Here is a 230686-nt window from a genome sequence, read left to right on the forward strand (position 1 = left end):
CGGATAAGCTGACCCAGCAGGTCGCTGCCATCGCGGCCGGTGATGATTTTGTGATTACCGAATATCACTATAAAACCCGCAAGGCTGAGCACGACATTACCTACGGCAAACCTTACCTGCAGCAGGAAAACTTTGTGAAGAAGCAGTATCGCGTCTGCTTCTCCTCCGTCTGTTTCCGTCGCCCGCCGCAGGGGCTTTTCTTCCAGCGCAAAGGCCACGAAGATTTCCTGTTTTTGTATGAATTATTCACCCGCTATAAGCAGGCACGCGTAATTCAGACGATTCTGGTCAACTATTACGAATTAGGCGATTCCCTTTCCCGTAATAAGAACAAAGCGGCCCAGTGGCACCTTGAATTATTAAGAATTATCTATAAAAACAATCCTTTAAAAATCTATTACTATTACGCCTGGTATATGGTGAATGGTGTGCTGTTTACCCTTAAGCATCGTTAAGCCTGTCGGCAGGATTGTCTTTAAAATTTGAGGTGGATAGCGTTTCATGAAAAAAATTGTCCTGGTGATCAAAGATGCTTATTCGTATGCGGGCACCGAGAACATCTGTAACTTCATGTCAGAGTGTCTTGGCGAGACCCATGAAGTCACCATCTACTCGCTGGAAGGCAGTGGAAAAACCTTTTACCCGTTTGAGCACGTCAAACAGATCGTCAGCTTTGAAGGGCAGAGCAATCCGATCAAAAGCGCGGTTGCCCGGATTCACGAAGAGGGTTTCGATACCGTCTTCCTGATCAGCATGGGTCGCCTGAGCGTGATGTTCGCTTTCTGGAATCTGCTGGCGATGAAGAAGAAGCGGGGCAAAGCCTACGCCTGCGAACACATCGCCATTAACTCCTTCAGCAAACCGATTAAGTTCCTCAAGTTTCTGCTGCTGCGCTACTACGACCGCGTGATTGTTCTGACCGACAAAGATCATCAGGTGTTCAGCCGCTGGCGCATTCCCAGCAAGCAAATCCCCAACCCGGTGGTTTACAAAGACTATCAGCGCCAGACCCGTCATCGCCAGGCGCTGGCCGTAGGCCGTCTGGATAACCAGAAGGGCTTTGACCTGATGCTGGATATCTGGCGCGACTTCGCCCGCAGCCATCCTGACTGGACGCTGGTGATTGCCGGTGACGGTGAACTGCGTCAACAGTTGCATGACCAGGCGGCGGTGCTGGGCATCACCGACAGCGTGAAGTTTGTCGGTAAGGTCAGCAATATCAACGACTACTATCGCGACAGCGATATGGCGCTGATGACCTCGCGCTACGAAGGATTGCCACTGGTGCTGCTGGAAGCAAAATCCTGGTCACTGCCGGTAGTGGCATATGACTGCCCGACCGGTCCACAGGAGATCATCAATCACGGTGAAGATGGTTTCCTGGTTCCGATGAACGACAAAGCCACGTTTCTGGCCCGAATGGAGCAGCTCGCCAGCGATGACGCGCTGTTCTATGCCATGAGCGAAAAAACGAAACAGACCGCGCTGAAATTCGACGGTAATCAGATTAAGCAAAGCTGGCTGTCACTGGTTTAACCGGAGCTGGAAAAGCTCACTTGCGACGTGCCTCAGGGACACCGCCATGGCCAATGGCCTTATTGACTACGGGAATTGATGCATGAAAAGAAGAGAAGTTTTACAGACCGCCGCCTCCGCTCTGGTGGGGGCTCTCTCCGTGAGCACCTTTTCCAGCTACGCTGCAAAAAGTAACGGTATCGCCCTGAAGCCGGTTGATGCCACTGACGTGCCTAAAGGCGACGTGCCAATTCTGACCCCGGAAAATGTCTACGCCATGCCACCGCAGTTCTGGCAGGGTTTTGAAGGCAAACTCTGGATTGGTAAAGCAGGTGCAGATGCCAGCAAACCGGGCAACCAGATCCCGGTCTTCCTGCGTGATGCCAGCGGCAAAGTGTCGGAGATTGCTCAGCCTATCGCGCTGAACAAAGGTAACTTTGCCCAGTTTATTCAGGACAATGCTGCGCTGATTGCCAATCCGTCGCATTCGATGGCAGTCGAGGACAGCAGCGGTCAGACGCTGTTCAACATCGCAGATGTCAGCCGTCCGGGCGCTGCAGATTTCAGCCAGCGTCTGGCGCAGCCAGCAGGTTATCAGCTGATTGGTGAGATCCCGTCCGTAGCGGAGTTACGCAAAACCCGTCCGCTGTTTGAAGGGGCTAAGGTTAAGCTGAAAAGCTGGCATGAAGGACGGGAAGTCGGCGGCGGCGAGTTTGTCGGCAGCTTCCAGCCCGCTCAGAATGATGGCGGCGTAAACTTTGCCGGTGAGGGCTTTTCCTGGCGTCGCGTGGTAGACGATTTTAACCGCCTGACCCTGTTTGATTTCGGTGCGATTGCCGATGGCAAAACCGATACGGCGCCCGCCATTATGGCGATGTTCCAGTGGTCACAGCAGGCTAACCAGCAGATCTGCGTCCAGTTCCCGGCCGGGACCTTTATGGTCTCAGCCTGTAACCTTGGCGATAAGTATCTCAACTTCTTCCGCATGTCCGGTGCGATGGTAAACTTCGGCTACTTCCCGGCGACCACCATTGTCTCGGATGGTAAGTCAGAGTTCGTCTTTGAGATGAATGCCCGTCGGGTTGAGCTTTCCAACCTGAACTTTAACGGCAACAGCGATAAAAGCCCCAACAAGCAGGGCTTTTTCCATAACAACTGCCCTGGCGGGCAATATTTCCGTGGTGCCTGCCTGCGCTTTAACGCAGTCGGCGGCACCGCCATCAGCCTGCAGGATACTCTGGATTGTAAAATCGACCAGTGGTACGCCTCACGCTGCAGCGGCGATGTGATCAAATCGGGCTGGTCAGGTCAGAAGCAGGGCAAATGGGACCACAGCACCGCGATTGAGCTGTCGAACTTCAATGCGCAGTACTGTCGTGGTGGCAAAGTCCTCAATCTGCCGCGCTGCGGCCAGTCGATTATCCATAACGGCTGGATTGAGCACTGTGATAATCCAGGCGATCTCTCCAACGGCCAGTGGATTGTCGATGCGCTGAGCCTGGAGGATTGTAAGAATCCGCTGATCGCGCATAACACGCGCCTGAATATGCGGCAGACCAGCCTGCAGTCGGGCAGCTGGATCGACAACTCCATGCAGGGCGACCGTCTGCTCAGCATCTGGGAGATGGGATCGACCCGCGTGGAGTCCTATGGCGTCGCGCTCGATGGCAGCCTGAAGTACAACTACATCACCTCGCGCTGGCGTTTAGAGAACAACACGAATCAGGAAACCTGGTTTGATCTCGGCAGTCTCTACTCCCCGACGGTGGGTGATTCGTGGGAGATCGAAATTTTTGGTCAGTCGCAGTTCAGTAACGGCAGTGGCGATAAGCCGCTGATGGACCTGATCGGTGACAAGACCACCGGTGGCCGCGCGATGATCCACGTACAGCGCAAAAAAGATCGCTCTGAAGCGAGCTGGTCGGCCGAAGGCAGCAGCCCGATTGTCGATGTGCGCTATGTGGCTGAGCATGACACCGATGTCCGCATCTTCGTCAAACTGGCGGGCTGGACGCCGTCGGTGGCCGTGCTGGTGAAAACCACCGGTAAAGATCGCTTTGTCACCGGTCGCTGTGCGCGCGTTAACGCGAAGATGGAGAAGGGCAATCCTCCGGCGGGCGACGCGACTAAACGCGCGCCGCAGCGCTTCAGCCTGCACAACGGCAAAGCGGGCGTGGGCGCTAATGAACAGGGCGACCTGCTGATGGCTTCCCGTCCGCTCTCCGCCGATCAGGTCGATACCAGCAAGCCAGAAGGTTTTGTTTCCGTCGTGATCAACGGCAAACAGGTCGCACTGCCTTACTTCGCAATCAAGTCGTAACACCTTGCATCACGGCCGCCACAATGGAGGCGGCCGGTTTTAACAGGAGCACTACCTTTGGGTGCGTTATCCCGTAAAGCATTACTTTAAACAGAGTTCATTTTGCCCATTGCGGATCTGGGCGGCTTACAGAATTAAAAAAATTCATTCGGAGTTGTTATGAAAATTTTATTGGTGGGTAACCATACGTGTGGAAATCGCGGGGATGGCGCGATTCTTCGTGGACTGATTGATTCAATGAAGTCTGCACGCAGTGATTTAGAAATTGATGTTATAAGCCGTTATCCAACCAGCTCCGGTTATCTGCTTCAGCAGGATATTAAGCAGGATGCGCTGTATCTGCACAACAGCAAATCAGGTAAAGGTCTGGTCGGTTCGTTCAAGCGTAAAGTCGCGAACCGCCTGATGCCTGATATCATGATGGCGCATCTGGGCAAGGGTGGGATCTTTAAGTCGTTCGCTGTACCCCCGCACCTGAAGGCGTTTACTGACAGTCTGGCAAAATATGATGCGATTATTCAGGTTGGCGGATCGTTCTTCGTTGACCTCTATGGTGTGACCCAGTTTGACCATGCCCTCTGTGCACTGATGGCGAAAAAGCCGATCTACCTGATCGGTCACTCGGTGGGGCCGTTCCAGAACCCGCGCGTCAATGCGCTGGCAAACTTTGTCTTTGATCGGGTCGACAGCCTGGTGCTGCGTGAATCGGTCAGTCTTGACCTGATGAAGCGCGATGGCGTGACCAGCTCTAAAGTCGCGTCTGGCGTTGATACCGCTTTCCTGGTGCGGGCACGCGAAGTCGAAAATCCGAGCCATAACCTGCTCTACTGGCAGGGCATTATCGATGGCCGTAAAACCATCGCGATCACCGTGCGTGAACTGGCACCGTTTGATAAACGTCTGGGTGTGACGCAGAAAGAGTATGAAGCGGCATTTGGCCGGGTGATCAATGCCATGATTGCTGAAGGCTATCAGGTTGTGGCGTTCTCAACCTGTACCGGCATCGACAGCTATGCCAAAGATGACCGCATGGTTGCACTGACCCTGCGTGACCACGTGACGCAGCCTGAACATTACAATGTCATTATGGATGAGTTTAATGACCTGGAACTGGGCATCCTGCTGAATCATTGTCATCTGACCATTGGTACCCGCCTGCACTCGGCGATTATCTCCATGAACTTTGGCACCCCGGCTGTGGCGATCAACTACGAGCACAAGTCGATGGGTGTGATGAACCAGCTTGGTCTGCCGCAGATGGCAACCGATGTGAAAAGCCTGATGGATGGCTCGCTAATCGACAAGGTGAAAACTGTGCTTGCCGATTACGACAACATCAAGCTCAAGGTCGACACGGCCGTTGCGAATGAAAGGGAAATTGGCAACCGGATCACTGAAGAGATTCTCAAAGTATTAGGGTAATGTGATGAAACTGACTTTTTTCACCATGCGTTTCCCGGTTGCCTCTGAGACATTCGTATTAAATCAGGTAACCCACTTTATTGATGCCGGTTACGAGGTGGAGATTATTTCAGTCTTTCCCGGCGATTTAGTGAACCGGCATGCCGCTTTTGATGAGTATGGTCTGGCGGCGAAGACGCATTATCTGCTGCCGGAAGAGAAGATCTCGATTGTCGATAAGCTGAACCAGCGCATCAAGCTGGTGCTGCCAAAAGTGACGAAGCCGTCGCTGCTGCGTTCGCTGAATGTGCGCCGTTATGGCGCACAGTCCAGCAAACTGCTGCTGCCGTCGATTGTGGCGAATGCTAAACAGACCTTCACCGCAGATGTTTTCCTGGTGCATTTCGGCTATGCCGGTGCGCTGGCGAACAAGCTGCGTGAGCTGGGCGTGCTCAAGGGTAAACAGGCGACCGTGTTTCACGGCGCCGATATTTCCCGTCGTCACATTCTGGAAGAGCACAAACTCGACTATGTGAATCTGTTCCGCCAGAGTGAGCTGATGCTGCCTATCAGCAATCTGTGGAAGAATAAGCTGATTGAGATGGGCTGCCCGCCGGAAAAAATTCACGTTACGCGTATGGGCATTGAGCCGGAGAAGTTTAACTTCCAGCCGCGCCAGGCGTTTCAGACGCCGCTGCGTATCGTTTCGGTGGCTCGTCTGACCGAGAAGAAAGGGCTGGATGTGGCGGTCAAAGCCAGCGCCATCCTGAAGCAGCGTGGCGGTCAGTTTCAGTACACCATTATCGGTAACGGCGATCAGGATGAGATGATGCGTGATTTCATCGCCCGCGAGGGGATGGAAGATTGCGTCAGCATGCCGGGCTTTAAACCGCAGGAGGAGATCCGTCGCGCGCTGAGTGAGGCTGACATCTTCCTGCTGCCCTCCAAAACCGCCGCAGATGGCGATATGGAAGGTATTCCGGTTGCACTGATGGAGGCGATGGCGGTCGGCCTGCCGGTGGTCTCAACCTTCCACAGCGGCATTCCGGAGCTGATCGAAAACAACGTTTCTGGCTGGCTGGTGGAAGAGGACGATCCTGAGGCGCTGGCGGAGACGCTGCTGAAGCTCTCTCAGGGGGAAGTGGATGTGGCGCCCGTGGTCGCGGCCGCCCGTCACAAAGTTGAGACTGAATTTAATCAGCATATCGCCTACGGCGAACTGGCACAGATTCTGGAGCGACTGGTGTGAGTGGATTTAAGTCACAGGCGATTTGGCTGTTCGGCAGCACCTGCTTCTCGGCAGTGCTGCAGGTTGCACAGCTAAGCTTTCTCGCCCGCAAACTGGAAACCCACGAGCTGGGTCTGTTAGCCATCATCAACGCCATCCTGGCGGTGGCGGGTGTGCTGCAGGATATGGGGATGAGCAGTTATCTGGTGCATCGCCAGAACATTACCCGTCGTGAGCAGAGCACTATCTACTGGGTGAACGTCTCACTCAGCTTGTGTACTGGCCTGATCATGCTGCTGATCGCCTTCCCGGTCTCCTGGTTCTATCACCTGCCGGAGCTGGTGGGTCTGATCATGCTGACCAGCCTCAACTTCCTGGTGCTGGGGCATCTGTCGCAGTATCAGGCGCACTACATCAAAACCAAGCGGATGGTTTCGCTGGCGAAGATTGAGATGGGCACCAAGCTGTTTGCCTTCCTCTGTGTGGTGGCGATGCTGGAGTTCACTTCGCTCACCGTAGCGGCGGCGATTCTCGGTCTGTTCATCAACGCCTTTACCCGCATCCTCTGCATGATTGCGCTGGGTGAGAAGTCATGGCGTCCGACCTGGGAGTTCGATAAAGCGACCTTTATTGGCGCGATTCGCTACGGCAGTTATCAGCTCGGCTCGCAGACCATTAACCAGCTGCGTACCCAGGCCGATGCGCTGGTGGTCGGTAAAGTGATGGGCGCAGAGATGCTGGGTGTTTACTCGCTGGCGAAAGAGCTGGTGCTGCAACCGCTGAAGCTGGTGACGCCGGTGATTAACCGCCTGGCACTACCGCGCTTTGCAGAGAAGCAGCACGATGCCGAGCAGCTGAAGAAGCTGTTCCTCAAAGGCACGCTGGGGATCATGCTGTTCAGCAGCGCGATGTACCTGGTGATTGGCATCTTCTCGCCGGTTATCGTTCGTGTGCTCTACGGCGCATCCCACGAGCAGGTCTATCATCTGATTCCGCTGATGCTGCTGTTTGGTATGCTGCGGCCGATGGGCGGACTGACCGGAGCGATTTCCCAGGCCAATGGACGGACCAACGTTGAGTTCTACTGGAACATCGTGGCGAGTATTGTGGTTCTGGCGGTGCTGGCAACCACCTTTATCTGGCCGAACGTGCTCTATGTGGCGCTGACGCTCTCCATCTCGCAGATTCTGATCTCGGCACTGGCTCATCCGTTCTTTATTAAGCCGGTGATTGGCATTCGGTTTATCCCTTATGCCCGGCAGTGGGTGGCGGTGTCGGTGGTATTTGTCGGCATAATGCTGCTGGTCAATCACTTTAATCTTTTTGTGATGCCGGAGTGGTTTGAAGGCTGGTTGTAATCACAATTGCGTTATATCAACGGGCGGCCTCAGGGTCGCCCGTTTTCATTTATGGCTGGTCTCAGCCGTGCGGCGACCCGGTGTGGAAATAACAGAGGCGATATTCGATTACTGATTGTCTTTATTCAGTTTATGCCGTTGCTGGCAATGGGCAAAATGCCGAATTTCCAAGTTATGACAGAGAGTTACTGTCCGATTTTCAGATAAAGATTATACTTGCTCTTCCGGCCGATCCTGCATAATCGACCCACATCTTCATTTTATTAAACGGAATAAATATGACCAAGCTTAAAGCAGTAATCCCGGTTGCGGGCCTCGGTATGCATATGCTCCCTGCGACTAAAGCCATTCCGAAAGAGATGCTGCCTGTCGTCGACAAACCGATGATCCAGTACATCATTGACGAGTGTGTTGCCGCGGGTATTAAAGAGATTGTGCTGGTCACGCATGCATCGAAAAATGCCGTAGAAAACCATTTCGACACCACCTATGAGCTCGAAGCGCTGCTGGAAGCGCGCGTGAAGCGTCAGCTGCTGAGCGAAGTGCAGTCTATCTGCCCGCCAGGCGTAACCATCATGAACGTGCGCCAGGCGCAGCCGCTGGGTCTGGGCCACTCGATTCTCTGTGCCCGTCCGATGATCGGTGATAATCCGTTTGTGGTCGTGCTGCCTGACGTGCTGCTGGATGATTCTACCGCTGACCACATGCGTTATAACCTTGCGGCGATGGTTGCCCGTTTTGAAGAGACCGGCCACAGCCAGGTCCTGGCACAGCATATGCCCGCGTCCAATCTCACTGAGTACTCGGTAATCACCACTGCAGAGCCGATTGATCACCCTGGCGACATCAGCACCATTACCGATTTCGTTGAGAAGCCTGAAGATACCGCCGGACTGAACTCTGACCTGGCTGCGGTAGGCCGCTATGTCCTCTCTGCTGATATCTGGGCCGAACTGGAGCGCACTGAGCCAGGCGCGTGGGGCCGTATCCAGCTGACCGATGCCATCGCCAGCCTGAGCAAACATAAAACCGTTGATGTTTCGCTGCTGACCGGTCACAGTTTTGACTGCGGTCGTAAGCTCGGTTACATGCAGGCGTTTGTCTCTTACGGCCTGCGCAGCAACGCGCAGGGTCGCGATTTCCGCGAAGCTATCCAGACCATCCTCGCAAAACAACAGTAATTTATTTGCCGCGTCCTGCGCGGCAGATTGAAAGGAGCTCACATGGCAATTTTAGTCACGGGCGGAGCAGGGTATATCGGCTCCCATACGGTACTGGCGCTGTTGCAGCGCGGTGATGATGTTGTGGTTCTGGATAACCTCTGCAATGCCTCACGCGAAGCGATTAACCGCGTTGAGAAACTGGCAGGCAAAAAAGCGACCTTCGTTGAAGGCGATATCCGTGATCGCGCCTGTCTGCGTGACCTGTTTGCATCCAACAGCATTTCAGCCGTAATCCACTTTGCTGCGCTTAAAGCAGTCGGTGAATCCACACGTATGCCGCTGGAGTACTACGAGAACAACGTCGCGGGCACCGTGGTGCTGCTGGAAGAGATGCGTGATGCCGGCGTCTGGAACTTCATCTTCAGTTCATCAGCAACAGTTTATGGCGCAGATGCCCCGGTTCCTTACGTTGAGACCACGCCGATTGGCGGCACCACCAGTCCATACGGCACCTCTAAGCTGATGACCGAATTCGTGATGCGCGACTTCGCCAAAGCTGAGCCGAAGTTCAAGGCGATTGCCCTGCGTTACTTCAATCCGGTGGGCGCGCATGAGTCAGGCGAAATCGGTGAAGATCCGGCGGGCATCCCAAACAACCTGCTGCCGTACATTGCACAGGTCGCAATTGGCCGTCTGGAGAAGCTGGGCGTGTTTGGCGGTGATTACGATACGCCAGACGGCACCTGTCTGCGTGACTACATCCATGTCGTTGACCTGGCGGAAGGGCATCTGAAAGCGCTGGATTATCTGAGTAAAGTTGAGGGCTACACCGCCTTTAACCTGGGCGGCGGCAAAGGCGTCTCGGTGCTGGAGATGATCAAAGCCTTTGAGAAGGCATCCGGCAAGGCGATCCCGTTTGAGATAAAGCCACGTCGCGATGGCGACCTGCCTGCATTCTGGGCCGATGCGTCACTGGCAAACACCACGCTCGACTGGCGCGTGACGCGCGGCATCGATGAGATGATGCGCGATACGTGGAACTGGCAGAGCAAGAACCCGGATGGGTTTCGGTAGTCTGCGATGAAATAAAAAAAACCCGGCTCAGGCCGGGTTTTTTTGTGCCTGCATTAAGAGAAATTGCATATTCCTGCTCACTCTCCTCACCTCAATGCCAGATTGTGACTGACTGATGACCTAATACGGAATTATCCTGGTCTGGCTTCTGTAGCGTTTAATCACAATAGCGGCTAATCCGACTGTGTGAAGAGGCGCAAAGCGCGATTCCTCATACGCTACTATGCTGTTTTGCCAGTGATTACATTTACTCATGCAGTATGAGATCAATGTTTAGTCACTCTTAAGTTTTGTCAGTGGCAATGAAAGATTAGGCATATTATTTTTGCCGCACAAAATGTACTATTTGGTGTTATCCCGGAACCCGTATGCGATTGAATAAAATATAATCAGCGCATCGACAAGCTAACCTGTGAAGGTAAGATTCCTATCACACAGCGCATTGGTTGCTGCAAGCCAGGGGCGGTAGCGTGGCTGTTTATTCATAATGAATAAAAATTGACCCGCTTATATGCATAGCATGTTTAAATTTGTTAGAGGATGTGGAATGTTACTTCCCGTAATCATGGCCGGAGGAACCGGCAGCCGCTTATGGCCCCTTTCCCGCGAACTTTACCCAAAACAGTTCATCTGTCTGCACGGTGAGCACTCCATGCTGCAGGAGACGGTTAATCGTCTGAGCGGCGTCGAAGCGCGCGCACCGATGGTCATCTGTAACGAGGAGCATCGTTTCCTGGTTGCCGAGCAGTTGCGACAAATTAACAAGCTGTCCCATAACATCATTCTCGAACCGGTAGGGCGTAACACTGCTCCGGCCATCGCGCTGGCTGCGCTGAACGCCGTAGAGCAGGGTGATGATCCGGTTCTGCTGGTGCTGGCCGCCGATCACGTGATTGAAGACCGTGCTGCGTTTCATCAGGCTATCAAAGTCGCCACCGCCTATGCCAAACAGGGCAAGCTGGTGACTTTTGGTATCGTGCCAACCGGTCCGGAAACCGGCTATGGCTACATTCAGCGTGGCGAAGCACTGCCAGGCGCAGAAAGCGGCCCTTATCAGGTTCAGCGCTTTGTTGAAAAACCGAATCAGAGCACCGCTGAGCAGTATCTTGAGTCCGGTGAATACTACTGGAACAGTGGCATGTTCATGTTCCGGGCTAAACGCTATCTGCAGGAACTGGAGAAATTCCGTCCGGATATTCTGGAAGCCTGCCGTCGCGCCATGGCTAACGTGAAAGAAGGCAATGATTTCATCAGTATTGATAAAGATGACTTTATCGCCTGTCCTGACGAGTCAGTGGATTACGCAGTAATGGAACAGACCGATGCCGCTGTGGTCGTCCCGCTGGCAGCCGGATGGAGTGATGTCGGTTCATGGTCTGCACTGTGGGAAGTAAACGACAAAGACGCTCACGGCAACTCGCTGAAGGGCGATACCTTCCTGCACAACACCAAAAACTGCTACATCAACAGTGAAGATCAACTGGTTGCCGCCATCGGCGTTGAAAACCTGGTCATTGTGAACACCAAAGATGCTGTGCTGGTTGCACGTAAAGACCAGGTACAGGATGTTAAGCGGGTGGTTGAGTTCCTGAAAAACGAGTGCCGCAGCGAATATCGCCGCCATCGTGAAACTTACTGGCCATGGGGACGTTGCGATCTGGTGGTTAACACTGGCCGTTTTAACGTTAACCGCATCACGGTTAAGCCGGGTGAAGCCTTCGAACTGCAGATGCATTATCACCGCACCGAACACTGGGTGATCCTCTCAGGCACAGCGAAAGTCACTATTCAGGATAAAACCCTGCTGCTGACAGAAAACCAGTCAACCTTTATTCCAATCGGTCACCCGCATACGTTAGAAAATCCAGGCAAAATTCCCCTGGAACTTCTGGAAATCCAGTCGGGTTCTTACCTTGGTGATGACGACCTCATTTTGATTAAACAACAGTTTGCAAGTAAGTAAGGACAGACACGATCATGGCAGCACTGACCTGTTTTAAAGCTTATGACATCCGCGGCGAGTTAGGCACTGAACTGAATGAAGACATCGCTTACCGCATTGGTCGCGCCTATGGTGAATTTATCCGGCCAAAAACGATCGTGGTGGGCGGTGATGTCCGACTGACCAGCGAGTCGTTAAAGCTGGCACTGGCTAATGGACTGCGGGATGCGGGCACCGATGTGCTCGACATTGGTATGAGCGGAACAGAAGAGATCTATTTCGCCACGTTTCATTTAGGGATTGATGGTGGCATTGAAGTGACTGCCAGCCACAACCCGATGAACTACAACGGCATGAAACTGGTACGGGAAGGTGCTCGCCCGGTCAGTGGTGATACCGGTCTGCGTGACGTGCAGCGCCTGGCTGAAGCGAATGACTTTGCTCCGGTAGAAGAGAGTAAGCGCGGCAGCTATAAACAGATTTCTGTGCTGGATGCCTATGTCGATCACCTGATGGGTTACATCGACCTGAGCAACTTCACTAAACCAATGAAGCTGGTGATCAACTCCGGTAACGGTGCTGCAGGTCATATCATTGATGAAATTGAAAAACGCTTTAAGCAGGCGAATGCGCCAGTAACGTTCATCAAAGTACATCATGAAGCAGACGGTAACTTCCCGAATGGTATTCCAAATCCGCTGCTGCCGGAGTGTCGCAAAGACACTTCTGATGCGGTGCGTGAGCATCAGGCCGATATGGGTATCGCCTTCGACGGTGACTTTGATCGCTGCTTCCTGTTTGATGAGAATGCAGAGTTCATTGAGGGTTACTACATCGTTGGGCTGTTAGCCGAAGCTTTCCTCAAGAAAGAGCCAGGAGCGAAAATCATTCACGATCCACGTCTGACCTGGAACACGATTGATGTGGTGACCAAAGCGGGTGGTATTCCGGTGATGTCTAAAACCGGTCATGCGTTTATCAAAGAGCGCATGCGTGAAGAAGACGCGGTTTACGGTGGTGAGATGAGTGCGCACCACTATTTCCGTGACTTCGCTTACTGCGACAGCGGTATGATTCCATGGCTGCTGGTGGCAGAACTGCTGGCAGTGAAAGGGGAGACACTTTCCGGACTGGTTTCGGAAAGAATGAAGGCGTTTCCATGCAGCGGTGAGATTAACTTTAAAGTGAAAGATACTTTCAAAGTTATTGAAACTATTAAGGCCGAATATTTAAAAGACTGTGTCAATGAAAACTATATTGACGGAGTAAGCATTGAATTTGAAAAATGGAGAGTAAACGTAAGAAACTCTAATACCGAGCCTCTGTTAAGAATCAATGTTGAGAGTCGGGGATGCTTACGTGAAATGGAATTAAATACCAAAAAATTGATTGATGTTATTCAAGGAAATAATAAATGATAAAGTCATTAATGGCTGCGGCCGGATATCGTGATTTTATATTAAACAGTATAATACGTGATTTTAAGAGCAGATATCAGACAAGTATATTTGGCGCTGCATGGTTAGTGCTTCAACCTTTAGCTATGATTACAGTCTATACTGTAATTTTTTCTGAAGTGATGAAAGCGAGGATGCCAGATAACAATGGTCCTTTTGCATATAGCATCTATCTTTGTGCCGGATTATTGACCTGGGGCCTTTTCTCAGAATTAGTAGCAAGATTAATAAATGTATTTGTTGATAGTGGAAATTATTTAAAGAAACTTAACTTCCCGCGAATCTGTTTGCCAATTATTTCAATAGGCGTTTCTTTTACGAACTTTTTGATAATTTTTTCTCTCTATTTAATCTTCCTTCTTTTATCAGGGAATTTCCCTGGCTTTGAAATCCTATATATTATTCCGCTCCTGGCTATTCAAATACTCTTTGCTACCGGTCTGGGGATTACACTTGGTGTTTTAAATGTTTTCTTCAGAGATGTAGGCCAATTTATGAGCATTGTCCTTCAGTTCTGGTTTTGGTTTACCCCAGTAATTTATCTAATAAATATCCTACCTGAGTGGGCCAGACACTGGCTTTTGATGAATCCAATGACTGGCATCATAATGGGATATCAAAACATATTTGTTAATCATCAAGCCCCTGAATGGGACCATGTAACTTTAGCACTGATACTTGCAATATTTTTTAATATTACTGCATTTTATCTTTACCGCAAACATGCTGGCGAAATGGTAGATGAACTCTGATGAATATAATTTCAGTAAATAATGTCACAAAGAGCTATAAAAACTACCCTAAAAAAAACCATCGTCTTATCGAATGGGCATCTTTAGGTTATAAGAAATGCCACACTACCATCGATATTTTGAAAGGTATTAATTTTAATGTTGGTGCCGGAGAGTCTGTCGGAATCATTGGAATGAATGGTGCTGGCAAAAGTACTCTGTTAAAAATTATTACTGGCACAACGGTTGCAACTTCAGGAAGCGTGTCTGTAACAGGAAGAGTGGCAGCTTTGCTTGAGTTAGGTATGGGTTTTCATCCTGATTTTACTGGTAGAGACAATGTGTATATGTCTGGCCAGTTAATGGGATTGAATAGCGCTCAAATAAAAGATTTGATGCCAGCGATAGAAGCATTTGCAGAAATAAACGAATATATAGATCAACCCGTCAGAACCTATTCAAGCGGGATGCAAGTCAGACTGGCATTTGCTGTCGCGACTGCCGTCAGACCAGAGTTGCTCATCGTGGATGAAGCACTTTCGGTAGGGGATGCTTATTTTCAGGCCAAATGCTTTAACAGAATCAGAGAGTTTAAAGCACAGGGTACAACTCTGCTCATCGTTTCCCATGATCAGGCTGCCATAGCTAATATCTGTACCCGAGCGATTTTATTGGATAAAGGTAAAGTTCTTGCCGATGGCGCTCCTACAGATGTGATGAACTTGTATAATGCTAAGCTTTCTAAAAGTTCAGAACAGAATGCTATAAATGCAGAAAATGGTAAATCTGAATCTGGCAATAAAAAAGCGGTTATTACTGAGTTCTTTCTTGAAAATTCAGCAGGTCAAAAAACTGAAGTTGTTAACGTGGCTGAAGACAGTTCTTTATGTTTTGCCATTGATAACAAAGAAGTTCGTTCAGGTTTAACACTTGGCTTTCATATCAGAGACCGCCTTGGCAACATTGTTTTTGGAACTAATACTCTCGCTCATAACATTGACATGAATGAGCCAGGTAAAAAGATCGTTAGATTTAAATTTAATATGAATATAGGGGTTGGTGAATACAGTATTTCAGCTGCATTACACAAAGAAAGGGATCACTACGAAGAATGTTTCCATTGGAAGGATGGTTTAGGACAATTTAATGTAATAGCGCCTGGAAAAATATTTGTCGGCAGCGCTTGGCTTGAAAACACCTGCACCGTAACAACAATCTAGGAAAATTATGTTGAATATTATCAGTGAATTCAAGAATAAATTTAATAATATTATTGATGTCATCAGTAGATTAGAAAACAAGGTGACGAGCCTTGATGAAAAAGTGCTATCTGTAGATGCTAAAGTTGAAAATTTAAATCATAAAATAGCATCTATTGACGATAAGTTTGATGCAGTAAATGAAGAAAAGAGCCAGTTAATTCCGGTAGAGGTTGATCAGGCTGATGATAAGAGCGCTGTTATTGAGCAGCTTGTGCACAATCTTCAGGACAGACTTGAATTTGTGCGCGAAGAATTTATGTTCGAGTTACGTCTGAAAACAGGTACGCTAACAGACAGAGATAACAAAAAAGAAATTGAAACAAAGATAATATCCTCAGATAAATTCGATAACCTCGGCTGGAGAAAGATCAATATCGGTTGCGGTCACGTTCAACCTGAGGGTTATATAAACGTTGATGCCAGGGAGTTACCTGGAGTTGATGTCATCTGTAGCGCGAGCGATTTAGTATTTGATGATGAAGCATTGGAAGAAATTTATGCTGCACATCTGATTGAGCATTTTACTGAATTAGAACTGACCAGAGTTATTTTCCCACACTGGTACAAGAAGCTCAAAACTGGCGGAGTACTAAAATTAGTAACACCTGACGCAGATAGTATGATTAAGGATTACGTCAGTGGCACCATGAGTTTTGACGATTTGCGGAAAGTCACTTATGGAGCACAAGATTATGAAGGTGACTTCCATTACATCATGTTCTCAGTCGACTCGTTAAAAAAGATGCTTACTGATGCAGGATTTACTACTGTAACGTTAGTAGAAGACAACAGAAAGAATGGCCTCTGCAGAGAAATGGAAGTTCTCGCAATTAAATAATGGAGTTTATATGAACAAAGAAAAAATTGTCTCCGCAAACAAAAGCATTTTAGAGACAATCGAAGATGCTCGTTCAGAAAGAAGACAAACTGAAAGAACAGGCATTAATATTTTGCCTAAAGAGTTGAGGTTTCTTTTTAAGACCACTCAGTTTGAAATTAATGAATTGATTACTTTATGCAAAGATGATTATCGAAAAATTATTGTTGTTTTGATCACCAAAGTCTCACCTGAAAATATTGAGGGCTATTCATTCATAGATAGATTCAGGGCAAGTCCTTTTATATTTATTAACCTTCTGGCTCTTCATCCGAAATCAAAAGTCAGGGTTAAAGGCAGTTTTAAATATGCCGCAGTAAAAATATTGCGTAGAAACAAAACTCTTTTCGATCTTGCAAGAAAAATTTATATTAAGGTCAGAGGCTGAATATGTACGAACATTTCTCGGGACGTTTTATCCAGGTAATCGAATCTCTGGATATGTATGATGCATGTTCGAATCATGTCGTCAATATTGATGAGTATGTTAAAAGCGCATATGGTTTGAAATCAGAAATTTATGCACGGCATTTTCATCCTGAAAGAGAGTCATTGATAAAGTTCATCGATCATTTACAGACAACTGATGATGATATTATACTCTTTCATTTCTCTGCTTATTCTGAATATTGCGCTGAGAAAGTTGTTTCCTCAAAGGGATTCAAAGTACTACATTATCATAATATTACGCCACACTATTTTTTTGAGAAGAATTCATTTCTTTATGAGCTCTGTAAAAAAGGTAGAGACCAGTTAAGTTCAATAATTGATAAGTTTAGTTTTGTAACAGGTGATAGCTTTTATAACATTCAGGAGATAATTAATCTTGGGTTTAAAGAGAGCAGAACACTAAAACTTCCTATCATCATTGATGATCGTAAGCTTGATAAACTTAGAACGGTTGATGAGGTTGAAAAAAATCTTCTATTTGTTGGCAGGATTTGTGAAAACAAATGTCAGCACAAGTTAGTTGAATTTTTTTCTCAATACAGGAAGAAAAATTCGGTTAATAAACTTTTTTTAGTTGGTAAATACGATACTTCCTCGGCCTACTACAAGAAAGTTGTCCAGCTTATTAATGACCTGGGCTTAAAAAATGAAGTGATACTTACTGGTTCTGTATCTGAAGAAGAATTAGATGAGTATTATAAAAATGCTTCCTGTTTTATTTCTTTTAGTGAACATGAAGGATTTGGTGTACCGTTGCTTGAAGCATCGCAATATCAATTACCTGTACTGGCCTTAAATAAGGCGGCTGTGTATGAGACACTATCAGGCTCTCCCGGTATATTTAACGACTCTATTGAACTGGAAGGATTATTAACTAAATCGCTAAACGATAATATTTACCGGAAAAATTTAATAGATTATCAAAATGATGTCCTGACTAAAAATAACTATAGTTCCTGGAAAGGATATGCAGATAGTTTCCTGTCAACGATTCTACCTGATAAAGATCAATTTAAAACAGTTTCTGTTGTTATTTGTACTCTCAATCGAGGAGACCATTTAGACAGATGCCTGGATTACCTTGAAAAAAGCTATAGTAACAATTTCGAGGTTATTGTTGTTAATGGGCCATCTACCGATAACACTTCAGATGTTTTAAAAAAATGGTCTCATCTGATTAAAGTATTCGACAATCCAGTTAAAAACTTGTCTATATCTAGAAATATAGGTATTAAAGCTGCTTCAGGTGATCTTGTCGCTTTTATTGATGATGATGCCATACCGTTTTTTGACTGGTTTGAAAACCTGGTAAATTACTTTAACAGTACGCACTCATTCGTTGCAGGTGCGGGCGGTCCGACTTATTACGCCGGGACACTAAACTTTCAGGCCAGGGATATATTTGTCGATCATTTTGGTAGTGGAATCGTAGATCCTAACGATAATATTAAAAATGATCCTGAATACAACAGAACGCTTCTTGGTACTAACTCTGTTTTCAGACGTGATTATTTAATTGAGTGTGGTGGATTTGACGAAGAATACGACTACTTTTTGGACGAAACTGATCTCTGTTTTAGATTGATTAAAAATGGTTTCTCTATAAACCATTGCGCAGATGCATATCTCAGACATGAATTCGCGCAAAGTGAAAACAGAACCAATAAATATGGCTACAACTGGTATTCTATAGTAAAAAATACTGTTTATTTTGCGCTGACGTATTCTAAAGCAAGTCGGAGTTTTTTGATTGAAGAACTGGAATCTATTGTTAAGCGCGAGAGAGTCGACTACATACAAAGTGGTTTTAATAAGAAAGAAATTAGTAAAGAAGAGTGTGATAAATATCTGGCCGAAATTTGGCGAGGTTTTGATGCTGGGTTGAGTGCAGCTAATAATTCACCAAAACTTTTGAGCTACGAAAGCTTAAAACCTGACGAATTTCTTCCTTTTAAATCTCAGGCAACAGATTACAAACGACTTCACATAGTTGTAGTCAGTAAAGAGTTCCCACCATTTACCCGTTCTGGCGGGATAGGCACGCTTTATTATCATTTGGTGAGCGAACTGCTACTGGCTGGCCACTTTGTAAGTGTGATTATTGAAAGCGATGAGGAAAATGTTTTAGAGCGAGGCCGATTTAAACTAATAGCACTCGAAAAACAATCTATCAATCACGTTTATATTGATGATTCAAACATTGCTAACGCTATTGTCAGTTGGTCTACAAGAGTGGCAGTAGAGATTGATAGTCTCAACGAGATTCATCCCATCTCGGTTGTTGATTCATGTCTTTGGGATTCTGAAGTCTATTCATTTAGCCTGATTAATAAAAATCTCGATATTCCTTTAGTGGTTAGATTAGTTACGCCACTGAAGGTAGCTAATGAAAAAAATGCCTGGAATATGAAGACTGAAGATGTTGACTATTTATCGTTCTTCGAAACGGAAATTGTTAACAATGCTAATGCTGTTATCCCTATAAGCGAATCAATCAAGAAAACATTCATTGAAAAATACTCACCGTCTGAAAGTGTTAAATATCACAAGATCCATGCTGGGATAGCCTACTGGCCTTATTATGAGGTATCTCAGGGTTATGCGAAGTTAGAAAATTTCCCTGATTTGAGTGATGAGAAAATAAAGAACAAGAAAAAATTCCTGTTTTTAGGCCGGCTGGAATTAAGAAAAGGTATTGATGTATTATTAGACGCAATTGAGAAATTCAATCTGGAGCATCTTAATAATAACAATGCATGTTTTATAATAGCCGGAAGCTCTTCAATCGATATCAGAAGTATTTTGAAAGATCGCTTTAAGGATCATGACAATATCGTGTATCTCGGAGAAGTTAATGATTTTGATCGTGAGAAAATTTATGCATTAAGTGATGTCGTAATTTTCCCATCAAGATACGAATCTTTCGGTTTAGTACCCCTTGAAGCGTTTGTACATGGTAAGCCCGTTATCGCAAGCAACTCAGGCGCGATTCCTGAAGTTGTTATTAACAACTATTGTGGGTTGCTTTTTGAAGATGGTAACTCACAGGCACTTGCTGATAAAATCGCGTTGTTAAACAACGATGACAGTGTAGTAGCTAAACTTAGCGAAGGTGCATTGCTACGAGTCAGAGAACTGTCATCGTACAACTCTGCTAAAGAATCTATCGATCTCTATAACACCCTGGTTTAAGGTACTATTTTATGAAATCTGCAGTTATTACAGGCATCACTGGTCAGGATGGCGCATATTTAGCCGAATTGTTACTTGATAAAGGTTATAAAGTCTTTGGTACTTATCGCCGTACAAGTTCAGTAAACTTCTGGCGCATCGAAGAGTTAGGAATTAAAAGCAATCCTAATCTTCACCTTGTCGAATATGACCTGACTGACCTGTCATCAAGCATTCGTTTACTTCAGGAAAGCAAAGCGACCGAAGTCTACAACCTTGCGGCTCAGAGCTTTGTAGGTGTTTCTTTTGACCAGCCACTGACCACAGCTGAAATTACAGGTATTGGTCCGGTAAACCTGTTAGAAGCTATTCGCATCGTTAACCCTAAAATTCGTTTCTATCAGGCGTCTACTTCAGAGATGTTTGGTAAAGTACAGGCTATTCCGCAGAAAGAAGATACGCCTTTCTATCCACGTAGCCCGTATGGCGTTGCAAAGTTGTATGCCCACTGGATGACAATTAACTACCGTGAGAGCTACAACATCTTCGCATCAAGCGGCATTCTGTTTAACCACGAATCACCACTGCGTGGACAGGAGTTTGTGACCCGTAAGATTACCGATTCTGTTGCCAAAATTAAGCTCGGTAAGCTGGATGTGCTTGAGTTAGGTAACATGGACGCCAAGCGTGACTGGGGCTTTGCTAAGGAATATGTTGAAGGCATGTGGCGTATGCTGCAGGCTGATGAGCCAGATACATTTGTCCTGGCAACCAACCGCACTGAAACAGTCCGTGACTTCGTTTCAATGGCGTTCAAAGCTGCTGGCATTGAATTGCGCTTCGAGGGCAAAGATGACCAGGAAGTTGCAATCGATGTAGCCACTAATAAAGTGGTGGTTAAGGTCAATCCTAAGTTCTATCGTCCTGCTGAAGTAGAATTACTGATTGGTAATCCACAGCGCGCGAAAGACATTCTGGGCTGGGAACCAAAAACCACGCTCGAAGAATTGTGCGCGATGATGGTAGAAGAAGATCTGCGCCGCAATAAACAAGGGTTCTCCTTCTGATATGACTAATGGCAAAAAAGCATTGATCACTGGGATCAAGGGCTTTACCGGCCAATATATGGCAGCGGATTTATCCGCTGCCGGATATGAAGTTTATGGTTTCGGTTCAACTCCCGCCCAGAATTCCTCACGCTATTTTCAGGTTGATCTTACGAATGCAGCACAGGTAAAAAACGCTGTAGACAGTATTCAGCCTGACGTCGTTGTTCATCTTGCAGCCATTGCTTTTATTGGCCATGCTGACCCGAATGCGTTCTATAGTGTAAACCTTTGCGGTACGCGTAATCTGTTACAGGCTCTTAGCGAATCCGCAAAAATGCCGGATGCAGTTTTGATCGCCAGCAGTGCTAATGTTTACGGTAATAACACACCGGGAAAATTAGCAGAGTCGGTTCCTGCCAGACCTGCAAATGACTATGCGGTAAGCAAGCTGGCCATGGAGTATATGACCAGTCTGTTTTATGAAAAATTGCCGATTATTATTACCCGGCCATTCAATTACACCGGCGCCGGTCAGGCTGGAAATTTCCTGATCCCGAAAATCGTCAAGCATTTTCGTGAGAAGAAAGAAGTCATTGAGCTGGGCAATATAGATGTATGGCGTGATTTTTCGGATGTGCGCGACGTCGTTAAAAGTTATTCCGCGTTACTGCATTCACGCTCTTTTGGTCAGACAGTCAATGTCGCTTCAGGCAAAATGCACTCATTAAGGGAAGTCGTTGATCTCTGCCAATCCCTGACAAGCCATGATATTAAAATTGAAGTTAATCCTGATTTTGTGCGGCCTAATGAAATTAAAGAACTTTGTGGCGATATCACTTTGCTCAGTAGCTTAGTCGGTGAGACTTCGTCTAAAATCCCTCTTAGAGATACCCTGAAATGGATGCTGGAAGCAAAGCAATAAACGTCGTTTATTCTACGGACTGTATTAAATATCCTTTAACCGGTATTGGCCGTTATGCGTTTGAGCTTGCTAAACAGCTTCAGGAAAGAGATAACGTCGCGCTGACGTTTCTTCATGGTACTAAGACTCGCGACTCACTGGTAGTGGCGAGTGAGTCTGCTCAATCGGTTCAAACACTAAAACGTAAGTTACAAAAAAGTAAAACTGTAAGTGAAATATATCGCCTGACTTTTCCGGTAATGAAAATGATGGCGATGAGGAATTTTAAGAATCACATTTTTCATAGTCCAAACTACTACTTACCTCCTCGCGTGAAACACTGTGTTGCAACATTTCATGACCTTTCGGTATTTCACTGGCCACAGTTTCATCCGGCTGGTCGTGTTCACCTGATGCAAAAAGAGTTAAGGAATACCGTTTCGCGTGCATCGATGTTGATCACTGACTCTTATTACACGAAGAATGAGTTAATTGATTTCTTTGGTATTGAAGATAATAAAATTGCCGTAGCTCCTCTGGCCTGTAATGAACATTTTCATCCCCGGGATGAAGCGGAAACACAACATGTTCTTGAAAAATACAATCTTAAGTGGCGACGTTTCTTTCTATATACCGGCACGATTGAACCAAGAAAGAATATCCTGACATTGCTTCAGGCGTATGATCGCCTGCCCGCTCAGGAAAAATCTGCTTTCCCGTTAGTCATTAGTGGTTATAAGGGTTGGGAAAATGAGCAACTCTTTAAACTCTTTGACAAGGGCGAGAGAGAAGGGTGGCTAAAATATTTAGGTTTTGTACCCGGTAAAGATCTGCCGTTTTTATTCAGTGCTGCAACGAGCTTTGTTTTCCCTTCAATCTATGAAGGTTTCGGCTTGCCGGTTCTTGAAGCGATGGCATCAGGAACGCCCGTGATCTGCTCAAATGCAACATCACTTCCGGAAGTCGCTGGAGATGCAGCATTAATGCATGAACCTCAGGACGTTCATGCTTTGACAAATTACATCCATATGATGATTGAAAACGCTGATGAAAAGCGCCGTATGATTGATACGGGATTAGCGCGTGCCCGCGAATTTTCATGGTCACTGTGTGCCGATAAAACCATTGAAGCTTATGAGCAGGTCGCAAGATATATATGATTAAAGTTCTACACTGTTACAAAACCTACTACCCTGATACTTTTGGCGGCATCGAGCAGGTTATTTATCAGCTCGCAGAAGGTGGTTTTAAATCAGGTATTGAGTCTGTTGTTTTTACTCATAGTCCGCAATTTGAAACCAAACAAAACACGCTGGATAATCATCAGATTCATCGGGTAAAAACGCAGTGTGAGTTTGCTTCCACGCCATTCTCTTATTCAGCGATAAAAGAGTTCAGGGAACTGGCTCAGAAGGCGGATATCATCCATTACCACTTCCCGTATCCCTTTATGGACTTTATGCATTTTGCTGCTGGCATCAAAAAGCCATCAGTAGTGAGTTATCATTCTGATATTGTTAAACAGAAGGTGCTGTTAAGGCTCTATACGCCGTTGATGAACCGTTTTCTCTCCAGTGTAGACCGCATCGTTGCCGCGTCGCCAAACTATGTTGAAAGTAGCCCGGTCCTGCAGCAGTTCAAAGATAAAGTTGAAGTTATTCCTTACGGTCTTGATAAACAGTTTTATCAAAATAACGATCCTGCCGTTCTGCTAAAATGGCAGGCAAGATTTCCAGATGGCTTCTTTCTCTTTATTGGAACGTTTCGCTATTACAAAGGCCTGCATATCTTAATCGAGGCGGCAAAGAACAGCCGTTATCCAATCGTCGTGGTTGGTGCAGGACCTATTGAGGCTGAGCTGAAATCGCAGGCGCAGCAGTTAGGCGTGAACAATATCCATTTCCTGGGTGCGCTGGAAGACAGCGAAAAATCTGCCTTGCTACAGTTATGTACCTGTCTGGTTTTCCCGTCTCATTTACGTTCAGAAGCTTTCGGCATCTCTTTACTGGAAGGTGCTCTCTATTCAAAACCACTAATCTCCAGCGAGATCGGAACGGGAACAACCTTTATCAATATTGATCGGGTCACAGGATTAGTCGTCCCTCCATCTGATCCCGCAGCATTACGACGGGCGATGGATGAAATCTGGCAGAACCCCGAGCTGGCAGCGACCTATGGTGCGGCTGCGCTGGCACGCTTTGAATCCCTTTTCACAGCAGATAGAATGATTCAAAGCTATACAAAGCTTTATAAATCCTTGTTAAGTGTGTGATTTATTTTCAGATAATTTCATCTGCGCGACCGCACCATTCATTACCTTTAATCCGCTATCCTGAGTTAACATACTGATCACTTACAAAGTGGTGTTACGGGTAACACCATGCGAGACCACAGACAGGAGTATGTAATGTCCAAGCAACAGATCGGCGTTGTAGGTATGGCAGTGATGGGCCGCAATTTGGCTCTTAACATTGAGAGCCGCGGTTACACTGTTTCTATCTTTAACCGTTCACGCGAAAAGACTGATGAAGTCATCGCCGAGAACCAGGGCAAGAAACTTGCTCCTTTTTACACCGTTGAAGAGTTTGTCGAATCGCTGGAAAAACCTCGTCGCATCCTGCTGATGGTTCAGGCGGGTGAAGCGACCGATAAGACAATCGCCTCCCTGACTCCACACCTGGATAAAGGCGACATCCTGATCGATGGCGGTAACACCTTCTATAAAGACACCATCCGTCGTAACAAAGAGCTTTCTGACCAGGGCTTCAACTTCATCGGTACCGGTGTTTCCGGTGGTGAAGAGGGCGCACTGAAAGGCCCATCTATCATGCCTGGCGGTCAGAAAGAAGCCTACGAACTGGTTGCACCGATTCTGGATAAAATTGCTGCACGTGCAGAGGATGGTGAAGCCTGTGTGGCTTACATCGGTCCGGACGGCGCGGGTCACTACGTGAAGATGGTTCACAACGGCATCGAGTATGGCGATATGCAGCTGATCGCAGAAGCCTACGCTCTGCTGAAAGGCGCGCTGGGTCTTAACAACGAAGAGCTGGCTGAGACCTTCACTGAGTGGAACAACGGCGAACTGAGCAGCTACCTGATCGACATCACCAAAGATATCTTCACCAAGAAAGACGAAGAAGGTAAATACCTGGTTGATGTGATTCTGGATGAAGCAGCGAACAAAGGCACCGGTAAATGGACCAGCCAGAGCTCACTGGATCTCGGCGAACCTCTGTCACTGATCACTGAGTCTGTGTTCGCTCGTTACCTCTCCTCGCTGAAAACCCAGCGTGTGGCAGCCTCTAAAGTACTGAGCGGTCCACAGGCGAAGGCCTTCACCGGTGACAAAGCGGAGTTCATTGAGAAAGTTCGTCGCGCTCTGTATCTGGGTAAAATCGTTTCTTATGCTCAGGGCTTCTCACAGCTGCGTGCCGCATCTGAAGAGAACAACTGGGATCTGCATTACGGTGAAATCGCGAAAATCTTCCGCGCCGGCTGCATCATCCGTGCCCAGTTCCTGCAGAAGATTACTGATGCTTACGCAGAAGATGCAGGCATCGCTAACCTGTTGCTGGCGCCGTACTTCAAAGATATCGCCGATCAGTATCAGCAGGCGCTGCGTGATGTGGTTTCCTACGCGATTCAGAACGGTATCCCGACGCCAACCTTCTCTGCGGCGATCGCTTACTACGACAGCTACCGTTCAGAAGTGCTCCCTGCTAACCTGATTCAGGCGCAGCGTGACTACTTCGGTGCGCATACCTATAAGCGCATTGATAAAGACGGTGTGTTCCACACCGAGTGGTTAGATTAATCACTAAAAAGGGCTTCCCTCGGGAAGCCCTTTTTTTATCCTACCAGTAAATCCCCGCTCCGAATCTCTCGCTCACCTGCCAGCCTCACCACCAGCATGCCTGCCGTTGCAAATTTAGCCCAGTGTCTTGCATAGAGAATACCGCCATATTCCGTCACCAGCGGGGTGATCTGGTCGGTTATCGGATCAACAATCTCCGCCACCACTTCTCCCGGCCGAATCTTTGCGCCCAGCGGCTTACGATGCAGGATCAGACCGGATACTGGCGAATGAATATATTCACAGCCCGCTAACGGCGTAGGTGGATTTTTCAGGGCAGGGGAGGCCGCCGCCGATCCTTCGCTGTGACGCTCTTTGATGACGCCAGCTTCTCCAGGTGCTTCAGCGATATCTGGCACGTTTAAACCAATCGGCCCGTCATTGATCGCCACCACATCATCACCGCCACCGCTCGCCGGGACCAGTTCGTCGCCACCGATCACGGGCGCAGCCACTTCCACGGAAATCGCAGGCTCGCTGTAACCGATATAACCCCCTTCCTGTAGCGCTGAAATAATCGCCTCCGCGTCTTTCTCCGCCTGTTCAGGCGACACATCACGCACGCCACGCAACTCCAGCGTCACCGGCAGCAATCCCCGTGGCATCGGATAATCTTTGCCAAACCGTTCCGCCAGCGTCAGCCAGGGTTCGCAACAGGCTTCATCAAACGGTTCACCGCCAGAGATCTGCGCCAGCAGCTGCACCTCGCTGCCTAACCAGCGCGCCAGTGGCTCAATGTCCGGCCAGGCGTGCGGCGTGGTGTACAGGTGTGGCACGGCTTCCCAGTCACAGTGCAGATCAATCATCAGATCGGCCTGACTGGCCATGCGCATCAGCGTGTGGCGTTGCGCATCCAGTTCGGTTTTTGGCACGGTATCGCGATAGTGACGATCAATCGCCTCGCGGATCAGGCTCTTATTCTGTGTTTCACTCTGGGTCAGACTCTCAGCCAGCCCGGCCGCCAGGGTTGCGCCCAGTGACGGGAAACGGCGGTTGAAGTCCTGGCCAGAGAGCGTATGGAATCGGCCCAGATGGGTGCCATGCCAGTGCTGTCCCAGCGCCAGGGGATTGGCAACCGGTACCAGGGTAAAGGCGGCTTTAAGTTGACCGGCGGACTCCAGCGCCTGTAGTCGCTGCTTTAAAAACCACGCCACTGCCATACCGGGCAGTTCGTCGCCATGCAGCGCAGCCTGAATGTAGACCTGACGCTCGTTGTCTTCCGCGAAATGGAAACTGATGATTTCACGCTGGGTGCCTAAAGAGGCGCTTAACAGTGGATGATGTTGTTGATGCATACCGTGTTAATGTCCTTTAATCGGCAAAGGACGACAGCGCGCCGTCCCGAAATAGTTAGAGTATAGTGCCGGATCGCGTTGAGGATGAAAAAGGGCGACCGCGAGGTTACTGCTGGATAGAGATATCCGTAGCAAAATAGCGCTTCTGAATCTGGTCAAAGGTGCCATTCTTTTTGATTTCGACGAAGGCGTTATCCAGTGCGGTTTTCAGCTCGGTATCGCCTTTACGCAGGCCAATCGCCGTGCCGGGGCCGATGATCGGATCCTGAATAATCGGGCCGGCCAGTTCAAAATCTTTGCCCTGCGGATGCTTCAGGAAGCCGATGGCAGCCTGTGCCGCATCGGTGAATACCGCATCCAGTCGGCCTGAAACCAGATCGCTTTCAACCTGTGCCTGATCGCCATAAGGCACCACGGTCACACCGTGAGGCTGCCATTTCGCCAGCGCATAGCGCTCCTGAACCGTTCCCTGTTCTACGCCGACCGTTTTTCCTTTCAGGGATTCAACGGTGGGCAGTATGCCAGCACCTTTACGGGCAATCAGCTGGGTGTGGGTGTCATAGAGCGGCGCGGTGAAATCAATCTGCTTCAGGCGCTCTTCGGTAATGCCCATGTCGGAGAGAATGGCATCAAATTTACGCGCTTTAAGGGCCGGGATCATGCCGTCAAACTGGCTTTCGACCCAGACACATTTTGCCTGCATCTGAGTACAGAGCGCATTGCCCAGATCAATATCAAAGCCGACCAGCTTGCCCTGTGGCGTTTTCGATTCGAATGGCGGATAGGTCGGATCCACCGCGAAACGCACCTGTTCGATCTTCGCCTGCGCGCCAAAAGCGCAGCCAGCCATAACCGCCACAGCCAGCGTCTGACGCAGGCGTTGAGTGAAAATGTTCATGATTTTGCTCTTATTCTGTCGTGATGAGTGATTATGAAGAGTATCGCCGGGCTGCCGGGATGGCAATTACTGCGTAATCTTCACCACGTCAGCCGCGCATAACGCGCGATAATCTTCGGTATTCAGGATCACTGAACGTTCCAGCAGACCAGCGTTAAACGCGATCTCCGGATAACGTTCAAACAGCGCGGGGTCAACAACCAGTCTGAGGTCGGGATGAAAGCTGAACGGTGGTATCGCCCCGAATACGCAGCCGGTCAGCAGATCGGTTTCCGCCGGACTGGCGAGTGAGGCGCGTCTTCCTCCGACTGCTGCCGCGACTTTGCCCAGATCGGCCTGATGATCGGCAGGTAAAACCGCCAGTACATGCTGTTTAACGCCGTTGCCTTTCACATGACAGACCAGCGCTTTAGCACCCTGGCCGATTTCGGTGCCGCGTATCGCCGCGACCGCTTCACATTTACCGGTCGCCTCATGCTCCATCAGGCGATAGCGTGCCCGGTACTGGTCGAGCAGGGCGATTAATTTCTCATGGGTGGTCACGGTTCTCTCCCTGAGGTTTGAGTTGCCGTCATTGTGCCGGATGGACGTGAGGAATGAGCAGAAGACTGCTCAGAATCCGCATAAAAACAAAATTCTGAGCAGCATATTGCACAGTTACTTATGGCGGTCACGCAGGTTGTTGATCACGGCGCGGAAGTCGAGATCCTGATCCTGCAACAGCACCATCAGGTGATAGACCAGGTCAGAAGCTTCGTTGGTGAGTTCATCCCGATCGTTGACCGTGGCGGCCAGTGCGGTTTCAACGCCTTCTTCACCCACTTTCTGCGCGATGCGTTTGGTGCCGCTGGCGTAGAGTCGTGCGGTGTAGGAGCTTTCAGGATCGGCGGTTTTACGCGAGGCCAGCAACTGCTCAAGCTGATAGAGGAACGTCCATTCAGGGACCGCCGGTGAGAAGCAGCTGGTGGTGCCCAGATGGCAGGTCGGGCCAATAGGATCCGCCAGCACTAACAGAGTGTCATTGTCGCAGTCAGGCGTGATGCTCACGACCTGCAAAAAGTTGCCGGAGGTTTCGCCTTTGGTCCACAAGCGATTTTTGGTGCGGGAGAAAAAGGTGACCTTGCTTTCTGCCAGCGTTTTCTCCAGCGCGGCCGGGTTCATGTAGCCATGCATCAGCACTTCGCCTGAGACGAAGTGCTGGACAATGACCGGCATCATGCCCTGTGTTTTATCCCAGTCGAGAAGGGCCAGTTGTTGTTCAGTTAGCACGCGCGAATCTCCACTCCGTTGTCGATCAGAAAGCTCTTCAGCTCACCAATATTAATAATCTGCTTATGGAATACCGAGGCGGCTAAAGCACCATCCACGTTAGCTTCAGTAAACGCATCCAGGAAGTGCTGCATGGTGCCTGCACCGCCAGAGGCGATCAGGGGGACGTTGCAGACTTCACGCATTTTCTTCAGCTGCACCAGGTCATAGCCGTTACGCACGCCATCCTGATTCATCATGTTCAGCACGATCTCGCCTGCGCCCAGCTTCTGCACTTCCTGCACCCACTCCAGCGTTTCCCACTGCGTCACGCGGGTGCGCGCTTCGTCGCCGGTATACTGATTCACCTGATATTTACCGCTGGCTTCATCAAACCAGGTATCGATCCCGACCACAATACACTGCACGCCAAAACGGTCCGCGAGGCGGGTGATCAGCGTGGGGTCGGCCAGCGCCGGCGAGTTAATCGAAATCTTATCTGCGCCAAACTCCAGAATGCGCGCTGCGTCTTCCGGGGTTTTAATGCCGCCCGCGACGCAGAACGGGATATCGATCACTTCCGCAACCCGCGATACCCAGCTTTTGTCGACGACCCGGCCATCGGATGAGGCGGTGATATCATAGAACACCAGCTCGTCGGCACCTTCGGCAGCATAGCGCTGCGCCAGCGGCACGATGTCGCCGATGATCTCGTGATTGCGAAACTGTACGCCTTTGACCACCTGGCCGTCACGTACGTCCAGGCAGGGAATTATCCGTTTTGCCAGCATGCGATCGCCTCCGAAACAGTGAATTTATCTTCCAGCAGCGCACGTCCGACAATCACGCCCTGAACGCCGCTGCCGCGCAGGGCGGCGATATCATTGAGGTCGCCAATGCCACCCGAAGACTGAAAAGCAATCGTCGGGAAGCGCGCCGTCACTTCCTGATAGAGCGCAACATTGGAGCCGCTCAGGGTGCCGTCGCGGGAAATGTCGGTGCACAGCACGTGCTTCAGGCCCACCTGCTGAAAGTCAGTAATCACCTCTTCCAGCGTGACGCCCGCCGCTTCCTGCCAGCCACTGATTGCCACTTCTTTGCGGTTACTGGCATCAATGCGCACATCTAACGCGAGCACAATCGCCTCTGCGCCAAACTCCGCAAACCACCGTTTTACCTCTTCAGGCTGTTTCACGGCGGTGGAACCAACCACCACACGACTCGCGCCGGCTTCAAGCAGCGCATGCACATCGTCACGGCTGCGAATGCCGCCACCGACCTGCACCGTCACATCAACGCCATCCAGCAGGGTTTTCAGCAGCGCGATCTGGCGTTTCGCCGGATCTTTCGCGCCGGTTAAATCCACCAGATGCAGCACGGTCGCGCCCTGGCGAACGTAATCCTGCAGACGCGGCAGCGGATCGCTGCCGTAATCGCGCTGCTGTCCATAATCGCCCTGATGCAGACGAACCACTTTGCCGTCAATTAAATCTAACGCGGGGATAATCATTACATCTCCAGGAAGTTTTTCAGCAGCTGCGCGCCCGCTTTGCCCGAGCGTTCCGGGTGGAACTGGACACCAAAGAAGTTATCTTTCTGCACCGCGGCGGTGAAAGCTTCACCGTAGTGACACTGGGCGATAGTGCTGGCGTTGACCGGCATGGCATAGCTGTGGACGAAGTAGAAATAGCAGCCTTCGTCGATGCCACGGAACAGATGATTGCCCGCCTGCGCGGTAATCTGATTCCAGCCCATGTGTGGCAGCGGCAGGCCGTGCGTGTCCATTAACGACACCGGCTCATCGATAATTCCCAGCGTCGGCACGCCGCCGTTTTCATCGCTGCCGCGTCCCAGCAGCTGCATACCCAGGCAGATCCCCAGCACCGGCTGGGTACAGGCTTTCACCAGATCGATCAGGTCACGCTCTTCCAGCTGATTCATTGCCGCCTGTGCGGTGCCGACGCCGGGCAGAAACAGTTTATCGGCACGCAGCACCACATCGGGATCGCGGCTTACTTCCGGGGTGTAGCCCAGACGTTCAATCGCCCATTTCACCGACGACAGGTTGGCGCAACCGGTATCCATGATCACCACGTTCATCACAGCACTCCCTTCGAGCTTGGCAGCGTATTGCCCTCAACGCGGATCGCCTGACGCAGCGTACGGCCAAAGGCTTTAAACAGGCTCTCGACGCGGTGATGGTCATTCTTGCCTTTGGTTTTAAGATGCAGGGTGCTCATCATGGCGTAGGAGAGTGAGCTGAAGAAATGCTCGACCATCTCGGTGCTGAGGTCGCCCACGCGCTGATAGTTGAACTCCGCTTTGAACTCGATGTGCGGACGGCCGGAGATATCCAGCGCGCAGCGCGCCAGACATTCATCCATCGGCAGCACAAAGCCGAAACGGCCAATGCCTCGCTTGTCGCCCAGCGCCTTCAGCAGCGCTTCGCCCAGTGCCAGACCGGTATCTTCCACAGTGTGGTGATCGTCAATATAGAGATCGCCTTTCACTTCGATGTTCATGCGGAACCCGCCGTGTACGGCAATCTGGTCCAGCATGTGGTCGAAGAAACCCACGCCGGTATTAATCTTGCTGCCGCCTTCGCGATCCAGCCACAGTTCTACCCGCACCTGTGTCTCTTTGGTGTTGCGCTGCACCAGCGCATGGCGGTCACGCTGGGTCAGACGCTGCTGGATAGTCTGCCAGTTCTGGCCGTCAGCACCGTAGCGGATAGGCTGGATGCCCATGTTCTCCGCCAGCTGGACATCGGTCAGGCGATCGCCAATCACGTAGCTGTTGGCGGTATCCAGCGCGCCTTCGGCCAGCCAGGCTTCCACCATTCGGGTTTTTGGCTTGCGACAGTCGCAGTGATCGTCCGGCATGTGCGGGCAGATCAGCACATCGTCAAACGCAATGCCCTGAGAGGTCAGGATCTGCATCATCAGATTGTGCGGGCCATCGAAATCGGCCTGCGGAAAACCCGGGGTGCCAAGACCATCCTGGTTAGTGATCATGACCAGGCGATAACCGGCGGCCTGCAGTGCCAGCAGCGCCGGGATAACGTCTGGCTCAAACGCCAGCTTATCCATGCGGTCCACCTGATAATCTTCAGGCGGCTCAGAGATTAACGTACCGTCGCGGTCAATAAAAAGGGTCTTCTGGCTCATGCTTGCTCCACAGAAAAGGCTTGCAGCGCGGCGATCACTCGTTCGCACTCTTCACGCGTGCCGATGGAGATGCGCAGGCATCCCGACAGGCCCGGATTTTTGTTCTGATCACGCAGGATAATGCCCTGATCCCATAAGGTTTTGAAGACCTTTGGTGAATCGGTAAAGCGCGCCAGCACATAGTTGGTTTCACTGGAGAAAACCTGCTCAACGCAGGCCAGCTGAGCCAGTTCAGCCTGCAGCCAGCTACGGTTCTCATTCAGCTGTGCCACATGTTCACGCATCAGCGCAATTCCCTGGTCGCTCAGTGCCTGACCGGCGACATCGGCAACCGGTGTGGCCAGCGGGTAGGGCGCGATGACCTTCATCAGCAGGTCGATGACCGGCTTATTCGCCAGCGCAAAGCCGCAACGCAGGCCAGCCAGCGCAAAGGCTTTAGAAAGCGTACGCAGGATCACCAGATGCGGATAATCCTTCAGCCAGCCGGTCAGGGTCGCCTGCGGGCAGAACTCAATGTAGGCTTCATCTGCGACGACCAGCGCTTTACCGGCGGTCATTGCCAGCAGCTGACGGATGTCGTCCTGATTGATCAGGTTGCCGGTCGGGTTGTTCGGGCTGCAGAGGTAAACCACTTTGACGCCATCCAGCTGCTCTGCAATAGCAGGCAGGTTCAGCTGCCAGTCGGTCAGGGCCGGAACGGTACGGTATTCAATGCCGATGGTTTCGGCGCTGACGCTGTACATGCCATAGGTCGGTGGACAGAACAGAATCGCATCCTGACCCGGCTCACAGAAGGCGCGCATGATCAGTTCGATGGCTTCATCCGCGCCACGGCTCACCAGCACCTGCTCCGGCGTTAAGCCTGCATAAGCCGCGTAGCGCTCAATCACCCGTTTGGGCTGACACTCCGGATAGCGGTTCAGCGTCTGCTGCGACAGCTCAAACGGCACCGGCAGCGGAAACTCGTTGGCATTGAGCCAGACATCTCCGTTGCCACCCAGACGACGCGCCGACATATAGGGCGTCAGGGCGCGCACATTGGCGCGCGCCAGCTGCTCAATATCCTGACTCATGCTTGCTCCTTCAGTGCGGCAACGCGCAGGGTGACGGCATTCTTATGGGCATCCAGCTGCTCGGCGGCGGCCAGGGTTTCAATGGTGGCGGCCAGGTTCAGGAAGCCCTGCGGCGTCAGCTCCTGCACCGTCATGCGTTTCTGGAAATCGGCCAGGCCCAGGCTGGAACAGGTCGAGGTGTAACCGTAGGTCGGTAACACGTGATTGGTGCCAGAGGCGTAATCGCCCGCGGACTCCGGCGACCAGTCGCCTAAAAATACCGAACCGGCGCTGGTGATCGACTCCACCAGATCGCGCGGCTGGCGCGTTTGCAGAATCAGGTGCTCCGGGCCGTAGAGATTAGAGATCGCGACACACTGCTCAAGGTCACGCGCCACGATCAGGCGGCTGCTTTCCAGCGCCTGACGCGCTGTGGCAGCCCGCGGCAACTGCGCCAGCTGCTGCTCAACCGCGACCGCGACCGCCTCGGCCAGCTTTAATGAAGGCGTCAGCAGAATCACCTGCGAGTCAGGGCCATGTTCAGCCTGTGAGAGCAAATCAGACGCGACAAACGCGGGCGTGGCACCTTCATCCGCAATCACCAGCACTTCAGAAGGACCCGCCGGCATATCAATCGCCGCGCCATCGAGTCGCTGACTTACCTGACGTTTCGCTTCTGTCACCCAGGCGTTGCCCGGGCCAAAAATCTTATCCACGCGTGGCACGGTTTCGGTGCCGAAGGCCATCGCGGCGATGGCCTGCGCGCCGCCCACCTGGAACACCTCTTCTACGCCGCACAGCTGGGCGGCATAAAGGATCTCATCGGCAATCGGCGGCGGCGAACAGAGCACCACGCGGCCACAGCCAGCGATACGGGCCGGGGTCGCCAGCATCAGCACGGTGGAGAAGAGCGGGGCGGAACCACCAGGAATATAGAGTCCGACCGATTTTACCGGACGGGTAATCTGCTGGCAGCGTACGCCTGGCTGGGTTTCCACATCCACCGGCGGCAGGATCTGCGCGTTGTGGAAGGTTTCGATATTGCCCACCGCGACGGCCATCGCCTGCTTCAGCTCGTCACTCAGACGTAAGCTGGCTTCTGCGATTTGCTGCGCGGTAACACGCAGGTTATCCACCTGCGCTTTGTCGAAGCGGGCGCTGAACTGGCGCAGGGCGTCATCACCGTTCAGCTTTACCTGCTCCAGAACATCGCGCACCGTCAGCGTCACGTTTTCAGAGGCGGCGATAGCAGGACGTAACAGCAGCGCCTGCTGCTGTTCGGGGGTACACTGCTGCCACTCAATCGGGGTAGAAAAGGCCATGGCTTACTCCATCATCTTCTCAATAGGCAGCACCAGAATCGAACTGGCACCCAACGCTTTCAGTTTTTCCATGGTTTCCCAGAACAGGGTTTCGCTGCTGACCATGTGCATCGCCACGCGGCTGACATCGCCTGCCAGCGGCAGCACGGTCGGGCGCTCTGCGCCAGGCAGCAGGCTGATCACTTCTTCCAGACGCTCACTCGGCGCGTGCAGCATGATGTACTTCGATTCACGCGCTTTAATCACGCCCTGAATACGGGTCATCATTTTGTCGATGAGCTCCTGCTTCGCAACAGGCATTTCGCCGTCACGCTGGATCAGCACCGCTTTTGAACGATAGATTACTTCAACTTCGCGCAGGCCATTGGCTTCCAGCGTAGCACCGGTAGAGACCAGGTCGCAGATGGCATCAGCCAGACCGGCACGGGTCGCCACTTCTACGGAACCGTTCAGTAAACAGGTCTTAAAGCTGACGCCTTTTTTGTCGAGGTATTGTTTTAACAGGTGCGGATAGGAGGTGGCGATACGGGATTTATCCAGGCATTCCGGGCCGGTGTACTCGGCATCTGTCGCCATCGCCAGTGACAGACGGCAACCGCCGAAGTCGAGGCGGCGCAGCGTAAAGTAGCGCGGATCTTCACCCTGGGCACGGCGCGACAGCAGCTCTTCTTCCAGCACGTTCTCGCCGATGATGCCTAAATCGACCACACCATCCATCACCAGGCCAGGAATATCGTCATCGCGCACGCGCAGGATGTCGATCGGCATGTTCTCCGCAAACGCAATCAGGCGCTGTTGCTGAAGGTTGATTTTAACGCCGCAGCGCGCCAGCAGTTCGCGTGAATCATCACTTAAACGGCCAGATTTCTGCATAGCTATGCGTAAACGGGTGTTATCTAACATGGTTCCTGTCCTCTTAATTCGGTCCTGAATGTGTGGTTACGTCAGCCCATAAAAAAACCCCCGGAAGACGATCTTCCGGGGGTTCTCTTGCGTTCACACCACTGGAAGATCTTGAAAGTCTTCCAGCACCAATCGCCTGAAAGACTAGTCAGGATGATGGTGATGATGATGGTTGAACTGAACGCGTGTCATAATAATCTCGTCGATGAATGAGTATTCATTTGTGGGGTTTAACCTAGCGAAGATGGCTGCGCTTGGCAACACTTTTTTAAACGGGCGGTTCGGAAAGCGCTGAAACAGGTTGTTCTGGTTTGCAATCCGGGGGCAAACTACGGTGAAGTCAGGGTTGATGTTTCACGTCAGGAGTCAAAATGAAGAAGGTCGCGATTGTGGGACTGGGCTGGTTAGGCATGCCGCTGGCCACGGCGTTAACGGCGCGAGGCTGGCAGGTCACCGGCAGCAAAACCACGCCAGACGGTATAGACGCGGCACGCCGCTGCGGCATTGAGGCGTTCCAGCTGGAACTGACGCCAGAACTGCTCTGTGATGCCGCCGATATTGAGCCGCTATTCAACGTCGATGCGCTGATCGTTACACTGCCCGCCAGCCGCACTGCGGAAGGGGGCGAAGCCTATCTGCAGGCGGTGCAGAATGTGGTCGATACGGCGCTGGTTTATAAGGTACCGCGTATTATCTTTACTAGTTCCACCTCAGTCTATGGCAGCAGCGCCGGCGCTAAGCGGGAAAACAGCCCGCTGGACGCAGAAACGGTGGCCGGAAAGACGCTGGTTAAACTGGAGAACTGGCTGCACGATCTGCCGGGCACCAGCGTGGATATTGTGCGGCTGGCCGGTCTGGTAGGACCAAAGCGCCATCCGGGACGCTTCCTCGCCGGCAAGCAGGATGTGGCCAATGGCTCGCAGGGCGTGAATCTGGTGCATCTGGATGATGTGGTTGAGGCGATCACGCTGCTACTGCAGTCGCCCAAAGGGGGCCGGGTCTACAATCTGTGTGCCTCGAAACATCCCTCGCGTGACACCTTCTATCCTGCGGTCACGCACCAGCTTGGGCTGCAGCCGCCGCAGTTCGCACCCGAGGCGGAAAAGAATAGCGGCAAGCTGATTGATGGTTCCCGCATCTGTAGCGAGCTCGGTTTTGAGTACCGCTATGACGATCCGATTAAAATGCCGCTGGAGTGATACGCGGCTGGCGCTGTTGCGGGGGCTGATTGCTCCCGCTCTGATATGTGAGGGTTCTGCTCTTTCATAGTTACAACATACTAAAGCAGTTTAAACAACAGGTCAGAATGTGCCCCGCTGAAAGACCTGTTTTCATCAGGCCAGACAGCCAGGTCTGGCCCTCAGCCTCACACCCCTAACCGATCCCTCAACGCATACCACACCGCGCCCATCGCCGTCAGCGGCACCTTAAACCGTCGCCCACCGGGAAACGGCAGGTGAGGCAGGCGGGCGAAGGCATCAAAACGCTCGGCGTCGCCGCGTAACACTTCGCTGATCAGCTTGCCGGAAAGATGCGTACTGGTTACGCCATGACCGCTGTCACCCTGCATAAAATAGACATTCTTCTCCAGCCGGCCAAACTGCGGCATGCGCGACAGCGTCAGCAGGAAATTGCCGCTCCAGCTGAAGTCCAGCTTCACGTTCTGCAACTGCGGGAAAGTGCGGCGCAGCTTGGGCCGGATCAACGCTTCAATATCGGCCGGTTCACGTGCGCCATAAACCACGCCGCCGCCATAGAGCAGCCGGTTGTCCGCAGTGAGACGGAAGTAATCCAGCAGATAGTTACAATCTTCCACACAGTAGTTGTTCGGCATCAGCGACAACGCCTGGTCGGTTGACAGCGGTTCGGTTGCCACAATCTGCGATCCGCACGGCATGCTTTTCCTGCTCAGTCGCGGTTCCAGCTGCGGGGCCAGATAGGCATTCCCGGCGAAGATCACAAAGGTCGCGCTGACCTCGCCCTGGGCGGTTTTTACCCGGTTTGGTGTGCCATAAACCACACTGGTCGCCGCGGACTGTTCATAGATGCGTCCGCCATGTCGACGGATCGCCTCCGCTTCCCCCAGCGCCAGGTTCAGCGGATGCAGATGGCCGCCGCGCCGATCCAGCAGCCCGCCAACGTAGCGTTCGGTGGCGACTTCACGGCGGATGGCTCGCTCATCCAGTAGTTCCAGATCATGATTCCCATACTGCTGCCATAACGCTTTCTGTTTTCGCAGATGCGCCATCTGACGTGCATTCAGGGCCGCAAAAACGCCGCCAGGCCGGTAATCGCAGTCGATCGCGTACCGCTTAATGCGATCGCGGATGATTTCAGCGCCTTCAAACATCATGCTGCCCAGCATACGGGCGCTCTCTTTACCGTAGCGCTGTTCAATCACATCCACGTCGCGGCTGTAGGAGTTCACCACCTGACCGCCGTTACGCCCGCTGGCACCAAAGCCGACCCGCGCCGCTTCCAGCACGACAACGTCATAGCCCACCTCGGTCAGATGCAGCGCCGCCGAAAGACCGGTGAAACCGCCGCCAATAATGCAGACATCACACTGAATGCTCTCCTTTAATGTCGGCCAGGGCACATGCGGATTGGCGGTCGCTGCGTAATAACTCTCCACGTAATTCATAACAATCTCCGGAATGCGCCTAAAAGTTGGCTGGCGTATGGGCACTGACAATGCGGCAGGGGATTTCAGCACGGTTGGTGAAACTGTGTGGTAAGCCCGTATCAATGACGTAGCTCTCTCCGGCGGAGAGATGATAGTGCTCTCCGTTGATGACCAGCGTAATCTCTCCTTCCAGCAGCGTGCCGGTCTCTTCGCCCGGATGACGCAGCTTCTCGCCGGTGCTGGCACCGGGTTGATAAGTTTCCAGCAGCATGCCCAGCGTGCGCTGTGCACGGCCATTGTCGATAAGCTTCAGCGAAACCCCCTGACTGCCAATCTCCAGCAGGTCGCTGGCGCGGACAATGACCTTAGGTTCCGCGTCCGGTTTGGGTTCCGAGAAGAACTCTGACAGCGAGAGCCCATAGACTTTAAGCAGCTTCTGCAGGGTGCTGACCGCCGGGCTGACCTTATCCTGTTCAATGGTGCTGATGGCGCTATGGGTCAGTCCGGCCAGTTCGGCGACACGGCGTTGCGACAGCCCCAGTGTCTGCCGGATCTGCGCCAGCCGTCGTCCCGGCGCCAGCGTGGCATCACTCATTTTCTTTTTCCTTGTGATAACGAATGGCGGCCTGAATAAAGCCGCTGAAGAGCGCCTGCGATCCCGCTGTGTGTTCCGGCTGCCACTCGGGATGCCACTGCACCGCCAGGGCGAAGGGATGATGGCGCAGACTCACCGCCTCAATCAGGCCATCCGGCGCGCGCGCTTCAACGCGCAACTGCGGGCCCGGTTCGCGTACCCCCTGATGATGCAGTGAATTGACCGCCAGCGGACTGATGCTGTCCAGCAGCGTCGCCAGCAGGCCGTCGGGTTCGATAGTGATGGGATGCGCCTGAGCATACTGCTGCTCCAGCGGCAGCGTCTCATCTTCATGGTGACGCTGAAACGACGGCTGCCCGCTGAGCTCTCGCCAAAGCGCGCCACCATTCGCCACCACCAGCTCCTGCAGCCCACGGCAGATCCCGAACATCGGCATCTTGTGGCTGGTGGCCCAGGTGATCAGCTGAAAGGCGAGATGGTCACGGCCCGGATCGGCATGCGGCTCTTCGCCCGCCTCGCCATAATGCCAGGGTTCGATATTGCTGGGGCTGCCGGTCAGCAGCAGGCCATCCAGAACAGCCATAGCGTTTTCTAATAGATGAGGCGCATTCATCAGACTGTGGGGCAGGGCCAGCGGTACGCCACCCGCAAGGACAACTGCATCGGTATACTTATTGTGAACCGTCTGGCTCGGATGGCCGCCCAGATCCTTCTGGCACATCACTACGCCAATCAACGGCTTGTCAAAAATAATGCCCATCTCACGTCCTCGCATCGCTGTTCGAAATATCTACCGAAAGGGCACGTCTGGCGGTTAAGTGTGCAATATTTTTTCAATCTAGCAATCTGCTGTTTGTTCTTCAAACAGATTTGTTACATTTGCACACTTTTTATGTTGGCGCTATGTTAGTGGTGTGGCTGTTATTTTGAGCATTACGCAAACCTAATAGGGGCGGGTGAGATCATGACTAACCTGGTAGAAGTGGAAGACTTCACGCTTCACAGTGAAGAGAAACGAACCAGCGCGTTCCAGCTTGAGGTGAAAACCTGGCTGGAGCGCCATCCTGACACGCAGTATGTCGACATCCTGTTAAATGATTTAAATGGTGTGTTCCGCGGCAAGCGTATTCCGGTCTCTGCGCTGCCTAAGCTGGAAAAAGGGTGTTATTTCCCCGCCTCGGTGTTTGCCATGGATATCCTCGGCAACACAGTAGAAGAAGCGGGACTCGGCCAGTCACTGGGCGAACCCGATAATCTCTGCCTGCCCGTCACCGGTACTTTAGTTCCCTCCGCGTCTGACCCTCAGCACATTGCGCAACTGCTGTTAACCATGTGCAACCAAGATGGCACTCCCTTTGACGTTGAACCCCGAAATGTCCTTAACCGGCTGTGGCAACAGCTGCGTAACCGAGGTCTGTTCCCGGTGGTAGCGGTAGAGCTGGAGTTCTATCTGGTGGACAAAAAGCGCGATGCGGAAGGCTTTATCCAGCCGCCGTGTTCGCCCGGCAGTGATGAACGCAATATGCAGAGCCAGGTCTACTCGGTAGATAACCTCGATCATTTCGCCGATGTGCTGCGTGACATCGACGATCTGGCCCGTCAGCAGGACATCCCGGCCGATGGTGCGCTGGCGGAAGCCTCGCCCGGACAGTTTGAAATTAACCTGCATCATACCCGCGACGTGCTGCGGGCCTGTGACCATGCGGTGCAGCTGAAACGCCTGATTCGTCAGGTGGCAGAAAATCACGGTATGACCGCCACGTTTATGGCGAAGCCCTATGAGGAGTACGCGGGCAGCGGCATGCATGTGCATATCAGCATGCTGGATGCCGCCGATCACAACGCCTTCGCCTGCGATGACGGCAGTGATTCGCCGCTGATGAAACGGGCGCTGGCCGGGATGATCGATCTGATGCCCGCCTCAATGGCGCTGCTGGCACCCAATGTGAATGCCTATCGCCGTTTTGTTCCGGACGCCTATGTGCCGTTGCAGGCATCGTGGGGCCATAACAACCGGACCGTTGCGCTGCGGGTGCCGTGCGGGGATATCGACAATCACCGTATTGAGTACCGGGTTGCGGGTGCGGATGCTAATCCCTACCTGGTGGTGTCGGCGATCCTTGCCGGGATGCTGCATGGGCTGGATACCCAGTTGCCGTTGCCGCATCCGGTCACCGGCAACGGTCACCATGCCGAGGGTCTGGCACTGCCGATCCGCCAGAGCGATGCGCTGTATGAGTTTGACAACAGCTATCCGCTGCAGAAGTTACTGGGCGAGCGCTTTGCCAGTGTCTGGCACAGCTGTAAACATCATGAACTGATGCAGTTTGAACGGCTGATTACGTCTACCGAGATCGACTGGATGCTGAAAAATGCCTGACAGGTTTTTTTACCTGTCAGCTAACGGGCTTTTTTTTGCATAAGATGCCCCGATGGCTTGTATTCCTGCCATGGGTTAGGGCAGAATACGCGGCCTGCAAAATCAGATGATAACCGACGCTAACCGCGCCGGTTATTTTTTTGCATCCAGTTTTATGAGAGCGTTTTTTGCTGACTTAACCGAGGCCGGGCACGCACCCGGATAGATAAACACTGAAAACACGCATAAGCGTGAGATTGAGGATGACAAAGATGGGGATGTTTTACACTCTGCCAGCCAACGCTGGTACGCGTTTTCGTGATGACTACGGCGCCGCGTTAACCGCTAACCTTACTCCCTGTCGCTTAATGCGCAGTTGCCCTGTGACCCAGCCCAGCCAGGTTGTCGCACATGGGGGACTGAAGCATGTCGCTTAATACCTCCGCCGCACCGCAGCGTGCGCAACTCAAAAAAACACTCACGTTACTTCCGGTCGTCATGATGGGCTTAGCCTACATGCAGCCTATGACCCTGTTCGATACCTTTGGCATCGTTTCCGGGCTGACCGAAGGTCACGTCGCCACCGCTTATGCTTTCGCGCTGATTGCGATTCTGTTCACTGCCGTGAGTTACGGTAAGCTGGTACGCCGCTTCCCCTCTGCGGGCTCCGCTTATACCTACGCTCAGAAGGCGATCAGTCCGCACGTCGGCTTTATGGTCGGCTGGTCATCACTGCTGGACTACCTGTTCATGCCGATGATCAACATCCTGCTGGCTAAAAACTATTTCGAATCGCTGGTGCCGGGCATCCCGTCGTGGATTTTTGTGGTGTTGCTGGTCGGGTTTATGACGCTCTCTAACCTCAAGGGCATCAAAACCGTCGCCAACTTCAACAGTGTGATTGTGGTGCTGCAGGTGGTTGTCATGGTCGGGATTACCGCGATGGTAATCTACGGTGTGGCAAGCGGCGTGGGTTCCGGCACGCTGGTGAGCAGCCGTCCATTCTGGTCTGAGAATGCGCATGTGGTGCCGATGATTACCGGTGCGACGATACTCTGCTTCTCGTTCCTCGGCTTTGATGGCATCAGTTCGCTGTCGGAAGAGACCAAAGATGCAGAACGCACCATTCCGCGCGCTATTTTCCTGACCGCGCTGATTGGTGGGGTGATCTTTATCGCGGCATCTTACTTCCTGCAGCTCTACTTCCCGGACATCACACGCTTCCAGCACCCGGACTCATCGCAGCCTGAAATCATGCTGTTCGTGGCCGGTAAAGCGTTGCAGGTCGGCATCCTGATCTTCTCGGTGGTCACGGTGCTGGCATCCGGTATGGCGGCGCACGCTGGCGTCTCGCGTCTGATGTATGTGATGGGCCGTGATGGTGTGTTCCCGGAGCGTTTCTTCGGTTACATCCATCCGAAATGGCGGACCCCGTCGCTCAACGTGCTGCTGGTGGGTGCGATTGCGCTGATGGCGATTAACTTCGACCTGGTGACCGCAACCGCGCTGATTAACTTTGGTGCGCTGGTGGCGTTTACCTTCGTTAACCTGTCGGTGATTGCGCAGTTCTGGGTCCGTGAGAAGCGTAACCGCACGCTGAAAGATCACGTTCAGTATCTGCTGCTGCCGCTGCTTGGCGCGCTGACGGTGGGAGCGCTGTGGGTGAACCTGGAAGAGAGTTCTATGGAGCTGGGCCTGATCTGGGCCGCCATCGGGATTATCTACCTGGCGTTCGTAACCCGCAGCTTCCGTAATCCGGTGCCGCAGTTCAGCGAAGAAGTTTAATCACGCTCACGTTGCCGCCTTCCCGGTCTCAGGGAAGGCGGCGACAGCTTAACCAGCAAGTATCAGTTCACAGCTCCCCGCACTTAACAACTCCCGTGCCGACTCACTCAGATGCGTGTCTGTCACTACCCGATCAAAGCTCTCCAGCGGTAAAGCCAGAAACGTCGCAATCCTGTTGTACTTCGAACTGTCACTCAGCAATACCCGCTTACTGCTCACCTCACTCACCGCCTGCTTCACCATCACTTTATCTTCATCCGGCGTAAACAAGCCACGCGGCCCCCAGCAGGAGGCGGAAATAAAGGCAATATCAATGGCCAGATGACGCAGGCTGCGTGCCGCCGACTCCCCGACACAGGAGCGGTTCTCCCGGCATACGGTGCCGCCCGTGTGAATAACCCGGCACTGACTGGCCTCCATCAGCAGATTCGCCACCATAAAATCATTGGTCACCACCAGCAAATCATCGCGATCCACCACTTCTCTTGCCAGCGCTAACGTTGTCGTGCCGGCATCCAGGTAGATGCAGCTGTTACGTGGGATCTGTCGGGCGGCGGTGCGGCCAATGGCGCGCTTCTCTTCGTTGTAGAGGGCGCTTTTCGTCAGATGTGACGGCTCAGCCGCCAGCCGGTCGGCTGAGCGCACGCCGCCGGAGACCGACAGCACGGCCCCTTGCTCCTCCAGTTTCTGCACATCACGGCGTATGGTCATGTGTGACACACCCAGCCGTTCAGTGAGTTCTGCAATGCTCACCACGCCACGATCGGCCACCAGCGCAAGAATCTGTTGATGACGTTCAACCGGAATCATATCGGCTCCCTGATGATTACCATTTTTTCACATTATAAAGTATCTGCGGGTTAACCAGAACAAATAATAACAGCGGCAATCCCGGCAACGGCGGCGCTAACTGCACTGTGGCAGTGCCGGTGCTGCCAATCTGGTAATGTTAAAAATTGTTCTGGTTCACATCGGGAATATTTTTTTGTGAGCGGTAACACATTTTTGGCGGCAGTAAACTGGCAGGATTAACAGTAACAAACAAATAATCACTTAAATTAACAGTGGAGGCGTATCGTGCCAGCTGAAAATATCTGCGTTATCGGGTTAGGTTCCATGGGCATGGGTGCCGCGAAATCCTGCCTGCGTGCCGGTCTCAATACCTGGGGTGTCGATTTGAATCCCGCCGCGCTTGAGAACTTACGCCAGGCGGGCGCGCGTGATGCGCAGGCTTCAGCATCCGCCTTTGCAGACCAGCTTGATGCCGTTTTGCTGCTGGTGGTAAATGCGCAGCAGGTTAACGCCATTCTGTTTGGTGAAGAGGGCCTGGCCGCAAAACTGCGTCCCGGCACCGTGGTCATGGTCTCATCCACATTGTCCGCCCGGGATGCGCAGCAGATTGAACAACAGCTGGCGCAATATCAGCTGCTGATGCTGGATGCACCGGTCTCCGGCGGTGCCGCTAAAGCGGCCAGCGGTGAGATGACGGTGATGGCGTCCGGCAGTGAAGCGGCCTTTACGCAACTGCAATCTGTACTGGATGCCGTGGCAGCCAAAGTGTATCGCGTGGGCAGTGAGATCGGCCTCGGATCAACCGTCAAAATTATCCATCAGCTGCTGGCAGGTGTTCACATCGCGGTCGGGGCAGAAGCGATGGCGCTGGCGGCGCGTGCCGGCATCCCGCTGGAAACCATGTATGAAGTGGTCACCAACGCCGCAGGCAATTCATGGATGTTCGAAAACCGCATGCGGCATGTGGTGGATGGCGACTACAGCCCGAAATCTGCGGTCGATATCTTTGTGAAAGATCTCAATCTGGTGGCCGATACCGCAAAATCCCTGCACTTCCCGCTGCCGCTGGCCTCAACCGCCCTCAATATGTTCACCGAAGCCAGCAACGCCGGTTACGGCCGGGAAGATGACAGTGCAGTGATTAAAATCTTCAGCGGCATCACGCTGCCGCAGGCAGAGGAGAAAATCTGATGCGGCTTGGCGTGATAGCGGACGATTTTACCGGGGCGACTGACATCGCCAGTTTTCTGGTGCAGAACGGGCTGACCACTATTCAGTTCAACGGCATTCCTGACAGCGAGGAAACCACAGAGGCGCAGGCGATTGTGGTCAGCCTGAAGAGCCGCTCCTGTCCGGCAGACCAGGCGGTTGCTCAGTCGCTGGCTGCGCTGGCCTGGCTGCAGACGCAGGGCTGTGAGCGTTTCTACTTCAAATATTGTTCCACCTTCGACAGCACCGCGCAGGGCAATATCGGTCTGGTAACCGACGCTCTGCTGCAGGCGTTGGGTGAAACGCAGACGGTAATCTGTCCGGCGCTGCCGGTGAATGGCCGCACCGTTTATCAGGGCTACCTGTTTGTCGGCGATCAGCTGCTGTCAGAGTCTGGTATGCGGCATCATCCCGTCACACCGATGCACGACAGTAACCTGCTGCGCCTGATGACATCACAGGCGACGGGCAAAGCCGGGCTGATCGCTGCGGCACAGGTCGATCAGGGCGCTGAGTCAGTACGGCAGGCGCTGGGTCAGCTGGCGGTGCAGGGGATCAACTACGTCGTAACTGACGTCCTGCATCAGGAACATCTGTTGACCCTGGGCGAAGCACTGAGCGATCTGCGCCTGTTCACCGGCGGTTCCGGGCTGGCCATCGGTCTGGCACGGCAGTGGGCGACGGCTCAGAGTGATGCAAAAGCGGAGCAGGCAGGCCGTCCGCAGGGCGATCGCGCCGTGGTGCTTTCCGGCTCCTGTTCGCAGATGACCAATCGTCAGGTCGCCGCGTACCGCCAGCTGGCACCGGCCTGCGAAGTTGAGACTGAACGCTGCCTGGACGATGCCGGGGCTTATGCCCGGCAGTTATGCGACTGGGTGGAAGCGAACAGCGATCAGACGCTGGCACCCCTGCTGTTTGCCACCGCTGACGCGCAACACTTGCAGGCGATTCAACAGCGTTATGGTGCTCAGCGCAGCAGCGAAGCCGTTGAGCAGCTGTTTGCCGCGGTGACCCGCGAGCTGAAACGGCGCGGATGGCAGCGCTTTATCGTGGCGGGTGGCGAAACCTCCGGCGTGGTCGCGCAGAGCCTGGGTGTGACGGCCTTTCACATCGGTCCGACGATTTCGCCCGGCGTGCCCTGGGTGCGCGACATTCATCAGCCGCTCTCTCTGGCACTGAAGTCGGGCAATTTTGGCGATGAAGATTTCTTCCGCCGCGCGCAAAGGGAGTTTACTGATGTCTGAATCTTTCTCTTTAACGGAACAGCAGGCGCGTGACGAGATGGTGCGTCTTGGCGCTTCGTTCTTTCAGCGCGGCTATGCCACCGGCTCGGCGGGCAACCTCTCAATGTTGCTGGAGGATGGCAATCTGCTGGCGACACCCACCGGTTCATGCCTGGGTGAATTACAGGGTGACCGGCTGGCAAAAGTCACGCCTGACGGCGAATGGATCTCAGGCGATAAACCCTCCAAAGAAATTGCGTTTCACCGCGCGCTCTATCTGAATAATCCCGACTGCAGGGCGGTGGTGCATCTGCATAGCCACTACCTGACGGCGCTCTCCTGCTTACAGGGGCTGGACACGGACAACTGCATCCGCCCGTTTACCCCCTATGTGGTGATGCGTGTCGGTGATGTGCCGGTTGTGCCTTACTACAAGCCGGGTGATGGGCAACTGGCTGAGGATCTCGCGGCGCTGGCTCCACGTTACCGTGCCTTCCTGCTGGCGAATCATGGCCCGGTAGTAGTGGGGAAATCGTTGCAGGAAGCGGCAGACAACACTGAAGAGCTGGAGGAGACCGCCCGGCTGATCTTTACCCTGGGAGACCGCCCGATCCGTTATCTCAATGATGCCGAAGTGGCGGAATTAAGGAGCCGATAATGCCGAAGTTTGCTGCTAACCTTTCGACGCAATTTACTGAATTGCCGTTTGCTGAACGCTTCGCTGCAGCGGCAGAAGCCGGTTTCACCGCCGTCGAATTTCTGTTTCCTTATGACTATCCCGCCACGCAGATCAAGCAGTGGCTTGATGATAACCAGCTGGACTTGGTGCTGTTCAATACCGCACCCGGCAACGTCGCAGCGGGTGAGTGGGGCGTTTCGGCCATCCCCGGACGTGAAGCAGAAGCAAAGGCGGATATCGATCGCGCCCTGAGCTATGCGCTGGCGCTGAACTGCCCGCAGGTGCACATCATGGCGGCGACGGTGCCGCCCGACGCTGACCGTCAGCGCTACGTTGAGACCTTTATCAGCAATATGCGTTATGCGGCTGAGCGCTTTGCGCCGCACGGCATCATCCTGCTGATTGAGGCGCTGAATCCCACAACCAAACCCAACTATCTTTATGCCAGCCAGTATCAGACGCTGGAGATGGTCGAACAGATCGATCGACCCAATGTCTTCACTCAGCTCGACCTGTTCCATGCGCAACGGGTGGATGGCAACCTCAGCCATTTGATTCGCCACTATGCCGGACGCTATCGGCACGTGCAGATTGCTTCGGCACCGGATCGTCATGAACCGGATGAGGGTGAAATCAACTACCCCTATCTTTACTCACTGCTGGATGAGGTCGGCTATTCCGGCTGGGTGGGCTGCGAATATATCCCGCGCGGCAGCACTACTGCGGGCCTTGGCTGGTTTGCGCCCTGGGCGAGAAAAACCTGATTTAACGGGCTAAAAAAACCGGTGTTTCGGCACCGGTTGAGATTTTTTCGTCCTTTTTCTGACCCTGCACCTGTTTATTCTGTACGCCGATAACCTAAAAAATATAACAATTTCTGAGGTTTACTATGCCCACCGCACTGCTGTTAGCCATAGCGACCGCCAGCATCGTGATCCTGCTGCTGCTGGTCATCAAAGTCAAAGTTCATCCCTTTGTCGCCCTGTTAATTGTCAGTCTGCTGGTGGCCATCGCCACCGGCATTCCGGCTGAAAAAATCATGGAGACGATTATCACGGGGATGGGCGGGCTGCTCGGGCACATCACCATCATCATCGTTCTTGGTGCCATGCTTGGGGCGATTATTGAAGCCTCGGGCGGTGCCGAGTCGCTGGCGCAGCGTTTCAGTAAAACGCTGGGGCTGAAGCGTACCGTTGCGGCATTGACCATGGCGGCCTTTATCCTTGGCATCCCGGTATTTTTTGAAGTCGGCTTTATCATTGTTATTCCGCTGATTTATGGCTTTACCAAAGTGGCGCGGGTCTCGCCGCTGAAGTTTGGCCTGCCGATGGCGGGTGTGATGCTGACGGTGCACGTGGCGCTGCCGACCCATCCGGGCGCTGCGGCGGCGGCCGGGATCCTGCACACCGACATGGGATGGCTGATGATACTGGGAATCGCGATTTCCGTGCCGGTCGGGATCATCGGCTACTACGTAGCGAAATTCATGAACCGTCGCCACTACCCTCTGTCGGTGGAGGTGCTGGAACAGTTGCAGATGGCCAGGCCGGAAGGGCAGGAAAAGAAGAATGAACCGGCACCACCCGGTGCGCTCACCATCAGCGGCCTGATTGTGGTCCCGATTGTATTGATCGTGCTGGGAACTCTGTCACACACACTGCTGGCTGAAGGGAGTCTGCTGCGTAGTGTGATGACCGTGATCGGCACACCGCCGATTGCCCTGCTGATTGCCTTAGGGCTGGCGGCCTGGCTGCTGGGCGTACGGCGTGGCTGGAGTAAAGATAAGCTGGAAGATCTGACCGGCCGGGCCATTCCCACCTCAGCCAGCGTGATTCTGGTGGCCGGGGCCGGTGGTGCATTCGGCAAAGTGCTGGTGGAGTCGGGCGTGGGTAAAGCGCTGGCGGTCACGCTTGAAACGCTGCATCTGCCGCTGGTGCCAGCGGCATTTATCCTGTCGCTGGCGCTGCGTGCATCACAGGGTTCCGCCACGGTGGCGATCCTGACCACCAGCGGGCTGCTGACGCAGGCGGTGACCGGCGTGACGGATATGCAACGGGTACTGGTCACCCTGGCGGCCTGTTTTGGCGGTCTGGGATTGTCGCATGTCAATGATGCGGGATTCTGGGTGGTGACCCGTTATCTGGGACTTTCGGTGGCCGACGGTTTACGCACCTGGACGGTGCTGACAACACTAATGGGGCTGAGCGGCTTTGCGCTGACCTGGCTGGCGTGGACCTTGCTCTGATTAAGCAGCATCAGAAAGTCTGACCCGGCAGGCGATACCGGGTCAGACTCTTAGTGCTTCAGGAAACCAACTCCTGCGCATAGAGATAGAGCGCTTTAAGCTGCCCAACCTTTTCTGCATCCGCTTCATGCAGATTCGCCAGAGCTTCCAGTTCCTGCATAAACGCCTGCACCCGATCGGCATTAAGCACGTCACGACGGTGCTGCAACCAGCGTTGCTGCTCGGCATCGTCCAGCGTGCCGGGGAAGTTACGCGCCCGGTAGCGGAACAGCAGTTTCGCTACCCGTGCACTCTCAAAGCTCAGGTCCAGCGCAGGCAGATTCGCGGGCGCGGTCTGACGGATAATATTCATCCCCGCCCGGTCGGCATCACTGAAGAAGCCATCATAGAGTTGTGTGTCCACATCATCTGACGGTGCAAACGGCTCCGCTTCGGCAAACAGCGTGACCAGTTTTTCCCGCACGTCGGGCTGCTGACGCAGCAGCGCCAGATTCGCCAGGCAGTGCTGACGATCAATATTCAGCCGGGCCGCATCTTCCGGCCGCAGCGTACTGGCAGGCGCCAGCACCGGACACTTATTGATATGCACCAGTTTGACCGGCACCGCAGGCAGATCGCCGAGATCGTTTTTCGGCGTGTAAAGACGCTCACGCAGCGTGTCGGCATCCAGTTGCAGCAGCGGTGACATATCGCCCGCCAGATCCACCACAATCAGCGCATTGCGGTTATCGGGATGCCAGGCCAGCGGTACGATCCAACTGGTGTTACCGCGCGCGGCACCGAACATGCCGGAGACATGAACCAGCGGTTTCATCTGCGGGATATCAATCAGGTTCATCAGCTTGTTTTTGTTACGATGGGTAAACAAAAACTCAAACAGTTTTGGCTGCTTCTCCTTCACCAGCTTCGCCATCGCCAGCGTGGCGTAAACGTCGGACATGGCATCGTGCGCATTTTCATGGGAGACGCCGTTTGCTTTGGTCAGATGCTCCAGCCGGAAGCTGGGAAAACCTTCTTCATTCTCCGGCCAGTTGATCCCTTCTGGCCGTAACGCGTAGCAGGCACGCATCACGTCGAGCAGGTCCCAGCGTGAGTTGCCGTTTTGCCAGGCCCAGCCATAGGGATCGTAAAAGTTGCGATAGAAGATATTGCGCGTCACTTCATCATCGAAACGCACGTTGTTGTAGCCCACCACACAGGTTTGCTCCGTGGTGAACAACGCGTGGATGCGTTCAGCGAACTCAGCTTCGATCACGCCGCGACTCATCGCTATCTGCGGAGTAATGCCGGTGATCATCACCGCTTCGGGCTGTGGCAGATAGTCATCAGGCGGACGGCAGTAAAACACTTCGGGTTCGCCGACCGGATTAAACTCACTGTCGGTGCGCAGGCCGGCAAACTGGGCTGGCCGGTCACGAGAGGGGCTGGTGCCGAAGGTCTCGTAATCGTGGAAGAGGAAAGTGGGCTGTACGCGGTCGTTATTCAAATTTCATATCCGTTCATTGCGTTCACTAAACTGATGAACAGAAAGTCATCAGGCTTCCCGTTCGCTGGATGCCTTTCTTCATCGGCGCCTGGCTGCTGGTGCGAGAGCGGTGCCTTTGCCGGGCAAGGTCATTCATGCTCAGGCTTCACTTACTACATGGTAAACCATAATCCCACTGGCCTGAAGTTTCGGATGGTAGCGGGGGGGCGTAGTATCTGACTGAGCGGTCAGGGGCAAGGAGTAAAGCGGACTTTTTACCTCTCAGGCTGTAGCTCGCTCATTCCATGAGTCACGATAGATAATATTCCGTTCGGCATATTTCCAGGTTATTGCTGCATAGCGTAATTCCGGTGTTTCCAGATGCGTGCTGCTCATGCCGCTGGGTGCAAGGCAGGGCGATACCGTGGTGACCTTAACGTTTTCCAGGATGATACTGAAATATTCAGTCTCAATTCCTGCATCAATTAGCCGTTACCTCCCTCCTGCAGGCATCAGCCATATCCGTCGCAGTTCATACTTTTTTTCAATTTATTCAAACCTTCACAACGCTTTTGCCGTAAAACGTGCGGCTGTTTCCGTTTCGTTATAGAAATTTTCTCTCCCGTGCAATTAAGGATGAAGTGTTGAAAAGGCGTCTGCTGTTCACCGTTACCGCTACTGTTTTTTGGGCCTCGCTGGCGCAGGCTGATGCGATTCCCTTTCCTGTGACGCCTCCGGCGGTTGATGCGGCTTCCTGGGTGCTGATGGATGCCACTACAGGACAGGTTCTGACCGCTGGCAATCCCGATGAACGCCGTAATCCCGCCAGCCTGACCAAACTGATGACCGGTTACGTGGTTGATCGCGCCATTGACCAGAAGAAAATCAGCCGTGACGACATGGTTACGGTCGGAAAAGATGCCTGGGCGGCGGGTAATCCGGTGTTCAAAGGCTCCTCGCTGATGTTCCTGAAGCCAGGCGATAAGCTGAGCGTCCGGGATTTAAGCCGTGGCGTCATCATCGACTCCGGTAACGACGCCTGCGTTGCCCTGGCTGATTATGTGGCGGGCAGCGAAGCGAACTTCGTCGGCATGATGAATCACTACGTTGAGAAGCTCGGCCTGCAGAATACCCATTTTGAAACGGTTCATGGTCTGGATGCGCCGGGTCAGTTCTCCAGCGCGCTGGATATGGCGAAACTGTCACGCGCCATTATTGATGGTGAGCCTGATTTTTATGCCATGTACAGTGAGAAGACCCTGACCTGGAATGGCATTACCCAGAACAACCGTAATGGCCTGTTGTGGGATAATAATCTCCACGTTGATGGGTTGAAAACCGGTCACACTGAGACCGCGGGCTTTAACATCATCGCCTCGAATGTGGTGGGCAAGCATCGCCTGATCGCCGTCGTCATGGGCGGTAAAAGCCCGAAAGGCCGCGAAGAGCAGGCGCGTAAACTGCTGGTCTGGGGACAGAACACCTTTGATACCGTTCAGCTGTTCCATGCCGGTAAGAAAATTGGCAGCGAAAACGTCTGGTATGGCAATCCTCATCAGGTGGATGTGGGTACCGCAGAAGATGTTTATCTGTCACTGCCGCGCAGTGAAGTGCAGAACGTGAAGGCGAAGTACGTCATCGATCGCAAAGATCTGGAAGCCCCGCTGAAAGCCAACGAAGTCATTGGTGAAATTCAGGTGATGGATAAAGATCAGCAGATTGCCCACTATCCGCTGGTGGCGCTGAGTGCGGTTGAACCTGCAGGCGTCATTACCCGCCTGACGGATTATCTCAAGCAGAAGTTCTGATTAGCCGATTGTCAGCACTAAAACGGGTAGCCTGCGGGCTGCCCGTTTTTACTTGCACGCTGGCTGCCCTGAATGTGTTACTGAGAGCCGATAAAGGTTAAAAAATCGCATTAAGTTGTTTTTAACTACCGGGAAAGTATGTGAGGCGGATGTTGATAATTGTAAGCGAACGTCAAAACTGTTTTAAATATCCGGCCCGCGCTAAGCCTGAGCCGCGTTCAGCGTTAAGATAGCCACACCATGTTCCCGCAACCGGAAAGTCATTTTGCGTCCCGATAAGCCCATATCAAAACTGGAGTTCTGGTTTTATCGCCATTATCGCTCCGTCCACGGTGTGCGTATTGCCATCGCCTTTTTGCTCTGCTTTATCTTTGTGCGGGCGACCGATATCCCTGAAGGCACCTGGCCGCTGATTACGCTGGTGGTGGTGATGGGGCCCATCTCCACCTGGGGAAATGTCTTTCCACGTGCACTGCAGCGCATCAGCGGCACGGTCGCCGGGTCAATATCCGGTCTGATCGCCCTGAAGCTGGAGCTGATCTCGATGCCGATGATGCTGGCCTGGTGCGGCATCATCATGATGATCAGTGGCTACCTGACGCTGGGCAAACATCCCTACATGGCGTTGTTGATCGGGATTACGCTGAGCGTGGTCGTGGGCGCACCAACCGGCGATTTCACGATGGCACTGTGGCGCGGCGGTGATGTGATTCTGGGATCGCTGATGGCGCTGCTGTTTACCGCTATCTGGGCGCAGCGTGCCTATACACACTGGCGCATTCAGCTCTCCGACGCGCTGGCGGAAATGGCAAAAATCTATCACGCCGGTTTCTCACCCAACCTGGTTGAAAAGCCACGCCTGAACAAGCCGCTGGGCAAATTGCTGAGCAGCGTGATCAAAATGCGGGCGCTGCTGGAGCCGTCAAGCAAAGAGACGCGCATCCCAAAATCGGTGCTTGAAGCGATCCAGACCATCAACCGTAATATGGTTTACACCATTGAGATGCAGATTAATGCCTGGTGGGCATCGCGCGAGAGCCATCTGATTATGCTTAACGCGCCTGCATTGCGCCGCACCCAGCAGATGACTGAGAACACGCTGCGGGCGCTGTCGGTCATGGCGATTGAAGGGGAAACGGAAGAGGTGGTGGCTAACAGTCACGAGCTGACCGAAATCAGTGGCGAACTGCGGCGACTGATCGCGGAAGCGGGCAGCGAAGGTCTGGAGGAGACGCCGATCTACGGCTACGTCTGGCTGACACTGGAACTGGCAAAACAGCTGGAACGGATGACCGACCTGATGCGGATGGCGCTGCGCAAATAATCACCTCAGACAATGACTTAATGTGAAACAGGGTTTCTTTGCGCTAAGATAAGAGCCAGTCTGAATTTAGCTGTGAAAATTGCTTACCTGGCGGGCTAGCCGCTAAGCTGATCGTTTTGACTCTCTCCCTGCGTCAGCAGGCTCAAAGAAAGGTGCCATCATGGAAAATGCCAAGCAATCATTTCAGGACGTACTGGAGTTCGTGCGTATGTTCCGCCGCAAAAACAAACTGCAGCGTGAAATTGTCGACAACGAGAAGAAAATTCGCGACAACCAGAAGCGCGTACTGCTGCTCGACAACCTGAGCGAATATATCAAACCCGGCATGAGCGTTGAGGCTATTCAGGAAATCATCGCCAGCATGCGTGTGGATTATGAAGATCGCGTGGATGAGTACATCATCAAAAACGCCGACCTGTCTAAAGAGCGTCGCGAGCTGTCGAAAAAGATCAAAGCGATGGGCGTGGGCGAACACCCGAAAGCGTAAGGGCAGACAGCAGCGCGCAAGCGCCAGACGTCTTATGCCAACCCGCATCCACTTCGGTGGGGCGGGTTTTTTATTGCCTGCGTCAGCGCAGCGTTATTTTCCCGCCAGCCTGCGGGCGATCACCTGTAACTGCTGTGACAGCGCCACTAAATTGACCCGCTCATCAGCAGGCGGGGCGGTGGTCTCCCGGATCACCAGCGTGGTTTCCAGCGCGTTGTCTGACGCCTCTGCTCCCTGAAGCCGGGCCAGCATCCGCTCGACGCTCTGCGCGCCGAGAAATTGCAAATCCTGCCGCACCGTGGTCAGCGGCGGCTGATACCACGCACTCTCGGCGGTGTCATCATATCCAATCACCGATATCTCGCCAGGAATGGCTACGCCATACTGATGCAGCGCCCGCATCGCACCCAACGCCATCTGATCGTTCGCCACCAGCAGCGCCTGCGGCAGATCGTCGGGAAGCTGCGCCAGCAGCGCCTGGTAACCCGACTGCGCGCTCCAGTCGCCGCGCAAAGAACAGTGCGGTGTCAGCTGATGATCGGCCAGCGCCTGACGCCATGCATTTTCACGCTGACGGGCCGAGACCGAGCGCAGCGGCCCGTTTAACAAACCAATCTGACGATGACCCAGCGCCACCAGATGTTCAACGGCGGCACGTGCGCCAGACTCATTCGGGTACTGACACTGCGCTACCGCCGCCTGGGGTTCGACATCCAGAAACAGCACCGGTTTGCTGCCGCAGAGCAACTGGATCTGTTGCGCCTCATCTGCCTCCAGCGGCAGGTTGATCAGCAGTCCATCGACCCGCTGTGCCAGCAGTTCATTCACCGTTGCTGCTGCATCGTTACCACTGTCCATGGCGATCACCAGATGATAACCCGCCCCGGCGGCGCGCTGCTGGATCGCCGAGGCGATCTGCGCAGGAGCCATCAGGGCCAGGTCGCTGGTGGCCAGACCCAGCGTACGCGTCGCCTTACCGGCCAGCTGCTGCGCCACACGATTGGGCACATAATTGAGCTGCAGCATCGCCGCCTCAACCCTTTCCCGCGTGCGGGCTGACACCTGTTCAGAACGATTTAAAACACGTGAAACGGTTTGATATGAGACGCCGGCAAGTTGAGCGACATCATCGAGGGTCACGGAGCGGGAAGTCATTGAACTCTCCAAAAGATGAAGCGACGAGTGTAGCAAATTTTCCTGCTGCACTGCTGCTGCACACCACACTTTCACGACCACCAAAACCGGGTCCGTTGCGGCACCCGGTCACGGTATCTGGCAGGGCCATTAACGCTGCTGCAGATAGACCTGAAGGTTCACATCCACCGCGTTAAGCAGTGGCGTGGCGAGACTATGGCGTTTCGCCCGCAGCAGCAGGTCACCTATCACCTGATCGGCTTCGATATCAAAGCCCTGGGTTAAATCGCGGTACATTGAGGAGGTCATCGGGGTGGCCGGATCGCTTAACAGCTCAAGAATGCGGGCAGTGGCCGCCGGACGCGTCTGATAGCCTTCGGCAGTAATGACTGACAGAATCTCCGAGAAAACACCCTGTAACAGCGCTTCGCCGCCGCGCGAGGTGAGTATCTGTTGGGTATTTCCGCGCGCCAGGCAGCAAACCGCGCCGAGCGTGCTCAGCAGCAGCCACTTCTCCCACAGCTCATCCATGATGTTATCGCTGAATCGGGTATCGACCTGACAGTCACGCAGCGCCGCATCAACCCGCTGTAGTCGCGCATCGTTGTTACCGTCCAGCGCGCCATAATAGAGCTGATGCAGCGGCGTCATCTGGATTACTTCGCCATTGTCACCCAGCGTCGCGTTGATTTTGCACAGGCCGCCAATCACCTTATCTTCGCCGAAACGCTGTTGCAGCGTCGCGATGTGCCGCAATCCGTTCAGAATCGGCATGATCAATGTTTCCGGGCTCACTGCAGGTGCAATATCCTCCATCACCTGATCAAGGGCAAAGCTCTTCACCGTCACGATAATCAGATCATAGTGGCCCGTCAGGCTGCTCGCCTGAGCCAGCTGCGGCTGTAGCGTTTCAGTGCCCTGTGGCGTCTGCAACACCAGACCGCTGGCCTGAAGCTGCTGATAACGCCGTTCACGGACCAGAAAAGTCACGTCCTGGCCCGCCTGAGCCAGCCGTGCACCAAAATATCCACCGGTCGCGCCGGCGCCTGCCATCAGAATACGCATCCCACTCTCCCTCTGCTGAAAACCTCTACCTTAGAACGCCGTGACCGGGCTTACCAGTCTTAGCCTCGGTCAGAGCGCGTCGGGGAGCATGAAATGAGAGGCCGGGAAAGCGCGGGCAGGGAGGTGACGATGCAGAGAAATCAGATTTTCCCTGCACGGTCAGCAGGGCGAAACAGAGGGGGGTGTTACAGCCGGGTGACGCCCAGTGCGGCAGCCTGCTGTTCCCACGCCAGCACGCCCTGATAATCGTCTCTCTGCACCGGGCTGAATCCGCCGATCAAATTGTCGTCGCAGACGGTGCGCCAGGCAGGATCGTTCACCAGCTGATGCAGTGCCGAGCGGAGTCTCTCCAGCCGGTCCACTGACGTCGGGGCTGCCGTGATCAACGGCAATCCGGGTGCGGCTGGCGTTTCACCGATGATATGCAGGCCGCGCAGCGCATCCGGCTCATAGCGCGCCAGCAGCGCCCAGCTGACGCAGTCGATAGCCGCGATATCCGCCTGTGAATCACGCAGTGCTGCCAGCGACTGACGATGCCCACCGCTCAGCAGCAGCTGCGAAAATCTCACGCCCTGAAGCGCAGCCACAAACCGCAGCGCGTTATAGCCGGAGTGAGAGTCCAGGCTGTTAGCTACGGCCCGCTGGTCGTTAAAATCGGCCAGCGTCGCCTGTTTGTCCCGCGCCACCAGCCAGCTGCGATAGTCACGGCCGGTGCAGCCTGGGGCCTGATAGTGAAAGGTGCCAACCAGCTGAACCGCAGGAAGCTGGCTGACCAGCGGATAGCCGCAGGTCTGGCTCAGCAGCAATCGATTATCCTGCCAGTGTGTCAGCAGATCCTCAGGCCAGACCGGCTGCGTAGCGATGCCGTGCTGCGTCAGCAGGGTAACCACTGCCTGCATCAGTGCCCGTGTGGCGGGCGGGTGAATTGCATACATCGGCAAGGCGAGCAGATTATTCATGCGTTTTCTCCGCTGATCGTCCCGGATGGACATTGACCCCGACCGGTCTGACCCAGAACTGACGCAGCCAGACCCGATAGCCCGCCACGCGAAAGCCATGATTGCGCTGGTAGTAATGCTCGCGATCGCGCAGATAGAGGCGGCGCAGGCCATACCAGGGGACGCCGGGGAGGTCGTGATGCACTGAATGGTAGTTCAGATTCAGGAATAGCATGCGCCACGGCCACGCCGCTTCATTATTCACTGACCGTGCCAGCGGATCGTCCGCCGCACGATGCTCATAGAAGGAGCGCACTTTGGTCAGCGCCAGCGCCGGATAACTCACCGCCAGCAGATACCACAGCGGCGAAAATCCCTGCCGCGCCATCCAGAAAAACAGCAGTGCCAGCAGCGTCCCGTGCAGCAGCCACATCGCTATCGCGGGCCGATCGCCGCGGCGCAGTGCCTGCCACATCCCGCCGAAGGTCGCCGCCACATCCAGCAGCGGGCCGAGCAGCAACCGTCCCAAAAAAGTGTTACGCAGATGAATCAGCTGCTGCTGCCAGCGCGGTAACTTCGCCCAGCGAGCAGCGGAGAGGTAGTAGGTTTCCGGATCCTCATCCGGCTCAGTCAGGGTGTGATTGCGATGATGGGCCAGATGAGAATCGCGATAGAGTCCGTAGGGATACCAGACCGCCAGCGGCAGGGTGCCAAATAGCTGATTCACCCGCGGCCAGCGTGTGGGATGCCCGTGAATCAGCTCATGCTGCAGCGACATATACCAGCCAGTGAAGACGATCAGCAGCAGGGTGGCGGGCAGCCGTCCCAGCGTCTGCGCGTTCAGCATCACCGCAAACCAGCCGCCATAGATCACACCGATTAGCAGCCAGGTCGGCAATTCGCTGCGCCAGAGCCAGCTGCGTGCACGCGCTTTAAGCCAGGCGCGCTGCTGTAGAGAGAGATAACCGGTGTGCATGATTCACCTGACAGCGGAAGCGGGAATCTGAACAGTGAAAGAAAGGGCGGGCAAAGGCAAAGTGGATAATCTGCTTAGCTATGTCGAAATTCCTGAATATGGCGCTGAAAGATATTGACTATCAGTGGCGGCTCCGGGGGCGTAACCTTTCTCTATCAGAAATCGCCTTGCATCCACGGGCGTTTACCGCCTGTCAGGAGAAATACAGATGAAAAATATTGGCTTCTTATCGTTTGGTCACTGGACGCCTTCGTCTCAGTCCGCCACCCGTACCGCGCAGGATGTGTTACTGCAATCGATCGACTTAGCGGTCGCCGCCGAAGAGCTGGGCGCAGATGGCGCTTACTTCCGCGTCCACCATTTTGCCCGCCAGCTCAGCTCGCCGTTTCCGCTGCTGGCTGCCGTTGCAGCGCGCACCAAAACGATTGAGATCGGCACCGGTGTCATCGACATGCGCTACGAAAACCCACTCTACATGGTGGAAGACGCCAGCGCGGCAGACCTGATCTCCAATGGTCGTCTGCAACTGGGTCTGAGCCGCGGTTCACCTGAGCAGGTAATCGATGGCTGGCGTTACTTCGGCTTTGAACCGAAAGCGGGAGAAAGCGATGCGGATATGGGCCGTCGTCACACCGAAGAGTTTCTGGAGGTGCTGCGCGGCGAAGGTTTTGCTAAGCCAAATCCACAGCCCATGTTCCCCAATCCGCCAGGCCTGCTGCGTCCTGAGCCGCTCTCTGAAGGCCTGCGCGACCGCATCTGGTGGGGATCCGGCTCCAATGCCACCGCAGAATGGGCGGCAAAAATGGGCATGAACCTGCAAAGTTCAACCCTGAAAGATGATGAGACCGGCGAGCCGTTCCACATTCAGCAGGCAAAACAGATTCGCGCCTACCGTGAGGCCTGGAAAGCGGCGGGGCATCAGCACGCGCCACGCGTCTCGGTCAGTCGCAGCATCTTTGCGCTGGTGAATGATATGGACCGCGCGTACTTTGGCCGCAGCGGTAACGACCAGGATTCCGTCGGCTTTCTCGATGAGAAAACCCGCGCTATCTTTGGCCGCAGCTATGCCGCAGAGCCAGAGGCGTTAATTAAGCAGCTTGCGCAGGATGAGGCGATTGCCGAAGCCGATACCCTGCTGCTCACCGTGCCTAACCAGCTTGGTGTCGCTTACAACGCCCATGTGATTGAGGCGATCCTGAAGTATGTCGCCCCGGAACTCGGCTGGCGTTAAGTGACAGAGCGCCCTGAGGAGCAGGGCGCAGTGAGATCCACCTCAGGCGCAGATGACAAAGCGCCTGCGGTGATTCTGCTGTAAACAAACGCGCGTCATCACTCCCCGCTTTTTCTGCTTTATCCTCTCTGAACTTCTCTCTGACGAGCCATTCCAGGCCCTGGCAGAGCCTTTTCGTTACTCTGTTCCCAATGTCCGGAATATGCAGATTTTGTGACTTATGGTTTATTTCGTCACTTGTTGCTGAATGGGATGTTTCCTCTGCTCAGGGTGGGTCTTAACCCTTCATCAACGCATTTCCCTGGTTTAACGTGTTTTCATAACCGGTATGAATGGACAATGCCTTTACGCAATTTGTGACTATTGACAGTATTGGTCACATGATAAGAGAATGGCGGCACTCTCCTGCTCACTGTTGAAGGTAATCTATGCTCAGGTTCAATCCTGCCATTCTGGTTGTTTGTCTGCTGCCACTGGCGCTGGCGGGTTGCCGGGATAATTCACCCAAAGACGATCCGCGCACGCAGCCGCCGCTGGTCAGGGTCACAAAGGTCATCAGCGCCACCGATGGGAGCCGTGCGTTTAGTGGCGTCGTGGTTGCCCGGGTTCAGAGCGACCTCGGCTTTCGGGTCTCAGGAAAAATCCTCGAACGGCTGGTGGACAGCGGCCAGCGGGTGAAGCGCGGTCAGCCGCTGATGCGGCTCGACCCGTCAGATCTCCGGCTGCAGGCCCAGGCTCAGCAGCAGGCCGTTGCCGCCGCGCAGGCACGCGTCAGACAGGCCAGCGCCGATCAGGCGCGTTACCGCACTCTGGTGGCAACCGGGGCAGTTTCTGCGTCGGCATACGACCAGATTCGGGCCGCTGCGGCCACCGCTCAGGCTGAGCTGAAAGCCGCCCAGGCGCAGGCCAGCGTGGCAGGTAACGCCAGCGGATATGCGCTGCTCCTGGCTGATGACGATGGCGTGGTGATGGCAACGCTGGCGGAGCCGGGTCAGGTTGTGAGTGCCGGTGAGGCCGTCATCAGACTGGCCAGAGCCGGACAGCGCGAGGCAAGTGTTCAGTTGCCGGAGACCCTGCGCCCGGCAGTGGGAAGTGAGGCAAAGGCAACGCTGTATGGTGCGGGCAGTGCACCGGTTTCTGCCCGGCTGCGCCAACTGGCTGATGTGGCCGATCCGATGACGCGCACCTTTGAGGCGAGATATGTGCTGGAGGGCGCACTGGCCAGCGCACCGCTGGGAGCCACCGTCACAATCACGCTGCCGAATAAACCGTCGCAACCGCTGCTGCAGGTTCCGCTGGCGGCGATCTACGATGCCGGTAAAGGGCCAGGCGTCTGGGATATTACCGGCCAGCCCGCTACCGTTGCCTGGCGGCCGGTGACGGTGGTGTCGATAAGTGACGAGGCGGCCACCGTCACGGGTCAGCTTAATGCTGGCGATCAGATAGTGGCGCTGGGCGCGCATCTGTTGCAGCAGGGGGAGCGCGTGCGCCCCGATGACGCTGCCGTTGCCGGGAGCCAGCCATGAGCCAGGGACGCTTTAATCTGTCAGCGCTGGCCGTGCGCGAGCGCGCTATTACGCTGTTTCTGATCATCCTGATTACCGTGGCGGGCGTCTTGTCCTTTTTCGAACTGGGACGGGCAGAAGATCCGCCGTTCACCGTAAAACAGATGACGATTATCTCCGCCTGGCCAGGTGCGACGGCTCAGGAGATGCAGGATCAGGTGGCCGAGCCGCTGGAAAAGCGTCTGCAGGAGCTGAGGTGGTATGACCGTAGCGAGACGTACACGCGCCCCGGTCTGGCTTTCACTATGTTATCCCTGCAGGACAAAACGCCGCCTTCCCAGGTTCAGGAGGAGTTTTACCAGGCGCGTAAGAAGCTGGGTGATGAGAGCAGAAATCTGCCTGCCGGGGTCATCGGGCCGATGATCAACGACGAGTTCTCCGACGTGACCTTTGCACTGCTGGCGCTGAAGGCAAAAGGGGAGCCGCAGCGCCTGCTGGTTCGTGAAGCGGAATCACTGCGTCAGCGACTGCTGCATCTGCCTGGCGTGAAAAAGGTCAATATCATCGGTGAGCAGAGTGAACGCATCTATGTGTCGTTTTCACACGATCGACTGGCGACACTCGGCATCACCCCGCAGGCAATTTTTGCTGCGCTGAACGATCAGAATGTCCTGACGCCAGCGGGATCGATTGATACGCAGGGGCCGCAGGTCTTTATCCGGCTGGATGGCGCGTTCGATAAACTGGAAAAAATTCGTGAGACGCCGATTGTGGCGCAGGGGAGAAGCCTGAAGCTGGCGGACGTGGCTACGGTGACCCGGGGTTACGAAGATCCCGCCACCTTTATGGTGCGCAATCAGGGCGAACCGGCGCTGCTGCTGGGTATCGTAATGCGTGAAGGCTGGAACGGTCTGGAACTCGGCAAGGCACTGGCGGCTGAAACCGCCCGCATTAACCAGGCGATGCCGCTGGGGCTCTCACTGACTCAGGTCACCGATCAGTCCGTCAATATCCGCTCGGCGGTTGATGAATTTATGGTTAAGTTCGTCGTGGCGTTGCTGGTGGTGATGGTGGTCTGCTTTGTCAGCATGGGCTGGCGTGTCGGGGTAGTGGTCGCGGCTGCGGTGCCGCTCACCCTGGCGGTGGTGTTTGTGGTGATGGAGGCTTCCGGCAAAAACTTTGACCGCATCACGCTCGGTTCGCTGATTCTGGCGCTGGGCCTGCTGGTGGACGACGCCATTATCGCCATTGAGATGATGGTAGTGAAAATGGAAGAGGGCTACGACCGCATTAAGGCTTCTGCCTATGCCTGGAGTCATACGGCGGCACCAATGCTGGCAGGCACCCTGGTTACGGCCGTCGGGTTTATGCCCAATGGGTTTGCGCAGTCCACGGCGGGCGAGTACACCAGCAATATGTTCTGGATAGTCGGCATCGCGTTGATCGCCTCCTGGATCGTCGCGGTGGTGTTCACCCCTTATCTCGGCGTAAAGCTGCTGCCAGCCATCAAAACGGTAGAAGGCGGTCACACAGCGATCTACAACACCCGCCACTACAACCGCTTTCGCCGCCTGCTGACCCGCGTGATTGCCCGTAAAGGCTGGGTGGCAGGCGTGGTGATTGCCCTGTTTATCGCCGCTGTGCTCGGTATGGCGCTGGTGAAAAAACAGTTTTTCCCGACCTCAGACCGGCCTGAAGTGCTGGTTGAAGTTCAGCTCCCCTACGGCAGCGCCATAGAACAGACCCGCGCAGCGGCTGAAAAGGTTGAGGCATGGCTTAAACAGCAGCAGCAGGCAAAAATCGTCACCACCTATATTGGTCAGGGGCCACCGCGTTTTTATCTGGCGATGGCACCGGAACTGCCCGATCCGGCCTTTGCTAAGCTGGTGGTACTGACCGACAGTCAGGACGCGCGTGAGGCACTGAAAACGCAGCTGCGCGCCGCCATTGCCAGCGGTCTGGTGCCTGAAGCGCAGGTTCGTGTGACGCAGCTGGTGTTTGGCCCATACTCCCCTTATCCGGTGGCGTGGCGGGTGATGGGGCCCGATCCGGCCCGCCTGCGCGCGATTGCCGATCGGGTGGAAGCGGTCCTGCGGGCCAGCCCGATGATGAGGACGGTGAACACCGACTGGGGCGCCCCCGTGCCGACGCTGCATTTTTCACTGGATCAGAACCGGCTGCAGGCAGTGGGGCTGACATCCAGTGACGTCGCCCGGCAATTACAGTTTCTGCTGTCGGGCGTGCCTGTCACTACCGTGCGGGAAGATATCCGCGCGGTCCAGGTGGTGGGGCGTGCGGCCGGAGAAACCCGGCTCGATCCGGCTAAAATCGCCGACTTCACGCTGGTGGGCGCCGCCGGTCAGCGTATCCCCTTATCGCAGATTGGTGATGTGCAGGTGAAAATGGAAGATCCCGTGCTGCGGCGGCGCGACCGCACGCCGACCATCACCGTTCGGGGTGATATCGCCGATTCCCTGGAGCCGCCTGACGTCTCGACGGCGCTGAACAAAGCCCTGCAACCGATCATCGCGACGCTGCCCGCGGGCTACCGCATTGAACTGGCCGGTTCAATAGAGGAGTCCGGTAAAGCGACCCAGGCGATGGCCCCGCTGTTCCCGATCATGATTGCGATCACTCTGCTGATCATCATTCTGCAGGTGCGTTCTCTGTCGGCGATGATCATGGTCTTTCTGACTGCGCCTCTCGGGCTGATTGGCGTCGTGCCGACGCTGCTGCTGTTCAGTCAGCCTTTTGGTATTAATGCACTGGTCGGGCTGATTGCCCTGTCGGGCATACTGATGCGTAACACGCTGATTCTGATAGGGCAGATCCACCACAATGAACTGGAGGGTCTGGCACCCTTTGATGCAGTGGTCGAAGCGACAGTGCAGCGTGCCCGTCCGGTGCTGCTGACGGCAATGGCGGCGATTCTGGCGTTTATTCCACTGACCCACTCGGTGTTCTGGGGAACGCTGGCCTATACCCTGATTGGTGGCACGCTGGGCGGCACCCTGATCACGCTGGTTTTCCTGCCCGCAATGTACGCTATCTGGTTCCGCATCCGCCTGCCGGGCAGCAAAACGGCAGTTGTGAAACCGGCGCTGTCGGAATAGTCTCAGGGTGACGGTTGCCGCTTCGCTGCTCTCTGCAGCCTGGCAGCAACCGTCAATTCATTGTTTTAAGCTTTTGAAGAAGGTATATGAAAAGGTAAAAGCTATCAAACAGATAGGATGAGACAGGTGTGCGATCCTGAAAATCCTCTATAGAGTAGCGATGAAAATACAAAAAAGAGGTGTGACCATGAGCAATTCCATTGATGAAGATGCAAAAGATGCAAAGCCTATTGTCGAAGCCGATCGCGAAGCGCCCGAGGGCAAATGTCCTTTTCATGCTGGTAAGCCTTCTCAGGAAAATCAGGCGCCGGGCGGCGGAACAACCAACCGCGACTGGTGGCCTAATCAACTTCGGGTTGACCTGCTGAACCAGCACTCATCCCGTTCGAATCCGCTTGATGAATCCTTCGATTACCGTAAAGAATTTGCCAAATTAGATTACTCAGCGCTGAAAGCTGACATCAAAGGGTTGCTCACCGAGTCACAAGCCTGGTGGCCCGCTGACTGGGGCAGCTACATCGGCCTGTTTATTCGTATGGCCTGGCACAGCGCCGGAACCTATCGCTCCGTGGACGGACGCGGTGGTTCAGGTCGTGGTCAGCAACGCTTCGCACCCCTAAACTCCTGGCCAGACAACGTCAGTCTGGATAAAGCGCGCCGCTTACTGTGGCCGGTTAAACAGAAGTATGGTCAGAAGATCTCCTGGGCCGACCTCTACATTCTGGCGGGCAACGTCGCGCTGGAAAACTCCGGATTCCGTACCTTTGGCTTTGGTGCCGGACGTGAAGATGTCTGGGAACCGGATATGGATGTGAACTGGGGTGAAGAAGCCGCCTGGCTGGAACACCGTCACCCGGAATCCCTGGCGCAATCGCCACTGGGCGCTACCGAAATGGGTCTGATCTACGTGAACCCGGAAGGTCCGGAACACAGCGGCGATCCTGCCTCTGCGGCCCCGGCTATTCGCGCCACTTTCGGCAACATGGGCATGAACGACGAAGAGATCGTGGCATTGATTGCTGGTGGACATACGCTGGGTAAAACCCACGGTGCCGCACCGGCCAGCCACGTCGGAGTTGATCCGGAAACCGCACCGATTGAGGCGCAGGGCCTGGGCTGGGTCAACAACCACGGCACGGGCGTTGGCGCAGATGCGATTACCTCCGGTCTGGAAGTGATCTGGTCTCAGACGCCAACCCAGTGGAGTAACTACTTCTTCGAGAACCTGTTCAAATATGAGTGGGTTCAGACGCGCAGCCCGGCCGGTGCCATCCAGTTCGTGGCAGCTGATGCCCCGGACATTATCCCGGATGCGTTTGACGCCGCGAAGAAACACAAGCCGACCATGCTGGTGACCGATCTGACGCTGCGATTTGACCCGGAGTTTGAAAAGATTTCGCGTCGTTTCCACAACGATCCGCAAGCGTTCAACGAAGCCTTTGCCCGTGCCTGGTTTAAACTGACTCACCGTGATATGGGGCCAAAAGCGCGCTACATCGGACCTGAAGTCCCGCAGGAAGATCTGATCTGGCAGGATCCGCTGCCTGCACCGGTTTATCATCCAACCGTGGCGGATATCGCGCAGCTGAAAGAGAAAATCGCTGCAACCGGCCTCAGCGTCAGCGAGCTGGTTTCGGTTGCCTGGGCTTCGGCATCAACCTTCCGTGGCGGCGACAAACGTGGTGGTGCCAACGGTGCCCGCCTGGCGTTGCTGCCGCAGCGTGAGTGGGACGTCAATGCCGTCGCAGCACGCGTGCTGCCGACGCTGGAAGCGGTGCAGCGTGAAGCGCACAAGGCTTCACTGGCAGATGTGATTGTGCTGGCGGGTGTGGTCGGCGTTGAGCAGGCGGCGAAAGCAGCTGGCGTTGAAATTGACGTGCCATTTACTCCAGGCCGTGTTGATGCGCGTCAGGATCAGACCGATATCGAGTCGTTCGATCTGCTGAAACCGCGTGCAGATGGTTTCCGTAACTACGGTACTGGCTTCGGCAAAACCACCACCGAAAATCTGCTGATCGATAAAGCGCAGCAGCTGACCCTGACCGTGCCGGAGTTAACGGTGCTGGTTGGTGGGATGCGTGCGCTGGGTGCTAACTTTGATGGCAGCCAGCACGGCATCTTCACGCACCACACAGGGACGCTGGACACAGACTTCTTCGTGAATCTGCTGGATATGCGCACCGAGTGGAAAGCCGCTGATTCGACCAATGAGAAATTCATTGGACGGGATCGCGTCACTGGCGAAACCCGTTTCACCGCCACGCGCGCCGATCTGGTGTTTGGCTCCAATGCGGTGTTACGCGCCTCGGCGGAAGTCTACGCCAGCAGCGACGCCCGTGAAAAATTCGTCAAAGACTTTGTTGCCGCCTGGACCAAAGTGATGAATCTGGATCGGTTTGAACTCTGATTGCTGTTGACGTTGTAAAACCTGAAACCCGCTGATATTAGCGGGTTTTTTTATGAGAGCAGGTGAGTTATTCGACCGCTTAACTATCCTTTTACAACCCAGGTACAACAGGTTAATGGCATCATTTAAATTTCGGTCACTGCCAGTAACGTGATCCTTCGGGCCACGTAGTCAAGTACGGCTTCCCGCTGCGATTCAGGCATATGACTTTCATTATAAGTATCGATAATAAGCTGATGATGACTCACCACCTCGGAAAGCCATTTTCGTGCCAGTGTCGGATTAATATCCATACCCTGGGCAAGCAGGATAAAGTCTGCACCCAGATATTCTCCGTACTCTGAATTGATCCCCGGTGCGTTTCCTGCATCATTTTCTTCACGTTCCAGCAGGGGCAAAGCTAAATACTCTCCAATCGCTGCAGGGTAGGGCACAACGCTGATAAAGTCATAAACCGGGGCCAGCCAGGGTGAACCCTGCGGAGGCAGGATAATCCCGATATTGCGCAGATGAAAATCATTGTTTCCCAGCACATAGGCATACACGATGCGCAAAAAGAGGTCACGTTTACTCTTTAAACTGCTGTTCACTCTGGTATTCAGGAATTTAGCGGCTTTCTCGTAACTGATGGCTTTATGATTATCAATCCTGCCATATTTATCGCCGAGACCCATCGCGCCATCCAGCTGTTCCTGATGTAATCTCGCGTTATCTGACGCTGTCCGGTCATACCTTTTAATGACAAACGCCAGTTCGTCTGGCCGATTTTCATCGTGTCTGAATGGCATCAGCCCGAACGGGGGGACGTCAAATTTCAGACGCTGCATAACGCACATAGTGGCATGCTCGTTTTCTGCCAGGTGTGGGTATTCTTCCGGAGAGGGTTTCAGGATATAGGTGCCATCATTGCTGACGACCACCAGTTCTCCCTTTGCCAGGCGAAGCGACAGTTTGGGTTGATAGCCTGAAATGCTCATGCCTTTCTGACGTTCAGGGAGTTCCTGAATAAACTGACTGCGCGTAAACGGCAGGCTAAGAGCCACATTCAGACTACCCAGCAGATGCCGGATGCCTTTTGTTGAGTAGCCAGTTTTTAGCTCAGATTCTTTAAGCCGTTTTAATGTGATCAGGCAGCGTTCTGAATTCATGATGTTATCTCTTTAAAGACGACAGCCCCAAGCAAATCGTTGCCATTTTCCATCAGTAAGCCGAACAGATCTTTATCATCAATTTTTTGAATTTCAGAATAGCGTTTTCGCAACCAGCCTTCCGGCGCTAAACCTTTAAAGAAGGGATGTAGCTCTTCACTTAAATAGGGCTCAGGTCTTACCGGCATGCTGAGAGATATCGCACAGCCGACATAAGTGGGCAGGTAGCAGAAAGTATAACCGTTATGCCCTTCACTCAGCGTCCCTGCCAGCGTGTTGTAAAGCCACACCTCTATTTTTCGAGCCATACTTTTATACCCAGTTCTTTAAGTAAGGCGTGAAGATTTATTGCCTTTGCAGAAGATGGTCTGGCAATCAGTCGTTTAAATGTTGAGAGTGATACACCAATCTGAATCGCCATCTCTTCATAGGTGATGTTTTGTCGTTTGAGTTCATTGGCCAGTAGTTGTGGCAGTGTCGTAAACGTCAGAGCACTCAGCACCGATCGGGTGTCCGGTTCGTCCGCTTTTGTTGTGGCTTCTCTACTCAAAGCGAACCCCGCCAATACCTTTCGCCGATCTGACTCAGAAAGGTTTATCAGCGAAGATTTAATCTCATCAAGGTTCATTTTTGACCTTTTCTGCATTCTCAGTACGTTTTTGAAACGATATGGTCCGACTATAGTGCTAATAGGGTCATTTTTGAACCTATTAACGGCAGCATCTTCTCATCTTACCGCCAGAGTGTGAAATATGCGAATGAAAGGTCATTTATGACACTTTAAGCCACTGTTAATGCATTTGTTAAAGAGAGTATGAGATGTAGGGGTCAGAAATGAACCTTTAAGTGAGGGCGGAACCGAATGTCTAAGTATCTGGCAATAACGAAAAGAACGGGGAATTTGAAGAGGAAACAGACTGAGTAAGACGCAAAAATTTTATCAGAAGTATGAAAAGCAAAAAGCCCGCTTAGTTTCCTAAGCAGGCTTTTCTAATTTGGCTCCTCTGACTGGACTCGAACCAGTGACATACGGATTAACAGTCCGCCGTTCTACCGACTGAACTACAGAGGAATCGTTTGAACGGGGCGCATAGTAACGGCCACGCCGGGCCATGTCAAAGCTCTTTTTCATAAATTAGCGCGACTGCTGAAATAGTCGCCACTATGGCGTTTTAAGCACTGAAAGAGCGGCCTGTGCGGCTGACTCATCCGGCAAAACGGCACGTGTAAAACTGATGTGTTTATGAGGTGTTATGACGCTGTATAGCCCTTGTCAGGCGGCCAGGCGCGTGATTTAACCGGATAGTTTTTTACGGGCATCACAAAGTGTGGATTCTGGCTTTGTCAGCAATAAAAACGAAACGTAGATTCCATTTCAACCCTGAACTGAATCTCTGGAGTTGAAATGAACAAAGTCAGAATCGGCATGATTGGCAGCGGCTATATCGGACGCTGCCACGCGATTGCATATGCGCAGGCTCCCACCGTATTTGCACTAAAAGGCAAAATCGTGCGGGAGATGCTGGCTGAAGTGAACCCCGAGCTGGCCGCCCGTCAGGCGGCGACCTTTGGTTTCGCGCGCTCGACGGGTGACTGGCGCGCGCTGGTCAGCGACCCGGCGATTGATGTCGTGGATATCTGCGCCCCCAACTTCCTGCATAAAGAGATGGCGCTGGAGGCGATACGCCATGGCAAACACGTTTATTCAGAAAAGCCGCTGTCATTAAGCGTGGCGGATGCGCAGGAGATGGTGGCGGCAGCCGATGCGGCAGGGGTTAAAACGCTGGTGGGCTTCAACTATATGAAAAACCCTACCAGCCAGCTGGCGAAAGAGATCATTGCCAATGGTGAGATAGGCGACATAGTGCATTTCTACGGCACCCATAACGAGGATTATCTCGCCAGACCGGAAACGCCGCTCGACTGGCACTGTCAGAAAGCGCTGGCAGGCCTCGGTGCGCTGGGCGATCTGGCGGCGCATATCGTTAATATGGCGCACTACCTGGTTGGTGACATTGCTGAGGTCAGCGGCGACATGATGACGGTGATCGCCTCCCGGCCCGACCCGAAAGAGCCTGCGCGGCAGTTACCGGTCGAAAACGAAGATCAGGCCAGCGCGCTGCTTCGCTTCCATAACGGTGCGCATGGCGTGATTGAAACCTCACGCATCGCCTGTGGCGCAAAGATGGGACTGACTTACGTTGTCACCGGCACCAAAGGCACACTACGCTACACCCAGGAGCGCATGGCGGAGCTGGAGCTTTATCTGCATGACGAACCGGCCGGGCGTCAGGGATTTAAAACACTCCTGACCGGACCAGCGCACCCTGACTACGCAAATTTCTGTGTTTCTGCCGGGCACGGCATCGGCTTTAACGATCAGAAAACGGTGGAGATTCGCGACCTGATCAACGGCATCGCAGCGGGCGATCGCATGTGGCCCGATTTTGCAGAGGGATTGCAGGTTCAGAAGGTGCTGGAAGCGATTGCTCACTCAGCAGTGCAACGCCGCTGGATTGAGGTATAGGGCAGAATCAGAGGGATAGAGGGTATTGCCGATGTGTTGATTAACCCAGGCGGGCAGGGCGGGAAACGTTGGCTTCCCGCCCACAGCCGATCAGATCAGACCGCTTTTTTCCCACCACAATTTATCCAGCGCATAAAAGCGATCGCGCTGACTCTCGGGCTGGCTGAGATCGCGTTTCCACGGTTTTGCCAGAATATAGTGCAGGTTCTTCACCTCTTCATCGTGCCAGAGACCGCTGTGCTGAAACGGCAGCGTTTTCAAGGCATTGTAGATGTAAGAGAGCGGCTTCCAGCGATCGGCAAACACTTCGTTCAGCAGATCCTGCTCGGAGAAGGGATAGTTACTGAGATCATCAATGGCGGCAATACGCTTTTCCAGTGCGTCGAACATCGCATTATCGGGCTTCAGCACCAGAAAACCGCCGTTCAGGTAAAGATCCACACTCTCTGGCGCCTTTTCACCGCGCGCCTGCCAGGTATAGTGGCACTGCTCAGGCTGCCACTCTGCCGGATAAGAGGCAATCTGGTTGGGATTACAGCGGCAGGCGTGACAGGCGGCGAGCGGGTTATCGCCCAGATCCAGGGTAAAAAGCTCATCCATGTTTTGAAGGACCAGCATATCGGCATCCAGAAACACGACGCGCTCATAATCGGTGAGCTGCCAGGCGCGCAGCTTGGTCCAGACTTCGCCGAACTGCGCCGATGCGTAGTGCTGATCCAGATCGTCGCGCGGATAGAGGGGGTCGACCGATTTAATGACACAGCCCTCATCCTGCAAAATCTGACAGTCAGACGCTGAAATCGCCGGCGTGGTCATCACCACCAGCGGCCACTGGCTGTGGCTCTGTTGCAGCGAACGGTGCAGCGCTTTCACGCCTACCAGATAATCGGGTTGAGTTAACAGCGTTACCCAGGCAAACATAGCTTTCCTCAATCAGTCAAAAAGTGGCGTGATGTAGTCGTTACCCAGTCGGCCCTGTGGGTCGAGCTGGCTGCGCAGGGCGCGGAAGGCGTCCCACTGCGGATAGATCTCACGCCAGTTGTAGCGTTCTTCATCGTAATATTTGCCCCAGTGCGGGCGTCCGCCCTCTTCGGCCAGCAGTTTTTCCACTTCCGTCAGGAAGTGCAGGCCTTCCTGTGACAGCGAACCATCGTCGGCGTAATAGACCACGAAGCCGAAAAAGCAGGTTGGCTGGTCAGCGGCCGGACTGAGCCAGGCCGATGATGCACCGGTGCAGCGCAGGATAATCGGGTAGTGCATATGCGGACGGTTCCCGGCATACCACTGCTTGATGCGGCGAATGATGGCCGGGGTTTTTGCCAGCGGCACGCCGATTTCCACATTGATCTGCGGCACCGCAATGCCGCGGCAGAAGAGCTGGTAAATGTCACCGGTAACATCGGTGAAATCACGAAAACGGGTGACGGTGCGAAACTGTTTTCCCCCTTTGCCCTCAATCTGCGTATCGCGGTGCATATGCGCCAGCGTCTGGTCGATGGTGTCGTTGAGGCTTTCGTCAACATCGCCCTCATGTTCCACCACCTGACGACCCTGCGCTTCGTAGCGCTGACGCTCTTCGTCACTCGCCTCATGGGCGTTCCAGACGTGCATCAGGTTGTCATCGACAAACCACCAGGCTTTGCTCAGCGGATAGTCGTTGTTCCAGCGCAGCAGATCCTCTTCAAGGGTATCGGCAGAGACGGCATATTTGTGGCAGGTGAAGATGCTAAACGGCTGGGTACGCAGGGTTACCGCGGTAACAATGCCTAGTGCGCCCAGTGAGACCTGCGCTGCCGGGAAGTCAGCGTCGCCACGAACAAATTCGCGCACGCTGCCATCGGCCAGCACCATTCTGATTGCCAGCGCTTCGTCGGCAATCGAACTCTGCTGCAATCCCTGGCCGTGCGTTCCGGTCGCCATCGCGCCCGCCAGCGTCTGAATCGCAATCACGCCTGGCGATGAAGCCAGCATGCGGTTCATTTCGGTCAGGCTGCGATAGACCTGCTCAAGCGGGGTCGCGCCACCAAAGGTCACGCTCTGTTCATCACTGGCAAGCTGGCCGCTCAGGGCGCTGAGATCGAGCAGCACATCGTCATCACTGACATGCAGCATACGACCAGGCGACAGCTTGCTGCCGATCACCCGAATCTGGCCGTGTGACTCCCGGATAAGTCTCTGTAATTCCGCTTCACTGGCGGGACGCTGAACCTGGTGACGGCTGCCGATTTGCGCGTTCTGCGCCCAGTTCCACAGCGCATCATCATCGGGTTCAACATGGGTCTGACGAAGCGGATAGAGGCGTGCATCTCTGCTCACAACAGCATTCCTTATTATTGCATTTTAGTGACAAGTATCAGTAAGCGTAGACTATGGCTAAGCGCAGCCCGGCCTGCGGGCAATTATTTGCGGATATAGCGTAACGTTGCGGTTACAGCCAGCTGACGATTGCGGCGGATACTCTCTGCTTCGCTGTTGTCCGGGCTGAAAAGGGCGTTGAAGGTGTAGCGGTTTGAGACGTGATGAACGCAGATACTGCTGATCAGGCGATGGACATCAATGGTCTGCACATCGGCAGTGAACACGCCCTGTTGCTGACCGCGTGCCAGAATGTCATCCAGCAGATCCAGCGCGCTGCGGTTAAGGGCTTTAATCTGCGGCGACTGGGTGATGTAGCGCCCGCGCAACAGGTTCTCACTGCAGACCAGCCGGATAAAATCGGGATGCTCGACATGGTAATCAAAACTGGCTTCCACAAGGCGGGTCATGGCCAGTTCCGGCTCCATCGCCGCCAGGTTCAGGCCGGTTTCATGCTGACGTATCTGCTGATAAACCTGCTCCAGCACGTGGATATAAAGCTGCTCTTTACTGCCAAAGTGATAGACCACCATGCGTTTAGTGGTTTGCGCATGTTCAGCAATCTGCTCCAGCCTGGCACCCTGCATACCAAACTCCGCGAAGGTTTTCAGTGCGCCTGCGATGATGCGTTTTTTCAGCCCTTCAGGGTCATTTTTACGTTTTGTTAGCTCTGACATGGTGCTCAATAAGGTGATTTTGACCGGGGAATGTTAGCACAGTGTTGAGAGGCTGCCCGCAATCGCGGGCGCGGCAGGTGCGGCAACCTGGTACAGCCCGGATGATTACAGGTATAATCCCGGACATTATTTCACAGGTTCAGAGACGACAATGACAAAACTCACCTTGCAAGAGCAGATGCTGAAAGCGGGATTAGTATCCAGCAAAAAAATGGACAAGGTTCAGCGGACAGCGAAGAAATCCAGGGTTCAGGCACGCGAAGCCAGAGCGGCGGTGGAAGATAACAAAAAAGCGCAGCTTGAGCGCGATAAGCAGCTGAACGAGCAGCAGAAGCTGGCTGTGCTGTCTAAAGAGTACAAAGCGCAGGTCAAACAGCTGATCGAAATGAACAAAATTGACGTGGTAAGAGGCAACATCAGCTTCAACTTCACCGACAATAACCTGATCAAAAAGATTATGGTGGATAAGCTGACGCAGACTCAGCTGATCAATGGGCGTCTCGCCATTGCCCGACTGGCGGCTGACAATAATGGCGAGAGCCAGTACGCCATCATCCCGGCCAGCGTAGCGGATAAAATTGCGCAGCGTGATGCCAGTGCCATCGTATTAAACAGTGCATTAAGTGAAGAAGCACAGGACGAAGATGATCCTTATGCTGATTTCAAAGTGCCTGATGATTTGATGTGGTAACAGCGCGCTGACGCATTCAGAACGGGCTGTCGGCAGAGAGTTGCAGCGTGCTGCCGCTGACAGGATGAATAAATGTCAGTCCGCTGGCGTGCAGCATCAGTCTCTCTGCCTGCTCCGCGCCAGGCAGCAAAAGCCCGCCGTAGAGATCACAGCCCAGAATCGGGTGCCCCAGTTGCTGACAGTGAATACGCAGCTGATGGGTGCGCCCGGTTTCCGGCATCAGTTCAACCCGCGTGACCGGCAATCCCTTTCCCTTTTTTTCCTGATAATAACATTCCTGATAATAGCCGCGTGCCATGACCCGGTAGCGTGAGCGCGCGGGTTTTCCCTGGTCCGGGCAAATCACCATCCGGGGAAACTGCGCCGGATCTTTCGCTATCGCGGCATCAATGACGCCTTCGTCATCAGCAAGGTGCCCGCACAGTAGTGCCTGATAAGTTTTACGCACGCTGCGCTGGCTGAATTGCTGGCAGAGGGCCGCGTTAATCGTTTTGCTGCGTGCGACGACCATCAGCCCGGAGGTGCCAAAATCGAGCCGATGAACCAGCGTGCAGCCAGGAAAAAGTTTCACCAGCCGATGGTGCACTGAATCGAGGTTTTGCGGATTTTTACCTGACAGGCTCAGCAAGCCGCTGGGTTTATTGATCACCAGCAGATGTTCATCCTGAAAGAGGAGGGTTATCTCATCAAAGCAGGGCGGGGCGATAAACGTATCGATAATGGCAGACATCGGGCAACCGGCAGGTAAGTGGCAACGGATCATAACCGATTGGCCGGTCACTGACGATGCCGCGCGCAGCCATTATTCTTCGCTGATCGTTTCCCCGCTTTGCGTGAAGAGTGACTGGCCAGCCTGCTGCGTTTTAAATTTGCCATGGGCAGCAAAAACGGAGCAGACCGTTGCAGCCAGCAGCGTAAGGAGAATGGAAAGTTTCATGGTGACATCCCATCGTGAATTTAAAAGCAAGTCTGACAGGAAGGGCTGCAGAGACAAACAGAACAATCCGGAAAAAAACATTTAGTATTTTCTATTAGCAAGTTGCACGGTTTTTAGTGATAAATTCGGGCAGTTCTCTCTTTTACGACTACAGTCTCTGGTGAGGTTGTCATCAATTCGTATCTAATGGAGGATTTTCTGTGTTATTTCAAAACGACGAGAAAGGCCACGTCATTATTGGCGAAGCGGCACTAAGCCTTGCCCTGGGGGAAAAAGAAATCAGTATCGCAACACTCTTTACTCAACTGGGTTATATGGCGAAATCTGAAAGCAACGCGGATCGGCTGGCGAAAATCGCTGAAGCCAGAAGCTGGCTGAGTAGTTTTAAGTCACCGGCGATTGCTCAACAGCAGGTGCCGTACCTGCAGACGCTTACAAGCCTGAACGAAGAGCTGAACTAGCAGTAACGGAACTGACGCCAGTGGACGTAGCCCGGCTCCGGCCGGAAAACGACGAAGCGGACGACCTCATCGGTTGCGCGAAAGCGTATACCGGCCGGAGAAGCTGTCAGGGACGACACTTCCTCCAGCCATCCTGTGCAACAGGGGCATGGCTCTCCGGCCGCCTCTCTTATGTTTTGCCTCCTCCACAGACATTCGGTCATAAATGTTTTCACCAAAAATCCAGAGAAACCAAAGGTTATCTCAGCGTGACCGATTTTGAAAAGTTAAACACTGCTTCATCGGTCACCAGAAAACGTGAGCCTGGTCGCTTAAAACAGGCGATGAACCTCATTGTCCGCGGATTTATGCATCACGGCTGAGTGGGGGGCTGTTCTCAGAAGGCGTATGCAGTAACCTGACGCAGTCAGCGGGCCTGAACAGCCTGTGCAGAGTCTGATACTGTAAGTCCGGCAACCAGCGTAATGATGTCGTTGACTGGCAATGATCAGCGACAGATCCGTTTGCCGGGGGCTGGCAAATTCCGTTTTCCCCTGAGTCAGGGTGATTATCTGCGCTTCGCGATTCGCCAGTGCAGAGAACGCAGTTTCACTCTCTGCCGTCGTGCACATTACCCATTGCCGGTAAGCGGCGATCACCTCCGCTCCTGACCTTTTGCCCGATCACTCCCCGCGGACTCACTGGCTCCGCCGAAGAAGAGATTACTGCTGGAGAGTGCAGTTGCACTGTCCGTCAAGCCACTCAGGGAAGACATAGAATACTCGTCGCGCATGACCACACCGACGCGTGCGCCTGACGCGCCACGAGCTGGCATTCCACCACGATGATATCGGGCCACCGCCTGCCTGATTGCGCTGCTGCGGTTGTGGCTGCGTGGCAGGTGAACGTCATTTGGTGACAGCTCATAAACGAGCGGAAGAGGTAATGCCAGCAGAGGTACTGAAAACGGGGAGCGCAAAAGGCTCCCCTTGTCATCGCCCTGCTGTCAATTATAAAGCGCAGCTTTTCCCACCGAGGAGAACAACTGCATTTTGTGCGTCACGACCGTTTTTACCGCCTCCATTGGCCTGATATAGAGGACATTGGGTTCGTGGCTTCCTGAATTAAGCCCGGCTTCCAGAGCAACAAAGAACGCCTTCTTGATGTCGCTGGAGATGTTGATCTTGGCGACGCCATACAGGATAGACTCTGCAACTTCAGTATCCTTGTTGCCTGAACCGCCATGTAAGACTAACGGGATTGAGATTAACTGCCTGATGGCTTTCAGCCGTTCAATATCCAGCTGGGGTTGTTTTCCTGGTGGATACAACCCGTGCGAGGTACCAATCGCGATGGCCAGCGAATCGACGCCCGTTTCGTTAACAAACTGCAGCGCCTGTTGGGGATCGGTGTAAAGAATCTCTGCATGTCCCCCTTCACCACTCCCTTCGGCAATGCCGATGGTGCCCAGTTCGGCCTCAACGGAAATGCCGGCAGCATGTGCAATTTCCGTTATGCGGCGGGTAACGGCGATATTATCAGCCAGTGAAAGGGCGGATGCATCGATCATCACAGAAGTGTAACCGGTCTGAATGGCGCGCATCACCTGCGCCAGGGTTTGCCCATGATCTAAATGGATAACCACCGGCACCGTGGCTCTTAAGGCAAGCTCACGGAGATAGCCGATAAATGCGTCACCAATGAAGGCGTGCTCATCAGGGTGGACTTCCAGAATCACCGGCGAACGGAGCGCTTCCGCGACATCAATAACAACCCGGGCGAATTCTGCCGACGCGATATTAAATGCACCCACACCAAACTGATGCTTCTGTGCAACGGCCAGGACCTCTTTCATATTCATCAACATCATTAAATCTCCTGTGCTGTTTCAGTAATGTCTTTCTTAATAAAACGAAGAATAAAGGCGGTCAGCAGGGCGCCGGCAGCGATGGCGACCAGGTAGCCCAGAATATTGGTGATAACATTAGGAATGAACATCACAAATATGCCGCCGTGTGGCGCTCTGGATGCACATCCCCATGCCATTGAGAGCGCGCCTGCCAGGCCGGATCCCGCAACAATCGCCGGGATAACACGCAGTGGATCGGTGACGGCGTAGGGAATCGCACCTTCAGTAATAAATGAGAATCCCAGCACATAGGTGACTTTGCCGGTATCGCGCTCCAGTGCGGTAAATTTGCGTTTAAACAGAGTGGTGGCGAGTGCGATACCCAATGGCGGCACCATACCGGCTGCCATACAGGCGGCAATCGGCTCATAAATACCGGTCGACATCAGACCGATGGCAAACATACAGACGGTTTTATTTAGCGGCCCACCCATATCGAAAGCCACCATCATCCCAATCAACAGACCCATAATGGCGGCATGGGTGTTACCCAGATTTTCAAGGAATGAGGTGAGGATATCGAGCAGCAGCTTAATCGGCGCGCCGACCACCAGCAGCATCAGCGTGCCGGTGATCAGAACGCTGAGCAGCGGGACAATCAGGATAGGCTTCAGACCGGCAACGGCTTTGGGAAGGTTGACATAGCGGATGATGAGCAACGTGGTATACCCCGCCAGGAATCCCGCCAGCAGAGCGCCTAAAAAGCCCGACTCTGTCTGGATAGCCAGCATCCCGCCAACGGCTCCAGCGACCATTCCCATGTTGCCACTGATCGATTGACTGATCCCCAGCGCCAGAATGGGTAACATCAGGGCAAACGCCGCCCCGCCGCCAATATCAGACAGCATCTTCGCAACAGGGTTAAAATCAGGATCGCCAGGTGTCGCCGCCGTTATCCCGAAAGAGAAACTGAGAGCAATTAAAATTCCGCCCGCCACGACAAACGGAATCATTAAATTAACGCCTGTGATGAGGTGGACATAAATCTGAGAAAACGGCGATTTTTCCGTATTGACGACAGGTTGCGCCTCTTCCGGACTGACATCGCGATGAAGTGTCGGTTTTAATACTCCGGAAAGGATGTCATCAAGTAATCCTGCAGTATCCCTGACGGCGCGTGACACAGAAACCTGAATGATGTTCTTATTATGAAAGCGCGAGAGGTCGATAACTTTATCAGCAGCAATCAAAACCACATCGGCTTCCAGAATGTCTTTATCGGTGAGTGTATATTCACTTTCAGTAGCACCTTGTGTTTCAACCCGTAAATCAATTCCTTTCTTACTGGCATTCTTTTTAAGCATGGCTTCTGCCAGGTAAGTATGCGCAACGCCTGTCGGGCAGGCGGTAATTGCAATTATTTTCATAATGCTTTCCTTATGAAGAAACTACTGGCAACTGCTGATAATTAAACAGAAAAGAGGCAGGAACATTGCGTTCTGACCCGCGAGTACATGTCGGGACGTCATGTCATTGTCATGCCGATAAATAAAAATCCAGACAACGCGTTTTTATTGGTCACTGTGTTATTTTAAAAAGGTGACTAATAAGTGATGTGATAATTATTAAAGAAGATTCCTATGTCAGACGATGTCGGTATTATATGTGCATGTTTGTCAATAAACGTACCTTTGAGCAAATTAAAAAATAGGACAATAGTGATTTTGGAGGAAAATATTATCAGGCTGATCGTGCTGTTAATTTATTGACGATATCTATTTACAGGAAAATCCAAAAGATAAATGAATCCCAAACGCAAACCATTTATTCAGCGTCAGAAAGAATAGCGGAGGGGGATGCGTACCGGATGACGACGTTGCGCCTTCATAGCAGGGGGAATATTGGTATTAAGATGTCATTGCGGAAAGGCGTATGCCGCTGGCGAACCAGATGCAGGGATTAACGGAGTGATGAGACGTGAATAACACCAATCTGCTTGGCTCAGGGTGGGGCATGCAGAGAATTAAGACGGCTGAAAGTTGAGCCCGAATAGCAAGTCGTCAGCCCATCCTGGCTTATTATTGCGTTTGCGTTCAGAGGTGTCAGGGCGCGATATCACCGACGGAAATCAGACGCAGTTTCACGGGCGTTGATTGAGCAAAGCTTGATAACAACGACATTAATGATCATCAGTGCGGGAGGCTTTCGGACCGGGGTTCCGTTAGCAGGCCGAAGAGCGTGACGCCCGATGACCGCAAATCGGTCGTAACTGAAACGACAGCGCACAGCGTGGATCCGCAGGCAAGGCAGCCAGCCTTATACATGTAAGGCTGGCTGCTCGCAGCATGGTTACGGCAGCATTAAAACAGCGGGTGACGATTAAAAGCTTTCCCAGCTTGAGTCTGCGGATGCATTAACGGGCGCAGCGGGTACTAAACGCGGTGACAGGGCAGGTGCGCCCCGGCTGACGCTGCTTTGTCCGGGAGAGAGACGGAATACGGCCACTGTTTTTTCCAGTTCATCAGCCTGAGATTCAAGTGAGCTGGCTGCGGCGGAGGACTCTTCAACCAGCGCGGCGTTCTGTTGCGTCGTGGTATCCATCTCGGCCATTGCCGTGGCGATCTGAGAAATGCCGCGGTTTTGCTCGTCAGATGCGGCAGCAATTTCACCCATAATATCTTTAACCTGACTGACAGAGCGGACGATGTCATCCATGGTGGTACCGGCGCGTTCCACAAACTCAGAACCATCATGAACCCGATCAAGTGACTCGCGTATCAGCGTTTCAATCTCTTTGGCGGCCAGTGAACTGCGCTGGGCCAGATTTCTGACTTCACCGGCAACCACCGCAAATCCGCGACCCTGCTCTCCGGCTCGTGCCGCTTCGACGGCGGCGTTAAGGGCCAGAATATTGGTCTGGAAAGAGATGCTGTTGATGACGTGAATGATCTCGCCGATTTTGCCCGAACTCTGGCTGATGTTGTTCATGGTTTCGATAACGTCACGGATAATCTCGCCACCACGTCCGGCATTCACTGACGCGTCTGTCGCCAGCTGACTCGCATGGTGAGCGTTCTCCGCATTCTGTTTCACCGTTGAAGAGAGCTCTTCCATGCTGGCCGCGGTCTGAACCACTGCGGCAGACTGCTGTTCTGTGCGGGATGAAAGATCGGTATTACCTGCCGCGATTTCCGCCGAGGCACGCGCCACGCTGCTGACGCCATCACGCACGTTGGTGATGATATTCTGCAGGCTGATGTTCATTGCATCTACCGCCTGCATCAGCTGACCTAACTCATCACCACGTGTGGTTTTCAGTGAGGTTGTTAAATCACCGCTGGCAATACGTTGCGCTGCGTTCAGCGTCTCTTTCAATGGCAGCGTAATGTTGCGGGTGATCCGCCAGGCAATCAGCAGACTCAGCACCACACAAATCAGCGCGGCAAAAGCAATGCGCCACTCCGCCTGTTTGATAAATTCAGAGGATAGCTGGGACTGATAGGCAAAGGTATCGGAGACCACCGCATTGAGCCGCTCTGCGGTGGTGGTCAGGCCCGCCGATTCGCTCTTTTCTTTCTCTGTCGCATCGACATAGCGCGTTAAAGCCTGGCGTTGCTGCGTCAGAGTGCTGAGCACATTTCGCGTTACGTCATTAATATTCGGCTGGGCGAAAATATCCAGTTGCTCGCTCAGGGTGTTGATAGCGGTGTATTCTTCAAGAATCGCCTCTCTGCTGGCCTCAGACGGCTTATCGAGAAACGCTTTTTCAACATTGGCCGCATCAAACAGCGCTGCGGCCAGGTGCATGACCGGCAGCGCCGCATCGGGTGTCAGAGCCATATCGAGTGATTCAAACTGATGCGCAAGCGCAATCAGGGCACCCGGTTTAATGGCATCAAAGGCGCTGCTTGTCGCCTGCGCAGCCGTCACGAATGTCTGGCGCTGATTCTGATAATCGTTAAGTAACTGCCCCATCAGCGCGACTTTCTGCTGGCCCATCTCATCCCATTTGAATCCATCCAGCCGTTTATAAAGGGCATCTAACTCCTTCAGGGCCTGAACGTTCTGCGTGGCAAATTTGGGATCTTTGGTGTACTGGTAGAGGGTGCGGTTAAGGCGTGCCTTGCTTAACGTGTTTACCATCTCCACGGTAATCGTGCGCCGGGCGGAGTTGTCTTTAATACTGCGAAAACAATCGAAAGCGATAAAAGTAATGGCGAGGGAGGCAGCAATGACGACGATAAAACCGACGCCCAGTTTTTTCCCAATTTTAATATCGGAGATGCGTTGAGCAAGGCCCATAAGGTTCACCTTTAGTGAGATATCAGAAGCAGAGAAGAGGCTGTTAAATAATTCAAAGATAATCTTCTTATCGTCAGCGCCAGACTAATCTTTAATATTATTTATGCTTACTCAATGATCTGATTATTGAGGCTTTCATTATTCTCAAGGGAAACTATCTGCCTGCTAATCTTTGATTTACTTCGTGTAATGTATTGATAATTTTGATTAAAATTATGATTCCCGTGCCTGCTGCAGTCTTTACATTACCTGAATAAATAGTTATTGATTTTGATCAAATAAGTCCCGGATAAAAGAATCGGTCAGGCGCAGAGGGATGATTTTTCAATTAATACTTATCAATGAAATTATATTTTTATTAATCATCAGAGCCTGGCTGTGCCAATTAATTAACCGCAGTATGACGTTTTCTCGCCTCGCCAATCCTTACCAAACTGCTCATCTCTTCGGTCACAGGATGCCAGCGCCTGTTCAACAGCCTCGCAACGCGCGCCATTGCCATATTCCAGCAAAATATTCCCGGTTTTAGCATTTGTGATCGCCGCCGGTCTTCACTGAGAATGACAACAGAACGTTACGAGGATGATAAAAGCTCTGGAGCCCGCCGCTTATCTGGCTTTCTTTCAGCGCTGACAACAGGTCACGATCGCTTTTCCCTCTGGGGGAACATTTTAAATATCAGGAGAAAGGTTCCGGTGAAATTGATAAAAAGAATGACCCTTTTCACACTCGTGCTCAACGCATCCGTCAGCTTTGCGGCAGAACCCTCAGTGCCTGCTGACAGCAGCATACATGTTAAAGCCGATCCGGCGCTGAAAACGCTGATTCCTGCGGATATCCTCAAGCGTGGCTACATTGTGGCAGGAACAAACCCGAATACGCCGCCAACTACCTTTTATAAAGAAGATAATAAGACGCTGGCCGGTCGCGAAATCGACATCATGAATGCGGTGGGTGAACGTCTGGGTATCGCGGTAGAGTGGCGCGACACGGGCGGCTTCGACAACATCATTCCCGGTCTGAAAACCGGACGTTACGATGTGGCGCTGTCGAACATAAATGCCACACCGACCCGCCTGAAACAGATCGACTTTGTCGGCTACTACAACGCCAGCCTGCTGGGAATTATTTCCCGAAAAGACGCCAGTATCGCCCCGTTTAAATCACTCAGTGACGTCTGCGGCAAAGAGGTCGGCGCCGGTTCCGGTACCACCCAGGTTACGCGGCTGGAAGAAGCCAGTAAAGCCTGTGAGGCCGCAGGTAAGCAGCCCATCAAGGTAGCGATATTCCCGGATCGTCCGGCTGGCGTGCAGGCAGTGGTCAGCGGGCGCGTACCGCTGTTCCTGGGTCCCTATGAGGGGCTGCTGTGGCAGGTTAAGGTAATTAAACCGCTGACCATGAGCGGCGAAATCACCGTTAACGATGCACCGGTCTCTGTCGCTTTCCCGAAAGCCTCTCCGCTTGAACCTGCCGTGCAGGCCGCGCTGAACTCCTTAATCAAAGATGGCAGCTACCGGAAAATCCTCGATAACTGGGGAATCGGATTTGGTGCTGTGACCGAAGCCCGACGCAACGAAGAGATTTTTAAATGAGTGAGATTCAGAACCACACTGACGATCTGAAAATCGTCAGTAAACGCTACTACGGACGCTGGCTGAGTGCGCTGGTGGTGCTGTTGTGCGTGGTGGCGATGGCACATTCGATGATTAACAATCCGCGCTTTGAGTGGGGGATCATCGCAGACAACTTCACTGCGCCCTCCATTCTGCAGGGGGTGTTAATGACGCTGCAGCTCACCGCCATTTCAGTGGTGCTGGGCTTTGCCTTCGGCACGGTGCTGGCGCTGATGCGTCTCTCATCAAACCCGGTTCTGGTTGCGGTGAGCTGGGCCTACACCTGGTTTTTCCGTGGCGTGCCGATGCTGGTGCAGCTGTTTCTCTGGTACAACATCGCGGCGCTCTATCCCAGAATAGCGCTGTCGATTCCCGGTTTAGGTGAGATCTGGAGTGCACAATCCAACGCGCTGGTCAGCCCGTTTAGTGCGGCAGTGATCGCGCTGGTCATGCATCAGTCCGCCTATGCCGCAGAAATTGTGCGCGCGGGTATCCAGAGCGTGGGTAATGGGCAGATTGAAGCGGCACGCGCGCTTGGATATCGCCCGGCTCAGATTTTCCGTCATACCGTTTTACCGCAGGCGATGCGCGCCATTATGCCGCCAGCGGGTAACGAGATCATTGGCCAGTTGAAAACCACGGCAGTGGTGTCAGTGATTTCTCTGCAGGATGTGCTGTTTTCGGCGCAGATTATCTATCAGCGCACCTATGAAGTGATCCCGCTGCTGCTGGTCGCCACCCTGTGGTATCTGCTGATGACCTCAGTGCTGTCGGTGGGCCAGTATTACGTGGAGCGTTATTTTGGCCGCGGTGTCACGCGACGTGAAAAGCGCAGCCTCTGGCCGTCGTTGCCGCGCTTTTCGCTGCCGAAAACCCAAAGGAGTGTGAGCAATGGCTGAAGCAATTGCACTGCGCAAGGTCACTAAGCGCTTCTCTGGCGTAACCATCCTCGACGACGTTAACCTGGATATACCTGCCGGGTCGGTCACGGTGATTCTGGGGCCATCCGGCTCCGGTAAATCCACGCTGCTGCGCTGCATTAATCACCTTGAGAAGCTGGATGGTGGCACCATCCGTATCGGCGGCCAGATGGTGGGATACCGACAAAAAGGCCAGGCGCTGCACGAACTCAACAGCAGTGCCATTGCACGCCAGCGGGCGGAAATCGGCATGGTGTTTCAGCAATTCAACCTGTTCCCGCACCGTACCGTGTTGCAGAACATCACGGATGCGCCGATGCGGGTGAAAAAGCAGAGCCGCCATCAGGCGACCAGCAAAGCACTGGCGCTGCTGAAACAGGTGGGGCTGTCTGGTCGCGAAGATGAGTGGCCGCAAAACCTTTCCGGTGGTCAGCAGCAGCGCGTTGCGATTGCCCGCGCACTGGCGATGGATCCTGGCGTTATGCTGTTTGATGAACCGACCTCGGCGCTTGACCCGGAACTGGTGGGTGAAGTGCTGCAGGTCATTAAACAGCTGGCGCATTCCGGTATCACCATGGTGGTTGTCACCCATGAAATCGGATTTGCCCGCGAGGTCGCCGATAACATCGTCTTTATGGAGAGCGGCAAAATTGTGGCGGCTGGCCCGACGCAGCAGGTACTCGACGATCCGGACAACGGACGCGTCAGAAACTTTATCGCAACGGTGCTCTGAGCACCGTTTCTTTTGTGATAGCCAGGAAGCAGGATGACGCAAAAACCGGTAATGCACAGCGCCCACTGGGGCGCTTTTCACGCTGAGCGCAGCGGCGATCAACTGCTTATTGAGCCGTTCGGGGGCGATCCCGACCCCAGTCCGCTGTTGCAAAACTTCCGTCATGCACTTAATCACCCGGCACGCGTCGCACGGCCGATGATACGGCGTGGCTGGCTGGAAAACGGGCCTGGCCCGGATCGGCGTCGTGGGGCAGATGAATATGTCGCGGTTAGCTGGGAGGAAGCCAGTCATCGGGTTGCACTGGAGCTTAAGCGGGTCGGTAAGGCTTACGGCCCGGCGGGGATTTTTGGCGGATCTTACGGATGGTCAAGCGCAGGCCGTTTCCATCACGCCCAAAGTCAGGTGCACCGTTTCCTGAACACCACACTGGGCGGCTATGTTCGCTCAGTTAACAGCTACAGCTCCGGCGCGGCATCAGTTTTGCTGCCGCATATTGTGGGCGACATGAATGAAGTCGCCCGGCGTGGCGTGAGCTGGGAAGAGATTGCCGGTCACAGCGAGGTGGTGCTGGCGTTTGGCGGGCTGGCGCTGAAAAATGCCCAGGTGGCCAGCGGCGGCCTGAGTGAGCATACCGAGCGCGGTTTTATGCAGCGTGCGGCACAGCGCGGCACCCGTTTTATCTCGGTAAGCCCACTGAAAAGCGATTTGCCAGAGGAAGCACAGGGTGAGTGGCTGGCGCTGCGACCCGGAACGGATGCGGCGTTTATACTCGGCCTGCTGGCGGTATTAATCACCGACGGGTTAACCGATGAGGCATTTCTGGCGCGCTACTGTGTCGGCTGGCCTCAGATGGTGGCCTACATCCGGGGTGAAGAGGATGGCGTGGTGCGTGACGCGCCGTGGGCGGCCGCGATCTGTGGCGTCAGCAGCGACCTGATCAGGCAGTTCGCCCGACAGCTCCACGGCAAGCGCGTACTGGTTACGGTCGCCCATGCCTTACAACGCGCCGAGCATGGCGAACAACCGGTGTGGCTTGGCCTGGTGCTGGCGGCGGCACTCGGACAGCCCGGGCTGCCCGGCGGCGGCTATACCTATGCACTGGGTGCGCTGGGCCATTATGGCAAACATCACAATCTGGTCAGTTTTCCGTCCCTGCCGCAGGGCAAAAATGGCATCGACCGCTTTATTCCGGTAGCCCGTATTGCCGATATGCTGCTCAATCCTGGCACCAGGTTTGACTACAATGGCCGTCAGCTTACTTATCCTCATATCCGGCTGGCTTACTGGGCGGGCGGTAATCCTTTTCACCACCATCAGGATCTGGCCCGGCTGCGTCAGGCGTTTTGCCAGCTGGATACGTTCATCGTGCATGAGAGCGTCTGGACCGCCAGTGCGCGTCATGCTGATATCGTCCTGCCCGCCACCATGACCCTGGAGCGTGAGGATATCGGCGGTGCGCCGACCGATCGCCATTTAATCGCCATGCAGCCAGTGGCACAGCCTTACGCCGAAGCCAGGGACGATTACACGATTTTCCGTGAGCTGGCCCGGCAACTTGGCCGGGAAGAAGCGTTTAGCGAAGGGCGCGATGCGCGTGGCTGGTTGCAGCATCTTTACCATCAGTTTCAGGAAAAACTGGCGGCGCATCAGGTGCAGACACCGGATTTCAATCAGTTCTGGCAGCAGGGCATTCTGGCGTTGCCGCAGGTAAAGGATGGTGGACGGATGATCAATGCGTTTCGCGCTGACCCTGACGCCGCACCGCTGCCCACCGCAGGCGGCAAAATTGAGATCTTCTCCGCCACTATCGCCAGCTTTGGTTATGACAACTGTCCCGGCCATCCGGTATGGCGTGAACCCCAGCAAAAACCCAGCGCCGACTACCCATTCTGGCTGATTGCCAATCAGCCCGCGACGCGGCTGCACAGTCAGCTCGATTTTGGTGATTTCAGTCAGAGTGGCAAGCGTGGCGGGCGTGAAGTCTGCAGCCTCAACAGCGAGGATGCGGCAGCCCGGGCTATCGCGGATGGCGACATCATTGAGCTTTATAACGATCGGGGCCATGTGCTCGCCAGCGCACGTCTCACCGACACGGTTATGCCTGGCGTGGTACAGCTGCCAACCGGTGCCTGGTACGATCCGGTCGACGCCACTGCCGCCCGTCCGCTTTGTCGTCACGGTAATCCCAATGTGCTGACGCTGGATATCGGGACGTCATCTCTGGCGCAGGGATGTAGCGGGCAGATTACGGTGGTACAGGTGCGTAAATTTGCCGGGGAAGTCACGCCGGTGCAGGCCTTTATTCCCCCGTTATGAGTCGGTTACAGGGCGCTCAGTACTGCGCGCCCCAGCGCCTGCAAATCTGCCGTTGAACGCAGCTCGCTGGCTGCCAGCAGATCGGGCGACGCCTCCTTCAGCGCCAGCTGCAGTTTCCTGTTTATATCCACACTCTCTGCCAGTGACTGCTGGCGCGTGCGGCGCTGATGCAGCTTTGTGCCATCACTCAGCGTCAGCGTGACGTCATGGAAGCGCAGGGCGGGATTGATCGCATCGGGCGGCGCGCGCTCATCGGGAGTACGACGGACGCGGGCAGCCAGCGGCATAATCTGATGATTGAGATCGCCTTCGGCGAAATCCTGTAAACGCAGATCGCCGTAGATCAGCATCGCAGCAATCACATATTCCAGGCTGAAACGCGCTTCAATGCCGTGCGTCGGAACGGATATGGAAGCGGCGATGTCACCGCCTGGCGGGAAGGCGACGGTGATATCGACAATCTGGCTCAGCAGCGCATCAAGAGGTTTGCCGGCTGCCAGCCACTGCTGGCGCAGCATTTGTGCGGCTTCCGCTGCGCTGTGGGTGCCTGCGCAGGTTGGGAAAGGTTTGAACTCCAGTCCGGGCGCGCTAATCCGCCAGGGGCGGCCCCAGTTTTCCAGCAATTTCTCCGGCTGCGCCTGACCAGAACTGCTGGCTGCCAGAAAAGCCTCAATCACACCCGCCTGACGGCCATCTATTCCGGCCAGTGTCAGCAGAGCCGCTGACACCGCACGTTCTGCGGCAAAACCAGCGTGCAGTGGTTTCACCGCCGAACCAAACTGCGCGCGTAGCCCACTGGCCTGGGTGGCAGCGATCCCCAGCAGGGTCGCGGTTGCATCACTTTCCAGCGCCAGCAAACGCGCCAGTGCCGCCGCCGCTGCAAGGGTGCCCAGCGTTGCCGTGTTGTGATAGCCCAGCGCGTAATGTTGCTGGCTGACAGCCAGTCCCAGACGACCAGCCATTTCCACACCCGTGACGTAAGCATCCAGAAAACGGTTCAGGCGCTTTGGCTGAAATTGCTGCCAGGCGATCAGGGCGGGCAGGATCACTACGCTGGGGTGACCGCGAAAATCGGCATGAAAATCATCGTAGTCCAGCGCATGTCCGGCATAGCCCAGCAGCAGCGCCTGCGAGCGCACGCTGCCGTCGCGGTAGATTGTGCGCAGTGCCGGTAAGCCGCTATCCGGCACCTCGCCCTGTAACACCGGCCAGCTCACCGCCAGGAAGTCCCGCACACCTTCACGCGCGTGCTGGTGCGCTGACTCATCCGGCTGACTATAAAGGATATGTTCAGCCAGCATTACGCTCAGGTTCATTGCGGTCGCTCCGGAAAATGGTGTAGTTCGTGGCGAAACGCGATCGGCTGTTCGCCCAGTGATGCGGGATTATCGCTGCTCATAGCGGGTTTCCTTCTGCTGCTGTCTGGCGGCTCAGCCAGGCATCATGTGCCGCCGGGTCCAGTACTTTTTTCATATAGAGGGTGATGTGACCTTTACCGAGATCGCGGGTATGCATCGGCTGGAAGCCACGTTTCAGATACATCTCTTTCAGCCAGGGGTGATGGGTGGCGGTGCCCAGCGAGACCGCAGGGGCATGCAACTGATCGATCAGGATTTCCTGCTCTAACCGATCCTGAACCTGGCGACCAAAATGGTGGCCGGGATAGTCGGGATGCGCGCCAAACCAGCCGATATGCGGCAGCCCAAACGGGCCGGGCAGCGGCCCCCAGGGATAGCGAACGGTCACTGATGAGACCATCTGGTTACGCATGTAGAGCGCATACACGCCATGATTCTGCAGATGGCGTAATGCTGTAGCGCGGTCAGCCGTGGCGGCATCAAATTTAATGCCCAGTGCTTTAACGGGTGCATAGGCGGCATGCATCAGCGCCAGATAAACATCTACCTCATCTTCTCTGACCTGACGAAAATCGAGTTGCATAATATTTCCCGGAAAACTGCCAGGCAGGCAGTTAATTCATTCAGCCAGAATGAGAGATTAACAGTAAAAGCCGGGTCGCTATGTGTGAAAAATAACTAACCTAATGCGGATTTGTGAATATGAAATGGCCGGTTTTTGATTGCTTAAATTGTTATTTGTCGTAGTATTCAGAAAAGAAATTAAATTCCATGAAATGCTATTAACTCACTGTAATAAAACTCTTTTTCTATTTTATATAATCAGGATGCTGCTGTGTTAGCCATTACATCTCCGCGAGCCTATGCGCATGAGGCGGGCCTGCGCATCCGCGCCGGTCAGTTTATTAAACCCTATGCCACCCATATTCGTATTTTTACCTCTCCTCAGGCGTGGCAGGCGGTTAATCCGGAATTAAGCCAGAGTCTTGAAGAAAATGGCATCCGCTGGCAGCTCGACTATTTAGAGGGCGAATGTACCGAACAGGCCATCGCCAGCTTAAAACATCATACCGAACAGCAGGGCGCAGAACTGCTGCTGGCGATTGGGGGTGGACGCGTGCTGGATGCGGCTAAAGCCGCTGCCAGCCAGTTGCCGACGGTCACGCTGGTTAACTTTGCGACCCAGGCGGCAACCTGCGCGGCCTGGTCACCGATTGCCATCATCTATAACGAGCAAGGCGGCCATCTGCGCAGCCAGCCGCTGGGGAAAATGCCGGAGCTGGTGCTGGTAGACAGTGAAGTGATCGCCCGGAGCGACGTGCGCTACCTGAAAGCGGGTATTGTGGATGCGCTGGCCAAATATTATGAATTCCGGCCTTACCAGCAGCACAACCCTGATGATTTGGCTTTGGATCTTAAGGTGATGACCGCGCGGCAGGCGCTGGACACTTTCCGGCAGCAGGGAGACGCCGCGATCCTGGCCTGCCAGCAGCAGCGGGTCACGCCTGAACTGGTCAGAGTCATTGATGCCACTATCGTGCTCGCCGGGCTGGCGAACAGTGTGCGCGACCTGCTGCCGACGCCGGGCTTTGCGCACGCCATTCACAATCGACTGACGCACCTGCCAGAGCTGCATCACTGGCTGCACGGTGAGAAAGTCGGCTTCAGCCTGCTGGTGCAGTCACTGATGGAACATGACGGCGTCGCGGATGCGGAACTCCTTGCGCTGCTGCGACACTACGATATGCCGCTGAAGCTGCCGGTGTTACGCGGCGATCGCCATAGCGCGCTGCGCAACATCGCGCAGCAGATTAAATTCCCCCAGGCCTGCGCAGAACGGCTGCCGTTTAGCGTCTCCGCCCGCGCGCTGGAGCAGGCGCTGCTGGCGACGGACACCCTTTTTTAAGCGCGCGCTGCGGCGCGCCTTTTCACCTTACAGACCAGGAATCGTTCATGAATCATTTCACTCCATCACGTCGCCTGCGGCTCGGCCTGTTTGTTCAACCGGTGGGTCAGCACGTGAGCGGCTGGCGTCTGACGGAACAGCTGGGCGATCCCACTGATATCGACTGGCTGATCACGCTGGTTAAAAAAGCCGAAGCGGGTAAGTTCGACCTGTTCTTTGTGGGTGATGCACTGGCAACCAGCATGTATCGTCTGCCGTCGACCATGGCACGCCTTGAACCGCTGACGATGCTGGCGGCGCTGGCGGTCAACACCAGACGTATTGGCCTGGCTGCAACCGCCTCTACCACCTTCAGCGATCCCTTTACGCTGGCGCGCAGTTTCTCGTCACTGGATCACATCAGCCGTGGCCGGGCCGCGTGGAACGTCGTGACCTCGTTTTCCACTGACGTTGCACGTAACTTCAGCCGCAGCGATATGCCCGACCACGCTTCCCGCTATGCCCGTGCGCGGGAGTTCCTTGAGGTGGCAGACAAATTGTGGCAGGGCTGGGAAGCGGGGGCAGTACAGCCCGACAAAGCGACCGGGGACTATTTTGTTGATGAGAAGATCAAGCCGATCAACCATCAGGGAGAGCATTTTCAGGTACAAGGCCCTCTGAACATCACGCGTTCGCCACAGGGACGTCCGGTGATTATCGAAGCAGGTTCTTCTGCTGATGGTCAGAAGCTGGCGGCTGAGACAGCGGAAGTGATCTTTACCGCCTCCGCCAGTCTGGAGGAAGCGCAAGCGTTCTATCGCACTCAAAAGGAGCAGGTCATTGCCGCCGGGCGTAACCCGGATCATGTCGTGATCATGCCCGGTGTCATGCCGATTATTGGCCGCACGCGTGAGGAGGCGAAGGCGCTGTGGAAAAAGCTGAATACGCTGGTGGATATTGAGAACGGGCTTCGTCAGCTCTCACTGCGGTTCAGTATGGATCTCAGCCAATATCCACTGGATGGCCCGGTACCGGAGGTTCCGCTGGGCGAAGGTAATCAGAGCCGCGTTAAGCTGATGACCGATATGGCAAAGCGCGAGAATCTGACGCTGCGTGAGCTGGCCGCCGTCGCCGCCGGTTCACGCGGACACCGCGTGATTGTCGGTACCGCTGAAGATATCGCCGACGACTTCCAGCAGTGGCTGGAACAGGGCGGGGCGGACGGCTTTAACATCATGCCAGCCATTATGCCGGAACAGCTGGATCTGTTTGTGGAGCTGGTGATCCCGGAACTGCGCCGTCGCGGACTGTTTCGCGATGAGTATGAGTTTGCTACGCTGCGGGAGAATCTGGGGCTTGAAGTGATAACCGAAGAGAGTTAACAGCCACGGTCATCACGGGAAATATTACCGCAATACTGCATGCAGTTTGCTGGAAAAGGAGATGCGGTTAACTCAGCAGGGAGGCTGGAGCCTGTATTGTGCCGCACTATTTTCCAAAAGCGTTCTGCAAACCCATTCATACCCGATATAGTGCAAATCTATCCTCCGGGATGTGAGATCGCTGAATGTCAGAATACAGTTTCTATACCAAAGGCAAATACACTGTTGCACTTGAAAGATCGGACGTAACACGAGCTTTCGATCTGACAGAGCAGGGTTATAAAAAACAGTTCGAGGAAGTTCGTGCCTCAGATGAAAAACAGGCACTCGCACGCTTCGCGGATATCCGCAGGGACAAACGCATCGACCAGCACAACTTTCTGGCGGGCGCGGCCACGATGCCCCTGATTGGCGTATTAACAGCGATTGCTTTCTCTCTCTTCTGGCGAAAAAAAACGGGAAAATAACCCTGTGTTGATTCACTTTGCAGGGGTTTAGCTTAGCCTGATATCAGAATAACCAGGGAGCAGGACGCCGTCCCCTTTTCACCTAAAAGGACTTATCCATGAAAAAGATCATTCCCATTTTCTGCTGTGCCCTGTTAGCCGGTTGTGCGCCTCTCACTCCACACGAATGCATTAAAAAAAGCGCACTCGAAACCTGCAACTATAAACGTTCAGGAAAAGTCGGGGACAACGATATCTATGGTCAGCAGGCATCTGGCATTAAAAAAGCGCTGGATGCTGCACTATCAGAGCCGCACGCCTGGAAGGGGAAACGCTGTAATGCCCATCTGGATTTCAAAATTGATGGCACCCTGGATAATTTTATTATCAAAGGGGGCGATAAAGATTATTGCAACGCGCTCAAAGTGGCGGCAAAACGCGCCAGATTTCCGGCTTTCACCGACCAGCATGTTTTCGATGTGATGGGATCAGCGCGCTGGAATATGGAAGGACAGCCCTGACACGCATCCTGCCCGTTAAATCAGCCCTCAGACAGCCCGCAATCGCGGGCTGTCTGGCCTCCCAGCACCACCATTATCAGAACTGATAAGAAACGCTGACATTCAGGTTACGTGGCTCACCGTAAACGTAGCTGTTCATATAGCTGTAATATTCACGGTCGAAGAGATTATCGACGTTGGCCTGTACGGCAACCTGCTTATTCACCTGATAGCGGGCAAACAACGAGGCCAGCGGGTAGCTGCCCTGATATACCCGTACGCTGTCGCCGCTGGCATTGGTCACATCTTTAAACACCCGGTTCTGCCAGTTAATTCCGCCACCAACGGTGAGCTCGGGGATCGCGGCTAACTGATAACGGGTGAAAAGTTTGAATGAGGTTTGCGGCTGATAGCTGTTGAACCGGCCACTTTTATCGCGTGCCACATAGCGGGTTGCGCCAAAGGTCAGCTGCAGATTATCGGTCAGCGCGCCATTCAGCTCGAACTCGGCACCTTTACTCACTGCACCTTTGGCGGCGTCATAGGCCTGCTCATTGCCGCTCAGATAAACACCATCAATTGCCTGTCCAACGTTATCCTGCTCGATGCGGAAAATTGCTACGCTGGCGGTCAGCAGGCCATCGTTCCAGGCCGATTTCAGACCGGTCTCGTAACTTTTACCTGTCACCGGTGAGAGGTAACTACCGTGAGTATCGCGATAAGTCTGCGGCAGGAAAATGGCGGTGTAGCTGCCATAGGCGGACCAGGTGTCATTAATGTCATACACCAGCCCTGCATAAGGCGTGGTGTTATTTTTAGTCATCTCTCCGCTGCTGCCATGGGTGCTCCACTGGGTATAGCGAGCGCCAATAATCAGCGACAGCGGATCGGCCAGCGACAGACGTGCAGCGCTATAGACCGATTTCTGACGAACAGTGTCATCATCGTTGAGATACCAGCCCTGCCACTCCGGCTCCGCTACGTTACCGGTCCAGCTATTATTGAAAATTCCCATATCGGCGGCAGTGATTTCACCCGCCTCCGCATCGCTGAATCCATCCTGACTGTAAGCGGCATTATGCTGGCGGCTGTAGCTTGCTCCGGCCATCAACAGGTGCTGACGACCCAGTAGTTCAAACGGGCCGCTGGCAAAGCCATCGATTGAATCCATTTTACGCTTGCCGCGATCCATACTGCCATAACCGGTAGTGCCTTCACCGCTCTCCTGATCGGGATTGCCCATCACATAGAGCAGCTTATCGCTGAAGGTATTCTCGGCGTGCGTGCCATTAATATGAATATTCCAGCCGTTATCGAAGTTATGGTCGATATCCGCAAAGACTTTGCGCGAATTAGTGTTGTAACGCGCCCAGTTAGCTGATGAATTCAGGCTGCGGTCGTAATGTGTCGTGGCGTTATTACTGTAAAACATCGGCAGGCCGCCCCAGGTTGGATTGCCGGTGTTGTCATCTTCATAGTCGTAGCCCAGTGACAGCGTCGTCTTGTCGGTAAGGTCCGCATCAATCACGCCGTAGATGAATTTTTTGGTTTTTTGATAGCGATCCAGCCAGCTCTCCTGATCGGTATAACCGGTCACCACGCGGCCGCGCAGGCTGCCATCGCTGTTAAGCGGGGCAGAGAGATCCGCCACGTAGCGCTGCTTGTTCCAGCTGCCATAGCTGGCACTCAGCGTGCCGGTCGCGGTTTTGCTGTCAGCATGTTTACGCACCATATTGATCGAGGCCGAAGGGCTGCCCGCTCCGGTCATCAGGCCGGTCGCACCGCGCACGATTTCAATACGGTCATAGATTGCCGTGTCGGACGCCGCGTCGCCGTAATTCCATGTATCGTTAACCGAGGTCGGAATGCCATCGAAAGTGAAGTTGCTGACTTTGAAGCCGCGTGAATAGTACTCGGAGCGTTCACTGTCGATAAGATTGGTGGAGATACCGGTGGCGTTGGTCAGCACATCATTAACCGATTGCAGATCCTGATCCTGCATTCGCTGCTGCGTCACCACGCTGAGTGACTGAGGCACATCTCGCGGTGTCAGCATTAATTTGGTGCCCGCGCGGGTGGTCTGCACCGCGTAATTCTGCTTACCGCTGTCACTGGTTTCGTCAGGCGTGGCGCTGACCACCATATCCTGCGATGTCTCCTCCGCCGCCAGGGCGGGGTGGAAGAGGGCGTGTATCGCCAGTGTCAGTAATGAGACGCTAAAGCTGTTTCTGAAACCTGATTCCCTGCCACTACGAGCCATAAAATTTTCCATTAAAAATTGGTATTGAGTTAAACCGTTGTGTCTTTGGTTGTTATTTTTTATCCACTCATCTTCTGGAGAAAGACGCTCAGCCAGTTATGAGAACGCCAATGATAATCATTTGCTTTATATATTCTTCAAAGGATTCAATCGAAAGTGTAACTTTATGTTAATTATTTATAATTCAATGTGATAGGAAAATTTAAAGCCTTTTAGTTGCTGGTGTTTATCAGATTTGAAAGCAGAAAAAGGGCATTCAGGTGGAATTTCACGGGGCAGTTAAGCGGTTTAACGCGGGTAAAATGACCGGACAGGTCTGGATAGTAGCGTCGTCATTTGATTACTAGCTGTTAATGCGTATGATTCTCATTCTTTATTTCCTGACGGAGTTCAGCATGAAATCGTTAAGCCCGCGCAAAGCCGCTGTTGCCATGGCAGTTGCCGCTGCCTTTAGCCTGACAGCGTGTCAGGCACCAGCTAAAAAAGCCGATGCGCCTGCCGCTGAAGCCCCAAAACCGGTTAATACCGCAGTGACACAACGCGCTCTGGGTGATGGTCTGTACGAAATGGCTTACTCCCCTGCGTCAAAAGCGTTGTTTGTCGCCAGCGCGCAGGCGTTTAAGGATGTGAACGGCGGCATGATCTATCGTCTCGATCCGGCCACGCTGACGACCAAAGGCGAAACGCATACCGACATGAAAAACTTCGGTACCGCTATCGATGAAAACGGTCAGGTGTTCTACACCACCAACTCACTGGATGGCGCGATCTCCAAAGTGGACGCCCAGAGTGGCAAAGTGCTGCAGCGTCTGGTGTTCCCGGGCAAGATCAGTAAAGAGGGCTATCCGGCGGGTGCGCGTGAAGTCCTGTGGCACGGCAACGAGCTTTATGTCGGTCGCGTAGCCGAACCGGGCTATATCTCCGTCGTGGATACCCGAACCTTTAAGCTGAAAACCGAGATTAAAAACGCCGGGAAATGGGTCACCGGTATCATCTATTCCCCGCTGACTGAGCGCATTTATGCGGCTAACGGCTCGGGTGAAATTCTGGTGATCAATCCACGCAGCCATAAAATCGAGAAGCGCTGGACCGCAGGCGATGGCAAAGAGTATCTGTTCCTGAACATGGCGGAAGATCCTGCTACCGGTCGCCTGTTTGTTACTGACGACTCCAAAGGCAAAACCACGCTGATCTTTGATGAGCGCACCGGCAAAGTGATCAAGCGTATCGAAGGCGATGCGATGGGCATCAAGTTCAACGCTAAACGCAATGAGCTTTACATCAGCCAGCGCGAATCGAAGAAAGTGCTGCAACTGGATGCCACCACCTACGCGGTGAAAAACAGCTGGTCGTTTGACAAGAACCCAAACAGCCTGCTGATTGGCCCGGACAACAATACGCTCTATGTCACGCTTAAGGCGGAATTCAACAAAGATTCCTCCACCAAAGGCACTGACGAGATTGCCCGTATCGCGCTGCCGTAATCACGCGCTAAAAGCGTCACTCTGCATTGGCAGGGAAGCGATGCAAACAAAGTGAAAGCCCGCTCAGGGAAGCCTGAGCGGGCTTTCTTATTGATAACAACGCCTCACATCATCTCACCCCATAACCAATCCGGTACAGCTCGCAAAACGATGAAGGTTGTGTGGATTCATCACTGACCCGGCTGAACGCTTCTCTCACTTTGCACTAAAAGCACAGGCATCTGAAATCCCCCTGTATCGCACTCGATTATCGCTTTACACCTATATAGTATTTGGCCTATATTAATAAGGAGATCCCGTGTGGATGATTAAAACGACGGAGAGGTTTGATCGCTGGTTTACCTTGCTTAATGAGAGCGATCGCGCCTGCGTACTGGCAGCATTAATGGTGTTGCGCGAAAAGGGGCCGGGGTTGTCCAGGCCATACGCGGATACGCTAAAAGGCCCTGTTTATATCAACATGAAAGAGCTGCGTATTCAGAGTCGCGGCGATCCGATAAGGGCTTTCTTTGCTTTTGACCCAAACCGAACGGCGATTGTGCTTTGTGCCGGAAATAAGGTGGGCAATGAAAAGCGTTTTTATCAGGAGATGCTTCCGGTTGCCGATCGGGAATTTACACACTGGCTGAATAGTTTTAAAGATGAGGAGTAACCAGATGGGCAGAACGCTTGAACAGCTTATTGCGGATGAAAAACCGGAAGTCGTTGCCGACGCACAGGCGATGGCGACGGATATCCTGCTCAACATTCACCTTGCCGAGCTGCGTGAGAAAGTGCAGAAAACACAGGTCGAAATGGCAAAGGCGCTGGGCATTACACAGCCTACCGTGGCGGGCATGGAGAAGCCGGGCCGCGATCTGAAGCTCTCCACGCTCAAGCGCTATATCGATGCGGCAGGGGGTAAGCTGCGGCTGGTGGTGGAACTGCCGGACGGCTCGCACTACGGGTTTGAGGTGTAAGCCATTCAGACGGGGATGTCATGCCGTAGTGACCGAAAACATAAAAGCAAAAAGCCCGCTCAGGTTTCCCTGAGCGGGCTTTTCTAATTCTGGCTCCTCTGACTGGACTCGAACCAGTGACATACGGATTAACAGTCCGCCGTTCTACCGACTGAACTACAGAGGAATCGCTTGAACGGGGCGAATATTAGCGGCGCAGATCCCGCTTGTCAAAGCCCTGTTTACCGAATTGCGTTCAGATGCTCGTAAAAGCAGCGGATTGGCGATTTTTACCCGATTCTGCTGGATTTTCAAACTGCCAACAGGATCTCACTTTGCGGGCATTTCTCCGCAGATGTTAGAGGCATGTCAAAGTTTTGTTGTTTGCCGATGTTAAAACAACCGTTTCAGTGCTTTTATGATAAAAATTTCAAAACGTGATTATATGGAATAAATAAACTGCTTATCATCACGGTCGTCATTATCGTCTGAAAGTGAAACGCTATTTTGAAGTTAACTGTTTGCAGATCAAGTGATTGTGAAAAGGAGTGGTCGATCACAAAAATAGTCAGAACCTGAAGTCTTACCTCAAATTTCCCGAAACAGACGCCAGACAGGCTGGGTGAATGTAAAAGATATTTTTCATTCGCGGTCACAGCCGCTGAGCAAGTTAACAAATAAGAAGGGTCCCTATGAACATTAAAAAAACGATTGTCGCCTCACTGTTAGCCTGCATGTTACCTGCCGCGGTTATGGCAAAAGATATCTCAGTTGGCGTCTCCATGGCGCTGTTTGATGACAACTTCCTCACCATTCTGCGTACCTCTATGCAAAAAGAGATGCAGAAAGATGGCGTTAAAGGGCAGGTTGAGGATGCAAAAGGCGACGTTTCACAGCAGCTGCAGCAGGTTCAGAACTTTATCGGTCAGGGTGTTGATGCGCTGATCGTCAACCCGGTCGATACCAATGCGGTGAAACCGATTATGGACCAGGCGAGCAAAGCGGGTATCCCGCTGATCTTTGTCAACCGCCGTCCACAGGCTGAGCTGACCGGCAAAATGGCCTACGTCGGGTCCGATTCGGAACTGGCCGGACGCTTACAGATGGAAGCGCTGGCTAAAGCGATGAACGGCAAAGGCAACGTTGCCATCCTGATGGGTGACCTGGCGAATGAAGCGACCCGTGACCGTACCAAAGGGGTGGAAGAGGTTGCGGCTAAATTCCCTGGCATAAAAATTGTTCAGAAACAGACCGCCAAATTTACCCGTAACGATGCGGTAGACGTAGTCAGTAACTGGATGACCGCCGGTGATGAGATCAATGCCATCGCTTCTAACAACGATGAAATGGCGATCGGTGCGCTGCAGGCACTGGGTAAAAATCCGGACAAAATCCTGATCGCTGGCGTCGATGGCACACCCGATGCGCTGCAGATGCTGAAGCAGGGCAAGATGGTCGCCACGGTATTCCAGGATGCGCAGGGCCAGGGTGAAGGTGCGGTGCAGACGGCAATCAAACTGGTGAATGGCGAGAAAGTTCAGAAAGTCATCAATATCCCCTACCAGTTGATTACTAAAGAAAACATGGAACAGTTTACCAAGCGTAACCTGAAATAGTCGTTCCCGACCCAGCTGTACGGAGGTGATGTATGAACGCTTTTGCGCTTGAAGCCGAAGGCATCAGCAAGTTCTTCCCCGGCGTTAAAGCCCTCGACAACGTCTCGTTGCGGGTGCGTCCGGGAACGGTACATGCCTTGATGGGCGAAAATGGCGCGGGCAAATCCACTTTAATGAAGTGCCTGATCGGGATGTATCGTCCCGATCAGGGCACCATCAAAATTAAAGGGGAGCCGGTGCAGTTTCAGGACACCATGGACGCGTTGCGTTCCGGCATTTCAATGATCCACCAGGAACTCAACCTGGTGCCTTACATGACCGTCGCCGAGAATATCTGGCTGGGTCGCGAGCCGATGAGATTTGGCTTTGTCGATCACGCCCGGCTTAATCAGATGACGCAGGAACTGCTCAACCGCCTCAATATCCGTCTGAAAGCCGATCGGATGGTGGGCGAGCTTAGCATCGCGTCGCAGCAGATGGTTGAGATTGCCAAAGCAGTGTCATGGGATTCAGACATCGTGATCATGGATGAGCCCACCTCCGCGCTGACAGAAACCGAAGTAGCGCATCTGTTTACCATCATTCGTGACCTGCGGGAGCAGGGCAAAGCGATCATCTACATCAGCCATAAGATGGATGAAATTTTCACCATCACCGACGAAGTCAGTATCTTCCGTGACGGCAACTGGATCGCCAGCGATCAGACGTCGAAATATACCCGTCAGTCGCTGATTACCCAGATGGTGGGACGCGAACTGACCCAGCTGTTCCCGAAATTCAACAGCGCAATTGGTGAAGAGGTGCTGACGGTGCGCAATCTCACCTGCAAAGATCGTTTCACCGACGTCAGTTTCAGTGTGCGCCGGGGGGAGATCCTCGGCGTCGCCGGACTGGTGGGTGCGGGTCGCAGCGAGGTGATGGAGAGCCTGTTCGGCATGGAGAGCTTCGACAGCGGCGAGATCCTGATTGATGGCGTGCCGGTGACAATCGACTCACCCTCAACCGCGATTGAAAAGGGCATGGCGTTCCTCACCGAAGACCGTAAAAAGTCCGGCCTGTTTCTGGTGCTATCGGTAATGGAGAACATGAGCATCGTTAACATGCCGGAGTACAGCGGCAAAAGCGGGTTTGTCAGCCATGTGAAGATGGCGCAGGACTGCATGGATCAAATCCGTCGTCTCAACATTAAAACGCCAACCATGGATCAAATCATCAATAACCTCAGTGGCGGTAATCAGCAGAAAGTCCTGATTGCCCGCTGGCTGCTGGCGCAACCGAAGATTCTGATTCTGGACGAACCGACGCGCGGCATTGACGTCGGCGCGAAAGCGGAGATTTACCGCTTAATCAGTGAACTTGCCAACCGTGGCGTGGCTATCATCATGGTCTCCTCTGAACTGCCGGAAATTCTTGGCATGAGCGACCGGGTGATGGTTATGCACGGCGGGCGTATAACCGGCATCCTCGATAAAGAAGAAGCCGATCAGGAAACCATTCTGTCGTTGGCATCCGAGTGAGGCGCGAGACCACTATGAGCAATATGAAAGCTACTGCCACCCCGGCAGCCCCGCAGCAACCCTCTTTTTTTGCCAGCCTGCGTCATAAATTGCCGAAAGATACCGGCATTTTCGTGGTGATGGTGGGGATTGCGTTAATTTTTGAAATGTTCGGCTGGTACGTGCGTGACCAGTCTTTCCTGCTCAACACCAACCGTCTGATCCTGATTGTATTGCAGGTGGCGATTATCGGGATTATCGCCGTCGGCGTGACTCAGGTCATCATCACCACCGGTATCGATCTCTCCTCCGGATCCATTATTGCCCTGGCGGCGGTGGTGGCCGCGAGCCTGGCGCAGACCTCTGACAGCCTGTCGCCAATGTATCCGTCGCTGGTGAATATGCCTGCGGTGATCCCTATTGCGGCCGGTATCGGCGTCGGTTTGCTGGCGGGCGTGGTCAATGGTGTACTGATTACCCGCACCGGCATTCCGCCCTTTATTGCCACGCTGGGCATGATGGTGTCGGCACGTGGTCTGGCGCAGTATTACACCCAGGGCAATCCGATCAGCTTCCTTTCCGATGGCTTCACCTCAATCGGACAGGGTGCCATGCCGGTAGTCATTTTTCTGGTGGTGGCGCTGCTGTTCCATATCGCCCTGAAGCATACCCGCTACGGTAAATATGTTTACGCCATCGGCGGCAACATGACCTCGGCGAAAGTCTCCGGTATCAACGTTAATAAGTATCTGATTATCGTCTACACCATTGCAGGCGCGCTCTCTGGCCTGGCGGGTGTAGTACTGGCGGCGCGCGTCAGCAGCGGTCAGTCGAGCATGGGGATGTCGTACGAGCTGGATGCCATTGCTGCAGCCGTTATCGGTGGCAGCAGCCTGATGGGTGGCGTGGGCCGTATCACCGGTACATTGATTGGCGCAGTGATCCTTGGCCTGATTAAAAGCGGATTCACCTTCGTTGGTGTCGATGCGTACATTCAGGACATCATCAAAGGGATGATTATTGTGGCTGCGGTCTCTATCGACATGCACCGTAACCGCAAAAAACGTTAATTAGCAGGCGTTGCCTTCTTCCGGATGCGGGAGAGGGCAACGGCTGCTTTTTATCATCCGGCAATCACCAGCGATAAGAAATCCTGCTGATAGCGGTTACATTTACTCCCTGTTTTTCACGCCTCTGTTCAGGCGCTGCAAGCCTTCATCAGGTGCAATGCGTTTCCACTGCACTCAAACTGTACAGCCTGTCATCACTTTTCTGCACGTCTGACTCGCAGCGTCTGCACTGTCACAGTGCGCCTGACGGCTTTACTCTCTCTTCTCAGCCATTCCTGATCCTTATTAACCCATAAGAGGTAATCAGAAACGCTTATTTTCCGGGCCGTTAGGAAAAATCTGGCTGCTTGATGGCCTGAATTTTTTAAACCTGGCCTGCATCTTGCAAAATCTCTGTTATCAGGGCGATGGGATCAGACCCATTTCGCTATTCGGGGTGAGTGACGGAGGCAAGATGAATTTAAGACGACTGAAGTACTTTGTGAAAATCGTCGATATCGGCAGTCTGACGCAGGCAGCAGAAGTGTTGCACATCGCCCAGCCTGCACTCAGTCAGCAGGTCGCGACGCTGGAAAATGAACTTGATCAGCAGTTGCTGATTCGTACCAAGCGCGGCGTTACGCCAACTGAGGCGGGTAAGATTCTCTATGGTCATGCGCGCACCATTCTGCGCCAGTGTGAGCAGGCCCAGACTGCGGTAATTAACGCCGGTCAGGTGCTGAGTGGACAGGTATCGATTGGGCTGGCCCCAGGGACGGCGGCTTCATCGCTGACCATGCCGCTGTTGCAGACCGTGCGCGATCAATTTCCGGAAGTGCTGGTTTACCTGCACGAAAATAGCGGCAGCGTGCTGAATGAGAAAGTGATGAACGGTCAGCTGGATATGGCGGTGCTGTACGATCGTGCACCCACTGCCGGGATCACCAGCATGCCGCTGATGAAAGAGGATCTGTTTCTGGTAGGCGCCACCGATTACCCGGGAGCCAGCGTCGATCTGGCCGATGTGGCGCAGATGAGTCTGTTTTTACCGCGCGATTACAGCGCAGTACGCAAGCGGGTCGATGAGGCCTTTTCGCTGCGTCGTCTGAGTGCACGCATCATCGGTGAGATCGAATCGATTTCAACCCTGACCGCAGCCATTTCCAGCGGCATGGGCGTGACCGTATTACCTGAGTCCGCCGCCCGTTCGCTGGTGGGATCCACCGATGCCTGGATGTCACGCATCAACAGCCCGTCATTGAGTCTGCCGCTGTCACTGAACGTCTCCGCCCGGTTGCCGCTGTCACCTTCAGCGCAGGCAGTGAAGAACATTCTGCTGTCGCTGCTGAATAAGCCGCTGAGTGAGGAGCGGGAGTTGATGTTAGTGAGTTAAGAGGGCGCTTGCAGCGGGCTGGCAACCAGCCGGTTTCGCTTTGCAGCGGGTTGCACTGAGCGGGTTACGCCCGCCAGGCGTATGGGAGTTTCAGGTCACTTAGCCGCGCGTTAGCGCTGAGCAGTTTACGCCCGCCAAACATATGGGAGTTTTAGATCACTTAGCCCCGCGTTAGCACTGAGCGGGTTACGCCCGCCAGGCGTTCGGGAGTTTCAGGTTGCCTGAGCAGGCGGACGCGTCAAGGGGCGGACGCCCGCCCCTTAACAATCCCGGCGTCCGGCTGCCTGCGCGCCCCGCTGTGCGGGGTGCCTTCGTCACGCCCTGCGGCCGACGGACCGTCCGGACTCGCCATCCCTGGCTCGTACCGCCCTTTCGCCGACGTCCTGTCGGCTCATCCTTGCCTCCGGTTGTTCCTCAGCGCTGCGGACGCCTCTGGTAAACCTTCGTCTGTAATTTCTGTATTTATTTGCTGCACAGAGCTGTTTACTGGCTGGACAGGAAGAGGTTCTATCTTTCCATTTCGACACAATGTGAACTTCATAGCACGAATGATAAATCCATGTTGGCGTGAAGAATTGCTGATGCGACTTTTAAATTATTCTGAATAGCTTTTGGGCACGTTTTTTTTCTCTGATACCGGGTTATTCCGCGATCTCTATATCTGAAACAATAAAACTTCAATCAGGTTGATTTCACGCTGTATGAAAATTGATCTGATGTTTGCCGGAAGATAGTTTAATCAGGCTGTGAAAGCAGTGGGCCTGTCAGCAGAAAACAGGCTGGCTTTCTCTTTTTAAAATGGAGTTTAAAACGATGGCTATTCCAGCTTATCTCTGGCTTAAAGATGACGGTAACAACATTATTGTCGGATCAGTCGACGTGGCGGGTCGTGAAGGCGCTATTGAAGTCCTCGGCCTGAATCACGGCGTCATGCTCTCCACAGACAACGTGACGGGTAAAACAACCGCTGTCCGCGAACACGCTTCTTACAGTTTTGATAAAGAGATCGATAAGTCCAGTCCCTGCCTTTACAGGGCTGTGACCTCAGATCAAAAGCTTTGCTCAGCGGAAATAAGATTTTACCGGATAAATGACGCGGGGCAAGAGGTGGAATATTTCATTACTTTGATGGAAGGCGTAACCGTTATCTGTGTGGGCCCGATGATGTATGACGTTAAATCCCGCTATGGTGAGGCGCGGGATCATCTGGAAACTGTAGAGCTGATTTACGAAAAAATTACCTGGCGATATGCAGACGGAAATATCGTCCACTCGGACAGCTGGAATAATCGAGTGACAGCATAAAGGAATATAACGATGACATGGACATATGAGCAAAGCACGGGTCGCTTATACCACAACAGTGAATTTATTGAGGCCGGCTACTCAGGTAGTCTGACTAACAAAAATAATCCCGATCGCCAGCATGTAAGAGGGATGGGGCCCCTTCCTCAGGGAACGTACAGAATTGCAGGGCACTCCACATCAAAAGGACCCCTGACCATTATTCTGGTGCAGACTTTCGGAGAGTCTTTTGGCCGTTCGGCATTTCGCATTCATGGCGAAAGGGTCAATAAGCCAGCGGGCTTCGCCTCAGAAGGCTGCATCATTATGTCACTTGCAACCCGGCGACGCGTGCTGCGTGAAGGCGGGACGCTGGAGGTGGTCCGATGAAATATCTGATATTGATTGGCCTTCTGCCCTTCGCGGTCTGGGCTGGAGCGAATACATCCGACTGGGAAAATGCGCTGAAGGGCATCGCGTCAGGAGAGCAAGCCTGGCTTGCAAAAGTGCCCCAACTGGCAGCTACGGCTGATGTTCAGCAGGCAACCCGGATGGAGGATGCCCTTGCCTCGGCGTTAGCAAAGAATACCCCGGGCGTGCTGGAGACGCTCCGGGTTATTGACGCCAGATCCTGGCCCCATATGGCAGGTACAGACATTGTCTGCAGCGTTCCGGCTGAGCAACCTACAGCCTTTATAGAGGATTTTTATCAACAAACCCGTCTGGCGCTACTGGCAACTGACCAGGGTGCGACCTGTCTGTGGATCCTGGAAGCAAGCTATGAAGAGATGAAAGCAGAGAGCGCCAGAATGCGTAATCTATCGCCTTCTGTAAAATAGCCTCTCCCCCAGGCCGGGTTTCAGTCAAATTCTGAAGTCCGGCCGCCCATCTCAAACCTCTCTGTACCCCCAAAACCCACCCCGTTATTCCCTAAAGTCATAAATGCGAATTTTTTAGTATTTCCGGTTATCAATAATAGTTCTTACCATCAGATAATCAGATTATGTAAAGGGAGGTAAATACCGTGAATTTCCAGCAGCTTAAAATCATCCGCGAGGCGGCCCGCTGTGAGTTTAACTTAACGGAAGTCGCTAACACGCTGTTTACCTCCCAGTCGGGAGTAAGTCGGCACATCCGCGACCTGGAAGATGAACTCGGGGTTGAGATCTTTATTCGTCGCGGCAAGCGCCTGCTGGGGATGACCGAGCCGGGCAAAGCGCTGCTGACCATCGCTGAGCGTATCCTGGATGAAGCGGGCAAAGTACGACGTCTGGCCGATGTCTTTACCAATGAAACCAGCGGCATCCTGACCATAGCCACTACCCATACTCAGGCGCGCTACAGCCTGCCGAAAGTCATCAAAGCGTTTCGTCAGCTCTATCCTAACGTCCGGCTTGAACTTAATCAGGGGTCGCCGCAGGAAATTGTCACCATGCTGCTGGCTGGTGAGGCGGACATTGGCATCGCCAGTGAATTACTGGTCAACAACAGCAGCCTGGCGGCGTTCCCCTGGTTCAGCTGGCATCACGCCTTACTGGTGCCGAAAGGGCATGAACTGGTGCAGAACCAGCCGGTTTCACTGAGCACGCTCAGCCGCTATCCGCTGATCACCTACCGGCAGGGTATCACCGGACGTTCGCGGGTTGACCGTGCATTCCAGACGGCCGGTTTAAAACCAGATATCGTGCTCAGCGCTCAGGACTCCGATGTGGTGAAAACCTACGTCAAACTCGGTTTAGGCGTGGGGATACTGGCCGATCAGGCGTGTGAAACTGAAGAGAGTGAAGAGCTGGTGCGCCTCGATGCCACGCATCTGTTCGATGCCAGCACCGTATGGCTCGGCCTCAAGCGCGGCCAGCTGCAACGCAACTACGTCTGGCAGTTCCTGGAACTCTGCAACGCCAACCTGTCGCTGGAAGAGATCAAGCGTCAGGCGCTCTCTTACAGCAATGACGACGAACCGGTTATCGACTTCCAGATTTAAGCACACGGCGCATCCACCCGGATGCGCGCCTGTTTCCGCACGGCATAAAATTTCAAATCATTGCGAAAATCTCCCCTATCGACCTTTCTCACCCCGCACAACAACATCCTGCGCTGACCCGGCGCGATAAAGTGGAATCAGCTGACCACAAGGGGATGATATGTCGCGACTACAACTTAACGATAGCGATCTGCTGCGCCAGCAGGCGCTGTTTAATGGACGCTGGCAGGATGCGCATCAGGGCGCCACGCTGCCGGTTATCGATCCCGCCACGGGCGAAACCCTGGCGACGATTCCGGCACTGGGTCGGGCAGAAACCGGGCAGGCGATAGCTTATGCGGAAACGGTGCGCATCAGCTGGGGCAAAACTACCAATGCCAGCCGTGCCGCGCTGCTGGAAAAGTGGCATCAACTGATTATTGAACACGCTGACGACCTGGCGATTATCATGACCGCCGAGCAGGGCAAACCGCTGGCGGAAGCCAGAGGCGAAGTGCTCTATGGAGCCAGCTTCGTGAAATGGTTCGCGGAAGAGGCACGCCGAATCTATGGCGACACCATTCCCGCGCCCAGCGAGGACCGGCGCATCCTGGTGCTGAAACAGCCGGTAGGCGTTGCCGCCGCAATCACGCCGTGGAACTTCCCGATTGCGATGATCACCCGCAAGGTGGCGCCCGCGCTGGCCGCCGGATGCCCGATTATTGTTAAACCTTCCGAGTTAACACCGCTGTCGGCGCTGGCACTGGCGGTACTGGCAGAGCGCGCGGGCTTCCCGTCCGGCGTGCTGCAGGTGCTGACCGACCTGCCCACGGAGATTGGCGCGACGCTGACTGAAAGCCGCACGGTACGTAAAATCTCCTTTACTGGTTCAACCCGCATCGGGCAGTTGCTGATGCAACAGAGCGCCGACAGCATCAAGCGCCTGAGTCTGGAGCTGGGCGGCAACGCGCCGCTGATCGTGTTTGATGATGCCGATATTGAGATTGCCGTCGCGGGGGTCATGCTCAGCAAGTTCCGCAACGCCGGGCAGACCTGCGTCTGCGCTAACCGCATCCTGGTGCAGCGAAGTATCTATCCGCGTTTCACCGCCCGGTTGCTGGAGGCGGTCGCCACCCTGAAAGTGGGCGATGGTTTTGCGCCCGACAGCACTATTGGCCCTTTGATCAACAGCCGCGCGGTAGAGAAAGTGAACGGTCATATCGATGATGCGCTCAGCCAGGGAGCAACGCTGCTGACCGGCGGCATCAGCCAGGGCAACGGGACCTTTGTGCAGCCCACGGTGCTCGGTGAGGTCACCGCCGCCATGCGCATCGCCCATGAAGAGACGTTTGGTCCGGTCGCGCCGCTGTTTATCTTCGATGATGAAGAGGAGGCAATCGCGATGGCAAATGACACGCCCTACGGCCTGGGTGCCTATTTCTTTACCGAGAACATCCGGCGCGCATGGCGGGTAGCGGAGGCGCTGGAGTTTGGCATGGTCGGCTTTAATACCGGCGCTATTTCCCTGGAGGTCGCGCCGTTTGGCGGCGTGAAACTCTCCGGTATTGGCCGGGAAGGTTCCCGCTATGGAATTGATGAATATCTGGAACAGAAAACATTTCACATTGGTAGTCTGTAACTAAAAATGAAAAAAGGCCAGCCGGGTAAACCGGCTGGCCTTTTTTTGCCTGATGCTCAGTAAAAACTTACCGGCGTCAAATAATTGTTCTGAAAAATTAAAGAATTTATCAGGGATGTGAAGCGGGTCGTTAAATCGGCGGGTCATGCGTACCGGAATGAGCAGCCTTATCAGCAATATCCGCTTTGGTGCAATTTCCGTGCAGGTTGCACCAGCAGGGCGCATAAATTTTGTGAAGTAAATCATCTGTTTAATTGTTCGGCAATTCCGCAAAAAATCCCCCGCCAATACGGCAGAAAATTTTTTTGCACTGTTTTAAACGCATTTTTATTTTTTGCCCGGCTGGCATACTTTCTGCATTAGCTTATTAACAGCGCAGAAACCGGCAGTTTTAAACGCTAATAAACCAGCAACTGATGGGTGTAACAAATAAGGAATTCTTCCATGTTAAGTTTCGACCCGGAAAAAGTTTCTCTTCCAGCTGGCCATTATATTGGCGGCCAGCACTGCCAGAGCCAGGGCGCATCCTTTGAGGTTAAACGTCCCTCGGATGGCAGGGTCTATGCCACGCTGCAGGACGCCACGCCGCAGGATGTCGATCGTGCCGTGACTGTGGCGCATCAGGCGCTGAAAAGCAGCGGCTGGTCCGGTTGTCGGCCGCGCGAACGCGGACGGGTACTGCGGCGCTGGGCCGATCTGATTGAGCAGGACGCGCTGCTGGCACAGCTGGAAGCGCTGGGCTCCACCCGGCCGATCAATGACGTGGTGCTGCACGAAATTCCTTTTACCGCCGAAGCGATTCGCTTCTATGCCGAATGCGCTGACAAATACAGCGGGGATCTCTTTCCCACCCGCGACAGCAGCCTGGGCATGCTGATTGCCGAACCTTATGGCGTTATCGCCGCGATTACCCCGTGGAATTTCCCGCTGTCGATGGCGTCGTGGAAATGCGGACCGGCGCTGGCGGCGGGCAATGCGGTGGTGCTTAAACCCTCTGAACTGACCCCGTTTTCTACCGTGCGCATGGCCGAACTGGCCATTCAGGCGGGCTTACCGGCCGGCGTGCTGAACATTGTGCAGGGCAGTGGCGCGGTGACCGGCAGCGCGCTGGTAAAACATCCGCTGGTGCGCAAAGTCTCGTTTACCGGCTCGACCCTGACCGGCGCGCGCATCATGAGCGATGCCGCGCAAAACGGCATGAAGCCGGTGACGCTGGAGCTGGGCGGCAAAAGTCCGCAACTGGTGTTTGATGACGCGGGTGACCTTGAGGTGCTGGCCCAGCGTATTCTGCGCGGCTTCACCGCCAACGGCGGTCAGGCCTGTGTGGCGGGCACCCGTCTTATTGTGCAGCGCAACATTGCCGATCCGCTGGTTGAGCGGCTGGCTCAACTCTGCCGGGAGGTTAAACCGGGCGTCACCTGGCAGGAGGACAGCCGCTACGCGCCGCTGATCGATGAACGACAGGGCAACAAAGTCTGCTCGGTTATTGAAGCGGCAAAAGCGCAGGGCGCAGAAGTACTGGTGGGCGGTGAGCGTTTTGCCGACACCGACGACGGCTGGTTCTGGCAGCCCACGCTGCTGAGTCACGTGGCGCAGGATAACCCGGCGGTCCAGCAGGAGATTTTTGGTCCGGTGCTGACGGTGCAGACGTTTGATGATGAAGAGCAGGGACTGGCGATGGCCGCCCATGACACCTATGGCCTCTGCGCCGGTGTTCACACCCTGAGTCTGCCGCGCGCGCTGCGGGCAATGCGCGCCATCGACGCGGGCACCGTCTGGATCAACCGCTATGGGCGCTCCGGCGACTTCATCATTCCGACCGGCGGCTTTCTTGGCTCCGGCATTGGTAAAGATTTAGGCCGCCAGGCGTTTCAGGCCTGCCAGCGCCAGAAGAGTGTACTCATCGATTTCTAAGCGCAACTGACAATGACGAGGGTGTTACATGGCACTGTTTAAACCGAAATTCATCACGTTTGACTGTTACGGCACGCTGATTCGCTTCGATATGGCGGGTGCCGCGCAGCGCTGTTTCAGCGACCGCGTCGACCCTGACGCAATGCTCGCCTTTACCACCGACTTTTCCAGCTACCGGCTGGATGAGGTGCTCGGCGCGTGGAAACCCTATTACGACGTGGTGAGTAATGCCCTGCAGCGCACCTGCAAAAAGTGGGGCGTCCGCTGGGACAAAGCCGACAGCGACTTTATCTACACCGACTGCGCCAGCTGGGGTCCGCATCCCGACGTGCCCGCCGGGCTGGCAAAGGTGGCTAAGGAGTTTCCGCTGGTGCTGCTGACCAACTCGATGAAAGACCTGATCCCGCATCACGAACCGCGTCTGGGTGCACCAATCTATATGGCTATCACGGCAGAAGAGACGGGAGCCTACAAACCACAGATGAAGGGCTTCGAGTACATGCTGGATAAGCTCGGCTGCGGCCCGGAGGAGATCCTGCACGTCTCCTCCAGCTTCCGCTATGACCTGATGACTGCCCACGATCTCGGCATCAAAAACAAAGTCTGGGTCAATCGCGGTCATGAACCGGCGAATCCGTATTACCAGTACACCGAAATCAACGATATCGGCGGCCTGCCTGGCGTCGTCGGACTCTGAGGAACACCCCATGAAACTGGAATCGTTCTGGCAGGCTACCGCTCCGGCCTTTACCGGTGCCGCACGCGAACCGCTGCCGGCACAGGCGGACGTGGTGGTGATTGGCGGTGGCTTCACCGGCATCTCGGCGGCCCTGAACCTGGCGCGCAGCGGCATCAGCGTGGTGCTGCTGGAGAGTGGCGACGTGATGAGTCAGGCCTCGGCGCGCAACGGCGGCCACTGCAACACCGGTGTGGCGCAGAACTTCGCCTCGCTGGTGGCGAGCCAGGGTCTGGAGCAGGCCAGCCGCTTCTACCGGGCGTTTGATGAGGCGGTGAGCTATGTCCAGCAACTGATCCAGGATGAAGCGATCGACTGCGACTTCCGGCTGTGCGGCAAACTCAAGCTCGCCAGCAAAGCGTCGCATGTGGCCGGGCTGCAGGAAGCGTATGAGCTGATGCGGCGCACCGTTGACCCGGAGATCGAACTGCTCGACAAAACGGCAGTGCGTGACGAGATCGCCAGCGATGACTTCCACGGCGGCCTGCTGCAGAAACGTGGCGGTCAGATGCACATGGGCAAGTTCGGCGTCGGGCTGGCTGAGGCCGCCGCCCGCAGCGGCGCGAAGATTTTCCCGCACCACGCCGTGACGAAGTTAGAACGCCTGAAGGGTTATCAGCATCGTGTAGAAACCGCGCAGGGCACCATTCTGGCAGATAAAGTGCTGATGGCGACCGGCTGCTCCAACGTCGGCCCTTTTCCCTGGTTTCAGCGCCGCATTGTGCCGGTCGGCAGCTTTATCGTGGTGACTGAGGTGCTCGACCCGGCGCTGCTGCGCCAGGTGCTGCCAAACGATCGCACCTATGTCACCTCACTGAATATCGGCAACTACTTCCGTACTACGGCCGATCGCCGTTTGGTGTTTGGCGGGCGGGCGCGGTTTGCCGTCAGCAACCCGACGTCGGATTCGCGTAGCGGTGAGATCCTGCGCCGGGCGATGACGCAGATGCTGCCACAGCTTGGCCAGTCGCAGGTGGATTACTGCTGGGGCGGTATGGTTGATATGACCGCCGACCGTCTGCCGCACGCGGGTGAACAGGATGGCCTCTTCTATTCGCTGGGCTACAGCGGTCACGGCACCCAGATGTCGGTGTGGATGGGACGCGTCATGGCCAGTCTGCTGGCTGAAAAGCGCACTGAAAATCCCTGGCAGCGCGACACATGGCCCGCGCTGCCCGGTTATCACGGCAAGCCATGGTTTTTACCGCTCGCAGGACTCTATTACAAAGCAAAGGATCGCCTTTCATAACGTCCCGTCGGGTGCTGACCGCCAGGTTATCAGCACCGCCAGAACATGATCCCCGGTTCGCCTGACTATTGAGGGTACAGAGATGAGTAAATTTGATAATAACGACGCTGATGCGGTAAATCCGGCACTGACGCGCATGATCACCGAAGGCTCATTGTCACGTCGCAGCCTGATGAAAATGCTCTCAGCCGGTGCGGTGATGAGCAGCGGCCTGATCACTTTTTCAGGGGCGGCACTGGCGGATGATAAGCCAGTCAGGGGCGGTAAACTGCGGGCGGCGATGTCGAATGCCTCGGCCACCGATACACTTGATCCGGCCAAAAGTAACAACAGTGCGGATTACACCCGCCAGTTCATGTTCTACAGCGGCCTGACCGAGCTGGATAAAAACCTGATGGCGCAACCGGCGCTGGCCGAATCGCTGGAATCCAGCGACGGCATTACCTGGCATATCAAACTGCGTAAAGGGGTCACTTTCCATGATGGCAAACCGCTGACTGCCAAAGATGTCATCTACTCACTCAGCCGTCACAAAGATCCGGCCATCGCCTCTATCGCCTTTAAGCTGGCCGATCAGTTCAAAACCTTCAGCGCGGTCAATGATAACGAGGTGCAGCTGGAGCTGAGCAGCGCTAACTTCGACGTCCCTTATATGCTGGCGACGCCGCCGTTTCTGATCGTACCGGACGGCACCAAAGATTTCAGCAAAGGCATCGGCACCGGTCCGTTTGTCTGCAAAACATTTATGCCGGGTACGCGCACCATCGGCACCAAAAACCCCAACTACTACAAACCTGGTCTGCCGCATCTGGATGAGGTAGAACTCATCGGCGTCACCGACGGCGCCGCGCGCGTTAATGCCCTGATGTCGGGCGATCTGCAGATGGTCTCCACGCTGACCGCTGCCGACTGCAAGCGCATTAAAGCCAGCAGCGAATTTGGCGTGCTGGAGAGTAAATCGGGCATGTACACCAACCTGATTATCCGCACCGATGTGAAGCCGGGTAACAATGAAGATTTCGTGCTGGCGATGAAATATCTGCAGCCACGTGAAATGCTGGTGAAAACGGTGCTGCAGGGTTACGGCGACGTCAGTAATGACACCCCGGTGCCGCCGTGGCATCCGCTCTATAACGCCGATCTCAAACCGCGTGCGCTGGACATTGAAAAAGCGAAGTTCCACATCAAAAAAGCGGGCATGGCGGGCTCCACGGTGGAGATCATCACCACGCCGAATATCGAAGGGGCAAATGAAGGCGGTCAGATGATCCAGCAGATGGCGCGCGGGGCAGGGCTGAACATCAAAGTGCGACGTGTGCCGTATGACGGTTACTGGTCTTCGCACTGGATGAAAGATCCGGTGGGATATGGCTCGATAAACCCGCGTCCGACGCTCGACATGCTCTTCTCACAGTTTTATCTCTCTACCGCACCGAATAACGAATCGGGCTGGAAAAATCCTCAGTTTGATCAACTGGTGGTCGCGGCACGCGGTGAGCGCGATCAGGCGAAACGCAAGCAGATGTATGGCGACATGCAGAAGTTGATTTATGACCACTGCGGCACCCTTATCCCGACCTTTATCAGCTCCACAGATGGCTACAACAAAAAGGTCAAAGGGGTGGAGGCCTGGCCGTCAGGCATGATGATGGGCTATCGCTTCCATGAATTTGCGTGGCTGAGCGCCTGATACGTTATTTGAGGAAGGAGTACGCCGATGAACCGATACATGCTGTTCCTGATTGCCCGGCGAATTGGTGCCGGCATCCTGACTTTGCTTATCGTCTCGGCGGTGGTGTTTTTCATCACCAGCCTGCTGCCGGGCGACGCAGCGCAGATGATCCTCGGCCAGAACGCCACGCCGGAAACGGTGGCGGCGTTACGGCAGCAGCTGGGTCTCGATCAGCCTTTGCTGATGCGCTACTTCCACTGGCTGACAGGCATGGTGCAGGGCGACTTTGGCACCTCGTTTGCCAGCCATTTGCCGGTCTCGCAGCTGGTGGCGCAGCGCATTCCCGCCACCTTTGAACTGGCGGGTATCACCACGCTGATCTGCGTGCCGCTGGCGCTGATTATCGGCATTATTGCGGCGATGAATCGCGGTTCCCGGCTCGATCGGGCGCTGGTCATCGGCACCATGGCGACGGTTGCCGTGCCGGAGTTTCTGGTGGCGACGGTGGCGGTGCTGATTTTTGCCGTCAAGCTGCACTGGGTCTCGGCGATGTCGTTTGGCAGCCCGGATAGCGACCTGCTGAGTTACCTCAAAGCCTATGCGCTGCCGGTGCTGACCCTCTGCTGCGTGCTGGTGGCGCAGATGGCGCGTATGACGCGGGCAGCCATTATCAACCAGCTCGACAGTCCTTATCTGGAGATGGCGCTGCTGAAAGGGGTTTCACCGCTGAGAGCGGTGCTGCGTCACGCACTGCCTAACGCGGTCGGCCCCATCGCCAATGCCATTTCACTCAGCCTCTCCTATCTGTTTGGCGGGGTGATCATCATCGAAACTATCTTCAGCTATCCCGGTCTCGCCAGCCAGCTGGTGGATGCGGTCAGTAACCGCGACCTGCCGGTGGTGCAGCTCTGCGTGATGCTGTTCGCCGCCTGCTACCTGGTCCTGCTGCTGGCGGCAGACATTCTGACTATCGCCTTTAACCCGAAATGGAGAAGCGCATGAATATTCTCTCGTTGCCCTGGCGTTTCTTACAGTCGCTCTCCTGGTCGGGACGGCTGGGTCTGATCATGTCGCTGTTCTGGCTGCTGATGGCGGTGTTTGGCACCCCGCTGGCCCCGCACAGCATTGATGACATCGGCGGCGGCCCGCTGATGGGCGGCCTGACGTCTGATAACCTGCTGGGCACCGACTATCTTGGGCGCGACATGCTGAGCCGGATTCTCTATGGCGCGAAGTTCTCTATCGGTCTGGCGCTGAGTGCGGCGCTGCTGGCCAGCCTGATCGGCACGCTGCTGGCGCTGCTGGCAGCGGTGGCGGGGCGCTGGCTGGAGGAGGTACTGGGCCGCGTCAACGACGCGCTGCTGGTACTGCCGGGCAAAGTGCTGTCCCTGATGATAGTCGCGGTATTTGGCTCCTCACTGCCAATGCTGATCCTCACGGCGGTCTTCACCTACTGGCCGGGCGCATTCCGTATCGCGTTTGCCATGGCCAGCTCGCTGCGCAGCATGGACTACGTCCGGGCGTCACGGCTGCGGGGCGAAAGCCGCTGGTATATCGCCATTCACGATATCCTGCCCAATATGGTGCACCCGATGCTGACTGACTTTGGTCTGCGCTTTGTCTACATCGTGCTGCTGCTGAGCGGCCTGAGCTTCCTCGGTCTGGGTGTTCAGCCGCCCTACGCCGACTGGGGCACGCTGGTGCGTGAAAATATGCAGGGGCTGTTTGACGGCTCGCCTGCGGTGCTGATGCCCGCGCTGGCGATTGCCAGCCTGACCATTGGCGCCAACCTGTTTATTGACAGCCTGCAGGCGATGCGTCCGATGACGCTGGCGAAGGAGGGAGCATGAACGTGACACCACATACCGCCATGCCGGTGATTTCGGTGGATAAACTGCGCGTCACTGCGCAGACCGATCGCGGCGAAGAGATCGACCTGGTTTCCGACATTCACTTTACCGTGCAGAAGGGCGAAGTGCTGGCGCTGATTGGCGAATCCGGCTCAGGTAAAACCACTATCGCGATGGCGCTGATGGGTTACGCCCGCAGCGGCTGCCGCATCGCCGAAGGCAACATTCACGTTGCCGGCACCGACGTTAACAGCCTGACGCCGGGGCAGTTGCGCGCTTTCCGTGGCAACAAAGTCGCCTATATCGCCCAGAGCGCGGCAGCGTCGTTTAATCCGGGCATGAAGATCCTCGATCAGGTGATTGAGCCGGTGGTTATCCACGGCACCCTGACCCGCAAAGCGGCAAAAGCCAAAGCGATTGAGCTGTTCCGCGAACTGGCGCTGCCCAACCCCGAGACCATTGGTGACCGCTTCCCGCACCAGGTGTCGGGCGGTCAGTTACAGCGTCTGATGACGGCGATGGCGCTGATTGGCGATCCTGACGTGGTGATCCTTGATGAACCTACTACCGCGCTGGATGTGACCACGCAGGTGGAAGTGCTGAAGGCGTTTCGCCGCGTGGTGGTGCAGCGCGGCGTCACGGCGATTTACGTCAGTCACGATTTAGCCGTGGTGGCGCAGATGGCAGACCGGATACTGGTGCTGCTGCGCGGCAGGATGGCGGAGTATGGCAGCACCGCGCATCTGATCGGCGCACCGCAGGCGGAGTACACCCGTTTACTGATGGAGGCGGCGCGGCAGAAAGAGCGGCCCAGCAACTGGTGCCCGGTTGCCGCCGATATTCAGCCGCTTCTTGAGGTGCGCGACCTCAGCGCAGGTTATGGTCCGCGCGGCAGCGATGGCTACCCGAAAATACGCATTCTGGAGGATATCAACCTCAGGCTGTGGAAAGGGCAGGCGATTGGCATCATTGGTGAGTCAGGCTCAGGCAAAACCACCCTGGCGCACGCCATTGCCGGACTCAACGCTCCAAGCCACGGCCATATACTGTTTAACGGCCACTACATCGCGGGCGATATGCAAAAACGGCCTGACAACGAGCTGCGCCGCATTCAGTATGTGTTCCAGATGGCAGACACCGCGCTGAACCCGGCCCACAGTGTTGAGCGCATCCTGTCACGTCCGCTGACGCTGTTTCACGGTCTGAACGGTGCAGCCCGACAGCAGCGGCTTTATCAGCTGCTGGATCTGGTGCAGCTTCCGCGCAGCGTGCTGTGGCGGCGTCCCTGGGCGCTCTCCGGCGGGCAGAAGCAGCGCGTCAATCTGGCGCGCGCGCTGGCGGCTGAGCCGGATCTGATTCTGTGTGATGAAGTGACCTCGGCGCTGGATACGGTGGTTGCCGCCGCCGTCCTCGACTTAATCAGCGAACTGCGCCGCGAACTGGGACTCTCGGTGATCTTCATCAGCCACGACATGCATGCGGTACGCGCGGTGTGTGATGAAATCGTGGTGATGAAGAGCGGTCGCATTGTCACCCAGCTGGCGCGCAGCGACTACGACAAGCCGACCAGCGAGTTGTATTTCGAGCGGCTGAAACGCGCGGTGCCGGAGCTGCGTCAGGGCTGGCTGGATGAGCATGAAGAGATTTTAAAAGCAGAGTGAGTTGCCTGAAGCAACGGGCACCCTGATTAATCCGCCTGCACAGCACTGATGTAATGCGCGGGCGGCACGGGTCAAGGCACAGCGGTGATATCGCCCTGTGCCAGACCAGATACTGACAACAGAGGTAGTCTTGTTATGCCTGCACCGATTCGTTATGTACAGGACAGTGCGAATTTTCCCGATTCCGCCGATGTAGTGGTGATTGGCGCCGGTATCGCCGGAGCCGCCGCCACCTGGGAGCTGGCGAAGCAGGGACTGAAGGTCGTGCTAATCGAAAAAGGCCTGGTAGGAGCGGAGCAGTCGAGCCGTAACTGGGGCTGGTGTCGCCAGCAGAACCGCGATGAGCGCGAATTGCCGCTGATTATTTATGCGCTGCAACGCTGGGGTGAGCTTAACGATGAAACCGGCGAGGAGCTGGGTTTCCGCCGCAGCGGGCTGGTTTACGCCACGCAGGAAGAGTCGGACATCGCGGCCTGGGATAAGTGGATCCAGATGGCAAAAGGCTATGGCGTGCGCAGTTCGATCCTCACGGCGGAGCAGGCCAAAGCGATGACGCCCGGCAGCACCACAAGCTGGCGGGGCGGTCTCTCAGCGCCAACCGACGGTCACGCCGAACCACGGCTGGCCGCGCCCGGGCTGGTGGCGGGCGCGCTGAAAAAAGGGGCGCTGCTGTTTCAGCAGTGCGCGGTGCGCGGGCTGGATATCGCCGCCGGACGGGTCAGCGGCGTCTGGACCGAGCGCGGCCTGATAAAAACCAGCCGGGTGATCTGTGCCGCCGGGGCCTGGACCTCCATGTTCTGCCGTCGTCACGGTATCGATCTGCCGCTGGGCAACGTGATTGGCACCGCCTTCCGCACGCAGCCCATTGAGCAGGCGATTGCCATGCCACTCTACACACCTGGCTTTGCCTGTCGGCCACAGATGGACGGCAGCTACACCGTCTCCGTCTCGGGTCGCGGGCGTCTGGAGCCGGGCGCACAGGGGCTGCGCTATGCCCGCCAGTTCTACCCGACCTTTAAAAGCCGCCGAAAGAATCTCACCCTGAATCTTGGCCTGTCGCCGTTCTTCAATGGCCCGGAAGCGATGGGTGGCTGGGCATTTGACCGTGAGTCGCCGTTTGAGCGCATGCGCATTCTCGATCCGGCAGCCGATGCAACGATCGTGGAAGAGGGACTGGCGGCGATGCGGCGTGAATACCCGGCGCTGGCGAACCTGCGGCTGGCGCAGTCCTGGGGCGGCATGATTGACAGTACCCCGGACGCGATTCCGGTGATCTCCACCGTGGCGAAATTGCCGGGGCTGGTGCTCTCGGCGGGCTACAGCGCCCACGGCTTTGGTATCGGACCGGGTGCCGGACGACTGGCAGCCGATCTGGCGACCGAAGCCACGCCAGTCGTTGATCCCACCCCTTATCGCTACAGCCGTCTGGTTGACGGCAGCGGACTTGAAACGCCAGGCATGATGTAAGGAGACCTGCAATGAGCCTGAAAATACGCGCAATGACGCCGGACGATATCGACCACTGTTTCACCTTAACGCAGGCACTTAAATGGCCCCATCGACGTGAGGACTGGCAGCTGGCGCTGCAGCTGGGCGAGGGTACGGTGATTGAAGAGCAGGGCAAGCTGATAGCGAGCGCGGTGCTCTGGCGCTGGGGCGAGCGCGCCGCCACGCTGGGACTGGTAATCGTCGATAACCAGCAGCAGGGGCGTGGCCTGGGCAAACAGCTGATGCTGGCGCAGCTGGAAAAATTGCCTGACTGTAACGTGCGTCTGCACGCCACCGAAATGGGCAAAGGTTTGTATGAAAAACTCGGGTTTGTCAGTTGCGGTGAAATTTGCCAGCACCAGACCCGCGCAGTGACCACCCTTCCAGACGTCGTGATCCCGGCGGGACTGCAGCTGCGTCCGGCAACACTGGCCGATCACGCCACACTGGTGACGCTGGATCAGCAGGCGCACGGTATGCATCGTCCGGCACTGTTCGACCACCTGCTGCGCGACTGCCAGACGGTGCTGTTGCAGGATGACCAACAGCAAATTCAGGGCTTCGCCAGCCTGCGCCGCTTTGGTCACGGCTGGGCGATAGGCCCGATCATCGCGGGAGACTTCGCGGTAGCGCAGGCGCTGGTCGCCTCGCTGATGCAGCCGCTGCAGGGGGAATTCCTGCGCATCGACACCGATGCCGCGCTGCCGATGGCCGCCTGGCTACAGAGCCTGGGCATCCCTCAGGTCGATGCGCCTGCGACTATGGTGCGCGGCACGCCCTGGACACCGCAGGGTATGCAGGCGTTTGGACTGATGACGCAGGCGATGGCCTGATGCATATCGTCTATAAATCGGAGCCGGAACGTGGCCGCATCTGGCAGCGCTGGCTGGCAGCGCATGCGCCTGACATTCAGCTGCATATCTGGCCTGAGACCGGCGATCCAGAGCAGGTTGAGGCGCTGGTCGCCTGGCAGCCACCGGCTGACATCACCGTGCTTTTCCCCCGGCTGAAACTACTGTTCTCCGTGGGTGCCGGGGCCGATCAGTTTGACCTTGGCGCGCTGCCGCCCGACCTGCCGGTGATCAGGATGATCGAGCCAGGCCTGACCCAGGGCATGGTGGAGTATGTCACCTTCGCGGTGCTCGGCCTGCATCGCGACATGCCGCGCTATTTTCATCAGCAACGCCAGCAGCAGTGGCTGACACACGCGATATTACCTGCCGCGCAGCGTCGGGTAGGCGTCATGGGGCTGGGCGAACTGGGCCAGGCCGCATTGCAACAGCTGGTGGCGCTGGGCTTTGACTGCGCTGGCTGGAGCCGCACACCGCGCCAGATTCCCGGCGTCCGCTGCTGGCACGGTGACGATCAGCTCGATGCGTTTCTGGCGCACAGCGAGATTCTGGTCTGCCTGCTGCCGCTGACTGACACCACACAGGGTTTGCTTAACCGCACCCTGTTTAATCAGCTACCACAGGGCGCGGCGCTGGTGCAGGCCGGGCGCGGCCCCCAGCTGAATCAGGACGATCTGCTGCAGGCGCTGGAGAGCGGGCAGCTCCGTGCCGCCGTGATCGATGTGACCAACCCGGAGCCGTTACCGCCGGGTCATCCCTTCTGGCACCATCCCGCCATCTGGCTCACACCCCACATCGCCAGCCAGACGCAGAATGAGAGCGCCATTGCGGCACTGCTGGAAAATCTGCGGCGCTATCAGCGTGGCGAGCCGCTGCACGGTGAGATTGACCGTTCGCGAGGATATTAAGATGGAACATCTGGTGGCATTGCGCCGCGACCTGCATGCGCACCCGGAACTGGGCTTTCAGGAGCAGCGCACCAGCGACATCGTGGCGAACTTTCTGCAACAGCTGGGCATTGAGGTGCATCGCGGCATCGGTAAAACCGGCGTGGTCGGGATACTGAAAAAGGGCAGCAGTGAACGCATGATTGGCCTGCGGGCTGATATGGATGCGCTGCCGATGCAGGATCAGAGCGGCACCGACTGGCAAAGCCGCGCGGAGCAGGTGAGCCACGCCTGCGGCCACGACGGTCACACCGTGATGCTGCTGGGAGCGGCAGAAAAACTGGCGCGCGACGTCAGCTTTGATGGCAGCGTCTGCTTTATCTTCCAGCCCGCCGAAGAGGGGCTGGCGGGCGCAAAGGCGATGATTGACGATGGCCTGTTCAGCCGCTTTCCCTGCGAGGCGGTCTACGCCATTCACAACTGGCCGGAACTGCCGCTCGGCCAGGTACAGACCCGCCCTGGCGCGATCATGGCAGCGGCTGACCGTTTTGATATCCGGGTACTGGGCGGAGGCGGTCATGCCGCGCAGCCGCATCTGACGCGCGATACTCTGCTGGCGACCAGCGAGCTGGTGGTGCAGCTGAATACTCTGGTCTCACGCGCGCTGGATCCGTGCGAAACGGCGCTGCTCACCGTCACCCGGATGCAGGGCGGCTTTTCGCACAACATGATCCCGGCGGAGGCGAACATCACCGGCACGGTGCGCACTTTCAGCCCTGCAGCGCAGGCGACGATTGAAGCACGACTGCGTCAGATGGCGGAGCACATCACCGCCGCCCACGGTTTGCACGCAGAGGTCAGCTATCTGCGCTACTACCCGGCGACCCTGAACAGTAATGCTGAAGCGCAGTTTTGCCTGCAGGCGCTGACGCAGGCGGGCATTAAGGCTGAGGCCGCGCCCCAGCCCGCACTTACCTCAGAAGATTTTGCTTTTATGCTGCAGGCGCGGCCCGGTGCCTATCTGTGGCTGGGGTCGGCACCCTGCAAGCCGCTGCATCATGCTGCATACGACTTCAACGATGCGCTGATCCCGCATGGCGTTAACGTTTTTGTCACGCTGATTCGTCAGGCGCTGGCAGAGAAATTTCCCTGCTGAATGCCGCAGGATTTTGACAGGAAATGCCGCTGTCTGAGGAATTACGGCAGCGTGACAAACCAGCGGGTTGCGATACTTGAGCCAACCGAACGTTACGTGGATGAGGGTTTAAAATGCAGAATGTCATGGCAGAGCAGCAAGCATACTCCGATAACAGCCTGTTACTGGATGCACGCGAGCAGAACGTGCCGCGCGGCGTAGTTACCGCCCATCCGCTGGTGATCGAACGCGCCAGAGGCAGTGAAGTGTGGGACGTGGAGGGCAATCGCTATCTCGACTTTGTCGGCGGCATCGGGGTGCTGAATGTCGGCCACAATCACCCGGCGGTGGTCAATGCGGTGACCCGCCAGCTCGGTCTGGTGTCTCATGCCTGCTTTCAGGTGGTGGCCTATCCGGGCTACATCGAGCTGGCGCAGCGGCTGAACAAACTGGTGGGCGGCGATGAGGCGTACAAAAGCGTCTTCTTTACCAGCGGCGCGGAAGCGGTGGAAAATGCGGTGAAGATTGCCCGCTCACACACCCAGCGCTCTGGCATCATCGCTTTTGATGGTGCGTTTCATGGCCGCACCCTGCTGGGTATCACCCTGACCGGCATGTCCGCGCCTTACAAACAGAATTTTGGCCCGTTCCCCGGCGATATTTACCGTCTGCCCTTCCCGAACCCGCTGCACGGTATTACTGAAGCGGACTGCCTGAAAGCGCTGGATCAGCTGTTCGCGGTGCAGATCCTGCCGGAGCGGGTCGCGGCAATTATCATTGAGCCGGTTCAGGGCGACGGCGGCTTCCTGCCCGCTGGCCCGGCATTTATGCAGGCGCTGCGTCGCATCACCAGCCAGCACGGTATTCTGCTGATTTGTGATGAAATCCAGTCCGGCTTCGGGCGTACCGGCACGATGTTCGCCTTCCAGCAACTGGGTATCAAACCCGATTTAGTCACGCTGGCGAAAAGCCTGGGCGGCGGTCTGCCGATTTCCGGTGTGGTGGGGCGTGCGGAGATCATGGATGCACCGACGCCTGGCGGGTTAGGCGGTACTTATGGCGGCAACGCACTGGCCTGTGCGGCGGCGCTGGCGGTACTGGATCTGTTTGAGCAGGAAAACCTGTTGCAGCGCTCCTGCCAGCTTGGTGAGCAACTCAATGCACGACTGCGGCAACTGGCGGATAAATATGCCTGCATCGGTGACGTCCGCGGCGTAGGCTTTATGCAGGCGGTGGAGATCCTCGATTTCGAAACCGGTCGCCCGGATGCGGCCTTAACCCAGAGGATCCTCGACAGCGCCTGCCAGGAAGGATTGCTGCTGATCAAATGCGGCCTGCATCGCAACACCATCCGTTTCCTGGCGCCGCTGGTTACTACCGACTCACAGCTGGAAGAGGCGCTGCATATCTTCGATATTGCGCTGGCCCGCGCCACAGGCCGGTTGGGGTAAAGTGCCATTCCTCATTGATATTGTTAAAGTAATTTGAAAATCTCCCGCTGGTATAACCACTGCGAAGCGCTGGCGCGTTTACGGTAAAGCGTGATATACCTTCGGGAGGTTCTGCACATTTAATTAAGCGTCTATCCCATCAGGCTATTTCATTTGTCAGTCTGAACCTGGTCAGTGCTTACAATCCTCACGTACGCCATGTACGCGCCGGTTGTTCCGCGCTGTCCGTCTCCAGACTGCCTGCAACAATGACGCCTGGCGGGACAGGCTCTGACAATGAGGGGGGTGCTATGAACGGCTTAATGAAACTCGACCGCATCGACATCAACATCCTGGTGCAACTCCAGAAAGATGGCCGTATCAGCAACGTTAACCTCGCCGACGCCGTAGGCCTTTCGCCCAGTCCCTGTCTGCAACGGGTCAAACGTCTGGAACAGGCCGGTTTTATCACCGGTTATGAAGCGCACATTAATCTCACCCGCATTACCGATTCGGTGACGGTCTTTACCGAAGTCACCCTGTCAGGCCATCGCCGCGAAGACTTTATGAAATTTGAAAGTGCGATGCGCGACGTCGATGAGCTGATGGAGTGCCATCTGATTACCGGCGGCTATGACTATTTGCTGCGCTTTATTACCCGCAGCATTGAACATTACCAGGAAGTGATTGAGAAGATGCTCGACGCTCAGATCGGCATCGATAAGTACTTCAGCTATATCGTGATCAAATCCCCGATCATGAAAAGCAGCGTGCCGTTGCGATCGCTGATCGGCAAGCACAATTCGGTGGAGTTCGGCGTGTAACGGGCGGCCAGGCGTCGCCCTCGCCATGTTTACCGGTGGAGAGAGGGCCGTCACCTGCCTTGTTTCTGTTTACTCTTTCCTGATTCACCCCAGCCGCACTTTTGTTCGCCCATCCGCTTCACTTCTCCCGTTAATCTGCAAGATGCCCCCTCAGCATAAAATTTCTTCATGAGGCAAAATTCAGTCGCAACAGCCGGTTCTGTGGCGCGCTACAGCCTCAAGCGTTGGGCGAACCCTTTTACACTGTTTTCGACCGATACAAGGAGTTGTCATGGACTCATTGCAGATTGCTGACCAGCAGTGGCAGCGCGAGGCGTTCACTGTCTCCACCAGCCGCCAGCGGCTCGACCTGGCGTGGATCCACATCCAGCTGGCGGAGAAATCCTACTGGGCCAAAGGCCAGCCGCTGGCCAAAACCGTGCGGGCGATTGCCGGTTCGCTGCCGTTTGGCCTCTATCACCAGCAGAGCCAGATTGGCTTTGCCCGACTGATTACTGACTACACCCGGTTTGGCTGGCTGTGCGACGTAATGATTGATGAAAACTGGCGCGGTCACGGGCTGGGCAGCTGGCTGGCAACCTGCGTCCGTGAACACCCGGAGCTGCAAACGGTGCATCGCTGGATGCTCTCAACCCAGGATGCCCATCAGGTCTATCAGCGGCTCGGCTGGCGTGTGGTGCAGCATCCTGAGGCGCTGATGGAATTCCCCCCTTCCTGACACTGGAGTTACCCCGATATGCGATACCGCGTTGGCGTGGATATTGGTGGATCCTTTACCGATTTCGCCGTGCTCGATCAGCAAACGAACCAGATTCACACCCTGAAAGTCCTGTCGCGACCGGATCAGCCAGGCAGCGAAATCGTTACCGGGCTGGCGCAGTTTCAGCAGCATCAGGGCATTGACCCCGCTGAGATAGGCTACTTCACCCACGGCACCACGGTAGGCATTAACGCGGTGATCCAGCGGCGTGGTGTGCGGCTGGCACTGTTCGCCACGGAGGGCTTCTGCGATGTCCTGGAGCTGGCCCGGCTTAAAATCCCGCATATTCACGATCTTTTCTCCCGGCGTCCTGCTCCGCTAATCACCCGCGATCGGGTGTTTGCCATCCGTGAACGCAGTGACGCGCACGGCAACGTGCTGCAAGCGCCTGATCGTCAAAGCGTGCTCGACGCAATCGCTCAGGCACGCGCGGCAGGTTGTCAGGGCATTGTGGTGTCGCTGCTGCACAGCTATCGCAACCGGCACAATGAAGCGGCGGTGAAGGCGATTATCGACGAGGTGGCACCCGAGCTGCTGACCTCCTGTTCCGCTGACATCTGGCCGATCATCCGTGAATATGAACGCACCATTACCGCCACCATTAATGCCTACGTGCAGCCGATGGTGATCCACTACCTGGAATCCTTTGAGCAGGCGCTGCAACGGCTCGGCGTCAGGCCGCCTCCGCGCATCACCAAATCCAACGGCGGGGTGATGGGCGTCGATCAGGCGAAACGCGAATGCGTGCAGATGGTGCTCTCCGGCACCGCATCCGGGGTGATTGGTGCCAGCTATCTCGCCAGCGCCTGCGGTTTTGACAAAATCCTCAGCCTGGATATCGGCGGCACCAGCGCCGACGTGGCGGTGATCATCGACGGCAAAGTGGCGCAGGGCAACGGCGAAATTATCGGGGATTTCCCGATCTTTATTCCTTCTGTCGCCGTCACCTCGGTGGGTCAGGGCGGCGGCTCGCTGGCGTGGATCGATGGTCAGGGCGTGCTGCAGATGGGCCCGGACAGTGCCGGATCGCTGCCTGGCCCGGTCTGCTTTCAGCGCGGCGGCACGCAACCCACTGCCACCGATGCGTTCGCCGCCTGCGGCATGATGGGTCATGGCGCGCTCGGTTATAACGCCGTCACTGTTGATGTGGACGCCGCCTGTGCGGCCTGGCAACCGCTGGCCGATGCGCTTGGCGTCACGGTGCAGGAAACGTCGGAAACCGCCATCCAGCTGGCGATCTCCAGCATGTACAGCGACACCAGCGGCCTGCTGTCGCGCTTTGGTCTCGATCCGCGTGAATTCTGGTTCCTCGCCTTTGGCGGAGCGGGTCCGATGATGGGCTGTTTTCTGGCCCGCGAACTGAATATGAAAGGGGTAATTGTACCGCCGACGCCGGGCGTGCTGTCCGCGCTGGGCGGGCTGGTGGCGGACATTCGTAACGACTTTATCCGCACGCTCTACGGCGATCTGACGCCCGCCCTGGCCGACACCCTGGCCAGTGAAGCCGAAGCATTACAGCAGCGCGCCTGTGGCTGGCTGGCACAGGAGCACGGCAGCGACATGCCTTACAGCCTGCAGTTCAGCGCGGATATGCGCTATCGCGGTCAGTCGTTTGAGATCGATGTACCACTGGAGACGAACTGGCTGGCGCAGGCGGATTTCACTGCGCTGCATGACGCCTTTGATCGCCAGCACCAGCAGCTGTTTGGTCACTGTGACCCGCAGGCGCCGGTGCAGTTGATCAACCTGAGGCTGGTGATTGCCTCACCGACGCCGAAACCGGTGATTAACCCACTGGCTCCGGCCACGGAACCGGTGCCGGTACTGAAACAGACCAGGGCGTGGATCGACGGCGGCTGGCATCAGGTTGATTTAGTGCTGCGTTCGGTGCTGCGTGCCGGCCATCAGCTCAGTGGCCCGGTCATCATCGCCCAGGATGACTGCACCACCTGCGTGCCGCCCGGCATGGGCGTCACGGTCGATTCATTCGGTAATCTGCTGATCACGGCGAACGAGGCATAACATGGCGATTGATGGACGTAACTTACAGATCCTGGCGAACTACTGCGCCGCCGCTGCCGATGCGATGGCCTTTACCCTGATGCGCACGGCGCACTCCACCTTTGTTAAAGAGACGGAAGATTTCTCCTGCCAGATTGTCAGCCGCAGCGGCCTGGCGTTTGCCTCGCCGCGCAGCTTCGGCGCGCCCTGGTACAGCGGCATCGACTATGCGCCGGTGCTGGCACTGATTGAAGAGTACGCTGACGGCGACATCTGCATTACCAACGACGCTTACGCCGGCAACGTGGCGACCCACTCGCCCGATATCCATATCTGGAAACCGGTGTTCCACCAGGGTGAAATTGTCTGCTTCGTGGTGGGCCACATTCATAACACCGACGTCGGCGGCGCGGTGCCTGCCTCGCTGTCGCGCTCGCTGACCGATATCGTGCAGGAGGGGATTCGCATCCCGCCGCTGAAGATCATGCGGCAGGGTCAGCTCAACGAAGAGGTCGCCAGTATCATGCGGCTCAATGTGCGGGTGCCGGATCAGAACTGGGGCGATTTCAAAGCCCAGCTGGCGTCGGTGAACGTCGGCGAGCGTAAAATCCACGACATTATTGCCCGCTTTGGCATCGCCGACTTTTTGCAGGGCATTGAGGGCATTCTCGATTACGCCGAAGCGCAGGCGCGCAGCATTATCAAAACCATTCCCGACGGGGAATACTTCTATGCCGACTACGCCGATGAAGATGGCGAGGGCGGTTATCCCTGCCGTATCGCCATTACTCTGCGGGTGCAGGGCGATCAGCTGGAGCTGGACTACACCGGCAGCGATCCGCAGCTGGCCTCGTCGCTGAATATGCCGACTGGCGGACGTGAGCGGCATCCGCTGGCGCTGGTGGGTGTTACCTATGTGCTCTCTACGCTGGACCGTTCACTGCTGCTTAACGCCGGTACGCTGCGACCCACCCGGGCAATCCTGCCGCCTGGAACGGTCATGAACTGTGAAGCGCCCGCAGCGGTAGGGATGCGCTCGCTGACCTGTGCACTGTCGCAGATTGCCACTATCGGCGTCTTCTCGCTGGCGATGCCGGAGCGTTTGCCCGCGAATTCACCGGGCGGCAACTCAATCATGAACATCCGTACCCAGACGCAGAATCGCAGCGTGGTCGCCTCGCTGGGTCCGGTGGGCGGCGGCGCGGGTGGCACGCCGCGTCACGACGGGCCTGACGGCTCCGGCGGTCTTTCAGCCTTTCTGAAAAACACCCCGATTGAGATCAACGAAGCGGAAGTGCCAATCCGCTTTCATCGCTACGGACTGGCCCAGGACAGCGCCGGAGCGGGTCGCTATCGCGGCGGTTTAGCCACCGAAATGGCGTTTGAGATTTTCTCGCCCAATACCACCATTACCGCGCGCAACCGTAACCGATCGGTGTTTGCCTCGGCGGGCGTCGTCGGCGGCCAGAGTGGGGCGCTCTCTTACTTCCGTACCCGGCGCGACGGTGAGATCATCAATCACGGTAACACTGATGTGATCCACTGCCTGCCGGGTGACGTGGTCGAAGTGCGCGGACCCGGCGCGGGCGGTTATGGCCTGCCGACACAGCGCGATGCCGATGCGGTGATGCAGGATGTGCGCTGCGGTTATCTCAGCGTCGCGGCAGCCAGGACGCAGTATGGCGTGGTAGTGGTTGATCACCACGTGGATCGGGCAGCAACGGAGCACCTGCGCGCCACGATGCCGCAGCAGGCTGCGCACCATTTTGAGCACGGCGAAGCACGGAGTCGCTTCGAAACGCTCTGGACGCCACAGCGTTATCAGTTACTTACCGCCTTTCTGGCAAGCGCGCCGGTGAGCTGGCGTCACTTCCTGAAAACCCAGGTATTCCGGGCGGTGGCAGAGATAGGCGAAACGGCGGATATGGCACAAATATTCAGTGATTTGCGTCAGCGATACCCGGCAATGGCGAACAATTAACGGCGATTGCGCATCGTCTACTACGCTTTAAGTCTGCATGGACTACAAGGGGAAACGCGACGATGAGCATGAAAACCAGTGATTTTTTTGTCCAGCGCCTGAAAGAGTGGGGCGTCACACGCATCTATGGCTATCCGGGAGATGGCATCAATGGGGTGCTGGGCGCCATTCAGCGTGCTAACGCCAAAGGCGACGGCATCGAATTTATTCAGGTACGCCACGAAGAGATGGCGGCCTTTATGGCGGCAGGACACGCCAAATTCACCGGTGAGCTGGGCGTCTGCCTCTCTACCGGCGGGCCGGGCGCGACCCATCTGCTGACCGGACTCTATGACGCCAAAATGGATCATGCTCCGGTGCTGGCGATTGCCGGACAGGCGGAAGCGACCGCGCGCGGCTCCAGTTATCAGCAGGAGATGAACCTGGATCGCATCTTCTCGGACGTTGCCAACTTCGTTCAGGAAGCTTCGACTTCAACCCAGGTTCGCCATCTGCTCGACCGGGGCGTGCGCATCGCCAAAGCGCAAAACGGCGTGGCGGTGATCATCATCCCTAAAGATATTCAGGATGAAGAGTGGCAGCCGCCGCAGCATCTGCACGGTTTTACCCATTCCGGCAGCGGCTATCAGCGTCCCAAAGTGATCCCTTATGAAGCGGATCTGCAACGCGCCGCTGAGGTGCTGAACGCCGGCAAAAAAGTGGCGATTCTGATTGGCGCAGGCGCACGTAACGCCGCCGTCGAGGTGGTACAGGTCGCCAATGTGCTGGGTGCGGGCGTGGCAAAAGCGCTGCTGGGCAAAGATGTGCTGCCGGACGATGCGCCGTTTGTGACCGGTTCGATTGGCCTGCTGGGCACGAAGCCCTCATCCGATTTAATGCAGAACTGCGACACCCTGCTGATGATCGGCAGCGGCTTCCCATGGACAGAGTTCCTGCCGGAAGAGGGCAAGGCGCGTGCGGTGCAGATAGACATCGATCCCGCCATGCTCGGCCTGCGCTATCCCAGCGAAGTGAATCTGCATGGCGATGCGGCTGAAACCCTGCGCGCCCTGCTGCTGCTGCTGGAGCACAAAGAGGATCGCAGCTGGCAGGAAGATATTGCGCTTCAGGTGCGCGACTGGTGGACGCTGATGGAAGAGCGCGCCATGGCACCCGCTAATCCGGTCAACCCGCAGCGGGTGGTGTGGGAGATGTCGCCACAACTGCCGGATAACGCCATTGTCACCTCGGACTCCGGTTCCTGTGCCAACTGGTTCGCCCGCGACTATCGGGTTAAGCAGGGTCAGCGCGCCTCGCTCTCCGGCGGTCTGGCCTGTATGGGCGCGGCGGTGCCTTATGCGATTGCCGCAAAATTTGCCCACCCCGACAAACCGGTGGTGGCGCTGGTGGGTGACGGTGCGATGCAGATGAACAACATGGCGGAGCTGATCACCATCCAGAAATACTGGCAGCAGTGGGCCGATCCACGCCTGATCGTCTGCGTGTTCAACAACCAGGATCTCAATCAGGTCACCTGGGAGCAGCGGGTCATGGAGGGGAATCCCCGCTTTGACGCCTCGCAGCAACTGCCGGATGTGAAATATGCTGAGTTTGCGCAGTCGCTGGGAATGGTCGGTATTTTTGTCGATAATCCTGACGATCTGGCGGCGGCATGGCAGCGTGCGCTCAGCGCCGATCGCCCGGTATTGCTGGAGGTGAAAACCGATCCGGAAGTTGCCCCGTTACCGCCGCACATCACCTTTAAACAGGCGAAAACCTTTATGGCGTCAATGGTGAAAGGCGATCGCGGTGCGGCACAGATCATCAGCGACACCGCCAGCCAGCTGTTCAATAAAAAGCATTAAGGGCTAAGTGGGGCGGTCGCGCCTCGCTAACCTTAAATCCCGGATGCACTCGCGTCCGGGTCTCCAGTCACTTCATCATCATCAACGGGAGTCTTACCATGACTGCTCACTCCAGCCCTGTCTGGTTAATATCGGGATGTTCGACCGGATTTGGTCGTGAACTGGCGCAGCAGACCATCGCGCGTGGTTTTAAGGTCGTCGTGACGGCACGTGATACCTCTTCCATAGCCGATCTGGTTGAGGGACATGACAACGCGCTGGCAGTAGCGCTGGATGTGACCCACCAGGCGAGCATCGACCAGGCCGTCAAAACGGCACTCGATAGGTTCGGCACCATTGATGTGCTGGTAAACAACGCCGGTTACGGCTATCAGAGCTCGGTGGAAGAGGGTGTGGAAAGCGAAATCCGCGCGCAGTTTGACGCCAACGTCTTTGGCCTGTTTGCCCTGACCCGCGCCGTGCTGCCCGCGATGAGAAAGGCGCGCAGCGGCCACGTCATCAACATTACCTCGGTGGCAGGCTTAATTGGTTTTGCCAGCTCAGGCTACTACTCTGCCAGTAAACATGCGGTGGAAGGCTGGTCAGATTCGCTGGCGCTGGAAGCGGGACCGCTGGGCATTCGCGTCACCTGTGTTGAGCCAGGTCCGTTCCGCACCGATTGGGCCGGACGCTCCCTGCATCAGACGCCGAGCACGCTGCCAGACTATGCAGAGACTGCAGCCGCACGGATGAAAGCCACCGCCGAATACAGCGGTACTCAGAAGGGCGATCCGGCGCGGGCCGCCACTGCGATGATTGCCATCACTGAGCATGATAACCCGCCACGCCATCTGGTAATGGGCGCCTGGGGCCATGATGCCGTAACCAGCAAGCTCAAAGAGCGGCTGGCTGAGATCGAAGCGTGGAAACAGACGTCAGTGGAGACAGATTTTCCGGAGTAGAGGTGACAGGGCATGAATGCTATTTCTGCAGGCGAACTGAAAAACCGATTGAGCACGGCCGATCCTTTAATGCCAACTACGCGTGTTTTGCCTGGTTGAGAGGGTATTAAAATTCCGGACATAGCATTTCAGGGCATTACGCTAAAATCCAGTGAGCAGAATCAGCGCCATCTCATTCGCCAGTGCGCTGAGTTCATGTTCGACATCTGCTGACTCCGAAGCAGGTTGAGCGTTAAGCGTAATGTCCAAATCTTCAGCACAGATACGATCGCCAAAAAGCATTAACGCCTTATCGCCATGCTGCCTGGAAGACCACTGAATCCCCTGTGCATCCGGATTAGAATGATGTATTTGCTCTGCCCATTGCTGGGTTTCAGGGTAGTGATCAGCAGTTGAACCCAGCAGCTCACCTTGCGTAATGCCATGTCTTTTCATAAAGCGTGGATTGAGGTCCACCAGCTTAATCTCTACTTTAGGGGTGAGCTGACTGTGGGACAGCTTATTCAGAACTGTGAGGTCAACGGGCGCATTTTCACAAGGCGTAGGGAGATCGTGTAATACCGTCTCCATTAGAGCAACCGACAGCGTTTTACCGCCATAAAGCGTCGGGATGATGCGACCCGCATGGTCAGTGATTGGGCTGAAACGTCCCACGCCTTTTCCTGGATTGAACTCCGCGGCGCCATACTGCGACCAGTGAATGCGGTCAATAGTTTTACCTTTCGGCCAGGTGACCAGAGAGGCCGATAAATCATCATCTTTGCAGGGTGTTTTGATCTTTTTAGCCATGAACCGGACCTTCCTTTGCCCGCTGTGCCGCCTCCAGTACTTTTTCCGGTTCGAACGTCATGAGATTTTTAGGCTTTTCATTACCAAGCCAGCTATTTGGCGTGCCAAACCAGACGGCCAGGGTCCATGGCGTTTTTGATTCTCCAAACAGCGCGATGATTTTTTTCATCAGCGGCAATGGCTGCCCGCCAACGTCCAGCCCATAGGCCGGATAGAGATCCCTGCCTTCAAAGGAAAGGGCAAAAATCTTTCCGGTTCGCTTCCACCGGTTAGGTAATCCGCTTGGATTTTTCACAGTGGCGCTGCTCCCGGCACGGCGTGAAACTTCCTGCGCAGGCAACCACTCGCTGTCGTCCAGAATATGCTTCCTGAGTTGTTCCAGCTTTGCGGTGTTATTAATCGTGACAGGCTGTCTGGTCTGTTCTGCTGTCGCCATGTCGACAGCGCTGAAAGGCGACTTACCGTGACTGGCGAGCTGACTTACGCCCGATACGGCCCGGAATGCGGCATCCAGTGCGATTTTAAAGGCGGCTTCATCCACAGAGACTGGCCGTTTTACCACATAGTATTGCGCTGGCTCATCATGGCAGTGCGGGACTGAGACTGTGATCTCTGCTTGCCCACCCTGAGACCGGGAAGAGGAAATGCTGCCTGCCGGCACTGGAATAACGTCGAAGCCAGTGGTTTTATCAGACCTGATCATGATTTTACTCCTGCTGGCAAAATACAAATATCGAATATCGCCAATATATCGCATGTAGCGAGAATTCTCTACATTTACTGATCAAAAACCATCCAGCGATTGACTGAGCTTTGGCATGAAACGAGCTCAGGAACCACACGCCCCCTTATCGCGCAGCCCTGCGCCATCATCGTGCTGGAAAAATAAACAGCCGCCTGCACCTGGCATCATAAGAATTCGATCTTGTATCCCAGCCCGTATTCCATCTGGCATCCCCACCTCAGACCGGTTGATTCACCGCTAACTGGCACGCTTCATGCACTAGCTGACAGGTACACTTTTGGCGAGGTAACCCATGTTTGACTCCTTATTAGACGAAGATGCCACCACGATGGCCGCTCTGATTCGCAGCGGGGACGTGTCGGCGTGCGAGCTGACCGTGGCGGCGCTGGCGCGGATGGAACAGCGGGAACCGGCGATACAGGCTTTTTGTACCCCGACGCCTGAACTGGCGATGGCACAGGCCAGAGCCGTGGATGCCCGACGGGCACGCGGAGAAACACTGGGCGCGCTGGCGGGCGTACCGCTGGCGGTGAAGGATTTAATCTGCACCGCAAACGTCAGAACCACCTCCGGTTCGGTGGCGTACAAAGATTTCGTGCCGGAAGATGATGACATCACGGTGGAACGGTTGCTGGCCGCCGACGCCATTCTGCTTGGCAAAACCACCGCACCGGAGTTTGGCTACAGCGGGGTCGGGCACAATCCGCTGTTTCCGTCGCCACGGAATCCCTGGGATTTGAGCATGACGCCAGGAGGGTCCAGCGCTGGTTCGGGTGCGGCGGTGGCGGCGCGGCTTTGCCCGATTGCACTGGGCAGCGACGGCGGCGGGTCGGTACGTATTCCGGCGGCGCACTGCGGTATTTTCGGTTTCAAGGCGTCGATGGGCCGGGTGCCGCTCTGGCCCGGCTGCCGTGATGAACGCTATCCCGGCGTGTCGAGCTGGGAGTCACTGGAGCACATCGGTCCGATGACGCGCAGCGTGCGCGATGCCGTGCTGATGATGTCGCTGATGGCCGGACCGGATATGCGCGATCGCCACTCAATTCCCTGCAGCGATGTCGACTGGCTGGGCGCGCCACTCCATCTGTCAGGCAAACTGCGTATCGCCTTCAGCGCGGATTTTGGCTATGTGGCCGTTGACCCGGAAGTGCGGGCAGTGGTCAGCGCGGCGGTGCAGCGTTTTGCCGCTGAAATCGGTGCTGAACTGGAACTGGCCGATCCGGGCTTCCCTGATCCGTCGGCGGCCTTTGGCGCGCTGGTGGCGATGGAGAGCGATCTCACCGGTATGCGCCGGATGCTGGCGGAGCAGGGCAGCGAGATGTCGCCGCATCTGGTCGCCATGCTGCAGCGCGACTGGCGGGCGGAAAACTTCACCGATGCCATCACCACCCGAAAAGCGGTCAGCAACTGCCTGTGGCGCTTTATGCAGCGCTTTGACCTGCTGATTACCCCAACGCTGGCGGTGCCGCCGTTTCCGCTGGGGATGCAGGGACCGGAGATCATTGATGGCCGCATGGTCCGCAGCGATCACTGGCTCTCGTTCTGCTACCCGTTCAACTTCACCGGTCAGCCCGCCGCGTCCGTGCCCGCCGGTTTTACCGCCAGCGGCTTGCCCGTCGGTCTGCAGATTGTCGGACGTCATCTTGATGATGCCTTAGTGCTGGCTGCCAGTGCCGCTTTCGAGCGCATTCAGCCGTGGAATCACCTTCAACCCGGAATCGCCCAATGAAAACGTCTACTACGCCTGCGCTGGAGCAGGAGTTTGAACATCAGCCGGTACCGCTGTCGCACCGTCATTCTACCCGCTCCGTCTCGGCCGTCTGGTTTGGATTTCCGATGATCCTCACCAATGCGCTGTTTGGCGGCATCATCACCTGGCATCTGGGGTTCTGGCCTGCGCTGATCGCCATTCTGCTGGGAAACCTGGTGCTGTTCGCCTATGTCGGCGCGCTGAGCTGGTACGCCGGTAACAGCGGAATGAATTTCGCCCTGCAGGCCAGACGCACCTTTGGCAGCAAAGGCTACATCCTGGTCTCGGGTTTTCTCTCGACGGTGGTGATCGGCTGGTATGCCTTCCAGACCGGCCTTACCGGCACGGTCATTAATCAGACCTTTGGCTGGAATGCGCTGGCGGTGACGGCCTTTGCCATGATCCTCTATACCGGCATCACGTTCCTGGGCGTGCGGGCGCTGTCGGTGCTGGGGATGATCGCCGCGCCGCTGTTTGTGGTGCTGGGAATGGTGGCGCTGTGGCTGATTAGCAAGCAGCACGACTTCTCCGTGGTGACGCAGTGGAAGGGCAGCGCCAGCGCAGCCGGTGCAATGAGTATGGGCACCGCCGTCACCATGGTGGTAGCCGGTTTTGCTGACTCCGGCACCATGACCGCTGACTTTACCCGCTGGTCGAAGAATGGCCGTTCGGCGGTGATCGCCGCGTTCTCTGCCTTCCCGGTCGCTAACGTCATCTCTTACCTGTTCGGTGTGGTGATTGTGGCCGTGGGCGCAGCAGTTGATCCGCTGACCAATGGCGGCAACTTCCTGCCGATGCTGATGGGGCACAGCGCCTTTTTGTCGGTAGTGGCCTGCCTGTTTGTCTTTATCAATCTCGGATCGGTCTGCACACACTGCCTCTATAACGGGGCGGTGGGCTTCAGTCATCTGTTCAGCAGCAAAATGCGGCTCTGGACGCTGATCCTGGGTGCCATTGGCGGCGTACTGGCGCTGGCGGGCGTCTGGTCTTACTTCCTGGAGTGGCTCAGCCTGCTCGGCATTGTGGTGCCGCCGTTTGGTGCGGTGATGATCGTGGATTTAATTTTTATGGCGCGCATCAGCGAGCAGCGTCCGGCGCAGCGTTTTCGTGGTAATGCGTTTGCCGCCTGGGCGATTGGCAGCTTGTGTGCGGTGATCGCCCACGTCGCTTTCCCTCAATTTGGTGAAGCGGTTATTGGTCTGGTGACCGCCGCCATCAGCTACAGCGTGATCAGCAAAATGCGCATGCCGCGCCCGGTAATGGAGAACAGCAATGCCCGACTACAGCGTTAATTCAACACCCTACGGCTGGCCGTTTGACGGCACTTTTACGCCGGCTGACACCGCGCTGATCGTGATTGATATGCAGACCGACTTCTGTGGCGTGGGCGGTTATGTCGACAGCATGGGCTATGACGTGAGTCTGACCCGCGCGCCCATCGCACCGTTGCAGCAGGTGCTGGCGGCGATGCGCGCCCGGCAGTTTCCGGTTATTCATACCCGCGAAGGGCACCGGCCCGATCTCAGTGATTTGCCCGCCAACAAACGCTGGCGCTCGCGGCGAATGAACGCCGGGATCGGGGATGAGGGACCGTGCGGCCGTATTCTGGTGCGCGGTGAACCGGGCTGGGAGATTATCCCGGAGCTGGCACCGCTGCCGGGTGAAGTGGTGATTGATAAGCCGGGTAAGGGATCGTTTTATGCCACCGATCTGGAGCTGATATTGCGCAGTCGCGGCATCCGAAATCTGATCCTCACCGGTATTACCACCGACGTCTGCGTCCACACCACGCTGCGCGAAGCCAACGATCGCGGTTTTGAGTGCCTGGTGCTGTCCGATTGCTGTGCTGCGACCGAGCTGCGTCATCATGAGGCGGCGCTGAGTATGATCCATATGCAGGGCGGCATCTTTGGCGCGGTCGCCCATTCTGCCGCGCTGCTGGATAGCCTGGGGGTTTAATTTCCCGCAACAACGGGTGAAGGGTGATGTTGATCTTCTGATCTCAGATGCATCACGCAGCCGGGAAGCCTGAGCACAGAGTTGCGCTCAGGCTTTCCACATCAGCGATCACTCGTGCTGCGCGTTATCTGGCGCAATCGTTTTCATCAGTGCTGCGAGCTGATCGGCGGGCACCGCCTGACTGAACAGATAGCCCTGCAGCTGATTACAGCCCGCATCTGCCAGCGCAGACATCTGCCCTGGCGTCTCGACGCCTTCTGCTGTCACCATCAGACTCATGGCATGACCCAGTTTCACCACCGATTCAACAATCGCCACTGAATTTTCCGCCACGCCCAGCGACTGGGTGAATGAGCGATCGATTTTGATTTTATCCACCGGAAAGTTGCTGAGATAGTTCAGGCTGGAGTAACCGGTGCCAAAGTCATCCAGCGCAATCCGGAAGCCCGCGTCACGCAGCTCCACAATAATGGCGCGTGCTTCACGTTCATCTTCGATTAACACCCCTTCGGTGATCTCAAGTTCCAGGCGCTTCGGATCGCCGCCGTTCTGGCTGACAATCGCCATCACCCGCTCAACAAAGCCGGTAGAGCGGAACTGCACCGGCGAGACGTTGACCGCCACCAGCAGCTCGGGAAAACGTTGCTGAGTGACGCAGGCTTCAGCCAGCACCCATTCGCCTAGCGGAATAATCAGGCCGGTCTCTTCGGCAATCGCGATAAATTCACCGGGCGCAATCAGGCCGCGGGCTGGATGGTGCCAGCGCAGCAGCGCTTCGATGCCCACCATCTGCTGACCACCAATATCCATCAGCGGCTGATACCACACCTCCAGCCCATGACGGTTATGTAGCGCCGTACGCAGGTCGGCAGCGATGTTCTGTCGGGTCCGCACCGACTCATCCATCGCCCGTTCAAACTGACGATACGTGCCGCGCCCGCCGCTTTTGGCCTCATACAGCGCAATATCCGCTTTGCGCATCAGTTCCAGCCGATCAACCCCATCTTTGGGTGCCAGCGCCAGTCCGATACTGGCGCCACTCCAGACATCGCTGCCAAACAGCGTAAAAGGCTCACTCAGTTCATCGATAATGCGCTGCGCCAGGCTATGCACCTGGCCGATATTATCGACATCTGGCATCACCACGATAAATTCATCACCGCCGATGCGTCCTACCGTATCGCTGGCCCGCACGATACGGCTCAGGCGCTGTGCGACCGCGATGATCAGTTCATCTCCGGCATGATGACCGTGAGTGTCGTTGATGGTTTTAAAGCGGTCGAGGTCGATGAGCAGCAGCGCCACCCGCTGATCGTGGCGCGTCGCCAGAGCCAGCGCCTGGGTTAAGCGGTCTTCGACCAGTGCGCGGTTCGGCAGGCCGGTCAGCACATCATGAAACGCCAGGTGCTGTGCCTGAGCCTCCGACGCGCCGAGCCTGAGCATGGATTGCGAGAGGTTCACCGACGAGTTCCAGAGTCGCCGCACCATATAAAGGCACAGCAGGGATATCGCCAGTACCGCCAGCCCGGTAGATGGCCCGATGGTGCGCAGCATCTGCGCACCGGGACGGGAGGGGATCCAGTTCAGATAGCCAACCGCCTCACCCGCCTGCGCGATCAGCAGATAGCGCGCACCGATTCCCGGCTGTGGCGTGCCGTCGGAGAAGTGCAGCCCCTGCAGCTGATTGCGTTCCGCCAGGCCCGCCAGATAGCCGTCATCAAGAAATTTCAGGCTCACCAGCCGGAAACGCGGCAGGGCATTGCTCTCCCGCTGGATGTTACCTACTGCCAGCGCGGCGGCCCGGTTTGTCACACGGGCATAATCCGCGTTATCGTGGCGCGCCGGATCGTTGACCAGCGGGCTTTGCAGCACCTCACCAATCAGTGGGTCATTTTCAGGGGCGGAGACCGGCTGGCCTTCGCGCCAGACTCTGACAATCTGATTTTGCTGGTCCAGCACCAGAATCAGCTGATGGCCGAACATCTCATACAGCCACAGCCCAATGTTCTCATCCAGCCACCTGCTGCTGTTGCCCTCTGCCAGATGCTGCTCAAAGGGTCCCCAGCGCGACAGGCTATGCAGCTGGCGCAGATGCTCATTCAGACTCTGTGAAAAAGAGGCTTCAATCATCCGTTGCTGCTGATGGCGGGCCTCCGTATTGGTGAGTGAGGTACCAACAAAGAGCGCAGCGCCTGCACCTACAAACGTCAGCAATAAGATAGCGACCAGCGGCACCAGGACTTCACGCAGGAAACTGCGACGAAAATCAGAGGAAAGTTTAAGGGTGTTAATCATATTGTTGTTTTTCTCAGCAGCAGGGGAACAGCTTAAAAATTAGCAGATTGCACAAAAACGTCCACGCAAAGCGTTACGCTTAGTGATTCTGGCAACGTTTTTGTTGCCGGATGGCCAGGGCAGCCATAAATAATGGGGAGTGAAAAAGTGGCCGTGTTGTATCAGATATTTTAATGGGGTTAGCTGGCTGGACGGTGACATGAGGGCCAACATTCGGCCTCTGTATCAGTAGCCATAAGGCTGGCGCGCGACAGCCTCTCTGGACGCATCACCGTGCATTTCCTGTTAACTTCGCCGCTATGGTTCATACTCATGTGCGCTGATTGTGTTACGAACGGATAGCCGTGAAGACAACGGTTACTGAGTTTGTCACTTATCTGACAGCCTGAGGTTGTCAGCTTACTATAAGGGAAAATAATGCCATTGTTATTCGGTGAGTTATCTGGTTTCCCGTCATGGGTGCCTGTTGTATTACTCGTCTCGCTCTCTTTTGTGCTGGGATTTCTGGCCCGCCTTATCCTGCTCCGGTTCATCCGCTACTGGCAGATTCGTGACAGAAAACTGTTTAAATCCCTTGAGAAGCATCTTAGCGGCTCGATGTTCTTTTTTATTCCGTTATTAATGATTAATGTCGGCGTTAATTACATCGATTTCCAACCGGAATCTCTCTCTTTAATCACCAATATCATCAATGTCTTTATTATTATGTCATTTTGCTCGGTCTTAATCCGGCTGACCAATGTGGCGCAGGATATGCTTTATATCCGCTATGACATTAATATTTCCAATAACCTTCGTGCGCGTAAAATTCGCACGCAGATTATCTATGTCAAAAAAGTGGTTATTGTCATCCTGGTTCTGTTCTGTGTTTCGCTGATTCTGCTCAGCTTCCCTGGCGTCCGGAAATTCGGCACCACCATTCTGGCCGGTGCGGGTGTTGCCGGTATCATTATTGGTTTTGCGCTGCAAAAGTCGCTGGTCAATCTGTTCGCCGGTATTCAGATCGCCTTTACCCAGCCTATTAAAATTGATGATGCGGTAGTGGTAGAAAAAGAGTGGGGCTGGATTGAGGAGATCAACCTGACCTATGTGGTGGTGCGCATCTGGGATTTGCGTCGGCTGGTGTTGCCGATCACCTACTTTACCGAAAACCCGTTTCAGAACTGGACGCGCAATAACGCCCAGATCTTAGGCTCGGTGTTCCTTTACGTGGATTACTCCATGCCGCTGGAGCCGCTGCGCAAGCATTTTGAAAAGGTGCTGAGCGAAACCAAGCTTTGGGATCAGGAAACGTCTGTGCTACAGGTGACCGACACCACCGAGAAAACCATGACCATCAGGATGCTGATGACCGCGCAGAACTCCCCGATCGCCTTTGATTTACGCTGTTACGTGCGTGAAAAGATGATTGAGTTTATTCAGCAGAATTACCCGGAAAGCCTGCCGCAGGTGAGAGCGTCACTGACGGATAGTGGGGGTGAGAAGGTGGGGAAAGGGGTGGCTGAGTAGGGGCAAGCTGGGAGCGGCAGTCTGCGTGGGTGTGTGCATCCTGATGGCTGTTGCTCCGTTGTTCTTTCAGGGCAGGCGATGGTGTCTTTGTCCGCATGGTGTCTGAAGCGGACATAATTGTTTTGGCCATCTTCTGGTAAACCCGATGTCTGCAGAAGAAGCTGCAGACATCAGCCTGACTCAGTTAAAAGCTCACCCACGGATCGCTTGAAACTTTTTCTTTCACCTGAACAGACGGTATGGCCGGGGAGCGTAAGTCTGTCACGACCGCACCAGCCTGCAACCTGAACCGGCTGGTAATCGCACTTAACGATTTAACCTGTTCCTCCAGTACACCCGTAGCAGCAGCAGAAGCCTGAACCAGCGTGGCGTTCTGTTGAGTCACACTGTCCATTTCGGTTACAGCCGTGCCGATCTGATTTATTCCCTTACTCTGTTCAGAAGACGCCGCCGCAATCTCTCCCAGCAGCGAGGTCACGCCGGTCACATCGCTGATAATTTTTTCTGTCGTCAGCGAAACCTGAGCCACTTTCTGCTCACCCAGACCAACGTTCAGATTGGATTCAGCAATCAGCTTTTCAATTTCCCGCGCAGACTGTGTGCTGCGTTGTGCAAGCGTGCGAACTTCGTTAGCAACCACAGCAAAACCGCGACCCTGGTCGCCTGCACGTGCTGCTTCTACCGCTGCGTTCAGTGCCAGAATGTTTGTCTGAAAGGCAATGCTGTTTATTACGGAGGTAATTTCACTGATGGCCATTGCGCTGGTTTTGATGTCTGCCATCGTGCGCACCACTTCCCGCATTGCCGCGCCGCATTCCGAAGCGGTTCCGGAAGCCGCAGATGCCGCGTCGCTGGCGACTGAGGCATTACCGGCGTTGAGTGAGACAGTAGACGAGAGCTCCTCCATGCTCGCCGCGGTCTCTTCGAGCGCTGCCGCCTGTTGCTCCGTGCGGCTGGAAAGACTGTGGTTGCCGTCGCTTATCTGCGTGGTAACGCGAGCCACTTCGCTTACGCCATTGACGATTTCACTGACCATCGTTTTCAGGCCAAGCTGCATATTTTCAAGCCCCTGCAGAAGCCTGCCCATTTCATCGTTGCGGAGATTGTGGAACTCCGATGTCAGATCGCCGGCACCAATGGCTGCCGTTACTTCGCCAGCACGACGCAGGGGCTTGATCAGCACATTTTTCAGTACCACCGCCACAATGACTGAAGCCAGGATAAAGAGTATGACCGACACACCCGCAGCAACATAAGCAATGTGCGTATCGGTATCGGCCTGTTGGGTGATGTTTACGGCTGACTGTTTATGTATGGCAATAACCTTGTCCAGCGGAACGCGGTAAGCCTCATCAAGTGCCACGACTTTTGTACCAGCAAGCATCAGAAAAGCGGGTACATCCCTTTTCTGCAGCGCGGTGAAAAGGGCACCAACGCCTTGCTGAGTGTAATCGTTGTAGCGTGCGGCCAGCTCCCGTGACAGTTCCGCTTCACCGGCCATTTTTGGTGCAGCCTGATAGGCCTGCATAAAGCGCAAGCCGCCATCATAGTAAAATCTGGCCTGGGCCAGCGCGGCATTAAACGCCTCTGGATTGCTGCCGTCAGCATAAGGAACAGCGGCCAGCAGTGTGGTGCGAGCGGCACGTATCCAGTTAGTCGTGTCAGCGACGCCAAGGGTGGCAGAAACTTCATGGTTGAGATTTTTGAGAGATTCCGCACTGCGATTCAGATAGATCACACTCAGCAATGAAGAAGCAAGAAAGACAAAAAACAGAAACAGTCCGGATAACGTCAGGATCGTGGTGAGACGGGTATTTTTCAGCATGGCAGTAAAGCTCCAGGTAAGATGTCTTACGATTATCGGCCTGGAGCAGCCAGAGATTACTCACGGTTATTAACCAACGGTAGTGCAAAAATCGCGCATAAATTTAAGAAGGCAGGCTTCAGTAAAAATAAAATGGCAATTTAAAATTATGATATTGAATCAGATGGTTTATTTATTTTTTAAGGATTTGAACATGCAGATTAACTTAAAAAATAGTGGAAAATTACAATCTTAATTTGAGAGGGAATGATGGAATACCATCAAAATGGCATCAGAATTTTGCCAGCCGGGATACTTTTCAGTTCAATTCTCTGCAACTGCCACTCTATTTCAGTTTGAGAAAAGCCTTCGGGGCATGATCGACTGTTCAGAAATTACGACCGTTTTTCTCTCATTGAATACCTGACCCTGGTTACCTCATTAATCCTCTCAGAACCTGCTGATATTGCCGCATAAGCTGAGGGAATAGCGTGGCTACTTCTGTTTTACCGGTTTTAATCCCTGAGGGTAGGGCAACATGCAGCCTCAGGTTAAAACATTTATTGCCGTTAAGGGTGCGGGCTAAACGCGGTCAGGGCTAAATGCTTGTCTGGAGGATGATATCAACGCACTCAGCAGGCGAAAATTCCGCCGTATCCAGCTTCAGATGTTCTCTGCTCCACGGTTCATAAACACGATCCACAACGGCTTGCCAGTCAGGCACTTTTAAGCCAGGGATATCTGAGATTCTGTTCTCTACACGAGCACGATGCTGTTCGGGATCTGAACAGAGGATTTCAATTTCCAGAAAGGGAACACCTGATGATAGTGCGATATCACGAAAACTATCACGTACCAGGTTAAGGTCATTCACCGAGTCAGTGATAACAGGTAATCCCAGTCTGAGATTGTCCCGCGCAAGCTCATAAAGGATGAAATAGCCTTCAGGGCCAATATCCCTGAAAGTTGCTGAACTATTACGCAGAGCCTGTTCGATCGTATCTACGCGTAAATACACCGCTTTCAATTTTTCAGATAGCATTTTAGCGATAGTGCTTTTGCCGCAACCCGGAAGGCCACTTAAGATGTAGAGCATAACGACTCCTGTTTTAACCCGCGCTCCAGTGGTAAAGCAGACACATTGATACATCAATCTGCGCGAAATTATGCGAACCCGTGTCGGATGATCGCCGCCCTATGTCAGCAGCGGACAGCGTTTATTCCACTTCTGCCCGGCTATTCATCTGGCAGTGCTTCAAGGTCTGCGGAGATAATTGCCGGTAAGTTTTGGGTAATCTTTTCTACCGGCCAGTCCCACCAGGCCAGCTTCTCTAGTCGGGATATGGTTTCATCGGTAAAACGCTGCCTGATAACTCTGGCCGGGTTGCCACCCACAATCGAATAGGCCGGGACATCCGACGTCACAACAGAACGTGACGAAATGATCGCGCCGTTGCCAATTTTAACGCCTGGCATAATCAGCGCCTGATAACCCATCCATACATCATTACCAATCACCGTATCGCCTTTATAGGGCAGATCGCCGGCCTGAGGCTGGGCTGTTTCCCATCCGTTTCCGAAAATGTAAAACGGAAAAGTGGAGAAACCCGCCATGTTATGGTTTGCCCCGTTCATGATGAACTGAACGCCTCTGGCTATCGCGCAGAATTTACCCATGATCAGTTTGTCACCAATAAAGGGGAAGTGATAAAGGACATTGCGCTCGAAGTTTTCTGAGTCTTCAGGATCATCATAATAAGTAAAATCCCCGATTATGATGTTGGGGTTTTTCACCGTATTTTTGATAAAACAAACCTGTGGGAAACCTTCCATTGGATGGGGATTGGTGGGATCCGGTCCGTACATATTCTCTCCTTAAGCGCAACGTTAGTTCGTTCCAGTGTACACCATGAAACCCGTCGTTCCTTTCGTGCAAGCCCGGTCTTCATTATCTGCTCATCGCGCGCCGGTCCCGGCTGTATTGCCCGCTCCAGTTTCCTCTTTCCGGGGTGGGTCCGGCAGAGATTCGGCTGATATACAAACGGCTGTTAATTCTCTTTGTGTGCAAAGAAATCTGATTCCTGTAAATTAAATTTTTCTGCATTCTGATAAAGAGTTTTACATGCTGACCGGACTCAATCACCTCACCCTCGCAGTTAGCAACCTGGCCAGTAGCCTGAATTTTTATACGGAGACCCTGGGATTCATCCCCAAAGCGGCATGGGATCACGGCGCTTATCTTTCGCTGGGTGAACTCTGGCTCTGTCTCTCTGTGGATACTGTCTCTGCTGGAAATGATTACACACACTATGCATTCACTATTGCTGGTGACGAATTTGATGCGTTCGTTGAGCGATTGAGAGCGGCGGGTGTGACAGAATGGAAGCGCAATAAAAGCGAGGGGAACTCCTTCTACTTTCTGGACCCCGATGGCCACAAGCTTGAAATCCACGATGGCGATCTTGAGAGCCGTATCAGAGCCTGCCTTGCTCAGCCTTATCAGGGAATGACGTTCTTCTGATTGATTGACTCCCGGCCCGGCAGAGGAAATGATCGCTTAAGCGGGGGCTATTACCCCATGCCCGGCGGTTTCCTGCCAGTCACGCATCCTGACAAGCACTCCTCATTTTCCAGCCACCACATTCACCTCTCCTTCACCCCCGCGTCACGGTTCTGTCATCTGATCCCCTCAAGCTAACACCATCCCGCAGCGTCTTTTCACTGCGTTCCCACTCTGTAACCCGTGAGGATTTCATCGTGATGGAGTTATCCAGACATCCGACCACTGTCTATCAGGCTGTTGCCGCACAACTGGAGCAGGCGCTCAAAGAGCGCTACCGCTGCGGCGACTATCTTCCTTCCGAGCAACAGCTGGCCGATCACTATGAGGTGAATCGCCACACGCTGCGTCGGGCGGTGGATGAGCTGGTGCACAAAGGGCTGCTGCAGCGCCGTCACGGCGTCGGCATCCTGGTTTTGATGCGCCCTTATGACTATCCGCTGCATGCCCAGGCGCGATTCAGCCAGAACCTGCTGGAGCAGGGCAGTCATCCCACCAGCGAACGGCTGCTGGCGGTGCTGCGTCCGGCCAGCAACGACGTTGCCAATGCGCTGGGTGTGAAAGAGGGCGACAACGTCATTCATCTGCGCACCCTGCGTCGCGCCAACGGCGTGCCGCTCTGCCTGATCAACCATTTCCTCGCCGACCTCAGCTGGTGGCCACAGCTTCAGCAATTTAACAGTGGATCGCTGCACGACTTCTTAGTGGAGCACACCGGCAAGCAGCTGGTGCGCACCCAGACCCGCATCAGCACCCGCCGGGCGCAGGCCAAAGAGTGTCGGCAGCTCGACATCGCGCTGCATTCGCCGCTGCTCTGCGTGCGGACCCTGAACAAAACCAGTGATGGCGCGGTGGCGGAATACTCCGTCAGCCTGACGCGCGGCGACATGATTGAACTGACTCTGGAGCACTAATGGAACAGCAAACGGATCGCCAGCGCTGGCTGTCGGTGCTGGCGCACAGCAGCGCCGCCTTGCTTGAGACGCACTGGCAGGCGCTTAACCTCCAGCCCGCCTATACCCTGATCCGTCCGGCAGAGATCGGGCTGACACGGTTGCAGGCGCGGATGGGGGCCACCGGCAAACGCTTTGTGATGGGCGATGCCACGGTGACGCGCGCGGTGGTGCAGCTCAGCGACGGCACTCTGGGTTACAGCTACCTGTTAGGGCGCGACAAAGCCCATGCCGAGCGCTGCGCCCTGCTGGATGCGCTGTTGCAGCAGCCGGAAACCCGGCAACTGCTGGAAGAGAAGATTATTACCCCGCTGGCGGCGTGGCGCGATGAGCAGCGACAGCTGCGCGCCCGTGAAATCGCCAGCAGCAAAGTGGATTTCTTTACGCTGGTTCGCGGAGATAACTGATGACTTTACTGGCAAGTTTTAACCATCCGGTGGCGGATGCGCAGCGCGCGTTTCGCCGCATTCTGAAAGCGATGAGCGAACCGGGCGTGATGGTCTCGCTGCCGCTGCAACAGGGCTGGGGCGCACTGTCACCGGCGGCCACGGCGCTGTTGCTGACGCTGGTCGATCAGGAAAGCCCGGTCTGGCTGGATGCGGAAATTGACAACGAACAGCTGCGCAACAATCTGCGCTTCCATACCGGTGCGCCGATCACCACGCAGCAGGATGCACCATTCGCCCTGAGCCATGCGGCGGCGCAGCCCGAGCCGACGCAGTTCGCGGCCGGTGACAACATGTCACCGGAAAAAAGCACCACGCTGATTATCGAAGTGCCGTCACTGAATGGCGGCCTGACGCTCCGCCTCTCCGGCCCTGGCCTGCGCGAAACCCGGGCCATCGCGCCACAGCTGCCCGAAAGCGTGCTGGAATATCTGCGCACCCGTCCGCATCCGTTCCCGCAGGGCGTGGATCTGATCTTCACCTGTGGCGAAGCGATCATGGCCGTGCCGCGCACCACCGTTGTGGAGGTGTGCTGATGTATGTCGCGGTAAAAGGGGGCGAAAAAGCCATTGCGAACGCCCATCAGTTGCAGGCCGATCTGCGGCGCGGCGATAGAGCGGTAGCCGAACTCGGCTGCGATCAGGTGGCGCAGCAGCTGGGACTGGCGGTGGATCGGGTGATGACCGAAGGCGGGATTTACGATCCCGAACTGGCGGCGCTGGCGATTAAACAGGCCAGCGGCGATCTGGTCGAGGCGATCTTTCTATTGCGCGCCTATCGCACCACGCTGCCACGCCTGGCGGAGAGCACGCCACTGGCGACCGGTGCGATGCGCATCGAACGCCGCATCTCGGCGGTCTATAAAGATCTGCCGGGCGGCCAGGTGCTGGGACCAACTTACGACTACAGCCACCGTCTGCTCGACTTCACCCTGCTGGCCAATGGCGAAACGCCTGCCGCGCCGCGTGACGATCGTTCGGTGCCTGACCAGTGCCCGCACATGTTCAGCATGATGAGCGATGAAGGGCTGGCCGCCGCCGAGATGGATGACGGCAGCGAGCCTGTCGATATCACCCGCGAGCCGATGAGCTTTCCCGCCTCACGCGCCGCGCGCCTGCAACAGCTGGTGCGTGGCGACGAAGGCTTTCTGCTGGCGCTCGGCTATTCGACACAGCGCGGCTATGGCCGCACCCATCCGTTTGCCGGCGAGATCCGCACTGGCACTCTCAGCGTCAGTATCTGTCCCGAAGAGCTGGGTTTTGAGCTGGAGATCGGTGAACTGCTACTGACAGAGTGTGAAATGGTCAACGGCGTTGCCCACAGCGACGACACGGCGCCGCACTTTACCCGGGGTTATGGGCTGGTGTTTGGCCGCGCCGAACGCAAAGCGATGGCGATGGCGCTGGTGGACCGGGCGCTGCAAAGCCGCGAACAGCATGAGCGTGTTACCAGCCCGGCGCAGGATGAGGAGTTTGTGCTGTCGCACGCCGATAACGTGGAAGCCGCAGGCTTTGTCTCGCATCTCAAGCTGCCGCACTACGTCGATTTCCAGGCGGAACTGGAACTGCTGAAACAGCTGCAGCACGATTATCAGGAGCGCACCCATGGCTGAACTCACCGGCTATAACAACGGCTATCTCGACGAGCAGACCAAGCGCACCATCCGCCGCGCCATCCTGAAAGCGGTGGCGATCCCCGGCTATCAGGTGCCGTTCGCGGGACGTGAGATGCCGATGCCCTACGGCTGGGGCACCGGCGGCATCCAGATCACCGCCAGCGTGATTGGCGATCAGGATGTGCTGAAGGTGATCGATCAGGGCGCAGATGACACCACCAATGCGGTGTCGATCCGTCAGTTCTTTAAGCGGGTCAGCAATGCTGCCACCACCGAGCGCACCGCCGATGCCACCCTGATCCAGACCCGGCACCGCATCCCGGAAACGCCGCTGGAAGAGGATCAGATCCTGATTTTCCAGGTGCCGATCCCGGAGCCGCTGCGCTTTATCGAGCCGCGCGAAACCGAAACCCGCACCATGCATGCGCTGGAGGAGTACGGCATCATGCAGGTGAAGCTGTATGAAGATATCGCCCGCTACGGCCACATCGCGACGACTTACGCCTATCCGGTCCGGGTCAACGATCGCTATGTGATGGATCCTTCGCCCATTCCCAAATTCGACAACCCGAAGATGAACATGATGCCCGCGCTGCAGCTGTTTGGTGCCGGGCGTGAAAAGCGCATCTACGCCTTGCCGCCTTACACCCGTGTGGAAAGCCTGGACTTCGACGATCATCCGTTCACCGTGCAGCAGTGGGATGAACCCTGCGCGCTGTGCGGCTCGCGCCACAGCTATCTCGATGAGGTGGTGATGGACGATCAGGGAACGCGGATGTTTGTCTGCTCCGACACCGACTTTTGCCATCAGCAGCAGGAACAGCAACATGCACAGTGAACAGCCGCTGCTTGCGGTGAACCAGCTCACCCATCTTTATGCGCCGGGCAAAGGGTTTGAGCAGGTCAGTTTTGATCTCTTTCCCGGCGAAGTGCTGGGCATTGTCGGCGAGTCCGGCTCCGGTAAAACCACGCTGCTGCAGAGCCTGTCGGCGCGTCTGACGCCGCAGCAGGGCAGCATTCTTTATCAGAACCGCGACCTCTATCAGATGAGTGAAAGCGATCGCCGTCGCCTGCTGCGCACCGAATGGGGCGTGGTGCATCAGCATCCGATGGACGGGCTGCGTTCGCAGGTCAGCGCGGGCGGCAACATCGGCGAACGGCTGATGGCGACCGGACAGCGCCACTATGGCGATATCCGCGCCGAAGCGAGCCGCTGGCTGCAGGCGGTGGAGATTGACGCCGGTCGCATCGACGATCTGCCCACCACCTTTTCCGGCGGTATGCAGCAGCGTCTGCAGATCGCCCGGAATCTGGTGACGCAGCCGCAGTTGATGTTTATGGATGAGCCGACCGGCGGGCTGGATGTGTCGGTGCAGGCGCGACTGCTGGATCTGCTGCGGACGCTGGTGCGCGAACTGAATCTGGCGGTGGTGATTGTCACCCACGATCTCGGCGTAGCGCGACTGCTGGCGCATCGCCTGCTGGTGATGAAGCAGGGGCGGGTGGTGGAGAGCGGTCTGACTGACCGCGTGCTGGACGATCCTCATCATCCTTACACTCAACTGCTGGTCTCTTCGGTGCTCAATTAAATGACAACTATCACTCCGCGCCTGCGGGTAGAGAATTTGTGTAAAACCTTTGTGCTGCATAACCAGAACGGCGCGGCGCTGCCGGTGCTGCACAACGCCAGCCTGACGGCAGGCGAGGGCGAATGCGTCGTGCTGCACGGTCATTCCGGCAGCGGTAAATCCACACTGCTGCGCGCGCTTTACGGCAACTATCAGCCCGACAGCGGCCACATTCGGGTCGCGCATCAGGGCGAGTGGATCGACATGGCGCAGGCATCGGCGCGCCAGATTATCGCCCTGCGCCGCGACACGCTGGGCTGGGTCAGCCAGTTTCTGCGGGTGATCCCGCGCGTGCCGACGCTGGAGATTGTGATGCAGCCGCTGCTGGAGCGCGGCGTCGAGCGCGCCTTATGTGAAGCACGTGCCGCCGAACTGCTGACCCGGCTCAACGTGCCGCAGCGTCTCTGGTCGCTGGCCCCGTCCACTTTCTCTGGCGGAGAGCAGCAGCGTGTCAATATCGCTCGCGGCTTTATCGCCGACTATCCGGTGCTGCTGCTGGATGAACCCACCGCCTCGCTCGACAGTGTCAACAGCGAGGCGGTGGTGAGCCTAATTGAACAGGCGCGCGCCCGTGGTGCTGCCATCGTCGGTATTTTTCACGATCGGGCGGTGCGCGAGCGGGTAGCGGACCGGCTGCACCTGATGCACCCAATCGAGACAGGAGCGCAGGCATGATCATCAATAACGTCAGACTGGTGCTGGAAAACGAAGTGGTAACCGGATCGCTGGAGTTCCGCGACGAGCGCATCAGCAGCTTCAGCGAAACCACCAGCCAGCAGCCGGGCGCGCTGGATGGCGAGGGCGCCTGGCTGATGCCGGGTCTGGTGGAGCTGCACACTGATAACCTCGACAAGTTTTTCACGCCGCGACCAAAAGTGGACTGGCCGGCACACTCGGCGATGAGCAGCCACGATGCGCTGATGGTTTCCAGCGGCATTACCACGGTGCTGGATGCGATTGGCGTCGGGGATGTGCGCGACGGCGGGCACCGGCTGGATAACCTCAGCAAGATGATCGACGCCATCCGCGACAGCAACCGCAAAGGACTGAACCGGGCCGAGCATCTGCTGCATCTGCGCTGTGAACTGCCGCATCCCACCACTGCGCCGCTGTTTGAAGCACTGATGGGCACGCCGGAGCTGGCGCTGGTGTCGCTGATGGACCATTCACCGGGACAGCGTCAGTACGCGTCCCTGACGAAGTATCGCGAATATTATCAGGGCAAATATCAGCTCAATGACACGGAGATGGATCAGTTCGAGCATGACCAGCTCACCCTGGCAGCAGAATGGTCACAGCCCAACCGTCAGGCGATTGCCGGACTCTGCCGGGAACATGGCATCGCCATTGCCAGCCACGATGATGCCACCGCGGCGCACGTTGAAGAGTCTCACGCCGCGGGCAGCCGCATCGCGGAGTTTCCTACCACGCTGGAGGCGGCACGCGCCTCGCGTTATCGCAATATGCAGGTGCTGATGGGCGCGCCTAACATCGTGCGCGGCGGCTCGCACTCCGGCAACGTCGCTGCCTGGGAGCTGGCGTCACACGGCCTGCTGAATATTCTCTCCTCTGATTACTATCCGGCGAGCCTGCTGGATGCAGCGTTCCGGCTGGCAGATGATGAGCGCAACAGCCTCGGCATGGCGCAGGCGATCGCGCTGGTCACCTGTAACCCGGCGCGCGCCTTAGGGCTCGAAGATCGCGGGGTAATCGCCGAAGGCTGCCGCGCCGATCTGGTGCTGGCGCATACCGCACACGGCTACCCGCACGTGCGGCATGTCTGGAGCAAAGGCCGGCAGGTGTACTGATGGCGCGGCTGATCTGGCTCACCGGTCCTTCGGGTTCGGGTAAAGACAGCCTGCTGGATGCGCTGCGGGCAGCACCTCCGCCACGGCTGCTGATCGCCCATCGCTACATTACCCGCGCCGCCGATGCGGGCGGCGAAAACCATGTGGCACTGACCGAGGCGGAGTTTGCCCGCCGCGCCGCGCTGGGACTGTTCGCGGTGAGCTGGCAGGCGCACGGTTTCAGCTATGGCATTGGCTGTGAGACGGAACATTGGCTGCTGCGCGGGCAGAATGTGGTGGTGAACGGTTCGCGGCTGCATCTGGCGCAGGCGCAGGCCCGTTTCGGCACGCAGCTGCTGCCGGTCTGTCTGCAGGTCACACCCGCCGTGCTGGCAGCGCGGCTGCGCCAGCGCGGACGGGAAGATGAGGCGGAGATCGCCCGGCGGCTGGCGCGCGCCGCACAGCCGCAGCCCGATGGCTGCCTTATCCTCAACAACGACGGCGCGCTGGCGGATACCGTGTGCCTGCTGCGTCAGATACTGGAGTCGCATCAATGAAACTCTCTTATCCTGGCACTGGCGGTGACAGTCCGGCATCGACATCCGCTACCGAAGGCGCATCAATGAAACTCACTTTTCTGGGTACTGGCGGGGTCACTGCCGCACCGCTGCCGGGCTGCGACTGTCGCGCCTGTCAGCGTGCGCAGCTTAACAGCGGCTACGCGCGTGCACCCTGCAGCGCGCTGATTGAGTTTGGTCGCGAGCGCATCCTGCTGGATGCCGGTCTGCCGCTGCTGGCGTCGTGCTTCCCGCCCGGCACACTGACGCGCATTCTGCTGACTCACTACCACATGGATCATGTGCAGGGGCTGTTTGCACTGCGCTGGGGAGTGGGCGCGCCGGTTCCGGTCTGGGGTCCACCCGATCCGCGAGGCTGTGACGATCTCTATAAACATCCAGGCCTGCTCGATTTCCGTCCCGCCTTAACGCCGTTTGTAGCGCACGCCTTTGGTGAACTGCAGGTCACGCCGCTGCCGTTGCAACACTCGAAACTGACGCATGGCTATCTGTTCGACTGGCACGGCACCCGGCTCGCCTGGCTGTGTGATACCTGCGGGTTGCCACCCGACACCGCCGACTTCCTGCACGGTCAGCCGCTGGATCAACTGGTGATTGACTGCAACGATCCGCCGCAAGCAGAACCGCGTAACCATAATGATGTGACCCAGGCGCTGGCGCTGGCAGAGATGCTCCAGCCGCGTCAGACCTGGCTCACCCATCTCAGTCATGAGATGGATAACTGGTTAGCTGAGAACCCGTTACCGGACGGCGTGCTGGCTGCCCGTGACGGCCAGACATTGCTGTGCGGCGCGCACTGGCCTGTCACGGTTTGATCATCTGACTGTCATCTCGTGTTCATCGCGTCACGCCTTAATAACCCGCAGAACGCAATCAGCGATGACGGAGAAACCATGGCACAGGCACTTCTGAAAACGGTGGTCGACAACGACCTGCCACCGGCCAGCCTCAGCGGACAAAAAGTGTTGTCGGTGCAGAAACTGAGCAAAGCCTACGGCGACACTCAGGTGCTGGATCAGGTCAGTTTCGACCTGCACGCCGGTGAGCTGGTGGCGGTGATTGGCCGCTCTGGCGCGGGTAAATCGACCCTGCTGCACATGCTCAACGGCACGATTGAAGCGACTTCCGGCGCGATTATCAGTCTACATCATGGCGAAGCGGATCGTAACGTGGTTACGCTCAACAGCCGCCAGCTGCGCGAATGGCGCAGCCAGTGCGGCATGATCTTTCAGGATTTCTGTCTGGTGCCACGCCTCGACGTGCTGACCAACGTGCTGCTGGGCCGTCTGAGCCAGACCGGTACGCTGAAATCTTTCTTTAAAATCTTCTCCGACAATGACCGGGCGCACGCCATCGAACTGCTGCAGTGGATGAACATGCTGCCGCAGGCGCTGCAGCGGGCGGAAAACCTCTCTGGCGGGCAGATGCAGCGTGTGGCGATCTGCCGTGCCCTGATGCAGAACCCCAAAATCCTGCTGGCCGATGAGCCGGTGGCGTCACTCGATCCCAAAAATACCAAGCGCATCATGGATGTGCTGCGTCAGGTCAGCGAGCAGGGCATCAGCGTGATGGTCAACCTGCACTCGATTGAGCTGGTGAAAAGCTACTGCACCCGGGTGATTGGCATTCAGCGCGGCGTGGTGCTGTTTGACGGCCATCCTTCAGGACTGACCGACAGCCTGCTGCACCAGCTGTACGGCGATGAACTTAACCAAATCCATTAACTTCCACAGCAAGAGAACAACCCCGAATGAAACTGACTTCTTTAGCACTCCTGACCAGTGTAATGGCGTTTGGTGTCAGCGCAGCGGATGCGCCGAAACAGCTTAATCTGGGGATTCTGGGCGGTCAGAACGCCACCCAGCAGATTGGCGATAATCAGTGTGTGAAGACCTTCTTTGATAAAGAGCTGGGTGTGGATACCCAGATGCGCAACGCCTCCGACTACTCTGGCGTGATTCAGGGTCTGCTGGGTGGCAAGATCGATATGGTGCTGAGCATGTCGCCAGCCTCGTTTGCGTCGGTCTACATTCAGGACCCGAAAGCGGTGGATGTGGTTGGCATTGTGGTGGATGACAAAGATCAGTCACGCGGCTACCACTCGGTGGTGATCGTCAAAGCGGACAGCCCCTACAAAAAACTGGAAGACCTGAAAGGGAAATCTTTCGGTATGGCCGATCCCGACTCGACGTCCGGCTTCCTGATGCCGAACCAGGCGTTTAAGAAGATGTTCGGCGGCTCAGTGGATGACAAATATAACAACACCTTCTCCAGCGTGACCTTCTCCGGCGGCCATGAGCAGGACATTCTGGGCGTGTTGAACAACCAGTTTGATGGCGCAGTGACCTGGACCTCACTGGTCGGTGACTACAACAGCGGCTATACCTCTGGCGCGTTTGGCCGTCTGATCCGCATGGACCATCCTGATCTGATGAAGCAGATTCGCATTATCTGGCAGTCACCGCTGATCCCCAACGGTCCGGTGCTGGTCAGCAACAAGCTGCCCGCTGACTTTAAAGCGAAAGTGGTGTCGGCAATTAAAAAGCTGGATAAGGAAGATCACGCCTGCTTCGTGAAAGCGGTGGGCGGCGAGCAGCACATCGGTCAGGCGACGGTTGCCGATTATCAGAACATCATCGATATGAAGCGCGACCTGATGAAAGGCAGCCGCGGCTAAATCCAGCTACTTCTTATCTTCTCCGCTCAGGCGGGGAAAGCGGGACGCAGCAAACTCGCCTGCGTCCCGCTGCTTTAGCGCCGGAGATCCCCTTTGACCGAATTCGAACACTACTACCAACGCATCCGTCGCCAGCAGAAACGAGACACGCTGCTCTGGTCACTGCTGCTGGTGGCACTCTACCTGGCGGCGGGCAGGGTGGCAGAATTTAATCTGCTCACCGTCTGGCAGTCGCTGCCGCACTTCTTTGACTACCTGCACGAAATCCTGCCTGTGCTGCATCTGCCGCTGCTGTTTGCCGACGGCAAGACCGAAGGCTCGCTGGCTTACTGGGGCTACCGTCTGCCGATCCAGCTGCCGCTGATCTGGGAAACACTACAACTGGCGCTGGCTTCGACGCTGGTGGCGGTGGCACTGGCCGCGATGCTGGCCTTTTTCGCCGCCGACAACACTCAGACGCCGGTCAGCGTGCGGATGACGATTCGCGCCTTTGTCGCCTTCCTGCGCACCATGCCGGAGCTGGCGTGGGCGGTGATGTTTGTGATGGCGTTTGGCATCGGGGCGATCCCCGGTTTTCTGGCGCTGGCGCTGCACACCGTGGGCAGCCTGACCAAGCTGTTTTACGAGGCGATTGAGTCGGCGTCAGATAAGCCGGTACGCGGCCTGGCGGCCTGCGGAGCCAGCAAACTGCAGCGGATGCGCTTCGCTTTCTGGCCACAGGTTAAGCCGGTCTTTCTCTCCTACAGCTTTATGCGACTGGAAATTAACTTCCGCTCCTCAACCATCCTTGGGCTGGTTGGCGCAGGCGGCATCGGCCAGGAGCTGATGACCAACATCAAACTGGACCGCTACGATCAGGTCAGTATGACGCTGCTGCTGATCCTGATTGTGGTGTCGCTGCTGGATACGCTCTCCGGCCAGCTTCGTCGCCGTGTGACAGGAGACAGGACATGATAAGCACCGTTCCCGATATCGCGCTAATGAAGCAGCAGCATCGTGAACTCTTCGCCGCACAGCCGCGCTATCTGCGTCGTTTGGCGCTGATGACACTGGCGGTGCTGCTCTATTACCTCTTTTTCTTCTCGGTATTTGGTCTGGAGTGGTCGCGTTTGCTGATGGGCTGTCAGCAGCTGGGGCGCTATTTCCTGCGGATGTTTTTCTGGCACGACTTCCTGAACTGGCCGTTTGGCTACTATCTGTCGCAGGTCGGTATCACCTTAGGGATTGTCTTTGCCGGTACGCTGACTGCCTCGCTGCTGGCGCTGCCGCTGTCGTTTCTGGCGGCGCGCAACGTGATGCACAGCCGAACCGCGAAACCGCTGGCGTTTCTGATGCGCCGTCTGTTTGACGTGCTGCGCGGTATCGACATGGCGATCTGGGGGCTGATCTTCGTCCGGGCGGTCGGCATGGGGCCGCTGGCCGGGGTGCTGGCGATTATCCTGCAGGATGTCGGTCTGCTCGGCAAACTCTACGCCGAAGGGCACGAAGCGGTGGAGCGTTCACCGGGTCGCGGACTGGGCGCCGTCGGCGCCAACAGCCTGCAGAAACACCGCTTCGGCATCTTCACCCAGTCATTCCCGCAGTTTCTGGCGCTGAGCCTTTACCAGATAGAGTCCAATACCCGCTCAGCGGCGGTGCTGGGCTTTGTCGGCGCCGGGGGCGTCGGTCTGGTTTACGCTGAGAATATGCGCCTGTGGAACTGGGATGTGGTGATGTTCCTGACGCTGATTCTGGTGGTGGTAGTGATGGTGATGGATGTGATCTCCAGCCGCCTGCGCAAGCGCTACATCAGTGGGAAGCCGGTGCCGTTGTGGCAGCCTGCTGCGCGCGATTAAGCCTTTCGCTGCGCTGCCAGGCGCGCTGTAACGCCTGCACCAGCTGTGCCTGCTGCCAGGGTTTCGCCAGCCGTTCGCACAGCGGCAGCGTCACCGGCTGGTGGCGCAGGTCCTGACCGCTGATAAGCAGCGTCGCCAGCTGCGGCCAGTTCTGCTGCGCCTGGCGGATCACCTCCGCGCCGTTAATCTCGCCGGGCAGCATCAGGTCGCTGATCAGCAGGTCGATATCAGGTGTCTGGCGCAGCAGCGCCAGCGCCTCTTCACCGTCACCACACTCCAGCGTCAGATAACCCAGTTGATGCAGATGCTCACAGAGTGTCTGGCGCACCGCCGGTTCATCATCCAGCACCAGCACCAGCCGGTTACTGGCCGCCGCAATCTCCGTCTCAATGTGCACAGGTGATGGCGGGGCGATCACTACGGCGGCGGCAGCTTCCGGCGCGCGTGGCAACAGCAGCCGCACCGTGGTGCCCTGGCCTGGCGCGGTTTCCAGTTCGATCTGGCCGCCAGACTGCCGCACAAAGCCATAAACCATCGACAGGCCCAGCCCGCTGCCGCTGCCGGTAGCCTTGGTAGTGAAAAAAGGCTCAAACACCTGCTCACGAACCCCGGCCGACATGCCGCAGCCGTGGTCTATCACCTCAATTGTGACCCTGTCACGCTTCTCATCGCCCTCCAGACGACGCTGATTCCAGATGCGCAGCCGGATTTCGCCGCTTTGCTGATGCATCGCATCGCGGGCATTTACCACCAGATTCATCAGCGCATTCTCCAGCTGGCTGGCATCAATCCAGGCGGGCCAGCCGGGACGCTGTGCATCAATAATCAGCTGCTGGCCAGGCAGCAGCGAGTGCTGCAGCAGCCCCTGCAGGTTATCCACCAGCGTCACCACCGACACCGCACGGGGATAGAGAGCCTGCTTGCGGGAGAACGCCAGCAGCCGCTGGGTCAGCTGTGCAGCGCGGTCGGCCGCCTGTCGCGCCCGATCAATCCGGCTGGCCAGCGGGCCGGGCGTCAGCTGGCCTTCGGTCAGCGCCAGACTGCCGATAATCACCGCCAGCAGATTGTTGAAGTCGTGTGCCAGTCCGCCGGTCAGCTGGCCGACCGCCTTCATTTTCTGGCTGTGCTGCAGCGCCTCCTCCAGCGTTTTACGCGAGGTCCGGTCCAGCACGGTATTGACCATGCCGCGCCGCGGGATTGGACTGAAGCGCAGCTCCAGCGTACGACCATCGGCCAGCCGGATCTCCTGCGGTTCACCGGGATCGTGCAGATCCACCGCCAGCGGCGCCAGCAGTTGCTGCCAGGGAACGCCGCGATGCAGTTCATGCGGCGCGATGCCGAGCAGCTCCGCATACTGGGCGTTCCACACCACCAGCTGTCCGTTGTTATCAAACAGCGCAAAGCCGTCGCGCATCGCCAGAAAGGTGGATTCCAGCTGATTACTCTTCTCTTTCAGCAGCCGTGAGGTGTGAGCCAGTGAGGCGGTGTTACGGGCAAAGACGTTAAACGCCCGCGCCAGCTCGCCCAGCTCGTCGCGACGTTGCAGCCCTGGCACGCTGACGTTCTGCTCGCCCTGCGCCAGCCGCGTCATGGCCCCGGCAATCGCCGTCAGGCTCGACCCGAGATTGCGGTAGATGTAGATACCGGCATAGCCGGTAATTGCCAGCGCCAGCAGCGCAAACAGCGCGATAAAGCCGATGATGGAATCCAGCTCACGGTGGGTCGCCAGGGTGCGCGCCTCACTCTGTAACGCCACCTGCTGCACCGAGGCGCTGATATCTTCATTCAGCATCGCCACCAGCGCTTTAATCCGGTAGGTGGCATAGGCGATCGCCAGGTCGCTCTGCTCCAGCGCCTCTGCCAGCGGCAGCAGGCGCTGCTGGGTGGCCAGCAGTCGCTGCACGTTTTCGCCGGTCACGCCCGTCAGCGGCACGTTGCGCCACTGCGCCATCACCTGCTGGAGCTGTTCGATGACGGCGATGGGCGAGGGTGTGCGGATCGCGATGGTGATCAGCCGTTCGGTTTGCTCCCGCAGCGCGGCATCCGGCAGCGTCCGCTGTTCCCGCTGCACCAGCTGGTCGATATGGCTGAGCAGAATCTGTGTCTGCCACAGGTCGCTCAGCATGTTGTTGCGCTGCAGATGACGCTGGTGACCGGTCAGCAGCAGGCTGTTAATCGTCTGTTCCAGCATCAGGCTGCGGGCGCGGATCCGGGCGATGCGCTCCGGCTGACGTGCCGCCAGCGGCGCACTGGCCAGCAGGCTCAGCGCCTGCTGCAACGCCTGCTGATTCTGCTGCAGCCGCTGTGATTCGCTCTGGTACTCCAGCGCGCCCACCACCTGTGACAGCCGCACTGCCGCTGTCGCCACGTTGGCGGTATCCCGCGCCAGCGCCAGGCTGCCGTTCATGTCGGCCAGGGTCTGCGCCTGTGCCTGCTCCTGAATCGCCCCGGCATGACGAAAGCCGAAGATCGCCACCACGCTGACCATCAGCGTGACCGACACCACCAGCAGATTGAACAGCAACAGGCGTCCACGTGCCCCGGCCTGCCACGGATAAGTGCGCTGCATCCCACGACCTCTTATTCACTGCAACGATGGGCCGAGTATAGGAGCGTGCAGGCGGGCGTTTATGACAAATATGAATGGGCGCTGACATTTTCCGTTTATCTGGCGTTGCTTTACTGACGGCTATCCACAGTCCGCAGGAGCGAGGCGATGACAGCCACACCGATACTGGAAATGCGGGGAATTACCCGGCGCTTCGGCAGCTTTTATGCCCTGAAGGGCGTCGATCTCACGGTTTATCCCGGTGAGGTCCACGCGCTGATGGGGGAGAACGGCGCGGGTAAAAGCACACTGATGAAGATTCTGGCCGGTGCCTATACCGCCAGCAGCGGGGAAATTTTAATTGAAGGCAAGCCCTGGGCGCTGAAAGGGCCGAAAGAGGCTCTGGCCGCCGGGATCACCCTGATTTATCAGGAGATCAACCTGGCACCCAACCTGACGGTGGCGGAGAACATTTTTCTCGGCAGCGAAATCGCGCCCGGCGGGCTGGTCAGGCGGCGGCAGATGGCCGAAGAGGCGCAGCGGGTCATTGACCGGCTCGGCGCGCAGTTCAGCGCCTGGGATCTGGTCAGCCGTCTGAGCATCGCCGAGCAGCAGCAGGTGGAGATCGCCCGCGCGCTGCAGCGCAACAGCCGCATTCTGGTGATGGATGAGCCGACCGCCGCGCTCTCCAACCGCGAAACCGAACAGCTGTTCGCGCTAATCAAACGGCTGCGCAGCGAAGGCATGGCGATCATCTACATCAGCCACCGCATGGCGGAGGTGTATGAGCTGTCCGACCGCGTCAGCGTGCTGCGCGACGGGGAGTATGTGGGCAGCCTGACCCGTGACCAGCTTAACGCCAGCGAACTGGTGCGGATGATGGTCGGACGGCCGCTCAGCGACCTGTTTAACAAAGACCGTGCTATCCCGCTGGGTGATATCCGGCTGGCGGTTAATCACCTTACCGACGGCGGCAAAGTGCATCCCAGCAGTCTTGAAGTGCGGGCCGGAGAGATTGTCGGGCTGGCCGGGCTGGTGGGCGCAGGCCGCAGCGAACTGGCACAGCTGATTTTTGGCGTGCACAAGCCGAAAGAGGGCGAGATCTGGATCGATGGCGAGAAGGTCACCATCCATTCACCGCGCGATGCAATTGCACGCGGCATCGGTTTCCTCACCGAAAACCGCAAAGAGCAGGGACTGTTTCTGGAGATGGCGGCGCAGGAGAACATCGTGATGGCGACGCTGGAACGTGACGCCAGTTACGGGATGCTGAACCGCCGCAAAGGGCAGACCATCGCCAGTGAGGCGATCGCTTCACTCAATATTCGCGTTCCTCACGCTCAGGTCCGGGCGGGCGGTCTGTCGGGCGGTAACCAGCAGAAGCTGCTGATTTCGCGCTGGGTGGCGATTGGCCCCCGCATCCTGATCCTCGATGAACCGACGCGCGGCGTCGATGTCGGGGCGAAAAGCGAGATCTACCGCATGATGCAGGAGATGGCGCGGCAGGGTGTGGCGATTCTGATGATCTCCAGCGAACTGCCGGAAGTGGTCGGGATGAGCGACCGCGTTTACGTGATGCACGAAGGCACCATCGTCGGTGAGCTGGAGGGCAGCCACATCAGTCAGGAAAATATTATGACGCTGGCAACCGGTGCGCATAGCGCGTCAGCAGGCGAAATCTAAGGAGACCACCATGACACAACTGGCCCGCACCAAAGCACCGACGCTGAAACGCGCCCTGATGGGCGATCTGCTGCAAACGGTGGGTATCCTGCCGATTCTGATCCTGATCGTGGCGGTATTTGGTTTTGTCACGCCGAACTTCTTTACTGAAGCAAACCTGCTCAACATCACCCGTCAGGCGTCGATTAACATCGTGCTGGCGGCGGGCATGACCTTTGTGATCCTCACCGGCGGCATCGACCTGTCGGTGGGGTCAATGCTGGGGACCACCGCGGTGGTGGCGCTGGTAGCATCACTGGATCCAATGCTGGCTTCCATGACCATTCCAATGGCGCTGGGCGCAGGCCTGGTGATGGGGCTGTTCAACGGCATCCTGGTCGCCTGGGCCGGATTGCCGCCCTTTATCGTCACGCTTGGCACCTACACCGCGCTGCGCGGAGCCGCTTACCTGCTGGCGGATGGCACCACAGTAATCAATTCCGATATTAACTTTGAGTGGATCGGCAACGGCTATCTCGGGCCGGTGCCGTGGCTGATTGTGATTGCCTTTGCGGTGATCGCCATCTGCTGGTTCATCCTGCGCCGCACCACGCTGGGCGTACATATCTACGCGGTCGGCGGCAATATCCAGGCGGCGCGTCTCACCGGTATCAAGGTCGGAATGGTGCTGCTGTTTGTCTACGGCATGAGCGGCCTGCTGTCGGGGCTGGGCGGTCTGATGAGTGCCTCGCGGCTTTACAGCGCCAACGGCAACCTTGGGGTTGGCTATGAGCTGGATGCGATTGCGGCGGTGATCCTCGGCGGCACCAGCTTTGTCGGCGGCATCGGCACCATCACCGGCACCCTGATTGGCGCACTGATTATCGCCACGCTGAATAACGGCATGACGCTGATGGGGGTCTCCTATTTCTGGCAGCTGGTGATCAAGGGCGCGGTCATCATCATCGCGGTGCTGATCGACAAATACCGTACCCGTCATCATGTGAGTTGAGTCTTAAAAGGGCGGATGTGCCATTACACCTCCGCCATCTAAAAAACGCCATTAAGTGGTTGGCACCTTGAAAACAGCAGGAGAAGGTCTATGCGTTTTAATCCGATTGTAACCGGGCTGCTGGCGGCGACGCTGTTCAGTACCGGCCTGGCTCAGGCAAAAGAACTCAAATCTATCGGCGTAACGGTCGGCGATCTGGCAAACCCCTTCTTCGTGCAGATCACCAAAGGCGCAGAGATGAAGGCGCGTCAGCTGGCGGGCGATAAGGTGAATGTGACGCTGGTCTCCAGCGGCTACGATCTCGGTCAGCAGGTGGGCCAGATTGATAACTTTATTGCGGCCAAAGTCGACATGATTATTCTCAACGCCGCCGACTCCAAAGGGATCGCTCCGGCGGTGAAGCGGGCGCGTGATGCCGGTATCGTAGTGGTGGCGGTCGACGTGGCGGCCGATGGCGCGAATGCGACCATCACCTCCGATAACACCGAGGCGGGCGCGATGGCCTGTAAATATATTGCTGACCGCCTGAAGAACAAAGGCAACGTGGTGATCATTAACGGACCACCGGTCTCTGCGGTGCAGAACCGCGTTGAAGGCTGCATGACCGAACTGAAAACCCATCCTGACATCAAGCTGCTCTCTTACAACCAGAATGCCAAAGGCAGTCGTGAAGGCGGACTGGAAGTTATGACCGGTCTGCTCTCTGCTAATCCAAAGATTGATGCGGTGTTTGCCATCAACGACCCGACAGCGATTGGCGCAGACTTAGCGGCGAAACAGGCGCAGCGCAGTGAGTTCTTTATCGTTGGCGTCGATGGCTCGCCAGACGGTGAAGAGGCGCTGAAGCGCAAGAATTCACTGTTCGTCGCGACGCCTGCGCAGGACCCACAGGTCATGGCCGCCAAAGCGGTCGAGATTGGTTATGACATTCTGCAGGGCAAACCGGCACCCGATAAGCCGGTGCTGATCCCGGTGAAACTGATCGATCGTAACAACATCGGCAGCTACCAGGGCTGGACGGTGAAATAAGCTTTAGTGCGGCACCTTAAGGGTGCCGCTCTCAGGAGGCCACCATGCAACGTTCAGAGGTTAATTATTACCTGCAACATACGCGCGAGTTTTTCCGACAGCAGGATGTGCATCTGCCGCCGTGGGCCGATTTCGATGTGAGCCAGTGGCGGGCTCAGGATCGTGAGGTCGCGCAGGAGATTCTGGCGTTGCGACTGGGCTGGGATCTCACCAGTTTTGGCGCAGCTGATTTTCTGCAGACCGGGCTGACACTATTTACCCTGCGCAACGGTTCACCAGGCGGGCAGCCGTGGCATAAACCCTACGCCGAGAAAATAATGCATGTGCGGGAAGGGCAGCAGACGCCGATGCACTACCATCCGCGCAAGATGGAAGACATCATTAATCGCGGCGGCGGGAATCTGATTGTCGAACTGCATAACCGCGACGGTGACGGGCTGGCTGACTCGCTGGTGGCGGTGTCGCTGGATGGCCTGCGCCAGACCCATGCCGCCGGTTCACAGCTGCGGCTCTCACCGGGTGAAAGCGTGACGCTGGAGGCGGGCATCTGGCACAGTTTCTGGGGGGAAAGTGGCTTCGGCGACGTGCTGGTGGGCGAGGTGTCGATGCCCAACGATGATGAAAACGACAATGTGTTTCTGACGCCGCTGGCTCGTTTCAACCCACTGGAGGAAGATGAAGCGCCGCGCTGGCTGCTGTGCAACGATTACGCGCACTGGCTATCCTGAGCGCGGCAGGCGTAATCAGGCAATCTGACTGGCACGCGTTGTTGAATCGGGTTTCACCACATCGGCCGAAAAGACATAACCCAGTCCGCGAATGGTGCGGATCAGGTCGGGCTGGTGCGGGTTGATTTCGATTTTACGGCGCAACCGCATGATCAGCACGTCGATGGTGCGATCAAACACGTCGAGACTTTCGCTGTGGGTCAGCTCCAGCAACTGATCGCGGGTCAGCACTTTTCGGGCGTGGCGAACCAGCGCGCGTAACAGGCTATATTCCCCCTGGGTCAGCGGCACCAGCTCGCGCTGCGGATTAAACAGCTGGCAGCGGCCATCGTCCAGTTGCCAGCCGCCAAAACGCCAGCCCTCCTGTTCAGGGTCGGCCTGGGCAATGCGTCCGCTGCGACGCAGGGCCGCCCGGGTTCGCGCCACCACCACGCGTGGATTAAAGGGTTTGGCGATGTAATCATCTGCGCCCATCTCAAGGCCCACCACCATCTCCGCTTCAGAACCCATACCGGTCAGCATAATCACCAGCACTTCGGGTCGCTGACGCTGAAGCTGCTGCAACACCAGTAGCCCGTTGGTATCGGGCAGCATCATATCCAGCATCACCAGCGAGATTTCCGGGTGTTCGCTGAGCATCGATAGCGCCTCGCGTCCCTGATGACAGCGGTAGACCGTTAACAGATGTTCACTTAACGCATCCTGCAAGACGTCGCAGACTGCAGGATCATCATCCACCACCAAAATTGCTGGCTTCATTGCGCGGCCTCAATGTTACGAAAGAGTTAATTCTGGAGTCTACACAGGCCAGAAAAGCTTGCTGAGGCAGCGTGCTGAAACGTGACCAGCTTCGCCTGTGAGAGTGCGGAAGCGTGCGCTGGCGCAGAGTTTTTCGGGGCTCGCCGTTTGCCGCAGGAAAACGATTGCGCGGCATCGGTGCATTGCACCATAATCGCGCCTCGTTTTGGTTCGGAATTCTCTTAGGCGTACCCGGCTCTGCCAGGTAATCGATTGCGTCGGTAGATGGCATGGCAATTGCTTTGGGCAGTGGGTAAGTCAGGGATTTCAGGCGATTCTGGCACGCAAGTATGCAGCGGCCAGCATCAGTGTCCCGGAAACAGAATAATCAGCATGCAAACCCCTTTGGCAAGTGAGACTGATGTCTCCTGTATCGAGAGATGATGATGTTAGAAAAACTATTCAAACTCAAAGCGCATAACACGACGGTTCGTACTGAGATTATCGCCGGGATCACCACCTTCCTGGCGATGGCTTATATTCTGTTTGTGAACCCAAGCATTCTGGGCGCAACCGGCATGGACAAGGGCGCGGTATTTGTCGCCACCTGTCTGGCGGCGGCGATTGGCTGCGTGCTGATGGGGCTGATCGCCAACTATCCGATTGCGCTGGCGCCGGGTATGGGACTGAACGCCTTTTTCACCTACACCGTTGTGCTGCACATGGGCTACACGTGGCAGATTGCGCTGGGCGCGGTGTTTCTCTCGGCGGTGATTTTCTTCGCGATGTCGCTATTTAAGATTCGTGAATGGATTATTGCCAGTATTCCGCTGCCGCTGCGCGCCGGGATTGGTGCCGGTATCGGGCTTTTTCTGGCGCTGATTGCGCTGGAAGGGGCGGGTATCGTGGTCGATAACCCGGCGACGCTGGTGGGCATTGGCGACCTGACTAAACCGGGTCCGCTGCTGGCGATGCTTGGCTTTGTGGTTATCGTGGTACTGGAAGCGCGTCGGGTGACGGGCGCAGTGCTGATCGGTATTCTGCTGGTGACCTTTATCTCAATGGGCATTGGTCTGTCGCCCTTTGCCGGGGTCTTCTCTGCACCGCCGTCGATTGCACCGACCTTTATGCAGCTGGATATTGCCGGCGCGTTTAACGTCGGCCTGATCAGCGTGATTTTTGCCTTCCTGTTTGTTGATGTGTTTGATAACACGGGCACGCTGCTGGGTGTGACCAAACGCGCCGGTCTGGCGGATGAGCAGGGTAACGTGCCGAAGATGGGCCGTGCGCTGATTGCTGACAGTGCGGCTGCGCTGTTTGGTTCGCTGCTCGGCACCTCGACCACTACCAGTTATGTGGAATCAGCGGCGGGCGTGAGTGCCGGTGGCCGTACCGGCCTGACCGCGATTGTGGTCGCCGTGCTGTTCCTGCTGGCCCTGTTTTTCTCGCCGCTGGCCTCCAGTGTTCCGGTTTATGCCACCGCGCCTGCGTTGCTGTTTGTAGCGGTGCTGATGGCATCGGGCCTGGCAGAGATTGACTGGAAAGATATCACCACCGCCGCGCCGGTCACCGTCACCGCGCTGACCATGCCGCTAACCTATTCGATCGCCAACGGCATCGCGTTTGGTTTTATTACCTGGACGCTGGTGAAGCTGCTGAGCGGACGCGCGAAAGAGGTGAATGCGGCGCTGGTGATCCTGTCGATTCTGTTTGTGATTAAGCTGGGATGGTTAAGTGCTTAGTTGTTGTCTGGCGGCAGGGAAGGTCGCTTAGCAGCGGGCTGGCTATGAGTTAGTTTCGCCTGGCAGCGGGCTGGCTATAAGCAGGTTACGCCCGCCCAGGCGAGGGGAGTTTCAGATCACTTAGCCGCGCGTAAGCACTGAGCGGGTTTCGCCCGCCAGGCGATGGGGAGTTTCAGGTTGCCCGAGCAGGCGGACGCGTCAAGGGGCGGACGCCCGCCCCTTAACAATCCCGGCGTCCGGCTGCCTGCGCGCCCCGCTACGCGGGGTGCCTTCGTCACGCCCTGCGGCCGACGGACCGTCCGGACTCGCCATCCCTGGCTCGTGCCGTCCTTTCGCCGACGTCCTGTCGGCTCATCCTGGCCTCTGGTTGTTCCTCAGCGCTGCGGACGCCTCTGGCAAACCCCTGCCGGTGGGTTTGTTACCCGGACTGGCTGGGCTCAGGCCGCTGAAAGCGGGGAAAGATTCATAAGGTTTCGCTTTGTAGCAGGCTGACACTGAGCGGGTTTCGCCTGCCAGGCGATGGAACGTTTTAGATCACTTAGCCGCGCGTTAGCGCTGAGAGGGTTACGCCCGCCAGGCGATGGGGAGTTTCCGGCTGCCTGCGCGCCCCGCTGTGCGGGGTGCCTTCGTCACGCCCTGCGGCCGACGGACCGTCCGGACTCGCCATACCTGGCTCGTGCCGTCCTTTCGCCGACGTCCTGTCGGCTCATCCTGGCCTCCGGTTGTTCCTCAGCGCTCCGGACGCCTCTGGCAAACCCCTGCCGGTGGGTTTGTTACCCGGATGGGCGGGGCTCAAGTTACTGAAAGCGGGGAAAGATTCATAAGGTTTCGCTTTTAGCAGGCTGACACTGAGCGGGTTTCGCCTGCCAGGCGACGAGGATTTTCAGGTCCTTTAGCAGCGCGTTAGCACTGAGCGGGTTTCGCCCGCCAGACGTATGGGAGTTTCAGATCACTTAGCAGCACGTTAACACTGAGCGGGTATCGTCTGTCAGGCTATGGGGTTGGCGGTATCTGATACACTGCGCAACATTGCAATAGAGCGCATATGGCGGAGTTGTCGTTATTCACGGCTGTTCTCGTTTGTGCGTTTAAATTATAAAAGCATTTCACTTGTGGCGTTTGTTGTTACTCGTTACTCCATTTCAGCGGTGTATTTAATTCCATTATTTCTCACATCATGGCTATCAAAAATCCGGGGTTCCACTGTACGCCAACTCCAGGTTGCATTTCCCTGATGGTAAAAAAAGAGGGGTTTCACACATACTCAGCGTTGACAGGATCTCTGAGCGTTTTAGTTAATTCAGGTAAGCTGATTTTAATGTTGAGCTGACGGAGCTGACGGAAAGTTTTCTTACGCTAAATCAGAGTTATTAAAATGCCTGTTTTAGCTGTGAATTAACCCGTGATAATTGCTGTTCTCGCCTGTTTTATAAGCCGGCTGCCAGGAGAGAAGAGAGATTAAGGCGTGGGTGAATTTAGTCGCCGCCATCTCCTCCGTCACCACCGTTACCTCCCGCACCGCCGTCACCTCCCGTGCTGCCACCATTCCCTCCGTTCCCCCCTGCGCCACCAGCACTGCCATTGCTGCCATCCCCTCCATTTCCACCGTTTCCGCCATCTCCCCCCATACTGCCGCTTCCTCCATTCCCGCCATTGCCTCCGGCCTGGCCATTCTGTCCAGCACCTCCGTTCCCGCCATTTCCACCGCTTCCTCCCAGGCCGCCATTTCCGCCATCACCGCCATTGGCTCCGGCACCACCATTTCCTCCTGGCCCTCCATTTCCGCCGATACCCCCGTTTCCCCCTCGTCCTCCATTTTCACCCGGACCGCCATTGGCCCCGGCACCGCCGTTCTGACCCGGTCCGCCATCAGAACCTGCAGCGGCATCAATGAGAATGACATTATGGTGTGAACTCAACATATCCGTTTTGTACTCAGCATGCGCATACGGAATGATGATTAGCGAAGCTAACAAAGTGATTGTTTTCATTTGAAAATCCTTTTCAGAAAACTTTCTCCACCGGTCCCTCCGTTACCACCCGCACCGCCTGCGCCGCCCGCACCACCTGCGCCGCCCGCACCACCTGCGCCGCCCGCACCACCTGCGCCACCTGCGCCACCCGCACCGCCTGCGCCGCCTTTACTTGATGTATCGGAATTATCGGCACTCCCACTATTGCCACTATTGCCGCCATTGCCGCCATTACCTCCTTTTCCTCCGTTAGTACCTTCTCCCGGAACGCCTCCTTTGCCTCCCGCGCCTCCGTTTTCACCATTGCCTTGTTGTCCGTCTTTGCCTGCTGAGGGCTGGAGGGAGGTATTTGAAGATGAAGTATTCATGTCGCTGGCAGTCTGAGCCAGCGAGTAAAACGGACATGCCACTGTCAGTACGGTGGCTAAAAATAATGGGTAACTTCTGGTAAGTTTCATGTGCTGTTCCTGTGCTAACAGTGATAATGCTCCTGCTATAACGGTTACAAACAGGAGCTTTTTAGTTAATGGACGCCAGACTATCAGTCTCCGCCGCCATCTCCGCCGCCATCACCGCCACCATCACCGCCACCATCACCATCTCCGCCACCATCACCTCCTCCATTACCACCGCCGTTGCCTGCATCATTTCCGTTACCGTCACCACTCCCGTTAGCATTCCCGGTGCCGTTATTACTGTTATTACCCTGATCAGAACCGTTGCCGTTTTTACTGCCGTTATCATTATTGGAATTATTACCATTCTGGCTGGCGTTAGCGGCGCCATTACCATCACTTCCGCCAGCACCTCCGGCGCCTCCAACACCTCCGGCACCACCTTGCCCGCCTAACGCTCCTCCTGCACCCCCCGCGCCACCTGCGCCGCCGGCACCTCCCGCACCAGTAAGAATGAAGGAAGACTTAGAGGTATTGACGTCAATGTTTGCTGCACTGATATCAAATTGCCTGGCCATACCCTGAGCGGAGTAGAATAAAACCATACTCGCTAACACAGTCATATTTTTAACTTTCACAATGAATCCTCTTTAAGTGAGTAATTAAATTTATTATCTGCGCTGCCAAAGGTATGTTAATTTTCCTCAAATAATTCTTGTCAGTCTTCCTCCATTTTGGAGTTTCTTTATGCGTCCTTTATTTTATTTTATGTGAAAGGCGGGAATACAGTGCCAGTATGTGGCACTAATTTTAAGAAATAGCTCTCCAGTTGGCTGTTATTTATATTGCACAGTAATTATGGAGTGACAAGCTCAATAATGATGAGTTTTGTTGCTGTGTATGTTTTTATATTTCGCCTGCAATATACTTCAGTTATGTTACGGTTTTTAATTTCATCAGTTACTGCAGCTGATGCGTGGGTCAGGCAAACCTGTTTCTCTCTGCGATTGCCCGGGCTATCTGTTCGTATCAAGGGCTGATGATGGAGAGTTTATTCGTGATGCATATCAGACCAGGGCGATCGTGCAGACGGGCACGCTCATTAACGCACTCAGCGCGTTTTCTGCCTGAAGGCTGGATTGCTACGGCCGGGCTGAAGCATCCTTATGCCGGTCTGTTCTGCCATATTCATCGAACTAATAAAGTATTCATATCCTGCGAGACGTCACAGAACCGGCCCGCGTTTAAAGTGATCTAAAGAAGTTCCTGACGTTATTTATAATTATAATTTATGTATTCGTGATTTTTATTTCGGTATTTTTTGCATACGAAAAGCATCCAGGTTGTAGCAGCCTTAAAAGCCGCGCCTGCAAGGGTTAAATGAAATTTTTATGAGATGCAAACCAGTGTAGCGTAACGCAGTAATAAGTTAAGACAACGGTAAGCATAAGGGTTCTGATTGTTTATAACGCACAAAAAACGATTTCTGGTTGAACTGGAAATCATCAAAGCCTGACAGATTTATGAGTTTTTGTGATGCTTTGCAGCGGTGCCATTAATTCTGGTTAATATTATTTATGTGATAAATATTCATTGAAGTTAAAAAAAGAGATGCCGATAGATCTATATCGCCGCCCCCTTCAAGGAATTTTAATGAAAATCTCTACGCGCCTCGGTTCCGGATTTGGCACGTTAATCATCTTTTTCTCCATATGTATCGTTGTCGCTATTCACTCTTTATATCAGGCTAAAAGCACGCTTGAGTCAGTTGTTCAGGGTGATATGAAAAAAACAAAATTAATCAATGAACTTACCCTGGCGCAGCGCGATATGGCAATAACCGTCAGGAATTTATCACTCTTTTCAGATCAGGCTCTTATCCAGGAGCAGTCAGCTCGCCTGGTTAAGCTGAAGGCAAAGTTTGCAGCCAGCAGGGATCAACTGAATACGATGATCAGCCAGACTGGCGATACGGAAGAATATAAAGCCTTTGCGAAGATCAGTGACAGCGAGAAAAACGCCCTGGACGCCTTCAGTAACACCGTTCCGCTGGCGCTGGCTAAAAACAGTGATATCACCGTTAAGTATCTGTTGGAAAAAGTCAGACCCGCTCAGGTTCCGCTGCTTGAAGGCCTTACCCGGATGACTGAAATCCTGGCGAAGCAGTCGGATGACTCAGTTAATCAAAACGCGAAGAATACCGAAAGAGCCTACATCATTTTGGTGACGCTTTTAGTTGCGGCTATTTTGTTCGGCACGGGCACCAGCATCTATCTTATTCGTAAACTCATGAGCGAGCTTGGCGATGAACCGAGCACAGCGCGAAAGCTTGCTTATGCGATCACTAATGGGGATCTGACCACTCCTGTTAACTTGAAGAAAAATGACACTCTCAGTCTCATGGCCTCTTTAAACAGCATGCAGGTTCGGTTACGGGATATCGTTTCAGAGATTAAATCAGGATCTTCTTCAGTCGCCCTTTCTGCGAATGAGATTTCTGAAGGTAACAATGAGCTAGCATCCCGCACTGAACAGCAGGCTGCTGCCTTGCAGGAAACGGCAGCCAGTATGGAACAGCTCACCGCTACGGTACAAAATAACAGCAGAACTGCCAGGGACACAGCTAACTCAGCGAGAGATACCGCCTCGATTGCAAAACGAGGGGAAACGGACGTCAAACGGATGTCAGATACGATGAGTGATATTTCAAAAAGCGCGTCTAAAGTCAGAGATATCACCGCCGTCATCGAAAGCATCGCCTTCCAGACTAATATTCTTGCCCTGAACGCAGCCGTTGAAGCGGCACGAGCGGGAGAGACGGGAAGGGGCTTTGCTGTCGTCGCGTCTGAAGTCAGAACGCTTGCACAGCGTAGTGCGACTGCCGCAAAAGATATTAAAGCGTTAATAGAGCAGGCTGTCGGACAGGTTGAATGCGGCGTCACTGTTGCCAGTGATACGGGTTTGAGTATTCTCAAAGTCGTGCATTTAGTGGATGAACTGGCTGAATCCATGGATGCTATTGCGCTGTCGTCGGCTGAACAGATGCAGGGGATTTCTCAGGTGAGTATTGCAGTCAGCCAGATGGATGGGGTGACGCAAAATAACTCTGCTCTGGTAGAAGAATCATCAAGTGCTTCTCAGTCTCTCTCTGAGCAAGCGCAGTCTCTCAGGCTGATTGTAGAGACCTTTAAAGTATAAATTATCCCGGCGCTGACATGCGCATTGGGTAAATTCCAAAGCAAGAGGCCGGTACTGCCTGTCAGCAGTACCGGCCTTATTCCTCGCATCAGCCGGCTAACGCTTACCTGAAAGGCGGCTCATTAAAGGTACGCAACTTACGCGAATGCAGCTTATCGCCCTCGGCGCGCAGCAGCTCAACAGCGTGAATACCAATCTGCAGATGCTCCGAAATCGCCCCTTCATAGAAACGGTTCGCCTGACCGGGCAGCTTAATCTCACCGTGCAGCGGCTTGTCTGAAACGCACAGCAGCGTGCCATATGGCACCCGGAAACGATAACCCTGTGCGGCAATAGTGGCGCTTTCCATATCGACCGCCACCGCACGGCTCAGGTTAAAGCGCAGTGCCGAAGCGGAGTAGCGCAGTTCCCAGTTGCGGTCGTCCGTGGTCACCACGGTGCCGGTACGCAACCGCTGCTTCACCTCTTCGCCTGGCATGCCGCTCACTGATTTGGTGGCGTCATACAGCGCGCGCTGCACTTCGGCAATGCTGGGTACCGGGATATCAGGCGGCAGCACGCTGTCCAGCACGTGATCGTCGCGCAGATAGGCATGGGCCAGCACATAATCACCAATCCGCTGGCTCTCGCGCAGACCGCCACAGTGACCAATCATCAGCCACGCATGTGGACGCATCACCGCCAGATGATCGCAGATGGTTTTGGCATTCGACGGGCCAACACCAATATTAATCAGCGTAATACCGCGACGATTCGGCGAGGTGAGATGCCAGGCGGGCATCTGGTGCTTCTTCCACGCCAGATCCGAGAGCATCGACTCACTGTCAGCGGTGTCGGCGGTCAGCACCACATCGCCCGCGCAGGCCAGGCTGTCGTAAGGGGTACTGGGATCGCGCACCTGCTCGATCGCCCAGCGCACAAACTCATCAACATAACGGGTGTAGTTGGTGAACAGCACAAACGGCTGGAAGTGCTCTACGCTGGTGCCAGTGTAGTGGCGCAGGCGGGCCAGCGAGAAGTCGGTTCGCAGCGCGTCGAAGTGCGACAGAGGGGATTTTGCATCGGCATGGAACAGGCCATCGGCGGTCTCATCACCAATCTGTGACAGCTCGGTGGTCGGGAAGTGGCGCGCAATACCGGCGCTCATGGTGCGATCCAGTGACAGGTCGGAACCGTCGATCACGTAAGGGTAGGGGATCTCCTGGCTGGAGGGCCCCACGTCGATCTTCAGCTGATACTCCTTCTCCAGCATCTGAAGCTGTTCCGAAATATAGTGGCGCAGCAATGCCGGGCGGGTGATGGTGGTGCTGTAACTGCCGGTGTGGGTGAAGCGTCCCCAGGCACGCGTGCGGTTCTGCTGCGGACCGTCGCCGCGCCAGGTGATGCGCAGCTCCGGGTAAACAAATAGTCCCTGCGCCCGTGCGGTGGCATCGGGCAGCGTGCCGTTTTCGGTAAAGGCTTTAATCGCCTCGCGCAGCGCATCAACGGCGCCATCGTACAGGCGTTCGAGTTCATCCAGCGCCTGCTGGCTGGTCAGGTTTTTCCGTAGTGTCGGCATGGTTTCTCCTTCCATTTTTTTCCGCAATTTGCCCCAAGCTTAGCGGGTTTGTTGCGGAGATTGTTGAAGAATCTGTGATCGCCGTTTTTTTGCGCCAGCGAAGCGGGAATTCTGAGCAGTGCTGTTTTAAGTGAAGATCTGCTGCACTGAAAAACAGTAAGAAAATCTTTACTATCAGAAGGGGTGGTTCGCCACGTTTGAATGCGTTACCGATGAGGAGATGGCGGAAAAACCGCCAGCAGCAAAGCATGGCCAACCGATCATAACGTCAGGGAAATAATCAGGTTTGCTACAGCGGGTGGGGCAGTGAGGCAGATTGTGCCGTGGCGGCATTAAAAAGTTTGTAACCATGATTAATTTGCACCGGAAAGACTTTGCATATTTCTCTGCCCACTATCATCATTAGAACTCCTGTCCAGTCTCTTCTGATTTGGTAATCCTTTGCAAAATCCCGGCGTAGCAGTGATGCAGGCGATCAAGCGCACGGCGTGGTACCCGAAACGCCGTTCGTATCGCACGCTCTACTGGCGTGAGATATCGCCATTAGCAGTGCCTATCTTTTTCGAGAACGCCTGTGTGCTATTGATGGGCGTACTGAGCACCTTCCTGGTCAGCTGGCTGGGTAAAGAGGCGATGGCGGGCGTCGGCCTGGCCGACAGCTTCAACATGGTGATCATCTCGTTCTTTGCTGCCATCGATCTTGGTACCACGGTGGTGGTGGCGTTCAGTCTGGCAAAACGCAACGGCAAGCGCGCCCGTGCCGCCACGCGTCAGTCGCTGGCCATGATGACGATACTCGCCTTTGTGCTGGTGATCGCCATTGAGTTCTGGGGCCATCTGATCGTCGATGCGATTGCCGGTGCCGCCGATCCAAAAGTCAAAGCGCTGGCGCTGAGCTATCTGCAGACTTCCGCCTGGAGCTATCCGGCCGCCGCCATCACCCTGATTGGCAGCGGGGCGCTGCGCGGTGCAGGTAATACCAAAATTCCGATGCTGATTAACGGCGGCATGAACATCCTCAACATCATCATCAGTAGCGTGCTGATTTATGGCTGCTTCTCGTGGGACGGTTTAGGGTTTATCGGTGCCGGGCTCGGACTGACCATCACCCGCTATATCGGGGCGATCGCGGTGATTTACGTGCTGATGATCGGCTTTAACGCCTCACTGAAAATTACGCTGTCGAGCTATTTCCGGCGCTGGAACAGCAGCATTCTGATGGAAGTTTTAGGAATAGGCGTGCCTGCCAGTATCGAGTCGGTGCTGTTCAACGGCGGCAAACTACTGACACAGGTGTTTGTTGCCGGAATGGGCACCAGCGAGATTGCCGGTAATTTTATCGCTTTTTCTATCGCCTCACTGATCAACCTGCCAGGCAATGCGCTGGGTTCGGCTTCAACGATTATCACCGGTACCCGTCTGGGCAGGAATCAGGTGTTCCAGGCGGAACGCCAGGTGCGGCACGTCTTCTGGCTGGCGACGGTCTGCCTGACCGTGATGGCCCTGCTGACGGTGCCGCTGGCCGGGTTGCTGGCACGGTTTTATACCAGCGACCCGGAAGTAATTAACGTGACGAAGCAGCTGATCTGGCTTAACGCGCTGTTTATGCCGTTATGGGCCGCTTCCTGGGTGCTACCTGCCGGACTCAAGGGCGCACGCGATGCGCGTTACACCATGTATGTGTCGATGTTCAGCATGTGGGGCGCCCGCGTGGTGGTCGGCTACCTGCTCGGTATTGAACTGGGGATGGGCGTGACCGGTGTCTGGCTGGGGATGTTCCTCGACTGGACGGTGCGTGGCATCTTCTTCTGGTGGCGACTTAACAGCGGCAAGTGGCTCAACCGCTATCGAAAAATGATCGCGAAAACCGGTTAGCGCGTTGTTAACGCCTTTCACCCGCCGTGGGGAAAGGCGTCTTACCTCTTTCAGCACCATTAAAAATAACATCTCCGTCACATCTCCAGACTTTCGAACCGAATTTCAGACAGTTGCACAAAGCCAGCCTCCCCGGACAGGGTTAGCGTAATGCCTGCTGCGCAATGATGCAGACACTACTTATCAAGGTGACCCTATGATCCGTCTGAAAACGGCGCTGGCACTCCTGCCGCTGCTGTGTAGCGCCCCGTTATGGGCGACAACCTTTGTCTATGTCTCCAATGCTGAATCCGGCACCGTTTCCCGCTATCAGCTCAGCGAGGCGAATGGCAGCCTGCAATGGCGTGGCGATACGCCTGCCGGTAAAAAGATTATGCCGCTGGCGGCCAGCCCGGATGGTAAACGGCTCTATGGTGCGCTGCGGAGTCCGCCTTATTCGATCATCAGCTGGCGCGTCTCGGGTTCGCATGGTGATTTGCAGAAACTGGCGGTGACACCGGTTGTAGCCAGCTTTCCGTGGATCACCACTGACAGAAGTGGGCGCTATCTGCTGGCCGCCTCCTATGACAGCGATATCGTCACCAGCAACCGGATTGATGACAAAGGCATTGTGACACCCCAGGTCACGGGCGAGGTGAAAACCGGGCCGCATGCCCACTCGGTGATTACCGACGTCAGCAATCATTCCCTCTACGTCGGCAACCTTGGCGCGGATCGCGTGCTGCAATATGCCTTTGCTGATAATGGCGCGATAACGCCGCTGGGAACCGGATTTGTTCAGGGCGAGAAGAACAGCGGCGCACGACATTCGGTGATTTCGCCCGACAATCGCTTCCTCTATAACCTCGCGGAGATGAGCGGCACCATTACGCAGTTCCGGCGCGCGGCGGATGGGTCGCTGACGGAGCTGAAAACCTGGCCGAATGCGGTGGCGAAGAAATATAACCTGCAGCATGGCGAGCAGCGCCCGGCGGGCTACAGCGATCCCACGCCGCGCATCTGGGCGGCAGACATTAAAATCACCCCGGACGGGCAATTTATCTATGTCACCGAGCGCACCTCCAGCACCGTCAGCGGCTACCGGATTGATAAACAGTCGGGTGAGTTAACACTTATCGGCAGCTGGCCGGTTGAAAAACAGCCGCGCAGTATTGCGATTGATGCGCAGGGTAAATGGCTGATCGTCAGCGGGGAGAAGAGCGCGGTGATTGGCAGTTACGCTATCGATTCCGCCAGCGGTGAACTCAAACGGGTTGCTGAAGCCCCGGCTGGTAAAGGCGCGAACTGGGTGACGCTAATAAGGCAGTAACCGTTTTGAGCCGCTGGCGTATGGCACTGGCTAAACAGATGCGGGCTGCTTATGCCATTTCCGGCATAAGCAGCGCAGAAATTTTTGGTTCTGATCGGGCGTGTAAGCGGGTTTACTCAGGGCATCAACTGATGCGGAGAGCCTGAGATGAAACAGAAACTGATAGCCTGGTTTGAACAGCTGCTGAGCGGCCCTGTGGCGAGTGACCGTGTGCATGATATTAACGTGGAACTGCTGCTGCCGCTGAGCCAGCTGTATGGACTGGAATATTATCCGGCAGTGCATCGCTACCATGAAAAATAATGGTTGTTGTATGTTGTCTGGTTAAAGGCCCGCTACGTTGCGGGCCTTTTTGCATCTGTATTGCGCTGGTCATTTCAGCCAGCAGGCTTCACCACGAAAAACAGCAACATCATTATTTTTTATCCCACTTAATGCCCCAGCGTCGTTATATGAATGAGTAATCCGGCGCGGATCTATATTCATCAGTGCACGTCTTAACATCCATTCCCTTAACACTCATAAATGACCTGCGCACATAGAAAGTGGCTAAGTCATTACAAATTTGGCTTATAAAACGTTTTATCACCGCTAATTTTACTTTTTGTAAAACCACGTCATTATTTTAAGTCAATAAGGAACTTCCGATTGTTAAGGTGGTAATCTGCACGCCTGTGCTTACACAAAACTTACAATAAGCGTTGTTAATCCTTCGATGAAAATGCCTGAAACAGGGAAGTGGCTGGTTTTCGGAGCCAGTTTGTTTATCAGCAATGTCATGGCTGCACCGGTCACGCCGGGCGATCTTGACGTTATTCAAAATCAGCAGCAGCAGCGGTTGCAGCAGGATCAGCAGCAGCGTGACGCATTAACACAGGCGCATCAGGTTGAGCTGCAAAAAACCGAATCGGCGCCAGCCAGCGGCCCCTGTTTTGAAATCAACCAGATTTCACTGCAACAGGCGAGCTTAATCACGTCTGATACACAGAAGAGACTTGTCGCTCCCTATATCAATCAGTGCCTGAGTCTGGACCGTATTAATCAGCTGGTACGCGCTATTTCAGAGTGGTATGTCCAGCGCGGCTATATCACCAGCCGGGCCTTCCTGACAGAACAGAATCTTTCCCACGGGACATTAAATATCACCGTACTGGAAGGAAAGCTTGAGGCGATTCATTTGCAGGGTGCCAGTGCACGTCAGCTGAACATGGCGTTCCCGACCCGTGCAGGTCGTATTTTAAATTTACGCGACATTGAACAGGGAATGGAGCAGATAAACCGGCTTCGTACTACGCCGGTTCAGATTGAAATCATTCCGTCGACTCAGCCGGGCTATTCCATTGTCAATCTGACCAGCACACCCGAGTTTCCTCTGACGCTGGGGCTGAATATGGACAATAGCGGCCAGCGAAGCACCGGCATAGGTCAGCTTTCCGGCTCGCTGGTGGGTAATGACCTGCTGGGTGTTGCCGATCGCTGGTTTGTCAGCGGTGGTCGCAGTAGCGCTTTCAGCGACTGGCGCGATGCGCAAAATTTCCAGGCGGGCGTCAGCGTGCCTTATGGCTATGGGCTGCTGGATTACAGCTATAGCTGGAGCAACTATCACAGCCGCTTTAACGCCAATAGTTTCGACTGGTATAGCAACGGCGACAACATCTCTAACCGCCTCAGCGGATCGTGGGTGCTGTTCCGCAACGGGCAAATCAAAACCGGCCTTCAGGTTGGGCTGAACCATTATGTCAGCCATAACTGGCTGAATGAGACCCTGCTGCAAAGCAGCAGCCGCAAACTGACCAGCCTGCAGATCGGTTTTAACCATACGCAAAAAATTGCAGGTGGGGTGGCCACCCTCAACCCGATGCTGAGCCGCGGAATGCCGTGGTTTGATGCGGAAAGCGACAAGGGTAAAAGCGACGATTTTCCTAAAGCTGAATTCCGTAAATGGAGCGTCAGTAGCAGCTATCAGCGGCCTGTCACTCAGAAAATGTGGTGGCTCAGCAGTTTTTACGCTCAGTGGTCGCCGGATCGCCTTTATGGCAGCGAACGCCTGACGATTGGTGGCGAGAACTCGGTTCGCGGCTACAAGGAGCAATACCTTTCCGGCGATGTTGGCGGCTATCTGCGTAACGAACTGAATTACTCGCTGTTTACCCTGCCTGCAATCGGCGAGGTCAGCACCACCCTGGCGCTGGACGGCGGGTGGCTCCAGAGCGACAAACAGGATCGCTACGCAGCAGGCACGCTGTGGGGCAGTTCGCTGGGACTTGGCACCCGTAACGCGCATGTCTCTACTCAGCTGTCGCTGGGTATCCCTGTCAGCTACCCCAATTATCTTGCGCCCGATCGCCTCAGCGTTTACGCGCGTGTTGGACTCGTTTTTTAAAAAAAGGCCCCGATTATGGATGATCAATTAAAGCTTTCACTGCCGCGTCGTCTGCTGAGCTATCTCATCTGCTCGCTGATCGCGTTTCAGCCACTGCTGCCCGCCTTTTCTGCGGCGATAGCGCCCGTCACACCAGGTACCAACGTCGATGCTGCCGGGAATGGCGTGCCGGTCATTAATATCGCGACGCCGAATGCGGCGGGCCTGTCGCATAACCAGTATCAGAATTACAACGTGGGCCAGGAAGGGCTGATCCTGAACAACGCAACCGGCCGGTTGACGCAGACCCAGCTGGGTGGACTTGTCCAGAACAACCCGAACCTCAAAGCTGGGCAGGAAGCCCGGGCCATTATCAATGAGGTGGTGGGTGCTAACCGTTCACAGCTACAGGGCTATACCGAGGTAGCGGGTAAAGCGGCCAACGTGATGGTCGCAAACCCTTATGGTATTACCTGTAACGGCTGCGGCTTTATCAATACGCCCAACGTTACGCTGACCACCGGTAAACCGCAGCTTGATGCGCAGGGCAATCTGCAATCGCTGGAGGTGACGAAAGGCGCAATCAGCATTGAGGGTAAAGGACTGGATGGCAGCCAGGCAGATGCTGTCTCGATCATCGCGCGCGCAACCGAAATCAACGCGGGCATCCATGCCAAAGATCTTAATGTGGCGCTGGGCGCAAACCGGGTTGGTGCTGATGGCAGCGTGACACCCATCGCGGGCGAAGGTGCTGCGCCATCGGTTGCTGTAGATACCGGCGCGCTGGGCGGCATGTACGCCAACCGCATCCATCTGGTCTCCAGCGAAAACGGCGTTGGCGTCAATCTCGGCAATCTTAATGCCCGTCAGGGCGATATTGTGCTGGATGCTCAGGGTCGGTTAAGCATCAACAATAGCCTGACCAGCGGCACCCTGACTGCAAAAGGCAGCAGCATCACCCTGCAGGGCGAACATAAAGCGGGTGGTAACGTCGCGCTGACAGCGCAGCAGGATATTGCCTTAAATGGGGCCTCGCTGGGCAGCGACGCCTCGCTGGATCTCAACAGTCAGGGCAGTATCACGCTTAAAGGCAGCAGCGTTAAAGCAGGCCAGAATGTGCGTGTCAGCGGTGCCAACCTGAGTGTTGATAACAGCAGCAGCGGTAGTGCGGTAGACGCGCTGCAACTCTCTGTCACCTCTCAGCTGGATAATGCCGGTCAGCTCGCCGCCGCAAAAACACTCGATATTCAGGCCGCGCAGATCGCTAACCGTGGCAGCCTGGCCAGTAATGGTGACGTGCAGGTTCGCACTAACACTCTGCAACAGAACGGTAAGCTGCTGGCTCAGGGTAAAAACACTTTGGCTGTTACCGGACAGCTGACTAACCGCGATGAAATCAGTGGCAGCAGCCTGAACATTCAAAGCGGCACTCTTGATAACAGCGGCAAACTGATCAGTACGGGTGATGCCACGATCACGGCTAATCGACTGAATCAGGACGGGATCTTCTCCGCACAGGGCAACGCACTGTTCAGTGTTGCGGATACCTTCAGCAACAGCGGCAATCTGGTCAGTCAGCGCCTACAAATCGATGCCCCGACCCTGAATAACAGTGGCGAGATGGTGAGTCATGGCGATGCCGTGATTAACAGCGATACGCTGCAACAAAACGGCTCCATCACTGCAGGCGGTGACGCGCAACTGACCGCTCGTGGCAGGCTGGAAAATCAGGGGGCCATCAGCAGTCAGAACGCACTCATCCTGAACAGTGCACAACTGCGTAACATGGGCTCGTTAACCGCACCCAATCTGACGCTGACCGCCGGGCAAATCAGTAACGGCGGCCTGCTTCAGGGCTCTAACCAGCTCTCTTTAAATTCCGGACAGCTGGATAACCTTGCTGCGGGGACGATCAGCTCCGACAACGACTTTGCGCTCGATTTGCCACAGCTTAATAACAGCGGATTGATCACCAGCGGCAAAACACTGGTAGTCAGCGGCGACCAGCTGAACAATAGCGGGGAAATCAACGCTGCCAGCCTCAGCGCCCGGTACGGGCATCTGGGTAATCAGCTGGGTGGCAAACTGCTGGCCAGTGACCCACTCCAGCTGCACGGCGATGTACTGACTAATCAGGGCATCATCGCCGCCGCAACGCTGAATAGCGATGTCAGCCAGGTCAATAACAGCGGAACACTCCAGGGCGACAAGGCAGTATCGTTGCAGGGCAGCGGGTTAACCAACAGCGGCACGCTGCTCAGCGCAGGCCAGCTGAATGTGCAACAGCAGACGCTGGACAACAGCGGACTGATGCAGGGCAAACAGCTGACACTGAATGCTGACCGCTGGCAGAACAGCGGCAATGCCCTCAGTGAAGCCGACGCCGACCTGCAAAGCGCCACGCTGGTCAATAGCGGCAAGATTCTGGGACAACAGGGCATCGCGCTAAAAGCGAATCACAGTGACAACAGCGGCTGGCTGATTGCTCAGGCGCTGACGCTGCGTGGCGACCTGATTAACAGTGGCCTGATTCAGGGTAATCAGCAGATTACCCTGGCAGGCGACCAGCTGGATAATCAGCAGGGCGGGCAGTTGCTGAGTGACGGCACCCTGAACGGCAACATCACTTCACTGAATAACCGCGGCGCAATGCAGGCCGATGAGATGGCGTTAAACGCGAAGGCGTTGCAGAACAGTGGCACTGTTCGCGCCGGAAAGGCACTGACAGCCCAGGTCGGGGGTGTGCTGGATAACAGCGGAAGTCTGATCAGCCAGCAGCAGATGAATTTACAGGCTGGGGAGATCGATAACAAAGGCACACTGGCGGCAGATAACCTCAGCCTGCATGCGCCAGTGCTCAGTAACGCCGGTCTGCTGCAGGGCAACAGCACCTTAACGCTGGATCATCAGCAACTCCACAACCTTCATGGCGGCCAGTTAATCGCCGGAGGACCGCTGACGCTGACGTTAGATCAACTGGATAACGACGGGCTGCTGCAGGTTAACGGTAAGCTTTCAGTCAACGGCAACCGTCTCAACAACAGCGGACGCCTGCTGAGCGATGACCTCGACCTTCAGATTGCCGATACGCTGAATAACAGCAGCACGGGACAGATCGTGACCGGCCAGCAGGCCGACATACATGCACAAACGCTCAGTAACAGCGGCCAGATTGCGGCACAGCAACTCAGCGCCAGCGGTAATACGCTGGAAAACAGCGGGCTGCTCCAGGGCGACACGCTACTGGATCTCGGATTTGCTCAGACCCTCAACCACAACAATGGGCAACTGCTGAGCGGCGATCGACTGATCGTCAAGGGCAGTAGCGCTATCAATGATGGCAGCTGGCAGGGCCAGCAACTCGACGTCACGCTGGATTCTCTCGACAATCGCGGCAGCCTCAACGGCATCAGCGCCTTGCGCGGTAATATCGCCAGCGATCTGATCAACAGCGGCACGCTGGTCAGTTTGGGAGAGAGCGATCTTAATGCCACCACGCTGCGCAACAGCGGCAAAATAATGGCGGACCGCCTGGGGTTGCAGGGCTCCAGCCTGAACAACGACGGTCTGTTACAGGGCAACACGGCGCTGACTGCTCAGGCTGATAACATCACGCAATCTGCCGGTGGCAAAACGCTGAGCGGCGGAACACTGACGCTGACCGCGGGTCAGCTCAACACCCAGGGAACGCTGCAGGGCGAGCAGGCAACGGTTAACGCTGACAACTGGCTGCATCAGGGATCGCTGCTGGGCAGCAAAGATCTGAACGCCAGTATCAGCAATGAACTGCATAACACCGGCTCGTTGATGAGTCAGAACACCGCACAGGTTACGGCGAACACGCTGAACAACAGCGGCTCACTGCTCAGTGAAGGGGCGATGGTGCTGAACGGTGCCGCGCTGAATAACAGCGGATCGGTGCAGGGCAAAACCCTGACCATTTCACCCGCCAGCGTCATTAATCAGGGCAGCCTGATTGGTCTGCAGGCATTAACGTTTGCCGCTGCGCCAAAGGTGGCCGGGCGAATGCTGCTCAGAGCGCTGGCCGCGCCATCACGTCAGCTGATCAATAATCAGGGCGGATCGCTGCTGACGCAGGGCACGCTGAACATCAACGGCGGGGACGTTGTGAATAACGGCAGCTGGCAGGGACAGCAGATCCTGCTGAATGCCCGGCAACTGACCAATAATGGCGCGATCCAGAGTGCGGATGCGCTACAACTGATTCTGGCGGATCGCCTTGATGCGGGCGCTGGCAGTAAGATCTCAGCGAATGGCACTGCGGCACTGCAGGCACTGACGCTGACCAATCAGGGTGAATGGATTGCCAGGAACCTGACGCTACGGGGCGACACGTTAAACAATAACGGCTCAGTGACCGGTGTGGAGGCGCTGACTGTTGGCCTTAACGGTGCACTGACTCAGCAGCAGGATAAAACGCTGCTCAGCGCAGGCAGGCTGACGCTTCAGTCATCCTCACTCAATAATGCCGGACGCGTGCAGGGCGGCGACCTGCAGATCACCAGTGGTGCGGTTGAGAACAACGGGCGCTTACAGGGTGACAACAGCCTGCTGGTCAATGCCGGTGGACGCATCACCAACGGCGGCAATGGCGCCATGATCACGCAAAACGCCCTGACGCTGACCGGGCCTGAACTGTTCAACTATGGCCTGATTCAGGGCAATGGCAACGGTGTCGCGACAATAACCGGTTTAACGCAAAACGATGGCCGGTGGCTCTCGGGTGGCGCGCAGACATTGAATACGCCGCAGCTGAATAACAACGGCTGGTTACAGGCGTCTCAACTCATCCTCAATGCGACCAATGCCAGCAATAACGGTACGCTGCTGGCCGACGGCCAGGGTACGCTGACCGGCAATGGCTTCAGCAACCAGGGCACGGCCCAGGGCGGCAACCTTGAGGTTAATTATCAGCAGGTAAACAACAGCGGCACGCTGCTGGGTAACAACCGGCTGAGCGTGATGGCCGCTCAGGTCAATCAGCAAAGCAGTGGTCGCCTGTTCAGTGGCGGCAGTTTACTGGTTCACAGCAATGGCTTTGATCAGACCGGTCAGGTTGTGGCACTGGGTGATGCCACGCTGGAGATCGCGAATGGTTTTACCGGTCGCGATGTGCTGGCTGCGGGCGGGCGACTCTCCGTCAGCAGTAATGGCGCGATAGACAACCAGGGCACGATGCAGGGTGGGGCGCTGACGCTGAGTGCAGGCGGCGATCTCACTAATAATGGTCAGCTCACTACCGGTTCGGGTGACAGTGCGTTAAGCGGCAATCGTATCGCCATGAACGGGAATGGCAGTCTGCAGGGCGGCGGCAACATCAACTTAGCCAGCCGCAGCGATATCATCCTGGACGGTTTCACCGGTACCCGCGGCAACCTGGTGCTCAGTGCACCTGGCAGCATCGTCAATAACGCGCTGCTCTATGCGGCGGGGAATCTCTCTCTTTTTGCCAACAGTATTCGCAACCAGCGTGCCGATATGCTGGCAGGCGGCAGTATGTGGCTTCAGGGCGATGCGGCGGGAAACGCCAACGGCGAGGTGATTAATAACTCCGGCACCATCGAAACGCAAAACGGCGATATCACGATTAATACGGGGCATTTGCTGAATACAAGGGATGGGTTGAGTGTTTCTCAAACTAATAATTCTTCAAGCCCGGCGGGTTCAGCCAAACCTCAAATAAGTGTTTTAATCTCTGATTTAAAACCAGGTGAATATGGGGCGTTTCTTTATCACCGTGACAAAGATTGTATTTCATATGGGAAAGGTAATGGGGAGCGTTGTACTCCAGCACAAACAACATATACATATGCACCAACAAAAGAAGCAGCTATAAGGAATATTTTATTATCAAGCACCACTATAAACGTGATAAGTAATGGTGGTGCAGCTCGTATAGCCGCTGGACGTGATATCAATATAAGGGCAGGTTCGTTTGATAATCAGGCCAGTAATGTTTTGGCGCAGAGAGATATATATCTCTCTGGAAACCAACTTAACAATCAATCCTGGCAGGCTGGGACACAAACTTCATATTTGACTTATAAGTATGAAGGGCGTCTGTTCGATTTTTCAAAACCTTATAAGAGCACAACATACAATTCTGTTACCTCCTCTGTTATCATCAATGCATCAATCAGAGGCGTAAATGAACCAAAAGTAAGAGCAGTTACATATAAACTTTCCGATCAAGGGACGAGTTTCACACCGGGAGAGCTATACCGGTCGGTTATTCAGGCCGGTGGCAATGTCTCAGCTAACTTCAGCGGCGATATCAGCAACACTAACACCACAGCGAATACCGGCTGGAGCGGTAACACCCTTTCGGCCCCCGCTATACGCGGCCTAACAGCAGCAGGCACCGCAGGCGCGCAGTCTCATCAGCAACTGGCTGCTGCCGACAAAGCCGCAATCAATACCCCGCAATGGCGCGATCAGCTCCAGAATGCCTTGCAGCAGGTCAATAGCGCAGGTGCGCTGGAGACCGCATCACAGGGCAGCGCATCGCTGACGCAATATGCAACTGCGGGTAAAAACAACGCAGCGCTGGGTAAAGCCGTTAACCTGACGAACGCTTCTCAGGGTCCTGCGTCGCTGCATAACTATAAGGCCGCTGAGGTTGATATCAGCGCCTATCCATTACCTTCTGGTGAAAACGGCTACTTTGTTGCGTCGAACACCAATAGCCGCTATCTGATTACCGTTAACCCCAAACTTAATGGCCTGGGTCAGCTGGATCAGAGCCTGTTCGGCGAGCTGAATGCAAAACTGGGCAAACAGCCTGCCACCACGCCATTACAGGAAAAGCGCCCTCAATACACAGACGAGAACGCCTTCCTCGGCTCCTCATATATGCTTGATCGCCTTAACCTGAAGCCAGATTATGATTATCGTTTTCTCGGCGATGCGGCGTTTGATACCCGCTACGTCAGCAATGCGGTACTGAATCAGACCGGTAATCGCTACATCAATGGCCTGGGATCCGATCTCGCCCAGATGCGCTATCTGATGGACAACGCTGCGGCGGCGCAAAAGTCGCTGGGACTGGAGTTTGGTGTCTCACTCTCTGCCGGGCAACTCGCCTCTTTAGACAAGAGTATGGTCTGGTGGGAAGCCACCACCATCAACGGTGAAACGGTGATGGTGCCGAAGCTCTATCTGTCGACAAAAGATGTGGAGATGCGCGATGGCAGCGTAATTGCCGGTAACAACGTGACGCTGAAAGGCGGGAACATCACCAATACCGGTAGTAGCGTAATGGCCAAAAACGATCTGACTATCGACAGTCAGAACACGCTCAGTAACCTCAACGCCGGTCTGCTTCATGCTGGTGGCGATCTGCAGCTTAGCGCACTGAATGATATCAACAACGTCAGCGCGACTATCAGCGGTAAAAAGGTGGCACTGGAGAGTGTTAACGGTGACATCAACAACCTGACTACTTCACAGCTCTGGCATCTGGATGCAGGCAACGGTAAGGGTGCGAAGAAATCCTATACCGAAACCCTGAGCGGGCCAACGGCGAGCATCACGTCACTGGATTCTCTGAGCCTCAAGGCGGGCAACGATATTGCCGTCACCGGCGCTAACCTCAAAGCGGGTGGCGAGCTGCTGCTGAACGCCTGGAATGATATTGCTATAACCGGGAACCAGAACGTCACTGGCAGCGCGCAATCCGGCTTCGGAAACCGCTGGCAAAAAGTTGACCCAACCAGCACAACTACCGTCACCACAGTCGGCAGCAAGATCGCCGCAGGCGGCAATATGGCGATGCAGGCGGGCCACGATCTGACGGTTACCGCCAGCAGCATCACTGCCGGTAAAAACGCGGCGCTGGCAGCCGGTAACGATCTTAATCTCAATAGCGCGACGACCAGCCAGAATGATGTGAAGGGCAAACGTGAAACCCATTCAACCGGGCTGGATCGCACGACGCTGACCAGCGGAGGCGATTTAGCACTTCAGGCCGGACGCGATCTCAATAGCCAGGCGGCAGGCATCGCCGCAGACAAAGATGTCACCTTGCAGGCGGGACGTGACGTCAATCTGCTGGCAGCTGAAACCGGTTCTGGCAATAGCTACAAATCCGGCAAAAAGGTTGAGATCAATGAGTCGGTACGCCAGCAGGGCACTGAAATTGCCAGTGGCGGGAGTACGACGGTTAAAGCGGGTCAGGATGTTAACAGTGAAGCGGCTCAGGTTACGGCCAGCGGTAATATCGCAGTGGGTGCCGGACGTGACATCAACCTGACCACCGCCACTGAAAGCGATTATGCCTACAAAGAAGAGACCAAAACCAAAAAAGGATTTCTGAGTAAAAAGACCACTCATACCATCAGCGAAGACAGTGACACCCGTGAAAATGGCACCTTACTGAGCGGCGATAATGTCACGCTTAATGCGGGCAACAATTTACTTGTCCAGGGTTCTCAGGTCGTAGGCGATGGCACGGTAGCGCTCAGGGCCGGTAACAACGTGGATATCGTTGCTGCGACCAACACGGACTCAACCTGGCGTTTCTCGGAAACTAAGAAAAGCGGCCTGATGGGAACCGGTGGCATCGGCATCACTGTAGGCAGCAGTAAATCGGTCCATGACTTACGTGACAAGGGCACCACCCAGAGCCAGAGTGCCAGCACGGTGGGCAGTACGGGCGGTAATGTCAGCATTGTTGCGGGCGGACAGGCTCATGTCAGCGGCTCAGATCTGGTGGCGGGGCGCGATCTCGCCATTACCGGCGACAGCGTGATCATCGATCCGGGTCATGATAAACGGACTCATGATGAACTGTTTGAGCAGAAGAAGAGCGGGCTGACACTGGCGCTCTCCGGGGTGGTGGGTGAAGCCATTAATAACGCGGTTGCGGCGGCGCAGACATCGAAAAAAGAGAGTGACGGTCGCCTTGCTGCCCTGCAGGCTACCAAAGCCGCGCTTTCAGGCGTGCAGGCCGTGCTGGGCGGGCAGCTGGCGGAAGCGAGCGCCGATCCCAACAACGGCCTGGGCGTCAGCCTTTCCCTGACCACACAGAAATCAAAATCGCAGCAGCATCAGGCGTCCGACAGCGTCGCCGGATCCACGCTCAATGCCGGTAAGAACCTCTCCATTACCTCTGCCGGTAAGGGCAGTGGCGAGCACAGCGGCGACATTCTTATCGCCGGCAGCCAGCTGAAAGCCGCAGGTGACAGCAGCCTCAATGCTGCCAGGGACATTGTGCTGAGCGGGGCGGCCAACACTCAGGAAAGCAGCGGTAAAAACAGCAGCGGCGGCGGTGGCGTGGGCATCAGTTTTGGTGCCGGACAGGGCAGCGCGGGTATCAGCATTTTTGCCAGCGTTAACGGCGCCAAAGGTAAGGAGAGCGGCAACGGTACGCGCTGGTCTGAGACCACCCTGGACAGCGGCGGCAGGGTAAGCCTGAACAGTGGAAGAGATACCACGCTCAACGGCGCGCAGGTCAGCGGTAATCAGGTAACGGCCGATGTGGGCCGAGATCTGACCATCACCAGCCAGCAGGACAGCGACCGTTACGATTCAAAACAGACCAGCTACGGCGCGGGCGGCAGCTTTACCTTTGGCTCAATGTCGGTGTCCGGCTATGCCAGCGTCAACCAGGACAAAATGCACAGCAACTTTGACAGCGTGCAGGAGCAGAGCGGTATCTATGCCGGTAACGGCGGCTTTGACATCACCGTTGGCAATCATACCCAGCTGAACGGTGCAGTGATTGCCAGCCAGGGCGATGCGGCAGACAACCGTCTGGATACCGGTACGCTCGGCTTCACCGATATCGGCAATGCGGCGGACTACAGGGTCAGCCACAGCGGCGGCAGCATCGCGCTGTCCAGCGGTGGCGGCATGGGTGCGCAGATGCTGTCCAGCGTGGCGTCCAATGCCGCCAGCACGCTGCTGTCGGGCCTGAACAACAACGGCCATGCCGAAGGCACCACGCAGTCGGCGGTGGCAAACGGCACCGTGATCATTCGCGACCGGGTCAACCAGAAGCAGGATGTGGCAGACCTCAGCCGTGACACCGAACATGCCAACGACAGCATCAGTGCGATCTTTGACAAAGAGAAAGAGCAGAAGCGGCTTCAGACGGCTCAGTTAGCCGGTGAAATCAGCGGCCAGATGACAAATATCGTCACGACCATGGGCGATATCAAAGGGCTTGAGAAGGCGCAGAGTGCGAAGAACGCCGAGACGCTGCCCGCCGGAGCAACGGAAAAACAGCGGGGAGAGTGGCTGGAGAAAATGCGTGATTCGCCAGAGTATCAGGCGGAGATGAAGCAGTGGGGCATCGGCAGCACGTCGCAGAAGGTCGCACAGACGGTTGGCAGTATTCTGACGGGGCTGGTGACCGGCAATGCAGGTCAGGCGGTCGCAGGCGGACTTAATCCGTGGGCAGCTCAGCTGATTAAGAAGGAAACGACCGACGCTTCCGGCAACGTTGATGTGGCAACCAATGCCATGGCCCATGCCGTGTGGGGTGCAGTATCATCGCAGATGTCGGGCGGCAGTGCGGCAGCGGGTGCGGCAGGTGCCTTTAGCGGCGAGCTGGCCACACGCTACATCGCAGAGAAATACTGGGGCGCAGATACCCCGGAGAAGATAGCGGCGCTGGGACAGGAAGACCGCGAGCAACTGAGCCTGCTCGGCACGCTGGCGGCAGGACTTGCGGGCGGCATGTTGGGCAACAGCAGTGCTGCGGCGACGAGCGGCGCGGTTGCCGGGAAAAATGCGGTTGAGAATAATGAGCTGTCAGGTTTAAGTGGATTTGGTAGTGGTTTCTGGAGTAATAATCAAGCACAAGGATCCCTGAAAAATAACACTAATCTTACAGATGAGACTGGTAAGGTCCTGAATCCGGCAACACCAGAAGAAATTAAGTATGCCTCTGATAAACTGGTTTCGGGAGATTTACCTGCCGGACAGAACCCGGCAACAGGCTTATTAACAGCGTGGGGAGCTGGAGCTACTGCTGTTGTTGCACCTGTTCTGTTACCATCTGGTGCAACGGCCGGAAGTATTATCGGTGCAGGTGCTATAGGTGGTTCTGCAAATATTTTGAATCAGCTACAGAGCGGCGACCCCTTCAGTGCCACTGATGCACTTATCGCTACAGGTATCAGCGGACTCACTCAGGGTAAGGGGTTCTGGTTCACTGAAGTAGCAGGTATTACAGGTGCTTATGCAGGGGCTAAGTTGCAAGGAAAAGAGGCACTTCCAATTGTAGCTGGCGCTGCTTTTGGTACGGGGGTTGGGGCTGCAGGAGGCAAAGCAGTAGAGGTTGGAAATAAATACCTACCTTTAATTTCAGAAAAAGCAGCTGGTTTGGCTGGAGCTGTGATTGGTTCCGGAGCTTCAGAGGTCGCTGGCTCTGAACTTCAAAAACAGTTGGAGAATAAATAATGAAAAATATAGCATTAGCCATAAAGTTAATATTTTATTTCTTTCTTATAACCACATTAACTTTATTTTTAGTTAGGTTAGGTGTGGCATCTGTTTTTATGATAAGGAATGGAAGCTTTTCCTTTGAATGGCGAGAAAATTTATTCGATTCCATACAAAGAGGTGCCGTTATTGGTTTGGTTTTAGGTATTGGTATTTTGTTTTTATCTAGTCTAAAAAGAAGGTAAGTTGAGAATAGTGCGCGAAGGGGTGACCAGGCGCGCGCAACAGTGAAACAGGCAGCTGAATGTCTGAAGAGAAAAGTTTGGGAAAAGCTGGGGGAAGGGATAACCTCTTCTATCGCCAACGGCATTATCAATGCACTTGCAGATACCGGGTCTGCGGTTGCTGCTACTTTTAGGCAGGTGTCACTGGGGAACCAGCTGGCGCTGGAAGCCACTGGCGGAATGCTTGCCGGAACTATGTTGCCGGGTAAGAAAATACCGCATGTAAGCACTGGTATTATTTCTGAAAGTGTAACTTTTAGTGCAAAGCAGTGAGATAAAAATTTCAAGCATGCCATTTATTTTGACATTGTTACGGCGAAGAAAAATCCAGAAACAATTAAACATTTCGAAATAGCCATTAAAAATCATATGGATGATATAGCTACTTTTGAAAAAGGTACTTATGGCTTTGTGAAATATTCGAAATTGTAATTTAATCCGACAACGAACAATGCTGTTATTATTGATAAATCCGGTGAGTTTATCACAGGATTTAAAGTGTAGTCGGGAACGCCGTAATACGATGATTTCATGAAAAACGGAGTGTTACGATGAGTTGTTTGCTAATGGATTTTTCTAAGGCGTTTGTCGATGGAAGATTGTCGGCGGATGTGTTTTCAGAAGCTTATATTGAGCTTTGGCGCTTAGAGCGTGATAATAAAAACATGCTTAACTATGAATTTAAAACAAGTGAAAATTTATCGAGTATATTTTGCTTGGCTGATTTGTATAATCCACATGATGATCGTGAAGATTATGAGTTTAGCGAAGATAAATTAAGAGATGAGGTGAGGAGATTAATTTATCTTAATGTGGAATGAGCTCCGATCTGAAGGGCTTGAAATTTGTATCAGTCATCTCGCTAAATGCCCGTTATCACGCTTGAAGTTCGGTGCAATACTGGTGATGTGCCTCGCGATTGGAAATTTTCGCCACCTTCTTCCTATTGATATTGAGAGTAATGCGCTATGTGCTCCAGAGGTTAAGAAAAGTCAGGGTATGAAATGGTGGTTATTGTATCTGTATGGAAAAAGAAACCTCAGGTGGCGATTTAAAAGCATAATGGATGTTCCCTGTAAGCACTTACCTTGATCAACGCCACTTCTCATCAACGACTAATCTAAAAAAAATGTCGCTATGCCATTAAGTAATATTACCGTGGTATGAGCAGGTAAGTCCAGTTTTGAAGGTGGATCTCAAATACCACCAACAAAAGTTGAAATTATTAGACCGGATAAAAAAAATCAGGATTAAATATGTCTATACAAGATGTAAAAAAGATTGACTCTATTGGTATACCGAACGATAGCCAGGATACCGTAAGCTTGGCAATTTCAGACCATCTTCTATGGGATGAGCCAATTGAAGAGCATTTATACACACTACAGGAAAAAATAAATTCCTATGTGGCCTTTATCGAGAGTGGTGAAATATATGATGCTTTTCCTGAATCAAAAGGAAAATCGGTAAAAATAATTGAGGTGTATTTTAAATATGATCTTCCAGAACAGGCTGTTTATTTCCTGAAGCAGGTTTCTGATATGCTTAAGAGTATAAACATAGGCCTAAAATATAAGGTGTTACAATAATGCTTTCTCGCTCTGGGTAAGATTTTTCAATAGGTTAATTAGTGAAACTGATTAAAAAACAGGCTGTAAATGGTAATTTTCGCATCACAAGAGATCCCGGCCCTTGCGTCGGGATTTTTTAATTGTAGTCACTAATGCTCTCCTCTTGTTATTATAATTACAGTTTTCTAGACATTCATAACTTTTAATTATGCTGCGCGGGTGATAACTGCTTCTTAAACCCAGTTGCTTCTGATAATGAGTTCGTCTTTATTCTGTATACAATCCACCCCCATTTCCTGAAAATGCTTGCCGCATGCGATATTCATTTACAGCGTAGGTTTATAAACAAAATTAATTCTTAGGATTTTGCTTCATATTACGGCAGGAATTTTTTTAGTCTATGTGTTTAACAACTTTATTCAATTCTCCCAAACACAAAAGATAAAAGCCCTATACTTAAGTAGCAGGCTTTTATCTTTCAATGGCATTATGCTTAGTGCATTAACTGACTCACCAGTCCGGTAAGATCAGCTTTTTTATCCACGACGCCCGCCGTTGACGCTTTATCCACCAGCTGCGGCAGATATTTCGCCAGCAGATTCAGTGCATCGCTGGTGTTGATGCCCATCCGCGCAGCCAGTTGCTCAATCGCCTCAGAGTTAATCATCTTCTGCACCAGGTCGCTGCTCAGCGCAACGTTCTGCTCATCGCCCAGCCAGGAGTTAACCACCTCACTGTACTCGCCGCTCTGCAGGTGACTCACGATAGTATGTAAACCGCCTTGCTGCTCAACCCACTCCAGCACACCTTTGACTTCCTGGCTGGTCTGATTATTCAGGCCGCACATGGCCAGTACTGTTTCCAGTAAACTCATTCTGTTATCCCCTTTAACGTAATCTATTAAGACTGTTTACACGCTCTGATTTTATGAATGACAAACAGCACAATAATTGAACCCACGGTGGCAATAGCAATGCTGTAAATATTGAAGCCATCGACCTTGCCAAAACCCAGAGCGGTACTGACGACACCGCCAATCAGCGCACCGATAATACCCAGAATAATGGTCATGAAAATGCCCATATGTTCTTTACCTGGCATAATACATCTGGCGATAATGCCGGCAAGTAATCCGAATACAACCCATGACAATATACCCATCATTAATATCCTCTGTTTTTATATTAATTACAGCAACGTTTAGCAGTGGTTTAACCCATGAATTAAAAGCAGGTGTATCGTACGCCGAGCAGTATTTGCCTGGCAATCCTGTTTTCTTTATCAAACTAAACGTATCAGAAACGATAGGGGAGTAAATATGAGCATTCTGGATAATATTAAAAATATAGGCGATGAGTTGTTACATGCTGTGGATAAAAATGTTGAAGATAAGTCTGTCACCGCCGCAGAGAGTAATCGTACATATACGGTTAAATCAGGCGACACGCTCAGCGCCATCGCAAAGCAGTTTTACAATGATGCGTCCCAGTATATGAAAATCTTTGAGGCGAATAAAAACCTTCTCAGCAGCCCGGATAAAATTGCACCGGGTCAGGTACTGACCATTCCTGAGTGATAATTCGTCATTAGTATGAGCCAGCCTCGCAAATATTGCCCGGCTGGTTTTTTATTTAAAGCCAGCTCGTCATAACACCATGACAGGGTTGCGCCATACAGCATGCGTTGATCCAGACTTAACGGTGGTCTCGGTAATATGAGCCGCAGACGAGCTGAGATGAACAGTCAGACAGGAAGAGAAAACTGGGATCGCTGAAATGCAAAAAACCCGCTCAGGTTTCCCTGAGCGGGTTTTTCTAATCTGGCTCCTCTGACTGGACTCGAACCAGTGACATACGGATTAACAGTCCGCCGTTCTACCGACTGAACTACAGAGGAATCGTGTGAACGAGGCGAATATTAACGGCGTCGCTCTAAGGTGTCAACAGCAAAAAATACATTATCATTCAACTGGCTAGCTTTAACGCAAAGCGATCGTGATTTAAGCAGTTTGCGCAGTGTCAGCGGCGATTCTGAGCAGGGGATCCTGCTGGTAAAACTGGCGCAGATGCTGATACATGGCGGGAAAGCGTTCGGCCAGCAGAACCGGAGCCGTAAAGAAATATTCAGAGAGCACGGCAAAGCACTCAGCGGGATCGCTGGCGGCGTAGGGATCGATCGTGGCGGCCTGCTCACCCACCAGTTCAACTTCACTCTCAATCTCCGCCATCGCGGCACGCAAATCCTTCTCCCAGAGTGCGACGTCACGCAGCGACATGACCGGAATACCGCTGGTGTAACCGCTGCCGCGGGCATCCAGCTTGTGCGCAACTTCGTGGATCACCAGATTAAAGCCGGAGAGATCGAACGAGTCCTGAATATCGAGCCAGTTGAGTACGACCGGCCCCTGCGTCCAGCTCTGTCCGGCATGAACCGCAGGCGCACTGTGAACCAGCCCATCGTCATCCTGCCACTGATCGTCGACCTCGAACGGCTCGGGATAGATCAGCACATCGTGGAAACCGTCCAGCCACTCCAGGCCCAGTTTCAGTACCGGCAGGCAGAACAGTAAGGCGATCCGCACACTGCGCAATTCATCCAGCTGAACACCGTCGAGCGGCACCAGTTTTTTCTGTTGCAGAAAGCGTTGCGCCAGCTCAACCAGCGCCTGCTGTTCAGCCTCATCCAGCTGGCTGAATATCGGCTGCGCCAGCCCGTGCTGCCATGGCAGCGCGGCCAGGGTGGCGTCGTTATGCGTTTTCCAGGGCCATTTAAACATCGCAACTCCCGCACAGAACCGGACTATTTCGCTATCCTGACGCGGCAGACATAAAAATGCCAGCATCGAAACACCATGCTGGCACTGTTCATCTGGCGACAGGGCTAAGGGCCGTCTATTCAACCCGTTAGCACGGTCGTTGTCTGTGATTCAGCCCGCAAAGCGTGGGGCCGGGGCGTCAGTTGCGCTCAATACGATGAAACTCAATCACCCACACCCAGGGATTCACTTCCCAGCTGGTCGCACCATACTGTTTTTCCCAGGCTTTACGGTACGCCTCTTTGGGCGATTCAGAATTGACGTTCATGGTGAAGAAGTTGTTGAGGAAGTGCGAATCGGTCTGCACGCCTTCCGCCATAATGTCATCTTCACTGATGTCCTGAATTTTCTCGGCGCGCACGCCGGTAATTTCCAGATTGATGCGGCTGGCCCAGCGCGGCATATGAATGGCGGTTTGCCAGCCAAACTGCTCTGCTTCCGGCGTGCTCAGTGCATGCTGGCCCAGCTCGTTGCTGTCTGCACGATACTGGCAATATTCTGGCTGGCGGAAGGGCGTCGGGTCGCGTTCATAATCGGCCAGATGCTGCTCGGGTACCATCGGGCCACGCCAGGTTTCACGCACCCAGAGCACGTCACCCGGTTTACCGTAAGGACACTGATAGCTGATGTCCGTCATCGACATCATTTTATAACCATGCAGATGATTAGCACTCACATCGAAAGCGTGTACGCCCTCGTGATGATCCTGTCCCGGACCGAAAGCCTGAGTTTTCATAATGCGCCGGGTTTGCGTTTGCTGGCCAACCAACAGGGCACGAACACGCTGTTCGGAAAAAAGAATCGGCCGTTCTTTCATGGATTACCTCTTTTTATTAGTAGAACCCGGTTACTGCTGTAAAAGTCCATTTGCTTCACATCTGAGAGTTATCATAAAAGCTTTAAATCATTTTGCTTAATAATTTGTCGGCTGACTGTCACTGTATAATTGTCACTTTAGTAGTTAAAAACCAGCAAAATGCAAAAAGCGCACCAAAGCTTATCACGCAACTGGCAAAAAGCGACGAATAGCCCGGATACAGTACGTTATAACCGTAAAAATAGGAACCTTTTCAGACTTTTTCACCTGTCATAACGTGCAGTTTTACACTTAATCGCGTGACAAAAAAACGCTGAGCATGGGGCAGGAAGTTGGTTAAGATCGAACCAAACATTACGCCTGTTAAACTAATTTTCTTAGCAGCAATTCACTGAGGAAAGACTGAAAACAGCCGAAATTGCGGTTATTGTGTAACAGAGATGCTATACAGATGATCCAGATCTCATTTTTCTGCCCGGAATCGCTGGCAGCGCTGCTCTTTTCAACTGCACTGTAAAAAAAGTGTCATTAGCCAGTCGCTATGATGGCTTGCCGTTTGCGCACTGATCGCGACAGAAAAACTGCTGTCGATCACTACAGGGAGATAGATTATGTCACTTACACTCTGGCAATCTCGCTATGAAAGCTGGTTTCAGGCGAACTGGATCCACGACGACGGCGCGCACGATATCGCCCATCTGCGGCGTGTCTGGATGAGCGCACAGCGAATCATGAACGGCACGCCCGCTGATCCGCTCGTGGTGCTGACCGCCTGCTATTTTCACGATGTGGTGAACTTGCCGAAGAATCATCCGGAACGTCATCTCGCCTCTACCTATGCCGCGACGGAAACCCAGCGCATTCTGCAGCAGGACTTTCTCGATTTCCCGGCTGAAAAGATTGATGCCGTAATGCATGCCGTTAAAACCCACAGTTTCAGCGCCGGCATACCGCCTCAGACGCTTGAAGCTAAAATTGTACAGGATGCTGATCGGCTGGAGTCGCTGGGCGCGATCGGGCTGGCGCGGGTCTTCTACACCGCCGGTGCGCTGAATCGGCCATTATTCGACAGCCAGGATCCGTTGGGTAAAGATCGCGAACTGAATGATGTTAAATGGACGCTGGATCATTTCCAGAAGAAGCTGCTACGTCTGCCGGAAACCATGCACACTGAAACCGGTCGCATGCTGGCTGAGCATAACGCAGATTTCCTGGTACGCTATATGGCGAAGCTTTATGCCGAGCTGCAGGGCAATCTGGTGGGTATGGATGAGGGTGTACTGCGGGACTTCACACCTTTGCAAACCGAATATTAAATTTTTGTGACAGTGTATTAATCGAAACGGTCATCCGGTAGCTTGTAGCAATAACAAAAAGGAGCTGCCCGATGACTGAAACTGTTAATTTAACGATTAAAATTGATCCTGAGCTGAAAGAAACGATTAAACAGCTGGCGCTGGAAAATCAGATTTCGATGAGCCAGGAGATTGTGCAACGTTTGCAGGCCAGTCTGGAAACGCATCCACATCCGGCGATTGATAATCAGGACATCACAGAAGAGGGGACTGAGGGATCCAGTGCCGCTGACGTGAAGACCGATGCACTAAGTGCAACAGAGCTGAAGCAGATTCGGCTGCTGCTGAAGAAGCAGAGCAAGAAGAAGAAATAAAACAGAAACCCGTCGCCAGACGGGTTTTTACTTTGGAGAAAGGCTGGACCTTTTCGCTGTGAGACTGTGCCTGCGAAGGGAACACGGTCAGATCGGAAAGACGCAAAAGCCGTCATCCATGACATGCTCGGCCCGCGCCGTCCCTGGCGCGGGACGCTTTCCTATTCTGACCGTGTTCCCTGCGAGTTAAGCTTATTTGTTGCTGTGAGACTCGCCTGATGTGAGTTCTTCATCAGCCTGAAACCCGTCGCCAGACGGGTTTTTTCATTTCACGGTGCTTACGACTTCAGCTGACGAATATGTGGCAGTAACAGCTGAGCCACCGCTGCAAACACAGGCACTACCACCGAGTTACCAAACTGCTTATAAGCCTGGGTGTCCGAAACCGGAATGCGGAACGGCTCGCGGCCTGGCACATCAAAGCCCATCAGGCGGGCGCACTCGCGCGGGGAAAGGCGGCGTGGCCGACGCGCCATGTTATCGGCATCCTGAAACTCCGCTTCGCCCAGCGCACTGTCCCAGCCGCGATCGATCAGAATCTCTGAGCCATCTTTGTAGTAACGCGCTGACAGCGTACGCACGCAGCAGTCAGGATTACGCGGATCGTTGAGGCCAAAGCCAAAGCCATTGCCTTTGGCTTTATGTTTTTTCGCATACTGGTAGAGGTAGCGCCACAGGACCGGTGACAGGATATATTTGTCGTCCGGCGCGCTCTCCAGCAGGCTCTGCAGGCTGGGTACCTGCGCCGGGTAGAAACGGCGGATATCGCGCAGTGTAAAATCCTGCTTTTTCAGGTCACGGCGAATACCCACCAGCACAATGCGTTCGCGATGCTGCGGCAGGAAGTGACGCGCATCGATCACTTTGGCATCCGGGCTGCTGGCACCCGCATCCGCAACGTCATACCCCAGTTCATCCAGCGTCTCCATGATAATGGCGAAGGTGCGGCCCTTGTCATGACTCTTGAGGTTTTTCACATTCTCCAGCACAAAGAACGGCGGCTTCTTGGCAGCCAGGATACGGGCCACATCGAAAAACAGCGTGCCCTGTACCTGACACTCAAAGCCATGTGCACGGCCCAGCGCATTTTTCTTGCTGACGCCCGCCAGCGAAAAGGGCTGACAGGGAAAACCGGCCAGCAGCACCTGATGATCGGGGATTGCCGCATCAATCTCGCGGTATATCGCTTCATCGTCGGTCAGACCTTCCGGCTGGGTGACCTGACGGATATCGGTATTGAAGTGATGCTCCAGCGGATCACTGTAGTGGTTGGCTTTGTAAGTGCGGACCGCCTCTTTATTCCATTCACTGGTGAATACGCATTTGCCGCCGATCGCCTCGAACCCCTTACGAATGCCGCCAATACCGGCAAAGAGATCGATAAAACGAAATTCAGGATTATCATAATGGGCGGGACGGGACGGCAGCAGCCCCTGTAACAGCGACAGTTCCGCCTCACACAGCGGTGGCAGGGCGGTTTTACCCTGACGAATCCGGTTCAGGAGTGCCGGCGTCCAGCAGGAAAATCCTGCCTGCTGCAGGCGGGCCGTGAGATCACGAACCGAATAGATTGCCAGCACCTGCTGAAAGAGTTCAGACGCATCAGCAGATGAAAGTGCAGCAGAGAGTGGTTCAGCGAGGGCGGCGGGATGCATGCGTTTTTCCTTAACAGTAAGATGCCTATGCTATCACTCCAGACGCTGTGAGGAAATTGCCTGGATGTGCCCTGTTTCAGCCCCCCGGAATGTTCTGTTTTTGCGGCACACGGTGTGAAGTCGTCGGGCGGCGGCTTTCGCTTTTCGTGGCGCAGACTAAAGTTGAAGTACCAGCAAAAAAGGAGAGGTTATGGCTGATGTTCACTCCAGCGAAATACGCAGCAAAAATATGCGTGCCATTCGCGCTCAGGATACGGCCATTGAGCAACGTATTGCGCTGCTGCTGAAAGATCGGGGCTTCAGCTTTCGCGTGCAGGATAAAAACCTGCCGGGACGGCCCGATTTCGTTCTGACAGAACATCAGGCAATTATTTTTGTTCATGGCTGCTTCTGGCATCGTCATCACTGCTATCTGTTTAAACTGCCGGCGACGCGCACAGAATTCTGGACTGGAAAAATCAACAGCAACGTTGAACGTGACCGGCGTTATGTGCGACAGCTGCAGGAGAGCGGCTGGAAAGTGCTGATCATCTGGGAGTGTGCACTACGTGGCAAACTGCGCCTGACGGATCAGGATCTGCTGGAGCGGCTGGAGGAGTGGCTGCTGGCGATGCCTGAGAGTGCCGAAGTCGACCATCAGGGCATTCATCATTACAACGCCGATTGCTAATCACAGACATAATTGGTTAGATCTGCGCTTTCTCCGTGGCCAGGAGCCTGAAATGAGCAGCATAAAACTCACGGTAAAACGCCTTTACCAGATTCGTGACGAGCGGATGGTGAATACTAAAGCGACCGCGCGGGTTTACTGCGGTGACAGGCTTGTCGCCACGGAGGAGATCACCGGCATGACCGAAAGCCCGGTCAGCAAATATCTGCATGCTGAAGGAGCAGCAGGCGAGACGGTGCGGGTAGAGTGGGATTGTGAGGGCATCGCCGAGATGACCGTTACGGAAATTGAGCGCTGCCCATGTTGTCAACATAACGAACCAGACTAAGGATAAGATTTTGGCGGGAACCAGTTTACTGACTTTACTTGATGATATTGCAACACTTCTGGACGATATTTCCGTCATGGGGAAAGTGGCGGCGAAAAAAACCGCTGGCGTACTGGGCGACGATCTGTCGCTGAATGCTCAGCAGGTCAGCGGCGTGAAAGCCAACCGTGAGCTGCCGGTAGTATGGGGCGTTGCCAAAGGATCGTTTCTTAATAAACTGATCCTGGTGCCACTGGCGCTGATTATCTCCGCGTTTGCGCCCTGGCTGATTACGCCGCTGCTGATGATTGGCGGTGCCTATCTCTGCTACGAAGGCGTGGAGAAGGTGATGCACAGTCTGCAGCATGACAAGCAGAGCAAATCACCGGAAGCGCGTCAGCAGCGACTCGATTCGCTGGCGAATCAGAATGCGGCAGAGTTTGAGAAGAAGAAGATCAAAGGCGCGGTGCGCACCGATTTCATTCTATCAGCCGAAATTGTTGCGATTACCTTAGGCATCGTGTCGGAATCGCCGCTGCTCAACCAGGTGATTATCCTGGCGGGCATCGCTATTCTGGTTACGGTAGGCGTTTACGGCATCGTGGCGGCCATCGTCAAAATTGATGACTTTGGATTCTGGCTGCGTGAAAAACCGTCACGCCTTGCGCAGGGGTTGGGTAGCGTGCTGCTGGCTGCCGCACCCTGGCTGATGAAGATCCTCTCGGTAGTCGGCACCATCGCCATGTTCCTGGTCGGCGGCGGTATTGTGGTACACGGCATCGCACCGCTGCATCATCTGATCGAGGAAGTCAGCAGTGGCTTCAGCGGCTGGATCGCCATGCTGCTCAGCAACGGCGCCAACCTGGTGCTCGGCTTTATCATTGGGTCGATCGTGCTGTTAGTGGTCAACCTTATTGCCAGAGTGCGCGGAAAATCGGTATAAAGCGCACTGTGAATTACGGTCAGGAGAATGACGATGAACGACGACATGTTTGAATTTGATATCGATGCACAACTGGAGCAGGCTGAAGCGAAAGCAGAGAAAAAAGCCAGCGAAGTGCCGGATGATCTTGGCGACGAAGCCGATTGCGAAGGCTGTAAAATCTGACGTCAGCGTCAATACTTCATCAAAGCGGATAAGTTTTTTTATCCGCTTTTTTTATTTTCCGCATATCCAGCTGATTAATTCCGAATTTGCCCTTTTTTTGCGTGCCTTAACAGGCAGGAACGTTATTCGCCTGCTATAAAGAAAATAATCACTCAGGTTAATAACACTCAGGTTAATAAAAGGAGCGCATCATGGTTTTCGCAATCAGTGAAGAAGTACAGCATAAGGAAGAGGGGCAGACGATGGTGGTGACCGGCTACGCGAGTGGCATGGTGGAGTGCCGCTGGTATGATGGCTATGCCGTGCGCAGCGAAGCCTTTCGCAGCGATGAACTCTGCGCCCTGAATCCCGCGCAGCAACTGGCGGGCTGACAGCATCAGGCCTGTGGGTTCTGCGACCCGCCAGGCCCGGTTTCTGCTTTTTCTGGCCCGGCACACTCCCTGTGCCGCCCTGTTTTCAGACGTTACCGTCGTTATCTTCTTCAACCGCCTGATAGATCCGCTGCAGCACATCCGGGAAGGCTGACTGGACGCGACTCCAGCTCGGTATAAACGGCTTATCGTTAGGACGCTCAATAAACGCCTGACCCGCTTCCAGAATCGACTGGGTAAACATCTCTACCGCTGCCTCTTCCACATGCTGATCAAACTTCAGCCCGTTCATCGCCGCCTCGTGGTTATAGGTCTCCATCATATCCAGCGCATTACGATAATAGGTTGCTTTCAGCACCCGGAACGAGTCGCTGGTCAGCGGCACACCCATGGTGGCGAGCTTACGCAGCAGTGACTGGACGATATCGCTGCTCATGCGTTTCAGGCCGCCGGTGCCATCATCTTCAGCCAGCGGCTGATGCTTGTGATCGTAGTTATCGGCGATCTCAACCTGGCACGACTGGCGGGTGGTGTAGTTACGGTAAATCTCCGACAGCACGCCAATCTCCAGCCCCCAGTCGCCGGGGATTTTAATCCCGTTCAGCACATGCGTCCGCATGGCGAACTCCCCGGAGAGCGGATAGCGGAAGCTCGACAGATATTCCAGATATTCTGAATGGCCATAAACTTTCTGCAGCGATCGCAGCAGCGGCCCGACCAGCAGACGTCCCACGCGGCCATTAAGCTTGCCATCCGCGACGCGCGCGTAGAACCCCTTACAGAATTCATACTGAAATGCCGGGTTCGCCACCGGGTAGAGCAGGCGTGCCAGCATTCCGCGCTCATAGGTGACGATATCGCAGTCATGCAGAGCCACACAGCTGGTACGGTCTGACGCCAGCGTATAGCCGGTGCAGAACCAGACGTTGCGACCTTTGCCGGGATTGGTGGGTGACAGACCCTCTTTATCCAGCTCGGCATCAATCGCCTTCAGACGCGGGCCATCGTTCCACAGAATGCGATGCCGTTGCGGCAGACGGGAGAAAAACTCGCGGGCAAACAGGAACTGGTCGCGGTCGGCGCGATCCAGCCCAATCACAATTTCATCCAGATAGGGCACTTTAGCCAGCTCATCGACGATTTTCGTCAGCGCCGGGCCTTCAAGTTCGGAAAACAGCGATGGCAGGATCAGCCCCATTTTGCGTTTGCGGGCAAAGCGTACCATCTCTTTTTCCAGCGACTCCACGCTACGGTGGGTGAGGTTGTGAAAGTTGGTGATTACGCCATTCTGATAAAAGTCACTCATCGCATCATCCTTTTAATGCCCGTGGGCAGCTCATTGAGGTTGAGTCAAAAAATAGTCCAGCCCTTCACGCCAGCCCTCTGGGCCATGGTGAGCCGTGTGATAGATCTGCTGCTGATCGGATCGGCTGAGTGTCACCGGTGTTTTACTGTAGCCCTTAATTACGACCGCATAATCAACTGCATCGAGCATCGGCGCATCGTTAGGGCCGTCACCCAGTCCGATGGTCACGCGAGCATCATCGGGTGAGTGCGCCAGCAGCCAGCGCAGGGCTTCGCCTTTGCCGCTGCCCGCAGGCATAACATGCCAGAAACGCCCGCCCTGGGTCAGCGCCAGGCCCTCTGCACGCAACGCATCATGGAACTGGTCAAACGCCTCGTCACTGTCGCGCCAGACAATCACTTCTGACGCATCGCGCTGACGCGACAGTTCTGCATCCGCCTCACTCAGGCCGGTCATTGCGGCCACTTCCGGATCAGAGAAATCATGAAAGCCGGTAAAACGGTACGCTGTTTTCAAGGCAGCCAGCCGCTGGCAGATAGCGTCATAGGTCAGGGTGTTATCGGGCAGGCGAATACGCTGCTGATCATGCGTTTGCACCACGGCACCGTTTTCAGCAATAAACGGTGAACCGCTGATGCCAAGCCTTTTTTGCAGCGGAATAATCTCGGCTGCCGTTTTACTGGAACAGATCACCAGCGGAACAGCGTACTGCTTTAGCGTGGTAAGCCATTCGGTGGCCGCATCCCAGCGATAGGTATGATGGTCGAGTAACGAACCATCCAGATCGGTAATTATCATTAACGGCTGGTGGAGATCGGGCATTAACAGGCTCCTTTCATCACATTCGCGGCTAAAGCGGCGATTTTTCAATATTATAGTTGAATATGGCTCACACTTTTTTTCCTGCCACGCTGGCTGGAAATCCAGGATAATTCTTAAAACGAAACCGCAGTAAAAGTGGGTATGCAAGAAGTGTGCAGGGCTAAGTGACTGGCGGGCGCGGTGTTTTTGGTAACAGTCGCTCCATAATTACCCGATCGGTTGCAGAAACGTGCATATCTGATGCTTGTTTCGGAGTCGGGAAAGGGTAATCTGCAGGGGTGTTAAGAATTCCCTGGTGTAACGAATTGAATTTTTACCCGGCCTTCCCGCCGGGTTTTTTTTGAAATCGATTTCAGCGGTTCGCTTCATAGGCGCGATAATTACAAATATCAATTTCAAACGCCTCCGCCAGTTCGCTATAGGAGTGGAAAACCCGGCCTTCTACTTCCAGCCGTGGCGTCTGATCCTGCTCCATATACTCCCGTACCTCTCCCGACGTTCTGGCCTGAATAGCCGCCAGTAAACCTTCGACATCAATCTGCAGATCGGATGGCTGAGCATCGCCGTGCTGTTTTTCGTCTGTCATTTTCTGACTCCTGAGAGCAAACAGAGTAATCAGTATAGAACGCAGGGCAGAAAGGCGGGAGCGAAGAGATCGCAGGCAAAAAAAAGCCCGCGCTGCGCGGGCAAAATCCTTGTTACTTTCAGGTTGGCTGCACCTATGGGGTGGTGCAGTGAGAAGAGTTTAAAGGTCTGACGCGTAAGAAGTCTTGCGGTGAAATGTTAAGGAATTGCAAAAGTTTCTCCTTACTCAGATTTACCTGACTTTTCGACTAAACAGAGCAGATTCAGCTATAGTTAACGATAAAGCTGATTTTTATCAATACCTAAAGGAATGGTTATGGACATCTTACGAATTATTATCGCTATTCTGCTGCCACCATTGGGCGTGTTTATGCAGGTCGGTTTTGGCGGCGCCTTCTGGCTGAATATCCTGCTGACACTCTGTGGTTATATCCCCGGTATCATCCACGCCGTCTGGGTCATTGCCCGTCGCTAACGCGCTGCATCACCACGGTTCTTCGTTTAGACTGTACTCAGTCAATAATCTGGAGAACCGAAATGAAGGTAAATGACCGCGTCAGCGTCAAAACCGATGGCGGCCCGCGTCGTGTTGGCACCATTCTGGCTATGGAGCCGTTTAATGAAGGCACCATGTTCCTGGTGGCGCTGGAAGATTATCCGCTGGGCATCTGGTTTTTTAACGAGACCCACCAGCCGGATGGCATTTTCGTGGAGCCTTACCACGAAGCCTGAGCCTGACGCGCAATAAAAAAGCCGCCTTTCCGTTTGCCGGAAAGGCGGCTTTTTGCTGTCGGAGATTACGCGGCTGACATCAGCCACTGACGGTTAACCGCTGTGACCTCAGAAGGTTTCCCAGTTATCGCTGCCGCCTGCCAGCGCCGGACGGGGTGCCAGAGCCGGTGTCTTTAACGGTGAAGAGACGCGAGCAGCCACACCTGTGGTTGCAGGCGTGTCCTGCAGGCGGAATGCCGCGACCGCCTGCGTCAGTTTACCCGCCTGATCTTCCAGCGAGGCCGCTGCAGCGGAGGCTTCTTCCACCAGCGAGGCGTTCTGCTGGGTGACGTTATCCATTTCGGTGACCGCCTGGCTCACCTGCTGTATACCACGGCTCTGCTCGTCTGACGCCGCCGCGATCTCCGACATAATATCGGTAACGCGACGTACGGCTTCGACAATCTCACCCATGGTGCTACCGGCTGCGCCAACCTGATGCGAACCGTCATTGATCAGCGTGACGGACTCAGCAATCAGCGATTCAATCTCTTTCGCCGCCTGTGCACTGCGCTGGGCCAGATTACGCACTTCGCTGGCCACCACCGCAAAGCCACGACCCTGCTCACCGGCACGCGCCGCTTCTACCGCCGCATTCAGCGCCAGGATGTTGGTCTGAAACGCAATACTGTTAATGACGTTGGTGATCTCAGCGATTTTTTTCGAGCTGCCGGAAATATTGGTCATGGTTTTCACGACGCTGTTCACCAGCTCGCCACCGCTGCGCGCTTTACCCGAGGCATCCGCGGCCAGCTGGCTGGCGTGATGCGCATTCTCGGCGTTCTGCTTCACCGTAGCGGTAAGCTGTTCCATGCTGGCTGCGGTCTGCTCCAGTGCCGCAGCCTGCTGCTCGGTGCGTGAAGAGAGATCGGTGTTGCCGGCTGAAATTTCGCTGGAGCCCTGATAAATCGCGACGGCGCCTTCACGCACCGTACCAACGGTGGTTACCAGCGCCTGCTGCATCAGTTGCAGGTTATGGATGAGCGTACCAATCTCGCTGCGGCCATGGGGCAGGGGAGCGGAGGTCAGATCACCCTGCGCAATGCGTTCGATACGCAGCACCGACTGACGCAGCGGATTAATCACCACGCGGCGCAGGAAGACAAAGGTCAACAGCACCAGCACCAGGGCGGCACTGAATGCCACGGCCATGGAGATAAAGCCGATGCGCGACTGTTGATCGGCCTGGGCGGTAATGGCATTGGCGCGATCAGTTCGGATCTTGATCGCCTTCAGCAACACCGCGTTATAGTCGTCATCCAGTTTGCGGGTTACATCGGTCTCCTGAGCGATGATGCCCTCAAAGCTGCCCTGTTTACCGGATTCAATCATCGGTATCAGGCCTTTGGTAATGTAATCGTTGAAGCGAGCCTGCAGCGTGGCATCCAGTTCCATATCCGCGGGCGTCTTAACTTCACGAGCCTGATAAATCGCGAAGCCAGCTTTTGCCTGCTGGATCCGTTTTTCGGCGGCGGCAATATTGGCGCGAAACTCGTCCATTTCACCAATACGCGCGGCGGCACCGGCCTGAATAATGGTCAGGCGCGCAGTACGCAGGTGGTTTGAACTGTTAGAGAGGCCCATACGAACCTGAATTTCGTCCGTGGCATCATCGAGGGAGTGATTGCCGGAAATCAGAAAGTAACTGGCGACACCAATACAGAGTGCGAACAGCAGCAAAATGCCGCCGAAGATCAGGCTAAACAGCGGCACCAGGCGGAGATTCTGCCAGATGCCTGCGCTTTTTTGTCCATTATTATCTCGTGCAGTGTTCATATCCTTGCTCTCTTGAGGCTGTTGTTATAAGGCATAACATCGGCAAAAGAGCGTAAAGGCTTAGCAGTAAGAGTGAGACCTGGATCGCAATTCAGGGCAAAAAAAAACCGGCCAGAGAGGCCGGTTCTTCAGCTGTTATGATCAGCGGATATTAACGTAAATACCTGAAGTCACATTATCCGTTAAACGCACCACATGATAAATAACCTGCTTATTATGGGTTTTGATTTTGCGTTTAATATTACCTTTGTGTGACGATACCGTTTTGGCCTTAATTTGCATTTTATCTGAGATCTGGATGGTATCATGACCTGACATCCACATCTTCAGCATGTTTGACTCAGTCTGGCTCAGCGTTAATGGATGTACATCCATGCCCGAAGAGATACGCGCAGACTGGTTAAGCTTCTTCTGCAAATAGGTGCTGAGTAAGGAGTCCAGGGTCGATGTCTTCATCGATTTTGATGTAATAATCAGGTTCTTACGAACGTAGAGATATTCCTCAAAATGGATATTGCTAATCGCCATGAATATAAAGAACAGCGTATCAGGATGCTGCGTAATAATGCTGCGGATACGTTCACTGGAATCGGATTCATGAATGAAGCAATCTTCATTAATAAAGACGACACCAGGGTTTAATTGCTCACATTTTTGCTGTAGTTGCTCAATATCGGAGACAGAAGAGATATTCTTCTTCTTAACTCCTTTTAAAGACATGTAGTCTGATAATCCCAGGCGTGTGTAGTTGCAGGAATCCATAATAATAGTTGGCATAATAGCGACCCTCACCAATTTGTTATCCGTTTAAATCAACGATGAATACGCGTTGCGGTACGAGAGAGATTTCTTAGGTACTTTTTTATTCTGCTCGTGCAGTTTGGCAACAGGCAAACGCCCGTAAAAGTCTTCATCCCTGACCCGTTCTGCAAAAAATTTGTGCTGCCATGACGTCACACATTCTCCGGCCATGGCGGGGAATGCCAGTGAAATGTCGGAGGTTAAGTAAGACTCATTTTTTTGGGAGCCAGGTCACTATCCTTGAAAACGAGGAGTTTTCTGATAGGACAATTCTCAAAAACATTTGTTTTACGAAAGTGTGATGTCTCAGCGTGCGTTGACAATGCCGGAAAAAACATTTTTTAACAAGAAAAATCACTTAAAGATTTTTTTCTTGTAAATTCAGTGTCTTGTCGATTTTGCCTGCACATTCACAGTCTGACCGCTCCTGTGAACCACCCCACTAAAATACGCGAAGCCCGGTTTAATAAGAATTATTTTCAGACTCTCCGCACGTTTATCAGAATTTCCTTAGTTGCATTCTGGAAAACATGGTTCGGAAAATGCACGGATGGTTTTGCGATACTTAAGTATCGTTATGCAAAGATAGTTAGAAACTTAATGTTCAGGGACGGGATAGTTCTGTCAGGAACACGGCGAGTAAATCAAATACTTCACCGAACAAATGCTCACAGAACGGGGCTAGCAGAGGCATCAGCAAGCTGATGGTTAAAATTCCGACTGATAAGGTAATCGGGAAGCCAATTGCGAAGATTGATAACTGTGGTGAAACACGGTTTAACAAACCCAGTACCAGATTTACCATGAGTAACAAAACGATTAAGGGCAGCGCTAACATCATGCCATTAAGGAAAATTAATCCGCCAGATTTCACCAGCGCCATAAACGCATTGGCATTTAGCGGCTGACCGCCAATCGGCAGCGTATGAAAACTGTCCGCCAGCAGCGAGATCAGCCACAGGTGTCCGTTAAAGGTCAGGAACAGCAACATCGCCAGCATGTCGAGAAAACGGGCCAGCACCGGCATGTTAAGACGGCTGCCAGGATCGAAAAAGGTGGCGAACGAGATGCCCATCTGCAGACCAATCACTTCCCCGGCAAGGCGCACGGCAGCAAAAGCGAACTGCATGGTGAAGCCGAGTGCAATACCAATCAGCATCTGCTGAATCAGCAGCAGGAAGCCTTCAGGGGAAAACAGGGTGACATTGACCGCAGGTAACAGCGGCATCAGCAGCCAGGTGATCATTACCGCCAGACCGATTTTGACACGTTTGCTGACGGATCGTTCATTGAGGATCGGTGCGGTGGCGAATAGCGCCATGATGCGCACCAGAGGCCAGAAGAACTGGCTGACCCACTGAACCAGCTGGCTGCTGTCGAGAGTAATCATCAGCCGATGATGTAAGGCAGGTTGGTAAAGACGGTGCGGATATAGTCCAGCAGCAGATTCAGCATCCACGGGCCGGCAATGATACCGGTGGTGGCAACCGCCAGAATCTTAGGAATAAAGGATAAGGTCTGTTCGTTGACCTGGGTCGCGGCCTGGATCAGGCTGATCAGCAAACCGCTGACCAGTGCGGCCAGCAGCAGCGGGGCGGCCAGCATCAGGGCGACGCGCATCGCTTCCTGTCCCATTACCATTACTGATTCGGGTGTCATGTGTTGCTCCGGTAAGAAAAGGGGGATCAGGAGTAGAAGCTTTGCGCCAGTGAACCGACCAGCAGTTGCCAGCCATCGACCAGAACAAACAGCATCAGTTTAAACGGCAGCGCGATGGACGCTGGCGGGACCATCATCATCCCCAGCGCCATCAGCACGCTGGCAACCACCAGATCGATGATCAGGAACGGGATAAAGACGGTAAAGCCAATCTGGAAAGCCGTCTTCAGCTCGCTGGTAACATAGGCGGGCAGCAGAATACGCATTGGCACCGCTTCAGGACCGGCAATCGGGGCGGTATTCGCCAGACGGGCAAACAGGGCTAAATCCGCTTCACGGGTCTGACGCAGCATAAACTCGCGCAGCGGCTGGGCACCTTTATCAATCGCCACTTCCATGCTGATCTTGTCCTGGCTGAACGGCAGATAGGCATCCTGATAAATCTTGTCGAAGGTCGGCGCCATAATAAAGAAGGTCAGAAACAGCGACAGTCCGAGCAGCACCTGGTTAGGCGGCGCAGAGGGCGTGCCCAGGGCGTTACGCAGCAAACCAAACACAATGATGATACGGGTGAAGCTGGTCATCATCAGCAGCACGGCCGGAATAAAGGTCAGCGCAGTGATAAAGACCAGCGTCTGTACCGGCAGTGACCAGCTCTGACCGCCATTCGGCAGCGAGTGACTCACCAGACCCGGCAACTGGGCATGGGCAACCGGTGCCAGTAACAACAGTGGCAATAAAGGAAGCAGTCGACGCATCATTGTGGTTTTCCGGGACGTTTAACCAGGTTCTGTAACAGCTGACGAAAATCCTGTGGCGCACTGTTAACCGGCGTCACAGAGACCGGTTCACCCGGCGGCAAAGTATGCAGATGGGTAATCTGCTGTGCGGTTACGCCCAGCACCAGACGCGCATCAGCGGTATCGACAATCACCACCCGCTCGCGCTGGCCCACTGAGACGCTGGCTGTAAGTTTAAGCTCCTGGCCGCTGACCTTTTTCGGCGCGAAGCCGACACGGCGTGCCAGCCAGGCGCAGGCCAGAATCAATAAGATAATCACGGCTAACACGCTGCTGACCTGGGCCAGCATGGAGCCGGTCGATATCGCCTGAGCGTGCGGTGCAGCCGGTTGCAGCGTTTGATTCTGGCTATTCATAATGTGACTCTTTAGCGACTCAGACGACGCATACGTTCAGATGGGGTGATGATGTCAGTGATGCGCACGCCATATTTGTCGTTCACCACCACCACTTCACCCTGAGCAATCAGATAACCGTTGATCAGGATATCCAGCGGCTCACCCGCCAGGCCATCCAGTGCCACCACTGAACCCTGCGCCAGACGCAGCAGCTCTTTGATGGTCATTTTGGTGCGACCCAGTTCCACGGTGAGTTTCACCGGGATATCCATAATCAGATCGATATCCTGCAGCGATCCAGCGACGTTGCCGCTGTCGAATGATTTAAAGACTTCGTCGGTCTGCGGCGCACTGCCGCTGCCGACCTGCTCATTCATCGCTTCAGCCCACAGATCGTCCGCAGAGATATCGTCAGACGGTTTATTACTGTCAGTCATGGGGCTGTTCCTCGTTCAGCGAATTCAAAATCGGGTTAATCAGGTGTTCGACACGGAGCGCGTACTGACCATTCATCGTGCCATATTGGCTGGTTAAGACCGGGACGCTATCGACATGGGCGATAATGCGTTCCGGCTTCTCAATCGGCAGCACATCACCGGGTTTCAGCTGCAAAATCCGTGACAGACGCAGTGAGGTTTCGGCAAAGTGCGCGATCAGTTCCAGCTCAGAGTGCTGCACCTGTTTGACCAGGTTATCGCGCCAGTGGTTATCTTCCTGACGTGAGTTTTCGAGCGGTGGATTCACCAGCAGCTCGCGCAGCGGTTCAATCATTGAAAACGGGATACAGATATTAAACTCACCCACCAGGTTACCAATCTCCACCTGGAACGGCGTGTTAACCACGATGTCGTTCGGTGAAGTGGTGATGTTGGTGAACTTTACCTGCATCTCTGAACGTACATACTCGACGTCCAGTGGATAAATGGCCTTCCATGCGTCGCTGTAACCATCCAGCGCCAGCTTCAGCATGCGGCGAATAACGCGCTGCTCGGTATGGGTAAACTCACGGCCTTCGACTTTGGTCGGAAAACGTCCGTCGCCACCAAACAGGTTGTCGACAGCGATAAACACCAGGCTCGGTGAGAACACCACCAGCGCGGTGCCGCGCAGCGGCTTCAGGTGGATCAGGTTCAGGTTGGTTGGCACCGGCAGATTGCGGGCAAACTCGTGATACGGCTGAATCTTGATCGCCCCGACGCTGATATCCGGGCTACGGCGCAGCAGGTTAAACAGCGCCATACGGAAACTACGGGCAAAACGCTCATTAATAATCTCCAGCGCCTGCAAACGCTCGCGAACCACACGGCGCTGGGTGTTCGGATCGTAAGGACGAATATCGCCTTCCGGTCCGTTTTGTTTCTTTTCTTCTTCCGCACTGCCGCTGTCGCCGTTTAAAAGGGCGTCAATTTCAGCCTGGGAGAGAATGCTATCGCCCATTGATTCACCTCAAAATGAAGGCAGTAAACAGCACATCGTTTACAGCCTGCGGAGGTTGACCTTTTACCAGCGGGGGTGTCAGCGCCTGTTTGACTTGTTCAACAAGCGCCTGCTTTCCTTGCTCTGTCGCCAGCGCCGCAGCGCTCTGACGCGAGAGCAGCAGCAGCAAACGGCTGCGCACCTCAGGCAGATAGTCATTCATCCGACGCCGGGTATCCTCATCGGCCAGACGCAGGGTAAAGCCTACGTAAAGCACGCGGTCAGGATCGTTGTCGGGATTGACCAGGTTAACCGTAAATGTATCAAGTGCAAAAAAGACCGGAGCGGGAGGCGGTTCAACTTTCGCCACCTCAGGCTTATCGCCCTCATGTTTATTCATCATTCGCCAGACTGCATAGCCTGCCACGCTGCAAGCGGCCAGCGTCAAAATGAGCAGCACTGGTATTAAGAGTTTACGTTTGCTGCCTTTTTTTGCTTTCGCGTTATCAGACATGGTGCAGTTACTTCCTGTGAATTATGGGCAAGCCTCTCGGCTCACGAGACAGATTATCCGCGTCTTAAGTCAAACCAATGGGTAGAAAAGACGCGGGTTTTACGCTTACCTTCAGCGTTTGCCGCTGTCAGGCGAAAGTGTCGACGGCGCTGTTGCCGTTAACGCGAGCCTGAAGGGCGGCGGGAACGGCGATCGGCGTAATGTCGGTGTCACTGTCCTGGGTGAGGGAGAAGCGGCCATGCTGTCCATCGCGGCGCGCCTCCTGCTGCTGCTGGAATTGCTGGCCCTGCGCGGAACTGTCACTGCTCACCTGACTCTCGCCCAGGTTGATACCGCTCTCTGCCAGCGCGCTGCGCAGCTGCGGTATCGCGGCTTCCAGTGCTGCTCTGACGTGGCTATGACTGGAAACCAGATTAATTTGTGCCTGGTCGTTATCCAGTTTCAGGCTGATCTGGATAGCGCCAAGGTCTTCCGGATGTAAACGCAACTCCGCGTTCTGCTGGCCGTTGCGACTGAACATCACAATCTGCTGACTCAGCGCCTGCTGCCACTCGTCGCTGCCCAGCTGTGAGTTCAGCATCGGCGTTGACGGTGTGCTGGTGGTCGCGGAGGCGGTCACCGGCGCAGGCAGGCTGCTGGCGGTGGCGATTGGCGTAGCATTTATCGCGTTATCGCTGATGCTGGCTTTAATCGCAGCCTGATCATCCTGCTTAACCATATTGCTCAGCGCCTGCTGGAAACTGCTGTCGAGCGTCAGGCCGCTGCTGGTCGCACTCTGCGCCGTGTTGTTGCTCTGGCTGGCGGCAGTGGTGACGGCAGGTTTGCTCTGTGCGTCGCTTCTGGCATCAGACTTTTCATCTTCGCCCGGTGCGTGGCTCTGCTGCGCGCTGTTCAGCAGTTGCGTCAGCGAGCTCTGGCTTTTCCGGCCGGTATCGGTCTGGGCGATCATCTCGCCCGCTTCACTGCTGACCGGGGTCGACGTGGTGGCTGTAACAGCCGCTACACCCGGTAACATGGCGAACAGTGCCTGCATATTCTGCATATCGCTGGCGCTTAAGGGTGCAACGTCCGGCTTGTCTTTATCATCGGCTGATTTTGACCCACCTTTAATATTTTCCGGCTTAAACAGAGCGGTCAGCGCAGCAGGATTTTCCAGTGCTGCCATCAGGGCATTCAGCGGGGCCTTCGGGCGGGCGTCATCGGCAGTTTCTGCTTTGACGTCAGCGGATTGCGCCGCTTTTCCCTGCTGTTTAGCCAGGCCGAGTAACTGGTTTCCCAGTGCGGTCAGAAAGTCCTGCGGCAGGGCATCGGCACCCGCAACAAGGTCAGTTGAGACTGAGGGTTCTGCGTCGGTTTTTACCGTCGCTTTCATAGCAATGTTTGGCAGCGTAATCATTCACCTCTCCTCGATGCGGCCCGTTGGGCAAATTCGTCCATCCGTTTCTGATCGAGACGGTTTTCCTGTCGTAATGCATTTTCCGCTGCGCGCGTAATCAGCGTCTGATAGGCGTTCAGCCGTTGCTGTTTGTCACGCCAGTTGATCAGCGCCTGTTCCAGCCGCTGATTCCAGTTATTAAGCTGGTTGCGGTGCTGCTCAATCGCTTTTTCCAGCGTCTGAATAAACTGGTGGTAGTTGGTCCAGCGGGTGCTGGCGATGCCCGACGACATGTCATCGTTGAGCTTGTTGCGATATTCGTCCTGATAGTCGAGCAGCATCGTCAGCTGCTCGTTCGCGGCGTGCTGGCCGCGACGCATATCGCCTAAATAGATGGCAGCGCGTTCGAGATCCTGCTCCGCTAAGTCGCGCAGCGTATCGATGGCATTTGCAGTTTTCATTGCCGTTACCTCGCGTTAATTCGTGTGACTAGCCAAACAGCGCATGCAGATGCAGGCTGGCGTCGTCGTAATCACTGCGCTCAAAGATGCCCTGTTGCAGGAAGGCTTCCATCTGCGGATAGAGCGTAATCGCTTTATCAAGCATCGGATCACTGCCCGCGGCATAAGCACCGACGCTGACCAGATCGCGATTACGCTGGAAGCTGGAGAGCAACTGCTTAAACTGGCGCACCCGCGCATAGTGGTTCTCATCGATCAGCGAGGTCATCGCACGGCTGATCGAGGCTTCTATATCAATGGCCGGATAGTGACCCGCTTCGCCCAGCCGACGCGACAGCACAATGTGGCCGTCGAGAATGGCGCGCGCGGAGTCGGCGATCGGGTCCTGCTGATCGTCGCCTTCGGTCAGGACGGTATAGAAGGCGGTGATTGAGCCGCCGCCGTCGATGCCGTTACCGGCACGCTCAACCAGCGCAGGCAGTTTGGCGAATACGGAAGGCGGATAGCCTTTGGTGGCCGGCGGCTCACCAATCGCCAGCGCGATCTCACGCTGCGCCATGGCGTAGCGGGTCAGGGAATCCATAATCAGCAACACATGCTGGCCGCGGTCGCGAAAATCTTCTGCGATACGCGTGGCGTAAGCGGCACCCTGCATACGCAGCAGCGGCGAAACGTCGGCCGGGGCGGCGATCACTACCGAACGGGCGCGGCCTTCAGCGCCGAGAATGTTCTCGATAAAATCTTTTACTTCGCGGCCACGTTCGCCAATCAGACCGACCACGATAACGTCCGCTTTGGTGTAACGCGCCATCATGCCAAGCAGCACGCTTTTACCCACACCCGAACCGGCGAACAGGCCCATACGCTGCCCGCGACCGACCGTCAGCAGGGCGTTGATCGCCCGCACGCCGGTATCCAGCACGTCGGTGATCGGCGTACGCTGCAGCGGGTTAAACGGCGGGGTGTTCAGCGGCGCGCGATAACCGGTATCCGGAGACGGCAGGCCGTCCAGCGGTCGCCCGCTGCCATCGAGTACGCGGCCCAGCAGTTCCGGCCCCAGCATCATCTGTTTGCCTGCCTGCGGGTTCTCTCCGTTCTGGCGCGCATAGACCCGCGCACCCGGTAAAATGCCGTCCACTTCTTCCAGTGGCATCATCAGCAGCTTCTGACCGTTGAATCCCACCACTTCGCTTTCAATTTCACTGATGGTTTTGCCATCGTTGCGTTCGATTACGCAGGTCGCACCCAGCGGCAGCTGTAAGCCGGTCGCTTCCAGCACCAGGCCGGTGGCGCGAGTCAGGCGGCCATAACGGCGCACCGGCTGCACCTGGGCGATGCGTTTCTCAAAGGCATCGAGCGAGCCGAGCCAGCGATTCAGACGAGTGGTCATTACAATTCTCCCGGTGCGGCAAGACGGCAGAGTTCCTGCCAGCGCGTCGCGACGCTGGCATCCAGGTCACCATCTTCTGCGCTGAGTTTACAGCCGCCAGGATGCAGGGTGCTGTCAGCGATCAGCCGCCAGCCGTGCAGATCCAGCGTCGGACCCAGGGTCTGCTCAATGCGTTGTAAGTCATCCGGGTGAACGCGCAGTTGCGGTTTGCCGCTGAACATCGGTTCCTGCTGCAGTAAACCCTGAATCTGGCGCAGCAGGGCGGTGCCATCCACCGTGGTCGCCTGACCAATCACCGAACGTGCCGCTTCCAGCGCCAGCTGCATCAGACGCGCCGCAATCACGCTGTCCAGCGATTCCAGCGTGTTCTGGAACTCGGTTACCAGCTGCTGCATACGCGCCTGAAGTGGCGCCTGCTGCTGCTGGGCATCGGCCAGACCCTGCTGAAAACCAGCGTCGTAACCGGCTTTCTGGCCTTCGGTCACACCCTGCTGATAGCCTTCGTTGTAACCCTGACCCTGTGCCTCTTTACGCATCTGCTGCTGCAGGCGTTCGAGCTGCTGTTGCTGCTCATCAACGCCATCTTCAGCTTCGTAAATTTCTGGCTGCAGCTCCGGTTCAGCAGGCTCATCGAAACGGCCTAAATCCGTGGGCTGCCACAGCTGCCAGGGGCGCGCAGAAAATGCATCAGACATAAGTTTCCTCGCCACCACCAATCACCATCTCGCCTGACTCGGCCAGGCGGCGTACCACCAGCAGGATCGCTTTCTGTTCGTTTTCCACTGCGGACATACGCACCGGACCACGGTTGGCCAGATCGTCGCGCAGGATGTCGGCCGCACGGGCTGACATGTTTTTGAGGAACTTCTCGCGCAGTGGCTGTTCGGCACCTTTCAGTGCAACCAGCAGCTGCTCGGACTCCACTTCCTGCAACAGACGCTGGATGCTGCGGTCGTCCACTGCCACCAGGTTTTCGAACAGGAACATCTCGTCGATAATTTTCTGCGCCAGTTCGCCATCGAAGTCGCGTACGGCTTCGATAACCGCCTCTTCCTGCTGCGTTTTCATCAGGTTGATGATCTCGGCTGCGGTTCTCACGCCGCCCATCTTCGCACGCTTGAGGTTGGTGCCATCCAGCAGGCCGTTCAGCACTTCGGTCAGTTCGGCCAGCGCGGCTGGCTGGACACCACCGAACGTGGCGATACGCAGCATCACGTCGTGACGCAGACGTTCGTCGAACAGCGCCACAATATCGGCGGCCTGGGCACGCTTGAGGTGGACCAGGATGGTGGCGATGATCTGTGGATGCTCGTCGCGAATAAGGTCGGCAGCAGCCTGCGGCTCCATAAAGTTGAGCGTTTCCATGCCGCTGGTGGTTTCGCGCGTTTCGAGAATGTCCTCCAGCAGGCTGGAGGCGCGCTCTTCGCCCAGCGCACGGGTCAGCACCGAACGCAGGTATTCGTTGGAGTTCAGGCTCAGCGCCGCGAACTGCTCAGCATCCGCCTCGAACTCACGCAGCACTTCAGTCAGTTGCTTATGTGACACCTGACGCATGTTGGCCATCGCGCCGCTCAGGTGCTGGACCTCACGCTGGTTCAGGTGTTTGAAAACTTCCGCGGCGCGCTCTTCGCCAATAGTCATCATCAGGATGGCGCTTTTTTCGGTTCCGGTCAGACTCATAGCTCTTTACTCATCCATTCGCGAATTACCAGCGCTACAACGCGCGGATCGTTTTCTGACATGTCGCGGATGCGTTGACTCAGCACTTCTGCGCTCATGCGGTTGTTAGACTTACGTTCCTGATCCAGCTCATCTTTGCTGAGCTGCACATTAAAGGCTTCTTCTTCCGGTTGCTCAGTCGCACGGGCAGCAACGGCTTCCGCGGCGGCTTTCTCTGCGGCCTGCTTGCGAACCAGATGCGGACGAACCAGTTTGCGGTAGAGGACGAAAGCGACCAGGGCAATCAACAGCCACTTACCGGCATTCATCAGCTGATCAAAGAACGACTGCTGTTGCCAGAAGGGCAGATCGGTGGTCACTGGTTCAGTAGTGTTGAACTGCGAGTTCACCACGTTGATGCTGTCGCCACGGTTCTGGGAGTAGCCCATCGCTTCGCGGGTCAGATCTTCAATCTGCTTCAGCTGCTGTTCGTTCAGCGCAACTGCTTTGCCTTTATCATCTGCACGGAAGTTCACCACGACCGCAACCGACAAACGCTGTACGTCGCCAACGTTGACCTTGGTATGACGAATGGTGCGATCCAGCTCGTAGTTCACCGTGTCGTCACGACGCGAGTTGGTCGGTCCGGCACTGGCCGCTGCGGTGCTGGTGGTCTGGTTAGCGTTATTCGCCGCGTTGTTCTGACCGTTAGCATTCTGACCATTGGCGTTCTGGCCATTGGCGGCATTGTTGTTCGGCGTCGTCACCGGCGCAGTGTTAGCTGGCGCAGGCTGGTTAGAGAGCGCGCCCGGCACGCCGCCCGGATAAGGGCTGCCTGACTGGTCGCTGGTGCTGGTCTGACGCGAACGAATCGCTGAGTTCGACGGGTTAGCGTTAGGCTGATATTTCTCGTCGGTCTGCTCGGCGGTGTCGAAGTTAATCTGCGCGGTAACCTGCGCATGCACATTGCCCTGACCGAGAATCGGATTCAGGATCGCTTCGATACGTTGCTGGTAGCGAGCTTCAACTTCAGAGGCATACTTGAGCTGTGCATCATTCAGGTCGCGACCGGCGGAGTCAGAGCGGGTCAGCAGGCGACCGGTCTGATCGACCACGGTGACGTTGCCCGGCGGTAAACCGGCGACGCTGCTTGATACCATGTGGGCGATGGCCTGAATCTGGCCTTCATCCAGCGCACGGCCAGGCTGCAGGGTTAAGGTGACAGAAGCGGATGGCGCTTTCTGCTCACGCACAAATAAGGTGGGTTTTGGCATCGCCAGATGAACACGGGCGCTTTTAACCGGGCCGAGTGATTCGATGGTACGAGCCAGTTCACCTTCCAGCGCGCGCTGGTAGTTAACCTGCTCGCTGAACTGGCTGATACCGAACTTCTCTTTATCCAGCAGCTCAAAACCCACCGAGCCGCCTTTCGGCAGACCCTGCTGAGCCAGACGCAGACGCAGCTCATGCACGTTCGCTTCCGGCACCATCAGCGCGCCGCCATTTTCGGCGAAGCGATAAGGGATGTTCATCTGCGTCAGCTGCGTGACGATGGCACCGCCATCTTCATCTGTAAGGTTGTTATAAAGGACGCTATAGCTGGGCTGCTTTGCCCAGAGCACCATCGCGATCACTATCGCTACAACGGCGGCGGCAGCGACGATTAAAGGAATACGCGGATTTGCGCGCAGGCGAGCGAGCAGGTCACCGAAGCCTTTCTTTTCTTGTTCTGTTGTGGCGGCTGTACTCGCATTCATGACCGTTTCCTGCCTGACGTAATTGACCGGGTAAGTTGAGATGGCAAAACAGACTCCCTGACCTGCGTAGATAAAATTTCCACTTCAATGCCAGGCATTATTAGGTGATAAGCAAAATTCGATGGCTGGATAAGGTAGGGTTTTTGATGTCATTTAGCGGCTTTGTCTCATTGACAACGTGCTAACTTTTCCCCACAGAAAAAATATCATCCTCCTTTATAAGGTATCGTTCATGTCCATTCAGGCAATTGACGGCGTACTGCAGCAGCTTCAGGCGACCTCACTGCAGGCCAGCAACCGCAGCAGTGAAGCCCCTAATCAGATCGATTTCGGTGCAACTATGAAAGCGGCGCTGGATAAGATCAGCGAGACGCAGACCACCGCCCGCACCCAGGCGCAGGATTTTGAGATGGGGAAACCCGGTATCGCGCTTAATGATGTGATGGTCGATCTGCAGAAATCGTCAATCTCAATGCAGATGGGTATTCAGGTCAGGAACAAGCTGGTGTCGGCGTATAGCGAAATTATGAATATGCAGGTTTAGTGAGTCTGGTTTATTGAATCTGATCGGTAGTTAGATGAGGTCGACTTGGTGTGTAGTATCTGTAGGACAAGTTCGTTAAATTTTTTCCTTCAGAATGCTCCTTAGTGCCTCATCATTTTCCTTCAAGCAGTATCCGCGTACCTGATAAACCCTCTGAGCATTTACATCCCCCATATGATTAGCGATGAAGTTTGGATTTACGCTAGCCGAAAGTGACCAGCACACATATAGTATGTTGGAACAGATAGGACTTCTGGCAGGTCAGCCTGGCTTCTCTTAATTTTACCCGACATGCCTGCTGCATTGATGAAAATGAATTGTGTTTCCTACTCTCATTATTATTGTTGGGGTGTATGGTAGGATTAAAAACGAAGATACTATTCTAGTCATTGTTTTATGTAAGCTTGCTAAATCGCCACGAGTCTGGCTTCCACATCAGGGGCACTCAAGCTGACTGAAAAGGGACATGCACGCAAATGTTAATCCAGTATCGTGCCACCTGCCAGACTCCGGCGACAGTTTGATCCAGACGCCTGGATGAGCGCTGGGTCAAGGAGATCACTTTTATACGGATACAGGAGGCTAGTTGTATCTGATTGTAGTTGATCTGTAATCACGGAATGTTATTGGCTGCAATAATGCACACCTCATGATAAATTCCTTGTCCTGAATACACATGTAATGGCGATGTGGCGGCGGGGTCCTGCTGGTTACTGAGATCAGGGAAGTCAGTATACAAAGCATGAGAGGCTCCCTTTTCTGCAATCGCGCAGTCAGCAATGCTGCATGAGTTGTCGCGATAAACGCCACGATAAACGGTTATAAAATTTTGTCAGCTACTGAAACGCGAATTGATTAAAAAATGATCTAGAAAAGCGGGAGTAAGCTCATAGCGATATTTTTGATTAAATGGAAATATTGATAACTGCAGGTGTAGGCATGGTCCGGGCATTCCGATGCCACCGATGGAATATAGAAAACATTATTATCAATATAGATAATATGTCTGGATATTCCGTGGCGACTTAAACATCTTTTTTATCTGATTTTAATATCAAATCTTATGCAACTAGCAATATAAGAGTTGGAAAGTATTAACTTATATTCACACCAGCCTTGGAGGTTATCGATAGCAATACAGCCTTCTTTAAGATCAAAACTGAGGCCGCAACTGAATTTCATATAACCGAATGATTATTCTTATTAATCTATAAAAAAAGCCCCCTTGGGGGCTGTTTTTTTATTTGAATATTGAATATCCGTAAATTTTAACTTCTTCTTTTTCTCTAACGTTTATTCTTAATTCAAAATCATCTACATCATTATCGAGATGGAAAGATGATTTTATAACACTATCATCACCGCTGTTTGTCATCGGGATTTTAATAGAAACCCCTGATTTTGAAGAAAATATTTCAGCTTCTGGATTGCCGCTATATACCTGACCAGTCATGGCTATCTGATAGTCTCCCTTTTTAAGTCTGGCATAAGGACCTGAAATCATAAATCCCTGATTTCCATTACTCCTTATCCCACCATCAACATCAATCCTATAATTACGTAACGGTAATGAATCAGGTTTGATTTTTTTGAAAGAAACTCCATTAGGTGGAAGAGGCATTTTATCCCAGACAAGGATTTTCATCCCATGAAAATCAATAATTTTTTTCGGCTCACCGAATTGATTAATTGCTGCATCAATCTCAGATTGGTCACGGGAAATCATGAAGTTTCCATTTCTTTCATACCAATCATCGCGAGAAAGCCAATATCGCGGTCTGATCGTTCCATCTGTAAAGACAGGATAGATGTTAACTTTACTAACAGAAGTTAGTATTGAAGCTTTCCAGAACTCGCCGTATCCATTTAAAAGGTTTTGAGATTGCAAGAAATCTCCCAATTTTGAGTAGTATTTCTCTTCCGTTTCCTGTGATTTATAAATCCAGGCAAGATTACTTACTGCAATTAATATTAATGCTATTTTATAAGCAGTCTTATTTATCGCTATATTTCTGGAAATGAGTAACGCTACACTTAATACAGAGAAGAACAGAAATCGGGTAGATGTAATATCAATAGCAACGGTGCTTAAGATGAATGCACCAAACGGAACTAATACAGAAAAAATTAGAAGCGTATCAACCAGGGATTTTCCAAAGCTCTTGATAGCCGACCTAATAAAAAGCACGATATAAATAATTAAAAATAAAGATTTTATCGTAGAAACGACAGTGGTTATTGAATCTCCGTTGAAATTTATTGAAAAATAATACAGCACCCCCTGATATGCAAGGATGGCATTAGTAATCATTATGGGCATGGATGCGATGGATTGACCACCTATACCGGGTACATCGTATTTGAAATACAAAGGTAATATCAATGATGCAATTTTATAAATGAGAATTGATAAGCAACATGCCAGAGCAATGATGAGATCTTTGTTTTTTCTTTGAAGGACATAATGTATTGATGATGAAATAAAGCAAGGTATTATAAAAATGAATACTATTAATTTATCTGATTCAGCAAAAATGCCACATAATAAAGATGCTATAAGTAGCTTTGATATTGGTGACTTCAGGGACTCATTAGAAAGTAGATATAGACATGCAACTGATAATAGATATATCCCACCATGGATGTTAAGTTCTATAGCATTAGCAATGCTGAAATAGGTTGGTATCAAAATAACAGGAGCTACTAAATATAGGCCGCTATTATTTTTTAGTAAAACTATTCTAATCGATAAATAGGAAAGGAATGAATAAAAAATTGCAGGCATCACATGAGATAACGCAGGTGTAAAACCAAATAATTTTATAGCTAGCGCTGTCCATACTATATCTGAAAAAAGGTACGATTGAGTTGAAAGATGCCATCCGGATAAAGATGTATTTCCGTTGGCTAAGTCTCTTGCTATAAGAAGAGAAGACATGTTATCGCTATTGGAACCGAACTGATAAGATAGCCATGTATAGAAAACAAAACTAAACAATAAATAAACGAGTGGGAATAATCTTTTCATTACGCTCATTTTACATCCTATAACAAAAAATTTTAACATAATAATTTACATATAAAATCATGGCAGAATTTTACCATTAATTTGATCAAGATAAAATGATGGGAAAGAAAAATTAATATTAGTAATGCAATCAAAACGTTTTATTGAGATCTGTATCCTTCCTTATTTTTTTGTGCCTTAGCCTGTAAAAAGGCTGCTCAATTAACCGCAGGGAAGCATAAGACATGATTAATGATGAGCCAAGAATAAGTAGCGTACCACCTACGCTAATAACATTGAAACCCATTTTGTTATACAAATAAAAGAACATCAAATGATTCAGATAGACGCCATAGCTGAGATCCCCTGCAAGACGATCGAGGAAGCTTCTCAAGTTAGCTTTAAATAGCATCCATACAACAGGGACTCCGATTGTTATTCCCGAAAGAACCTCTTTATTGAAGTCATGAGATAAAGATTTGTTATTAAGAGAGAATAAAAGCATAATGGTTGAAATAGAATAAAAAAATGCTAAAGATTTAACCTCATTGCTCGCCATCATACTACCTAGCAGGAAAATGAATAGCGTGCCTGTAATCATCCTGTATCCAAAATAGTCCGTGTTGATCAGACCAATATAAGCAGGGATGAAAAGGGCAAAAGAAATTGAAGCTGATAACACTTTTCTTTTGCTCAACAAAATTAAAGGTATGAGTATGTAAAATTGCATCTCCAGCCCAAGAGACCAGGATTGAGGAACTATGATGTAATCGTTAAAATAGACAGTGAAAAAATTCAGAGGAAGCATTGTAGCATTTACTATTAATTGAGTTGCATCAACCTTAGTTGTACCATCACAAAATATATACAGGCAAGTAGTAACTATCATATAAAATATGAATTGCGGAAAAAGCCTCAGTGAGCGATCAAGATAAAATGATTTGATATCGTTTTTAAAAGGAAATTTAGCAGAAATTAATTTTGTGATTACGTAGCCGCTTATAATCAGGAATGAAACTACGGCAGTCACACCCTGGTTGTAACCTGGCAGTTTCAAGCCGCAATGAGAAAAGAGAACCATCACCGCCAGTAAAAGTCTATAGTATCCCACTGCGCACCCTAATGTTTATATTTTTCTGAAAATTTTAATCTTAGCTTGCATACATTATCATAATCTTAACATGATTGTGAAAAAAACACCCGACGACGATGCGATATTTTTCGTACTCGCTTCGGCAGGCTGAAAGGTTGGTGAGCTGCTGCCCGTTGATTAATACACCTCGATATAAGTAATGTTTTCATCAGCAACATGAGGATATCCCATTAATAAGCGTTTCTTCAATGAATTAATCATTCGTATTCTTCGCGAGGCATAAGACAGGATTCTGCCCGGGAAAGCTGCCGCAGACATTTTGTTTCATACGCCACCTTCTATACCTGACGAAGGAAATCTTGCTGCATGGAAGGACCTGGAGTGAGCAACTTTAGTGATTGAAGAAGAGAACGCCCGGCTCAGGAAGTTGTTTGACGAAGACATGCTGAATAAGGAGGCAATTCTGGTGGCACTTGTCCGTAAGTACTGATTACAGACCCGAAGCGGGAAGCTGTGGTGTAAATGTGTGCACTCGTCTGTTGCAACGTTGTTCATGCAGGCTCGCAGGTTTGTCTCTGTCGACTTTCCACTATTAGTCTCAGGATCCGACTAAGTATGCATATTGATCAGGGCAAATCACTGAATTGGCACCTGATCGCGGAAGCTTTCATTACAGGCGCATCCGACGCATAGCTGCGTCGAAAGGCCTTTTAAATCCTTCACTAACGGGTATACCACATTTAGCCCCTTAAGGTCCTGAGCGTGAAACATAAACGCCGTCTTAAATGCTGGCGGCCGGACGGTTTCCGCATCTTCGCCCGGATGCGCTGAACCTTACCTGGTAAGTGCATTTCATCATGGACGCTCTAACCACGGGTTGCGCACTGAGTCAATGGACCTTTGAGCATTGCTTGAACTTAGGCTTATCCAACCGGGCAAGCCGATGCAGACGGATTTATTGAGCGTATTAACGCACAATGAAAAATGAATGCCTGAATAAGTACATGCTCAGCAATATTGTTTTAACCCGATAAACGATTAAGGGCAGGCGGCAGGCTCTACCGAGTGCTTTTCATATCTATCGCTTATTTACCTGAATTCGGCTAAATTTGTAGTGGGCTGGCAAAATGGGAAGGATGAAGTGAAACCAATCGACCTTACTGGCGGAAGGTTCTATCCAATCCTGGGAGGAAGTTGCTTTAGCAATCATTGGCGTAGGCATATTATCAGTTTTTGCAAATGCTCTTTATTACACAATAACATAGCAAGAAATTTTAATAATATGCCATAACCAAAATTAACTTTGTTGTTCTTGATTTGGCTGCTCACATAATGCAACCTTTTCCTCAATAAAATACTTGGGTCGTTCTTTGGTTTCCATGTAAATTTTACCAACATATTCACCAATAATACCTAAAGAAAGCATTTGAACGCCACCAAGGAAGAATATTGCTATCATTACTGAAGTCCAGCCCTCTACGGTATTTCCTGAAAACTTCTCAAACAAAGCGTAAAGTGCAGCAAAAACTGAGATAAAGCTAATAGAAAACCCAAGAGCAGCAATGGTGCGAAGCGGAGTTACTGTTAATGAAGTTATCCCTTCAATGGCAAGCCCAAGCATTTTTTTCAAAGGATACTTTGACTCACCCGCTAATCGTGCTGCCCGTGCATAAAACACTTTTTTAGATTTAAATCCAACTAGCGGAACAAGCCCCCTGATATACAGGTTTTGCTCTTTGTACTCCAGAAGTGCATCTAGCGCCCTTCGGCTAAGAAGCCTATAGTCGGCATGGTTAGGGATTTGTTTGACCCCCATCCAGCTCATTATTTTATAGAAGAATTCAGCGGTCAGTCTTTTAAATCCTGAGTCAGTTTTTCTGTCATTTCTGACGCCGTAGACAATATCGTATCCTTCCATGTAACCACTTACCATCTTTTCGATTACGGCAGTATCATCCTGCAAGTCAGCATCTATACTTATAGTTATGTCAGCGTCTGACTCGTTTAATCCTGCCAGAAGAGCAATCTGGTGACCGCGATTACATGAAAGCTTTATACCTTTTATTAATGATGACTGAAGCGAAGCCTGACTAATTAAACTCCATGTCATATCCTTACTGCCATCATCAATAAAAGTTATTGAGCTGTGGCGAGATATTATGCGACGATCAATTAAACTTGTCAGAATCATCTGAAGTTCTGAAAGGCAATGTAAAAAAACATCTTCCTCATTATAACAAGGGACAATTATATCTAACGTGGGAATATTCATTATTTCATTACCCATAACTTATTAATCAGAAATCCCGTAACTGTATAGATCACCATGCCTATAAACTGTGCTACATAAGCGTAAGAGGGCATGAAAATCAGGAATAATTTAATAGCAATAATGTTTAATATCCAGCAAAAAAAGCTTGAAACCAGAAAACGTGCAAGTCTTGGTAGTGAGATTTCAGCAGAAAAAGTAAACAGTGAGTTAGCAACAAAGCTGAAAAGAATGCCAGCTGTATACCCTGCAGCATTGGATGCATATACTCCCAAGCCCCAGTGCATAAGGGAAAATATTACTAAGCCTGTTATACCGGTATTTGTCAGCCCTACTAAGGCATACCGCGTTGCCTGACCTCTGGTCGATGTTGTTGACACAAAGATTTCCTTTATAAAAATTTCCTGGATCTTACCATTTAATAAAATGCTTACAAGCATAGAGACAAGAAATGGATGTGTTTGTAGACTGTGCCGATTTGTTCAAAAGATCTCTTCCATTCAACTCTGCACAACCATATTTGGCTTCCAGCTAAGCGACACACAGGGCAGAGGGTTTCCGCTTGCTTTCATCTCATCCAGTTAACAGAGCGATAGATCACATGCCATTAGATTTCCATCAGGGAATCTGCTGCCTGGAAGTGGGTGTAGTGATGATTATAGTTCTGGCCAGCATTGAGCTCAGACCTAAAGAGTGATAGCGCCATAAAGGCAATGTCAATATAAGAATTTATATTGTCCCATTACACAGTATCAACCCTGATGCGCATACGGCAGTCGAAGGCTGTGCCATAGCACGTTCAGGGAGATGAAAGATAGTACAGTCAATTTTGTTCGACATATTTTTAAAAGGGTGTTTTGCGCTAAGTATCCTGAACCGCCCTGTCCGTAGCATACAGGTGATCATGCCATGGCCATTAGCTATACTCCTCGTCATTAAGCCAGAAGGTGCGTTGACTCTCTGACCCGACCCCTCATCACCCATCAGCAGGACGCCAGCCCAATGCTAAAAAAACTTATCCTTATCGCATCGTTAATCAGCTTATCGGCTCCAGCCTTTGCTGCCACGCAGTGCGGGCCGTTCTATCTTAAACCTGACAAGAGCGGCTGGTTCTCGGTGAATGGAGAACGCGCAAAAACGCAGAAAGTCACCTTTGCGAAAGAGAAGGGCGATTACGACAACGCGACCGTCAAACTGCTGGTGAAAAACAGCAAAGCGCCGGGAATGGTGGATATGGAGCTGACGAACCGTCAGGGCAAAGGGCTGTTAAGAGCTGAAATCGTCCGCACCAGCCAGAGTCAGATCCGCATACGAGGCGCCTATGATTGCGAGCAGGCTAAATAGGCTGAGATTTGACTGCCTACTCCTGAACATGGCATAACCCTGAAGCGGGCGTGATAAAAGCCTTTGAGAGAAGAGTGAGAAAGATTGTCAGGCAAGCGCTTGCGCTCTGGCTGGCCTGACAACTTATTCTGTCTCCTGGTCGTCCATCCTGCATCACATCCATGCCGACGCGGCATTTATCGTGATGTTTTGCACCGCCCGATCATCGCTGAAACTGCTGTGCTGATATCTGATGCTTTTGGATCATAGTAAAATGTCGCACTGGTCTGATGATGGCTGAACTTTGCAATTTCAACCCAGGCCACGGTTTCATCATCCTGCTCAAGATTATATCGCTTCGTGCCATCCGGCAGAGGTTCATCCTGCTCCAGATAGAGTCTTTGATCCTGTGCCGCTACGCTAAGGCAGGATTCAACCTGAAAAGGATGACCGTCGAAATAAGCGGTTTTTGTTGTCGGATGTAATCCAACCCGTCCCATATCTACGCATCCGCCCAACAGACTTATGCTCAGGGCAATAATGATCTTCTTCATGAACGAAACCATCATAGTTATTTTGTTGACCAATAATATCCGGATATTGATCGTATCGCTCATTTTAATCAAAAATCTGCGCTTAATATTGCTGGCGTTACGGACTATATGTAACATTCTGCGCAACGCATTATGATGTAAGCAATGAGCATAAACAAAAGGTAGCCGCATCAGGTGACTCATGCTGTCTGCTGGTGTTAACCGTTGTCAGGTGAATGTCAGGTAAATATCACTCTGAACAGTTGCTCATCATGTCGTTAGTCTGCTTTGAGGTGGATGCCCGAAAATCATTGCCTGCAGCCTTTGTTAGCCAGTTTATTATAAACATGGATAGTTTTACGCAGTACATTACACACACATCAGGTTCACTAAAAAACGACCCAGTAAAAGGCGTTATACCTCTGTTGTGTTACGCATGTTGAGGTGTCCTGATGAAAATCCTTACTACTTAAGTGCCTCTGAATATTATGATTTATGACTGTTTTCTGTACTACGATGAAGATATCTTGCTTGAGATGCGTCTGAACACGCTTGAGCATGTTGTTGATCGGTTTGTCATTGTGGAATCGCGCTATACCTTTACCGGAAAACGCCGGGAAAAGCTTCATTTTGATATTGAGAAGTTCGATCGTTTCCGCGATAAAATTATTTATATTATTAACGATATTGCGCCCAGATTTTATCAGGAAGCCTTTAAATCGAATAGTTCTGTGGTTAATGCGGGAGAGACAGATCCCTGGGAAAATGAAGCCACTGCACGTAATCAGATTATGCAGGGGCTGGCCGGCGCGCAGGATGATGATATTGTTATTGTGTCCGACGTCGATGAAGTTCCCCGACCCGAGGCGATAAAAGCATTCAGTCCTCAACATCTTTGCACGACGCTGCATCAGCAATATTTCAATTTTAAATTTAATGTCCGGGTTTTAAATGACGACGGCACACCGCGCTGTGCCACCCTGGCGAAAATGGTGACCTGTAAAACGCTACGAGACTTTTTTATGGGGCAACCGGAATTGCTTCGCAATGTTAAGCGTCGTGGTACACCGATACGCGAGAACTGGTTGCGCTGGAAGTGGCTAAATTTCCGGACAAAAACCATTAAGAATGGAGGATGGCATTTTTCCTGGGTAATGAGCGATGAGCGCATCAGTGAAAAAATGTCTTCGATTTCTCATACCGAACGTAACTGTCCCGAATTTAACAATCCGGATCATATACGGCGCTGCGTTGAGAACAATATTGATATCTGGAACCGTCCGCGAAGGATGGAGATAGTGCCGGTGACATCCGAACATTTTCCAGCCTGGCTGGTTGAAAATCAGTACCAGCTTGCCGATCTCATTAAATCTTAACGCTGACCAGCGCGCCCAGCGGGCGCGCCTCTCGCACATCAGCTTGCCTTGTAAGGATCTTTTTTGTCATCCTGGCTGTCATCATTTTTGCGCGGCACTTCGCCATGATCTTTCGGCGCATCAGTGGCAGGATGATCATCTTCCTCGTAAGCATTACCAGCGTTTGGCGCGGCTTCGGGCAGGCTTTTGCTGACATCACCTTCTTTCTTACGTTCTTCATTCGTATTGTGCTTAAACATAACTCTCTCCTTTTATTCCAGTCTCTTAAGTTTAGACCAGCACTGACATCCCGCATGCGCAGCGGATTAAAGAAGAAAAAAAAGCCCGCCAGCGGCGGGCTAATCGGAGTTTCTCTCATACTGAACACGTCATTTTTCGATGTTTGGGTGTGTACAGCAGGTTCATGCTAACCGGGAATCCCTGATGCAGTAATGGACAAACCTGTCATGTCGCTTGCGGCAGGTCACATTCCCGTCGATAAACAGATCGATAAATAAATTCGATTGAAAGGATTAGCAAAAGGCATATAGTGGCCTGCGTTACCAGGAGATAGAAATTATGTTAAGAGACTATTTAAAGATTGAAGCTGAAGATCAGTTAATCGAACAACGCTCGCTGAGCCTGAAAAATCGTGGTCAGGAAGAGGTCACCGAATGGATTATTGTAAATAGCCAGGGAGTTAAAAAAGGCGGCGTAACCCTGTTCGATAAACTCAGTACCCGCCGCTCATGGCCCGTCAATTACCGCATTATGCAGACCGATCTGCAGGGCAAAGTGGTGGTAGATCAATTGACCGATGCCCTGTAGTTGCCCGGCTATAAACTCAGCACCGTTGTACGATGAAAAGTGAACCCGCGCACGGCGGGTTTTTTTATGGCTGGCGGTAGCGTCGCAGTTCCACCAGCGTACCAATCAGCTTCAGGCTGTCCCGGCTGGATTGCAGCTCAGGGAAGTTGATATTGACCGGTGCCAGTTCAAACTGCATGACGCCATTTTCACTGCCGCGCTGACGCCAGGTGCGTAGCAGCACGACCTGCTGCTGCAATGCCAGCACGCAGTCGCCGGGCTGAGGTGACTGCGTGGGATCGATGATCACCACATCATTCCGCAGAATCGCGGGCGTCATCGCCTGTTCTTCTACCCGGAAGGCAAAGCTCTGCTGTGAAAGCGCCATGTCGTTATGCATCAGCAGTTCATGCCGGACGGAACCGGCCTCGCTCAGCCATCGCGGCACGTCGCGCTGTGCAAGCAGTGGGATCTGGTGCAGACCACTCCAGGCGCTTTCGCTGAAAACAGGACCATCCCCATCTATCAGAAAAGCCGGTGCGCAGCCCAGCGCTTCGGCGAGCCGCAGCAGGTTCTCACCGCGCGGCAGCGTCTCCTCTTTTTCCCATTGCGAAATCGCCACATGGGACACTTTTACCTGTTGCGCCAATTGCTTCTGCGTTAACTGCAGCGATTTACGTCGGAGTCGGATGCGGTCACCCAGCGTTTCGTTTTTCATAAGCTTGACTTTTTGGTTGAGAGTGACTTAAGTATACTTAAGCCTGGTATTTAAGCAATCTTAAATTTCATGCGGGGGACGTGGCTAAGCAGCACGCAGTAAGTTCCAGAGACCTTACCGTACAAAGGGGTGTGGCATGGAAAGTAGTCTGATTACCAGTATGGGTGCGTTAGTTCTGGGTGGGGGGGCAGCAGCACTGTTCTGGAAACCGTTATTGGCGGGAATTGCGTCAATCGTTACCAGTAATCGAGCCGGCGGCGAAATTATTACCAGCTACAAAGAGCAGGTGGTGTTGCTGAAAGAGAGCAACGTGCTGATACGGGAGGAGAACGATGAATTACGCGAACGGCACGACAGGAATCTGCGGCGTATCTCGACACTCGAAACGGATCTTCGGTTAATCAAGAATGCGGTAGGGATTTTACTGGCAATGACCGAAACCGATCAGAACGATAAATTTCGTAATGAGATTGATCGGCTTATCTCAACTCTGGAGGATCGCAGTGATGGCCACGATTAATAGCACTAAGGCACCTATGTCTTACCGGCGCAAAGTTATCCTCGGCTGCGTATTGCTGAGCTGTTCGATGATTTGCATCCTGATGACGATCATTTTTCTCTACGTCAGTAACACCGCAAACAAGCGGGTCGAGGAGATTCGGGCGGATTACCGCTTAATTGCGGCGCGGCGTGATGACAGAGTGGAGCTGCTGACCGATCAGGTTGCAGCAATACAGCATAAGCTGGATGCAATACCGGATCGCATAGCCGACAAAACGGTCATAAAAGTCAAAGAGGTCGTCACTGAGAGTGAGGTGCCAGCCGTGAAATCCGGTCA

204 protein-coding genes, 3 tRNA genes, 2 pseudogenes and 1 other annotated feature (2 of these 210 only partly in view) are annotated in these 230686 nt (G+C 54.5%); of the genes and pseudogenes, 128 read left to right on the forward strand and 81 right to left on the reverse strand.

All coding sequences use genetic code 11. The features are described from left to right. From OK409_RS01990 to gndA, 20 genes are all read left to right on the forward strand, one after another. Window positions 1-455 carry the 3' portion of a glycosyltransferase family 2 protein gene (locus OK409_RS01990; protein ID WP_010670978.1) on the forward strand. The gene continues 298 nt to the left of window position 1, outside the view, so the window shows 455 of its 753 coding nt (coding positions 299-753); its start codon lies off the left edge, out of view; its stop codon occupies window positions 453-455. 46 nt (window positions 456-501) lie between these two features. Next, complete coding sequence (locus tag OK409_RS01995) at window positions 502-1536, forward strand: glycosyltransferase (protein ID WP_010670977.1); 1035 nt, start codon at window positions 502-504, stop codon at window positions 1534-1536. 82 nt (window positions 1537-1618) lie between these two features. Next, window positions 1619-3835: a phage tailspike protein gene (locus tag OK409_RS02000; protein WP_010248126.1), complete on the forward strand. Its 2217-nt coding sequence runs from the start codon at window positions 1619-1621 to the stop codon at window positions 3833-3835. A 159-nt stretch (window positions 3836-3994) separates the two neighbouring features. Next, entirely contained in the window at window positions 3995-5257 is a 1263-nt protein-coding gene (gene wcaK / locus OK409_RS02005) for a colanic acid biosynthesis pyruvyl transferase WcaK (RefSeq protein WP_264366681.1), read from the forward strand. Between the two features lie 4 nt (window positions 5258-5261). Continuing rightward, window positions 5262-6485: a glycosyltransferase gene (locus tag OK409_RS02010; RefSeq protein ID WP_010248122.1), complete on the forward strand. Its 1224-nt coding sequence runs from the start codon at window positions 5262-5264 to the stop codon at window positions 6483-6485. Continuing rightward, on the forward strand, window positions 6482-7822 hold the full coding sequence (locus OK409_RS02015) for a lipopolysaccharide biosynthesis protein (protein WP_010248120.1): 1341 nt from the start codon (window positions 6482-6484) through the stop codon (window positions 7820-7822). The genes OK409_RS02010 and OK409_RS02015 overlap by 4 nt, the downstream gene beginning before the upstream one ends. A gap of 278 nt (window positions 7823-8100) precedes the next feature. Then, the gene (galF, locus tag OK409_RS02020; RefSeq protein ID WP_010248118.1) at window positions 8101-9003 is read left to right on the forward strand and encodes a UTP--glucose-1-phosphate uridylyltransferase GalF; all 903 of its coding nucleotides are present in this window, start codon (window positions 8101-8103) and stop codon (window positions 9001-9003) included. A gap of 42 nt (window positions 9004-9045) precedes the next feature. Then, entirely contained in the window at window positions 9046-10059 is a 1014-nt protein-coding gene (galE, locus tag OK409_RS02025; protein WP_010248116.1) for a UDP-glucose 4-epimerase GalE, read from the forward strand. 547 nt (window positions 10060-10606) lie between these two features. After that, complete coding sequence (locus tag OK409_RS02030) at window positions 10607-12022, forward strand: mannose-1-phosphate guanylyltransferase/mannose-6-phosphate isomerase (RefSeq protein ID WP_122888695.1); 1416 nt, start codon at window positions 10607-10609, stop codon at window positions 12020-12022. Between the two features lie 14 nt (window positions 12023-12036). Next, window positions 12037-13419: a phosphomannomutase CpsG gene (gene cpsG / locus OK409_RS02035; RefSeq protein ID WP_060680583.1), complete on the forward strand. Its 1383-nt coding sequence runs from the start codon at window positions 12037-12039 to the stop codon at window positions 13417-13419. Next, window positions 13416-14210, forward strand: coding sequence for an ABC transporter permease (locus OK409_RS02040; protein WP_031591346.1), 795 nt, complete (start codon window positions 13416-13418; stop codon window positions 14208-14210). Before cpsG ends, OK409_RS02040 begins: the two co-directional genes overlap by 4 nt. Next, window positions 14210-15409, forward strand: a complete 1200-nt coding sequence (locus OK409_RS02045; RefSeq protein ID WP_031591345.1) for an ABC transporter ATP-binding protein — start codon at window positions 14210-14212, stop codon at window positions 15407-15409. Before OK409_RS02040 ends, OK409_RS02045 begins: the two co-directional genes overlap by 1 nt. Before the next feature lie 7 nt (window positions 15410-15416). After that, on the forward strand, window positions 15417-16289 hold the full coding sequence (locus OK409_RS02050) for a class I SAM-dependent methyltransferase (protein ID WP_033778791.1): 873 nt from the start codon (window positions 15417-15419) through the stop codon (window positions 16287-16289). A gap of 10 nt (window positions 16290-16299) precedes the next feature. Further along, on the forward strand, window positions 16300-16716 hold the full coding sequence (locus tag OK409_RS02055; RefSeq protein WP_033778793.1) for a hypothetical protein: 417 nt from the start codon (window positions 16300-16302) through the stop codon (window positions 16714-16716). Window positions 16717-16718: 2 nt separating this feature from the next. Then, window positions 16719-19970, forward strand: a complete 3252-nt coding sequence (locus OK409_RS02060) for a glycosyltransferase (protein ID WP_033778795.1) — start codon at window positions 16719-16721, stop codon at window positions 19968-19970. A gap of 11 nt (window positions 19971-19981) precedes the next feature. After that, window positions 19982-21016 (forward strand): GDP-mannose 4,6-dehydratase, encoded by a 1035-nt coding sequence (gene gmd, locus OK409_RS02065; RefSeq protein WP_033778797.1) that lies wholly within the window; start codon window positions 19982-19984, stop codon window positions 21014-21016. 1 nt (window position 21017) lies between these two features. After that, a complete protein-coding gene (locus OK409_RS02070; protein WP_264366682.1) occupies window positions 21018-21920 on the forward strand; it encodes a GDP-mannose 4,6-dehydratase in 903 nt (300 codons plus the stop codon). After that, complete coding sequence (locus OK409_RS02075; RefSeq protein WP_264366683.1) at window positions 21896-23059, forward strand: glycosyltransferase family 4 protein; 1164 nt, start codon at window positions 21896-21898, stop codon at window positions 23057-23059. Before OK409_RS02070 ends, OK409_RS02075 begins: the two co-directional genes overlap by 25 nt. Then, window positions 23056-24171 (forward strand): glycosyltransferase family 4 protein, encoded by a 1116-nt coding sequence (locus tag OK409_RS02080; protein WP_319633916.1) that lies wholly within the window; start codon window positions 23056-23058, stop codon window positions 24169-24171. Before OK409_RS02075 ends, OK409_RS02080 begins: the two co-directional genes overlap by 4 nt. Before the next feature lie 135 nt (window positions 24172-24306). Continuing rightward, window positions 24307-25716, forward strand: a complete 1410-nt coding sequence (gene gndA / locus OK409_RS02085) for an NADP-dependent phosphogluconate dehydrogenase (RefSeq protein ID WP_010248093.1) — start codon at window positions 24307-24309, stop codon at window positions 25714-25716. Between the two features lie 35 nt (window positions 25717-25751). On the opposite strand, the gene OK409_RS02090 is transcribed toward gndA, so the two are convergent. The 12 genes from OK409_RS02090 to hisL form a co-directional block, all read right to left on the reverse strand. Then, window positions 25752-27050 carry a succinylglutamate desuccinylase/aspartoacylase family protein gene (locus OK409_RS02090; RefSeq protein WP_264366684.1) on the reverse strand — a complete coding sequence of 433 codons (1299 nt, stop codon included), beginning with the start codon at window positions 27048-27050 and terminating at the stop codon, window positions 25752-25754. Window positions 27051-27156: 106 nt separating this feature from the next. Continuing rightward, complete coding sequence (locus OK409_RS02095; protein ID WP_039391545.1) at window positions 27157-27948, reverse strand: ABC transporter substrate-binding protein; 792 nt, start codon at window positions 27946-27948, stop codon at window positions 27157-27159. Between the two features lie 66 nt (window positions 27949-28014). Continuing rightward, window positions 28015-28491, reverse strand: coding sequence for a YbaK/prolyl-tRNA synthetase associated domain-containing protein (locus OK409_RS02100; RefSeq protein ID WP_187511771.1), 477 nt, complete (start codon window positions 28489-28491; stop codon window positions 28015-28017). 114 nt (window positions 28492-28605) lie between these two features. After that, window positions 28606-29217 (reverse strand): bifunctional phosphoribosyl-AMP cyclohydrolase/phosphoribosyl-ATP diphosphatase HisIE, encoded by a 612-nt coding sequence (gene hisIE, locus OK409_RS02105; RefSeq protein ID WP_033778806.1) that lies wholly within the window; start codon window positions 29215-29217, stop codon window positions 28606-28608. Continuing rightward, window positions 29211-29987 carry an imidazole glycerol phosphate synthase subunit HisF gene (gene hisF, locus OK409_RS02110; protein ID WP_010670962.1) on the reverse strand — a complete coding sequence of 259 codons (777 nt, stop codon included), beginning with the start codon at window positions 29985-29987 and terminating at the stop codon, window positions 29211-29213. Before hisF ends, hisIE begins: the two co-directional genes overlap by 7 nt. Further along, on the reverse strand, window positions 29969-30706 hold the full coding sequence (gene hisA / locus OK409_RS02115) for a 1-(5-phosphoribosyl)-5-[(5-phosphoribosylamino)methylideneamino]imidazole-4-carboxamide isomerase (RefSeq protein ID WP_031591331.1): 738 nt from the start codon (window positions 30704-30706) through the stop codon (window positions 29969-29971). Before hisA ends, hisF begins: the two co-directional genes overlap by 19 nt. Then, the gene (gene hisH / locus OK409_RS02120; RefSeq protein WP_008926061.1) at window positions 30706-31296 is read right to left on the reverse strand and encodes an imidazole glycerol phosphate synthase subunit HisH; all 591 of its coding nucleotides are present in this window, start codon (window positions 31294-31296) and stop codon (window positions 30706-30708) included. Before hisH ends, hisA begins: the two co-directional genes overlap by 1 nt. Beyond that, on the reverse strand, window positions 31296-32363 hold the full coding sequence (gene hisB, locus OK409_RS02125; protein ID WP_010670960.1) for a bifunctional histidinol-phosphatase/imidazoleglycerol-phosphate dehydratase HisB: 1068 nt from the start codon (window positions 32361-32363) through the stop codon (window positions 31296-31298). Before hisB ends, hisH begins: the two co-directional genes overlap by 1 nt. Then, window positions 32360-33436: a histidinol-phosphate transaminase gene (hisC, locus tag OK409_RS02130; protein ID WP_191923226.1), complete on the reverse strand. Its 1077-nt coding sequence runs from the start codon at window positions 33434-33436 to the stop codon at window positions 32360-32362. The genes hisB and hisC overlap by 4 nt, the downstream gene beginning before the upstream one ends. Beyond that, window positions 33433-34737: a histidinol dehydrogenase gene (gene hisD, locus OK409_RS02135; RefSeq protein WP_010670959.1), complete on the reverse strand. Its 1305-nt coding sequence runs from the start codon at window positions 34735-34737 to the stop codon at window positions 33433-33435. The genes hisC and hisD overlap by 4 nt, the downstream gene beginning before the upstream one ends. Window positions 34738-34740: 3 nt before the next feature. Further along, the gene (hisG, locus tag OK409_RS02140; RefSeq protein WP_264366685.1) at window positions 34741-35640 is read right to left on the reverse strand and encodes an ATP phosphoribosyltransferase; all 900 of its coding nucleotides are present in this window, start codon (window positions 35638-35640) and stop codon (window positions 34741-34743) included. 48 nt (window positions 35641-35688) lie between these two features. Then, window positions 35689-35809 (reverse strand) — a sequence feature (His leader region). Further along, the gene (gene hisL / locus OK409_RS02145) at window positions 35785-35832 is read right to left on the reverse strand and encodes a his operon leader peptide (RefSeq protein WP_100396937.1); all 48 of its coding nucleotides are present in this window, start codon (window positions 35830-35832) and stop codon (window positions 35785-35787) included. Its footprint overlaps the feature before it by 25 nt. A gap of 179 nt (window positions 35833-36011) precedes the next feature. Between hisL and OK409_RS02150 the strand changes: the two genes are divergently transcribed. Continuing rightward, on the forward strand, window positions 36012-36839 hold the full coding sequence (locus tag OK409_RS02150) for an SDR family oxidoreductase (protein WP_062758004.1): 828 nt from the start codon (window positions 36012-36014) through the stop codon (window positions 36837-36839). 167 nt (window positions 36840-37006) lie between these two features. Here the strand turns inward: OK409_RS02150 and OK409_RS02155 are convergent, their stop codons facing one another. The 3 genes from OK409_RS02155 to puuD are packed head-to-tail and all read right to left on the reverse strand — an operon-like array spanning window position 37007 to window position 39621. After that, window positions 37007-38284 carry an NAD(P)/FAD-dependent oxidoreductase gene (locus tag OK409_RS02155; RefSeq protein ID WP_264366686.1) on the reverse strand — a complete coding sequence of 426 codons (1278 nt, stop codon included), beginning with the start codon at window positions 38282-38284 and terminating at the stop codon, window positions 37007-37009. Between the two features lie 19 nt (window positions 38285-38303). After that, the gene (gene puuR / locus OK409_RS02160) at window positions 38304-38861 is read right to left on the reverse strand and encodes an HTH-type transcriptional regulator PuuR (protein WP_010670955.1); all 558 of its coding nucleotides are present in this window, start codon (window positions 38859-38861) and stop codon (window positions 38304-38306) included. Further along, entirely contained in the window at window positions 38854-39621 is a 768-nt protein-coding gene (gene puuD / locus OK409_RS02165; protein WP_264366687.1) for a gamma-glutamyl-gamma-aminobutyrate hydrolase, read from the reverse strand. The genes puuR and puuD overlap by 8 nt, the downstream gene beginning before the upstream one ends. A 204-nt stretch (window positions 39622-39825) precedes the next feature. On the opposite strand from puuD, the gene OK409_RS02170 reads away from it, so the two are divergent. Beyond that, on the forward strand, window positions 39826-41241 hold the full coding sequence (locus OK409_RS02170; RefSeq protein ID WP_010248044.1) for a glutamine synthetase family protein: 1416 nt from the start codon (window positions 39826-39828) through the stop codon (window positions 41239-41241). Window positions 41242-41646: 405 nt separating this feature from the next. Further along, on the forward strand, window positions 41647-43005 hold the full coding sequence (locus OK409_RS02175) for an APC family permease (protein WP_010248042.1): 1359 nt from the start codon (window positions 41647-41649) through the stop codon (window positions 43003-43005). A 48-nt stretch (window positions 43006-43053) separates the two neighbouring features. Here the strand turns inward: OK409_RS02175 and ygbI are convergent, their stop codons facing one another. Further along, window positions 43054-43815 (reverse strand): DNA-binding transcriptional repressor YgbI, encoded by a 762-nt coding sequence (ygbI, locus tag OK409_RS02180; protein WP_010670952.1) that lies wholly within the window; start codon window positions 43813-43815, stop codon window positions 43054-43056. A gap of 267 nt (window positions 43816-44082) precedes the next feature. On the opposite strand from ygbI, the gene ltnD reads away from it, so the two are divergent. The 5 genes from ltnD to OK409_RS02205 all read left to right on the forward strand — a co-directional run bounded on the left by ltnD (window position 44083) and on the right by OK409_RS02205 (window position 49153). Further along, window positions 44083-44988, forward strand: coding sequence for an L-threonate dehydrogenase (gene ltnD / locus OK409_RS02185; RefSeq protein ID WP_062757995.1), 906 nt, complete (start codon window positions 44083-44085; stop codon window positions 44986-44988). Further along, window positions 44988-46250, forward strand: a complete 1263-nt coding sequence (gene otnK, locus OK409_RS02190; protein ID WP_264366688.1) for a 3-oxo-tetronate kinase — start codon at window positions 44988-44990, stop codon at window positions 46248-46250. The genes ltnD and otnK overlap by 1 nt, the downstream gene beginning before the upstream one ends. Continuing rightward, the gene (locus OK409_RS02195) at window positions 46243-46887 is read left to right on the forward strand and encodes an aldolase (protein ID WP_264366689.1); all 645 of its coding nucleotides are present in this window, start codon (window positions 46243-46245) and stop codon (window positions 46885-46887) included. Before otnK ends, OK409_RS02195 begins: the two co-directional genes overlap by 8 nt. Further along, the gene (locus OK409_RS02200) at window positions 46887-47672 is read left to right on the forward strand and encodes an HPr family phosphocarrier protein (protein ID WP_010248028.1); all 786 of its coding nucleotides are present in this window, start codon (window positions 46887-46889) and stop codon (window positions 47670-47672) included. Before OK409_RS02195 ends, OK409_RS02200 begins: the two co-directional genes overlap by 1 nt. 125 nt (window positions 47673-47797) lie before the next feature. Continuing rightward, complete coding sequence (locus OK409_RS02205; protein WP_264366690.1) at window positions 47798-49153, forward strand: GntP family transporter; 1356 nt, start codon at window positions 47798-47800, stop codon at window positions 49151-49153. Window positions 49154-49211: 58 nt separating this feature from the next. On the opposite strand, the gene sbcB is transcribed toward OK409_RS02205, so the two are convergent. Together sbcB and OK409_RS02215 are read right to left on the reverse strand one after the other, a co-directional pair. Then, window positions 49212-50639 (reverse strand): exodeoxyribonuclease I, encoded by a 1428-nt coding sequence (sbcB, locus tag OK409_RS02210; RefSeq protein ID WP_033758356.1) that lies wholly within the window; start codon window positions 50637-50639, stop codon window positions 49212-49214. Window positions 50640-50900: 261 nt separating this feature from the next. Continuing rightward, window positions 50901-51110 (reverse strand): annotated as a pseudogene (locus OK409_RS02215) (type VI secretion system tube protein Hcp); the annotation flags it as partial. Window positions 51111-51262: 152 nt separating this feature from the next. Here OK409_RS02215 and dacD point away from each other — a divergent pair. From dacD to tmaR, 3 genes are all read left to right on the forward strand, one after another. Then, window positions 51263-52426 carry a serine-type D-Ala-D-Ala carboxypeptidase DacD gene (gene dacD, locus OK409_RS02220; RefSeq protein WP_187495728.1) on the forward strand — a complete coding sequence of 388 codons (1164 nt, stop codon included), beginning with the start codon at window positions 51263-51265 and terminating at the stop codon, window positions 52424-52426. A gap of 265 nt (window positions 52427-52691) precedes the next feature. Then, window positions 52692-53750 carry an FUSC family protein gene (locus OK409_RS02225; RefSeq protein WP_010670945.1) on the forward strand — a complete coding sequence of 353 codons (1059 nt, stop codon included), beginning with the start codon at window positions 52692-52694 and terminating at the stop codon, window positions 53748-53750. A 160-nt stretch (window positions 53751-53910) separates the two neighbouring features. Continuing rightward, window positions 53911-54237: a PTS system regulator TmaR gene (tmaR, locus tag OK409_RS02230; RefSeq protein ID WP_004571340.1), complete on the forward strand. Its 327-nt coding sequence runs from the start codon at window positions 53911-53913 to the stop codon at window positions 54235-54237. 93 nt (window positions 54238-54330) lie between these two features. Here tmaR and OK409_RS02235 read toward each other — a convergent pair whose 3' ends face one another. The 4 genes from OK409_RS02235 to OK409_RS02250 all read right to left on the reverse strand — a co-directional run bounded on the left by OK409_RS02235 (window position 54331) and on the right by OK409_RS02250 (window position 58350). Beyond that, window positions 54331-55392, reverse strand: coding sequence for a LacI family DNA-binding transcriptional regulator (locus tag OK409_RS02235; protein WP_062757985.1), 1062 nt, complete (start codon window positions 55390-55392; stop codon window positions 54331-54333). 129 nt (window positions 55393-55521) lie between these two features. Beyond that, window positions 55522-56436 (reverse strand): ketopantoate reductase family protein, encoded by a 915-nt coding sequence (locus tag OK409_RS02240; RefSeq protein WP_264366691.1) that lies wholly within the window; start codon window positions 56434-56436, stop codon window positions 55522-55524. 185 nt (window positions 56437-56621) lie between these two features. Continuing rightward, window positions 56622-57395: a phosphate/phosphite/phosphonate ABC transporter substrate-binding protein gene (locus tag OK409_RS02245; protein WP_045140271.1), complete on the reverse strand. Its 774-nt coding sequence runs from the start codon at window positions 57393-57395 to the stop codon at window positions 56622-56624. Beyond that, window positions 57388-58350 (reverse strand): fatty acid desaturase, encoded by a 963-nt coding sequence (locus OK409_RS02250; protein ID WP_062757979.1) that lies wholly within the window; start codon window positions 58348-58350, stop codon window positions 57388-57390. The genes OK409_RS02245 and OK409_RS02250 overlap by 8 nt, the downstream gene beginning before the upstream one ends. Window positions 58351-58558: 208 nt before the next feature. On the opposite strand from OK409_RS02250, the gene OK409_RS02255 reads away from it, so the two are divergent. The 4 genes from OK409_RS02255 (at window position 58559) to katG (ending at window position 66606) form a co-directional block, all read left to right on the forward strand. Then, a complete protein-coding gene (locus tag OK409_RS02255) occupies window positions 58559-59581 on the forward strand; it encodes an LLM class flavin-dependent oxidoreductase (protein ID WP_010247994.1) in 1023 nt (340 codons plus the stop codon). A gap of 428 nt (window positions 59582-60009) precedes the next feature. Next, complete coding sequence (locus OK409_RS02260; protein ID WP_264366692.1) at window positions 60010-61107, forward strand: efflux RND transporter periplasmic adaptor subunit; 1098 nt, start codon at window positions 60010-60012, stop codon at window positions 61105-61107. Next, window positions 61104-64199, forward strand: coding sequence for an efflux RND transporter permease subunit (locus OK409_RS02265; protein WP_264366693.1), 3096 nt, complete (start codon window positions 61104-61106; stop codon window positions 64197-64199). The genes OK409_RS02260 and OK409_RS02265 overlap by 4 nt, the downstream gene beginning before the upstream one ends. Before the next feature lie 187 nt (window positions 64200-64386). Beyond that, a complete protein-coding gene (gene katG / locus OK409_RS02270) occupies window positions 64387-66606 on the forward strand; it encodes a catalase/peroxidase HPI (RefSeq protein ID WP_264366694.1) in 2220 nt (739 codons plus the stop codon). A gap of 125 nt (window positions 66607-66731) precedes the next feature. On the opposite strand, the gene OK409_RS02275 is transcribed toward katG, so the two are convergent. From OK409_RS02275 to OK409_RS02290, 4 genes are all read right to left on the reverse strand, one after another. Further along, a complete protein-coding gene (locus OK409_RS02275; protein ID WP_264366695.1) occupies window positions 66732-67754 on the reverse strand; it encodes a type II toxin-antitoxin system HipA family toxin in 1023 nt (340 codons plus the stop codon). Beyond that, window positions 67751-68062: a HipA N-terminal domain-containing protein gene (locus OK409_RS02280; RefSeq protein ID WP_124890102.1), complete on the reverse strand. Its 312-nt coding sequence runs from the start codon at window positions 68060-68062 to the stop codon at window positions 67751-67753. The genes OK409_RS02275 and OK409_RS02280 overlap by 4 nt, the downstream gene beginning before the upstream one ends. Further along, on the reverse strand, window positions 68047-68382 hold the full coding sequence (locus OK409_RS02285) for an XRE family transcriptional regulator (protein ID WP_264366696.1): 336 nt from the start codon (window positions 68380-68382) through the stop codon (window positions 68047-68049). The genes OK409_RS02280 and OK409_RS02285 overlap by 16 nt, the downstream gene beginning before the upstream one ends. A gap of 368 nt (window positions 68383-68750) precedes the next feature. Further along, window positions 68751-68826, reverse strand: a tRNA-Asn gene (locus OK409_RS02290). Window positions 68827-69159: 333 nt separating this feature from the next. Between OK409_RS02290 and OK409_RS02295 the strand changes: the two genes are divergently transcribed. Beyond that, window positions 69160-70281, forward strand: a complete 1122-nt coding sequence (locus OK409_RS02295) for a Gfo/Idh/MocA family protein (RefSeq protein WP_264366697.1) — start codon at window positions 69160-69162, stop codon at window positions 70279-70281. A 90-nt stretch (window positions 70282-70371) separates the two neighbouring features. Here the strand turns inward: OK409_RS02295 and OK409_RS02300 are convergent, their stop codons facing one another. The 3 genes from OK409_RS02300 to OK409_RS02310 all read right to left on the reverse strand — a co-directional run bounded on the left by OK409_RS02300 (window position 70372) and on the right by OK409_RS02310 (window position 73313). Beyond that, window positions 70372-71202, reverse strand: a complete 831-nt coding sequence (locus OK409_RS02300) for a glycosyltransferase family 8 protein (RefSeq protein WP_187492150.1) — start codon at window positions 71200-71202, stop codon at window positions 70372-70374. Window positions 71203-71214: 12 nt separating this feature from the next. Continuing rightward, window positions 71215-72597, reverse strand: a complete 1383-nt coding sequence (locus OK409_RS02305) for a D-arabinono-1,4-lactone oxidase (RefSeq protein ID WP_223565336.1) — start codon at window positions 72595-72597, stop codon at window positions 71215-71217. Window positions 72598-72680: 83 nt separating this feature from the next. Continuing rightward, the gene (locus OK409_RS02310; protein ID WP_010247970.1) at window positions 72681-73313 is read right to left on the reverse strand and encodes a TetR family transcriptional regulator; all 633 of its coding nucleotides are present in this window, start codon (window positions 73311-73313) and stop codon (window positions 72681-72683) included. Between the two features lie 151 nt (window positions 73314-73464). Here OK409_RS02310 and OK409_RS02315 point away from each other — a divergent pair, with 151 nt between their 5' ends. Beyond that, on the forward strand, window positions 73465-74004 hold the full coding sequence (locus tag OK409_RS02315) for a DUF2058 domain-containing protein (protein WP_031591296.1): 540 nt from the start codon (window positions 73465-73467) through the stop codon (window positions 74002-74004). 16 nt (window positions 74005-74020) lie between these two features. Here OK409_RS02315 and OK409_RS02320 read toward each other — a convergent pair whose 3' ends face one another. Further along, window positions 74021-74734 carry an RluA family pseudouridine synthase gene (locus OK409_RS02320; RefSeq protein ID WP_039389437.1) on the reverse strand — a complete coding sequence of 238 codons (714 nt, stop codon included), beginning with the start codon at window positions 74732-74734 and terminating at the stop codon, window positions 74021-74023. Window positions 74735-74806: 72 nt separating this feature from the next. Then, the gene (locus OK409_RS02325; RefSeq protein ID WP_255473608.1) at window positions 74807-74941 is read right to left on the reverse strand and encodes a hypothetical protein; all 135 of its coding nucleotides are present in this window, start codon (window positions 74939-74941) and stop codon (window positions 74807-74809) included. A 200-nt stretch (window positions 74942-75141) separates the two neighbouring features. Between OK409_RS02325 and OK409_RS02330 the strand changes: the two genes are divergently transcribed. Then, window positions 75142-75402 carry a hypothetical protein gene (locus OK409_RS02330; protein ID WP_083068975.1) on the forward strand — a complete coding sequence of 87 codons (261 nt, stop codon included), beginning with the start codon at window positions 75142-75144 and terminating at the stop codon, window positions 75400-75402. Between the two features lie 985 nt (window positions 75403-76387). Here the strand turns inward: OK409_RS02330 and OK409_RS02335 are convergent. The 3 genes from OK409_RS02335 to OK409_RS02345 all read right to left on the reverse strand — a co-directional run bounded on the left by OK409_RS02335 (window position 76388) and on the right by OK409_RS02345 (window position 81532). After that, window positions 76388-77248 carry a ketose-bisphosphate aldolase gene (locus tag OK409_RS02335; RefSeq protein ID WP_052270696.1) on the reverse strand — a complete coding sequence of 287 codons (861 nt, stop codon included), beginning with the start codon at window positions 77246-77248 and terminating at the stop codon, window positions 76388-76390. Between the two features lie 2 nt (window positions 77249-77250). Further along, entirely contained in the window at window positions 77251-78657 is a 1407-nt protein-coding gene (locus tag OK409_RS02340) for a PTS fructose transporter subunit IIC (RefSeq protein WP_264366698.1), read from the reverse strand. A 952-nt stretch (window positions 78658-79609) separates the two neighbouring features. Then, complete coding sequence (locus tag OK409_RS02345; RefSeq protein ID WP_045140258.1) at window positions 79610-81532, reverse strand: methyl-accepting chemotaxis protein; 1923 nt, start codon at window positions 81530-81532, stop codon at window positions 79610-79612. A 713-nt stretch (window positions 81533-82245) separates the two neighbouring features. Here OK409_RS02345 and OK409_RS02350 point away from each other — a divergent pair. From OK409_RS02350 to OK409_RS02365, 4 genes are read left to right on the forward strand one after another with little or no spacing between them, the layout of a single operon-like run. After that, window positions 82246-83124 (forward strand): ABC transporter substrate-binding protein, encoded by an 879-nt coding sequence (locus OK409_RS02350; RefSeq protein WP_010247954.1) that lies wholly within the window; start codon window positions 82246-82248, stop codon window positions 83122-83124. Further along, window positions 83121-84044 (forward strand): amino acid ABC transporter permease, encoded by a 924-nt coding sequence (locus tag OK409_RS02355; protein ID WP_033767719.1) that lies wholly within the window; start codon window positions 83121-83123, stop codon window positions 84042-84044. The genes OK409_RS02350 and OK409_RS02355 overlap by 4 nt, the downstream gene beginning before the upstream one ends. Further along, window positions 84037-84798 (forward strand): amino acid ABC transporter ATP-binding protein, encoded by a 762-nt coding sequence (locus OK409_RS02360; RefSeq protein WP_022624977.1) that lies wholly within the window; start codon window positions 84037-84039, stop codon window positions 84796-84798. Before OK409_RS02355 ends, OK409_RS02360 begins: the two co-directional genes overlap by 8 nt. A 33-nt stretch (window positions 84799-84831) precedes the next feature. Continuing rightward, entirely contained in the window at window positions 84832-87117 is a 2286-nt protein-coding gene (locus OK409_RS02365; protein ID WP_264366699.1) for a molybdopterin-dependent oxidoreductase, read from the forward strand. A gap of 5 nt (window positions 87118-87122) precedes the next feature. Here OK409_RS02365 and OK409_RS02370 read toward each other — a convergent pair whose 3' ends face one another. Both OK409_RS02370 and OK409_RS02375 read right to left on the reverse strand, forming a co-directional pair. Beyond that, window positions 87123-88433: an MmgE/PrpD family protein gene (locus OK409_RS02370; RefSeq protein ID WP_264366700.1), complete on the reverse strand. Its 1311-nt coding sequence runs from the start codon at window positions 88431-88433 to the stop codon at window positions 87123-87125. Between the two features lie 79 nt (window positions 88434-88512). Continuing rightward, on the reverse strand, window positions 88513-89058 hold the full coding sequence (locus OK409_RS02375; RefSeq protein WP_022624974.1) for an N-acetyltransferase: 546 nt from the start codon (window positions 89056-89058) through the stop codon (window positions 88513-88515). A 252-nt stretch (window positions 89059-89310) separates the two neighbouring features. Between OK409_RS02375 and OK409_RS02380 the strand changes: the two genes are divergently transcribed. From OK409_RS02380 to OK409_RS02395, 4 genes are all read left to right on the forward strand, one after another. After that, on the forward strand, window positions 89311-90381 hold the full coding sequence (locus tag OK409_RS02380; RefSeq protein ID WP_122888722.1) for an iron-containing alcohol dehydrogenase family protein: 1071 nt from the start codon (window positions 89311-89313) through the stop codon (window positions 90379-90381). Between the two features lie 47 nt (window positions 90382-90428). Next, on the forward strand, window positions 90429-91742 hold the full coding sequence (locus tag OK409_RS02385) for an LLM class flavin-dependent oxidoreductase (RefSeq protein WP_264366701.1): 1314 nt from the start codon (window positions 90429-90431) through the stop codon (window positions 91740-91742). A gap of 185 nt (window positions 91743-91927) precedes the next feature. Then, the gene (locus OK409_RS02390) at window positions 91928-92209 is read left to right on the forward strand and encodes a hypothetical protein (protein WP_264366702.1); all 282 of its coding nucleotides are present in this window, start codon (window positions 91928-91930) and stop codon (window positions 92207-92209) included. A 98-nt stretch (window positions 92210-92307) separates the two neighbouring features. Next, window positions 92308-92709 carry a cell envelope integrity TolA C-terminal domain-containing protein gene (locus OK409_RS02395; RefSeq protein ID WP_010670921.1) on the forward strand — a complete coding sequence of 134 codons (402 nt, stop codon included), beginning with the start codon at window positions 92308-92310 and terminating at the stop codon, window positions 92707-92709. A 76-nt stretch (window positions 92710-92785) separates the two neighbouring features. Here OK409_RS02395 and fhuE read toward each other — a convergent pair whose 3' ends face one another. Further along, a complete protein-coding gene (gene fhuE / locus OK409_RS02400; protein ID WP_264366703.1) occupies window positions 92786-94948 on the reverse strand; it encodes a ferric-rhodotorulic acid/ferric-coprogen receptor FhuE in 2163 nt (720 codons plus the stop codon). Between the two features lie 395 nt (window positions 94949-95343). Between fhuE and OK409_RS02405 the strand changes: the two genes are divergently transcribed. From OK409_RS02405 to OK409_RS02415, 3 genes are all read left to right on the forward strand, one after another. After that, window positions 95344-96432: a YncE family protein gene (locus OK409_RS02405; RefSeq protein WP_029519393.1), complete on the forward strand. Its 1089-nt coding sequence runs from the start codon at window positions 95344-95346 to the stop codon at window positions 96430-96432. Window positions 96433-96730: 298 nt separating this feature from the next. After that, window positions 96731-97084, forward strand: coding sequence for a type II toxin-antitoxin system RelE/ParE family toxin (locus OK409_RS02410; RefSeq protein ID WP_050680114.1), 354 nt, complete (start codon window positions 96731-96733; stop codon window positions 97082-97084). A gap of 4 nt (window positions 97085-97088) precedes the next feature. After that, window positions 97089-97391 (forward strand): helix-turn-helix domain-containing protein, encoded by a 303-nt coding sequence (locus OK409_RS02415; protein WP_010247918.1) that lies wholly within the window; start codon window positions 97089-97091, stop codon window positions 97389-97391. Between the two features lie 90 nt (window positions 97392-97481). On the opposite strand, the gene OK409_RS02420 is transcribed toward OK409_RS02415, so the two are convergent. Continuing rightward, window positions 97482-97557: transfer RNA gene (locus tag OK409_RS02420), tRNA-Asn, on the reverse strand. 505 nt (window positions 97558-98062) lie between these two features. On the opposite strand from OK409_RS02420, the gene OK409_RS02425 reads away from it, so the two are divergent. From OK409_RS02425 to OK409_RS02465, 9 genes are all read left to right on the forward strand, one after another. After that, on the forward strand, window positions 98063-98986 hold the full coding sequence (locus OK409_RS02425; protein ID WP_010247907.1) for a sugar ABC transporter substrate-binding protein: 924 nt from the start codon (window positions 98063-98065) through the stop codon (window positions 98984-98986). A gap of 32 nt (window positions 98987-99018) precedes the next feature. Further along, the gene (locus OK409_RS02430; protein WP_033758305.1) at window positions 99019-100503 is read left to right on the forward strand and encodes a sugar ABC transporter ATP-binding protein; all 1485 of its coding nucleotides are present in this window, start codon (window positions 99019-99021) and stop codon (window positions 100501-100503) included. Between the two features lie 23 nt (window positions 100504-100526). Continuing rightward, window positions 100527-101552, forward strand: a complete 1026-nt coding sequence (locus OK409_RS02435; RefSeq protein WP_174819610.1) for an ABC transporter permease — start codon at window positions 100527-100529, stop codon at window positions 101550-101552. A gap of 454 nt (window positions 101553-102006) precedes the next feature. After that, window positions 102007-102924 carry a nitrogen assimilation transcriptional regulator NAC gene (gene nac, locus OK409_RS02440; protein ID WP_010247899.1) on the forward strand — a complete coding sequence of 306 codons (918 nt, stop codon included), beginning with the start codon at window positions 102007-102009 and terminating at the stop codon, window positions 102922-102924. Window positions 102925-103737: 813 nt separating this feature from the next. Beyond that, the gene (gene tssD / locus OK409_RS02445) at window positions 103738-104229 is read left to right on the forward strand and encodes a type VI secretion system tube protein TssD (RefSeq protein ID WP_264366704.1); all 492 of its coding nucleotides are present in this window, start codon (window positions 103738-103740) and stop codon (window positions 104227-104229) included. 12 nt (window positions 104230-104241) lie between these two features. Further along, entirely contained in the window at window positions 104242-104598 is a 357-nt protein-coding gene (locus tag OK409_RS02450; RefSeq protein WP_264366705.1) for a DUF2778 domain-containing protein, read from the forward strand. Beyond that, on the forward strand, window positions 104595-105047 hold the full coding sequence (locus tag OK409_RS02455) for a hypothetical protein (RefSeq protein ID WP_187508334.1): 453 nt from the start codon (window positions 104595-104597) through the stop codon (window positions 105045-105047). Before OK409_RS02450 ends, OK409_RS02455 begins: the two co-directional genes overlap by 4 nt. Before the next feature lie 185 nt (window positions 105048-105232). Further along, window positions 105233-106192, forward strand: a complete 960-nt coding sequence (cbl, locus tag OK409_RS02460; RefSeq protein ID WP_010247887.1) for an HTH-type transcriptional regulator Cbl — start codon at window positions 105233-105235, stop codon at window positions 106190-106192. 160 nt (window positions 106193-106352) lie between these two features. Beyond that, window positions 106353-107810, forward strand: a complete 1458-nt coding sequence (locus tag OK409_RS02465; protein WP_264366706.1) for an NAD-dependent succinate-semialdehyde dehydrogenase — start codon at window positions 106353-106355, stop codon at window positions 107808-107810. On the opposite strand, the gene OK409_RS02470 is transcribed toward OK409_RS02465, so the two are convergent. After that, window positions 107811-108056, reverse strand: a complete 246-nt coding sequence (locus OK409_RS02470; RefSeq protein ID WP_033772140.1) for a hypothetical protein — start codon at window positions 108054-108056, stop codon at window positions 107811-107813. It abuts the gene before it with no gap. 198 nt (window positions 108057-108254) lie between these two features. On the opposite strand from OK409_RS02470, the gene OK409_RS02475 reads away from it, so the two are divergent. From OK409_RS02475 to OK409_RS02560, 18 genes are all read left to right on the forward strand, one after another. After that, window positions 108255-109724 (forward strand): aldehyde dehydrogenase family protein, encoded by a 1470-nt coding sequence (locus OK409_RS02475; protein ID WP_264366707.1) that lies wholly within the window; start codon window positions 108255-108257, stop codon window positions 109722-109724. Between the two features lie 28 nt (window positions 109725-109752). Then, the gene (locus OK409_RS02480) at window positions 109753-110421 is read left to right on the forward strand and encodes a haloacid dehalogenase type II (RefSeq protein WP_031591248.1); all 669 of its coding nucleotides are present in this window, start codon (window positions 109753-109755) and stop codon (window positions 110419-110421) included. Between the two features lie 10 nt (window positions 110422-110431). Next, window positions 110432-111709, forward strand: coding sequence for an NAD(P)/FAD-dependent oxidoreductase (locus tag OK409_RS02485; RefSeq protein ID WP_264366708.1), 1278 nt, complete (start codon window positions 110432-110434; stop codon window positions 111707-111709). An 82-nt stretch (window positions 111710-111791) separates the two neighbouring features. Continuing rightward, entirely contained in the window at window positions 111792-113399 is a 1608-nt protein-coding gene (locus tag OK409_RS02490) for an ABC transporter substrate-binding protein (RefSeq protein ID WP_129062989.1), read from the forward strand. A gap of 27 nt (window positions 113400-113426) precedes the next feature. After that, window positions 113427-114383, forward strand: coding sequence for an ABC transporter permease (locus OK409_RS02495; protein ID WP_010247875.1), 957 nt, complete (start codon window positions 113427-113429; stop codon window positions 114381-114383). Then, window positions 114380-115231 carry an ABC transporter permease gene (locus tag OK409_RS02500; RefSeq protein ID WP_010247873.1) on the forward strand — a complete coding sequence of 284 codons (852 nt, stop codon included), beginning with the start codon at window positions 114380-114382 and terminating at the stop codon, window positions 115229-115231. The genes OK409_RS02495 and OK409_RS02500 overlap by 4 nt, the downstream gene beginning before the upstream one ends. Continuing rightward, window positions 115228-116892: an ABC transporter ATP-binding protein gene (locus tag OK409_RS02505; RefSeq protein ID WP_264366709.1), complete on the forward strand. Its 1665-nt coding sequence runs from the start codon at window positions 115228-115230 to the stop codon at window positions 116890-116892. The genes OK409_RS02500 and OK409_RS02505 overlap by 4 nt, the downstream gene beginning before the upstream one ends. Window positions 116893-117027: 135 nt before the next feature. Continuing rightward, a complete protein-coding gene (locus tag OK409_RS02510; RefSeq protein WP_010247869.1) occupies window positions 117028-118359 on the forward strand; it encodes an NAD(P)/FAD-dependent oxidoreductase in 1332 nt (443 codons plus the stop codon). 11 nt (window positions 118360-118370) lie between these two features. Next, entirely contained in the window at window positions 118371-119213 is an 843-nt protein-coding gene (locus OK409_RS02515) for a GNAT family N-acetyltransferase (protein WP_264366710.1), read from the forward strand. After that, on the forward strand, window positions 119213-120139 hold the full coding sequence (locus OK409_RS02520) for a 2-hydroxyacid dehydrogenase (protein ID WP_264366711.1): 927 nt from the start codon (window positions 119213-119215) through the stop codon (window positions 120137-120139). Before OK409_RS02515 ends, OK409_RS02520 begins: the two co-directional genes overlap by 1 nt. A 1-nt stretch (window position 120140) precedes the next feature. Then, complete coding sequence (locus OK409_RS02525) at window positions 120141-121274, forward strand: M20 aminoacylase family protein (RefSeq protein WP_033767683.1); 1134 nt, start codon at window positions 120141-120143, stop codon at window positions 121272-121274. A gap of 113 nt (window positions 121275-121387) precedes the next feature. Continuing rightward, on the forward strand, window positions 121388-122704 hold the full coding sequence (gene gabT, locus OK409_RS02530; RefSeq protein ID WP_172608031.1) for a 4-aminobutyrate--2-oxoglutarate transaminase: 1317 nt from the start codon (window positions 121388-121390) through the stop codon (window positions 122702-122704). Window positions 122705-122994: 290 nt separating this feature from the next. Next, a complete protein-coding gene (locus tag OK409_RS02535; protein WP_010247853.1) occupies window positions 122995-123507 on the forward strand; it encodes an Lrp/AsnC family transcriptional regulator in 513 nt (170 codons plus the stop codon). A 271-nt stretch (window positions 123508-123778) separates the two neighbouring features. Then, complete coding sequence (locus OK409_RS02540) at window positions 123779-124225, forward strand: GNAT family N-acetyltransferase (protein WP_060680517.1); 447 nt, start codon at window positions 123779-123781, stop codon at window positions 124223-124225. Window positions 124226-124243: 18 nt separating this feature from the next. Next, window positions 124244-126289, forward strand: coding sequence for a hydantoinase/oxoprolinase family protein (locus OK409_RS02545; RefSeq protein WP_264366712.1), 2046 nt, complete (start codon window positions 124244-124246; stop codon window positions 126287-126289). Window position 126290: 1 nt separating this feature from the next. Further along, the gene (locus OK409_RS02550; RefSeq protein WP_069025135.1) at window positions 126291-128249 is read left to right on the forward strand and encodes a hydantoinase B/oxoprolinase family protein; all 1959 of its coding nucleotides are present in this window, start codon (window positions 126291-126293) and stop codon (window positions 128247-128249) included. A gap of 62 nt (window positions 128250-128311) precedes the next feature. After that, window positions 128312-130093: a thiamine pyrophosphate-requiring protein gene (locus OK409_RS02555; protein ID WP_264366713.1), complete on the forward strand. Its 1782-nt coding sequence runs from the start codon at window positions 128312-128314 to the stop codon at window positions 130091-130093. 98 nt (window positions 130094-130191) lie between these two features. Next, window positions 130192-131034: an oxidoreductase gene (locus OK409_RS02560; RefSeq protein ID WP_060680509.1), complete on the forward strand. Its 843-nt coding sequence runs from the start codon at window positions 130192-130194 to the stop codon at window positions 131032-131034. Between the two features lie 141 nt (window positions 131035-131175). Here OK409_RS02560 and OK409_RS02565 read toward each other — a convergent pair whose 3' ends face one another. Beyond that, window positions 131176-131823, reverse strand: coding sequence for an RES family NAD+ phosphorylase (locus OK409_RS02565; RefSeq protein WP_080694289.1), 648 nt, complete (start codon window positions 131821-131823; stop codon window positions 131176-131178). Then, window positions 131816-132580, reverse strand: a complete 765-nt coding sequence (locus OK409_RS02570; protein ID WP_232526429.1) for a hypothetical protein — start codon at window positions 132578-132580, stop codon at window positions 131816-131818. Before OK409_RS02570 ends, OK409_RS02565 begins: the two co-directional genes overlap by 8 nt. A gap of 280 nt (window positions 132581-132860) precedes the next feature. Between OK409_RS02570 and OK409_RS02575 the strand changes: the two genes are divergently transcribed. From OK409_RS02575 to OK409_RS02585, 3 genes are read left to right on the forward strand one after another with little or no spacing between them, the layout of a single operon-like run. After that, a complete protein-coding gene (locus OK409_RS02575; RefSeq protein WP_264366714.1) occupies window positions 132861-134297 on the forward strand; it encodes an amidase in 1437 nt (478 codons plus the stop codon). Continuing rightward, on the forward strand, window positions 134294-135610 hold the full coding sequence (locus OK409_RS02580; protein WP_264366715.1) for a purine-cytosine permease family protein: 1317 nt from the start codon (window positions 134294-134296) through the stop codon (window positions 135608-135610). The genes OK409_RS02575 and OK409_RS02580 overlap by 4 nt, the downstream gene beginning before the upstream one ends. Next, window positions 135591-136277 (forward strand): cysteine hydrolase family protein, encoded by a 687-nt coding sequence (locus OK409_RS02585; RefSeq protein ID WP_264366716.1) that lies wholly within the window; start codon window positions 135591-135593, stop codon window positions 136275-136277. The genes OK409_RS02580 and OK409_RS02585 overlap by 20 nt, the downstream gene beginning before the upstream one ends. Window positions 136278-136385: 108 nt before the next feature. On the opposite strand, the gene OK409_RS02590 is transcribed toward OK409_RS02585, so the two are convergent. Next, window positions 136386-138572, reverse strand: coding sequence for a putative bifunctional diguanylate cyclase/phosphodiesterase (locus tag OK409_RS02590; protein WP_264366717.1), 2187 nt, complete (start codon window positions 138570-138572; stop codon window positions 136386-136388). A gap of 417 nt (window positions 138573-138989) precedes the next feature. Here OK409_RS02590 and OK409_RS02595 point away from each other — a divergent pair, with 417 nt between their 5' ends. After that, window positions 138990-140081 carry a mechanosensitive ion channel family protein gene (locus OK409_RS02595; RefSeq protein ID WP_124890073.1) on the forward strand — a complete coding sequence of 364 codons (1092 nt, stop codon included), beginning with the start codon at window positions 138990-138992 and terminating at the stop codon, window positions 140079-140081. A 184-nt stretch (window positions 140082-140265) separates the two neighbouring features. Here OK409_RS02595 and OK409_RS02600 read toward each other — a convergent pair whose 3' ends face one another. The 3 genes from OK409_RS02600 to OK409_RS02610 all read right to left on the reverse strand — a co-directional run bounded on the left by OK409_RS02600 (window position 140266) and on the right by OK409_RS02610 (window position 143751). Next, entirely contained in the window at window positions 140266-141906 is a 1641-nt protein-coding gene (locus tag OK409_RS02600; protein ID WP_167430260.1) for a methyl-accepting chemotaxis protein, read from the reverse strand. A 577-nt stretch (window positions 141907-142483) separates the two neighbouring features. Beyond that, the gene (locus OK409_RS02605; protein WP_250488472.1) at window positions 142484-142981 is read right to left on the reverse strand and encodes an AAA family ATPase; all 498 of its coding nucleotides are present in this window, start codon (window positions 142979-142981) and stop codon (window positions 142484-142486) included. Between the two features lie 140 nt (window positions 142982-143121). Continuing rightward, window positions 143122-143751: a Vat family streptogramin A O-acetyltransferase gene (locus tag OK409_RS02610; protein WP_124890071.1), complete on the reverse strand. Its 630-nt coding sequence runs from the start codon at window positions 143749-143751 to the stop codon at window positions 143122-143124. A 256-nt stretch (window positions 143752-144007) separates the two neighbouring features. Between OK409_RS02610 and fos the strand changes: the two genes are divergently transcribed. From fos to phnE (OK409_RS02685), 15 genes are all read left to right on the forward strand, one after another. Further along, window positions 144008-144406: a fosfomycin resistance glutathione transferase gene (gene fos, locus OK409_RS02615; RefSeq protein ID WP_033772097.1), complete on the forward strand. Its 399-nt coding sequence runs from the start codon at window positions 144008-144010 to the stop codon at window positions 144404-144406. A 239-nt stretch (window positions 144407-144645) separates the two neighbouring features. Then, window positions 144646-145359 (forward strand): phosphonate metabolism transcriptional regulator PhnF, encoded by a 714-nt coding sequence (gene phnF / locus OK409_RS02620; RefSeq protein WP_010247805.1) that lies wholly within the window; start codon window positions 144646-144648, stop codon window positions 145357-145359. Then, window positions 145359-145805 carry a phosphonate C-P lyase system protein PhnG gene (gene phnG, locus OK409_RS02625; protein ID WP_033758256.1) on the forward strand — a complete coding sequence of 149 codons (447 nt, stop codon included), beginning with the start codon at window positions 145359-145361 and terminating at the stop codon, window positions 145803-145805. The genes phnF and phnG overlap by 1 nt, the downstream gene beginning before the upstream one ends. Continuing rightward, window positions 145805-146380: a phosphonate C-P lyase system protein PhnH gene (phnH, locus tag OK409_RS02630; RefSeq protein WP_264366718.1), complete on the forward strand. Its 576-nt coding sequence runs from the start codon at window positions 145805-145807 to the stop codon at window positions 146378-146380. Before phnG ends, phnH begins: the two co-directional genes overlap by 1 nt. After that, window positions 146380-147456 carry a carbon-phosphorus lyase complex subunit PhnI gene (locus OK409_RS02635; protein ID WP_187500164.1) on the forward strand — a complete coding sequence of 359 codons (1077 nt, stop codon included), beginning with the start codon at window positions 146380-146382 and terminating at the stop codon, window positions 147454-147456. The genes phnH and OK409_RS02635 overlap by 1 nt, the downstream gene beginning before the upstream one ends. After that, window positions 147449-148297 carry an alpha-D-ribose 1-methylphosphonate 5-phosphate C-P-lyase PhnJ gene (locus tag OK409_RS02640; RefSeq protein ID WP_010670888.1) on the forward strand — a complete coding sequence of 283 codons (849 nt, stop codon included), beginning with the start codon at window positions 147449-147451 and terminating at the stop codon, window positions 148295-148297. Before OK409_RS02635 ends, OK409_RS02640 begins: the two co-directional genes overlap by 8 nt. Continuing rightward, window positions 148287-149048: a phosphonate C-P lyase system protein PhnK gene (gene phnK, locus OK409_RS02645; protein ID WP_033778916.1), complete on the forward strand. Its 762-nt coding sequence runs from the start codon at window positions 148287-148289 to the stop codon at window positions 149046-149048. The genes OK409_RS02640 and phnK overlap by 11 nt, the downstream gene beginning before the upstream one ends. Continuing rightward, on the forward strand, window positions 149049-149762 hold the full coding sequence (gene phnL, locus OK409_RS02650; RefSeq protein WP_033772090.1) for a phosphonate C-P lyase system protein PhnL: 714 nt from the start codon (window positions 149049-149051) through the stop codon (window positions 149760-149762). Continuing rightward, a complete protein-coding gene (gene phnM / locus OK409_RS02655; RefSeq protein WP_033778919.1) occupies window positions 149759-150895 on the forward strand; it encodes an alpha-D-ribose 1-methylphosphonate 5-triphosphate diphosphatase in 1137 nt (378 codons plus the stop codon). The genes phnL and phnM overlap by 4 nt, the downstream gene beginning before the upstream one ends. Continuing rightward, complete coding sequence (gene phnN, locus OK409_RS02660) at window positions 150895-151431, forward strand: ribose 1,5-bisphosphokinase (RefSeq protein WP_264366719.1); 537 nt, start codon at window positions 150895-150897, stop codon at window positions 151429-151431. Before phnM ends, phnN begins: the two co-directional genes overlap by 1 nt. 65 nt (window positions 151432-151496) lie before the next feature. Next, the gene (gene phnP / locus OK409_RS02665; RefSeq protein ID WP_264366889.1) at window positions 151497-152267 is read left to right on the forward strand and encodes a phosphonate metabolism protein PhnP; all 771 of its coding nucleotides are present in this window, start codon (window positions 151497-151499) and stop codon (window positions 152265-152267) included. A gap of 78 nt (window positions 152268-152345) precedes the next feature. Further along, complete coding sequence (phnC, locus tag OK409_RS02670) at window positions 152346-153176, forward strand: phosphonate ABC transporter ATP-binding protein (RefSeq protein ID WP_010247776.1); 831 nt, start codon at window positions 152346-152348, stop codon at window positions 153174-153176. 26 nt (window positions 153177-153202) lie between these two features. Then, on the forward strand, window positions 153203-154129 hold the full coding sequence (gene phnD / locus OK409_RS02675; RefSeq protein ID WP_010247773.1) for a phosphonate ABC transporter substrate-binding protein: 927 nt from the start codon (window positions 153203-153205) through the stop codon (window positions 154127-154129). A gap of 93 nt (window positions 154130-154222) precedes the next feature. Continuing rightward, window positions 154223-155083, forward strand: a complete 861-nt coding sequence (gene phnE / locus OK409_RS02680) for a phosphonate ABC transporter, permease protein PhnE (RefSeq protein ID WP_052270617.1) — start codon at window positions 154223-154225, stop codon at window positions 155081-155083. Further along, on the forward strand, window positions 155080-155964 hold the full coding sequence (gene phnE / locus OK409_RS02685) for a phosphonate ABC transporter, permease protein PhnE (protein ID WP_264366720.1): 885 nt from the start codon (window positions 155080-155082) through the stop codon (window positions 155962-155964). Before phnE (OK409_RS02680) ends, phnE (OK409_RS02685) begins: the two co-directional genes overlap by 4 nt. Here phnE (OK409_RS02685) and OK409_RS02690 read toward each other — a convergent pair. Continuing rightward, window positions 155918-158533 (reverse strand): ATP-binding protein, encoded by a 2616-nt coding sequence (locus tag OK409_RS02690; RefSeq protein ID WP_264366721.1) that lies wholly within the window; start codon window positions 158531-158533, stop codon window positions 155918-155920. The two genes, phnE (OK409_RS02685) and OK409_RS02690, sit on opposite strands and share 47 nt — an antisense overlap. Before the next feature lie 147 nt (window positions 158534-158680). Here OK409_RS02690 and OK409_RS02695 point away from each other — a divergent pair, with 147 nt between their 5' ends. From OK409_RS02695 to OK409_RS02710, 4 genes are all read left to right on the forward strand, one after another. Then, on the forward strand, window positions 158681-160195 hold the full coding sequence (locus OK409_RS02695) for a sugar ABC transporter ATP-binding protein (RefSeq protein ID WP_033758244.1): 1515 nt from the start codon (window positions 158681-158683) through the stop codon (window positions 160193-160195). 10 nt (window positions 160196-160205) lie between these two features. Beyond that, entirely contained in the window at window positions 160206-161186 is a 981-nt protein-coding gene (locus tag OK409_RS02700) for an ABC transporter permease subunit (protein ID WP_010670880.1), read from the forward strand. 90 nt (window positions 161187-161276) lie between these two features. Then, window positions 161277-162215, forward strand: coding sequence for an ABC transporter substrate-binding protein (locus OK409_RS02705; protein WP_010247755.1), 939 nt, complete (start codon window positions 161277-161279; stop codon window positions 162213-162215). A 44-nt stretch (window positions 162216-162259) separates the two neighbouring features. After that, entirely contained in the window at window positions 162260-162943 is a 684-nt protein-coding gene (locus tag OK409_RS02710; protein WP_264366722.1) for a D-lyxose/D-mannose family sugar isomerase, read from the forward strand. Window positions 162944-162958: 15 nt separating this feature from the next. On the opposite strand, the gene OK409_RS02715 is transcribed toward OK409_RS02710, so the two are convergent. Next, complete coding sequence (locus tag OK409_RS02715; RefSeq protein WP_052270614.1) at window positions 162959-163702, reverse strand: response regulator; 744 nt, start codon at window positions 163700-163702, stop codon at window positions 162959-162961. 422 nt (window positions 163703-164124) lie between these two features. Here OK409_RS02715 and OK409_RS02720 point away from each other — a divergent pair, with 422 nt between their 5' ends. Next, complete coding sequence (locus tag OK409_RS02720; RefSeq protein WP_212685931.1) at window positions 164125-165423, forward strand: NCS2 family permease; 1299 nt, start codon at window positions 164125-164127, stop codon at window positions 165421-165423. A 1384-nt stretch (window positions 165424-166807) separates the two neighbouring features. On the opposite strand, the gene OK409_RS02725 is transcribed toward OK409_RS02720, so the two are convergent. Both OK409_RS02725 and OK409_RS02730 read right to left on the reverse strand, forming a co-directional pair. Beyond that, on the reverse strand, window positions 166808-167326 hold the full coding sequence (locus tag OK409_RS02725; RefSeq protein WP_264366723.1) for a hypothetical protein: 519 nt from the start codon (window positions 167324-167326) through the stop codon (window positions 166808-166810). A gap of 101 nt (window positions 167327-167427) precedes the next feature. Further along, a complete protein-coding gene (locus OK409_RS02730; protein ID WP_264366724.1) occupies window positions 167428-167628 on the reverse strand; it encodes a hypothetical protein in 201 nt (66 codons plus the stop codon). 294 nt (window positions 167629-167922) lie between these two features. Between OK409_RS02730 and OK409_RS02735 the strand changes: the two genes are divergently transcribed. Next, on the forward strand, window positions 167923-168246 hold the full coding sequence (locus OK409_RS02735; protein ID WP_264366725.1) for a hypothetical protein: 324 nt from the start codon (window positions 167923-167925) through the stop codon (window positions 168244-168246). 1198 nt (window positions 168247-169444) lie between these two features. Continuing rightward, entirely contained in the window at window positions 169445-170989 is a 1545-nt protein-coding gene (locus OK409_RS02740; RefSeq protein ID WP_264366726.1) for a methyl-accepting chemotaxis protein, read from the forward strand. Between the two features lie 103 nt (window positions 170990-171092). Here OK409_RS02740 and OK409_RS02745 read toward each other — a convergent pair whose 3' ends face one another. Beyond that, window positions 171093-172547: an AMP nucleosidase gene (locus OK409_RS02745; RefSeq protein WP_264366727.1), complete on the reverse strand. Its 1455-nt coding sequence runs from the start codon at window positions 172545-172547 to the stop codon at window positions 171093-171095. A gap of 465 nt (window positions 172548-173012) precedes the next feature. On the opposite strand from OK409_RS02745, the gene OK409_RS02750 reads away from it, so the two are divergent. The 9 genes from OK409_RS02750 (at window position 173013) to OK409_RS02790 (ending at window position 191375) form a co-directional block, all read left to right on the forward strand. Further along, window positions 173013-174422 carry an EmmdR/YeeO family multidrug/toxin efflux MATE transporter gene (locus OK409_RS02750; protein WP_022625464.1) on the forward strand — a complete coding sequence of 470 codons (1410 nt, stop codon included), beginning with the start codon at window positions 173013-173015 and terminating at the stop codon, window positions 174420-174422. Between the two features lie 196 nt (window positions 174423-174618). Next, window positions 174619-175731 (forward strand): lactonase family protein, encoded by a 1113-nt coding sequence (locus tag OK409_RS02755; RefSeq protein ID WP_264366728.1) that lies wholly within the window; start codon window positions 174619-174621, stop codon window positions 175729-175731. Between the two features lie 147 nt (window positions 175732-175878). Then, window positions 175879-176034 (forward strand): hypothetical protein, encoded by a 156-nt coding sequence (locus OK409_RS02760; protein WP_010247735.1) that lies wholly within the window; start codon window positions 175879-175881, stop codon window positions 176032-176034. A 412-nt stretch (window positions 176035-176446) separates the two neighbouring features. Beyond that, on the forward strand, window positions 176447-178114 hold the full coding sequence (locus tag OK409_RS02765; RefSeq protein ID WP_264366729.1) for a ShlB/FhaC/HecB family hemolysin secretion/activation protein: 1668 nt from the start codon (window positions 176447-176449) through the stop codon (window positions 178112-178114). A 15-nt stretch (window positions 178115-178129) separates the two neighbouring features. Next, entirely contained in the window at window positions 178130-189520 is an 11391-nt protein-coding gene (locus OK409_RS02770; RefSeq protein WP_264366730.1) for a hemagglutinin repeat-containing protein, read from the forward strand. Further along, window positions 189520-189747: a hypothetical protein gene (locus tag OK409_RS02775; RefSeq protein ID WP_156323622.1), complete on the forward strand. Its 228-nt coding sequence runs from the start codon at window positions 189520-189522 to the stop codon at window positions 189745-189747. The genes OK409_RS02770 and OK409_RS02775 overlap by 1 nt, the downstream gene beginning before the upstream one ends. Before the next feature lie 42 nt (window positions 189748-189789). Next, the gene (locus OK409_RS02780) at window positions 189790-190059 is read left to right on the forward strand and encodes a hypothetical protein (RefSeq protein ID WP_050680079.1); all 270 of its coding nucleotides are present in this window, start codon (window positions 189790-189792) and stop codon (window positions 190057-190059) included. A gap of 278 nt (window positions 190060-190337) precedes the next feature. After that, a complete protein-coding gene (locus OK409_RS02785; protein ID WP_064691434.1) occupies window positions 190338-190607 on the forward strand; it encodes a colicin immunity domain-containing protein in 270 nt (89 codons plus the stop codon). Between the two features lie 435 nt (window positions 190608-191042). Further along, on the forward strand, window positions 191043-191375 hold the full coding sequence (locus tag OK409_RS02790) for a DUF6572 domain-containing protein (protein ID WP_187510696.1): 333 nt from the start codon (window positions 191043-191045) through the stop codon (window positions 191373-191375). Between the two features lie 475 nt (window positions 191376-191850). On the opposite strand, the gene OK409_RS02795 is transcribed toward OK409_RS02790, so the two are convergent. Further along, window positions 191851-192231 carry a YidB family protein gene (locus OK409_RS02795; protein ID WP_010247730.1) on the reverse strand — a complete coding sequence of 127 codons (381 nt, stop codon included), beginning with the start codon at window positions 192229-192231 and terminating at the stop codon, window positions 191851-191853. Window positions 192232-192257: 26 nt separating this feature from the next. Next, window positions 192258-192518, reverse strand: coding sequence for a GlsB/YeaQ/YmgE family stress response membrane protein (locus tag OK409_RS02800; protein WP_010247728.1), 261 nt, complete (start codon window positions 192516-192518; stop codon window positions 192258-192260). 157 nt (window positions 192519-192675) lie between these two features. Here OK409_RS02800 and OK409_RS02805 point away from each other — a divergent pair, with 157 nt between their 5' ends. After that, window positions 192676-192933 carry a LysM peptidoglycan-binding domain-containing protein gene (locus OK409_RS02805; protein ID WP_143990335.1) on the forward strand — a complete coding sequence of 86 codons (258 nt, stop codon included), beginning with the start codon at window positions 192676-192678 and terminating at the stop codon, window positions 192931-192933. 244 nt (window positions 192934-193177) lie between these two features. Here OK409_RS02805 and OK409_RS02810 read toward each other — a convergent pair. The 3 genes from OK409_RS02810 to OK409_RS02820 all read right to left on the reverse strand — a co-directional run bounded on the left by OK409_RS02810 (window position 193178) and on the right by OK409_RS02820 (window position 194989). Continuing rightward, window positions 193178-193253: transfer RNA gene (locus OK409_RS02810), tRNA-Asn, on the reverse strand. Between the two features lie 103 nt (window positions 193254-193356). Then, a complete protein-coding gene (mtfA, locus tag OK409_RS02815) occupies window positions 193357-194133 on the reverse strand; it encodes a DgsA anti-repressor MtfA (protein WP_264366731.1) in 777 nt (258 codons plus the stop codon). Between the two features lie 178 nt (window positions 194134-194311). Beyond that, window positions 194312-194989, reverse strand: coding sequence for a hypothetical protein (locus OK409_RS02820; RefSeq protein ID WP_163851859.1), 678 nt, complete (start codon window positions 194987-194989; stop codon window positions 194312-194314). Between the two features lie 611 nt (window positions 194990-195600). Here OK409_RS02820 and OK409_RS02825 point away from each other — a divergent pair. Next, window positions 195601-196305 (forward strand): phosphohydrolase, encoded by a 705-nt coding sequence (locus OK409_RS02825; RefSeq protein ID WP_010670862.1) that lies wholly within the window; start codon window positions 195601-195603, stop codon window positions 196303-196305. Window positions 196306-196376: 71 nt separating this feature from the next. Continuing rightward, window positions 196377-196658 carry an Arc family DNA-binding protein gene (locus OK409_RS02830; protein WP_010247717.1) on the forward strand — a complete coding sequence of 94 codons (282 nt, stop codon included), beginning with the start codon at window positions 196377-196379 and terminating at the stop codon, window positions 196656-196658. A 278-nt stretch (window positions 196659-196936) separates the two neighbouring features. Here OK409_RS02830 and dcm read toward each other — a convergent pair whose 3' ends face one another. After that, window positions 196937-198313: a DNA (cytosine-5-)-methyltransferase gene (gene dcm, locus OK409_RS02835; RefSeq protein WP_264366732.1), complete on the reverse strand. Its 1377-nt coding sequence runs from the start codon at window positions 198311-198313 to the stop codon at window positions 196937-196939. Window positions 198314-198503: 190 nt separating this feature from the next. Between dcm and OK409_RS02840 the strand changes: the two genes are divergently transcribed. From OK409_RS02840 to OK409_RS02860, 5 genes are all read left to right on the forward strand, one after another. Continuing rightward, window positions 198504-198983 (forward strand): very short patch repair endonuclease, encoded by a 480-nt coding sequence (locus OK409_RS02840; RefSeq protein WP_010247714.1) that lies wholly within the window; start codon window positions 198504-198506, stop codon window positions 198981-198983. A gap of 52 nt (window positions 198984-199035) precedes the next feature. After that, entirely contained in the window at window positions 199036-199311 is a 276-nt protein-coding gene (locus OK409_RS02845) for a hypothetical protein (protein WP_010247711.1), read from the forward strand. A gap of 10 nt (window positions 199312-199321) precedes the next feature. Beyond that, window positions 199322-200233: a DUF808 domain-containing protein gene (locus OK409_RS02850; protein ID WP_010247708.1), complete on the forward strand. Its 912-nt coding sequence runs from the start codon at window positions 199322-199324 to the stop codon at window positions 200231-200233. Window positions 200234-200266: 33 nt separating this feature from the next. Beyond that, window positions 200267-200398 carry a hypothetical protein gene (locus OK409_RS02855; RefSeq protein WP_003854444.1) on the forward strand — a complete coding sequence of 44 codons (132 nt, stop codon included), beginning with the start codon at window positions 200267-200269 and terminating at the stop codon, window positions 200396-200398. Window positions 200399-200589: 191 nt separating this feature from the next. Beyond that, the gene (locus OK409_RS02860) at window positions 200590-200769 is read left to right on the forward strand and encodes a YodC family protein (RefSeq protein WP_010247703.1); all 180 of its coding nucleotides are present in this window, start codon (window positions 200590-200592) and stop codon (window positions 200767-200769) included. 85 nt (window positions 200770-200854) lie between these two features. Here OK409_RS02860 and OK409_RS02865 read toward each other — a convergent pair whose 3' ends face one another. The 3 genes from OK409_RS02865 to OK409_RS02875 all read right to left on the reverse strand — a co-directional run bounded on the left by OK409_RS02865 (window position 200855) and on the right by OK409_RS02875 (window position 203483). Continuing rightward, window positions 200855-202075: a glycosyl transferase gene (locus OK409_RS02865; protein ID WP_010247700.1), complete on the reverse strand. Its 1221-nt coding sequence runs from the start codon at window positions 202073-202075 to the stop codon at window positions 200855-200857. 30 nt (window positions 202076-202105) lie between these two features. Then, window positions 202106-202897 (reverse strand): mannosyl-3-phosphoglycerate phosphatase-related protein, encoded by a 792-nt coding sequence (locus tag OK409_RS02870; RefSeq protein ID WP_033788428.1) that lies wholly within the window; start codon window positions 202895-202897, stop codon window positions 202106-202108. Between the two features lie 352 nt (window positions 202898-203249). Continuing rightward, window positions 203250-203483 (reverse strand): DUF2525 domain-containing protein, encoded by a 234-nt coding sequence (locus OK409_RS02875; RefSeq protein WP_250327603.1) that lies wholly within the window; start codon window positions 203481-203483, stop codon window positions 203250-203252. 315 nt (window positions 203484-203798) lie between these two features. On the opposite strand from OK409_RS02875, the gene OK409_RS02880 reads away from it, so the two are divergent. Both OK409_RS02880 and dsrB read left to right on the forward strand, forming a co-directional pair. Then, window positions 203799-203957 (forward strand): YqaE/Pmp3 family membrane protein, encoded by a 159-nt coding sequence (locus tag OK409_RS02880; protein WP_010247691.1) that lies wholly within the window; start codon window positions 203799-203801, stop codon window positions 203955-203957. 62 nt (window positions 203958-204019) lie between these two features. Then, on the forward strand, window positions 204020-204214 hold the full coding sequence (gene dsrB, locus OK409_RS02885; RefSeq protein ID WP_010670857.1) for a protein DsrB: 195 nt from the start codon (window positions 204020-204022) through the stop codon (window positions 204212-204214). Between the two features lie 108 nt (window positions 204215-204322). On the opposite strand, the gene OK409_RS02890 is transcribed toward dsrB, so the two are convergent. The 15 genes from OK409_RS02890 to fliF form a co-directional block, all read right to left on the reverse strand. Then, on the reverse strand, window positions 204323-206029 hold the full coding sequence (locus tag OK409_RS02890; RefSeq protein ID WP_264366733.1) for a methyl-accepting chemotaxis protein: 1707 nt from the start codon (window positions 206027-206029) through the stop codon (window positions 204323-204325). Window positions 206030-206170: 141 nt separating this feature from the next. After that, window positions 206171-206806 carry a transcriptional regulator RcsA gene (gene rcsA / locus OK409_RS02895; RefSeq protein WP_010247685.1) on the reverse strand — a complete coding sequence of 212 codons (636 nt, stop codon included), beginning with the start codon at window positions 206804-206806 and terminating at the stop codon, window positions 206171-206173. A 628-nt stretch (window positions 206807-207434) separates the two neighbouring features. Further along, window positions 207435-208220: a flagellar biosynthetic protein FliR gene (fliR, locus tag OK409_RS02900; protein WP_010247683.1), complete on the reverse strand. Its 786-nt coding sequence runs from the start codon at window positions 208218-208220 to the stop codon at window positions 207435-207437. Continuing rightward, window positions 208220-208489 (reverse strand): flagellar biosynthesis protein FliQ, encoded by a 270-nt coding sequence (fliQ, locus tag OK409_RS02905; RefSeq protein ID WP_003854466.1) that lies wholly within the window; start codon window positions 208487-208489, stop codon window positions 208220-208222. The genes fliR and fliQ overlap by 1 nt, the downstream gene beginning before the upstream one ends. A gap of 26 nt (window positions 208490-208515) precedes the next feature. Beyond that, window positions 208516-209247 (reverse strand): flagellar type III secretion system pore protein FliP, encoded by a 732-nt coding sequence (gene fliP / locus OK409_RS02910; protein ID WP_010247675.1) that lies wholly within the window; start codon window positions 209245-209247, stop codon window positions 208516-208518. Further along, complete coding sequence (gene fliO / locus OK409_RS02915) at window positions 209247-209645, reverse strand: flagellar biosynthetic protein FliO (protein WP_010247672.1); 399 nt, start codon at window positions 209643-209645, stop codon at window positions 209247-209249. Before fliO ends, fliP begins: the two co-directional genes overlap by 1 nt. A gap of 11 nt (window positions 209646-209656) precedes the next feature. Further along, window positions 209657-210064 (reverse strand): flagellar motor switch protein FliN, encoded by a 408-nt coding sequence (gene fliN / locus OK409_RS02920; protein ID WP_010247669.1) that lies wholly within the window; start codon window positions 210062-210064, stop codon window positions 209657-209659. Continuing rightward, window positions 210057-211064 carry a flagellar motor switch protein FliM gene (fliM, locus tag OK409_RS02925; protein ID WP_003854473.1) on the reverse strand — a complete coding sequence of 336 codons (1008 nt, stop codon included), beginning with the start codon at window positions 211062-211064 and terminating at the stop codon, window positions 210057-210059. Before fliM ends, fliN begins: the two co-directional genes overlap by 8 nt. A 4-nt stretch (window positions 211065-211068) precedes the next feature. Continuing rightward, a complete protein-coding gene (gene fliL / locus OK409_RS02930) occupies window positions 211069-211557 on the reverse strand; it encodes a flagellar basal body-associated protein FliL (RefSeq protein WP_033778945.1) in 489 nt (162 codons plus the stop codon). 127 nt (window positions 211558-211684) lie between these two features. Continuing rightward, a complete protein-coding gene (locus tag OK409_RS02935) occupies window positions 211685-212953 on the reverse strand; it encodes a flagellar hook-length control protein FliK (protein ID WP_264366734.1) in 1269 nt (422 codons plus the stop codon). Then, complete coding sequence (fliJ, locus tag OK409_RS02940) at window positions 212950-213393, reverse strand: flagellar export protein FliJ (protein WP_003854478.1); 444 nt, start codon at window positions 213391-213393, stop codon at window positions 212950-212952. Before fliJ ends, OK409_RS02935 begins: the two co-directional genes overlap by 4 nt. A 28-nt stretch (window positions 213394-213421) precedes the next feature. Beyond that, complete coding sequence (gene fliI / locus OK409_RS02945) at window positions 213422-214783, reverse strand: flagellar protein export ATPase FliI (protein ID WP_010247655.1); 1362 nt, start codon at window positions 214781-214783, stop codon at window positions 213422-213424. After that, a complete protein-coding gene (gene fliH, locus OK409_RS02950; RefSeq protein ID WP_010247652.1) occupies window positions 214783-215478 on the reverse strand; it encodes a flagellar assembly protein FliH in 696 nt (231 codons plus the stop codon). The genes fliI and fliH overlap by 1 nt, the downstream gene beginning before the upstream one ends. Beyond that, window positions 215471-216463 (reverse strand): flagellar motor switch protein FliG, encoded by a 993-nt coding sequence (fliG, locus tag OK409_RS02955; protein ID WP_003854483.1) that lies wholly within the window; start codon window positions 216461-216463, stop codon window positions 215471-215473. The genes fliH and fliG overlap by 8 nt, the downstream gene beginning before the upstream one ends. Beyond that, a complete protein-coding gene (gene fliF / locus OK409_RS02960; RefSeq protein ID WP_264366735.1) occupies window positions 216460-218199 on the reverse strand; it encodes a flagellar basal-body MS-ring/collar protein FliF in 1740 nt (579 codons plus the stop codon). Before fliF ends, fliG begins: the two co-directional genes overlap by 4 nt. A gap of 232 nt (window positions 218200-218431) precedes the next feature. Here fliF and fliE point away from each other — a divergent pair, with 232 nt between their 5' ends. Next, on the forward strand, window positions 218432-218743 hold the full coding sequence (gene fliE / locus OK409_RS02965; protein ID WP_003854485.1) for a flagellar hook-basal body complex protein FliE: 312 nt from the start codon (window positions 218432-218434) through the stop codon (window positions 218741-218743). Window positions 218744-219983: 1240 nt separating this feature from the next. Here the strand turns inward: fliE and OK409_RS02970 are convergent. Next, on the reverse strand, window positions 219984-221771 hold the full coding sequence (locus OK409_RS02970) for a hypothetical protein (RefSeq protein WP_264366736.1): 1788 nt from the start codon (window positions 221769-221771) through the stop codon (window positions 219984-219986). 130 nt (window positions 221772-221901) lie between these two features. Further along, the gene (locus OK409_RS02975) at window positions 221902-222861 is read right to left on the reverse strand and encodes an acyltransferase family protein (protein ID WP_153020894.1); all 960 of its coding nucleotides are present in this window, start codon (window positions 222859-222861) and stop codon (window positions 221902-221904) included. A 211-nt stretch (window positions 222862-223072) separates the two neighbouring features. Between OK409_RS02975 and OK409_RS02980 the strand changes: the two are divergent. Continuing rightward, window positions 223073-223969, forward strand: a pseudogene (locus OK409_RS02980) (integrase core domain-containing protein); the annotation flags it as partial. A gap of 171 nt (window positions 223970-224140) precedes the next feature. On the opposite strand, the gene OK409_RS02985 reads toward OK409_RS02980, so the two are convergent. Both OK409_RS02985 and OK409_RS02990 read right to left on the reverse strand, forming a co-directional pair. Then, the gene (locus OK409_RS02985; protein ID WP_264366737.1) at window positions 224141-225115 is read right to left on the reverse strand and encodes a glycosyltransferase family 2 protein; all 975 of its coding nucleotides are present in this window, start codon (window positions 225113-225115) and stop codon (window positions 224141-224143) included. Beyond that, window positions 225115-225492 (reverse strand): GtrA family protein, encoded by a 378-nt coding sequence (locus OK409_RS02990; RefSeq protein WP_264366738.1) that lies wholly within the window; start codon window positions 225490-225492, stop codon window positions 225115-225117. Before OK409_RS02990 ends, OK409_RS02985 begins: the two co-directional genes overlap by 1 nt. Before the next feature lie 622 nt (window positions 225493-226114). On the opposite strand from OK409_RS02990, the gene OK409_RS02995 reads away from it, so the two are divergent. Next, a complete protein-coding gene (locus tag OK409_RS02995; RefSeq protein WP_264366739.1) occupies window positions 226115-226456 on the forward strand; it encodes a hypothetical protein in 342 nt (113 codons plus the stop codon). A 176-nt stretch (window positions 226457-226632) separates the two neighbouring features. Here OK409_RS02995 and OK409_RS03000 read toward each other — a convergent pair whose 3' ends face one another. Continuing rightward, complete coding sequence (locus OK409_RS03000) at window positions 226633-227172, reverse strand: hypothetical protein (RefSeq protein ID WP_264366740.1); 540 nt, start codon at window positions 227170-227172, stop codon at window positions 226633-226635. A 284-nt stretch (window positions 227173-227456) separates the two neighbouring features. Here OK409_RS03000 and OK409_RS03005 point away from each other — a divergent pair, with 284 nt between their 5' ends. Then, entirely contained in the window at window positions 227457-228344 is an 888-nt protein-coding gene (locus OK409_RS03005) for a benzoate transporter (protein ID WP_264366741.1), read from the forward strand. A 38-nt stretch (window positions 228345-228382) separates the two neighbouring features. On the opposite strand, the gene OK409_RS03010 is transcribed toward OK409_RS03005, so the two are convergent. Continuing rightward, window positions 228383-228583, reverse strand: a complete 201-nt coding sequence (locus OK409_RS03010) for a hypothetical protein (protein ID WP_010247636.1) — start codon at window positions 228581-228583, stop codon at window positions 228383-228385. A gap of 319 nt (window positions 228584-228902) precedes the next feature. Here OK409_RS03010 and OK409_RS03015 point away from each other — a divergent pair, with 319 nt between their 5' ends. Further along, window positions 228903-229151, forward strand: coding sequence for a hypothetical protein (locus OK409_RS03015; RefSeq protein WP_010247633.1), 249 nt, complete (start codon window positions 228903-228905; stop codon window positions 229149-229151). A 64-nt stretch (window positions 229152-229215) separates the two neighbouring features. Here the strand turns inward: OK409_RS03015 and OK409_RS03020 are convergent, their stop codons facing one another. Next, window positions 229216-229848, reverse strand: a complete 633-nt coding sequence (locus OK409_RS03020) for a helix-turn-helix domain-containing protein (protein WP_022625481.1) — start codon at window positions 229846-229848, stop codon at window positions 229216-229218. 136 nt (window positions 229849-229984) lie between these two features. Here OK409_RS03020 and OK409_RS03025 point away from each other — a divergent pair, with 136 nt between their 5' ends. Then, complete coding sequence (locus tag OK409_RS03025) at window positions 229985-230368, forward strand: hypothetical protein (RefSeq protein WP_031593416.1); 384 nt, start codon at window positions 229985-229987, stop codon at window positions 230366-230368. Continuing rightward, a protein-coding gene (locus tag OK409_RS03030; protein WP_010670838.1) for a hypothetical protein crosses the window boundary here: on the forward strand, window positions 230355-230686 show its 5' portion. It continues 10 nt past the right edge of the window; only the first 332 of its 342 coding nucleotides appear in the window; it begins with the start codon at window positions 230355-230357; its stop codon lies off the right edge, out of view. The genes OK409_RS03025 and OK409_RS03030 overlap by 14 nt, the downstream gene beginning before the upstream one ends.

The sequence above is a fragment of the Pantoea sp. RG18 genome, assembly GCF_025910075.1.
GTDB lineage: Bacteria > Pseudomonadota > Gammaproteobacteria > Enterobacterales > Enterobacteriaceae > Pantoea > Pantoea agglomerans.

Bases quoted from the DNA above. Each gene is read 5' to 3' on its own strand.
- OK409_RS01995 (WP_010670977.1), top strand. From the start codon at position 502: ATGAAAAAAATTGTCCTGGTGATCAAAGATGCTTATTCGTATGCGGGC.
- OK409_RS02000 (WP_010248126.1), top strand. From the start codon at position 1,619: ATGAAAAGAAGAGAAGTTTTACAGACCGCCGCCTCCGCTCTGGTGGGG.
- wcaK (WP_264366681.1), top strand. From the start codon at position 3,995: ATGAAAATTTTATTGGTGGGTAACCATACGTGTGGAAATCGCGGGGAT.
- OK409_RS02010 (WP_010248122.1), top strand. From the start codon at position 5,262: ATGAAACTGACTTTTTTCACCATGCGTTTCCCGGTTGCCTCTGAGACA.
- galF (WP_010248118.1), top strand. From the start codon at position 8,101: ATGACCAAGCTTAAAGCAGTAATCCCGGTTGCGGGCCTCGGTATGCAT.
- galE (WP_010248116.1), top strand. From the start codon at position 9,046: ATGGCAATTTTAGTCACGGGCGGAGCAGGGTATATCGGCTCCCATACG.
- OK409_RS02030 (WP_122888695.1), top strand. From the start codon at position 10,607: ATGTTACTTCCCGTAATCATGGCCGGAGGAACCGGCAGCCGCTTATGG.
- cpsG (WP_060680583.1), top strand. From the start codon at position 12,037: ATGGCAGCACTGACCTGTTTTAAAGCTTATGACATCCGCGGCGAGTTA.
- OK409_RS02040 (WP_031591346.1), top strand. From the start codon at position 13,416: ATGATAAAGTCATTAATGGCTGCGGCCGGATATCGTGATTTTATATTA.
- OK409_RS02045 (WP_031591345.1), top strand. From the start codon at position 14,210: ATGAATATAATTTCAGTAAATAATGTCACAAAGAGCTATAAAAACTAC.
- OK409_RS02050 (WP_033778791.1), top strand. From the start codon at position 15,417: ATGTTGAATATTATCAGTGAATTCAAGAATAAATTTAATAATATTATT.
- OK409_RS02055 (WP_033778793.1), top strand. From the start codon at position 16,300: ATGAACAAAGAAAAAATTGTCTCCGCAAACAAAAGCATTTTAGAGACA.
- OK409_RS02060 (WP_033778795.1), top strand. From the start codon at position 16,719: ATGTACGAACATTTCTCGGGACGTTTTATCCAGGTAATCGAATCTCTG.
- gmd (WP_033778797.1), top strand. From the start codon at position 19,982: ATGAAATCTGCAGTTATTACAGGCATCACTGGTCAGGATGGCGCATAT.
- OK409_RS02070 (WP_264366682.1), top strand. From the start codon at position 21,018: ATGACTAATGGCAAAAAAGCATTGATCACTGGGATCAAGGGCTTTACC.
- OK409_RS02075 (WP_264366683.1), top strand. From the start codon at position 21,896: ATGGATGCTGGAAGCAAAGCAATAAACGTCGTTTATTCTACGGACTGT.
- OK409_RS02080 (WP_319633916.1), top strand. From the start codon at position 23,056: ATGATTAAAGTTCTACACTGTTACAAAACCTACTACCCTGATACTTTT.
- gndA (WP_010248093.1), top strand. From the start codon at position 24,307: ATGTCCAAGCAACAGATCGGCGTTGTAGGTATGGCAGTGATGGGCCGC.
- OK409_RS02090 (WP_264366684.1), bottom strand. From the start codon at position 27,050: ATGCATCAACAACATCATCCACTGTTAAGCGCCTCTTTAGGCACCCAG.
- OK409_RS02095 (WP_039391545.1), bottom strand. From the start codon at position 27,948: ATGAACATTTTCACTCAACGCCTGCGTCAGACGCTGGCTGTGGCGGTT.
- hisF (WP_010670962.1), bottom strand. From the start codon at position 29,987: ATGCTGGCAAAACGGATAATTCCCTGCCTGGACGTACGTGACGGCCAG.
- hisA (WP_031591331.1), bottom strand. From the start codon at position 30,706: ATGATTATCCCCGCGTTAGATTTAATTGACGGCAAAGTGGTTCGTCTG.
- hisH (WP_008926061.1), bottom strand. From the start codon at position 31,296: ATGAACGTGGTGATCATGGATACCGGTTGCGCCAACCTGTCGTCGGTG.
- hisB (WP_010670960.1), bottom strand. From the start codon at position 32,363: ATGAGCCAGAAGACCCTTTTTATTGACCGCGACGGTACGTTAATCTCT.
- hisC (WP_191923226.1), bottom strand. From the start codon at position 33,436: ATGAGTCAGGATATTGAGCAGCTGGCGCGCGCCAATGTGCGCGCCCTG.
- hisD (WP_010670959.1), bottom strand. From the start codon at position 34,737: ATGGCCTTTTCTACCCCGATTGAGTGGCAGCAGTGTACCCCCGAACAG.
- hisG (WP_264366685.1), bottom strand. From the start codon at position 35,640: ATGTTAGATAACACCCGTTTACGCATAGCTATGCAGAAATCTGGCCGT.
- OK409_RS02150 (WP_062758004.1), top strand. From the start codon at position 36,012: ATGAAGAAGGTCGCGATTGTGGGACTGGGCTGGTTAGGCATGCCGCTG.
- OK409_RS02155 (WP_264366686.1), bottom strand. From the start codon at position 38,284: ATGAATTACGTGGAGAGTTATTACGCAGCGACCGCCAATCCGCATGTG.
- puuR (WP_010670955.1), bottom strand. From the start codon at position 38,861: ATGAGTGATGCCACGCTGGCGCCGGGACGACGGCTGGCGCAGATCCGG.
- puuD (WP_264366687.1), bottom strand. From the start codon at position 39,621: ATGGGCATTATTTTTGACAAGCCGTTGATTGGCGTAGTGATGTGCCAG.
- OK409_RS02170 (WP_010248044.1), top strand. From the start codon at position 39,826: ATGACTAACCTGGTAGAAGTGGAAGACTTCACGCTTCACAGTGAAGAG.
- OK409_RS02175 (WP_010248042.1), top strand. From the start codon at position 41,647: ATGTCGCTTAATACCTCCGCCGCACCGCAGCGTGCGCAACTCAAAAAA.
- ygbI (WP_010670952.1), bottom strand. From the start codon at position 43,815: ATGATTCCGGTTGAACGTCATCAACAGATTCTTGCGCTGGTGGCCGAT.
- otnK (WP_264366688.1), top strand. From the start codon at position 44,988: ATGCGGCTTGGCGTGATAGCGGACGATTTTACCGGGGCGACTGACATC.
- OK409_RS02195 (WP_264366689.1), top strand. From the start codon at position 46,243: ATGTCTGAATCTTTCTCTTTAACGGAACAGCAGGCGCGTGACGAGATG.
- OK409_RS02200 (WP_010248028.1), top strand. From the start codon at position 46,887: ATGCCGAAGTTTGCTGCTAACCTTTCGACGCAATTTACTGAATTGCCG.
- OK409_RS02205 (WP_264366690.1), top strand. From the start codon at position 47,798: ATGCCCACCGCACTGCTGTTAGCCATAGCGACCGCCAGCATCGTGATC.
- tmaR (WP_004571340.1), top strand. From the start codon at position 53,911: ATGGAAAATGCCAAGCAATCATTTCAGGACGTACTGGAGTTCGTGCGT.
- OK409_RS02235 (WP_062757985.1), bottom strand. From the start codon at position 55,392: ATGACTTCCCGCTCCGTGACCCTCGATGATGTCGCTCAACTTGCCGGC.
- OK409_RS02240 (WP_264366691.1), bottom strand. From the start codon at position 56,436: ATGCGTATTCTGATGGCAGGCGCCGGCGCGACCGGTGGATATTTTGGT.
- OK409_RS02245 (WP_045140271.1), bottom strand. From the start codon at position 57,395: ATGAATAATCTGCTCGCCTTGCCGATGTATGCAATTCACCCGCCCGCC.
- OK409_RS02250 (WP_062757979.1), bottom strand. From the start codon at position 58,350: ATGCACACCGGTTATCTCTCTCTACAGCAGCGCGCCTGGCTTAAAGCG.
- OK409_RS02255 (WP_010247994.1), top strand. From the start codon at position 58,559: ATGAAAAATATTGGCTTCTTATCGTTTGGTCACTGGACGCCTTCGTCT.
- OK409_RS02260 (WP_264366692.1), top strand. From the start codon at position 60,010: ATGCTCAGGTTCAATCCTGCCATTCTGGTTGTTTGTCTGCTGCCACTG.
- OK409_RS02265 (WP_264366693.1), top strand. From the start codon at position 61,104: ATGAGCCAGGGACGCTTTAATCTGTCAGCGCTGGCCGTGCGCGAGCGC.
- katG (WP_264366694.1), top strand. From the start codon at position 64,387: ATGAGCAATTCCATTGATGAAGATGCAAAAGATGCAAAGCCTATTGTC.
- OK409_RS02275 (WP_264366695.1), bottom strand. From the start codon at position 67,754: ATGAATTCAGAACGCTGCCTGATCACATTAAAACGGCTTAAAGAATCT.
- OK409_RS02280 (WP_124890102.1), bottom strand. From the start codon at position 68,062: ATGGCTCGAAAAATAGAGGTGTGGCTTTACAACACGCTGGCAGGGACG.
- OK409_RS02285 (WP_264366696.1), bottom strand. From the start codon at position 68,382: ATGAACCTTGATGAGATTAAATCTTCGCTGATAAACCTTTCTGAGTCA.
- OK409_RS02295 (WP_264366697.1), top strand. From the start codon at position 69,160: ATGAACAAAGTCAGAATCGGCATGATTGGCAGCGGCTATATCGGACGC.
- OK409_RS02300 (WP_187492150.1), bottom strand. From the start codon at position 71,202: ATGTTTGCCTGGGTAACGCTGTTAACTCAACCCGATTATCTGGTAGGC.
- OK409_RS02310 (WP_010247970.1), bottom strand. From the start codon at position 73,313: ATGTCAGAGCTAACAAAACGTAAAAATGACCCTGAAGGGCTGAAAAAA.
- OK409_RS02315 (WP_031591296.1), top strand. From the start codon at position 73,465: ATGACAAAACTCACCTTGCAAGAGCAGATGCTGAAAGCGGGATTAGTA.
- OK409_RS02320 (WP_039389437.1), bottom strand. From the start codon at position 74,734: ATGTCTGCCATTATCGATACGTTTATCGCCCCGCCCTGCTTTGATGAG.
- OK409_RS02325 (WP_255473608.1), bottom strand. From the start codon at position 74,941: ATGAAACTTTCCATTCTCCTTACGCTGCTGGCTGCAACGGTCTGCTCC.
- OK409_RS02335 (WP_052270696.1), bottom strand. From the start codon at position 77,248: ATGTTGATGAATATGAAAGAGGTCCTGGCCGTTGCACAGAAGCATCAG.
- OK409_RS02340 (WP_264366698.1), bottom strand. From the start codon at position 78,657: ATGAAAATAATTGCAATTACCGCCTGCCCGACAGGCGTTGCGCATACT.
- OK409_RS02345 (WP_045140258.1), bottom strand. From the start codon at position 81,532: ATGGGCCTTGCTCAACGCATCTCCGATATTAAAATTGGGAAAAAACTG.
- OK409_RS02350 (WP_010247954.1), top strand. From the start codon at position 82,246: ATGACCCTTTTCACACTCGTGCTCAACGCATCCGTCAGCTTTGCGGCA.
- OK409_RS02355 (WP_033767719.1), top strand. From the start codon at position 83,121: ATGAGTGAGATTCAGAACCACACTGACGATCTGAAAATCGTCAGTAAA.
- OK409_RS02360 (WP_022624977.1), top strand. From the start codon at position 84,037: ATGGCTGAAGCAATTGCACTGCGCAAGGTCACTAAGCGCTTCTCTGGC.
- OK409_RS02365 (WP_264366699.1), top strand. From the start codon at position 84,832: ATGACGCAAAAACCGGTAATGCACAGCGCCCACTGGGGCGCTTTTCAC.
- OK409_RS02370 (WP_264366700.1), bottom strand. From the start codon at position 88,433: ATGAACCTGAGCGTAATGCTGGCTGAACATATCCTTTATAGTCAGCCG.
- OK409_RS02375 (WP_022624974.1), bottom strand. From the start codon at position 89,058: ATGCAACTCGATTTTCGTCAGGTCAGAGAAGATGAGGTAGATGTTTAT.
- OK409_RS02385 (WP_264366701.1), top strand. From the start codon at position 90,429: ATGAATCATTTCACTCCATCACGTCGCCTGCGGCTCGGCCTGTTTGTT.
- OK409_RS02390 (WP_264366702.1), top strand. From the start codon at position 91,928: ATGTCAGAATACAGTTTCTATACCAAAGGCAAATACACTGTTGCACTT.
- OK409_RS02395 (WP_010670921.1), top strand. From the start codon at position 92,308: ATGAAAAAGATCATTCCCATTTTCTGCTGTGCCCTGTTAGCCGGTTGT.
- fhuE (WP_264366703.1), bottom strand. From the start codon at position 94,948: ATGGCTCGTAGTGGCAGGGAATCAGGTTTCAGAAACAGCTTTAGCGTC.
- OK409_RS02405 (WP_029519393.1), top strand. From the start codon at position 95,344: ATGAAATCGTTAAGCCCGCGCAAAGCCGCTGTTGCCATGGCAGTTGCC.
- OK409_RS02415 (WP_010247918.1), top strand. From the start codon at position 97,089: ATGGGCAGAACGCTTGAACAGCTTATTGCGGATGAAAAACCGGAAGTC.
- OK409_RS02425 (WP_010247907.1), top strand. From the start codon at position 98,063: ATGAACATTAAAAAAACGATTGTCGCCTCACTGTTAGCCTGCATGTTA.
- OK409_RS02430 (WP_033758305.1), top strand. From the start codon at position 99,019: ATGAACGCTTTTGCGCTTGAAGCCGAAGGCATCAGCAAGTTCTTCCCC.
- OK409_RS02435 (WP_174819610.1), top strand. From the start codon at position 100,527: ATGAAAGCTACTGCCACCCCGGCAGCCCCGCAGCAACCCTCTTTTTTT.
- nac (WP_010247899.1), top strand. From the start codon at position 102,007: ATGAATTTAAGACGACTGAAGTACTTTGTGAAAATCGTCGATATCGGC.
- tssD (WP_264366704.1), top strand. From the start codon at position 103,738: ATGGCTATTCCAGCTTATCTCTGGCTTAAAGATGACGGTAACAACATT.
- OK409_RS02450 (WP_264366705.1), top strand. From the start codon at position 104,242: ATGACATGGACATATGAGCAAAGCACGGGTCGCTTATACCACAACAGT.
- OK409_RS02455 (WP_187508334.1), top strand. From the start codon at position 104,595: ATGAAATATCTGATATTGATTGGCCTTCTGCCCTTCGCGGTCTGGGCT.
- OK409_RS02465 (WP_264366706.1), top strand. From the start codon at position 106,353: ATGTCGCGACTACAACTTAACGATAGCGATCTGCTGCGCCAGCAGGCG.
- OK409_RS02470 (WP_033772140.1), bottom strand. From the start codon at position 108,056: ATGATTTACTTCACAAAATTTATGCGCCCTGCTGGTGCAACCTGCACG.
- OK409_RS02475 (WP_264366707.1), top strand. From the start codon at position 108,255: ATGTTAAGTTTCGACCCGGAAAAAGTTTCTCTTCCAGCTGGCCATTAT.
- OK409_RS02480 (WP_031591248.1), top strand. From the start codon at position 109,753: ATGGCACTGTTTAAACCGAAATTCATCACGTTTGACTGTTACGGCACG.
- OK409_RS02485 (WP_264366708.1), top strand. From the start codon at position 110,432: ATGAAACTGGAATCGTTCTGGCAGGCTACCGCTCCGGCCTTTACCGGT.
- OK409_RS02490 (WP_129062989.1), top strand. From the start codon at position 111,792: ATGAGTAAATTTGATAATAACGACGCTGATGCGGTAAATCCGGCACTG.
- OK409_RS02495 (WP_010247875.1), top strand. From the start codon at position 113,427: ATGAACCGATACATGCTGTTCCTGATTGCCCGGCGAATTGGTGCCGGC.
- OK409_RS02500 (WP_010247873.1), top strand. From the start codon at position 114,380: ATGAATATTCTCTCGTTGCCCTGGCGTTTCTTACAGTCGCTCTCCTGG.
- OK409_RS02505 (WP_264366709.1), top strand. From the start codon at position 115,228: ATGAACGTGACACCACATACCGCCATGCCGGTGATTTCGGTGGATAAA.
- OK409_RS02510 (WP_010247869.1), top strand. From the start codon at position 117,028: ATGCCTGCACCGATTCGTTATGTACAGGACAGTGCGAATTTTCCCGAT.
- OK409_RS02515 (WP_264366710.1), top strand. From the start codon at position 118,371: ATGAGCCTGAAAATACGCGCAATGACGCCGGACGATATCGACCACTGT.
- OK409_RS02520 (WP_264366711.1), top strand. From the start codon at position 119,213: ATGCATATCGTCTATAAATCGGAGCCGGAACGTGGCCGCATCTGGCAG.
- OK409_RS02525 (WP_033767683.1), top strand. From the start codon at position 120,141: ATGGAACATCTGGTGGCATTGCGCCGCGACCTGCATGCGCACCCGGAA.
- gabT (WP_172608031.1), top strand. From the start codon at position 121,388: ATGCAGAATGTCATGGCAGAGCAGCAAGCATACTCCGATAACAGCCTG.
- OK409_RS02535 (WP_010247853.1), top strand. From the start codon at position 122,995: ATGAACGGCTTAATGAAACTCGACCGCATCGACATCAACATCCTGGTG.
- OK409_RS02540 (WP_060680517.1), top strand. From the start codon at position 123,779: ATGGACTCATTGCAGATTGCTGACCAGCAGTGGCAGCGCGAGGCGTTC.
- OK409_RS02545 (WP_264366712.1), top strand. From the start codon at position 124,244: ATGCGATACCGCGTTGGCGTGGATATTGGTGGATCCTTTACCGATTTC.
- OK409_RS02550 (WP_069025135.1), top strand. From the start codon at position 126,291: ATGGCGATTGATGGACGTAACTTACAGATCCTGGCGAACTACTGCGCC.
- OK409_RS02555 (WP_264366713.1), top strand. From the start codon at position 128,312: ATGAGCATGAAAACCAGTGATTTTTTTGTCCAGCGCCTGAAAGAGTGG.
- OK409_RS02560 (WP_060680509.1), top strand. From the start codon at position 130,192: ATGACTGCTCACTCCAGCCCTGTCTGGTTAATATCGGGATGTTCGACC.
- OK409_RS02565 (WP_080694289.1), bottom strand. From the start codon at position 131,823: ATGGCTAAAAAGATCAAAACACCCTGCAAAGATGATGATTTATCGGCC.
- OK409_RS02570 (WP_232526429.1), bottom strand. From the start codon at position 132,580: ATGCGATATATTGGCGATATTCGATATTTGTATTTTGCCAGCAGGAGT.
- OK409_RS02575 (WP_264366714.1), top strand. From the start codon at position 132,861: ATGTTTGACTCCTTATTAGACGAAGATGCCACCACGATGGCCGCTCTG.
- OK409_RS02580 (WP_264366715.1), top strand. From the start codon at position 134,294: ATGAAAACGTCTACTACGCCTGCGCTGGAGCAGGAGTTTGAACATCAG.
- OK409_RS02585 (WP_264366716.1), top strand. From the start codon at position 135,591: ATGCCCGACTACAGCGTTAATTCAACACCCTACGGCTGGCCGTTTGAC.
- OK409_RS02590 (WP_264366717.1), bottom strand. From the start codon at position 138,572: ATGATTAACACCCTTAAACTTTCCTCTGATTTTCGTCGCAGTTTCCTG.
- OK409_RS02595 (WP_124890073.1), top strand. From the start codon at position 138,990: ATGCCATTGTTATTCGGTGAGTTATCTGGTTTCCCGTCATGGGTGCCT.
- OK409_RS02600 (WP_167430260.1), bottom strand. From the start codon at position 141,906: ATGCTGAAAAATACCCGTCTCACCACGATCCTGACGTTATCCGGACTG.
- OK409_RS02605 (WP_250488472.1), bottom strand. From the start codon at position 142,981: ATGCTCTACATCTTAAGTGGCCTTCCGGGTTGCGGCAAAAGCACTATC.
- OK409_RS02610 (WP_124890071.1), bottom strand. From the start codon at position 143,751: ATGTACGGACCGGATCCCACCAATCCCCATCCAATGGAAGGTTTCCCA.
- fos (WP_033772097.1), top strand. From the start codon at position 144,008: ATGCTGACCGGACTCAATCACCTCACCCTCGCAGTTAGCAACCTGGCC.
- phnF (WP_010247805.1), top strand. From the start codon at position 144,646: ATGGAGTTATCCAGACATCCGACCACTGTCTATCAGGCTGTTGCCGCA.
- phnG (WP_033758256.1), top strand. From the start codon at position 145,359: ATGGAACAGCAAACGGATCGCCAGCGCTGGCTGTCGGTGCTGGCGCAC.
- phnH (WP_264366718.1), top strand. From the start codon at position 145,805: ATGACTTTACTGGCAAGTTTTAACCATCCGGTGGCGGATGCGCAGCGC.
- OK409_RS02635 (WP_187500164.1), top strand. From the start codon at position 146,380: ATGTATGTCGCGGTAAAAGGGGGCGAAAAAGCCATTGCGAACGCCCAT.
- OK409_RS02640 (WP_010670888.1), top strand. From the start codon at position 147,449: ATGGCTGAACTCACCGGCTATAACAACGGCTATCTCGACGAGCAGACC.
- phnK (WP_033778916.1), top strand. From the start codon at position 148,287: ATGCACAGTGAACAGCCGCTGCTTGCGGTGAACCAGCTCACCCATCTT.
- phnL (WP_033772090.1), top strand. From the start codon at position 149,049: ATGACAACTATCACTCCGCGCCTGCGGGTAGAGAATTTGTGTAAAACC.
- phnM (WP_033778919.1), top strand. From the start codon at position 149,759: ATGATCATCAATAACGTCAGACTGGTGCTGGAAAACGAAGTGGTAACC.
- phnN (WP_264366719.1), top strand. From the start codon at position 150,895: ATGGCGCGGCTGATCTGGCTCACCGGTCCTTCGGGTTCGGGTAAAGAC.
- phnP (WP_264366889.1), top strand. From the start codon at position 151,497: ATGAAACTCACTTTTCTGGGTACTGGCGGGGTCACTGCCGCACCGCTG.
- phnC (WP_010247776.1), top strand. From the start codon at position 152,346: ATGGCACAGGCACTTCTGAAAACGGTGGTCGACAACGACCTGCCACCG.
- phnD (WP_010247773.1), top strand. From the start codon at position 153,203: ATGAAACTGACTTCTTTAGCACTCCTGACCAGTGTAATGGCGTTTGGT.
- phnE (WP_264366720.1), top strand. From the start codon at position 155,080: ATGATAAGCACCGTTCCCGATATCGCGCTAATGAAGCAGCAGCATCGT.
- OK409_RS02690 (WP_264366721.1), bottom strand. From the start codon at position 158,533: ATGCAGCGCACTTATCCGTGGCAGGCCGGGGCACGTGGACGCCTGTTG.
- OK409_RS02695 (WP_033758244.1), top strand. From the start codon at position 158,681: ATGACAGCCACACCGATACTGGAAATGCGGGGAATTACCCGGCGCTTC.
- OK409_RS02700 (WP_010670880.1), top strand. From the start codon at position 160,206: ATGACACAACTGGCCCGCACCAAAGCACCGACGCTGAAACGCGCCCTG.
- OK409_RS02705 (WP_010247755.1), top strand. From the start codon at position 161,277: ATGCGTTTTAATCCGATTGTAACCGGGCTGCTGGCGGCGACGCTGTTC.
- OK409_RS02710 (WP_264366722.1), top strand. From the start codon at position 162,260: ATGCAACGTTCAGAGGTTAATTATTACCTGCAACATACGCGCGAGTTT.
- OK409_RS02715 (WP_052270614.1), bottom strand. From the start codon at position 163,702: ATGAAGCCAGCAATTTTGGTGGTGGATGATGATCCTGCAGTCTGCGAC.
- OK409_RS02720 (WP_212685931.1), top strand. From the start codon at position 164,125: ATGATGTTAGAAAAACTATTCAAACTCAAAGCGCATAACACGACGGTT.
- OK409_RS02725 (WP_264366723.1), bottom strand. From the start codon at position 167,326: ATGTCATTCTCATTGATGCCGCTGCAGGTTCTGATGGCGGACCGGGTC.
- OK409_RS02730 (WP_264366724.1), bottom strand. From the start codon at position 167,628: ATGGCGGCAATGGCGGCAATAGTGGCAATAGTGGGAGTGCCGATAATT.
- OK409_RS02735 (WP_264366725.1), top strand. From the start codon at position 167,923: ATGGACGCCAGACTATCAGTCTCCGCCGCCATCTCCGCCGCCATCACC.
- OK409_RS02740 (WP_264366726.1), top strand. From the start codon at position 169,445: ATGAAAATCTCTACGCGCCTCGGTTCCGGATTTGGCACGTTAATCATC.
- OK409_RS02745 (WP_264366727.1), bottom strand. From the start codon at position 172,547: ATGCCGACACTACGGAAAAACCTGACCAGCCAGCAGGCGCTGGATGAA.
- OK409_RS02750 (WP_022625464.1), top strand. From the start codon at position 173,013: ATGCAGGCGATCAAGCGCACGGCGTGGTACCCGAAACGCCGTTCGTAT.
- OK409_RS02755 (WP_264366728.1), top strand. From the start codon at position 174,619: ATGATCCGTCTGAAAACGGCGCTGGCACTCCTGCCGCTGCTGTGTAGC.
- OK409_RS02760 (WP_010247735.1), top strand. From the start codon at position 175,879: ATGAAACAGAAACTGATAGCCTGGTTTGAACAGCTGCTGAGCGGCCCT.
- OK409_RS02765 (WP_264366729.1), top strand. From the start codon at position 176,447: ATGAAAATGCCTGAAACAGGGAAGTGGCTGGTTTTCGGAGCCAGTTTG.
- OK409_RS02770 (WP_264366730.1), top strand. From the start codon at position 178,130: ATGGATGATCAATTAAAGCTTTCACTGCCGCGTCGTCTGCTGAGCTAT.
- OK409_RS02775 (WP_156323622.1), top strand. From the start codon at position 189,520: ATGAAAAATATAGCATTAGCCATAAAGTTAATATTTTATTTCTTTCTT.
- OK409_RS02785 (WP_064691434.1), top strand. From the start codon at position 190,338: ATGAGTTGTTTGCTAATGGATTTTTCTAAGGCGTTTGTCGATGGAAGA.
- OK409_RS02790 (WP_187510696.1), top strand. From the start codon at position 191,043: ATGTCTATACAAGATGTAAAAAAGATTGACTCTATTGGTATACCGAAC.
- OK409_RS02795 (WP_010247730.1), bottom strand. From the start codon at position 192,231: ATGAGTTTACTGGAAACAGTACTGGCCATGTGCGGCCTGAATAATCAG.
- OK409_RS02800 (WP_010247728.1), bottom strand. From the start codon at position 192,518: ATGGGTATATTGTCATGGGTTGTATTCGGATTACTTGCCGGCATTATC.
- OK409_RS02805 (WP_143990335.1), top strand. From the start codon at position 192,676: ATGAGCATTCTGGATAATATTAAAAATATAGGCGATGAGTTGTTACAT.
- mtfA (WP_264366731.1), bottom strand. From the start codon at position 194,133: ATGTTTAAATGGCCCTGGAAAACGCATAACGACGCCACCCTGGCCGCG.
- OK409_RS02820 (WP_163851859.1), bottom strand. From the start codon at position 194,989: ATGAAAGAACGGCCGATTCTTTTTTCCGAACAGCGTGTTCGTGCCCTG.
- OK409_RS02825 (WP_010670862.1), top strand. From the start codon at position 195,601: ATGTCACTTACACTCTGGCAATCTCGCTATGAAAGCTGGTTTCAGGCG.
- OK409_RS02830 (WP_010247717.1), top strand. From the start codon at position 196,377: ATGACTGAAACTGTTAATTTAACGATTAAAATTGATCCTGAGCTGAAA.
- dcm (WP_264366732.1), bottom strand. From the start codon at position 198,313: ATGCATCCCGCCGCCCTCGCTGAACCACTCTCTGCTGCACTTTCATCT.
- OK409_RS02840 (WP_010247714.1), top strand. From the start codon at position 198,504: ATGGCTGATGTTCACTCCAGCGAAATACGCAGCAAAAATATGCGTGCC.
- OK409_RS02845 (WP_010247711.1), top strand. From the start codon at position 199,036: ATGAGCAGCATAAAACTCACGGTAAAACGCCTTTACCAGATTCGTGAC.
- OK409_RS02855 (WP_003854444.1), top strand. From the start codon at position 200,267: ATGAACGACGACATGTTTGAATTTGATATCGATGCACAACTGGAGCAG.
- OK409_RS02860 (WP_010247703.1), top strand. From the start codon at position 200,590: ATGGTTTTCGCAATCAGTGAAGAAGTACAGCATAAGGAAGAGGGGCAG.
- OK409_RS02865 (WP_010247700.1), bottom strand. From the start codon at position 202,075: ATGAGTGACTTTTATCAGAATGGCGTAATCACCAACTTTCACAACCTC.
- OK409_RS02870 (WP_033788428.1), bottom strand. From the start codon at position 202,897: ATGCCCGATCTCCACCAGCCGTTAATGATAATTACCGATCTGGATGGT.
- OK409_RS02875 (WP_250327603.1), bottom strand. From the start codon at position 203,483: ATGACAGACGAAAAACAGCACGGCGATGCTCAGCCATCCGATCTGCAG.
- OK409_RS02880 (WP_010247691.1), top strand. From the start codon at position 203,799: ATGGACATCTTACGAATTATTATCGCTATTCTGCTGCCACCATTGGGC.
- dsrB (WP_010670857.1), top strand. From the start codon at position 204,020: ATGAAGGTAAATGACCGCGTCAGCGTCAAAACCGATGGCGGCCCGCGT.
- OK409_RS02890 (WP_264366733.1), bottom strand. From the start codon at position 206,029: ATGAACACTGCACGAGATAATAATGGACAAAAAAGCGCAGGCATCTGG.
- rcsA (WP_010247685.1), bottom strand. From the start codon at position 206,806: ATGCCAACTATTATTATGGATTCCTGCAACTACACACGCCTGGGATTA.
- fliR (WP_010247683.1), bottom strand. From the start codon at position 208,220: ATGATTACTCTCGACAGCAGCCAGCTGGTTCAGTGGGTCAGCCAGTTC.
- fliQ (WP_003854466.1), bottom strand. From the start codon at position 208,489: ATGACACCCGAATCAGTAATGGTAATGGGACAGGAAGCGATGCGCGTC.
- fliP (WP_010247675.1), bottom strand. From the start codon at position 209,247: ATGCGTCGACTGCTTCCTTTATTGCCACTGTTGTTACTGGCACCGGTT.
- fliO (WP_010247672.1), bottom strand. From the start codon at position 209,645: ATGAATAGCCAGAATCAAACGCTGCAACCGGCTGCACCGCACGCTCAG.
- fliN (WP_010247669.1), bottom strand. From the start codon at position 210,064: ATGACTGACAGTAATAAACCGTCTGACGATATCTCTGCGGACGATCTG.
- fliM (WP_003854473.1), bottom strand. From the start codon at position 211,064: ATGGGCGATAGCATTCTCTCCCAGGCTGAAATTGACGCCCTTTTAAAC.
- fliL (WP_033778945.1), bottom strand. From the start codon at position 211,557: ATGTCTGATAACGCGAAAGCAAAAAAAGGCAGCAAACGTAAACTCTTA.
- OK409_RS02935 (WP_264366734.1), bottom strand. From the start codon at position 212,953: ATGATTACGCTGCCAAACATTGCTATGAAAGCGACGGTAAAAACCGAC.
- fliJ (WP_003854478.1), bottom strand. From the start codon at position 213,393: ATGAAAACTGCAAATGCCATCGATACGCTGCGCGACTTAGCGGAGCAG.
- fliI (WP_010247655.1), bottom strand. From the start codon at position 214,783: ATGACCACTCGTCTGAATCGCTGGCTCGGCTCGCTCGATGCCTTTGAG.
- fliH (WP_010247652.1), bottom strand. From the start codon at position 215,478: ATGTCTGATGCATTTTCTGCGCGCCCCTGGCAGCTGTGGCAGCCCACG.
- fliG (WP_003854483.1), bottom strand. From the start codon at position 216,463: ATGAGTCTGACCGGAACCGAAAAAAGCGCCATCCTGATGATGACTATT.
- fliF (WP_264366735.1), bottom strand. From the start codon at position 218,199: ATGAATGCGAGTACAGCCGCCACAACAGAACAAGAAAAGAAAGGCTTC.
- fliE (WP_003854485.1), top strand. From the start codon at position 218,432: ATGTCCATTCAGGCAATTGACGGCGTACTGCAGCAGCTTCAGGCGACC.
- OK409_RS02970 (WP_264366736.1), bottom strand. From the start codon at position 221,771: ATGAAAAGATTATTCCCACTCGTTTATTTATTGTTTAGTTTTGTTTTC.
- OK409_RS02985 (WP_264366737.1), bottom strand. From the start codon at position 225,115: ATGAATATTCCCACGTTAGATATAATTGTCCCTTGTTATAATGAGGAA.
- OK409_RS02995 (WP_264366739.1), top strand. From the start codon at position 226,115: ATGCTAAAAAAACTTATCCTTATCGCATCGTTAATCAGCTTATCGGCT.
- OK409_RS03000 (WP_264366740.1), bottom strand. From the start codon at position 227,172: ATGAGTCACCTGATGCGGCTACCTTTTGTTTATGCTCATTGCTTACAT.
- OK409_RS03005 (WP_264366741.1), top strand. From the start codon at position 227,457: ATGATTTATGACTGTTTTCTGTACTACGATGAAGATATCTTGCTTGAG.
- OK409_RS03010 (WP_010247636.1), bottom strand. From the start codon at position 228,583: ATGTTTAAGCACAATACGAATGAAGAACGTAAGAAAGAAGGTGATGTC.
- OK409_RS03015 (WP_010247633.1), top strand. From the start codon at position 228,903: ATGTTAAGAGACTATTTAAAGATTGAAGCTGAAGATCAGTTAATCGAA.
- OK409_RS03020 (WP_022625481.1), bottom strand. From the start codon at position 229,848: ATGAAAAACGAAACGCTGGGTGACCGCATCCGACTCCGACGTAAATCG.
- OK409_RS03025 (WP_031593416.1), top strand. From the start codon at position 229,985: ATGGAAAGTAGTCTGATTACCAGTATGGGTGCGTTAGTTCTGGGTGGG.